The following is a 207,443-nucleotide window of genomic DNA, read 5'->3' as shown; positions in this document are numbered from 1 at the left end:
TAGCGCACTGTACGTGACATAGGCGACCGGCTCCGTCGTGTTGTGGCTCTGGTCCGTCGGCTCGTCCGGCGGCGTAACCCACGTTACCACGACCGCGAGCCGGTCGCTTCATTCTGACTGACCCCAAATCCGCTAAATCCACCAAACCCGAGTTGGGTCGGATCACCCATGTCGGCCACCCACCGCCCCTCGTAACCTCCCCCCACCCCCACCCCCCCCCCCGCCACGCCCGTAGCGCCGCGCACCTCCGACACTAAGTTCTCCCCCCATCCACACTCGGGCACTCCCCCTCATGCGCACCTCTCCCTGGGTACTCGTGGCGCTGGCGGCGCAGGCCGCCTGGTCGCACGGCGCACACGCACAGAACGAAGCCGCACTCCGCGCCGCGCTCGAAGGCAAGCAGGTCACGGTGAAGGTCGACATGCCGGCCACCAGCAAGGGCATCGACCTCTTCCCCCAAGACCAGATGGCGGTGAACTGGCGCGACGTCGCCAACCGCATGAAGGAGTACGGGACGGCGCTCAAGCCCGGGCAGCAGGTGATGATCACCAAGGTCGTCGTCAAGAAGGACTCGCACATCGAAGTCCAGCTCGGCGGCGGTGGATGGGGGACGTTCGGCGACCACATGAACTCCTCCTCATCGGTCTCGGCGACCACGGAGAGCGAGTCATCGGAGGAGAAGGCACTGCGGGCACGCATCAAGCAGGCACAGGGCCCTACCGAGCGAAAGCGGCTCGAGAAGGAGCTCGACAACGTGCGAAGCGCGCGCGAACGCGAGAACTCGAAGGCGCGCGCCGAGGCGGCGCAGGCCAACGAGGCGCGCGAAGCAAACCTCCGCGTGAAGCGCGCCGAGAGCGGGTCGCGATTCAACATCCGCTACAAGAACGGAATCCCGCCCTACTACCTCACCCCCGAAGGCGTGGCCGAGGCGCTGGCGCAGTACGTCGAAATCCCCGGAATCAAGGTCGCCGCCGCGAGCGAGAAGTCGGCAACCCCTTCGGGAGTTGCAGCCCCCACCCCCACGACGGGGAGCGCCCAGGCGGTGGCCTCCCTCAAGAAGGGGCTGACGGTGGCCGACGTGGAGGCACTGCTGGGCCCCGCCAACTCGGCGAACGAGGTGAAGGAGGGGTCGATGATGGTGATGAAGCGCGTCTACAAGGTGGACGGAAAGAAGATCGCCGCTTCGTTCGTGGGTGGAGTGCTGATCGACTTCGCGATCACGCCGGAGTAGTCGTTAGCTTGGAAGGGACGCCGGGTGGCCTCCTGAGGGGGTCCACCCGGTTGGCATCACCAGACCTGACGGCTCCGAGCATCTCCCGTGACCCACGATCCCACCGCTCCCGCCACCCCGGCCTCGCCGGCGCCGGCGCCGGCGCCCGCGCCGCGCAGCAACTTCATCCGCGAAATGGTCGCGGAAGACGTCACCTCGGGGAAGTTCGGGCGCGCCATCTGCACGCGCTTTCCCCCCGAGCCTAACGGCTACCTGCACATCGGGCACTCCAAGTCGCTGGTCCTCAACTTCGGCCTGGCCCGCGACTTCGGCGGCACCTGCAACCTTCGCTTCGACGACACCAACCCCTTCACCGAGGACATCAAGTACGTCGACGCCATCAAGGCCGACATGCGATGGCTGGGCTTCGAGTGGAGCAACGAGTTCTACGCATCCGACTACTTCGAAGCGCTGTACGACATCGCCGTGAAGCTGGTGAAGGAGGGAAAGGCATACGTCGACTCGCAGGACGAGGAGGAGATCCGCCAGGGGCGCGGGACGGTGACGACGCCGGGGACCAATTCGCCGTTTCGCGCCCGCACGCCTGACGAGAACCTCGACCTGCTCGCGCGCATGAAGGCGGGGGAGTTCGAGGACGGGGCGCAGGTGCTGCGCGCGAAGATCGACATGGCGCACCCCAACATGATCATGCGCGACCCGATCCTGCTGCGGATCCGCAAGGCACCGCATTACCGCCGCGGCGACGCGTGGTGCATCTACCCGCTGTACGACTTCGCGCACGGGCTCAGCGACGCCATCGAGGGGATCACCCACTCGTTATGCACGCTGGAGTTCAAGGACAACCGCGAGATCTACGACTGGCTGGTGCGCGAGGCCGGCTTCGTGCGCCCCCCGGAGCAGACGGAGTTCGCGCGCCTCCAGATCGACTACACGGTGATGTCGAAGCGGAAGTTCCTGCGCCTGGTGAACGAGGGGCACGTGGATGGATGGGATGACCCGCGCATGCCGACGATTGCCGGGTTGCGGCGCCGTGGCGTGACGCCCGAGGCAATCCGGACGTTCGCCGAAAGCGTGGGGGTGGCGCGCAGCGACGCGCGAACGGAGCTGGCCAAGCTGGAGCATGCCATTCGCGACGACCTCAACATGCGCGTCCCGCGCGTGCTGTGCATCCTCAAGCCGCTCAAGGTCGTGATCACGAACTACCCAAACGAACTGGTGGAGGAGCTGGACGCGCCGTACTACCCGTACGACGTCCCCAGGGAAGGATCGCGCACGCTCCCGTTCTCGAGGGAACTCTGGATCGATCGCGACGACTTCATGGAGGATCCGCCGAAGAAGTTCTTCCGGCTCGCGCCGGGGCGCGAGGTGCGGTTGCGCTACGGCTACCTCATCACCTGCACCGACGTGGTGAAGGACTCGTCAGGCACCATCGTCGAGCTGCACTGCACCTACGACCCCGCCACCAAAGGCGGGAATGCGCCCGACGGGCGCAAGGTGCAGGGGACGATCCACTGGGTTTCGGCGCGCCACGCGATCGAGTGCGAGGTGCGCTTGTACGATCGCCTCTTCACGGTCCCCAATCCCGACGACGTCCCCGAAGGGCAGGACTTCCTCTCGGTGCTGAATCCGCAGTCGCTGGTGACGGTGCCGGTGGCGTACATCGAGCCGAGCACGGCGAAGGATGAGGCGGGGACGCGCTACCAGTTCGAGCGTACGGGCTACTTCGTGCACGACGCCAACGCATCCCTCGCGGCGGGAAAGCCGGTGTACAACCGCACGGTGACGCTGCGCGACAGCTGGGAGAAGGAGAAAGGGAAGGGGTAGCCGCGCCTTGCATTCCCTCGATCGACCGGCGGCCCGTGCAGGTTCACGGGCCGCCGTTTCGTTAGGCTCGGCATCAGGGGGAGACCGGTTGGCGCAACTCGCGCAGGAGGCGCTGCCCCGGGCGCCCGGTCACGGCATGCCCGAGGCGCCCCTGCTCGGCCTTCACGGCGGTGCGCGTGCGGGCAGTGAGCACCCCGGTGGGGTCGCCGATGTCGTGGCCGCGCTGGGCCAGCAGGCGTTGCAGCTCGCGGCGATCGGCGCGCGATAGCCCGGGGTCGTCGGTGGGCCACGGCGTCACGAAGGGGCCGCCCCCACGCAGCCGATCCGCCAGATGGGCCACGGCGAGCGTGTACGCCTCCGACGCGTTGTATCGGTAAATGGCGGTGAAGTTGTCGAGGACGAGAAAGGCCGGGCCGAGCGGTCCCGCCGGCAGGTGCAATCCGGCGGTGGCTGTCGCGGGGAGCGTCCCGGTCAGCGACGCGCCATCGGCGCGCGTCACCCCACGGGCCACCCACGCCGACAGCGGCCGGCGAATGCGCCGCCCCTCGGCGCTGGCGTCAAGCGTCGACGGCAGCCGAACCTCCACCCCCCACGGCTCCCCCGTTCGCCAACGCGACCGCTTCAGGTAGTTAGCCGCCGAGGCCAGTGCGTCGGGAATCGTGTGGAGGATATCGCGGCGCCCATCACCATCGAAGTCGACGGCGAGCCACTCGTAGCTCCCGGGCATGAACTGCACCTGGCCAAAGGCGCCCGCCCACGAGCCGCGGAAGCGGTCGCCGGCGATGTCGCCCTTCTGCACGATGCGCAGTGCCGCCAGGAACTCCTGGCGGAAGTACGCCTGCCGCCGTCCGTTGCAGCTGAGCGTGGCCAGCGAACGCAGCACGTCGAAGCCTCCCATCCCCTGGCCAAAGTTGCTCTCGATGCCCCAGATGGCGGCCACGACGTGCGGGTCGACGCCGTAGCGTCGCTCGATGGCAGCGAATGTGGCGCGGTGCCCCGCCATGAGGCGGCGCCCGTCTTCGAGGCGCTCGTCATCGACCATCACCGCGAGATAGTCCCACACCGGGAGCTTGAACTCCGGCTGTTGGTCGAGCTGCGCCAGCACGCGAGGGTCGGACGTCAGCGTTGCCGTGTGTCGTCGCCACGTCTCGGTGGTGATGCGGCGTCCGGCCGTGGTCCGGCGAAGGCGCGCCATGCATGCGGCAAGATCAGTCGGCTGCGCACGTGCCACCTCGGCCGCACTCGCGGTGGCGAGCGAGATCGCGATGCCCGTTGCAAGGGATCGCAGCGCGCGTCGCGCCGTCGCGATGCGGCCCACCGCTGGTGTGAACGGCGTCACCCTGGCCACCGACCCGGCCTCCTTCACGAATCGAGCCCTAACGAGACGTACTGCGTGTCGAGGTACTCGGCGATCCCCTGGTGTCCCCCCTCGCGTCCCAGTCCGGAGAACTTCACCCCACCAAACGGCGCCTGCGGCGTGGAGGGGACGCCGTCATTCACGCCGACGATGCCGAAGTCGAGTGCCTCGCTCACGCGGATGGCGCGTGACAGGTCGCGGGTCCAAAGGTACGCAGCGAGCCCCGCGCTAGTGTCGTTGGCGGCGCTCACCGCCTCGGCATCGTCGTCGAACGGGATGACGGGGGCAACCGGGCCAAAGGTCTCTTCCTCCAGGATGCGCATCCCGCTTCGCACGTTGCCCAGTACGGTGGGGGCGAAGAAGGTACGCTCGCCGCGCGCCCCTCCGGTGACGACCGTGGCGCCGTGCACGACGGCGTCGGCCACGTGCGATTCGACCTTCGCCACGGCCGCGGCATCGACCAGCGGTCCTACCTGCGTGGCGGCGTCGAGCGGGTCGCCCACGGCGAGCGCGCGTGTCGCCTCCGCCAGCTGCATGGTGAAGGGGGCGACGATCGAGCGGTGCACGTAGATGCGATTGGCGCAGACGCACGTTTGCCCCGCGTTGCGGAACTTGGAGGCGACCACCTCGCGCACCGCGCGCGCGATCTCGGCGTCACCGAAGACGAGGAACGGGGCGTGCCCTCCCAGTTCGAGCGACATCCGCTTCATGGTGCGCGACGCCTGCGCGTAGAGGAGCATTCCCACCTCGGTGCTCCCGGTGAACGAGAGCTTGCGGATGCGCGCGTCGTCCATGCACACGCGCGACACCGGAACCGGGTCACGGCACGGGAGAAGTTGCAACGTGCCGGCCGGGCCGCCGGCCTCTTCCCACAACTTCGCCAGGTGCAGCGCGGTGAGCGGCGACTGCTCGGCGGGCTTCACGATCATCGTGCAGCCCGCGGCAAGCGCCGGCGCCGCCTTCCGCGTGATCATCGCCGCCGGGAAGTTCCAGGGAGTGACGGCATACACCGGCCCCACCGGTCGCGCGTTGACGAGGAGTCGCTTGTGCGCGAACTGCGACGGGATGGTCTCGCCACGCACGCGAATGGCTTCGCCGGCGTAGTAGCTCACGAAGCCGGCGGCATAGCGCGCCTCACCGCGCGCCTCGGTGATGGGTTTGCCCATCTCCCGCGCCATGAGTTCCCCCAGCCACGCCTCGTCGCGCAGGATCAGCTCGTTCCATCGCGAGAGGATGGCGGCGCGTTCATAGGCAGTGGTCCGCCGCCACGACGCGAAGGCCGACACGGTCGCCTGCACCGCGTCGCGGGCCTCCTCCTCCCCGCAATCCACCACGGACGCCACCGTCTCGCCCGTGAACGGCGACACGACGGGAAATCGCCGCGCGCCGCTCACCCACCGCCCCGCGATGAAGGCATCCACGATCATCCGGGCATCACTCATCGACAAACCCTCCTCTCCGATAGCCTAACGCACACATGTCCGTATGCACCACTCGCCCTCACGGCGTGCGCGCACGCTCAGTCGCGCTCTCGGCTGCCGCCGCCCGCATGATGGACCACAACCGCTCCACATGCTCCCGCTCCGTTGCCTCGCTCCCGATGGAGACGCGCACCATCCACCGCCCCTCGAGAATGGCCGGCGTGAGGTACGCCGTCCCCGAGCGGTTGATCGCATCGCACCACCGCTGCGTGTGCGCGTCCAGCTCGTCGCCTTCCGCGCCCGGCGGCGCATGCCGCACGCACAGCGTCTGCAGCGGAACCGGTGCCAGGAGCGACCAGTCGGGGGTGGCGCGCACCTGCGCCGCCAGCCACTGCGCGTTGTCGAGGTCGCGCCGCAACCGGCGTTGCAGCTGGTGCACGCCCTGCTCGCGCACATGGAACCAGAACTTGAGGGCGCGGAAGCGCCGCCCCAGCGGGATGCCCCAGTCGCGGTAGTTGCGCACCTGCTCGTCCACCGACGAGCGCAGATAGCTGGGGTTGGTCGACATCACGCGCACCAACAGGTCGCGGTCGCGCACCAGGTGGATGCTGCAATCGAAGGCCACGCCCAGCCACTTGTGCACGTTCACGACCGCCGAGTCGGCCCCCTCGATCCCGTCCCACATCCAGCGACACTCGGGAAGGATCATCGCCGAACCGCCCATGGCCGCGTCGATGTGGACAAACAATCCGTAACGCCGAGCCACCTCGACAATGGCGGCCACGGGATCCAGCGCGGTCGACGTCGTCGTCCCGACGGTCGCCACCACGGCGCAGGGGGTGCGTCCCGCCGCGATGTCGGCGACGATCGCCGCCTCGAGCGCGTCGGCACGCATGGCGAAGGCATGGTCGCAGGGCACATGGCGCACGTGGTCGCGCCCGTATCCCGCCAACAGCGCCGCCTTGTCCACCGAGGAGTGCGCGTACGCCGAGCAGTACACCACGAGCGGCGCCTCGATCTCCTGCAAGCCGCCGCGAGCGAGCGAGAAGTTGGTGGCGCGCTCGCGGGCGCAGATGAGGGCGAGCATCGTGGTGGTCGACGCCGTGTCCTGGATGACACCACTCCACGCGTCGGAGAGCCCCACCATCTGCCGCAACCAGTCGGTCGCAACCTCTTCCACTTCGGTCAGCGCCGGCGACGATTGCCACGACAGGCCAAGCACGCCGAGCCCGCTGCTCAACAGGTCGCCGAGGACGCTGGCCAGCGAGGCATTGGCCGGGAAGTAGCCGTGGAAGTTGGGGTGCTGCCAGAGCGTGAGCCCGGGGACGACGATGCGATCGACGTCGCGCATCAGCGCCTCGAAGGGCTCACCCTCGTCAGGCGGCGATGGCGGAAGCGCGCGGCGGATCTCGCCCGGCGCCGTGCGCGCCATGATGGGGAGCATGCCGCCGGCGACGCGCGCACGATAGTCGGCGAGCCAGTCGATGAGATCGTGTCCGGCGGCGCGAAATTCCTCTGGAGTCATGCGACGGCGCGTGGCGAGTGCGGTAGACGTCCTGGCGATGGCGCCCGCGATGGTGACTGCGGCGGCGGACGCACACGAAAAGATACGCCGCATCCAGATGGGATGCGGCGTTTGGTGTGCTGCTGCCTGTGGTGAGACGTCTTCTCCGCGCACGCCATCGCGCGCTCAGCCGATGGTGACTGTCCCCGCGGTGGCATCGTAGGTGGTGGTGTAGCTTCGCATGCTCGAGGTGCGCTGTCCCCCCGTCCACGTCCCCGTGATGCTGAACCTGGCGCCGTGTCGCGGACAGGTGAAACCGGTGCTGGTGCTCGAGACGAGCGCCCCTTCGTGCGGGCAGCTGCGGGAGAGGGCGATGAAGGTGTCGGCCCCCGTGCGCACGATGGCCAGCGAGGCGCCGCTGAGCGTGACGAGCGCGACGCCACCAACCGCCGAGAGCGACGCATAGTCGCTGAGCTTGATGCTCGCGCCCACCGTGCCGGGCGAGGTGGTGCCGGTGACGCCGTCGCTCCCGCACGCGGCGAGAGCCAGCGCGGCCGCGGCGAGCATGGACTGCGTGAGGAACCCTCGGCGATCGAGGCGCACCGCTTCGGCAGTGAGAAAGGCCAACCCTTCGCGAACCTGGTCGGTGGCACAGGAGCCAGGGCAATCGTGCAGCTCGTGGTCGGCGGCGTCGTGCCGTTCGGTGCTCATGGCGGGGTGCGGATGTGAAGCGTGAGACATGGACGGATCTCCGGGTCGAATGGCCTCAGGCCATGTTCACCAGCGCGGTTCCCAGGACGAGCGTGGCGATCCACAAGGCAATGCTCGCCCAGGCGCTCCAGCGCATGCGGCGCCACAGCGACTGGGCCACCGGCGCCGCGAGCTGGGCACTACTGCCGAGCGCGCGTTCGGTACGCGTCATGACCACGCCATTGGCGAGGAGGAGGACGATGAGCGCGAACTTGAGCCAGTACACGCTCGAGGCGATGTACGTCTCGAGATCGGCGAGCGTGAGCGCGACGCCGGACACGAAGAGGATGACGAGCGCGGCCAGCACCGGGCGATGGACCGCGCCCAGTTCACTGAGCTGGCGCTGGCGCTCACCAGCGGCGACCGCAGCGGCGGCACCGGCGTCTCCGCCGACGGCGGCGCCGGGGACGCGCAGCGTGGCACGGTCGGCCGCAATCGCCAGCCCGCCGCCGACGAGGAGCGCCGTCAGGTGCAGCGCGATGACCGACGTCGCGAGGAGCGTCGAGTTGTCGTAGGCGTCCTTCCATGGGGCCGCGAGTTGCACGGCAGCCTGCAGCAGCGACACAATCGAGCTCCGGGACTCAGGTGAAGGAACGCGTGGCGGCCGACGTGGCGCAACCAACACGTAGGTATGCGGTGCGATCAGTCCTTCCAGAACCACATCAGCGCCGTCCCCGCGGTGGCAATCCCCATGGAGCCAAGGGCGACGTTGCGGTGCGTGAGCGCCTTGTCGTGCGAGTTGGACGCCGATTCGGCGAGCGCGCCGGTGGCGACAAAGCCGGCGTCGGCCGCGAGCATCAGAATGGTGTGGACCGTGCGGCGCGTGCGCCCGTTGGGATCGTTGCGCGCGTCCCACCAGTTCCAGACGCCGGTGAGGGTATTGATGCCGAAGAGCGTCGCCACGGCGCCAGCCGCAAGCGAATGCTGGTTGCGCGTCCCCGACGTGGAGTTGTCGAGCAGCTTCTGCCCCAGGGCATACTCTACCCCAAAGAGCGGAAGCATCGCATAGCTGGCCACGCGATGGACGGTGAGGCGCTTGGCGTACCAGTCGCTGTACTCCATCGCCTGTCGCCGTGGGCGCGTGGTGTCGGCGGCGGCGCTCACTCCGGCGGCATCGCGCGCTGACGCGAAGAGCGATTCCGCGCGCCGGGGTCCGGGGAGCGGGCGCGGCGCCGCGGCACCGACGGTCGCGGAATCAGCAGTCAGCGACGCTGCCAACGTATCAGGGGCAGCGACGGGCGAGGCAAGGACGACAGCCGCAACGAGGTGGGAGATCATGCCTTGGGAGAGCGCGATGTGTCACCGCAGGTGGTTGAACGGCGCATCGCGTTGCGATCCGCCAGGGTGACAACACGCCGCGCGGCGCGCCCCCCTGACATCGCGGCGGGGCACGGAGCGGTGAGGGCGACGATCTTTGTCACCCCCTTGTGCCGACGCGCCGCTGACAGGGTCGTTGCGTTGTCCCTGGCGAGCGGAACCGGCGGGACGAACGCGGGAGGGAGGGCTTGAGGGAGGGCTTGGGGGAGCGCGTTCAGGGGATGACCGACTCGCCCGCGCGCCTGGCCCACTCCGCGCGCGCCGCATCGAGCATGGCGATGACATGGTCGCGTTCGCGCAGATCGTTCCACGCGGTGAACGCCGTCGCGTTGGCCCGCAACCGGTCGACCCAGCGCAGGAAGTACCGCGCGTCGCGCGCCGAGCGAATGGGGCGGTTGCCGACGGTCACGTACACGGGGCTGGTGGTGCCTAACGGCTGCAGGTCGAGCACCGGGTGACGCGAGCGCGCGGCGAAGGCGCGCGCGAGGTACCACCCGCTCTCGCTCACGGCCAGCGTGACGGCGGTATCGGCGCGCGTACCGCGCGAGCCGGGGCGAAGGCGCGCGACGACCTCGCCGTTGCGCACGATCTCCAGCGAGTCGACGGCAACGTAGGAACGAAGGCGAACCGTTGCGCGCAGTTGGTGTGTCCCCGCCGGAAGGACCACGCTGTCGCCGGCGCTGCGCCCGGCCAGCGTGAACTCGACCAGCGGCCCGTTGCTCGCCATGGTGCGCCCGCGGCGTATGGCGTCGAGGAAGCGCTCGTAGGTGAACGGCGCGCCAACACGGGCGTAGACGCGGTTGAGGCCCAGAGGGCCGCGCAGCGATGCGTAGTTGGCCATGGCGTCGGTGCCGGCGCCCGCGGGGACGCGGAAGCCGGCGTTGAGCGCCGCGTACCAGACGCGCTGTGTCGCCATGAGGTCGTCCACGAATCCGACAGCCTCGTAGTAGTCGATCTTGCCGAGTGCGAGAGCGACCGGGAAGTCGTTGGTGAGCGCCCGCGTGGTGTCGAAGGGGTCGGGCGAGGCGTCGAACGGGTGCACGTAGCCTGCGATCGCTCCCTGTGCGCGCGCACGATCGACGACGTCGGCGTTGATTGGGGCAATGGAGCGCGCCGCGGTGTTGGCGTAGGCGGCATAGCCGGGGAGGAGGACGTGCTCGCGCAGCCCGAGCAGGGCGAGGTGCCCCCAATAGGAGGTGTGGAACTCCTCGTCGAAGCGCAGCGCCACGTCGCGCGTCGAGGCGCCATCGAGCGCACCGCGGAAGTGCTCGAGGTCTGGGACGCGTCCCTCCTTGTTCACGATGAGCGCTTCCACCACGCGCACGTCCTCGGCGCGTGCCTGCCTGACGAGTCGCGCCGGAGTGTTGCGGTAGGCGCCGCCGTAGTTCATGTGCACGTGCAGGTCGCCCGAGAACCAGCCGCGCGCGGCGAGGTTGTCGATGCGATGCAGCGGAAGGCGCACCGCCGTGGTCTCGCCGGCGCGCACGGCCACGGTGCGCATGGCGTGCGCGTACTCGAGCCCGTGCGTCGCCTCGATCGTTGCATCGCCCGCGGGGAGCGTGATCGTGACCGGGGCGTCGGAGTGGAAGTAGTTGAACTCGAAGGCGCGCTGTGCGCGATCGAACCCTTCGTCGCCATGCATCCATGCGTCGTCGGGGGCGACGTGCCGGCCATCGGCGAGCCGCACCGAGGCGCGGGCAGGGAGCGCTCGCCCGGTGGCGCCGTCGACGATCGCCAGCCGCAACACGCCGGCCGCGTGGAGCCAGCGCCGCCGAAGCGGCGTCACGGCGATGCGTGCACCGCCCATCACGTCCACCACGCGCAACGCCGGGGCGCCAGCGTCGTTGGCGATGTAGGCGATGCGCCGGCCATCGGGCGACCAGCGCGGGCTGGTCGCGTCGCCATCGCCGTAGGTGAGCTGGAACGGCTCGCCGCCTAACGGGACAGGCGCGTCGGCGCCGGAGGCGTCGCGCCGCGGGGCGTCGGTGGTGAGCCAGAGCTGGTGCCACTGCCGCCCGGCGTAGGAGGCGTAGGCGATGCGACCGTCGCGCGACCAGTCGGGGCGGGCGCGCCACATCGTCTCCTCATCCAGGACGAGGCGCATCGCCGCGGCGCGCGGTGCGGTGGGGGGGATGCGCTCATCGATCGTGTCGGGGACGGGGAGGCGCCACAGCCCGCCGCTCCCCCACAACCGCCCGCGGTTTGAGACGACCAGCAGTTCACGCCCGTCGGGTGACCACGTGGGGGAGAGGTACTGGTCGTAGCGCGAGTAGTAGTAGCGCGCAAGGCCGCTGTCGCGATCCTCGGTGACGCGCCGCGGCGTGCCTAACGTGTCGCGGCCAACGTCGGCGACCCAGACGTGGAAGCGCCCTTCGTGCGCGGTGGAGACCCAGGCCAGCCGGCGTCCATCGGGCGACCAGCGCGGCTCGACGTGCACCGCGCCGTCGTCGAGCAGGACGCGCACCGCCCCCGAGGCGACGTCGAGGAGGGCGAGCTGGATGGCGCGCCCGGTGTAGCGGGAGAAGACGATCCACGCGCCATCTGGCGACCAGTCGGGCTGGTAGTCGTAGCCGCCACCATCCGTCAACTGCACGGCGCGATCGTCGCCGACGCGTTGCCGCCAGAGCGTCCCGCGCATCGAGTACACCAGGTCGCGCCCATCGGGCGACCACGCCGCCGCGCTGGGCGTCGAAGTGAGCTGCGGGATGTAGAGCTCGCGCCAGTAGTACGGATGCGGCTCGCGGACCTGCGGGAGTACGAGCGTGCGCTGCGCCTTGGCCGCCGCGGGGAGGGCGGCCACCGCCAGGAGAGCGACGAGCGCGCGCCGGATCATCTCACCGCAGGAAGAGGCGCTGCGGGTCGAGCACCTCGCGCAGCAGCTGCAACTCGCGTTCGCCTGGCGGCGCCACCGCGTCCAGCGTGGCCCGCACCGCCAACGGCCACCCCACCCCGCGCCGCACCTCGTCGACGGAGACGCCGGGATAGAGCGCCGCCAGCTCCAACTCCCCCGTCTCCGCGTTGGCGGCAAGGATCCCCTTGTCGGTGATGACCCGCGTGGGGCCGGCACCGGGAATCCCCAGCTCGGCGCGACTCCCACCGCGCGCGCGATGCCCGGGCGACGTGATGAAGTCGACCCGCTCAGGGAAGGCGCGCGCACTGAGCCTGGCGATGATGAGCGTGCGCCGCGCATGAATCGCGATCTCCGCCGCCCCACCGCTCCCCGGCAGGCGCACCGTGGGCGACGAGTAGTCGCCAATGGCCGTGGTGTTGATGTTCCCGAAGCGATCGACCTGCGCCCCGCCCTGGAAACCGACCTCGATGCGCCCGTTCTGCAGGAAGAGCTGGAAGACGTCGGCCATCCCGCACACCATGAGCGATCCCGTCACCAGCGACGGATCGCCGATCGAGACCGGCAACCGCTCGGGCTGCGCCCCGATGGCCCCCGACTCGTAGATGAGCGTGAGGCGCGGTGCATGCGTTGCCCGCGCAAGGTTGCACGCGAGGTTGGGGAGCCCGATCCCCACGAAGACAACCTCCCCATCGCGCAGCTCGCGCGCGGCCACACACGCCATGAGTTCGGCGTTGGAGTACGGCCGAGGAGACCCCGCGACAGGAGACGCTGTCGAATCCGCGCCGCGCAGCGGCGCCCTCCCGTTTCCCGTCCCCCGTCCCCCGTCTCGCTCTCCGTCAGTACCCATACGACACCTCCCCGCTCATCGCCGCTCGCGCCGCCAGTTGCTCGCGCAGGGCTCCGTGGCGCACCATGTACTCGCGCCGGTCGGCGACGCCATGCACCCACTCGTCGAGGTACGCCGCCAGCCGCAACGGGTCGCGCGACACCTCCTCCCACGCCACGTAGAACGCGTTGTCGCGGTCGTAGAACCCCTGCGCGTACGACGGATGCGCCCCCCACGGCTCCACCACCACCGCGTCGACGATCATTCCCGGGATGATGGTGCGATTGGGATCGGCGCGGATGACCGACGACTCCACCAGTTCCTCCACGACGACGATCACGCGCCGCGACGCGAACGCCGCCTCCTTCTGCACGCCGAGCAGCCCCCAGGCCTGCGTGTTCCCCTCCGCGTCGGCGCGCTGGGCATGGATGATGGAGACGTCGGGATTGAGCGCGGGGACGGTGGCGAGCGCTTTCCCGGTGTAGGGGCAGGTCACCTGGCGGATGCGCGGGTTGGCGGCCGGGAGGTCGGTCCCCTGGTAGTCGTCGAGCGGCCAGAAGGGGAGGCGCGCCGCGCCAGCACAGAACCGGGCGACCATCCCGAAGTGCGAGTACTCCTCGATGGCCAGCGTCGGCGGCCTGGCCTCGACGGCGCGCCGGAAAGCATGCAGCGAGCCGGCCCCCGGGTTTCCGGCCCACGAAAAGACGAGCGTGGACGCGCAGCCTGCCGAGATCATCTGGTCGTAGATGACGTCGGGCGTGAGACGGCACAGCGTGAGGTTGCGCCGCCGTTGCCGGATGATCTCGTGCGCGGCGGCGAAGCAGATGAGGTGCGTGAACCCCTCGATAACGAGGGTGTCGCCATCATGCACGTGCGCGGCGATCGCGTCGCGCATCGAGACGACCTTCCCCGCGCCGCTCATTGCTCTCACCCCTTCACCGCATCGGCAATGCACTGGTCCAGCATCGCCAGCCCGCGCTCGATGTCGAACGCGTCGATGACCAGCGGCGGCGCCAGCCGCAACGCGCTCTTTCCAGCGCCCAGCAGGAGCAGCCCGCGAGCGAACGCCAGCTCGACGATACGCTGCACGAGGATCCCGTCCGGCTCGCGCGTGGCGCGATCCTTCACGAACTCGATCCCCACCATCAGCCCCACGCCGCGCACGTCGCCGATGCACGCATGCTTCGCCATGAGCGCCTGCGCCCCCGCCAGCAGCCGTGCGCCCTGCACCGCAGCATTAGCCATCGCCGACTGCTCCACCACATCCAGCGTGGCCAGCGCCGCGGCACAGCACACAGGGTTCCCGCCAAACGTCGAGCCGTGCGCTCCATTCCGCCACTTGTCCACGGTCTCGCGCACGATCATCGCCCCAATGGGCATCCCGGAGCCGAGCCCCTTGGCCGTCAGCAGCACGTCGGGCTCCACCCCTTCGTGTTCGCAGGCGAACATCTTCCCCGTGCGTCCCACGCCACTCTGCACCTCGTCGAACACCAGAAGGATGCCGTACTTGTCGCACAAGTGACGCAGCTCGGTGAGGAAGCCGGGGGGCGGGATGACGTAGCCCCCTTCTCCCTGGATGGGCTCGACGAAGATCGCCGCCACGTCGTGCGGATCGAGGTGGCGCGCGAAAAGGTCGTGCTCGATGGACGTCACGCACCCCTTGGTGCAAGCCGGCTCGTTGGCACAGTGGCGACAGCGATAGCGATACGCGTAGTCCACGTGATGCACGTCCGGCAGCAGCGGTCCAAAGCCGGCGTGCTGCCGCATCTTGCTCGACGTGAGGCTCACCGCGCCGGTGCTGCGCCCATGGAACGCCCCCTTGAAGGCGATGATCGCCGTGCGGTGCGTGGCATAGCGCGCGAGCTTGATCGCGCCCTCGGTCGCCTCGGTCCCCGAGTTGGTGAGGAAGACGCGCTTCTTCGTGGGGCCGGGCGCCACCTTGGCCAGCCGCTCGCACAGCGCCGCCATCCCTTCGTAGTAGAAGTCGCTCCCGCAGATGTGGAGGAACTTCGCCGCCGCCTCCTGGATGGCCTTCACCACGTGCGGGTGGCCGTATCCCGTGGACGCGACCGCGATTCCCGCCATGAAGTCGAGGTAGCGATTGCCGTCCAGGTCCTCGATCATCACGCCCTCGCCACGTGCAACGGCCAGCGGGTACTCCTTGATGTAGCACTGCGACGTCCACGCGGCGTCGCGGTCGACGACTGCTTTCGACCTGGGGCCCGGTGGCGGGGTGACGATGTGCGGGTAGTTGCGATCGGTCATGGCACGCTGCCTGGTGGAGATGATGCGTGAAGCGATGACTGCGACGGGGCGGCGCCGCTCGCCGGCCAACTCACGACGGCGTCGGGTGCGAGGCGACGGCCTCCAGCGCGCGTTCGAAGCGCGCGACGAGTTCGTCGATCTCCCCCTCGGTGATGGTGAAGGGCGGCGCCAGCATCACGAGGTCGCCGTTGGTCCCGTCGGCGTGTCCCACGTTGGGCCACACGATGAGCCCCTCGCGTTGCGCGGCGCGCGTGAAGCGTTCGGCGAATTGCAACTGCCGGCCGAAGGGGGCGCGCGTCCCCGTGTTGGCGACGAACTCGACGCCGACCAGCAACCCCCTCCCGCGGACATCGCCCACACAAGCAACAGCACGCAGCCGCTGCAGTGCCCGGTGAAACACCGGAGCCATCGCGGCGCAGCGCTCGACCAGGCGGTGCGTCTGCAGGTAGTCGAGCGTGGCCACCGCCGCCGCGCACGTCACCGCATGATGCGAGAAGGTCTGCGCATGCTGCAGGTAGCCGCTCCCCCGCGCAATGACATCGACCACGGCGTCGCGCGCCAGCACGGCGCTCACCGGCGCGTAGCCACCGCCGATCCCCTTGCCTAACGTGAGGATGTCGGGAACGACGCCCCACTGCTCGATCGCCGTCCACGTCCCCGTGCGCCCCGCCCCGCACAACACCTCGTCGGCCACCAGCAGCACGTCGTGGCGCGTGCAGATCTCGCGCACGCGCTGCAGGTAGCCCTCGCGCGGAACGTTCGCCCCGGTCGAACTCCCCCCCACCGGCTCCAGTATGAACGCGGCGACACGATCCGCCCCCTCTTCCAGGATCGCGGACTCCAGCGCGTCACCGGTGCACGCAGGGCAGTCGCTCGCCCCATCGCAAGCGCATCTATAGGCATACGGCGCCGGAATGCGGCGCACGTCGACCAGCCACTCCCGCCAGAAGCGACGATAGTGTTCGCGCGCCGACGCCGAGAGGGCGAGCATCGTGTTACCGTGATAGCCCGGCGACAGGGCAATGACCTTGTGCTTCCCCGGCCGACCGCGCTCGATCCAGTACTGGCGCGCCAGCTTGAGTGCCGCCTCCACCGCCTCGGAGCCGCTGCCAAGGATGTAAGCCTTCCCCAAGGCGGGCGTCCGCTCGACCAGGCGCGCGGCGAGCCCTTCCACCGCCTCGTTGGTGAACGCCGTTCCGTTGACGTACGCCACCTTGCTCGCCTGCGCCGCCATCGCCTCGCCGATCTCGGCGACGCCGTGCCCGATATTGGCAACAAAGGCGCCGCCCACCGCATCCAGGTAGCGCTTCCCCTCGGCGTCCTCGATCCAGCACCCGCCGGCGCGAACCGCCAGCGGGTACTCGCGCGTGAGCGACCGGTAGAAGACGGGCGAATCGGGATAGCGATGCCGCGCCACGTCCGGCGTCGCCGCACGCCCTGCGTCGTCGGGGGGGATAACAGTATGACTCACGGCGGCGAATGTGGCCGCCCCTCCATCGCTCCGCAACGGAAGGGAGGGCGACGGGGGGCTACCGTGTGACGCTCCCCCAGTAGTGTGACTCCCCCACCCCACCACCCTCCCCGCGCGCACCTCCCAACTCCCGTCCCAATCCCCCCACCGCGCGCGCAACATTATCCTCCCTCCACCGCGCCCTCGCGGTGCACGCCGCGGCCGCTCGTCCATCGCCCAGGAGCCATCCCATGTCCCGATTCGTTTTGTCCGGCGCCCAGTCGCGCGCGATGCGCCGGCTGGCCCTCGGTTCGTTTGGCATCCTCCTCGCCGGCTGCGGCGGCGAGGCACCCAAGACGTCGGACAGCGCGGCGACCGCGGCGACGGCGACGACAATGCAAGCCGCCGACAGCGCCGTCCCACCGTCGACCGAGGGGCTCAAGGTCCCGGAGAGCGTGCGCTACGACGCCGCGCTGGACGCGTACTTCGTCTCCAACATCGACGGGAACCCCAACCAGAAGGACAACAACGGCTTCATCGTGCGTCTCGACGCCGGCAATTCCGCGGCGAGCATCGACCTGGTGCGCGGCGGGGTGAAGGGAGTCGCGCTCAACGCCCCCAAGGGGATGGCCGTGGCCGGCGACACGCTCTGGGTGGCCGACATCGATGTGGTGCGCGCCTTCGACAAGAACAGCGGGGCGGCGATCGCCGCGATCGACCTCTCGGGGATGGGAGCCACCTTCCTGAACGACGTCGCCATTGCGGCTGACGGCACCGTCTACGTGACCGACACCGGGATCCGCTTCTCGGCGACAGGCGAGATGTCGCACCCCGGCAAGGATCGGATCTTTGCCATCGCCGGCGGCAAGGCCCGCGTTGCCCTCGAGGGCGACTCGCTCCTTGCGCGCCCCAACGGCATTGCCTGGGACGCCGCCAACGCGCGCTTCATCCTGGCGGGCTTTGGTGGCCCCGACATCACCGCATGGAAGCCGGGGGAGCAGGGCGTCACCAAGCTCGCCACGGGCCCGGGGAGCTACGACGGCGTGGAGGTGCTGGCCGACGGGCGCATCCTCGTCACCAGTTGGGCCGATTCGTCGCTGTCGCTGGTCGCCAACGGCGCCGTGACCCGGGTGAAGGGGGGGATGGAGGCGCCGGCCGACATCGGCGTCGACACCAGGCGCCAGCGCGTCGCCGTGCCGCGCTTCAACGCCGGGCGCGTCGACTACGTCGCCATTCCCAAGTAGTTCACAACAGCAGCCCGGCGACATCGGGACCGCAACCCCGCGAGCGGGGGAGCGGCGCCGCAACAACGGGGCAGCGCCTGACGGCGGCTCGGCGTAGGTTATGGACGCCGGGGCGCCGTTCTGCGTGTGTCCCGGAAGCACACCGGGCTTCGCCGCTCGATTCACCATTCGTCAGGCCCTCGAGCCAGGCACTCCATGTCGCGTTCGTCGTTGTCGCGATCGACCGTCGTCCTCGGGGCGACGCTCCTCCCGCTGCTCGCCCTTGGGGCGTGCAAGACGGCTCCCCCGACCACCGCACCAGCGCCGCGCCCCGCCAACGCGCCGCGCCCCAACGCTGGCACTCCCCCGGGCGTGCCCGGGCAGCCGTCAGGTGCACCGGGCGCGCAGCAGCCCGGCGATAGCGCGCGCGCGCAGGGGCCCGGCGCCGGCCCCACGGAGGCGCAGCCGCGCCCATACAATCGCGTCGTCACCCCCAACGCGATCACCCGCGATGGACTCTTCAAGACGCATCGCATCGGCTCGCGCGTCCTGTTCGAGATTCCCCGGCGGGCGCTGAACAAGGACCTCCTCCTCGTGGCGCGCGCCGCGCGCGTTCCGGTCAACGCCGGCTACGGCGGCCAGCAGGTGGGGCCGCGCCGCGTGGTGCGCTGGGAACGTCGCGACAATCGCGTCCTGCTCCGCAACGTCTCGTTCGAGACGGTGGCCGACTCGACGACGCCCATCGCCGGCGCGGTGCGCAACTCGAACTTCGACCTCATCCTCGCCGCCTTCAACGTCGACGCTTACGGCCCCGACAGCTCGGCGGTGATCGACGTGACGCGCCTGTACACGGCCCCGCCGAGCGAGATCGGCCCCGGGGCGCAGTTCCGCGGCGCCCCCGACCCCACGCGCTCCTTCATCGAGAAGGTCCTCTCCTTCCCGACCAACGTCGAGGTCGAGGCGATCCTGACCATCGCCGCGCCGCCAGGCGCAGCCCCCGCGCAGGCGAACCCGTTTGCCCCGGCGGCCACTGGGACGGCGTCGCTGGTGATGCACTGGAGCATGGTGAAGCTCCCCGACGTCCCCATGCTGCCGCGCCTCGCCGACAAGCGCACGGGCTACTTCTCCATCAGTAACCTCGACTACTCGCGCCCCGAGCAGCGGGCGCAGGAACGTGAGTACATCGTGCGCTGGCGCCTGGAGAAGAAGGACCCCAGCGCCGCCAAGTCGGAGCCGGTGAAGCCAATCACGTACTACGTCGACCCGGCGACGCCGGACTGGCTCAAGCCGTACGTGCGCAAGGGGATCGAGGCCTGGCAGCCCGCCTTCGAGGAGGCCGGCTTCATTCGCGGGATCGTTGCCGCCGACGCCCCGAAGAACGACCCCGACTGGTCGCCCGAGGACGCGCGCTACTCCGTGGTGCGCTGGTTCCCCTCGACGATCGAGAACGCCACCGGGCCTAACGTGAACGACCCGCGCTCGGGCGAGATCATCGAGTCGGACATCTACATGTACCACAACATCATGACGCTGCAGCGCGCGTGGTACTTCACGCAGGTGGCGCACCTGGACCCGCGCGCACGCCAGTGGCCCTTCCCCGACTCGCTGATGGGGCGCCTGGTGGAGTTCGTCGTCGCCCACGAAGTGGGGCACACGTTAGGCCTCCAGCACGACCAGAAGGGATCGTCGACGTATCCGGTGGACTCGGTGCGCTCCAGGACGTGGGTGGCCAGGATGGGGCATTCGCCCTCGATCATGGACTATTCGCGCTTCAACTACACGGCGCAGCCCGAGGACGGGATTCCGCTGTCCGACCTCATCCCGCGCATCGGCCCGTACGACAAGTACATCATCCGCTGGGGCTACTCGCCGATCCCGTCGGCCCGCACCTCGGACGACGAGTGGGCCACGCTCGACCGCTGGTCGCGCGAGCAGGACACGGTCCCCTGGTATCGATTCAACATGTCCGACTCGCGCGGCGCCGACCCCGGTGACCACAGCGAGGCGGTGGGCGACGCCGACGCCGTGAAGGCGACGGGATGGGGGATGAAGTCGATCAAGCAGATCGTCCCGCTCCTCGTCCCCGCCACGGTGCGCGATGGGCAGAACTACGACGACCTGACGCTGCTCTACGGACGCCTGATCGGGCAGTGGGCGACCGAGCTGACGCACGTGGCCGACGTCGTGGGGGGAACGCAGGCGCAGGAGAAGTACGCCGGCCAGGCCGGCCCGCGCTATGTCCCCAACTCGCGGCAGCAACAGAAGGACGCGGTGAAGTTCCTCAACGAGAACGCCTTCGCCACGCCGACCTACTTCCTGGTCGACGACATCCTGCGCAAGATCGAGGTGGAGGGGGCGATTCGCCGCATCAACCAGTCGCAGACGCGCATCCTTGGCTCGCTGTTCAACGATCGGCGCCTCGAGCGCCTCATCGAGTTCGACGCGATGGCCAAGCCGGGCGAGTCGTACTCGCTGGCCGAGATGGCGGCCGATGTGCGCAACGGGATCTGGAGCGAGCTGACGGGCGGGAACGTCCGCATCGACGCCTATCGCCGCGAGCTGCAACGCTCCTACCTCGCCGCGGTCGAGGCCAAGATCAACCCGCGTCCCGTGCAGCTCCCGGCCGGATTGCCGGCGCAGTTTGCCGCGCAGTTCGCCGGCGCCCGCGCCACGAGCGACATCAAGGCGATCTTCCGCGCCGAACTGCGCGCGCTCGACGCGCAGTTGGCAGCCTCGGCGGGACGCGCCACCGACCGCACCACGCGCGCGCACCTGGACGACGCCCGAGCGCAGATCAAGAAGATCCTCGATCCGGAGGACTGAAGGCCGGGACGGGGGACGGGGGACGGGGGACGGGAGTTCGGAAGCGCACACTTCGAGAGTTGTTGCACGAAAGCGGCTGCCAAGGGGTGGCCGCTTTCGTTTTGTAGGGGGTCGAGGGCGGCGCTGCTCGCTACATTGTCCGGCGTCGCTCCCTCCTCCCATCGTCATCACTCGCCAATGCCCGACGCCGGTCCGTTGCCGCTGTCCGACGCCCAGGTTCTTGCCGCCTGGCACACCAACGCCGACCCGTGGTCCGTCGCCGTGCGCGGCGGGCTAATCGAGAGCCGGCGGCTCGTCACCGATCGTGCGGTGCTGGCCGAGGTGGAGCGATGGTCACCCCGCACCGCCCTCGACATCGGCTGTGGGGAAGGGTGGTTGTCGCGCGCGATGGCGCAACGCGGGATCCGCGTGACAGGAGTTGACGCCGTCCCCGCGCTGGTCGAGGCTGCTCGCCATGCCGACGCCGCGGGCGACTATCGTGTCATGACGTATGAAGCGCTCGCTGGCGGGGCGATGGACGGTCCGCCCGGTGTCGCATTCGACCTCGCCGTCGCCAATTTCTCCCTCATCGGCGGTGACGCGGTCGAGGCCCTGATACGGCATATCCCGGCACTCCTCGTTCCGCATGGCGCGTTGATCGTCCAGACGTTGCACCCGGCGACAGCGCGCGGCGAGCATCCGTATATGGACGCATGGCGCGAGGGGTCGTGGGCTGGCTTCAGCGCTGACTTTCGCGATCCCCCGCCCTGGTACTATCGGACGATGGGGAGTTGGATCCGGCTCCTGGTGCACAGCGGCTTCCAGGTGCAGGACGTGATCGAACCGTTACACCCCGCCACCGGGAGCCCAGCCTCGGTGCTGTTCGTTGTCGCGCGGGCCTGAACGCGGCTTCGACACCGGGAGCCGCAACGCCGGTCAACTGCTCCGGCAACGGCGCGGCTACCGTTGGCGACGCCACCCGTGACGGGCCCTGGCTTTCACCGTCGATTCGGAGGAGTCTCGATGTCTCTCGTTCGTCAGTGGCGCGGCTGGTTGTGCGCGCTTGCCCTCGCCGCCGCGCTTCCCGGCGCCCTGCACGCGCAGGGTACCACGGGAACGGTGCGTGGCCGAGTCACCGATGCCGCCTCGGGGCGAGGCGTCGGTGATGTCCAGCTCCTCGTCGCCGACACGCGCATTGGCGCGATGACCGACGCCGAGGGGAACTACACCCTCGTCAACGTCCCAGTGGGGACGCGCTCGGTCACCGCGCGGCGCCTCGGCTTCCAGCCGGCGACCAAGGCGGTCACCATCACCGCCGGCGCCACGGCCACCGCCGACTTCGCGTTGCAGGTGAGCGCGGTCAACCTGTCGGAGGTCGTCGTCACCGGTTCTGCCGCCCCAACCGAGAAGCGGAAGGTCGGGACGAGCGTGGCCTCGGTCGACTCGGCGCTCATCTCGCGCGCCGTGGCGGTCACCGTCGACCAGGCGTTGCAGGGGAAGATTGCCGGCGCCCAGATCTCGCAGAACTCCGGCGGTCCCGGCGGCGGCGGCGTCTCCGTGCGCCTGCGCGGGACCAACTCGTTCATCTCCGGCTCCGACCCGCTGTACATCGTCGATGGCGTCATCATCGACAACGGCTCGGCGCAGCTGGCGGACCTGGGGACGCGCGCCAACCCGCAGAACCGCCTGGCCGACCTCAACCCGGCCGACATCGAGCGCGTGGAGATCATCCGCGGCGCGGCGGCGGCGGCGCTGTACGGGTCGCGCGCCAACAACGGCGTCGTGCAGATCTTCACGCGCCGCGGCACCATCGGCAAGCCGAAGTTTGGGCTCACCACGCGCTACGCCACCAACGAGCTGCGCGCCCAGCAGCCCTTCAACTTCTATCCGTACAACGAGGCCGGGCTCCCGGTCCAGCGCTTCAACTACCAGGACGACATCTTCCAGCGCGCCCCGGCCATGGAGGGAAACCTCACGGTGGAAGGGGGGAACGACCAGACGCGCTACTTCATCAGCGGGAACCTGAGCGATGAAGACGGGATCATGCGCTCCACGTCGTCCAGGCGAACTGGCGGTCGCGTGAACCTGCAGCAGCAACTGTCGTCGCGCCTCATTGCCAACGTCACGGCCAACTACGTCAGCACGCAGAACCAGTTCCAGGCGTTCGGCGAGCAGAACGACTATGGGATCATGGGGTCGCTCTTCTTCGCCCCCACCAACGTCGACTTCCGCCCGGTGAACGGGATCTATCCGCTCCCGCCGGCGCTGGGAACCAACCCGCTCCTCGCCATCGACCGCATGCGCAACCCGCAGACCGTCGATCGCTTCATTGGCTCCACGAAGCTCACGTGGACGCCGCTCCCGTCGCTCCTCCTCGACTACACGTTGGGAGTGGACAACACCGGCTTCGAGCAGCGGCAGTTCATCCCGCGTAACGCGGTGCTTGGCACCTCGCCGCTGGCCACCGGGCGCTCGCAGTCGGTGTGGCAGGGGAACCGCGTCATCAACCAGGACGGGATCGCCACGTACACGTGGCCCACGCTGGCCAACCTCGAGCTGCGCACCACCGGCGGCTTCAACTTCACGTCGCAGCTGGTGCGCACCACGAGTGCGGTGGCCAACGGCCTGGCGCCGGTGGGTGATCTCGTGAGTGCGGGCTCCGTCTTTTCAGCCGCGCAGACCGAGGTCGAGTTGCGCACGCTGGGCTTCTATGCACAGCAGGAAGTCTCCATCGCCGACCGGCTCTTCCTCACCGCCGCGGCGCGGTACGACGCCTCGTCGACCTTTGCCCCGTCGGAGCGGTGGCAGCTCTTCCCCAAGTTCTCGGCGTCGTACGTCCTCGTCGACAACCGCTCGGGGATGTTCAACAACCTGCGCCTGCGCGGCGCGCTGGGCTGGGCCGGTTCGCAGCCGGGGATCGTCAACGCCTATTCGCAGTTTGTCACCTTTGCGCAGAGCCCGTTTGCCGGGCGCCCGGGCTTCGTGAACGACGTCACCTACGGCAACCCCACGCTGCGCAACGAGCGTGCGCGCGAGTGGGAACTCGGCGCCGAGGTCGGCTTCCTCAACGCTCGCGTGGGGGGTGAGCTGACCTACTACGACCGCCTGGTGAGCGACCTCCTGTTCTTCCGCCCGCTCCCCACGAGCACCGGCTTCTCGCGCCAGTTCTATCCCATCGGGAGCATGTCGAACAAGGGCTTCGAGGTCATGGTGCGCACCACCAACGTCGACCAGCCCGACTTCCAGTGGTCGTCGACGGCGACCTACACCCGCAACAAGAACAACGTGGAGTCGCTGTCGATCCAGGACTTCCAGTCGGCGGGTGGCTACCCCAACCGCATTCGCACCGGGTATCCGGCCGGCTCGTTCTACGGCTCGTACGCGGCGCGCAACTGCCTCACCGGCGCGCTGCTGCTCGACTCGTTAGGACGCTACCGCCGCAGCAACCAGACGGTGGACATGGGGGCGACGCTGGCCAGGCGGCAGGCGATTTCCGGCGGGACGTGCAACGACTCGCTCAACGCCATCATCGGCGATCCCAACCCCGACTTTCTCGCCTCGCTCCTCAACGAGTTCACCGTCTTCCGGAAGCTCCGCTTCCGCGTCCTGCTCGACGGGGTTTTCGGGAACGACATCATGAACCTGTCGACGCGCGCCCAGAACGCCGGCGTCGCCAGCAACTCGAAGGAGATGGAGCGCGAACTCCTCCCGTACGGCGACCCGCGCAAGCTCCCGCCGGGATTCAACGCCCGCACACAGGGAATCTTCGAGTACTGGATCGAGGACGGCACCTTCGTGAAGCTGCGCGAGCTGTCCGCCAGCTACACGCTGGACCAACCCTTCGTGAAGCGCGTCTTCCGCGACGGCGTCGCGCTCACGCTCTCCGGGCGCAACCTCTGGGTCTGGACCGACTACCGCGGCTACGATCCGGAGATCAACCTCTTCGGCACCAACGCCGGCGGCCTGGGCTCGGTGCAGACGACCGCCGCCGACCGCGGCTTCGATTTCGGTGGCTACCCCATTCCGCGCGTGTGGTCGATCAGTGCGCGATTCACGTACTGACCCGGAGCGCGACGACACCATGCACACCACACGACGCACCCGAGTGCTCCCGGCAACGCTGGTCGCCGCGGCCGCGCTGGCGTTAGGCGCCTGCTCGCTGGACCTGCAGAACCCCAACGCCCCTACCGAGGGACAGGTGACCACCAGCCCCGACGGCGTGATTGCCCTCGCCACCGGGCTGCAGGGACGCTTCGCCACCTCGTACTTCAACTACGCCTACATGGCCGGGCTCGTGACCGACGAGTTCGCGTCCACCACGGCGGCGCTCATCTCGATATCCGACGCAGAGCAGGGCGCGGTGCCCACCGGGACCGGGATCGCCGACAACGTCTTCAACTCGATCTACCGCACGGTGCGCACCGCCGACGACCTGCTCAACGGGGCCAACGCCCTCGGGGCGCAGTTCGATGCCGGGACCAAGGCCGGATTGCAGGCACTCGCCTACACCATGAAAGCCGAGGCGTTAGGCGAAGCCATCCAGTCGTACCAGAAGGCGCCCATCAAGACGTTCGGCGAGACGGCACCGGTCTACGTCCCGCGCGCTCAGGCACTCCCCTATGTGCGCGCCCTGCTCGATTCGGCGGCCCTGATCCTCGCCACCACCCCGCCGAGCGCCTTCTTCAACAGCAGCATCCTCACCCCCGGCGTGTCGCTCCCCAACGTCCTCAACCTCTTCCGGGCACGGTACGCCCGCATGGCCAACGACGATGCCACGGCGCTCGCCGCCGCCAATGCGGTGGCGCGGTCGGGTACGGCGGCGATGTCGCTGCTCACCTTCCCGTCGCCCAACGTCAATCCGTACGCGAACGTGACGGGCGGGACCAACGGAATCGCCGTGCGGCGCCAGTGGCGCACCTCGATGCTGGCGCAGGACCAACGCTTTGCCTGGTTTGTCACACCCTCGACAACGCTCACCGGTCGCGTGGGCGCGCTGCTCGATCCGTGGAACCGCTACGCCAACCCGCAGGCGCCGCTCCCCGTCTACTTCCCCGACGAGGCGCTCCTCATCAAGGCCGAGGCGCTGGCGAACCAGAACCAGGTGGCGGCGGCGCAGGCCGCGCTCGACTCGGTGCGCACCGACTGCACCGGCGGACGCGGACTCGACGATCCTAAGGCCTGCCTCCCCGCCCTCACGTCGCAACTCACGCAGGCGCAACTCCTCGCGGAGATCTACCGGCAGCGGAAGTACGAGCTGCTGGGCACCGGGTTGCGCTGGGAGGATGCGCGCCGCCGCGGCACCGTGCGCGGCCCCGTGGCCGCCCCCAGCGTCCCGAGCGATGGGCAGCGCTGCTGGCTCCCCTATGCCGTGGGCGATCGCAACGCCAACCCCAACGCGACCACCGCCGTCCTCCCGGATCCCACGGAGCCGACGGCCTTCCCCGCCTCCTGCTCCTTCCAGTGAGGCGCCGACCACCCATGACGAGCTCTCATATCACCATGCCGCACCACCCCGCGCGCCGGCTCCCCTGGCTCGCCCTCCTCGCGGCAGCCGTCGTCGCGGCATGCGGGACCGAGAAGGCCGCCGGCCCGTTGCAGCCGTCGGGAACGCAGGGACGCGTCCGCTTCGTGAACCTCATCAACGACACCACGCGCGGACGCGTGAACGCGATCCTCGAGCAGCTCCCGTTCGGCGTGAACCTCACCTACACGGCGAGCACACCCATCTCGCTCGCCGCGCCGAACACCGCGCCGTACGCGGCCATCCTCACCGGCGATCGCACCCTCGTCCTCAAGCGCACCGCCGACACGAGCGTGACGGTCGCCTCCTTCACCTTCAACATCGTCGAGGGGCAGGACAAGAGCATCTACGCCATCGGCGGCGCGGCGGCGTCGGCCATCACGCAGTTCGCCACCGTGGACACGAATCCTGCCCCGCCAGCTACACAGTCGCGCCTGCGCCTGGTCCACCTGAGCCCAACCGCGGGGAACATCGACCTCTTCGTCACGGCGGTCGGTGCCGACCTCGCGGCGGCAACGCCAACGCTCTCCAACGTCGCCTTCCGCGCCGCCTCGGCGTACTTCACCGTGGTACCGGGGACCTACCAGATCCGCGCCGTTCCTGCTGGAACGGCGGCCGCCCAGCGCGCGGCAAGCGTGTCGATCAACGTCGCCTCGCAAGCCTTCACCGGCGGGACGGGGCGCACGATCGTCGCCGCCGACAACACCACCGGCGGCGCCCCGCTCCGCGCCTTCATCCTCACGGATCGTTAGGCGACGCCGCCCGGCCGCGGCGCCAGCACGGACCGCGCCTGCCGGCCATCGACCGGGCGTGACATCGCAACGAGGGCAGTCCCATTCGGGGCGGCCCTCGTTGCGTGTCACGCTGGCTTCACGGTGCCTGTCACGGCTTGCACCCCCGGTCACCCCTGGGCGCCACACACGAGAAGCGGATGCGCACGCCGCTCACCACCGGCTCGCCCACGCTCCACGTGCGCCGCGCCTGCGTTCCCGGCACTTCCTGCGGTGGGCGCCCGGTGAGTCGCTGCATGGTAAGGTCGAAGCGAACCAGGTAGCGCGTCTCCTCGCAGCGCGACAACCCGAGCTGGTTGACCAGGCGCGCCGAGTCGGCGCAGCTGCCAATCACCGCCACCTCGCGCAACTTCACCCATCCGCTGGTCCCGTACCACGCCGAGCTGAAGTCTCCGTACCCCGAAGCGTTGTCCGATAGCTCGTGCTGCATCGCCGAGGCCGCAGCGAAGGCCGCGGTGGTCGACATCCCCATCCCGAGCGACAACGGGCTCAGGACGATCGCCGAGTCGTTTGGCGACGCGAGGACGAGGACCCGCGTCTTCCCCAGGTCGGTGCGGCGCCAGCCCACGAGCGTTCGGCGCGCCGGCGGGCGCACGTTAGGCGAGAGCGTGCTGTCCCACTGCGCCGCCGCGACAATGGCGTCGTACACCTCGGTCGATGTCCCCGTCTGCACCTCGAGGCGCGACGGCGTCACGCCACCACGCACCGCCAGCGCCGCATGCGTGAAGCCATCGCTGCGCGCCAGGTCGCCGGATTGCGCCGATGCACGCGACATCGCGTCGAAGGTCTGCGCCAGCCATTCGGATTGCGGCGTATCGTCCGAGGTCGGCGACGAGACATCGGGCGCATCGACACAGGCGCAGAGGGCCACGACCCCCAACAGCGCCAGCAACCGGCCATGCCCCTTCGTCACGACGATCCGGTTCACGATTCGCTCCACTGCCCGACGTCGCCCGCGCGCGACGCACGGCGCGCCCTCGAGAATCGCGGCCATCGCATCATCGTTGAGACACCGCGCAGGCGACGAGCCCCTGATCGACATTGATCCTGGCGGCTCAGCGGTACTTCGCCAGCGACGCGCGCAGCGACTTGAGCGCACGCCCCATCTGCGTCTCGACCGTCTTGATGGAGATGCCCAGCGCGCCGGCGATCTCGGCGTACGTCATGTTCCCCTCGCGGCTCATGACGAAGATCTCACGGCAACGCGTCGGAAGCCTGGAAATGGCACCGTTGACCGCCCGCGAGACCTCGTCGGTCGAGGCGTCGTCGTCGGTGGCAGCGTTGGTCATCGGCTCGCCGCGCGCCGCCTCCTGCTCCTCCCACGCATTCTCGAGCTTCTTTCGCCGGAGGTGGTTGAGCGCGGTGTTTCGCGCGGCGCGAAAGAGATAGGTCCGCAGCGCATCGATGTCCGAGAGCGCCTCGCGCTTCGACCACAACTTGAAGAAGACGTCCTGGACCAGCTCCTCGGCGATGTCGGGGGCGTGCACGAAGCGCCGGACAAAGGCGCACATCCCGGCGTAGTATGCGCGAAACAACTCCTCGAGCGCCCGCTCGTCGCCCGCGCGCAAACGGCGAAGCAGGTCGGCATCGCCGCGCAGCGACGCCGCCGCCGGTGCCGGAAAGTCCGACGGTGGGAGGTCGCGACTGTCGCCCCCCCCTTCCATTGGATCGCCGTCGTCGTCGAGCGGAGCGGTCATGTCGCGGGATGAGTGCCAAACGGGCGCGGTGACGTTAACATCCCCCCACTTCGGCGACCAAGGGGCGCGGCACGGCGATTCCACGGCCGAGCCTCGCATCGACCCCGGGTAGGGGGGGGCGGTTCCCCGCGTGTCTCCCTGTCGTGCGCGATCCAGACTCCATGCATCCCGACCAACTCTCCGACGGCGACTACGAGCGCCTCGCCCGCCTCCTCGCGGGCGAAGGGTCCGATGCCGAGCGGCTGGCGACCGAGCAGTGGGCCGCCGGCGACTCGTCGCGGGCCGCTGCGCTCGAGGCGATGCGCATCGCGTGGAAAGCGCCACTCCCTGAGCCAGTGTGGGATGTGGACGGCGCATGGTCGAAGCTCTCGTCGCGCGTAGCCGGGGCAGGGTCGGCAGCTCGGACGGCTCCCGGAGCCGCACCTCGAAACGACTTCAAGGGCGCTCCAGTCGTCTCGATCGCAGCGCGGCGTCGTTGGTGGCTGGAGACTGGCGTCATCCTGCGGGTGGCCGCGGCCGCTGTCATCCTCATCGCTGGAGCCACCCTCCTGCCAAGGCTGCGTTCGAGCAGCGACAATCGAACGCAGGTAGCGATCGGCGAGCCCGCGTCGTTCGCCACCGCGACCGGCCAGCGCCGGTCGGTCAAGCTCCCCGACGGATCGGTGGTCAGCCTCGGCGTGTCGTCGACGCTCCGTGCACGCGAGGGGTTCGGGAAGGGGGCGCGCGAAATCGAACTCACCGGCGAGGCGCTGTTTACGGTGGTGCACGACCAGGCTCGGCCGTTCCGGGTCTTTGTGGGGAAGACCGTCATAGAGGACCTCGGTACCGAGTTCGCGGTGCGTGGGTACGGAGAGAGCGAATCGGTGCGCGTGGCCGTGGCGTCTGGGTCGGTGGCCGTGCGGCACGGCGCCAGTGCCGACACCGCGATCGTGCTCGAGCCGAGGGATATGGCGACCATCGCCGGCGCGGGCTCGATCGACGTGCAGCGCGGGATCGACGTGTCGCCGTTCACAGCCTTCTCATCGGGGCGTCTCATCTTTACGGATACCCCGCTGGCCGACGTGGCGCGCGATCTCGAACGTTGGTACGGGGTCCAGGTGCGCGTCACCGATGCCGCGATCGCCGACAAGCACCTGACCGTCACGTTCGAGCGCGAGACGCTCGACGAAGTCCTTCGCATCATCGGGATGAGCCTCGACGTCCGTTACACGCGCACTGGCGCGCAGGTGCAGTTCCTCGGGTCGGGCTACTCCTCGTCCGCCCCGCGCGACCGCGAATTGCAACTGGCGGAGGGCGGTGCGTGAAATCCCGGTGCGGGGGCATCACGCGGAGGGCGGCGCGCGCATGGGCGAGCGCCGCCCTCGTGGCGCTTGCCACCCGCCCATCCGGCATCGCGTGGGCCCAGCACGCCACGGAACGGCAGGTCGCGCGCGCCGATTCTGCGGCGGACGCGCGCGTCGCGTCTCGTAGCGCCCTCCTCGCGCGCCCGGTTTCGCTGCACCTGGTCGGCGTCCCGATCGAGCAGGCGCTGCGCGAGGTGGCGGAGCGCGCCGCCCTTCGCCTCTCGTACTCCAGCGACATCATCCCGGCCATGCGCCGCGTGACGGTGGCGCGCGAGCGGACGCCGGTGGGCGACGTCATTCGCGAGATCCTGCGCGACACCGATCTCGACGTGGTCGTGAGCCCGTCGGGCTACGTGATCCTGGTGAAGGTGCCCGGGCGGTCGCTGTACAGCGTGGCGGCGCTTTACGCCGACTCGAGTGCCGCGCCGGTGTCGCCGCTATTCACCCGGCAGTCGCTGCGCCCGCAGGTGATCGATCGCGTCCTGGTGATGGGGACGCCGGCCGCCGGGGCGCCTGAGCGATCGCTGGCGAGCGCGGTCTCGGTCCTCAGCGCGACGCAGATCGCGCAGAGCGGGGCCACGAGCATGGAGCAGCTCTTTCGCACGGGGATTCCCGGCGTGGTGGCGTGGGACCTCGGGATCTCGGGTCCGTTTGCCCAGATCGGTTCGGTGCGCGGTTCCGCGTCGTTCAACGCGAACTACCTCAAGACGTACGTCGACGGGGTCGAGCTTGCGTCGCCCTACCTCCTCTTCGCCATCGACCCGTACTCGGTGGAGCGCATCGAGGTGATTCGCGGGCCGCAGGGATCGGCGCTGTACGGTTCGGACGCCATCAGCGGTGTGGTGCAGGTCGTGACGAAGAAGGGGTCGCCGTCGGCCACGTGGAAGCCGCGCATCGATGCGTCGCTCACCGGCGGGATGATGGAGAGTCGCTTCACCGAGCGCGCCAGCGGGACGCAGCATCACTCGGCCATGCTCTCGGTGGGCTCGGCGCGATCGTCGTTAGGGCTGGGCGGCACATTCGAGCAGGCGGGGGCAATCGTCCCCGGTGGTTCGTCGGGATATCGCGGGACGTTTGGCGGGGCGCGCACCATGCTGGGCCCGCTCCGCCTGGACGCGACGATGCGCTATGCGGACATCCATTTCATCGCACCGTCCAACCCGCTCCTCGGCAACAACCCCGTCCCGTCCACCATTCGCCCCCTCCTCGAGGCGCAGGAAATCGAGAACGAGACGTACGGCCTCACCGCCGACTATCAGCCGCGCAGCTGGTTTCGGCAGACGCTGGTGATCGGGCTCGATCGTCACGCGGGCGCCATCGCGCCGCAGCGCGAGCCGGCCACCGTTGCCGACGCACTGCTCGGCGCCACCAAGGAGAACGCCGCCAAGACGTCGTTGCGCTACGCGATGGCGCTCACGCTCGTCGACGGCCCCGACCTCTCGCTGCGCGCCACGTTAGGCGCGGAGCGGAGCGTCCTGCTGCGCGAGCGGCTGGGTTACCGCTCCGACCTCTCGGGGACGGGGAGCGGGCTGGCGTCGCTGTACAACGACCGCGTGAACAACAGCGGGCTGTTTGGACAGGTGAAGCTGGACGTGCACGACGCCTTCTTCCTCACCGCCGGGCTGCGCGGCGAGCACAACTCGTCGTTCGGCGACAACTACGGGACGGCGTTCGCGCCCATGGTCGGCGCGGCCTTCACGCGCGACCTCGGCGGCGCGACCGTGAAGTTCCGCACGGCGTACGGCAAGGGGATCCGCCCGCCACAGCCTAACGCGCGCCGCGCCATCCAGACGCTGGGCTTCCGCCAGTTGGCCAACCCCAACCTCATGCCCGAGGTGCAGTCCGGCACCGAGGCGGGGGTCGAGTTGTATGTCGGCGACCGCGCCAACCTGTCGCTCACCACCTACAGCCAGACAGCGGACGGGCTCATCCAGCAGGTGGTGGCCAACCGGCGCATGAGCGCGCGCACGGTCCAGTTCCAGAACGTGGGGCAGATCCACAACCGCGGGATCGAGCTGGAAGGGAGCGCGCGCACCGGGCCGCTGCGCGGCGACCTCACCTGGGCGCTCACCGACTCGCGCGTGCAGGCGCTTTCCCGCTCGTACACGGGCGACCTGGGTGTCGGCGACCGCGTGCCCGAGGTGCCCACCACGGCGGGAATGGCCTCGCTCACCTGGGAAGGCGCGCGCTTCCGGGCCACCGCTGGCGCGTCGTTCGTTGGGCGCTGGACCGGCTACGACTGGCTCTCGTTCTACGGCAACGAGATGGGGGGCGACACGATGCACCCGGAGATGCGCAGCTACTGGGTGGAGTACCCGTCGATCACGAAGCCCTTCATCGGCTTCTCGTACGCGCTCGCGCGCGGCGCGGAGTGGTACCTGCGCCTGGACAACGTGACCAACGTCCAGCAGAACGAGCGCGACAACCTGCAGATCACGCAGGGGCGCACGGCGAGCTTCGGGTTGCGGCTGTCGCGGTAGTCGATGTGATCGCGCAGCGTGCGATCGCTGCGCGGCACCGAACGCCTTGGCCGCGCACACGCTGCACCGCTACTTGCAGCTGATTTGCCCGCTCGGCACCTGGGAGACGGCGCGCCCCACGTACATCTGGCACACCATGCCTGGCGCGGAGACGTGCGTGGCCTGCGCGTCGAAGCCCGCGTAGGGATCGGAGACGGTGATGATGACCGTGACGCGCGAACCCGGCTTGTAGTCGAGCAGCGCCTGGTTCACCGTGTATTGCCCATGGTCGGCCCAATAGCCCTCCTCGGCGATGCGGAGATTCCCGAGGTCGGTCTTCATCTCGGCCAGGTAGCCTCGCTCCTTCATGGCGCGATAGCGCGCGACGGCCAGCGCCACCAGGATGGCAAAGACCATCATGGCGACGAGGATCTCGACGAAGGTGAAGCCGCGGCGCCCGCGATGGCCGGGGCGGGACCGGCAACACCGGCGTTGGCGCGAGACGGAGGGGGCGCACGGGGAGGGCACGCGCGGAATCTGCGCGCCGCACCCCGGGAATGCGAGCCCTCGCGCTAGCGTGCCGACAGCTGCGCCGCCCGCTGCCGCAGTGACGCATCGATATCCTGCATCGCTACCGCCGCGGGAATCGTCCACCCATCCTGGCGTCGAGTGGGAACGCGCACCGCCGCAACCTCGCCGCCTCGCCCCAGCTCGACGATGGCCGACGCGTTGTCTTCGGGGCCCTGTGCTATCGAGACGACGAGCGTCCACGTGCCGTCGTTAGGCCACTGCCGCTCGAGCGCGAACACGCCGGTGCGCGAGGTCGTCGTGAAGCGCAGCGGGATCGAACGCCGCTCGCCGTTGACCAGCCCCTCGGCCGAGCCGGAGACCGGGAAGCCGGTCGGCGTTCCATGGTGAAAGGCGTGCACGACGAGGAAGGCCGAGCGCGTCGTGGCATCGTATGGATTCACCGGGTACTCGATCGAGATCCACGGCGGCCCGAATGTGGCGCGCGCGCCAGCGGCGATGACAGCGGCGGCGCCACCGACGGCGCCAGTGGTAGCGCCGGTGCCGGCGCGGTCAAGACGCTCGTGCGACCACCCGAGTGCGGGGGCCGCAGCCAGCGGGGCCACCAGGGCAAGGGAACGCAGCGTAGTCATGGGACGCATGGCGATATCCTCTCATCGTTAGGGGCATCGAGCCCGTCACCCCTTCAGATGCCGCGCATGCCCCCCGCGTTTAGTCGCCGGTCGTGCGCCCGCGGTCACTTCCGCAACGGCGCGGCGGTGACGGTGATCGTCCCCTTGAACGTGCGCACCGCCACGCGTGCCGACTCGGAGCCGCGCTCCAGCACCAGTTCGGCGCCGCGCCCCTCGCGGCCAGGGGCCGGGCGTGTCGCGTCGAAGCGGTTCACCACCGACCCGGTGATGGACGTTGCCGTGACGGCAAAGTCGCCCGTGCGGGGAACGACGAGCTGGATCTCGCCGCTGTGCGAGTCGATGGTCACGTCGCCGCCGCGCGCGATGGCGCCAAGGAGCTGGATGGGGCCCGTTACCGACTCCAGGCGGGTGCGCTCCACCGCCCCCTGCTCCACGCGAATGGTCCCGCTCACCGTGGTCAGGGCGAGGTCCTCGCTCCCACCGCGCAGCGTGATGTCGCCGGTGGCGGTCTTGGCGCGCAGCCAGGCCGGCGTGCCGTCGACGGCCACGCTGGCGTCCATTGCCTCGATTTGCAGCTCGCGGGGCGACGCGTTCACGCGCACCCGCCCGCCAATCACCGCGATGTCGAGCCCCCCATCCACCCCGCGCGCCTCGACGTCGGCCGTCCCGCACTTGACCCACACCCGCGAGCGCGCCGGAACGCGAATCTCCAGCACGCCGGTGCTTGCTGCGTCGTCGTTAGGCGACTCGAGGTACATCTTGGCCCCACGCGCCGGCGACCGGCCATCGCCGCCCACGCCGATCTCCATCTGCACCGCGGGAGGGAGCGAGCCGGTGACCACGAGTGAGTCCTTGCTCCACCCCACGATGCGCAGCGACCCGATACTCCCCTTCACGCGGAACGAGAGGTCCGGCGCGACGGCGTAGCGCCGGTCGACGGTCTGTTGCGCGGCGAGGGGCCGCGACGTGGCGAGGGCGATGACGGCAAGCGCCATCGCGGCCGCGAGGGTGCGCGATGCGCGCGCTCGAGATGGGAATGGCGTCATGAGGCGGAGTACTCGGTCGCGCGGCGCAGCAGCTCGACCTTGTGCTGGTAGGTAGCCGACAGCAGCTCGGCCAGCGACTGGTTGGCCGGGTCGGCGACGAGCGCCGCGCGCGCCTCGGCAATGGCCGAGTCGATCGTGGCGAGCGAGCGCTCGACGACCGCGACGGTGGCAGGGGCAAGCGCCGAGCGTTGCGCCAGGAAGGCGGCGTGGAGTTCGGCGAGGTTGGAGAGGTAGGCGGATTCGGCGGCGGTGAACGACGCCGGGAGCGCCCCCGTGCCGTCAGCCGCAACCGGGGCAGGCGCCGCGCGTGGTGCGCTGGCCGCCACGGGCGCAGGCGCCGTCGCCCGCGATCGCAGCAGGAGCGCGGTCACGCCCGACGTGAGCGCCATGAGGACCAGCGCCGCCGCGGCGAGCGTGCGCGGTGCCAAGGTGTACGTGCGCCTCGGCAACGCCAGCACGGCGCCGTTGGCCGCACCACGCGCCGGCGTGGCGTCCGGGGTTCGCGCGGGCGAGTGTCCGCCAGCCGCAATCGACCGACTGATCTCGTCCCAGAGTACCGGCGGCGGCGCGGCACCCCGGTCCAACGCCGCGGCTCCGCGTGACAGGTCGCGGATCGCCGCCACCGTGGCCCGGCACTGCGCACAAACCGCAACATGCGCCACGACGCCGGCCATCCCACCGCGCACCATGACGCGCTCCGCGTCGTCTGTCGCGCCGCCCGCCGCGCCGCCCAAGGCGTCGTCGCGATGGTCGGCCAGGTCGTTGAGCACGCCCCACGCCGGATGTCCGTTCTCGAACCTGTCGTCGTTCATCGCGAGAGGTACTCCATCAGCAGGCGCCGGGCGCGGTGCAGGTGGGCCCGCACCGTCCCCTCGGCTATGTCCATGGCACGCGCGATCTCCTCGTGCCGGTATCCTTCCACCTCGTGCAACACGAAGACGGTGCGCGCATTGGTCGGGAGGCGCGCGATGGCCGCCTCGAGGTCGAGCCGCGCCCCCACGTCGTCAGGGCTCGCGCGCAGCGACGGCGCAGCGTCGTCCTCGTCGTCGAATCCTGCACGCTCATGCAGCTGACGGCGCCGGTCGCGGCGCTGGCGCTCCAGCACCACGTTCACCGCCAACCGATGCAGCCACGTGCTGAACGCCGCGTCGCCGCGGAAGCCGGGGAGCTTCTCCCATGCCCGCACGTACACGTCGTGCGCCACCTCGCGCGCCTGCTCGCGATCGCCCGTCATTCGCAGGCACAGCGCAAACACCCGCTCCGACGTAGCGCGATACAACCCCTCGAAGGCGCGCGCGTCCCCCTCCCGCGCCCGCGCCGAGAGCGTCGCCTCATCCACGGCGATCGAACGGGACATCACCCCCACAGCGTCAGTCCCACCGAGTCGCTTCCATTCACGATTCGCAAGAATCCCCGAGGGGGAGCTTCACCGTATGAGATGTCGGTCGGTGCCCGTTCGTTTAACGGCGCGCTCATCCTTGGCTTCTAGCCCTGCCCTCGGTTCCGATAGATTGCTCCCTCTCCGCATCCACGCCCCCGCCCCTGGCCCTTGACCCCACTCCGCTGGTTCCTCACCGCCGTCTCCTTCCTGGCGACGTTCGGTGTCTCGGCCTACGTCATTTCGTCCAACTGGCCGGCGGAGGGAGCCCCGCTCGGACTGCCGTGGTGGGGGCACCTCCTCTGCCTCGCGGCCTGGGGTCTCGATATCCTGTTCCGGGTTGTGAAAATCCGGTATAGCGCAAAGGCAATTGGGGTCCCCGTCACATGGGGCGCGATCCTCCGAACCACGCTTGGCGGCGATTTCGCCGCCGCCATCACCCCCTCGCGCTCGGGCGCCGAGCCGGCCCGCTTCCTCATCATGAGCGAAGGGGGGACGCCGCTGGGAGGGGTCGTGCTCGTCCTCTACCTCGAGGTTTTCCTCGAAGCGATTTCCCTGTTTGTCGTGGCAGGTTTGCTGGGGCTCCTGCTGCACGAGTCCACCGGTCTGGTGCGTGGACTCCTCGGCACGGTGACGCTCTATGCCGCCGGCGTCCTGGGGATGGGGGCGCTGGCGCTCATGCTGTCCAAGCGGAATTCCCGGGGGCCGCGGCCGCGCTGGGTACGCCTGATGGGCGTCAATGCGCTCATCTGGCGGCGCGTCCAGCGGGGGCTGCGACAGCTGCGGGGAAGCGTCGATTCACTACGGGATGCGCAGCGCGGGACGATGTTCCTCGCCCTGATCTTCTCCATCCTGCACGTGAGTTCGCGACTGCTGACCTTGCCGATCATCGTGTGGAGTTACGGCGGGAATGTGGCGCTGGGTCCGTTATTGTTGTGGCCGCTGATTCTGCTCTACGGTGCGGCGGTCGCGCCGGCGCCCGGGGGCGGGGGAATGGTGGAGGTCGCGTTCAAGGTCGCGCTCGACGGCACGCTCCCTGCACGGTTGTTGGGTGCATCGCTCATCTGGTGGCGGGTCTACACGTTCTACCTCTACACGGTCGCCGGCGCCTTTGCGGCGGGGCGTACCGTGATGCGTGCCCTTCGGCGCGCCAGGAGGCATCACTAGACCCGCCCGTAGGGCTGAGTGCCCGCGCCCGAACGACCGTTCAGCGCGGGTGCAGTCGCCGGATGGAGCGTCACCTGCGCCTCGCAGTTCGTCGCACCACGTGACTCCTCCTCTCTTTTCCCAAGTTTGGGCTGACGCCTTCCGGGACGCCGTCAACGGCGACGTCTCGTACCGGCAGGCGGGGCTGCAATGGCAGTCGCCGCTCGCCTTCGTCCTGGACGATGGCGCGCCGGTGGGGCTCATCGGCCCCGTGGCGCTCGAGATGCTGCTCGATCGCGGGCTGTGTCACACGGCGCGCATCATGTCGCCCGATGCCTGCACGGCTCCGTTTGTATTCCGCGCCGAGTACGGCACATGGAAGGAGATCATGACGGGAGCGCTGGACCCGGTCGCCGCGGTCATGCGCGGACAGGTTCGCTTGACCGGTGACGTCAACGCCCTCATGATGCACGCGCGCGCCATCTCTGCCCTCGTGCGCTGCGCGCAGACCATTCCCACACACTACAGCGACCAGCCCGCCGCCTGACGCTGGCGGGCTTCCGCCGGAGCCCCCATGGCGTTCGATCCCGGGTTGGTGGAGCGTGTGCGCGACGCCCTGGCCCGGTTGGGCGAACGGGGGTCGCGTGAACGCCGCGTCTTCAGCGGCTACGGCTTTCTGCAGGGGAAGCAGACGTTCGTGATCGTCTGGGGCGAGGGGCTCCTCGCCAAGCTCACCCCCGTGGACTACCCCAACGCCCTGGCGCGCCCCGGCATCACGCCGTTTGCACCTGACGGCGAACGCCCGATGGGAACCTGGGTCCTCGTCCCCGCCGACATCGTCGCCGACGACCCCGAGCTTGCCGAATGGGTCGCCGCCGCCTTGCAGGGGATCCGCGCCGTTGCGCCGGCCAAGCGCGCGCCAGCCAAGCGGGCGCCTGCCAAGCGGGCGCCAACCAAGCGCGCGCCAGCCAAGCGGGCGCCAGCCACAGGCGGGAGAAAACCCCGAGCAAAGCGCCGGTGACCAAGTTCTGAACCTGACGCGAACGCTCCCCCGCCCGCTCCCTCGCCCGCTCCCTCGCGATCGCATGCCCTCCTGGCTGGACGACCTGGGCAACGATGCCCGCCTCGCGCTCCGCTCCATGCGACGCGCCCCGCTCTTCGCGACGCTCGTCATCGGCATTCTCGCCCTGGGGATCGGCGCCTCCACCACGGTGTGGGCGCTGCTCGACGGGATCGTCCTCCGACCGCTGGCCTATCCCAACGCCGATCGGCTCTTCTCGATCACGGAGCGATCGCCGAGCGGCGGACAGCGTCCGCCATCGTATCCCACGTTTCGTGACTGGAAAGCACGAGCGACGGCGTTCGACCGCTTGGCGTATGTGCGCGGCGAGGACCTCTCGCTCCCCGAGCCCGAGGGGACGCGCCGCATTCTGTCGGCCTATGTCAGTGAAGACTTCTTTGGCGCGTTAGGCGTCGCCGCCGCACGCGGACGCACCTTTGCCGCCCCTGCCGGCGACGAGCGCCCCATTGTCCTGTCATGGCGGCTCTGGCAACAGCGCTTTGGGGGTGACCCGTCGGCCATCGGGCAGTCGATTGCCACGGCCAACGGCACCTTCACGATCGTCGGCGTGATGCCGGCAACCTTCAACGAGCCGGCGTGGGCCGACACCTGGACTCCGATCGAGCTCCTGCCGGCACGCTCGCGCTTCGTGCTCGAGCAGCGCACGCTGCACGTCGACGCGCAGGTCACGGCGCGCCTGGCGCCGGGTGTGACGCGCGAGCAGGGCGACTCGCAGATGCACTCCATCGTGCAGGCTATGGCGCTCGAGTACCCGGAGGATGCGGCGCAGTGGACGCAGGTCGCGTTGACCGGGATCATGGACATCGTCCTGGGCGACGCCCGCGCGCGGCTGCGCGTGCTGGCGCTGGTGGTGGCGCTCGTCCTCCTGGTCACGACGCTCAACGCGGCGGGGCTGATGGTGGCGCGCGACGCCGCGCGCCGGCGTGAGCTGGCGGTGCGCACCGCGTTAGGCGCGCGCGGCGGGCGGCTGGCGCGACAGCTCCTCGTGGAGAGTTCGCTCCTCGCCGCGCTGGGCGGGGCGGCGGGGATCGCCACCGCGACGGCGATGCTCGGCGCCATCCGTCGCTGGGCGCCCGCCGTCTTTCCGCGGTTGGGAGAGGTGCAGCTCGACGCGCGCGCCATGCTGTTCGTGCTGGCCGTGGTCGCGGTGGTCGCCGTCATCCTCGGGCTCCTCCCCGCCCGATCGGCGCTGCGCACCCAACTGGCCGGTGCGCTCCGGCACGGCACCGCGGGGAGTGGCGAGGCGCGCGCGAGCACGCGGCTGCGCGGTGCGCTCGTGGTGGTGCAGGTCGCGCTGGCCGTCGTCGTCGCGGTGAGCGCCGGACTCCTCGGGCGCACGCTCACCGTGCTCGGCGCCACGCCGCTGGGCGTGGAGCCCGAGGGGGTGCAGGTGCTGCGCGTCTTTCCGCCACCCGGGAAGTACGACACGCCGGAGGGTGCGGTCGCACTCTATCGCCAGTTGGAGCAGTCACTGAAGGCGATCCCTGGCGTCGCGCAGGTGGGGCTCGTCAACCACGCGCCATTCGCGGGCGCCTTCATCTTCACGACGGTGCGCACCGACGCACCGCCCGCCACCGACGGGAGCGATGTCGCCGTCTATCGCACCGCGTCTCCGGGATACCTCGCCGCGCTCGGGGGGCAGCTCGTGCGCGGGCGATTCATCTCGGACGAGGACCTGACCTCGGTCGGGAGTGGGGTGGTGGTGAACGAGGCGTTCGTGCGTCGCTTTGCCAGCGGGACGGATGGCATCGGGAAGGTCGTCACGGTCACGCGCATGGCGCAGGGTCGGAGCGACATGGGCACGCCGGTCACCGCCCCCATCGTGGGCGTGATTGCCGACGAGCGACTGTTCGGTGTGGACCAACCGCCCCCGCCGGCGGTCTACGTGCCCTACACGTGGAATGTGTGGCCGAGCATCTTCGTGGCAATCCGTTCCACCATGCCGGAGGCGTCGCTCACGCCGCTCATCCGTGCGGCCGTCCTCTCGGTGGATCCGGCGATCCCGGTGGCCGGGTCGAGCCCGCAAACGTCGATTCGCCCGCTGGCGCTGTACCTCGAGGCGCTCCTGCAGGCGCGGCGCGTGAGCGCATGGTCGCTCTCGGCGTTTAGTCTCATGACCCTCCTCCTGGCCGCCGTGGGGATCTTCGGCGTGATGGCCTTCCTGGTCGTGCAGCGCACGCGCGAGATCGGGCTTCGCCTCGCGCTCGGCGCGACGCCGGGGTCGGTGTCGCGCTGGGTGCTGTGGCAGACGGTGCGGCTCGCCTTGCTTGGCGTGGTCATCGGGAGCGTGGTCGCCGTCGGTTGGAGCCGAGCGCTGGTGGGGCAGCTGGTGGGGGTGACGACCACCGATCCCACCGTGTACGTGGGGGCGGCGGCGCTCTTCTCGCTGGCGGCGCTCATGGCCGGGATCATCCCGGCGGTGCGGGCGGCGCGCGTCGACCCGGTGAACATGTTGCGTACCGACTGACGCCTAACGCCGGGCTCCCATTCAGGGTCTCGTGTCACGCGGCGGCACCGCGCGAGTCCGATCGCGCGGTGCCGCGGTCGCTTCTCTGCCTAACGATCCGGGCAGGCGATCCTGGTCGCGGCCAGGGCGCCCTCGGCGAGAGAGCGCCCCTCGCCACTCGCAATCGCCATCACGAAGCGCGAGGCGGTGCTTCCGCTTCCCTTCACCAGCGCCACGCCGTTCGCCGCACCGTTCGGCACGAGCGTCCAGCGCCACGCCACCACGGCGGCCGTCGTCGTCGCGGTGGCCGCGACCGCGCCCCCCCTCGCTTCCACCGCCGGAGGGAGCGGGCGCACCGCGTACGCGGGGCGTGCCTCGTCCTCGCCCGCGCCTGAGGCGAGGAGCTGAACGGCCGAAGCGAGTCCGGCATCGCGCGCGGCGGCGGTGAGTTGCAGCTGGTAGCAGCCGGCGAGCGTCGCCGGTGTCGGCGCGCTCGATGACGTGACGCGCGCCAGGGCAGTGCCGACCGCTGACTTGGCCGCACCGCCAGCGGGAGGCACTTGCGCGCTGGGCGGGGCGGCGGCGGGGGCCGGTACCGACCGGCGCGCAACGTCGACCTCACCGCGCAGCCGCTCGGCTTCCGTGCGCACGATCGCGTCGGCCCGGAGCGCGGGGACCGCCTTCCGGGACATCGAGTCCATGGCGGCGGCATCCTCCGCCGCGCGCGTCCTGGCCGCCATCGTCGAAGCGGCGACGGCGGCGGGGACGGGGGGCGGCGTCTCTCTCCGCTTCGCCTCGTTGGACTGCGCCGCGACTTCGCGCCCGGCCCGGTCCATCCGCGCGCTCACGTCCCGCAACGGCTCCGCCAGAGGCTGCGCAGCGCCGGTGGCCGCGGTCGCCCCCGAAACGTTCGGCGCCGGCCCCTGCCGAACGACGGCTGCAGCGTTCCGCCGTGCAGCTGGCGGCGTCAGGGCCCGCGTCGACTCGGCCGCCACGCCAGGCTTCCCCGCGACTTCGGCCACGCGCTCAGCCGAGCGCTCAGCCGAGCGTAGGGTCGCTGGTGGTGACGCTGGTGCGGTCGCCTGTGGTGCCGCAGGTACCGCGGCCGGCGCCACCGCCGGCTCCGACGCCGCGTCGCTCGCGAGGTCGGCAATCGAGGTGCGTGGCGACCGTTGCCAAACCACCGACAGCGCCACCGCGACGAAGGCAATGCTGGCCGCGGCCGCCAGCTGCGGGCGCTGCCACCAGCCACGGTGGGGGCGTGGCGCTACACCCGTGTGCGGCTTCTCCATCGTCAGCGACGGCGTTGACGGGGGCGACGCGGGGCGGGGGCGCACCGTCTCCGCGGCGAGCCCACGCGTGGGAATCACCCCGCTCGGAACGTCGTCCAGCGTGGCGAGGATACGCGACGAGGCGGCGATGAGCCCGCGCGCCTCGGCGATCGCGGCCGCGCAGGCGCTGCACGACGCCGAGTGCGCCTCGATGAACGCGCCCTCGCTCGCCGGCAAGGCGCCGTCGAGCCAGGCGTGGATGGTCCCTTCGTCAATGTGCTCCATGGCTCCCTCCAGCACGTCGCTGTGCATCGCCTTGCAGCGCTTCGTACGTCTCCGCCAGGCGGCGCCTCGCGCGCGCCAGCGTCGTGCCGATCGATCCCACCGACAGTCCCAGGGCTTCGGCAATCTCGTTGTAGTCCAACCCTTCCTCGCGCATCAGGAGCGCCAGCCGGTCCCGCTCGGCCAGGGCATCGACCGCGCGGCGCGCCATCGCCTGCTCCTGCGCCCGCTCCTGGGCCCGCTCGATCGAGGCCTCCACGGGCTCGGCGATGCGTTCCTGCTCCTCAGCCGCCAGCAGCTGCAACTGGCGGCGCCGGCGATCATCCTTGCGGGCTTCGTCTCGCACGAGGTTGGTTGCCACGGCAAAGAGCCACGACCGTTCGCTGGTGAGCACGTCCTGGCGGAGGGCGCGCAGGAACGTCTCCTGCGCGACCTCCTCGGCCCAGTCGCGGTCCCCCAGCCGCCTGGTCAGGTAACGCACCAGGGGGCGGTGGTACTCGCGGAACAATCGCTCCAGTTCGTGGTCGTTCATTGCGTCGGGTCACGTCGTGTGGTGCGTGAACGTCGCGCTGCACCTTCTCGCCTGCCAACCGCCGGCCAACCGCTGGTCAAACGCCGGCCAGCGGTTGGCCAGGTACCGCCGCACCTCCCATCGCTCACCAGTCGCGCACGATCGCGTCCAGCGCGGCGGTGGTGAGCGATTCCACCGCGTCCGCTCCGTCAGGCGCAAGGCGCACCGCCACCTTCCGCCCCGTCACGACCACACGGTCGCCAAGGGCAAAGGCGGGCGCCAGCTCTCCCAACCGCTGCACCAGGGCAAAGTAGGCGGTGGAGAAGGGCTTCACCGTCACCGTGCGCATCCGGCTCGAATATGCTGCATCCATCCATACCCCGCCCACCAGCGTAAAGCGCCGGCTCCCCACGCGCCGCTGCGTTGCCCCACCTTCAGGCTCCATCGCGTCCATCTCGCCCAGCGACTTGGCTTCGCGCTGCGCCGCCGACTTGCGCGCCGCCTCGAAGCGGAGCTCGTTGGAGGCCATTGCCGGTGCCGCCGGTGCCGCCTGCGCCGTGGCGGCCGCCGCGTCTGCTGCGCCTTCCGAACCCCTGCGTCGCGCGAGGTCGGAGCTCAGGGTCACCGGTGTCGATGCTGCATCGCGCCGCACGCCGCCCGTGGCGCCGCCTGCCGCGGTGGCGACCGTCATCCCCGGCTCCACCACGAGGTACGACGAGAACTCGGTCGGGATCCCATACCGCTCGCCTAACGACTTGATCTCCTCGTCCATCTCGCTCGTCGCGCCGCGCTTGCGCTTCTCGGCGGCCAGCCACCCCACACGTTGCGATGCCCACAGGCGCGCCACGAAGGGATTGTCGCGCGTGCGCTCCGGGAAGTTGGCGCGCGTCGACCAGCTCACGGGGCCGTCCACCGACTCCCCCTCCAGGCGCAACGTGGCGTTCCCGTCGCCTTCATAGCGGGCGAGGATCACGAGGTCCTGTCCGGCAAACACATCCAGCTCGCCCGAGGGGAGCAGCTGCGACAGGCGCACACCGTCGGCCCGCACCTTCACGTTCGTGAGCACCGGCGTGGACAGGCGCCGCGCCAGGAGCCCCACGGCGCGCTCCACCGACTCGCTGTCGCGCACAAAATGCGCGGTTCCGTGCCCTTCCACCGCCAGCTGCTCGATGAGCGTGGCGTTGACATCGGCGCTGACGCCGACCGAGAAGAGGCGTGCCTCACCACTGCGGCGCGACGCCATCGCGGCGATCGCATCGGGATTGCGCTCGCCCACCGTCGGCTCGCCATCGGTCACGAAGACCACGAGGGGGAGTCTGTCGCCAGTGGCGCGGGCGCCGAGCGCTTCCTCGAGCGCACCGGAAATGTTCGTCGAGCCCTCGGCGCGCAGCGACGACAGGTAGCGACGCGCTTCGGCGAGGTTGTCTCCCGTGGCGGCGCTCCAGCCGTCGCGGAACGAGCGCACGTCGGTGGAGAAGTCGATGATGCGAAAGCGATCGTCGGGGCGCAGCGTTTCCAGCAGCGCGCGCCCGGCCGCCTTGGCCTGCTCCAGCTTTCGCCCAGACATCGAACCCGAGACGTCGACGACGAAGGTGAGGTCGCGCGGCATCGTGCGCCGCGAGGCGGCTGGCGGCGTGACGGTAATGAGGGCGAAGCCGCGCTCACCCCCCGGCGCGTGCGCCAGGACGCTGAGCGCGGCGGTGTTGGCGCGCCGCAGCGGGAGGAGGATCGTCATGTCGCTCGCGCTCCCTCGTGCATCCACCGAGCGCAGGTCGCCCTCGTCCTTCGTGCGCAGCGTGTGCGTGGGCGAGTACGGCTCTCCGTAGTTGGAGCCCGGGCGATAGACAAAGCGCACGCGCGACCACTCGCCCTCCTCGCCGCGGCGCGTGTCGCTCGGGAGCTGCGCCGGATTCACGCGCTGCCCGGGGCGAACCATGGCGCCCGTGCCGTTGGGATCCGTCCCGCGGCGATAGTCGATGCGCAACGCATCGCCCTCGCGCTCGGCCACGCTCTGGTAGCGCACCACCACCTTCTTCTCCTCGCCAGGCGCAATGGGGAAGATGCGCGTGCGCAGCATCCCGCTCCCCATCCACTCCACCAGGGCCGGGTCGCGCTGGCGACGGACAATCTCTTCATAGATGCCGCGGGCACGGTCGGCGGTCATCGTCTCGCCGCTCACCAGTTCGCCGTTGATCAACAGTTTGAGGTCCTCGAAGGCGGCGCCGGCCGGGAGCGGGAAGACATAGTCCGCCTCGGCCACGCGACCGCTCGCGTTCTTGAAGACCTCGGTGACCTCGTAGCGCAGGACGCGATCGGCGAGGGCGATCTTCACGTCGCTCGACACGCGCACCAGCGTCGGTGCGCAGGGGAGCGTCGTCACCGGGACGACGCAGTCGGCATCCGGGGCGCAGCGTGGCGGCGTCGGGTTGATGCACGGCCGACCGATCAGGCGCCCCTGCGCCGCAACTCCCTGCGGGGCGCCCAGCAGGAGCAGGGCGGCGACCGCGGAAAGTGCGGCGATGGTGGAACGCGACGACGTCGGGTGCGCTACGGCCTGGGCGGACATGGTCATCTCCTCGTGTGGGTCCTGCAGAGGAGACGTCACCACCCCGCCTGACTTGCACACCGCCCGGCAACTCTCGGTCGGGACGACCGCTTCGCGCCCGTGCGTCGGCTACGGCGCGGGCGGGTTCTGGCCCACCTGGCGCAGCGCCTCTGCCGGGGAGAGCGGTCCGGCGGTGACCCGATATGATGCCTTCGTCACGCTGGGGCCGTCGACGAACCAGACGGTGCGATCGGGGAAGGCCGCGATCACGGCGCTGTCGGTGGCCGCCGTGGTGCGACGCGCGTAGACCGGGACGGGTTCCGAGAGGTCGAGCGGGTTGTAGGCAATGGCCGACCCGAAGTCGGGGATCTCGCGCCCGCGCACCAGCACCAGCGCGCGCGCGAAGCCACGCTCGCGCGCAAGCGAGGCGACATCGGCGCGCATGCCGCGATAGTGCCAGTACTTGTCCACGGAACGCCACGGGACGAAGGTCGCCCATGCCCCCAGCGTCACCAGCGCCACGCCGGCCAGGACGCGCGCGTCGCGACGCTCTACCGCGTGCGACGAAGCGTTGTCCGCAACCGCTGTGTCGAGTTTGGCCAGGGTGAGCGCGGCGCGCGCGGTGAGCGCGCACAGCGGGACGATCATCAGGAACCAGTAGCGCGCCCCGAAGTCCGGCCCGCCGGCGAAGTAGTTGAAGAAGTACGCGAACCAGGTGAGGAAGACGGCGCCCAGCATGGCGCGGTCACTGCGGATCAACCGCCCGCGCAGGATGAAGGCGAAAACGAGAAGGAGTGAGCCGATGCTCCACCCGAACAGCTCGACCTGCGTGGCGGCGAGGTTGAGCGTGGTGTTGATGATCGCGTCCAGCGGGCCGTGCCCCGGATTGGGGTCGAGCGCCCACCCCATGCCGCGCGTGGGGCCGAAGCCGTAGTCGTTCGCCCCTTTCCCGAACAGCGCATCGTTGTACGCCATCATGGGGAAGTACGACCCCTTCCCCGTGAAGTGCGCGTTGTAGAACAGGAGCGGCACCGCCGCGACGATGGAGCCGAGGACGAGTCCGGCGATGGCCGGGATGCGCAGGCGGCGCCCGCCGAGCCCGATGCTCCAGAGGCCGAGCGCGAGCGCGAGGATCATCGCGTCGAGCTGCCGCACGCTGGCCACTAAGCCTAACGCCAACCCGCCCAGCCACGTCCAGCGCGCCTGTCCGGTGCGCCGCGCCGCCATTACCCCCAGCGCCGCGAGCAACCCGCACAGCAGGGTGATGGCGTGCGGCATGAAGCTCATGCCGAGGAAGGCGCTCCACGGCGACAGGACGAGGAGGAGCGTCGCCAGGCGCGCCACGCGCACCCCGTAGATGGGGCGCAGCACGAGCGACGTGAGCGCGACGTTGAGGCCGGTCAACACCGGGTTCACCAGCCAGACTGCCCCCAGCCACACCCCCGGTACCAACCCCAGCGCCCAACCCGGCGGCACCGGGGAGTACCACCCCTTGGGGCTCATGTCGAGCAGGAAGAACTCGAACGCCTTGGCGACCGGCGGGTTGGCAAGGGCGAGCTTGCCGGCGGCGAAGGTGCGCGCCTGGATGAGGTAGACGACCTCGTCCTGCAGGTGCGGGTGCCGGCCATACACGACGAGCGCGAGCAACGCACTGATCGCGGTGGCCGCAACGGCGGCGAGCACCGTGAAGCGGTCCAGGCGCGGCGGCGCGTTCTCGTCAGGCGGCAGATCGGGACCGAGCAGGCGCACGACCCGATCGCGCCACCCGTCGATCGCCACCGGCGGCATCGCGCGCGCCGCCAGCACCACGGTGCCAAGGTTGACCAGCTGCACGAACGACGAGAACGCCATCTCCCCCGCCAGCCGCACGAGGTCGCGCCCTACCACGGCGCTGCAGGCCACCGTCGCCAGCACGAGGAGCGGGAGGCGCCAGCCCGGGAGGAGGCGACCGAGTCGTGCGAGGAGCTCGCCGATCGCGGTGCGCAGCCCGAACAGCGTGAGCAACGCCTGCACCGCGACGATTGCGAGCGCGAGCGGGCGCGTCGGCAGCTGCACCACGGGGAGGTAATGCTGGTAGCCGACCCCCTTACCCGCCGTCACGAGCGCCAGCGCCGCCCCCTGACCAACGATTGAAAGCAGCGCCCAGCCGAGGAATGCGCCTCGCCCGGCAGTCTCCGGCGCCGCCGCGGACGGGGGGCGGCTCACGGCGGTGTCGCGCTCCCCGTGAACTCGAAGAGCGTCCCCACGTCCGTCCTGGCCAGCGTGACCAGCCCCGGCATGTGCTCGAATCGATCGGCCCCTTCTTCCTTGCGAAGGTAGACGAAGCGGACCTTTGCCTTCGTGAGGAAGGCCGGCCCCTTCACGGGATCGGCGTCCTTGAAGAAGGTGTTGACCTCGAGCCGCTTGCGTTCGAAATCGAGCGTCAGCGCGTAGTGGCCGGCGTACAGCCGCCCCGGGTAGCCCATCGTGAGCCAGAGGTCATCGGTGCGGAAGGAGAAGCGCTCCTTGGGGACGATGAGGATGTCACCCGGGGCTGCCTTGGCGAGCAGCGCCTTCGACACCGCCTGGTGCCCGGGCGCCATCCAGATGTAGACGGGCGCCTCGCCGCTGGGGTGTCGGTCGAAGGAGGTCGTCACTTCCTCGCGATAGAGCTTCCACGCCGGGGTGGCGATGAGCGTGAAGACGGCGAACGCCGCATGGCTCGCCTTCACGCGCGCGTACCGGGAAAAGTACACGCTACCGGCAATGATCATCGCCGGCACCTGCAACGTGAGGACGCCGCGGTCGGAGTACGGGTAGAATGGCCCGGAGAGCGTCAGCGTCACGCATCCCAGCACCCACCCCAGCAGGAAGACCTCGTCCAGCCCTGCTTTCCGCCAATAGTCACCCAACCCCCAGGCCATCAGCCCCCACGCCAGCGGGTAGGCGAGGGCAAGTTCGGAGAAGAGGATGGCCGGGGCGCGCCACTCGGGGATACCAAGCCCGGAGTGCTTGAAGAGCGACAGCTGCCACGCCACGGGAACGGCGACGGCGATACCGCACGCCACCAGCGTCATGAACATCGCGCGCGTCGGCAGCCCCCCTTTCACCCAGAACAGGAAGAGGACGCCCCCACCGATCGCCAGCAGCGTCACGCCATCGTAGATGTGGAGCACGGTCACCGCCGCGAAGGCGACAGCCGTCACCGCCAGCCGCACCACCGAGAAGCGCACCATCGTCCAGTACAGCGCAACGATGGCCAGCAGCGCCGTCAGCAGGAAGAAGAGGAAGTGCGAGTCGAAGAGCGTGGTGAAGATGTAGTGATTGCGATACGCCTCGAATACCGTGGAGGCGTTGAGCCCTCCCGAGACGATCTGCGCCCACGGATGGAACTGGCGCAACCGATCGATGGAGTCGAGCCACCGGAGATGCGCCCCGAAGCCACCACCGAAGACCAGCGCGAGGTAGACCCACCACGTCTGCGTGCGCGACTTCGAGAAATGATCGACGATCCAGAAGAGGAGAAGCGCGACCGCCGCGGCGAACACCCCTCCCAGCACCCCGTAGACGATCCCCGGGCGCGCGTCGAGCGCCTGCGCGAGGTGTCCGATGCCCCAGTAGAAGAGCACAACGATGTGCGGCTTGTGGGGCTCCGTCGTGAGCGGGTCGATGACGATGGGGCCCTGCTGCAACGCCTGCTGCATCAGCATGCGGTACTGCATCTCGTCCGGCGACCCGTTGAGGTAGCCGGTAAAGCGCCACCCGTCGGGCGTCTGGCGTGCCGCGTCGAGGTACGGAATGAAGTGCACGAGCGCCGCGAGCAGCGCCACCGCAACGATCGGCAGCGAGATGTAGCGCGCGTCCCGGCGCGGCCGCGGGGCGGACGGCTGGTCGCTCACGTCGTCACGGTTGACGCGATCGCCGCGATCGCCGCGATCGTCGCCGGCAAGTCACCGCGCAACGTGCGGCGCGGCGCATAGCCCAGCGCGCGGCGCGCCGCGGAGATGTCGGCCACCGAGTGCTTCAGTTCGCCCTCCGCCGCCGGGGCGTGTTGCAGCTGCAACGCGGGGTTCACCAGCTGCACCAGCAGCGCCGCGAGTTCGTTGACCGTCGTCCCCACCCCTGTTCCGAGGTTGTAGGTCCCGGGCGGGCCATCGAGCGCCAGCACCGTTCCGGCGGCGATGTCGTCCACGTGCACGAAGTCGCGCCGCTGCAGCCCGTCGCCGAAAATCGTCGGCGACTCCCCCGAGAGCAGCCGGGTCACGAAGATCGTGATGACACCGACGTACGGCGTGAAGCGCTGTCCCGGGCCAAACGTGTTGAAGTAGCGAAACGCGGTGAACGGGATGCCCAGCTGCGCCAGCATCTGCTGGCACAGCAGCTCGGCGCTCATCTTCCCCACACCGTAGGGTGAGAGCGGGCGTTGCAGATGCGACTCGGGAACGCATGCCCCCGGTTCCGACTCGGCGTACACCGCCATGCTCGAGGCGAGCACGAAGTGGCGCACGGCGGCTGGATCCAGGCATCGCACCAGGTTCACCGTGCCGAGGACGTTGGTCTCGATGTCGTCGTACGCCTTCTCGAAGCTCCCGCGCACCGAAACCTTGGCCGCCAGGTGAAAGACCGCGTCCACGCCCTGCAGGGCGCGCGTCACGTCGGCGGCGCGGCGGACGTCGCCCACGAGCAGCGTGGCCCCTGCCGGAACGTTGTCGCGCGACCCGGTGGAGAGGTCGTCGAGGATGGTGACGGCCATCCCGCGCGCCAGCAGGTCGCGCACGACCCGTGAGCCAATGAAACCGGCCCCTCCCGTCACGAGGGCGTGACGGAAGCTGGTCTCGCTCACGCCCCCACCGCCGCGCGATCGCACTGCATGATGTTCTCGCCGAAGACGACGACGTGATCCAGGTCGTGCGTCTCGGCGATGTGCGTTCCCTCGAAGACGAGCGAGTTGGTGATACGGATGGGGTGCTCGATCACCACGTCGTCGCCAATCACGCTCCCATCGATCACCGTTCCCGGCGGCATCGACACGTCATGCCCCACGAGATGCGGGAGGGCGCGGCGTTGCAGCTCGATCAGGTTGAGGCGCAGCAGGTCGTGTGGATACGTGAGGTTCATGTCGTCGTCGACCAGCGCGCTGTGATAGACGCGGTGCTCGTCGTCGATCATGATCTGGATGCTGTCGGTGATCTCGTACTCGTCGCGCATCGCGGTGCGCGGCGTGCGCCGGATCGCATCGAACACATTGAGGTCGAACATGTAGAGCCCGCACCCCTTGATGGTGCTGCGCGCGTGGCGCGGCTTCTCGATCACGCGCCGCACGCGCCCGTCGGCATCCGGGATGATGGCAAAGTTGCGGCGGATCATCTCCGGGTCGTGCTCGATCTTGCTCGCCAGGCAGGCGTTGATCTCCCCCGACGCGACGCGCTCGATCATCGGGGCCATGTCCTTCGTGATGAAGTAGATGTCGCCCAGCAGCAGGATGAAGGGCGCGTGGATGTGCGGCTCGAGCTTTCCCACCGCGTGCGCCATCCCCAGCGTCTCGCCCTGCTCCACGTAGCGGATGTTCACCCCCCAGCGGCGTCCGTCGCCTAACGCGGCAACGATCGCGTACCCCAGGTGGCCAATGACGATCGTCACGTCCGTCACGCCGTGCCGCTTGAGGAACTCCAGCTGGTACGACAGGAGCGGCTGGTTGCAGACCGGGAGGATCGGCTTGGGAAGGTCGGCCGAGAACGGGTAGATCCGCGTCCCCTTGCCGGCCGCCAGGATCACACCGACTACTCGGCTATTGGTACGGTGCGGCGCCATGTCAGGCCGCCCCGAAGCGGCACGACACGAGCTTCTGTATCACGTAGATCGCGTCGGTCGCCTTGATCTTCTTTCCTTCCTCCGCCGTGCGCCCCACGAAGCTGATGGGCACTTCGGCGAAGCGCGCGCCGCGACGCGCGAGCCTGGCCGTGAACTCGGCCTCGAAGTGGAAGCCGTCGGCGTGCAGGGTCACCCCGTCCAGCAGCGACCGGCGATACATCTTGTAACATGTCATAAGGTCGGTAATGTCGACGCCGTACAGGGTGCGCGCCATCGCCGACATGAGGCGGTTGCCGAAGTTGTTGGCCGTCGCCATTCCCGTGATCGCACCCTTGAAGCGCGAACCGTAGACCACATCGGCCGTGCCGGTGAGGATCGGGGCCAGGAGGCGATCGTACTCGGACGGATCGTACTCGAGATCCGCATCCTGGTGGATGATGATGTCACCCGTCGCGAGTGTGAGGAGATGTTTGAGCACCCCACCGCGCCCCACGTTCCTGCTCATGAACTCGATGCGAAGCTCCGGACGCCTAGGCATGGCTGCCAGGATATCGCGCGTCCCGTCGTTGGAGCCATCATCACCGATGAGCACTTCCTTCGCGACCGGGATCCGCGCGTCGAGGACGCGCTGGATGAGCACCTCGATGGTCGCTCGCTCGTTGTAGACCGGAATGAGTACGCTGAGTTTGTGCAAGCTCGTTCGAGAGTGAGGTACGGTCTCGCGCTGCAACCCTACCGACTGGAGGCCTGGCCGCCTGCGAGCAAAATGCTGGCCGCCGCAGTTGCGTCGGCGATGGGGGGACAGTCATTTCACCTCGAACTCATATCCCCCGTACCCGACATGCGCGAGGCCCGCGTTCTCGACCGATTCGCGACGTTCTATCCCGCCTTGTCGCCCGGTGTGTGGTATCCGCTTGGCGCGCGAGGCGAAGATCGCACCCGCCCCGAAGGTGCCACGCGATCCGGCGGTGGGCCGGTCAACGCGGAAGGCGTCTGGCTCAGCGTCGATGGCCAGGACCGCTTCGTCTTTCGCGACCACCTGGAGTGGCGCTAGCGACACCTTGGCCGAGCCACCGGCACAATCGCGTGCCCAGTTGCCGGGCGGCTGTTGCGCGAGCTCAACAGGCACAGCATCCGCGGATGGCGGGGGCTTCGTGAACGGGCTTCGTTTTGCCTGGCGCGAGCACCTCAACCACGCGCGCCGCCCCTCGTTTGACCCCTACGCGGCCGTAGCCATTGCCTTCCCGGTCAAGCGGCAACGAAAAGCCTGAGCCCGGCGCGTCTTTTGCAACTTCCTTGTGACTCGGAGGGGGCATCGAGCGCCGCCCTCGGTCAGGAACCGTCGCGAAATGCGACGATCCCACCCTGACATCCTCATGGCCTCCGTCCATTTCAGGGCTCCGCTGCCGCATGCGCGTCTACCTCGCCGACCTCGGTCACAACCTCCAGACGTTCAGCTCCGACATCTACCCGATCGGCGTCGCCAACCTTGCGGCGTACACGTCGGCGTACCTGCGGAGCCTCAAACCGGTCGAGCTGCGGATCTTCCGGGAACCCCAGGAGCTGCGCGCCGCCCTCGAGAGCGCCCCCCCGAACGTCCTCGCGCTCTCGAGCTACGCCTGGAACCACGAACTGGCCAAGTCGTTCGCACGCTTCGCCAAGCGGCGCGACCCGGGTGTCGTGACGATGATGGGAGGGCCCAACTACCCGCTCACCCTCCCCGAGATGGAGTCGCACCTTCGCACCATGCCCGAGATCGACCTGGCGGTGCGCGGCCCGACATACGAAGGCGAGCGCGCCTTCCTGGCCATCATGCAGCGACTGGTGGACGTGCAGGGATCGCGCGAGGGGCTGCTGGAGGAGACGGTGCCCGGGAACGACTGGATCGACCCGAGGACCGGGGCCTTCGTGCGCGGGGCATCGCTCCCCCGCATCACCGACCTCGACGAGATCCCCTCGCCGTACATCACGGGGTGGATGGACCCGTTCTACTCGAGCGGCTACTTCCCCATGCTGCAGATTGCCCGCGGGTGCCCGTTCACCTGCCAGTTCTGCAACTCGTCAGTGAAGGAAAACAGCAAGGTCTTCGCGCATTCGGTGGAGAACGTCTGCCGCGACCTGCTGCATATCGCCGAGCGCGTGCGCCCCGAACTCCCGGTCTGCTTCGCCGACGACAACTTCGGGATGTACGAGCGCGACCAGGAAATCGCCGAGTACATCGCCTATCTGCAAGACCGCTTTGGCTGGCCGCGCTATATCCGCACCACCACGGGGAAGAACCGCGCCGATCGCGTGATCAAGGTGATGCGCACGGTGCGCGGCACGCTCCCGATGACGTCGGCCGTGCAATCGCTCAATCCCGAGGTGCTGGAGAACATCAAGCGCTCCAACATCTCGCTCGACGCCTACGCCGAGATCCAGAAGGAAGTGCAGGCGCAAGGGATGCAAGCCTACGGCGAGTTGATCCTCTCGATGCCGGGCGAGACCAAGGCGTCGTTCATGCAATCGGTCTCCGACCTCCTCGACAGTGGCGTGAAGCGCGTGTCGGCGCACCAGCTGATGCTGCTGCACGGGGCCCCGCTCTCGAATCCCGAGCAGCGCGCGAAGTTCGGCTTCAAGACAAAATGGCGCGTGGTTGCGCGCAACCTGGGCAACTACGGCACGGGTGAAGACCTGGTCGAGGTCGAGGAGATGGTCGTCGAGACGCCGACCTTCAGCTACGCCGAGTACTTCGAGACGCGGGTCTTCCACCTCCTCCTCACGATCTTCCACTACGAGGGGAATTTCGAGGAGGCGTTCGAGTACGCGCGCCATCACGGCGTGAAGGCGTTCGACCTGGTGGTGCGCCTGCACCAGCTGCTCGACGAGGCGCCGCTCGCCTTCCGCAGGGTGATCGATGACTTCGTCGTCGAGAGCCGCGAGGAGCTGTTCGACACGAAGGAGGAGTGCGTGGCCTGGGCGCGCGCCAACTTCCAGTCGCTGGTGGACGGGAGCAAGGGCGGCAACCTGCTGTCGAAGTACTCGATGCTGGGGCGTTTCTATGTATCCCAGGAGGCGATCGACTTCCTGGGGCGCGGCATCGAGCGGATTCTCGCCGAGCGCGGCGCGACGCAGGGCGATGACGCGCGCCAGTCGATGGTGCGCTACTTGCACTGCGTGATGCTCCACACCCCGTTCGCCGAGACGCTCGAAGCGACCCCGGCGTGGACCAGCCGCTATGATGTCGAGAAGTGGCGTGGCGAAGGCTACGTGCGTCCTCTCGAGGACTACAGCACCGATGAACGTGTGCGCTACAGGGCCATCGTCGAGGGCGACAAGAAGGCGCTCATCCTGAGCCGTATGGCGACCTTCGGCGAGCACCCGGCCGGGCTGGGCAAGTTCACTCGCACGATGTTCGCCCGCGACCTGCGCAGGACCATGCACAGCGCCGACGAGCGCGCGCTCGACACCGCACTCACCACCGCGTGATCTCCACTTCGCTCCCGAGCACCGAACCGTCACCCCACGAACCGCGACCCGCCGACACTCGCCGGCCGGACGTTTCGTTCGTCATGCCCTGCTACAACGAGGAAGAAGTCCTCGAGTACACCATCCCGAAAATGATGCAGGCGTTTGCCGCCGCGGGATACCAGCTGGAGCTGGTGGCGGTCGACAACGGAAGCAAGGACGGCACAGGCGAAGTCATCTCGGCGCTCAAGGCGCGCTATCCCGGGATCGTTCCCACGCGCGTCCAGGTCAACCAAGGCTACGGCAACGGCATCCTGCACGGCATCCCGCTGTGCACGGCCCCGTGGATCGGCTTCATCCCGGCCGACGGCCAGGTGGATGCCGAGGACGTGGTGCGACTGTATGAGGCCGCGGCCGCGACTCGCGGGCGCGTGCTGGCCAAGGTCCGGCGCCGCTTCCGCATGGATGGCGTGCTGCGCAAGCTCGTCTCCACGTCGTACAACATCTTCGTCCGGATCCTGTGGCCCGGCCTGGCGTCGATCGACGTGAACGGCAGCCCCAAGCTCCTCCCCGCCGATGTCGTGCGCGCCATGGAGCTGCAGTCGAGGGACTGGCTCCTCGACCCGGAGGTGATGGTCAAGGCGCACCAGATGGGGCTGCGCGTGCTGGAGTTCAACGTCTTCGCGCGCATGCGCGGCGCCGGCCTCTCCCACGTGCGGGCCACGACCTGCTGGGAGTTCTTCCACCGCCTCGTGATTTTCCGCCTCACCTCGCACTGGCGCACGAACGACGCGGCGGGACCCATCACACTGAAGGAAAGCGCGCGCTCCTGACGCGCCACCCCTCACGCCGAAGCGACATCTTCGCCCGGGGTCATGGGGCGACGCTTGTTGCGGCTGGCGGTTTCCTCTCGAAGTAGGAGCGCACGCGCCGGCGTGGCGGGTCGGCAGGTGCAACACGGTCGCGCCACGAGCGCAGGGCGTCACACGCCTCGCCTCCATCGCGCGCCTCGCCTGGCTCGCGCACGCGCAGCACGGCGTACTCGCGAGGAAAGGCGCGCAGCAGGATCAGGTCGTCACACACACGCGCCATCAACCGCCCGTGGCGCAGGCTGCGCACGCCGACCGGCCCCACCACCACGTGCGTCACCCCTACACGGCGAAGGTAGGCGATGATGGTGGCCGAGTCCTCCCGGAGCGCTGCAATCTGGTTCACGGTGCGACGCCCCGCGTGCGTGAAGAACGCCGCCTCCTTGCTCGCCATGAAGACCGCCCCCGGCGGGGTCGAGTCGCGCACCCACTGCGCCGCTTGCAGGTACGCGCGCTCGTCGGGGGGATAGCATCCCGGTGAGGTGGTCACCTGGTCGCGATCGCACCGCGAGCGCTCCACGGTGAGCGCGCCCAGCGTCGGGATCTCGCCCAGCATGAGGAGCACGACGAGGGCAAGGACCCCCGCCGTGCGCCACCGCGGGAGCAAGCGGGCAAGTAGCGACGAGGCGCCCAGCAACATCGCCAGGTAGATGAGCGGGATGACCGGGCTGAAGTACCGATCCATCATCCACGTCCAAACTGTCAGCAGCGCCAGGTAGGCCCCCAGCGCGAGCGCGGCGCCGGGCCAGCGGCGCAACATGACCCACGCCCCCACGCTCGCCGTGATGACCATGACCACCAGCCACGCGACATTATCGACGATGGTGTGCTGCACGGTGCGGAACGACAGGACCGTTGGCAGCGTGTTGGTGGCGATGCGCAGCAGCCGTTGCTCCAGTCGCTGCGCCGTTGGCGGGGGTGCCGGCGCAACCGTAGTGGGCGCCGCGCCTCCATCGTGCTGCACGCCATTCGTTCTGGGCGGCGCCTGCGGCGCCGAGCTGATGATCTTGGCCAGGTCGGCCGAGTAGAGACGCTGTGATTCCGACTCGGGAGCCATGAAGGAGTAGACGAGCCAGACGCCGATCGTCCCCCCCGCCACGACAGCCAGCGTGGCGGCTCGGCGCCAGCGGCGCTTGAAGAGCCACCAGACGATCAGCCCGCACACCATGGCCAGTCCCGCCGTACGCGTGAGCGCGGCGGCCGATAGCGCCGCCCCCGCCAGCACGCCGTAACGCCCCCCCTCCTCCTCGCGCGCGATTCCCCACAGGGCGATGACGAAGAGGAGGTTGAAGAGCGGCTCGGAAAGGAGCCACCCGCTGGTCTTCACCATGAGCGGATTCAGCGCCCACAGAATACTGGCGAGGAGCGCCATTTCCACGCCCACCACTCGGCGCGCCGCATCGAAGAAGACCACGACCGCCAGCGCCGAACAGAGCGCCACGGCGAGCAGCATCGCGTCGACGTTCCAGCCCGCGGGCAGCCCTACCGCCGCGAGGAATGCGGGAAAGAGCGGTGGATAGCGGACATGCAGGGGCGCCGCGATGTCCCACTGCTCGTGATAGCCGAACCGGACGAGGTTTCGCGCCAACTGGAAGTACTGCGCATCGTCCTCCCCCCAGCCGATCCCCGGGACGCGCGTAAGCCAGACTATGGCGAGGTGCAGCAGCGCGACGCATCCCACCACAGCGCGCGCCACCGGCAGGTCGACGATGAAGCTCGACCAGGCACCAGACCACTTGGCGACCGCTCTCGCCGGAACAGGGGTGCTCCCCTGCGACGGCGCTTGGGTGGACGGCACGGACACGCGTTGGATTGTCGGGTGGGTTGGGACGGGGGGAGTTCCCAGTCGGGGCAAGATGCGTGCACGTCGCCTCCCCCTTTTGCGCCAATCTCGTGACTATCGTCACCAACCCCTATCCGGGGGGCAGTACCCCCTCCTTCCGACGGCGCGCTCCGCAGCTGTCGCGGGCATCCCACACTGCTCACTCGGCGACGCATCAGCCGAGGGGGGACTGGCTACCGCCCGTGCGCGACGCTCGCGAGGATGGCGCGCAGGCGCGCGACCTCCGACCGCACCTGGGGGTCCTGCACCTCGTTGACGACCTCGGTGGGGTCTTCGCGGTAGTTCAACAGCTGCTCCTCTCCCCTCGCATTCCGGATCAACTGCTGGTCGTCGTCGATGACGGTGGCGAGCGGCGTGGCCGCGTTGGGGAAGCGGGCGCTCACGTTGCGCCCCTGGATCACCGAGGCAACGGCGGGACTTGGCACGCCATCGGCCTGCGGGGTCCAGGTGCACGCCAGCGACTGCCCGGGAATGGTGCCGCGCGCGATCCCCGCGAGGTCGAGGAGCGTGGCCGGGATGTCGCGCAGCGAGACCTCGTCCTGCACGCGCGCACCGCGCGGGACGCGCGCCGGATAGCGCACGAAGAGCGGGACCTGCAGAAGCGGGCGATAGAGCGCGTTGGCGTGTCCGCGCAGCCCGTGCTCGCCGAACAGTTCGCCGTGATCGGCGGTGACGACGACGATGGTGTTGTCGAGGGCACCGCGCCGCTGGAGCGAGTCGAGGAGGCGCCCGATCTCCTCGTCGAGGCGCGCGATCGCGGCGTCGTAGCGGTCCACCGGCCTGCGCCCGTCGCCGAATCGAGCCAGGACGGAGTCCGGGGCGCGATAGGGGTCGTGCGCATTCATGTAGTTGAGGAAGGCGAAGAACGGGCGCGCACCGCGTTTGCGCTCGAAGGCCAGGAAGCGGTTCGTGACGTCCTGTGCCGGCACGGGGTGCCACCCCGCGTGCCCGCCGGGCGCGAGCCGGAGGCGGCTCACGGCCCGCCTGGCATCGTCCATCGACCGGATGCGCGCCACCTGCTGCACCGCGCCGCTCAGGGCGAGGGGGGAGTGCTTGAGGATGAGTCGCGGGTCGAGCGGATAGTCGTGGTATTCGATGAAGCCGCGGGCCAGCCCGGTCTCGTACGACGTGTAGGAGAGGTTGGCGACGAACCCCGCGGTGAGGTAGCCGCTGTCGCGAAAGCGTTCGGCGACCGTCTCACCTTCGAGATTGATGGGGCGCAGCCAGTCGTGCGGGAGTTCGCTCGCGTAGCGCCCGGTGAGGAGGGAGCCGTGCGAGGGGAGGGTCCACGGTGCCGTGGCGAACGCCTGCTCGAAGACCGTCGCCTCGGCCGAGCGCCGCAGCAGGTTGGGGGTGGTGGGGCGGTGGTGGCCGTAGAGGCTCAGGTTGTCGCTGCGGACCGTGTCGAGGATGAGGAGGAGGACGTTCGGGGCGCCGTCAGCCGCAACAGGGAGTGCGGCGAGCATCGAGTGACGCCGCTCCACCCGCCATCCCTGTTGTGTCAGGGCCAGCGCCACCACGCCCACCGTGGCAACGCGCGTGGCGGTCCCCAGCGCGCCACGCCGCGCGGGCGACGCCTGCGAGTACCATCTCGCCAGCTGCACCGCGACGCCCGCGGCGAGGATGACCTGCGCCCACGATGCGATGGCCGTGTACGGGAGGAGCTGGGAGATGACGGCGAGGAAGGCGAAGGTCGCGAACGCCACCACGCGCCCCCGCGGGCGCCCGCGCAGCACGAGGGCGAACACCAGCGCCAGCGGCGCGAAGATCATCAGGTGCGCGATCGGTGACATCCACCACACGTCGCGGCTCACGAAGGCGAGCTCGTGCAGCACACGTTGTCGCACGAACTGCGTGAGCGCATAGGCAACGCCAGCGGCCAGCGCCAACCCCCAGGCGATGGACAGCAGCTCGCGCGCGGACGGCGGTTGCACCGCCGTGCCAGTCGTCCCCGGTGTGGCCGTCGCTGCCGGGCGCGCCGAGGAGGCGTCGGGGTCGAACATGCGGTGCGGACTGCCTCCGGCAACGGGGTCACGCTCGCGGCCTCGAACCTAACGCCGAACCAAACGCCGAACTGGCGCCGAACCTGACGTCGCACCTAACGCCGAACCTGACGTCGACGCTGGCGCAAGCGACGCGCGGCGATCGCGAGCGACCGGAATACTCCCATGCCGTCACATCCGACGATGTGACCTGGATCTCATTTGCACCGTCGGCGACCGCAGCCGATCCTGACGCCATTTCATGAATGGTCCGCGGTTCCAGGCCGACGCTTGGCGCCGGCGCGCTGATGCCATTTCCGATATGGCACCCTAACGAGCGCGGCCGTTTCAGCGCCCCGGGATCACTCGCTCGAGGGCGGCGCGCAGGCGCGCACGCGTGGTGTCGCTCCCCGAGTGCGCCGCGAGGTCGAACTGCTCGGCGGTGTCGGAGCGGTAGCGAAAGAGCTGCTCGGTCCCGAACCCGTTGCGGATGTAGTGATGCTCGGCGTCGATGATGCCGACGAGCCCGGTCTTCGCATTCGGGAACGACGGGCTGACGTTTCGCCCCCTCGTGACCTCGGAGACGATCGCACTCCCTGCGGCGCGCTCGCTCCCCGCGCCGGGAGCCGACCAGGTCCGCGCCAGCGACGTACCGGGAAGCGCGTTAGGCGGCAACCCCGACAGCTCGACGATGGTCGCGGCCACGTCGCGCAGCGAGATCGCCTCGCGCACCCGTTCCCCACCGGGGACCTTGGCGGGAAAGCGGATGATCAGCGGAACCTGGAGCAGCGGGAGATAGAGCCCGTTGGCGTGCCCCTTGAGTCCGTGTTCCCCAAACAGCTCGCCGTGGTCGGAGGTGATGACGACCACCGTGTTGTCGAGCGCACCGCGCGCGGCGAGCGTGTCGAGGACGCGCCCAAGCTCGGCGTCGAGGTAGGCGATGGCCGCGTCGTAGCGATCGACCTGCTTCGTGGAGTCGCCAAACTGCCGGTAGTACGCCGACGGGGCGCGATAGGGACCGTGGGCGTCGAAGTAGTTCAGGAATGCAAAGAACGGTCGTCCAGCGTCTTGCACCTGCCAGTCGAGGAAGGCGTTGGAGATGTCGACGGCGGGAATCGGCTCGTCGGCGGGAAGGCCACTCGGCATCAGGCTGAAGCGCCGAATGACGCGCAGCACCTGCTCGCGCGTTCGCACGCCGACGATGTTCTGCAGGAAGCGGCTCTGCCCAAGCGGGGAGTGCGTCATGATCATCCGGAGCGAGACCGGATAGTCGCGATAGTCGATGAAGCCGCGTCCTATCCCCGACTCCCGCGACGTGTACAGCAGGTTGGCCACGAATCCCCCCGTGCGATAGCCGCGGTCGCGGAACAGCTCCGCGAGCGTTGGCCCTTCGCTTTGCACGGGGTAGCGCCAGTCGTAGCGCACCTGGTTCGGGTAGCGCCCCGTCATGAGCGTCGCGTGCGACGGGAGCGTCCAGGGCGCGGTGGAGAAGGCGCGGTCGAAGACGACGGCATCGGCGGCGCGGCGCTCGAGCTGCGGCGTTGTAGGCTTGCGATAGCCATACAGCGACATGTTCGCGTCGCGCACCGTGTCGAGGATGATCAGCAGGACGTTGGGCGCGCCGGCCTGGGGTGCCGGGAGCGCGCCGAGCGCGCGCGTCCGCTGCCACGTTCCCCAGGCGCGGTTCCCCACGCCCAGCAGTGCGACGAGGAGCGTGCCAACGACGGCCGATGAGAGTAGCCGAGGGCGCAGTCGCGACGCCTGCGCGGTATAGATCCGCGTGAACTGCGTGGCGACGCCCAGGGCGACGATGACCTGCGCGACGCGCGCGATCTGTTCGTACGGGAGGAGCTGGGAGAGCGTCGCCAGGAAGGCAAAGGAGCCGCACGCCGCCACGCGCCCCCACGGTCGAGCGCGCGCCACGAGGGCGATGAGGAGGGCCAGGGGGAGGAAGAGGAGGGTGTGCGACAGCACCGACATCCAGGGGAGGTCGGGGCTGACCCAGGCAAAGCGCCCCAGGATGCGATGGCGCACCACCTGTGTGGCGGCGTAAGCGATTCCCCCGGCCAATCCGAACCACCAAGCGAGGGCCAGGAGCTCGCCGAGCGTGGTGCGTGAATCGGTGCGCGCGGTGATGCGCGCGGCCGACTGGGTGGTATCGCCGCCGACGGGGGGCGCCGCGTGGTCGTTCAATCCTTCGCTCTCCTGTTTCACTCACCTGGGTCGGCGGCGCAACGACCGGTCGCGTCGCGCGCGCAGCCCGTGGAAACGGGCCTGACGTCTTGGTACCAATGCTGCATGTGGAGGACGATCCGTCTCCTGCAGGAACCGTACACGGCAGCGTCACCCATCGGTTGGTGATCGTCTCGCCGGTGCTTCCCCCGCTCGAAGAGACCCCCTGCGCTCCACACCCCCTCCCCGATCGTGATCGCCGCCGCCCTCGCGGGAACGCTCGCCATTCTCCTGTCGCAGGTGGTGCTCGCCGCCGCCTTCGTCGGGTTGGGGCTGTCGGTGCGCCGCGCGTTTGGCGTGCAATCGCTGGCAGTTCGCGATGTCCCGGTGGCGTTCTTCGTTGGAGTGGGGCTGGCGGTCGCGCTCCTCTATGCGTGGACGTTTGTCCTCCCCATCAACGGCGCCCCCTTGGCGATTGTCGTCGCCGGGGGGCTCGGGGCGTTGGTGCCATGGCGCCGGGCGCTGAGAGCGCTGGGGCGCGACGAGCCATGGGCGCGCACGCGGTGGCTTCCCGCGGTGCTCATCGTGTCGGCGCTGTGGGTGGCGAACCTCTGTCGCAGCCCGCTCATCAACTCCGACACCGCCCTGTATCACTATCAGGGGGTGCTGTGGGCCAAGGCTTACCCGACGGTCCCCGGGCTGGCGAATCTCTTCGGACCGCTGGGCTTCAACAACGGCTCGTTCGTGTACGATGCGCTGCTCGATGCGGGGCCGTGGAGCGGCGAGGCGCACCACATCGCCAACGGCTTGCTGCTGCAGGCCTTCCTGTCGTTCGCGTGGCTTGGCCTGTTCCGCGTCTGGCGCTCGAGCGGGAGCGATCGGTTGCAGGGGGTGTTCGACGCGGTCTTCATCGCGCCGGCAACGAACATGGTGGTGCAGGACTGGCTCACCAGCTTTGCCACCGACCTCCCGGAGACCGTCTTCCTGCTCATGGCGGCCTCGGAGTCGTTCAAGTTCCTGACGGATCGCGGGGCGCCCCCCGTGGAACGCGCCTATCGCGCCTTTTGCGTCCTCGCGTTCATGGCGATCGCGGTGACGTTCAAGGTGAGCGTCGCGCTGGTGGCGGTGCTGCTGGCGGTTGTCATCCTGGGGCGATGGTTGCTGGTGGAGCGACCGGACGCTCGCCTGTTGCGCCGGGGGATGGCGTGGAGCGTTCTCGTCCCCGCGGTGATCGCCGTCGTGTGGATGGGGCGTGGCGTGGTACTCAGCGGCTATCCGCTCTTCCCGTCCAGCGCCTTCGCCTTCCCGGTGGACTGGCGGGCACCCGAGGCGCATGCCGACTGCGAATTCGCCTTCGCCGCCTTCTCGTCGCGCGCCTCGGTCGACGAGCGCGAGGTCATCATGGGCGAGGTGGGGCTAGGGGGGTGGTTCGGTCGATGGTTCGCCGAGAGCGCCACCGCCGACCTGCACATGCTGGTGATTCCGGTCGCCATCATCGTGGTGGTGGGCTTGGTGCTGCTGGTGGGGCATGTCCTGGGGCGTCGCGGAACCGATTCGCCCGGTGGGTCGTGGCTCGCGCTGCCGCCGGCCATTGGCGTCGTTGCCTGGTTCGTGCTGGCTCCTGAACCGCGCTACGCGTCGCCGCTGGTCTGGATCCTGGCGGCGCTCGCGGTCGCCGCCTGCTTTCGGCGGTTTGGTGGCGGCGCGTCATGGGAGGCGGCGCGACGCTACTGGCTCGCCCTCCTCGTGGTGGGGGTGAGCCCGCTCCTCATTCACCCCGTGCTCTCGCCCTCCCCCATGCATCGCAGGCTGGCGGCGTGGAAGCGCGTGGTGCTGGAGAACTTCATGGTGCCCGGCGAGGCGACGCTGTTGCAGCCGACGCCCTTTGCGCCGACGGTGACCGAGTTCGTGACGCGCAGCGGGCTCGCGCTGCGTTTCACGCCGCGCACCTGTGCCACGACCGCCATTCCCTGCACCCCCAACCCGTCCCCTAACCTTCGGCTGCGGGAGGCGGGGCGCCTCGATCGCGGCTTTGCGGTGGATGGTGGGTGGGAGATGCAGTACTGGCCGGCGAACCGCCCGCTCTTCACGGCGGCGATCGCCGAGCTCGATCGCGCCACTGGCGGAAAGGGGTGCCGCGCCGCCAGCCGGAACACCTCGCTCCGCCCTCAGCGACCATGACCGCGCGCCGACGCCGATAGCAGCCCGCCCCCCACTCCCATGGTCTTCAACTCGCTCACGTTCCTCGTCTTCTTCGCCGTGGTCATGGCGATGTACTACCTCCTCCCCATCGGCTGGACCGGGCGGAAGGTGGTGCTGCTCGTGGCCAGCTACATCTTCTACGCGGCGTGGAATCCCCCCTTCGTGCTCCTCCTCATCGCCTCGACGGTGATCGACTGGGAGATCGCGAAGCGCATGGCGGCCAGCGAGCGCCCATCGTATCGCCGCGCGCTGCTGGGCTTCAGCCTCGTGTTCAACCTGGGCGTGCTGGCCTTCTTCAAGTACGGCGGCTTCCTGCTGGAGAACTTCACGCGGCTCGTGGCGATGTTCGGCGTGGAGTATCAACCGCCGGAGTGGAGCATCATCCTCCCGATCGGGATCTCGTTCTACACCTTTCTCACGCTGTCGTACACCATCGACGTGTACTACCGGGTGATGGAGCCGGGGCGCTCGTTCCTCGACTACGCCTTCTTCATCACCTTCTTCCCGCACCTCGTGGCGGGGCCGATCATCCGCGCCGCCGACTTCCTCCCGCAGTGCGTCGAGCCTCGCCGCGCCACGCGCGACCAGTTGGGGTGGGGGCTCGCCCTGATGGTGCTGGGCCTGTTCGAGAAGGTGATCCTGGCCGACACGCTGCTGGCCCCGGCCGCCGACACGGTGTTCGGTGCCGCGTCTCGCGCCGGCTTCATCGACGCGTGGACGGGGACGCTCGCCTTCTCGGCGCAGATCTTCTTCGACTTCGCCGGCTACACCACCACGGCGATCGGCTGTGCCCTGTGCCTGGGCTTTGTCCTCACCGACAACTTCCGCTTCCCGTACGCGGCGGTCGGCTTCTCCGACTTCTGGCGGCGCTGGCACATCTCGCTGTCGACCTGGTTGCGCGACTACCTCTACGTCCCGTTAGGCGGCAACCGCCGCGGGGCAGCGCGCACGCAGGTGAACCTGATGCTCACCATGCTCATTGGCGGGCTGTGGCACGGTGCGGCGTGGCGTTTCGTCGTGTGGGGGGCCTTGCACGGCACGTACCTGGTGGCCGAGCGTCGAGCGCGGCAGTTGTGGGGCGGCGCGCGCGTCTGGTCCGTCCCGCTCATGCAACTGGCGCTGGCGCTGGGCACGTACGCCCTGGTCTGCGTCACGTGGGTGTACTTCCGCGCCCACTCCCTGGCCGACGCCTGGCGCATCAGCCGCGCCATGCTGCTGGGCGGGAGCGACCAGATGCTCCTCACCAACCAGGACCGCGCGATCGTGGTCGGGATCACCGTCTTGCTGCTGGCGGCCCACTGGCGCATGCGCGCCTCCAGCATCGAGGACGAGTGGAAGGGACTTCCCCGCTGGTTGCGCCCTGTGGTTCTGGCCTCGATGGTCCTCGCGATCTGCCTCGCTTCCGGTGACGAACGTGCGTTCATCTACTTCCAGTTCTAACGACCGCCTGCCTGTCGGCGGCTGGGGGCACACCTGGCGCTGGACGATGCTCCTCGTCGTCGTCGTGCTTGGCGGATGGGAAGTGCTCTGGCGCGCGCGCGGCTTCCGGCCGCGCGTCGAGTCGGTCGACGAGTCGTGGGTACTGGCCTTCAACCGCCTCCAGAGCGGCGGGACCGTGGTCGCGGGCACGTCGCGCATCCAGGCGGCGCTCGACCCCGACGCATTCCGCCGCGCATTCCCCGGCGCGCGGCCGGTGAACCTCTCCCTTCCCGGCAACTCGCCGCTGCCGGTGCTCGAGTACCTCGCCGACTCGACAGACTTCCACGGATTGCTCCTGGCGGAAATCCTCCCCTTGTTCGTGTTCGACGCCACGCTGCGCTCGGAGGTGCGCGGGCGCGAGGTCATCGCGCGCTACCGGCGCGAGCGCGTGAGCCCCGCCGCCATGTGGGAGGACTGGCTGCGTGTCCACGCCCTGCAGCATGTCGTCTTTCGCGCACCGGCGCTCCTCCCGGGGCGCTTCGTGCGCGAGCTGCGCGAGGGGCGCCTCCCGGTGCCGGGCAACGCCGCGCTGCGCCCGGATCGGTTCGGCCCCGTGTACCAGCGCGCGCTGACGGCCACGCGTCCGTGGGATCCGGTCACCGGCTTTCACGGGTTGGAGTACGGCATCGCCGAGCGGACCGGGCGCCCCGCCAACCAGTCGGAGTACGACGCCCTCGTGGCGCGCATCGAGCATTCGGTGAACCGCATCCTCGATCGCGGCGGTCGCGTCGTGCTGCTCTATCTCCCGGCGTGTGGCCCGCGGCGAGCCATCGAGGAGCGCCGCTATCCCCGGGCAACGTACTGGGATCCTCTCGCCAGGGAGACTCGCGCAGTCGCGATCGCCGCCGAGGACTTCCCCGAGCTCGTCAGCTTTGACTGCTTTGACGGATCGCATCTCGACCAGGGCGACGCCCCGCGCTTCGCCTCGGCGCTGGGAAAGGAGCTGGCGCGCCGCTTCTCGGCGAGCGGGACGCCGAACGATCCCACGCCCTGAGCATGCATCGAACGAACGGTCGTCAGGGAAGCGAACACGGCACGGGGGCGCGGTCAGCAGCGACCGCGCCCCCTGTGCATACCTGCGCGCGGCGACAAGCGCGCGCGCCGTCAGAAGATCGTGTAGATGAACGGTGCGAGGACCGAACCCTTGGCGAAGACGAGGAGCGTCCCGACAAGGAGCATGAGGAGGATGAGCGGGAGGAGCCACCACTTCTTGCGCGCCTTCATGAAGGCCCACAGCTCGCGCGTCAACGAGGATTGCGACACGGAATCACCTGGTCGGTCTGGGGAAGGATGCAATCAGCGGGTAGGGGGCAAGCCCGCCAGCCGCATCAGAACTGTCGGTTGAGCGACGTGGCTTTGTCGGGATCGGGCGTCCGGGTGACCCAGTAACCTGTCCCGGTCGCCCGATGGGCGAGCGGATCCCGCCCGAACAGGCGCATGGCGAGACCCATGGGGGTGATGACGAGGAAGTAGATGACCCCCATGAAGATGGGGGTGGTAACCCTGGACAGGGCGTGGGCGAACCCCATCCACGCGCGAAAGACGCCGCCGAGGTGCGCGGGGATGAGCGCCCCGCCGGCGATGAGGGCACCGCCTAACGACCACAGCACCAGCGGCGCAGTGTCGTGCCCGCGCCAGCGCGAGATCGCGCCAAAGAGGGCGAAGGCGGCGCCGACGGTGAGGCCGAACTTGCGTCCGTCCCTCGCCGTGAACGCCGGCGCGCTCAATCCAGCTGGAATTCGGTCCGCCAATCTCCCGTCTCCTTCCACTCGGGCTGCCCCTCCTTGACCAGGAGGAACGGGTACAGCACGAGGGCATCGATGTGGGTGCGCATGAAGCAGCGATACGCGTCGGCCGGCGTACAAACGATCGGCTCGCCGCGCACGTTGAATGAGGTGTTCACGACGACCGGGCACCCCGTCTGCCGCTTGAACGCGGAGATGAGGTCGTAGTAGTTGGGGCTCGTCTCGTGCGTCACGGTCTGCACGCGTGCCGAGTAGTCGATGTGCGTGACGGCGGGGATGTCGGAGCGCACCACGTTCAGTTGCTCGATCCCCCACAGGCGCTGCTCGGCGTCGGTCATGGGAACCTGGCGCTCTTCCTTGACCGGGGCGACGAGGAGCATGTAGGGCGACTCGCGATCCAGCTCGAAGTACTCCGAGACATGCTCGCGCAACACGCTGGGCGCAAACGGGCGAAACGACTCGCGGAACTTGATCTTGAGGTTCATCTGCGCCTGGATGCGCGGGCTGCGCGCATCGCCCAGGATGCTGCGCGCGCCTAACGCGCGCGGGCCGAACTCCATGCGACCGTCGAACCAGCCGACGACCTTCTCGTTCGCCAGGAGCGACGCCACCTGCTCCAGCAGATCCGGGCGATCGAGTCGCAGGTACGGTGCCCCGATGTTTTGCAGGTACTGCTCGATCTCCGCCGGCGAGAAGGCCGGGCCCAGGTATGCCCCCTTCATCGCGTCCGTTCCGGGGACCACGCTGCGCGGCTTGTCGAAGTGACGGTGCCAGGCGAGCTGCGCCACGCCCAGGGCGCCGCCGGCGTCACCAGCAGCCGGCTGGATCCAGATGTTCTCGAACGGGCCCTCGCGCAGGAGCCGGCCGTTGCCGACGCAGTTGAGCGCCACGCCCCCCGCCAGGCACAAGTTCCGCGAGCCGGTGATGGTGTGCGCCGTCCGCGCCATGCGCAGCATGACTTCCTCGCACACCACCTGGACCGAGCGCGCGAGGTCCATCTCCTTCTGCGTGAGCCTCGACTCCGGCTGTCGCGGGGGACCGCCAAAGAGCGCGTCGAAGGCGGGACTCGTCATCGTGAGCCCCGCGAGGTAGTTGAAGTACCGCTGGTTCAGGCGAAACGACCCATCGTCGCGAAGGTCGAGCAACTCCTTGTAGATCAAGTCGACGTACTTCGGCTCGCCGTACGGCGCGAGCCCCATCACCTTGTACTCGCCCGAGTTGACCTTGAAGCCGGTGTAGTACGTGAAGGCGGAGTAGAGGAGCCCTAACGAGTCGGGCCAGTGCAGCTCCTGCAGGATCGAGAGGTCGTTCCCCTCGCCCCGGCCAATGGAGGCCGTGGCCCATTCGCCCACGCCGTCCATCGTGAGGATCGCCGCCTCCTCGAACGGTGACGGGAAAAAGGCGCTGGCGGCGTGAGACTCGTGATGCTCGGCGTAGAGCATGGTCCCGTGGAAGTCGAGCGCCTCACGGATCTGGCGATCCATGTAGAGCTTGTCCTTGATCCAGAGCGGGCCCGCCATGAGGAACGACTTGAAGCCGCGCGGCGCCACGCCGAGGTACGTCTCGAGGATGCGCTCGAACTTGAGGAGCGGCTTGTCGTAGAAGGCAACGGCGTCGAGCGCCGATGTCTCGATCCCCGCCTCCCTGAGGCAGAACTCGACCGCCTTGGCGGGGAAGTTCGAGTCACCCTTGATGCGGGTGAAACGTTCCTCGCTCCCGGCGGCGATGATCTCGCCATCGCGCACGAGGCAGGCGGCGCTGTCGTGGTAGAAGGCCGAGATGCCGAGGATGTGCGTCGGCGTGTGAGCGGGCATTCGTGTGCGAAGTAGGGATTGCAAGGGTCGTTAGGGGGAGCAAGAAGCAGGCCCGGTCCCCCCCTCCGCGCCGCGGGCGGTATTCTTCTTGCCCGTTGCAGGCGCGTAGGTCATCTACATCGGATGGCGGTACGTGTTTTCGAGTCCTCCTCTCTTCAACTCGTTGCCAGATGAGCACTTCGCCGTCGCGCGGTCCCCGAGGAGTAGTCGGTCGAGTCGTTGGCCTGCTCAGGGACGCCTGGCTCATGATCGGGATCACGCTGCTGCTCTTCCTCGTCCTCGAATACGGGTACCGGGGGGTGCGCGGAGCGCGCCAGGCGATGCGCGGCGGACCAGTCGCCAAGGACTCGTCGCTGCATCCGTACGCCGGCACCGACTGGTGGGGGCCGTTTACCGGGGCCGACGGGCTGGCCGCACGCAAGAACCGCTTCGACCCCTACCGCGCCTTCTGGACCAAGCCGGTGAGTGCCAAGTACGTGCACGTCGACTCGCTCGGACGACGGCTCACCCCGCAGCCGCCCATCACCGGCACCCCGCGCCGGATGTTGTACATGATGGGGGGGTCGACGATGTGGGGGTTCTCCGCCCGGGATTCGTTCAGCATCCCGGCCTATACGGCGGGGGCGCTGCGCGAACGCGGGATCACCGACGTGGAGGTCGTCAACCTCGCCCAGCAGGCGTTCAACTCCACGCAGGAGGCGACGACCCTCCTGGTGGAGCTGGCTAACGGGCGCGTCCCGACGGCCGTCGTCTTCCTCGACGGCTATAACGACATCGCCACCGCCTGGAAGTTCGGCACCCCGGGTCACACCTATGGCGAGGAGTCCACACAGCAGCAGATCGACCTGGGGACACGAGACTTCTGGGGCGAACTCGTGGGACTAGGGCGCCACGCGGAGGTGGTGCAGCGCCTTCAGTCGGCGCTCGGGCTCAACGAGCGAGAGCCCAACGTGACCGGCGGGCCGGCGCAGATCTGCGGCCCGCTGGCGGGCTACTACCGCAATATCGCCATCTCCACCGAGGCGCTGGGGGAGCGCTGGGGCTTCAAGACCGTGCGCTTCATGCAGCCCACGCACCAGACCACCCGCAAGGCGCTCACGCCGTGGGAGAAGTCGCTGCAGACCAACCGGTTCCTCGTCCCCTGCACCGCGTCGATCGACTCGGCGATGGCCGACCGGAACGGGACCGGCTACTTCCCCCTGTACGGGCTGTTCGACGCCGACACCGCGACCATCTTCGTCGACCACGCCGCGCACGTCACCGAAGCCGCCAACCGACGCATTGCCGAGCGTATTGCCGACATCGTGACGCCGCTGCTGAAGCACGAGTGATGTGGCCTAAGCGCGCGGTGCCTCCGTCGCCCTGGTGCGATCGCGGCGCCCCACCTCCCACCGGCGTCGCCACCGCCGGGGGAGCACGACGTAGTAGCCGGTCAGCACGAGGACGATCGTGATCAGGCTCGTGAGATGCAACGACAGCTTCTTGAGGCGCTCGGAGCCGCCAACCAGCTCGATCTGCTCGAAGGTGTGAAGCCCCGTGATGAAGGAGCGAATGCGCGACCGCCCGTTCACATGCGTTACCGAGCCATCGCGCTTGGAGACGTAGGCGATGGTGCCGCGCGCGTCGTCGAACTCGAGGCGCCAGGCCGGGAGTGCCCCGCCGGGATAGCCGAACGAGTGCCGCGAGATTTCCGTGGCGCTCCTGATGCGCGCGTTGTCGGAGAAGTCGCGGCGCGCAATGCGCTCGGCGACGTCGCGCGTGACGACGAGTCGCTCGCCGGTGGCGGCGCTGAGGAGGAACGACTTTCCATCCTTTGCATCGACCTTGTAGTACGGGTCGGGGCCGATCGCGACAAAGACGACTCGGCGCACCCCCGACGTGTCGCCTTCGCGCGAGCGCACCAGGTCGATGGCACCCGCTGGCGACACCGTTGCCTGCCGCATGTCGACCATCTCCGCCGTGCGCTTGGGGACGATGGGGGTGAAGGGGAGGATCATGACCATCCCGCTCACCAGCCAGACGAAGACGATGACGCCGATCCCGATGCCGATCCATTTGTGGAGCGACAGGAAGAGGCGCGTGACGTACATGCGCATGGAACAATCCTCAGAGGGAAGCCGGCGGTCGCCCGGACTGCCAGGTGGGTGCACTTCGCGGCCGCGGGGATGCAATGGTAAGGGTGCAAGTGGCATTCCGTTGGACTCGCACGCTCACGTCGCATTCACGCGCCTTTCGTTCACTTCTCCCGTTGCTTCGTTGCTTCGTTGATTCATCGACTCATGCCTCGATACGCGTATCACCGGCCGCAGCGCTCCGTCTCCCAGCTGTCGTGACTCGCCCCCGTCTGACGCTTCGGCTCGCGACGCTCGGCGCGGCGAGCCTCCTGGTTGCGTACAATCTCGCTGCGCAGGGGAGCGCGCCGCCGCGCGAGACGATCGTGATCGTGCACGCGCAGGTGGTGGATGTCGCCACCGGTGTCGTTCGCCCCAAGCAGACGTTGGTGATTGCCGGTGGACGCATCCAGGCGATGGGCGCCGACGGGAAGGTCGCTCTCCCGCGCGGCGCGCGCACCGTCGACGCGCGCGGACTGTACGCCACGCCAGGGTTGTGGGACATGCATGCACACCTCTCGGCGACCTCCATGCGCCCGCGGGGGGCGTCGGGGCCATCGACCATTGCCGGCAACGCCGATTTCGTGCTGCCGCTCTTTGTCGCCAACGGCGTTACCGGCGTGCGGGACATGTCCGGGGACTTGCAGCTGTTGCGCTCCTGGCGGGCGGCGGTCACCGCCGGCCAGCGGCTCGGACCTCGGCTGGTGGTGACGGGGAACAAGATTGGCGGGACCGCTCGCGTCGTTCCCGGCGCCCCCTTCCCGCTCACAACCGACGACGACATTCGCAGTGCGGTGCGCGCGCTCAAGCGCGACGGCGCCGACTTCGTGAAGTACCTCGAGCTTCCGGCCGTGCGCTTTCCCGCCTTGATGGCGGCGGCGCGTGCCGAGGGGCTCCCGGTCGCGGGTCACGTACCGCCCTGGATGCCGCTCTCCGAGATCTCCGATGCCGGGATGGCGAGCACCGAGCACTTGTTAGGCATGGCGCAGGCGACGTCGGGGGAGGAGGCAACGCTGCTCGAGGAGGCGCGCAACGAGCAGACGTGGTGGGGGCAGCTCCTGATACGCGTCGGCATCTGGAGCCCCGAGCGGCGGCTGGCCGACCGGCAGCGGCGCGCCATCGCGAGTTCCGCGGAGGCCAAGACAGCGCAGCTCTTCGCGCGGCTCAAGCGCAACGCCACGTGGCAGGTACCGACGCTCGCCGCCATTCGCCACATCAACGGAATGCTGGACGACTCCACCATGCGCGAGGCGCGTGAGGCGTATCGCCTCCCCTTCATGGTGGGGCGGCGCAAGGACTGGGCGAGTGGAGACACGCTCGCCAACTACGCCTTCGTTCGCTGGGCCTTTCAGACGACTGGTGACATGCATCGCGCCGGCGTCCCGCTCCTCGCCGGGAGCGACATGCCGGGGACCAATCGACTGGCGGGGTTCAGCCTGCACGACGAACTCGGGTACCTCGTGCAGGCGGGGCTGTCGCCGCTGGACGCACTGCGCGCCGCGACCATCCGTCCGGCAGAGTTCCTTGCGGCGCGCGACTCGTTAGGAACGCTGGAGCCGGGCAAGCTCGCCGACATCCTGCTGGTGCGCGGCAACCCGCTCGACGACATCACGCGGATGCAGCAGCTCGACGCCGTGATCGTCGATGGGCGCTACATTGGGCGACGCGACCTCGATGCACTCCTGGCGCAGGCGCGTACACTCGCCACGCAGTGGCGCGCCGAAGCGCCGGCGCCCACACCGTAGGCGCTGTCGCGGGAGGGCCGGGGTTGGCCTGGGGCGCGCACGGTGGCCGGCGCGCTGGTGCGCTGAGTTTTCTCTTCCAGCCAATGCAGCACGACGAACTCCTGCAGGTCCTCGACTTTCTGCGCGCCGCCGAGGCGCTCAAGACGCGCCGCCGCAGCGGGTGGACAACCGCTGGTGAGCCGGAGAGCGTCGCCGATCACACGTGGCGGCTGTGCCTCATGGCCATGGTGCTGCGCCCGGGCTTTCCCGAGGTCGACTTCGGGAAGGTGCTGCGCATCTGCGTGGTGCACGACCTTGGGGAGGCGATTGGTGGTGACGTACCGGCGCCGGAACAGGCGCGGCGCGGGGCGAGCAAGTCGGCCGACGAGCGCCGCGACCTCGAAACGCTGGCGGCGGCGCTCCCGCCGGGGCAGCGCGACGAGATCGTGGCGCTGTGGGACGAGTACGAAGCCGGGCTGACCCCCGAGGCTCGCCTGGCCAAGGGACTCGACAAGCTCGAGACGATCCTGCAGCACACGCAGGGCGCCAACCCGCGCGACTTCGACTATCGCTTCAACCTGGACTACGGCCGGCGCCACACGGCGCACCACCCGCTCCTGGTGGAGTTGCGCGCCATTCTCGACGCCGAAACCGAACGGCGCGCGCGCGAGTCCGACGCCGAGCTTGCCTGACAAGTCTGCCTGACGAGCTTGCCTGACGAGCTTGCCTGACGAGCCTGCCTGACGAGTGGCACGGCCCAGCTTGCCTGACGAGTGCGGCAGGCCGTGCTCGCCAGTTCCGGGCTTGGTGACGCAGCTGACAGCGCCACGGGCGTCCCCGCGCGCAATCGTTGGGGACCCAAACAGGAGATTCACCCGTGGCACTCTGGAAGGAACAGACGACGCCCAAGAAGGAAGGCGCCACCCTTGGCGTGGTGACCGAGCCCCCGCGCCGCGAGTTCGACGCGCCGAGTGACCTGGCCTACAGCCGCGAAGCCTCGCGACGCACCGCGACACGCGAAGGCTCCGAGTCGGTCATCGGTTCCGACCTCACGATCGAAGGCAAGATCGACGGGAGCGGGCACATCCGCATTGCCGGGCGCTTCAAGGGTGACGTGACGGTGGAAGGGAACCTCACCATCGAGTCGGGGGCGCGGGTCAACGGCGGCGTGCGCGCCAACGCCGTGACGATCGCGGGAGAGCTGGAAGGGAACGTGCTCGACGCCGCCCGCGTGGAGCTTCTCGCCTCGGGCGTCCTGATCGGCGACCTCAAGGCCGACTCGCTCACCGTGGCCGCCGGTTCGCGCATGCGCGGGCGCGTGGAGTTCGGGTGGAACGAGCCGTCGACCGCTGGCACCATTCCCCGGGAGACCGACCTCGCCTCGTGACGCGTGACCCGGACGCCGTCGATGATCCAGGCTGGGGCGGGAAGGGCGAGGCGTTGCGGCAGGTGCGCGCCGCGGCGCCGGTGGGGTTGATCGTCCCGTGAGCCCAGTCCGCGAGAGCGTGGCAGGGAGCACGCGCAGTTGCCCGCACTGTCGTGCCACGATCCTGGAGAGCGCCGTCCGCTGTCCCAAGTGCCAGCACCACCTGCGTTTCGACTCCGGCGCAGCGGCGCGCGCGCTGCGCACCAGCACTCCACTCAAGGTGGAGGGGGTGTTGCGCAACAGCGTGGGTGCCGAGGCGTGGGAGTACTCCGTGCTCCTGACGATCCGCAACGAGCGCGGCGAGGAGGTGGCGCGACAGGTCATGGGAGTGGGCGCGCTCGCCGCCGGCGATGAGCGGACGTTTTCGTTGTCGGTCGAGGTGTACACGCCGGAGGGGCGCGCTGTTGGCGCACCGGAGGGGCGCGCTATCGGCGCGCCGGAGGGGCGCGGCGGCGGCCCGGCGTGAGGCGTCTCACGAGGCGAGCTGTCTTTGCGTGCGAGGGGCTGTAGACTATCGGGGTGCCTGACGAGTCCCATTCCCCGAGGTGGAGGGAGCGACGATGAAGAAGTCCCACATCCCCGATTTCTCGCCCAAGCGCAAGGCGGTGCCCGGCGCCGCGCCGCACAAGGAGGGGGCGAAGCCATTGGCGCCGCCGCGCGCGCCGGCGATCAAGCCGCAGTCGACGTCATCCAAGTCGGGGCGGCGCGGCTCTTAAAGACGGGGCGCTGCTGGACAATCGAGGGTATCATTCGGCGTCGCTGCATCCCTCGAACCGCTTCGCGCATGCCGATCCTCACCGCCCTCCTCGCCGCCGCCCACCTCCACATGGCGGCGGCCGCGCTTCCGCCAGCCGCAACGCACGTCGCGCCGGTCCAGTCGGAGTCGCCGCTGATCGGGCGATGGGACATCGTCGTCGACGCACCGGGGCGCCACACGGCATCGTGGCTGGAGGTGCGCCACTCGGGGCGCAGCACGCTCATCGGCGCATTCGTCAACATGGTGGGGAGCGCGCGCCCCATTGCCCGCATCGACTTCAAGGACGGGCGCTTTGCCTTCACCCTTCCCCCGCAATGGGACGACAGCGAGGGGGAGAACAGCGTCACCGGGCGGCTGACCGGCGACTCCATTGCCGGGACGATCGCCTACGCCAACGGGCGAAAGCAGGCGTTCCGCGGCGCGCGCGCCCCGCGACTGGTGCGCACCACCGCGCCGTCGTGGGCGCTCCCCGTCACGCTCCTCAACGGGAAGGACCTCACCGGATGGAAGGCACTCGGCGAGGGGACCAACCAGTGGGAGGTGTCCAACGGCGTGCTGCGCAACAAGGCGGCCGGCGCCGACCTCGTCACCGATCGGTCGTTCACCGACTTCAAGCTCCACGTCGAGTTCCGCTTCCCCAAGGGGAGCAACAGCGGGATCTACCTGCGCGGGCGCTATGAAGTGCAGGTGGAGGACACGCAGGGCGACGAGCCGAAGATCGACGGGCTCGGCGCGGTGTACGGACACCTCATCCCCAACGAGCTTGCCTCGCGCGGGCCGGATACGTGGCAGTCGTATGACATCACGCTCATTGGGCGCCGCGTGACCATCGTGCTCAACGGGAAGACGATCATCGCCGACCAGGTCATCCCCGGGATCACCGGCGGTGCACTCGACAGCAACGAAGGGGCGCCGGGCCCGCTCTTCCTGCAGGGCGATCACGGCCCGGTGGAGTACCGCAACATCGTCATCACGCCGGCCAAGTGACGCGTCGAGCGCTCCTCGCCGCGTCGATGGCGCTGTTGACCGGCGTTGCTGCAGCTGCCGGCTGCGGCGAGCGCGAGGTGCCGCGCGCCGGTGCGCAGGGATCGGCGCCTAACGCTGGCGGCGCCGCAGGGTCGCGGAGTGCCGCCGAACGCGCGGCCGACAGCGTCGCCGCCTGGCGGGCGCGCTTTGGCGACCGCGTCCCCCGCCCCGACTCGGTGCGCGCGCTGTACGTGAACGCATGGGCCGCCGGCTCGCGCTCGCGCATGGCGCAGCTCATTGCCATCGCCGATTCCACCGAGGTCAACGCCTTCGTGATCGACGTGAAGGAGTCGGACACGTACCTGGCCTACGACAGCACCGCCATCCCGCTGGCGCGCGAGATCGGCGCCGACACGCGCCCCGCCACCACCTGGCTGCCGGCGCTCATCGACACGTTGCAGGCGCACCGCATCTATCCCATCGCCCGCATCGTCGTCTTCAAGGATCGGCAGCTGGCGGAGCGGAAGCCGGAGTTGGCCATCCGGCACGCGAACGGGAGCGTGTGGCGCGACAACAAGGGGGGCGCGTGGGTCAACCCGTACGATCGCCGCGTGTGGGACTACAACGTGGCCATCGCGCGCGAGGCGCTGGACATGGGCTTCTCCGAGCTGCAGTGGGACTACGTTCGCTTTCCCGACGTGACGTCGCGCATGCGCGAGGTGATGCGCTATCCGGGGAGCAACGGCGTCTCGCGGGCCGAGAACATCCGCAACTTCATCCGCTACTCCAAGGAGCAGTTGCAACAGTACCGGGTGCCGGTGACAGTCGACGTCTTTGGCCTGGTGACGCACCTGGAAGGGGACGTGGACATTGGCCAGCACTGGGAAACGGTGATCGCCACGGCCGACGTCGTCCTCCCGATGGTGTATCCGTCGCACTACTCGACCGGGCTGTACGGCTTCCCGCGCCCGCTGGCGAAGCCATACGAAGTCGTGCGGCTGGCGACGACCGATGCCATGGAGCGCACGCGCTTCGTGAAGGACTCGGCCGGCGCCACTGTTGGCGAGGTGATGCCGTGGCTCGAGGCGATGAGCATTCGCGGGGCGCAGTACGGCGCCGCCGAGGTGCGGCAGCAGATCCAGGCGGTGTACGACGCCGGCGCGAAGAGCTGGTCGCTGTGGAACCCGGGGTCGCGCTACGCCGAGTTTGTCGATGCGCTGCGGCCACGGAAGGGCGGCGCATCGCCCGTGGAGCGGCGCGGCTGGCGGCCGCCGCAGTGGTCGCTCCCTCGCGAGCGCCTGAGCAAGGTGATTGCCACGCGCGAGCGGCGCGCGGCGGAGCGCGCCGCGGCGGCACGCGCGGCCGCCGACTCCCAGCGCGTTGCGCCTGCTACGCGCCCAGACACCCAACCGTCCAACCACTGAACGCGTCATGCCCCGAGCTCATGTCGAAAGTGCGCGCGGCCCAGCCGCCATTGGTCCCTACTCGCACGCCGTCTGGGCGGGCGAGCTGCTCTACTGCTCGGGCCAGACACCGATCGACCCCGCGCTCGGCAAGCTGATCGAGGGCGACGTGGAGGCGCAGACGCACCGCGCCTTCGACAACTTGCAGGCGGTGGTGGAAGATGCGGGGCTGTCGATGGATGACGTGATCAAGTGCAACGTCTACCTCACCGACATGGCAAACTTTCCGCAGATGAATCGTGCGTATCAGGCGCGATTCACGGCGCCGTACCCGGCGCGCACCACGGTGGCGGTAGCCGGGTTGCCGCTGGGCGCGCTGGTCGAGATCGAGCTGGTGGCACGGCGCCCCTGACGCGGCGCTCGCCGGCTGCCCTACCGCAGGAGTGTCGCCGTATGGAGCACCGCGGGCCAGCTTGCCGCCCAGGCCAGGAGGAAGCGGTTGAGGCCGAACGCGGCCACGTTCCCCAGGTGAAAGCAGGCGGCGAGCGCCACGAACAACGCCGCCGCGCGCGCCCCGGTGAGCGCCAGCGGGAAGGCACACTCGAAGAGGATCACCGCCCACGACGCCGCGAAGGCGACGGCGGGGCGCGAGAGGAGCTGTCGCAGCGCGATTGGCGTCCCGAAGTGCGGCGTGGCCACGAATGACGCGAGCGCGACACCGCGCCGCCACGGCGCATCGATGAGCTTCACCACGCCGGCGATGAAGTACGACATCACCGACTGGGCCGCGACATAGACCAGCGCGCCCTGCACCACGATCGGCGACGAGGCGCCGAGGTGCGCGACGGTGAGCGCTGAGAGCACCACCATCAGCATCATGTCGCTCCCGCCGTTGGTGCTCCCGCGGAAGCGGATGTTGGCCAGGAGCGACGTGATCCAGAGGAGCGGCAGCGTGGCGCCGTGCACTCCCGCCAGCAGCAAGAGCGCGCACCCCACTCGCACCGCGAGCACCATGAGGAATGGGCGGTAGGCGAGGAGCGGTGAGAGCCAGCGCAGTTCGCGCGACAGTGTGCGCCAGCGCCACGTCCCGTCATCGGCCAGGTGACGGCGCCACGCCAGCAGCTCCAGCGTCCCCTGCATCACCGAGAGCGACGCGAGAAGCGCCATCCATCGCAGCGTGGCCGGCGCGGTGAGCGACATCATGCGTCGTGCTCGTCCGAAATGAGGAGGTCATCGGGCGCGCCAGGCTGCTGGTCGACGAGCTTGAACTGGCAGCGCGCCGCGCCGGCAAAGCGCGCATCACGCGCGATGGCCGACGTCACGAGATCGAGGACGAGGTCGTACGAGACCAACGAGGTGACTGCCGCGGCGTCGCCCTCCCACTCGCCAACGTCCATGAGCAGTCGCTCGAGGAGTGCGTGCTGCGCGAGGACGAGGTTCCCCTCGGGGTTCCACACCACGTGCCACCAACGACGCGCTGCCGGCGCGAGGATCGGCTCCCACGCCCCGAAATCTTCGCCAGCACGCGCCACCCGCACCCGGATTGCCGGCGTGACCTGCAGACCGTCGAAGAAGCGCCACGAGGGAACGAGAACGCGAATGAGCACCACGAGCGGGTGGCGCACCTCGGCGCGCGGGAGCAAGGCCACCACCGCGAGCACCAGGACGATCGCCGCCAGCACCACACCCGTCGGCGCTGACATCATCAGCGTTGCACCTCGCTGTGCCGCGACGCTAGTGCGTCCACCTGCGCCGGCGTCGCGTCGCGCAGCGCGGCCCACGACACCTCGCGCTCGCGCAGCGTTCGCAGCGAGAGTGCGCGATACCGCTTGGCCAGGCGCCGCCCTTCGCCGTCACGCACCAGCGGCTCGTGGCACCAGGCGGGGGGCTTGGCGCCTAACGCCCGATAGATGAGCAACTGGCGCGCCGTCGACAGGAGGAGGTCCTCACCACGCACCACCTCGGTGATCCCCATCGCCACGTCGTCGGCGACGACGGCCAGCTCGTAGGCGGGGACGCCATCGCGGCGCCAGAGGACGAAGTCGCCGAAGTCGACGCCGGCAACGAACGACTGGTCGCCACGGCGCTCGTCGGTGAAGCGAATGGTCTCGCCATCGGGGACACGAAAGCGCCACGCGACGCCGAACGGCGCATCATGCTCGCGCTCGGCGCCGTGTGGAGCGCGCCATTCTGTCGGGAAGATCTGCTCCGCTCCTTCCTCGTCCTCGTGCGGGGCGAGCGCGGCGTCGCGCACTTCCTTGCGCGACACGGTGCTGGGGTAGATGACGCCAGCGTCGCGCAGGTGCCGCCACGCGTCCACGTAGCGCTCCGTCCGCTGAGACTGGTAGAACGGCCCTTCGGTCCAGGTGATTCCCATCCAGGCGAAGTCGTCCAGCATCTGCCGCGTGTACTCGGGGCGGCAGCGTTGCGGATCGAGATCTTCGATGCGCAGCACCAGCGCCCCATCGGCGTCCATCGCGCGGCGCCACGCGGCGTGGAAGGTCCGGGCGTGGCCGAGGTGCATTTCACCGGTTGGGGTGGGCGCCAGGCGCCCGCGATAGGCAGTCACGAAGGAGGAAAGTAGAGAGCGCTGGCCTGCGGCGCGCGGGGGCGGCAGGGGGCTTGGGCTGCTGCGGGCGCGCGGGCGCGGGTGCGCCGTTCGCGAGCGCGCGTGCGCCGGTGCGCGCGCTGGCCCGGAGTTTCCGTGGTGGTTGGCGCAGCGGCGCCTTCGCGGTGCAAGTTGGGAGGCGCCCGAGCCCAAGCATGCCACTGACCCTACGCCCCGCCACGCCTGACGACATCCCCGCGCTGAGCGCGCTCATCGAGCGCTCGGCGCGCGAGTTGAGCGTCGGCTACTACTCGCCGGCCGAGATCGAGGCGGCGGTGCGCTACGTCTTTGGCATCGACACCGCACTGGTACGCGATGGGACCTACTTCGTGGTCCACGCCGATGGCGCGCTCGCGGGGTGCGGCGGGTGGAGCTTTCGGCGGACGTTGTATGGGGGCGACCAGCGCCCGGTCGACACCGCCGACGACGCGGTCTCGCGACCAGCCAGCCCTGGCGGCGATCAGCTGCAACCCGGCGTCGACCCGGCGAAGATACGCGCCTTCTTCGTCGCGCCGGAGCAGGCGCGACGCGGCGTGGGGCGGTTTCTCCTCGATGCCTGCCTCGACGCGGCGCGCGCCGCCGGCTTCACGCGCGCCGAGTTGATGGCCACGCTCCCTGGCGTCCCGTTCTACGCTGCCCTTGGCTTTGCCCCGGTGCGCGAAGTGAGCGACCGCGTCCCCGACGGAACCGTCCTGCGTTTCGTGTTGATGCAGCGCGACTTTGCTCGGTTAGGGCGGTGATCGATGACGCGTTGAGCGACGCGCGCGTTCAGCTCCCGAACGCCCCTTCCATCCACTTGCGGCGCGCGAAGAGCCAGTAGGCCATGGCGGTGTACTCGCCGTCCCAGCTCCCCGTCACCACGCGATTGGGCCAGACCCAGGTGTTGAGGATCGGCCACTTCGCGAAGTTGCGCGCCTGCACCTTGCTCAGGTACTTCTGCCGGGCGGCGATGCGCTGGTCCACCTTGTCGAGCGTGCCGTTGGTGCGCAGTTCGTTCCATCGCGCCTTGACCCGCGCGGCGAAGGCGGGATCCTGGAAGAGCCGAGTGAACCACGCCGCGGTGCGCGTGTGCCAGCCCTCGGTGAGGTCGGCGCCATCGTAGGTCACGTTGCCCAGGGCCAGGTCGAAGTCCCACACGGGCCCGAAGAAGAGCTTCCCGTCGCGCTTCTTGTAGAGGTACGTGCTGAGCCGAAGGTTGCCGTCGACGTTCTTGAACAGCTCGTTGACCAGGTAGTAGCCAATCGCCGACTCGACGTCGATGTATGCCGCATATCCCGTTTGGGGGTCGGCAAACCGCGGGCTGAAGATCGCGTCGTCGACCTGCTTGATGTAGTTGGTGATGTACGCGCGCTGCCTGGCCCAGGCCGGATCGTTCAGCGTCTCGGGGTTGGAGAGGCAGAAGATCATCGTCGTGCGCGTCGAGTTGAAGCAGAAGTCCTCGCCGCGCCGCTCGTCGACTTCCATCAGGTATCCACCGCTCACCGCCGACGCCGTCGTGTCACTCACCTTGAGCTCGGGAATGTTCACGCGCTCAGGTGCAATGCGCACGTGCTCGACGAGCTGGTAGACCCCCTGGTACTCGCCGTTCACGGTGAGGTCGACGTACTGCGAACGCGGCGTCCACTCCAACCCCACCAGGCGCGAGAACTCGAAGGTGACGTCGTTGCGGGCGAGCGTCTTGTCGGAATAGTTGGCGAGCAACACCCAGTGCTTCGACGACGGCATGCCGAGGAGCGCGGCGCCGGCGCCCAGCTTGAGCCGATACGGCTTCTTGGGCATGATCCACGTGGTGTTCCCGCGTCCGCGGATCTCGAGCGCCCCTTCGTTGAGGACCTTGCTGTCGGTGTCGATGATGCGATAGGTCCCGGTGACGTACAGCTCGCGGGAGGTGATGGGGACCTGGTTGGTGGTGCTCACCATCATCGAGGGGAGCGCCTCGACGGCAGTGATCGTGTTGGTCGGCGGGACCTCCGGCGCGGGCGAGGCGGGATCGCTCCCGCACCCGGCGAGTAGCGCAACCGCGGCGAGTGATGCGAGCGCGGCGCGCGCGGAAAGCGCGGAGAGCGCTGGCACGACTCGCGGCAAGCGTGCGCCGGCAGGCAAAACCCACGCACGCACTCGCGCGCACTTCTCCTGCAACACAGCCGACGGCACAACCGACAACACAGCCGACAACACGACAAGCTCCCGTTGGAAGGACGGCGATGCGGGCGCCTCCCGCACGCGTGGCGCGTACGGGAAGAAATCTACGCGAACCGCCGCCGCTCGACTGGGCGCGGGCGACAGTCGCGACGGCGCCCGCCGCGCGAGCGCCCGCTCACACCTTCTCGATTCCCGGACGCCCGTGCTGCACCCGCCAGCTGGTCGCCGTCTCGACGGGCGCCCCGGGGCGGGAGACGTACGGCACAATGCGATAGTCGGCCGTCCACTCGTCAGGCGTCACGCGGCAGCGCACATAGCCGCGCCGGGCGTTGTGCCACTTGATGTGCGGGTTGTCGGCGCGCATCGCGTCCCACCCGCGGTAAGTCTCGTCGCCGTCCCCGCCTGACGAGATGCTCGTCCCCACGAACTCCGCGGCGATCACGGGCCTCCCCGGACGATCGAAGCCCGCGTGCAACTCGTTCACGAAGTTGGCGTGAATGTCCCCGGAGATGACGACGGCGCGCCCCTTCGCTCGCTCGGCGAGTGTCCCCAGCAGGCGTTCGCGCGCCGCCGGGTAGCCCGACCACTGGTCCATCGACAGCTGCACCTCCGCGCCCGGCCGTGAGTCGAGCGGCCCCATCATCACCTGCTGCGCCAGCACCTGCCACCTGGCCTGCGATGTCCCCAGCCCGTTGAAGAGCCACTTCTCCTGGTCCGTTCCCATCAGCGTGCGCCGGGGGTCGCTCCAGTCGCCGCACGGCACCACGCGATTCCCCTCGCCGCACGCCTGGTCGCTGCGATACTGCCGGGTGTCGAGGACCCAGAAGCGCGCCAGCGCTCCCCAGTTGCCGGTGCGCGCGATGTTGAGGTCGGCCCACGACTTGGCGCGCGGCACGCGCACCGGCTGGTGCTCCCACCACGCCTGGTACGCAGCCGCACGCCGCAGGTGCATCTGCTCCTCCGACTCGAAGACGTTCTCCCCGTTTAGCCCCGCATAGTTGTTGTCGACCTCGTGATCGTCCCAGGTCACGATCCACGGGCACATTGCATGCACCTTCTGCAGCGCGGGGTCGAGCTTGTATTGCGCGTAGCGATTGCGGTAGTCGTCGAGCGAGACGATCTCCTTCCCGTGGTGCGGGCGCACCACCTGCTCCCGCGTGGCCGTTTCGTAGATGTAGTCACCCAGGTGCGCCACCAGGTCCAGGCGCTCGTTGGCCATGTGCTCGAAGGCCGTATACAGCCCCTGCTCGTAGTGCTGGCAGGAGATGAAGGCAAAATCGAGCGGCTGCTGGGCACCATCCGGGGGGGTGGTGCGCAGGCGCCCGACCGGGCTCTCCACCCCCGACGTGGTGAAGCGGTAGAAGTACCAGCGATCGGGGGCGAGTCCCTGCACGTCGACGTGCAGCGAGTAGCCAAGCTCGGGCGCGCACGTGTAACGCCCGCGTTGCACGACCCTGGTGAACTGCTCGTCGTCGGCAACCTCCCAGTTCACCACCGGACGCCCGCCATCCATCCCGCCCAGCGGCGCAAAGGGATCGGGGGCCAGCCGCGTCCAGATGACGCAGGCGTTAGGCGTGGGGTCGCCGCTCGCGACCCCGAGCGAGAACGGCGACCCGGCCGCGTTGCCAATCGTGAGGCGATGCGAGAGCCGCCACAGCGTGGGCGTCCCCGCGCACAGGAAGGCGTAGCGGCTCACGTCGGAAAGGAAATCGCGACGAAGCATGTCGAGAGGACGAGAGGACGAGAAGACGAGGCTGGGAGGGCGTGGGGGATGGTGCGGCTTGCGAGAGGGTGGGGCAAGGGGAGCGTGCAGCTGCTTTGCATCGGCTTGGTGCCGCCCCGCAGATTCCCCTGCGGTCGTCCTCCGCTTTCGTTGAGATATCCTCTCTCGTCCCCAGCTTTCGCTGGGACAGGCTTCTCGTCCCCAGCTTTCGCTGGGGCAGGCTTCTCGTCTTCTCGTCTTCTCACGAAGATGCAGCCCATCTACTTCACCTCACCCACCGAATGGCGTGACTGGCTCCATCGCCATCACGCCACCGAGCGCGAAGTCCTCGTGGGCTTCCACAAGGTCGCCGCCGGACGGCCAACCATCACTTGGCCGCAGTCGGTCGACGAGGCGCTCTGCTACGGATGGATCGACGGGCGGCGCACCGGTGTGGACGAGACGCGCTACACCATCCGCTTCTCCCCTCGCAAGGCGACATCCACCTGGAGCGCCGTCAACATTGCGCGCGTAGCGCAACTCGAGGCCGAGGGGCGCATGCAGCCGGCGGGGCGCGAGGCGTTCGCCAGGCGCAAGGAGAATCGTTCCGGTACGTATTCCTACGAGCAGCGCCCCGAAGCATTCGACGAAGCGATGCTCGCCACCTTCCGACGAAACCGGCGCGCGTTTCGCTACTTCGAGGCGCAAGCGACGTCGTACCGGCGCGCGGCCATCTGGTGGGTCATCTCGGCCAAGCGCGAGGAGACGCGCGCACGCCGGCTCGCCGAGCTCATCGCCATCTCCGCCGAGGGAGAGCGGCTCGACCACATGGCGAAGTACGCCAAGCCCAGGACCGGCGCCGCCGCCAGGCCCAAGGAGGCACAGCGCGAGAAGCAGGTGCAACGCGCGAAGCAGGCGCCACGCGCGAAGACGGCGCTACGCGCGAAGAAGGCGCGCTGACTTCGGCGCGCCTTCCACATCGCGAGTCGCGGTGTTCGTCGTTCGCTACTTCGCCGAGCCCTGCGCCGGAACCGCTTCCATCAAGAGCCGGAGCGCATCTTTCAACGCCGCGTCACCGGTGCGGGAACCGCGATACTTTCCCAGGCGCACCACCACCAGGTCGCGATCGGGGACGATGATGGTGCTTTGCCCGCCGGCGCCGCGGAACGAGAAGGCGTCCTTCGGCATCGGGTCGCCGCCGTCGCCATTCACCCACATGAAGCCGCCGCCGTACACGGGGCGGCCATCGGCCAGCCACGCCGGCGCCACGCTCTTCACGTGGTCGACATACCCCTCGGGGAGGAGGCGCTCGCCATTCCACACGCCGTCCTGCACGTAGAGGTTCGCCAGCCGCGCCCAGTCGCGTGCCGGGAGGTACTCGGCCCCCTGCGTGAGGTTGTTGCCGTACGGATCGGTCATCAGCACGGCGTCGCGAATCCCGATCTTGTCGAAGAGGTTGCGCTGCGGCCAGGTGCGGTAGTCCTCGCCGCGCTTCTCGACGCCGAGTCGCACCAGATAGTTAGCCAGCACCGGGTCCGTGTTGCGATATCGTCCCACCGCGTTGGGACTCCACTGCTGCGGGCGGGTCGCCGCCCACTGGAAAGAGTTGCCCGCGCCCGTGTAGTACCAGAGATGGTCCGGATAGCCTAACGACGGATCATAGTCCGGGTCCTGCGGCGCCCGGATGCGGAGCCCGCTCGACATCCGCATGATGTCGACGATGCGGATTGCCTGTCGCGGATCGCCCGCCGACTGCCACTCGGGAATCGGCGCCGGCTGGTCGAGCGTGTATGTCCCCATCTGGATCAGGCGCGCCACCAGCGTCCCGGTGAGGCTCTTCCCCATCGACCAACTCTCGAGTGGCGTATGGATCCCGATCCCGGCGCCGTAGCGCTCGGCGATGATGCGCCCGCGATACGTGACGAGGAACGCCTCCGTCATCGCCGAGTCGGGCCCGAAGCCGGTGGCGAGCGCCTGCGCGACCTTGACCGAGTCGACGCCGGCGGGCCAGGGCGCAGGATCGACCTTGTCGCCCATCGGCCAGGGGGTGGTGGCGGCATCGGGAAGTTTGGGCTTCACCACCACCGGGGTGAAGAAGACGGAGTCCTTGTCCCGCGGGAGCGGGATGCACCCCTGGCTGCCATAGCGCTTGGCGCGCACCCAAACGCCGCTGGGGAGCTTGAGGCGCACCATCTGCTCCTTGCGGTCGATGACCGTGTCGGTGACGACCTTGCGATCCTCGAGCGGGCCGGTGAAGAAGCCGACGTTGGCCGCGGCGTCTGCCGGGTCGAGCCCGGTAATGAAGACCGCGGCGCAGAGTGTCGTGGCGAAGCCGGCAATCGCGTGCTCCTGCGCATCGCCCGGCGGCGCCTCCCACGTTCCGCCGGGGAGCTGCAGCGAATCGCCGCGGGCGATGAGTGCCTTCATCCGCTCGCTTCGCGCGCCCGCGGGGGTGGAGGCCGATTCCTTCCCGGATCCGGGTGAACAGGCTGCAGCGGCAAGGATGCCGACCGTCGAACACGTCGCCAGCAACCACGGGGCGCGGCGCAGGGGGGAGCTTCGCACGGGAAGGTGGGGGGAAGTGGGGGGAAGTGGTGCGAGAACGGCGAAAGGACAGCCCAGCGGGACGAGTCGTCGCGCCACGGGCGCCGCAGACAATGAACGCTGGACGGCGCGGGGGCAACCGGTACCTTCGCCTCGCGCGTCCCGAGCGCCGCGCGCGCCAGCGGATGTCCCGCGCGTGCCAGCGTGTGTTCTGGCGCGTGTCTGGCGCGCGCGTCGCACGATGTCAGCGCCGACGCATTGGTCGCGCCCGTTCTCGCTTCCCTGCCATGCCCGCACCCGACCGTTCTCACGGCGACCTGGTCGCCCCCTCATCCGCTCCGACGTCGCGCACGCACCCCGCGACGCTCCCACTCGCCGAGCTTGCAGCCAGCGGCGCGCGCCTCTCGCCGATCGTGGCCGGCGTGTGGCGCATGGCCGACTGGGGGATGGACGGCGCCGAGCGCCTGCGGTGGATCGAGCAGTGCCTCGACCACGGCGTCACCTCCTTCGACCACGCCGACATCTACGGCAGCTACACCGTGGAGTCGCTGTTTGGCGAGGCGCTGGCGCGCGCACCGGGGCTGCGCGACCGGATGCAGCTGGTGACCAAGTGCGGCATCAAGCTCACGTCGCCGAATCGTCCGGCGCACGCCATCAAGTCATACGACACGTCGGCGGCGCACCTGATTGCCTCGGTGGAGGAGTCGCTGCGCGCGCTGCGCACCGATCGCATCGACCTGCTCCTCCTGCATCGCCCCGACCTCCTGATGGACCCCGACGAGGTGGCCGACGCTTTCCGTCGGCTGCAATCGGCGGGAAAGGTGCTCCACCTTGGTACATCCAACCACACGCCGTCGCAGTTCGCGCTCCTGGCCCGGCGCGTCGCGCTCTCCACCAACCAAGTGGAGCTGTCGCCGTTGCAACTGGAGGTGCTCGACGACGGGACACTCGACCAGGCGACCGACCTGCGCGTGCGCCCGATGATCTGGTCGCCACTGGCCGGGGGACGCATCTTCACCGATACCGACGAGCGAAGCGATCGCGTGCGCCGCACGCTGGGGGAGGTGGGCGCTCGCCACGGCGTATCGGCAGCGACGACGGCCTACGCCTGGATCCTGCGCCTCCCGGCGCGCCCCGTCCCCATCACCGGCACTCGGCGCTTAGGTGCGCTGCGCGAGGCGATCGCCGCGCTCGACGTGACGCTCACGCGCGAGGAATGGTACGAGATCTGGCGCGCCGGCGCGGGTCGAGAGGTTGCGTAGCCACGGATTGGCGCCAGCGTCGTGGCCACGCCGTGCCGCCTAACCAGTCGCGGCACCGCCCTCGTCCACCGCGTCGCCATCCGTCAGCCGCGCCACCAGCGTCGTCGCCGCCACGTCGCCCGTCACGTTCACCACCGTTGCGAACATGTCGGGGATCAGGTCGACGGCAATGAGCACACCCACCCCCTCGGCGGGGAGGCCGATCGCGGTGAGGAGCGGGGTCAGGACGAGGAAGGCACCGCGCGGCACCCCCGGCGCGGCGAACGAGAGGAAGATCGCCGCCACCGCCACGATCGACAGCTCGCGCGCCCCGATCGGGACGCCATACACGCGCGACACGAAGAGCACTCCTGCCACCCACGCGATCCCCGCCGCCGGCTTGAACACCGAGACGGCCAGCGGGAGGACGAAGCCGCTCACGCGAGGCGGGACGCCGAGTGCGTCGGCGCTCGCCACCATCGCCGGGAGCGAGGCGATGGACGAGCTGCTGCTGATCCCGATCATCTGCGTGGGGAGGACGGCGCGGGCGAAGCGCGCGATCCCCGCGCCGCCGCCAGCCGCAACGACGGGATAGAAGAGCGCCGTGACGATCGTGGCCCCGATGGCGAACGAGGCAATGTACAGCCCCACCGCCCCCGCCAGCGCCCCGCCGCCGTGGACGGCCAGCGGCAGGACGAGCGCAAAGACCGCCACCGGCGCCAGGGCGATGATCCACCCCACCAGGCGCAACATCACCGCACCTAACGACTCGAAGAAGCGCACCAGCGGCTCCCGCACGCCGCTCGCGCTGTGCGCCGTGGCCAGCGCCACCAGGAAGGTGAAGACGACCAGCGACACCATGTTGCTGCTGGCGGCCGCCTCCACCGGGTTGGCGGGGATGAGCGTCGTGAACCACTCCACCACCCCCACCGGTGTCCCGCTCGCCTGGAGCTGCGTCGCCGCCTCCGCCGCCCCCGGCGGAAGCGGAATCGTCCCGGCGGGCCAGGGAAGGAGCGCGACGATGGCCGGCATGATCACTGCGGGCACGACGCTCCCCATCACAAGCAACGCCAGGAAGACGAGCAAGGTGCGGGCACCGAGCCGCCCCACCGCGCGCAGGTCCGAGACCGACGCCACCCCCGTGATGAGGAGCGAGACGACGAGCGGAATCACCGTCATCCGGATGGCGTTGACCCACAACGTCCCGATGGGCTGGATGGCCGTGGCCCAGCGCACCAACCGCTCGTTTCCCGAGGCGGCGATCGCGCTGCCTAACGCCATAGCGGCCATGAGGGCCGCCAGCACCACCACCCCGTCGCCGCCACGACGGCGCGCACGGGCCGTCATGGCCGCACGGGGGTGGTGTGCGGCTGCGGCGAGACCTTGGCGCCACCGCCAGCCGCGCGAAGCAGGGTGTGTGACACGGAGTATTGGCGAGGGAGAATGCAAACGCGGGCAACCGGCACAAAAGCTCACGATCGCGACCGGCGCCGGAATGTGACGACGCGCGATGGTGCGGGCCAGTCGCGCCGTTGCGAACGCTGTGTGCGCGGGACAGCTTCCCCGCGCGTTCCCCGACCCGCGGCCGGACTCGCCTCCGGCCCGCACCGCACTCTCCCCTTCCCCGCGCGCGCGCTGGCCGCGCGCCACCGAACGAGCCCATGACCTACGCCGCCATTACCGGTTGGGGAAAGTGCATGCCCCCGGCCGTCCTCTCCAACGCCGACCTCTCGACCTTTCTCGACACGTCGGACGAGTGGATCACGTCGCGCACGGGGATGAAGGAACGGCGCATCTCGCACGTCAGCGCCATCGAGATGTCGACCATCGCCGCGCAGCGCGCCCTTGCCTGCGCCGGCCTGACCGCCGCCGACATCGACCTGGTCATCTACGGCGGCGTCTCCAACGACGAACTGGTTCCCAACAGCGCCTCGGGGGTGCAGGTCGCGCTCGGCGCCACCAGGGCTGCGTCGATGGACATCAACACCGCCTGCACCTCGTTCTGCTACGGGCTTGCCACCGCCACCGGGATGATCCGCACCGGGATGGTGCGCAACGTGATCGTCATCGGTGTCGAGCTCATCTCGCGCTACATGGATTGGACCAACCGCAACGTTGCCGTCCTGTTCGGCGATGGCGCCGCCGCGGTGGTGTTGCAGCCGACGGATGAGGAGGAAGGGTTGCTCGGCAACGTGATGGGGTGCGACGCGGAGGCGCGCGCCTCGCTTCGCGTGCGCGGCTTTGGCTGCACCTATGCGGGGCGCGACATTTCCTTTGGCGACACCATCTGGGACTTCGACGGCCAGGTGATCTTCAAGCGCGCGGTGCACAACATGGCCGAGGCGTCGGTGCGCGTCCTCAAGGAGCGCGGGCTCCCGCCAGATGCGGTCGACATCGTCGTCCCGCACCAGGCCAACCTGCGCATCATCGAGGCGGTGGCCAAGTACGCCGGCGTCCCGATGGAGAAGGTCATGCTCACGGTGCAGAAATACGGGAACATGAGCGCCGCCACCGTCCCGGTTGCCCTGGTCGAGGCGCTCGAGGAAGGGCGCGTCCGGCCCGGCGCCAACATCCTCATCCCCGCCTTTGGTGGCGGGCTCACCTTCTGCGCGCAGTTGGTCAAGTGGGGAGAGCGCGTGACCCCGCTCGGCACTTCCGACGCCGAGCTCCCGCCGTGCACGCAGACGGCGTTGGAGATGGTCAATGCCGTGCGCCTGCACCAGGACCCGCACGGGCGCTCGGCGGCCGGGCTCATGGCACCCGAGTTCGCCGAGTCGCGTCGTTAGGCCCGTTGGGCGTCGTGCGGCTGCCGCGCTACCGGTAGAGCAGGTAGCGCTCGCGCGTGGTGCGAAAGGCATCGACCTCGCCGCGCCACGCGTCGGCGATCTCGCGCGGCGACTTGCCCGCGAGGAGCAACGCCTTGAGCCTGGGGGTGGCCACCAGGCGGTCGAGCGCCGCGTCGTTCCACACCAGGCGGTCGGCATGCAGCGTGTACACCGCCCATAGCAGCGCCACGCCGGTGCGATAGGGCTGGAACGTGTCGCGGTCGGTGACGTGCAGCCGCACGCCGCGCAGGCGTTCGCCCGCCAGCTCCGGCGGCCGTCCGTGGAACGGCTGCTGCTGCGGCGTGAACGCGACCGCCTCGAATCGCACCCCCGGCAGCTGCAATTCCTGCAGCATCGCCACGGTGCGAGCGTTGTCCAGCCACGGCGCCCCCACCTGCTCGAACGGACGGTCGGTGCCGCGCCCTTCGCTCACGTTCAGCGCCTCGAACAGGCACGTCCCCACGTAGGCCAGGAGCGACGACAGCGTGAGGAGGTTGGGCGACGGCTTGCGCCAAGGCAGCCCCGTCTCGTCGTACCACATCCCGCGCGTCCACCCCGTCATCGGGACCACGGTGAGCGAGGCCGTGCGCCCGCCGCGCAGGAGGCGCTCGCCGTTGTAGAGCATCGCCAACTCGCCCATCGTCATGCCGTGGACCACCGGGATGGGCGCGTACGACCCGAAACGGAAGCGCGCCGCCGTGTCGGTCACGAATCCCTCCACCGTGCGACCGGTGATGGGGTTGGGGCGGTCGAGCACGACCACGGCAATGCCCTGCTGCGCCGCCACCTCCATCACGAAACCCAGGATGTTCACATGCTCATAGAAGCGCGCCCCCACTTCCTGAATGTCGAAGACGATCACGTCGACGCCGGCCAGCGCCTCAGCCGTGGGGGCGTGGTGCTCACCGTACAGGTTGTACTTGGTGAGCCCGGTGCCACGATCGATCGCCACCTCGCCATCACGCACCGCCGAGTAGTCGTTGGAGCGGATGTCGTACTCCATCCCGAACAGGACCTTGAGCGTGGACTCGCGGTGGCGCGCCAGGGCATCGACCAGGTGCGTCCCGTCGGCCAGGCGCGCGCTGTGATTGGCGACCAGCGCCAGCGACTTGCCACGAATGAGGTGTGCGTACTCGGTGAAGAGCCGGTCGGCGCCGACGGTGACAGGCGCGGTGCGCGGTGCGGCCGCGGCGCCGAGCGAGAGGGCGAAGAGGAAGGCAGGGACGAGCACCCGTGATCGCTCCCGAGCGTTGGGGTGAGCAGTGAGAGTGGTGCAGCAACGTGAGAATACTGCCGCCGTCGCCTTGAATGCCATGCGATGTGGCGCGACGTTAGGGGGGCCGGTGTGATCGTCGATTCCCCCAACGCAGGTTCTCATGCGCTTACGCTCGCTTCGCTGCATCCGCTGGACCGTACGCCTGCACTCGCGCTCACTCGCGCGCGCCACGGCACGTGCCGTCGTGCACGCCACAGCGCCTGCTCTCGCCTGCGCAGTCGCTGCATCGGCGACGCTCGCCACTCCCGAGCGGCTTCACGCGCAGGGGGCGACACCCGACAAGGGGGCGCGCGACTCGGTGGTGGCCGTGGTGCAGGAGTTCTTCCGGTCCATGCACGACAACGATCCCGCCGCCGCCCAGCGCATCATGGTCGACAACGGCGCGTCATTCGCCACTCGGCTCTCCGGGGACTCGGCCATCATGCGAAGCGCCAGCTTTGCCTCGCACTTCGATCGCCTGCGCGCCGCCAAGGACACCGTCCTCGAGCGCATGTGGGACCCCACGGTGCACGTGCATGGGTCGGTCGCCGTGGTGTGGACGCCGTACGACCTGTTCGTCAACGGCCGCTTTTCGCACTGCGGCATCGACGCCTTCACGCTCGTGCGCGCGGGGCGCACCTGGAAGGTCGCGTCGGTGTCGTACACGGTGGAACCCGCGGGGTGCAAGCCGTCACCGCTCGGACCTCCCGCCTCGCGTTAGGGTACGCGAGCGCGCCCCCTCCTCCCTCCCCGCATGCTCCGCCACATCGTCATTCGTAACGTGCGCGCACTCTTCCTCGCACTGAGCGTGGGCGCGTGCGCCACCGTGCATCGCCCCGCGGCCACCGTGGCGTCGCTGGAGGCGGACGCGCGCGCCCTGCGGCAGGTGGAAGAGGCGACGACCGATTCGATCGTCGAGCGCCTGGCGCGCCGCGCGTTGGCGCGCGGAGACCGCACCGTCGATGTCCTCCTCCTGTCGGGGGGCGGACAGAACGGCGCGTATGGTGCCGGCTTCCTGCGCGGGTGGAAGGGGCGCGCCGACGCCCCCATGCCGACGTTCGACCTGGTCACCGGCGTCTCGACGGGGGCGCTGCAGGCGCCGTTCGCCTTCCTCGGCACCGCGACGGCGCTCGATACGTTGTCGGCGCTGTATCGACGTGCCGCGGAGAGCATCGCCCCCACCATCGACTGGTTCTCCTGGTTGCGGCGCAGCGGTGGCCTGGTCAGGACCGACCGCCTGCAACGCACCATGGCGCAGGTCTACGACTCGACCATGCAGGTGCAACTGCGCGACGCCTTCCGCGACGGACGGCAGCTCGCCATCGGCACCACCGACTTCGATCTCGCCGTGGGCCATACGTGGGATGTTGCCGCCGAGCTTGCGCCAGGGGCGTCAGCGCTCCCGCGCCTGCGCCAGCTCCTTCTCACGTCGTCGTCGCTTCCCGGCGTCTTTCCGCCGCAGGTGATCGATGGGCACGTCCATGCCGATGGCGGCATGACGGCGAACCTTCTCCCCGTGCTCTCGCTGGCGCAGTTCGAGCGGCTCGCCGCCGCCGCGCGGCGGTTGGGGTTCAAGGAGCCGCTCACGGTGCGGGTGTGGGCCATCATGAACCTCTGGACGCAGGCGCCGGTCGAGGTGATGTCGCCCGCCAGCCGCAAGGCGATGAACCAGCGGGCCACCATCCTCCTCTTCTGGGGGCAGCACCCGCTCCTGCTGCAGCAGCTGACGACGCTCGAGCGCGCGGTGAACGGCGGCGGCTCCGGGATCCGGATGGAGTTCCGCTACACGGCGATCCCGGCGGCCGTTGCCAACGATCCCGCCGCGATGAAGCTCTTCGATCGCGACTTCATGCATCGCCTGGAGCAGATGGGCTACGACCGCGCGCGCGGCTCGAATCCCTGGGAAGTGGCAGCGCCGTCGCCGTACGTGCGACCGTAGGAGGATCCACCGAATCAGCCGCCCGCCGAACGCGCGAGCACGCGCCGGCGAGCACCCCGCCACGCGAAACCGCCCCGCGAAGCCTGACGGCGTCGCGGGGCGGTGCGTTGTGTTTGTGCCAGCGACCCGAAGCTTACTTGAGCTTCGCCGCCTTCACTTCGTCGGGCGTCCACGGGGTGGTGCGCGACGTCGTCGCGGCACGAACCGCCGCCACCTGGTCGGCCGTCACGGCCGCCGCGGTGTTCCCCCACGAGGAGCGCTCGTAGGTGAGGATCGCCGCGATCTGCGCGTCGGAGAGCGACGCCCACGGCGCCATCACGTTGTTGTACTTCTGACCCTTGACCGTGATCTCGCCCTGCATGCCGTGCAGCACGATCGCGATGGCGATTTCCGGCTCACCGGTGAGCCATTCGGAGCCAGCGAGCGGCGGATAGAGGTTCGGAAGCCCTTCGCCGTTCTCCTGGTGACAGGTCTGGCAGACGAGGTACTCCGCCTTGCCATCGAGGCCAGCCGCCGGGGCCGCCGCGGGCGTCGCCGCAGGAGCTACGGCCGCCGCCGTGTCAGTGGTCGCCGCCTTCTCGCCGCCGCCGCCGCAGGCGGCCAGCGCGCCCAGCGCCAACAGGAGCGCCGGAGTCGTCAGTACAGAACGTCGCATGAAACTCTCGTCTTCTTGGGGTTACGTGGTGGGAGCGGGGAAAATACAACGCGCCCCCCCGCTGATGTACTGGTCAACGCCGCAACACCGAAAAAAGTGCGCTAACGTCGGGCTGCACGCTGCGCCTAGCCTGCGCTGTTCAACCAACGGTCACCGCACCACGCGGAAGGCGCGCTGCAGATACGCCATGTCGATCGTGCGCTTCGCGAACTCCGAGGAGTCAGCGCTGCGAGCGCCGAACGGGTTCGAGCGTGGAAGGCTGGCCACGTACACCACCCCCGGCCCGCGCTCGACCACCTCGCCGGGCGGCCCACCATCCCCTCCGGCGGCGCGCGCCCAGGCCGTGGAGTCGTAGACGTAGACGCCCAACAGTGCCTGTGGCCCGGCACTCGTGTCGCGCGGGAGGTACTGGAAGAGCGTCGAGGTGTGAATCCCCAGCGCGGCCAGTCGCGCCGCACCTTCCGCATCATCCACGACCCGCACCCGGTCATCCCAACTGGGCGGCGACGCAAGGCGCCACGACAGCGCGGGCATGGCGGTAGCGTGGCGGTCGACCGGGGAGGCCGCCGCCGAATCGGGGCGATCACCCTGCCCCGCCTCCTTCCGGCACGCCGCGGACGACGCAACCGCGACAACCACCAGCGCGCGAGCCGCCGCCCGTGTCCACATTCGCACGTCCATCCGCTCTTCCCTCCATCTGGCCGGTTCCAACTGCTGGTGCCCGCAACGGACGGGGCGCCATCTCGTCACATGCGCGTCGCGTCGCCGAGGAGCCCCTTCACCATCCGGTACCATAGCTCGCGCGACGCATTGAAGTTCTGGATCCCCACGCGCTCGTCGCGCCCATGGGCCCGGTCGTCGCCCTGCACGTACAGCGGGCCCGAAACGCCGTACACGGGAACGTTGAGGTTGCGCAGGTACAGTCCGTCGGTCGCCCCGTTCTCCATGATCGGAATGGTCACGGCCCTCGGCCACATTTCGGCTGCGGTGCGCTCCACCACGCCCATCACGTCGGGACGCAGCGGCGAGGCGGGGCTCGGCACACTCCCCAGGGCGAGTGTCACGTGAACCGCCGTATCGGCCACCACGCGCTGCAGCGTGGCTTGAACCTGTTGGGCGCTCACGCCGGGAAAGATGCGACAGTTCACCGTTGCCGTCGCCTTCTGAGGGAGGGCGTTCTCGGCGTGCCCGCCGCTGAGCATCGTCGCCACGCACGTTGTGCGCAGGTTGCCGTTGAGCGCGGGATCGCGGAACGCGCGTTCGACCGCGGGACCGCGCGTTGCTCCGCCGGCCAGCGCCCGCAGGTCGGCCGCCATCTGCCCCGATTCCACCGTGGCGCTGCGCGCGAACGACGCGCGCGTCACCTCGTTGTACATCACCGGGAAGCGATACGTCTCGAGCCGTGCGAGTGCGCGCGCCAGGGTGTAGATCGCGTTGTCCGGGCGCGGGATGGAGGAGTGCCCGCCGCGATTGGTGACATCGAGCGTGTACGTCTGGTAGAGCTTCTCCGACGACTGGATGAAGAAGCGCGGGCGGTTCTTCCCATCCCCCTCCTTGAGCCCGCCGGCGTCGGTGTTGAGCGCGTACTCGGCGTCCTTGAGGCGTGGGATGTTGGTGAGGAGCCAGTGGATCCCCGCTTCCTGGCTCGTTTCCTCGTCGGTGGTGAGGATGGCGATGACGTCGCGTGACGGGACGAACCCTTCGCGCTTCCATCGGATCATGTTGGCGATGATGATCGCCGCGCCGCCCTTGTTGTCGGTCGTCCCGCGCCCGTAGTAGTAGCCGTCGCGCTCGTTGAGGGTGAACGGGTCCATCGTCCAGTCGGTGCGCAGCGCCTCGACGACATCGACGTGGGCCATGAGGAGCACGGGCTTGGCACTGGGGTCGCGCCCGCGCAGCGTGGCCACGAGGTTCAGGTGCGTCGCGTCGGGCCCCGCCAGCTGCACATCCCCCTCGGCGAACCCGGCGGCACGCAGGCGGGCCGCCATGCCCTGCGTGGCGCGGCTCATCTGGGCGCCACTCGCCGTGCTGTTGATCGCGATGAGTTCGCGCAGGAGGTCGCGGGCGAGCGAGTCGTGCGCCGTCATCGCGGGCGGCGCTGCCTGCGGCGCGGATTGCGCGTGTGCGGCGGTCGCCGTGACGGCGGCGGCGCTGGCGGCGCTGGCGGCGCGAAGCACGACGGTGATGACGGCGGCGAGCGGCCGGGGCCGGGTCGAGGACATGGGGAAGCGGCGCAGGCGACGAGAAAACGCGGTGCGGGCACGATGACCGACAACCTATCCCAATGTGACCATGGCGGCACCACGCGCGGAGGAAGCGTCACCGGATTGGACGCGATACCTTTCCCGCGCTCGTCACGTCGTCACCCCCTTCGAATCCGCCAGGAGTCCCCCGTGTCCGCACCGGCCGACGCGTCCACGCTCGACGCGCTGTGCATCAATACGATCCGTACGTTGTCGATGGACGCCGTGCAGAAGGCCGAGAGTGGCCATCCCGGCGCCCCGATGGGGCTCGCCCCGTTGGCCTACGCGCTCTACACGAAGTACATGCGGCACAACCCCGCCGACCCGGCGTGGCCCAACCGCGACCGCTTCGTGCTGTCCAACGGCCACGCGTCGATGCTCCTCTACTCGGCGCTGCACCTGTCCGGTTACGACCTCTCGCTCGACGAGATCAGGAACTTCCGGCAGTGGGGGAGCAAGACGCCCGGGCACCCCGAGTACGGTCACACGCCTGGGGTGGAGTCGACGACCGGTCCGCTGGGCCAGGGGTTGGCGATGGCGGTTGGGATGGCCGCCGCCGAGGCGCACCTCGCCGCGACGTTCAACCGCGACGCTCACGCGATCGTCGATCACTTCACCTACTTCATTGCCGGCGACGGTTGCCTGATGGAGGGGATCTCGCACGAGGCCGCGTCGTTTGCCGGGCACTTCCAGCTGGGGAAGCTGATTGGCTTCTACGACGACAACGGGATTTCGATCGACGGCAAGGTGGGGATCACCTACAGCGATGATGCCGCCAAGCGTTTCGAGGCGTATGGGTGGCAGGTGCTGCGCATCGACGACGTGAACGACCTGGCGCAGATCGACGCGGCGATCGTGGCCGCCAAGGCCGACCGCACGCGTCCCACGCTCGTCATCACGAAGACGCACATCGGTTACGGCTCGCCCAACCGGCAGGACACGGCCAAGGCGCACGGCGAGCCATTGGGCGCGGCGGAGATTGCCCTCACCAAGGAGCGGCTCGGCTGGCCCGAGAGTGAGCCATTCACCATTCCGGCGGAGTCGCTGGCGCACTGGCGTCTCGCCGTGCCGCGCGGCGCCGAGGCGAACGACGCGTGGCGCAAGCAGGTCATTGCCTATGCCAAGGCGCACCCCGAGCTGGCCAAGGAGTTCGGGCGTCGCATGCAGGGTGAGCTTCCGGCCGCGTGGCAGCAGGCGCTCCCCGTCTTCACTCCCGAGAACGGGAACATCGCCAGCCGCAACGCCTCGGGGGTCGTGCTCAACGCGCTGGGCGCGAAGATCCCCGAGCTCATCGGCGGGTCGGCCGACCTCAGCGGCTCCAACATCACCGTCCTCAAGGACTCACCGCGCTTTGGCCCGGACGACTATGCTGGGCGCAACATCCATTTTGGGGTGCGCGAGTTCGGGATGGGGGCGATCATGAACGGGTTGGCGCTGCACGGCGGGGTGATCCCGTACGGCGGGACCTTCCTCGTTTTCGCCGACTACATGCGGGCGTCCATTCGCCTCGCGGCGCTGATGGGGTTGCGGGTGATCTACGTCTTCACGCACGATTCGATCGGCCTGGGCGAGGACGGCCCGACGCACCAGCCGGTGGAGCACCTCAGTTCACTGCGCTGCATTCCCAACGTGACGGTCATCCGTCCCGCCGACGCGGCGGAGACGGCCGAGGCGTGGCGCGCGGCGCTCCTCAACCGCAAGGGGCCGACGGCGCTCATTCTCACGCGCCAGAAGCTCCCGCTCATCGACCGTGCGGCGTTCAGCGCCGCGAGCGGTGTGGCGCAGGGGGCGTACGTCCTCGCCGATGCGGCTGACGGCGCTCCGGACGTGGTCCTGGTCGCCTCGGGCTCGGAGGTCGAGCTCGCGCTCCAGGCGCGCCAGGCGCTTGCTGCTGACGGGGTACAGGCGCGCGTGGTGAGCATGCCGAGCCAGGAGCTGTTCCAGCGGCAGCCCGCGGAGTACCAGGCGTCGGTGCTGCCGCCAGGCACAAAGCGCGTGGCCGTGGAGGCGGCGCATTCCATGTCGTGGCAGCGCTACGTGGGGCTCGACGGTGGCTTTGTCGGGATCGACACCTTTGGCGCGAGTGCGCCCTACCAGACGCTCTACGCCGAGTTCGGGATCACGGCGGCGCACGTGATCTCGGAGGCCAGGCGGGTGCTCGGGCGATAAGGCGCGGAGTGGTTGGGGCGCGGAGAAGACCAAAGATCTAAAGCGTGACACGGAGGTTCACGGAGGATTCACGGAGCGCGGGGTGGTTGGGGCGCGGAGAAAACCAAAGATCTAAAGCGTGACACGGAGGTTCACGGAGGTATCACGGAGGGGCACGGAGGAGGGTGGCGCGTCGCCGTATTCCGCCGTGCGCCTCCGTGATACCTCCGTGTCGAGCTTTTGTTGTTGTCGGCACTGGCGCCCGAGACGGGCGGTCGTGTGCGGGGCGAGGGCGAAGGGGTTCCCGCATTCGCTGGGAAGGGGGGCGGGGGGGGCGGGGGGCGGCGCGGCGATGCTTGATGCACCCCCGTGTTAGGGGAGGTTGCAGGTGCCGTTGCCCATGCAGGTGCCGTTGTCCTTGGTTTCCAGGATCAAAGGCGTTTAACACGGAGGTTTCACGGAGACACGGAGGGCACGGAGCAAAGCGGTACGAGGGTTTCCTCCGTGCCCTCCGGTCCTCCGTGTGTCCTCCGTGTCGAGCTGTGGTTGTTGCGGTCACTGGCGCCCGAGACGGGCGGTCGTGTGCGGGGCGAGGGCGAAGGGGTTCCCGCATTCGCTGGGAAGGTGGGCGGGGGGGGCGGGGGGCGGCGCGGCAATGCTTGATGCACCCCCGTGTTTGGGGAAGTTGCAGTTGCCGTTGCCCATGCAGGTGCCATTGTCCCTGGTTTCCAGGATCAAAGGCGTTTAACACGGAGGTTTCACGGAGACACGGAGGGCACGGAGCAAAGCGGTACGAGGGTTTCCTCCGTGCCCTCCGTGCCTCCGTGTGTCCTCCGTGTCGAGCTTTTGTTGTTGTCGGCACTGGCGCGAGAGACGGGCGGTCGTGTGCGGGGCGAGGGCGAATGGGTCCCAGCTTTCGCTGGGAAGGGGGGCCGGGGGGGGCTGGGAGGGTGGGCGGGGTGGCGGCCGGAGTCACTGGCGCGCTGCTCGTTAGGCGCTTGTCGGACAAGCGATCTAAAGCGTGCCACGGAGGATTCACGGAGTAGCACGGAGTAGCACGGAGGAGCGTGGCGCGTCGCCGTATTCCGCCGTGTGCCTCCGAAATACCTCCGTGGACCTCCGTGTCGAGCTTTGGTTGTTGCGGTCACCGGCGCCCGAGACGACCGGTCGCGTGCGAGGCGAGGACAAATGGGTCCCAGCTTTCGCTGGGAAGGTGGGCGGGGGGGCTGGGGGAGGTGGGGGCCTCTGGTTAGGCGCACGGACGGTTCGCGATCAAGCGCGTGACACGGAAGTTCACGGAGGGCGCACGGAGGCGCACGGAGGTCGGGGCGCGGAGAAGACCAAAGATCCAAAGCGCAACACGGAGGTTCCCGTAAGATTCGCGGAGGAGCGCAGAGGAGGGTGGCGCGTCGCCGTATTCCGCCGTGCTACTCCGTGATACCTCCGTGGACCTCCGTGTCGAGCTTTTGTTGTTGCAGTCACCGGCGCCGTAGACGAGCGGTCGCGTGCGAGGCAAGGGCGAATGGATCCCAGCTTTCGCTGGGAAGGAGGGTGTGGGGTCTGGGGGAGGTGGGCGGGGGGTGGTGGGCGGGGGGCAGGGAAGGTGGTCGTGCGCTCAGACCCAGCGCGGCGCGTCCGGCAGTGCCACGAGCGGCGCGCGGCCGGTCAGGGCGCCGTCCAGGTGCAACAGCGCCAGCCCCACGCCGGCGGAGCCCTGCATCAACCCCGTTTGGGCAACGAGAAGATCGGGGCGCACGCGATGCTCGTTCTGGATCCACTTGAGACCGTCGCCGTCGGCAGTCCCGCGTGACAGGGCATCGTCCATCACGCGGCGCGCGAAGGTGAGGTGGCGCGTGTCGCCCGTCATGGCGTGCATGGCGATGAAGAACTCGACGACGCCGCAGCTTCCGCAGCACTGCGAGATGTTGTTCCAGTAACCCGACCGGTCGGGGTGCACCTCGGGAACGCCGCTGTCGACGATGGCTTGCGCCAGCCTTGAAATGGTCGCGCGCCACCGCGAGTCGCCGGTCGACTCGGCCAGGCGATGATAGAGGCGCGCCGTCCCCGCAGGGCCGTGGCACCAGCTGAGGTAGAAGAGTTCCTCGCCCCCCGGCTCCGAGTGATGGATGCGGACGCCGTCGCCGGCGGTGCGCGTGGCGATGGCCGCGAGATAACGCTCGCCGGCCAGCGCCGCGTCGAGGAAGCGACGCTCCCTGGTCTCCTGGTACAGCGTCGCCAGCGTGTACGACACGCCGGCGGTTCCGTGCGAGAAGTTGGGATAGCGCCGCGGGACGCTACTCGAGATTCCCCACTTCACACCACCAAACTCGGGAATGGCGACTTCCATCAGCCGGTCGCCCGCGCGCGCGGCATCGCGGCGCCACCCATCCCATGCGCCGCCGTTGCGGTCCAGCCACGCAAGCGTGAGGAGGATCCCCGAGCTCCCCGAGATGATATCGGTCGACGGGTTCCACGCCGCCCCCGCGCTCACTGGCGCCAGCGTCTCGCGCAGAATGGCGACCGCGCGGTCACGCCCCGCGCGCAGCCGCGTATCGCCGGTGGCCCGCTGCGCCAGCTCGAGGACGTAGGCGACTCCCGCGACCCCCGTGTACAGCCCGTGCCCTTCCTCGCCTAACGTCGCCGCCGCGGCCGGGAGCGTCGCCGCCAGGTACAACGCCCCATCGCGCGCCGGCTCCAGCCACCGCCGGTCGCCGGTGGCCTGCGCCAGCTCGAGATAGAACAGGACGACGCCGGGACTCCCGCTGTACAGGTTGTCCTGCACGCTCTTGGCATCGCTGGGGTCGGCAGGCCAAGTGAGCCCTCGCGAGTCGCGCACCGCCGAGCGTGCGATCCATCGCTCCGCCTTGAGCGCGGCGTCGACGTAGGCACTGGCGCTCCGCGTCGCGGAAAGCGCGCGCCCAGGCGCCACACCGCTCGACAGCTCCCACGCACCATCGCGGAGCGACGGCAGTGCGAGCAACGCCGCCACCGCCCCGCCGCGTTCGAGGAGCGTGCGACGCGAGATCGGATCGGAGTTCGCGCCGCCGCATACGGCGCCGCCGGACTCGGCGCCGCCGGATGTGGCGTCACCAGACTTGGCGTCTCCGCCGGCCGGGGTGCCGGAACGTGCGTGGCGTGGCGGGAACGCATGGTCACACATGGGACCTCCAGGAATCGCGACGTGCTTGTGAACGGCTCGGCGGAACGTACCGCGCGCCGCGACACGTCGTCCAGCGCCGCGACACGCCAGCGACGCGGTCCCCGTAAAGTTCTTACGCGGTCCCCGCGAAGTTCTTACGCGGTCTTCGCAGCGCGCTGCAGCTCCTTCGCCGCGTCCTCGCCGCGTCCTCGCCGCGTCCTCGCCGCGTCCTCTCCCACGACACGTATCTCCCGCATCCGTACCGCCACAGGCTGGCGCGGTCGCCCTGCGGGGCACATTCTCCCGGCGTCAGTTTGCACCCGGGCAACTGCGCGATCGATCCCGTCACCGGAAAGCGTCCCATGGCCCGCAGGACCGAATCGCTGGTATACGTCGGCATCAAGGGACACGTCGTCGCCTTTCACAGGAAGACGGGCGCCGAGGTGTGGCGCACGCAACTCCCGGCCAAGTACAAGTCGTCGGCGTCATTCGTGAACGTGGTGCGCGACCTCGAAGGGCTCTTCGCCACGTGCGCCGGCGAACTCTTCGCGCTCGACGCGCGAAACGGCACCATTCTCTGGTCCGATCCCCTCAAGGGACTCGGCACCGGTCTCGTCACCCTCGTCACGGACCTGGGCGGCGCCTCGAGCACCCCGCTGCTTGCAGAATCCGAACGCCAGCAACAAACCACCACCGCCGCCGCCGCATCCGCCGCCGTGTAGCTTCCAGCACCGCCCTCTCGTCTTCTCGTCCCCAGCCTTCGCTGGGGCATGCCTCTCGTCTTCTCCCAAGAGAGTGTGATGTCCGCATTCGACTCCGCCAAACTCGTCTTCGCCGCCACCGGCGACGCCATCACCCTCGGCGCCGTGGTGCACGAGGGCACGTGCCAGCCCGAGCCCATCGTTCGCATCCCGTTGGCGATGATGAACCGGCATGGCCTCATTGCCGGTGCAACGGGGACGGGAAAGACTAAAACTCTGCAGCTGATCGCCGAGCAGCTGTCGAATGCCGGGGTCCCCGTCTTCATGGCGGACATCAAGGGGGACTTGTCGGGGGTGGGAGCCGCGGGCGAGGCGAACGACAAGGTCAACCAGCGTGCGGCCGACACCGGGTGCAAGTGGACGCCCACTTCCTTTCCGGTGGAGTTCCTGAGCCTCACTGGCGCCAAAGGGGCGCAGCTGCGGGCAACGGTCTCGTCGTTCGGGCCGCAGCTCCTGGCCAAGGTGCTGGACCTCAACGAGACGCAGACCAGCGTCCTCTCGCTCGTCTTCAAGTATTGCGACGACAAGGGACTCCTCCTCCTCGACCTCTCCGACCTGCGCAGCGTCCTGCAATACCTCACCGACGACGGGGCCGACGAGCTCAAGGCGTACGGCGGGATGTCGAAGCAGACCGTGGGCGTCCTCCTGCGCGAGATGGTCGAGCTGGAGCAGCAGGGGGCCGACAAGTTCTTCGGCGAACCGATGTTCGACCTGGACGACCTGATGCAGGTGGAGCGCGACGGGCGCGGGCTGGTGAGCATCCTCGAGCTGAGCGACGTGCAGAACAAGCCGGCGCTCTTCTCCACCTTCATGCTGTGGATGCTGGCAACGCTCTACAACGAACTCCCCGAGGTCGGCGACGTCGACCGTCCCAAGCTCGCCTTCTTCTTCGACGAGGCGCACCTTCTCTTCGACAGCGCCAGCAAGGCGTTGTTGGACCAGATCGAACAAGTGGTGCGGTTGATCCGCTCCAAGGGGGTCGGCGTCTACTTCATCACGCAGAGCCCGAAGGACATTCCCGACACCGTGCTCGCGCAGCTGGGCAACCGCGTGCAGCACGCGTTGCGCGCCTTCACCCCGGACGACGAGAAGGCGTTGCGCGCCGCCGCGCGCACCTTTCCCCGGACGGAGTTCTACGACGTGCAGGCGACGTTGACCTCGATGGGGATCGGCGAGGCCATGGTCGTGACGCTCTCTCCCAAGGGGACGCCGACGCCGCCCTTCGTGTCGCGCATGATCCCGCCCACGTCGCGCATGGGGCCGCTCACCGACGACGAGATGGCCCGCCGGCTGCAAACGCCGCAGGTGAAGAAGTACGCCTCGGCCATCGATCGCGAGAGCGCGCGCGAGGTCCTGCAGGCGCGCTACGCGGCGCAGCAGCAGGCGGAGGCGCAAGCGGAAGCCGACGCACCTGCGGCGCCTGCCGGCCGCGGGCGCGCCGCGTCGCAGGCGCCAGCCGACACCAGCGTGCTGGGGCAGGTGCTCAACTCGTCGGTGGGAAAGAGTGTCCTCCGCACCGCCGCCGTCGCCGTCACCGGCACGCTGGTGCGCGGCGTCCTGGGAGCGTTGCTCGGCGGGAGCAAGTCATCGCGCGGGACTACTCGCCGGCGTTAGGCGACGCAGCGACCATCACTGCCGCGCGAGCATATCGCCCCAGTTCACCGAACGGTCCAGGCCGCGTATCACGCGCAGCTCACCGACCAGCATCTCTGTGCGGAAGGCGTTGCCGTGGACGAAGAGGTGCGTCGGGCCAGCGTACTGATCGACGGGCGGCACGACCGCGAGCGGTCGCCCGTTGACGGCCACTGCGCATCGTCCGTCAGGGAGCCACTGGAGCACGAGATCGTACCACTCACCCGTCCGAAGCGATCGGTCGACGGCGACGAACACGGAGGCGCCCCCAACGTCAAGCAGCAACGAGTCGGCATACGTTGCACCTCGTCGCCCTCCCGGGTACCTCGCCCAGCAATGCGGCGCCCGGCCATCAATCCGACCACTGGCCCAGACGAAACCACGTTGGTGGTTCCAGGCGGCGAGTGACGTTGTGTCCACACCATCTTGCAGCGCTACCACCACCTCTTGCCACTGTTGCAGTCGAACCTTCGTCGCGAGGCGTACCCGCACGGCGAGTCCTTCCGCACGCTCGAACGGGACACGCGCATAGACACCGGAGCTGAAGCGCCCGTCGCCGCCAATGGCGAGAGCCTTCACCCCGCCACTCGTCACCACGCGCGACTTCGGCATACCGAACACTCGCCATCCGGTATCCCATCCACGTTCCCACCGCTCGCGCAGAATCGTCACCCCGGAGTTTGGGCGAACCTCGAACGTGCGGCGCGTCGAACGCCATCCGCCAACCGACGCGACGATGTCCACGCGGCCCGGCCGGCGCGCGTGGAGCACGCCGCTCGTGTCGATGCTGGCGATCGTCGTATCGGATGACGTGAACGTCAGCTCGCGCGCAGCGATCGTCGATCCGTCCACGCGCCGGGCGACTACCGTGAGCCGCGACGGAGTGCCGACGATGGCGATGGAGCCCTCGTTCCCGAACGTGATAGTCTCGATGTGTCTCCCGCGGCCGGGGCGGCCGGACCAGAACACGTGCCGTTCGTCCGACGTCTCCTTACCGAAGGCGGGGAGGCGCTGTGGAACCGCATGCGCGTGCACGGAAGCGATCGCACCGCCCAATGGCCCGAGCGCTGTCCCCGGTGTGACGCACGTGAGAAACGACGCATCTCGCGAGATGTTGAGCGGTCGACAAGCAAGGGTTCGCTCATGAATCGCTCCCGAGTCGAGTGCCAGCACCTTCATCCGCGGTAGCGAATCATCCGCCAGTCTCAGGATGAGGGAGTCGTTGCCTTGCCATGCCTCCAGATGCCAGTCGGTGCGCGGCGACAGGTTCCAGCACTTGCGATGGCTTCCGTCGACACGCACGGTGCAGACGCGCATCGACGTGCCGGCAACGTCGTCCGCGAGAAAGGCGATGCGCGAGCCGTCGGGACTCCAACGCGGCAAGAGCTCCGACACCGTGCTCGTGGACAGTCGCCGCACGACGCCGGTCGCAAGCTCGAGCACCGCGAGCGTGGGATGCTCGAGCGAATCCCAACGCGAAGTCACGAATGCCAGTGACCGTCCGTCGGGCGACCAGTCGGGGTGCACATCATCGCCGCGCGCCGCAGTGAGCCGGCGCGAACGCCCTTCCTTATCCACGGCGAACAAGTCGGTGACGCCACTATCGCCCACGGCGCGCACCACGATGTAGGGGAGGGAGTCTACGGGAGGCGGGAGGATCTCCTGTGCCTCCCTGAATGCGGAGTCCGCCATGCGAAGCGTGACCGCACGAAGCGTGAAGGAGGCGCCGCTCCCCGAGTCGGTGTCGAGCGAGACCCTGGCCATGGGATGCAGTCCCCGCTCGTTGAAGGCGGCCACGACGAAGTACGGCATCTCCTCGCGCGTCGCTTCGTCGCCCTGCGTCCGAATCGTGAGGGCGGCAACCGCCACGGAGATCAACAGGATCACTGTGAGGAATGCCTGCGCGCGCGCCGAGAACCCGACACGAACTCCGAAAGGAAGCGATGACGCCAGCTCCGACACCCGCGCGTCGTCGGGCACGGTGCTCAGCCATTCAGCGGCGATCGTCGAGATGCTTCGTCGATCGCGCCCGGACTTGCGCTGCCGGACGTACCGGACAAAGAGTGCCCGGTCACCGACCGTATCGCCCGCCAGGCGCAAATGCGTGCCGGCGCTCAACAGCGCCCGCCCGCCCGTCGATCCGGCGGCCAGGTCGTGACCGAGAAGATGGTGTAGTCGCAGTACTTCGGCGGGCGGCGACTGCGTCAACGCCTCCTCGGCGAACGTGTCGTGCGCGAGACGCCAGCTATCGTCGTCCTGCTGGACGATCCCCGCCTGGCCGAGTGCCAGCAACGAGGCGTGCAACTGGCTCCCCTGGACGCCGAACGCGCGCTCCAGCGTGCCAACGGTCGCGGGCTCACCGACCACCGCGAGCATGGCCAGTACCAGACGCTCGGGATCGCCGAGTGCGGACACTCGTTGCCGCAGCGGCGTCCCGGCATCGATGGTCGTCAGCAAGGCGTCGGGATGGCGCGTGACCCATCCACCCTCCTCGATGGAGAGAAGGCCACCTTCGCGCGTCAGCTGCAAGGTCTGCAGTACCGCGAGCGGCGAACCACCGGTGGCGCGGTGCAGGCGCGCCGGAAATGCCTCGGCCCACGACGCGGCGGGAAGCGTCGCGATGCTCACGAGGAGCTCGACCACGGCGGCCAGTGGCAGTCGCGCCAGCGCAAGGTGCCGGGCGTGCGGGAGGAACACGCCGCTCGACGACAACGAACGCTCGGCGACCACGAGCAGCACGCGTTCCTTGTCCAAACCGCCGATAGCGCCCGCGATCATGTGGCGAGAGTCCGCATCACACCAGTGCATGTCGTCCACGAGCAGCGCGAGCGGTCGATCCTCGACGACCGCTTGAACGAGGTCGCGCAATGCAATCATGCGCTGGCGCAACTCATCCGGCGCGTTGGACTCCGGCGCCGCGCGGTACACGCTCGAGAGCGAGGGATTGAGCCTCACGAGCGTGCGCGCCACCTCGACGCTCACGCCGCTCGCTCCCGGCAAGTGCGCGAGCGCCGCAACCAGGTCGCTGGCCAGGGCGCCGGGAATCTGCGCGGCACCCGCATTGGCGCGTACGCGCACGACGCGCGCGCGGGACGCGGAGAGTCGCACGCCGAGGTCGTGCAGGAGCCGGGACTTTCCGTTGCCGGCGGGCGCGGTGATGTGTGCGCACGAGGTGCGACCCGAGATCGCCTCGCCCCACGCGGCCAGAAGCCCCGCGAATTCTCGTTCACGACCCACCAGCGCCGCGCTGAGCCCGCGCGCCGCATCCGCACCTCGCGAATCCGGGAGGGCGCCCTTGCGAACCAGCGCCAGCACGGAGTTAGTCGCCGGTTCGGGCTCCAGATCCTCGGATCGCAGCCGGCGCTCGAGCGACTCCGCCTCGATCGCCGCGCCGAGGGCATCGCCTGAGGAGAGGAGCACGTCGAGAAGCACGCGCCAGGCCTGCTGGCTTTCGGGCGCGACGTCGCGCACGCGCCGAGCGAGCTGGCTCGCCTCGCGCGAACGGCCCTCCGCCATGAGTTGGTGGACGCGCGCATGCCCGCAGCGGACGAACGTCGAGCGAAGGCGGGCGCGTTCGAGGTCGAGCCACCGCTCGAACTCCACGGCACCCGGCGAGGCGAAGCCTGCCAGGAGGTCGCCCGTGTATCGCTCCGTCACGCCCTGATGATCGCCGGCCTCTGCGGCTGCGAGCAGTTCGTCACGGTCGAAGGCGAGCGGCGCGGTTAGCGCCAGAACCTCGCGCCCTTCGATCTGTAGGCGGTCGTCGAAACGACGCCGCAGCTGCCACAAGTGTTGACGCAGCGCGTGGCGTCCGGCCTCGATCTCTAGGTCCGACCAGAACATGTCGACCAGATGGTCACGCGACGCGCTTCGCCCCGGGAGCGAGGCGAGGTACGTCACCAACGCCAGTCCCTTCGACAGCTCGAGCGCCCGAGGCGGGCTATCGCGGCCCCCCTCCGACACCAGGATCGACTCACCCAGGGCCCTGAGGCGCAGTCGAACGCCGTCGGCGTTCGCGCCCGTCATAAGGTCGCGTGCATCCGGTATCCCACCGCCCGACTCCACATCTCGCGAAAGTCTGCTGCGAACGTCTCCTCAGCGTCTCCTGCTCGTCACCGCGAGCGCGACCCACCGTGCGAGCCTGACAGGAGTCGTGGACGAGACGCAGTCCATCGAAGATGTCGCCGACCATTCGACGGCTCAAGCGAGGGTTCGACCATGACATGTCCCAACTGTGCGCGTGCGGTCAATCCGGAATCGTTCTTCTGCTCCTGGTGCAACGTCCTCCTGGCGTCACCATCGAGGGGAACGCGGGCCGGTCTCTTCGCCCGATGGATGGCGCTGATGATCGATCCACTCATCGGGATCATTCTGTATGTAGTGATCGGCGGCGGGGCGCTGGCGATCTCGGAGACATTCGGCACGATCGTCGCCTTCGGCTTCCCGCTCGCCTATCTGATCTGGTTCCTCCTGCTCCTGCGCGAGGGACTCACACCCGGGAAGCGCATCCTGGGACTGCGAGTCGTGCGACCCGACAGCGGGGAGATACCGGGGTTCGGGACGATGTTCGTTCGCGAGTTCGTGGGGCGATTCGTGAGCGGCCTGTTCCTCGGCCTCGGATACCTCTGGGCGATCATCGATCGAAACGGGCAAGCGTGGCACGACAAGATCGCGCGAACGGTCGTGGTGCGAGCAGCATAGCCGCCGCGCGCCGTTCACTGCCCTGGCCCGATTCCCACGACAACATCTCAAGGAGCGCTGTCATGAAGGTTCGTCTTGCGTCGCGCCGTCTCGCTGCCTGGCTGGCATCGATTCTTCTTCTGGCCGTGAGTACTTCCTGCGCCGTTGGGCAGCTTGGAGGGGCCAACCAGCAGATTCGCGCCCCTCAGGCATTCGTGTCGCCCAACATGGACTTCACGAAGATCACGAAGGTTGGTGTCTTCCCGATCTTCCCCGCCTCGAATCCCGCCTCACCATACGCGTCCATCAGCGATGAGGACTTCAGCGAGGCACTGGCCAGTGCCCTCTCCTCCGAACTGCAGACGAGACAGGCGCAGTGGGGAATTGTCGACTACAAGTCGTTGCTGAACATCGTGAGCCGCGCCAACCTTGGCACCGGTTACAAGAACTTGCAGGCTGACATGAACACATCGTATGCCATGATGCAGGGTGGCTTGGTGCTCTCCCCCGCAACCAAGCGGTTCATGTCGGACATCCAGAAGGCGGCCGGAGTCGACGCCTTCCTGATCGGGACCTACGGGCTCACGCGTGAACCGCGTTCGGTGGGGAGCCTTGTTGCCGTGACGCGTGAGGTGGATGTGGCAAGCGTGCGATTGGTGCTGATCGCGGCGCGCGAGAGCGAAGCGTGGTGGACGGCCAGCGTCGGCCGATATGGCAACCGCGAGGGAGTGGTGCGCGAAATTGCGCAGAGTCTGGCGGCGAATCTCGGCAAGGGGACGTTACGGCAGATGTGAGTTGGCGCTCGCGCCTCAGCCGCATCATGCCATGGACGGGTGGTGATGCGGCTGTCGCGCACTGCGGATCAGCAGATCAGTCGCGCCGAGCCAGCGCGAAGGTGAACGGCTGCTCCACCAACTGGCGCACCTTCCGCCCGCCGGCCTCCGCGGGGACGAAGCGCATCCGTCCCAATGCCTCGCGCACGCTCTGCTCGAAGAGCGGATGATCGGCGCGGAGAACATCGAGGCTCCCCGACTCCACGCGCCCCAGCGTGTCGACGACGAACTGCATCACGACCGTCCCCTCCACGCTGGCGCTGGCGAGCATGCTCGGATAACGCGGCGCGACGCCACGCAACGGGACAACCTCGCGATCGACGGTGAAGGCGGTCATGGGAGTTCCGCTGTCGCCTGTGCCTGACGAGGATGCAGTCTCGCTCCCGCTGCCTTCACTCGCGCGCGCCGTGGAGTCGAAGGGAACGCCCAGCGTCGCGTCGACCGGGGGAATCCCGGTGGGGACGATGGTTGGATCGACGATGACGGAAACGGTCGTGGGAGGCACGACGAGCTCTCGTGTAGGGACGACCACCTGTTCGGGCGGCCGAGCGCTTGGGCGCGGCGCGGGGGGACGGTCCACCGCGTGCGGCCTCACGTAGACGAGTTGCTCCGGCTGTACCTTGGGATACCGCGGTCGCTCGGCCGACATCCCCGTCGCCACCAGCGTCCCGCCGATGACGGTGGCGTGGATGATGGCACTGGCAATGGTGCCGCCGACGGAACGCTGGCGGCGCTGTGACGATTCGGGTAGGGTGATGCGCATGGGGTCCTCCCCTGGTGAGTGGGGCCGCGTCGTGTTCAGGGTGCGGCCCACGAGGTCCTACCCCTAACGTCGGCGTGCTGGATGAGCCCCCGGTGAGCGCTGGATTACGGTTCGATGAACGACCGATGAGGCGTTGGTTAGCGCGAGAGGCGTTGTGGCTGGCGGCGTGGCGCGGGGTGGCGGTGTGCCTTGCGGCCGCCGGCGCGGTGGCGTGCGCGCTGTTCCCCGCCCCGCTCCGGGCGCAGGTGGTGCGCGGCACCGTGCGCGACCTCGCCAGCGGCGCACCCATCGCGGGGGTGGTCGTCACCCTGCACCGCGCCGGGGCGGTGGCCAACGACGTTTCGCGCGTCGCCGCCACGCTCACCAACGCCAGCGGCGCCTACGCACTCACCGCCAGCGACACCGGCACCTTCGTCGTCACGGCCAAGCGCATCGGCGTGCGGCAGTTCCAGTCGGAGGCGCTCACCCTGCGCGCGGGTGAGGCGCGCCAGCTCGACATCGCGCTGGAGGCGGTGCGCTTCGACCTCCCCGTGGTGACGGTGACGGGGGCGACGCTGTGCGACGTCCGCTCCGGCGACCGCGCGCGCATTGCCGCGCTCTGGGAAGAGGCGCGCACCGCCCTCACCGCCAGCGACCTCTCGCTGAGGGAGCGCCGCTTTCGCGCCACCATCACGCGCTACCATCGCACGCTCGAGCCCCGGTCGCTCCGGATTCGCCACGAGACAAACAGCGTGCGGCAGGGCGTCACCGAGCGCGCCTTCAGCTCGATTGCCCCCGAATCGCTGGCCGCCAACGGCTACGCGCGGCTCCTCCCCGACGGCGTCCTCGACTTCTACGCCCCCGACGATCGCGTCCTCCTCTCGGACGGCTTCGTGCGTGACCACTGCTTCTCCCTCGAACGCACCAGGCAGGACGGGGAGGTGGGGATCGCCTTCACGCCCACCAAGGCGCGCAAGACAGCCGACATCGCCGGGGTGATCTGGCTCGATGCCCGCTCGTATGAACTGCGGCGCGTGACCTTCCGCTACACAAACTTCCCGCTGCCAGTTACCGATGCGCGCGTCGGTGGCGAGGTGCACTTCGAGCGGCTGGCGCGCGGGGCCTGGTACGTCTCGCGCTGGTTCATGCGCGTCCCCCGCATCGAGCTCCCGCGCAGCTCCGTGACGACGTTGCGCGCCGGACGCGTCGCCGATGACCGCGCCCGGATCGTCGCCTTCATCGAGGATGGCGGGCTCACCTCCGCCGACGAGGGAGGCGGAGCTCGCACGGCGATCCTCACGGGGCAAGCGGTCGACAGTGCGCGCCGACCGCTGGTTGGCGCGCGCGTCTCGTTGGCGGGGCTCGACAAGTCGGTCATGGTCGCGGCCGACGGTTCGTTCCGCCTCGCGGAGGTGCTGGCCGGGAACTACACGCTGGTCGTCGAGCACCCCGACTACGCACGACTCGGCCTCGTGGCCGGAGAGCAGGTGCTCACCATCGAGGAGGGGAAGAACTCGAGCACCATTGTCATGGCGCTGCGCACGGCGCAGATCCTTCGCCAGCTGTGCGGGTACGACGAGGACGATGAGCAGCACATCTCCATGCGACTGATTCCCCCTGCTGCCCCCGTCGACAGCGCGCACCCGCGCGTGCTGCGCGTCACGCGACCGGTGCGACGCCTCATCGCCGGCAACACCTTTCGCACCGAGACGGAGTCGGTCGAGCTTCCGGTCGACGCGTTGGGCGCGGTGAACGCCTGTGGCCTCCCCGCGCTCGAGCGCGTCGTCGTGGAGGAGCGCGCCCCCGACGGCGCACTCGTCAGGCGGTGGGAGCTTCGCACCCCCGAGCGAGGGGTCTCTGTCGTGGAGTTGCGCGAGTGAGGACACGCTCGCCGCGCGCGCGGCACCTGCCATTCGCGTTGTGGCTGACGGCCATCGCCGCACTCGCCGCACCCGCCGTCCCCTGGGCGCCGCCGCTTTTGGCGCAGGTGGTGCGTGGCACCGTGACGCAGTCCACCTCGCGCGCCCCCGTCGTGGGCGCACTGGTTGAACTCGTTCGCGCCGACACGGCGGTCACGCGCGTCGCCTCTGCCCTCAGCGATGCCAGCGGGAGCTACGCGTTGCGCGCGCCGGGCGCGGGGCGCTACCAACTGGTCGCCAAGCGCATCGGCGTCCACCGCTTTGCCTCGCCTCCGTTCGAGCTGGCCACGGGCGAAACGCGCACGCTCGACGTCTCGCTGGAGCCGCTGGAGTACCGGCTTCCCACGGTGGTGGTCACGGCGAACTCGGTCTGCTCGGTGAATCCGGGGGAGCGCGATCGCGTGGCCGCGCTCTGGGACGAGGCGCGCACCGCGCTCGACGCCGCCGAGATCTCGCAACGCGACAGGTTGTTCACCGCGCAGGTCACGCGTTATGTGCGCGAGCTGGAACCGGGGACGCTCAAGGTGCTGCGCGAAACACGGAGCGAGGTGCGTGGCGTCGTCGCCCTCCCCTTCTCGTCGCTCCCCGCGGAATCGCTCGCCGTCACCGGCTACTGGCGCGACGTGGACAGCACGCGCACGCGCTACTACGGTCCCGACGCGCGCATCCTCCTCAGCGATGCCTTCCTCGACACGCACTGCTTTCGCCAGGTGCGCGGACACAACGGCCGCCGCGACCAGGTGGGACTCGCCTTTGCCCCAACGAGGCGCAGCGCGGTGCCCGACGTCGTGGGAACGCTCTGGCTCGATGCACGCTCGTTCGAGTTGCGCGCGGTCGAGTTTGCGTACGACCGCGTGCGCGCAGGGGTGGACAGCGCCCGCATCGGCGGCGAGCTGCAGTTCGCCCGCCTTGCCAACGGCGCCTGGCTCGTGCGGCGCTGGTTCATCCGTGTCCCGATGAACGGTCGCTCGCAGGACGCGGTTGCCACCGAGGGGAGTTCCCCCTGGGTCCTGGTGCGCCCGTCGTCGCTGGCACTGAGCGAGGAGGGGGGCGTGGTGACAACCGACGAACAGCGCCCCGCGTTGCGGCTGGCGACGCTGGCCGGCACGGTGCGCGACAGCGGCGGCCAGCGCCCGCTCCCCGGAGCCATCGTGCGCGTGGCCGGCTCCGCGCGCGAGGTGACCCCCGATGCCGACGGCCGGTTCGTCCTCGACGCGCTCCCACCGTCGCAGTTCACCGTCACGGTGCGCGCCCCGGGCTACGACGCGCTCGGCATCGCCGCGATCGAGCAAACGGTGGCCGTCGGCGAGGGCGAGGTGCGGCGAATCACCTTCACCGCCCCCAGCGCCCGCGGGATCGCCTCGCGGTTGTGCGGCGGACGCGAGGTGCCCTTTGGGCGCGGAACGGTGCACCTGACGGTGCGCGACTCGGCGAGCGGCGCGCCGCTGGCGGGCGTGGCCGCCACGGCCCGGTGGATGAGCACCCTCGCGCGCGCCGCGGGCGACTCGACCCCCGCTATTGTCGAGCGGCGGAGCGACGCGGGGGGCATGCTTACCCTCTGTGAGCTGCCGGCCGATCGCCCCATCACCATCCAGCTCGCATCACCGGCGCATGCGCCGGTTGCCCCACTGCACCTCACCATCGCCGGCCGCGAGCTGCGCCGGCTCGAGGTGCGGCTGGCGCGGCCTAACGAATGACCGTTCCCGTGGTGAAGTCGTACAGCGTCACCCGCCGCAGCCGGTAGTACGAGAGCCAGAAGCCGCGCAGCGACTGCAGGTACTGCGTCAGCGCCTGGTTCTTCTCGTTCTGGGCCAGGTACAGGTTGTCCATGTCGATGCGCCCGATCACGTAGCGGTTGTACGCAACCTCGAAGCGCTTGGCGGCCACGGTGTCGGACTTGGCCGAGAGGGCCAGCTGGCGCCGCGACTGCGACAGCTGCAACGCGGCGAAGTGCGCGTCCTGCACCAGCTGTTCGCGCGCCACGCGCGACGTGGCCGCCACCCGGTCCTGGTCGGCGCGCGCCGCCTGGATGTCGTTGCTGCGCGCCCCCCACTGCACGATCGGCATCTGCAGCGCGAGCGAGAATCGCTGCTGGTTGAGCAGGTCGCGATAGGCGGCATTGACGTCGCTCGCCGTCTGGTTGAGCCCCACCGACGCCAGCAACGTCGCCCCGATCCCGTTGTTGAGCCGCGCCTCGTTGATGCGCCGGCGTGCCTGCACATCCTGCAACTCCAGCTCCATCGTCAGGGCGCGGTTGCGCAGCGCCTGCTGCACCGCCACCAGCGTGTCGGCCTCCAGGTCGGGTACCACGTCGGTCACCGCGATGTTGACCGGCGCGTCGGGGGGAAGGTTGAGCGCGAGGCGAAAGGCGGCCATCGCGCGGTCGTGCGTGAGGCGTGCACCATCCACCGAGTTGCGTGCGCGCAGCAGCGCCAGCTCGCTCTGGAGCAGGTCGTTCTCGCCAATCTTCCCGACCTCGAAGCGCCCCTTGTTGAGCGTGTACAGCGTGTCGTTCACCGCCGCGTTCCGCGTCGCGTTCTCCAGGTCCAGGCGCGCCGTGTAGAGATCGAAGAACGCCTGCGTCACGCCAATCGCCACGTCTTCCCGCGCCTCGAGATACTGGCGCTCAGCCGCCTCGCCGCGCAGGTCCTGCTCGCGCCCATCCCACTTGAACGAGTTGGGACGCAGGATGTCCTGCCGCAGCCCCAGCGAGAGCGGCGTCGACGACCAGTTGCGCAGCTCGCGCGTTCCGTTCACCTCCAGCCGCGACAGCGCCGACGACACGAAGAACGACCCGCCGGTGAACGGAAGGCGCTGCGTCATCTGCAGGTTGAGCGACGCATCGGTCTGCTGCTGCGACTTGAACTCCGTCGACCCGTCGGGCTGCAGGACGGGGATGATTGCCCGGTTATAGGCGGGGATGTCGCCGGTGAGCGAAAGCTGCGGCAGCCGTCGCGCCGTGAAGGCGCGGTCTCGCCGCCGCGCGGCATCGCGCGTACTCTCCGCTGCCCTCGCCTGCAGCGATTGGCGCTGCGCGAGCTCGATCGACTGCGCCAGCGACAGCGTGCGCGACCCCTCCTGCGCCCGCACCTCGCACGCCCCCATGACAGCCAATGCGAGGGCGCCGAGAACGGCGCAATGAACGGCGCCACGGACGGCGCCCACGACGTGCCGCCGATACGTGCACCTGACGAGCGCCCCACTGGAATCCGTCATTCGTACCTCAGGCAGACGACGGGATCCTGCTGCGCGGCGCGGTGCGCCGGCACGATCCCGAAGATGATCCCCACGGAAAACGACACGCCGAAGGCCACGAGCACCGAGAGGGTCGAGACGATCGTGCGGATCCCCGCCAGCTGCTCGATCCCGATCGAGATCCCGCCCCCCACCAGGATCCCCGCCAGCCCGCCAGCCACGGAGATGAGCACGGCCTCGCTGAGGAATTGTGCAAGGATGTCCTTCTGCGTCGCCCCCATGGCGCGCCGCACGCCGATCTCGCGAATGCGCTCCAGCACCGAGGCGAGCATGATGTTCATGATCCCGATCCCACCGACGATGAGCGAGATCGAGGCAATGGCGCCCAGCACGATGTTGAAGATCGTCTTGGTCCGCTGCTCCTGCTTGAGGAGGAGTTCGGGGACGACGATCTCGAAGTCGACGACGCTGTTGTGGCGCCGCGTGAGCATGCGGCGGATGACGTCGGCCACCGGCGTGACGAGCGACGCCTCGCGCACCCGCACCACGATCTTGTCTAGCTGGTGATAGTTAGTCCGCTCGGCGCGGCGCTCCGGGTCTTCCTCGGTGCGCTGGTCGGGAGGCGTCTCGTCAAACTCGCGCGAGGCCAGCTCCATCTCCGCCTGCGTGAGCTGTGCCCGGTCGCGATAGCGAAGCAGCATGGTGTGCAGCGGGACATACACGTCCATGCCGGCGTCGCGAATCCCCAGCCGCTGCGACGTCTCGGCGCTCACCTTGCGGTCGGCGAGCACGCCCACCACGGTCAGCCAGTTGTCGCCCACCTTGATCGGCTTGCCGATCGGATCCTCGGTCGTGAAGAAGCGGGTGCGGACGCCGTGGCCGATGATCGCCACCGGGCGCCCGCGTTGCACCTGCAGCGGCGTGAACCACCCGCCGGTGGCCAGCGTGATGTTCGTCAGCCGGAAGTAGTTCGTGTCGACCCCGACCACCTTTCCCGAGCGACGCCGCCCTTCGCGCGTGATGAGGGTGTTGAGCACGATCTCGGCGCTCGTCGTCTCCACGCCCGGCACCACGCGCGCAATCGACTCGGCGTCGTGTACCGTGAGTCCCGGCGTGTACTTCTTCGGCTCCTTGGTCCCCTGGTCCTTCGCCTCCTCCTCCTTCTGCTTCACGATCGGGGTGATCACGATGTTGTTGGAGCCGAGGAGGCGCATCTGCTCGAGGATCTCCTGCTCCGCCCCCTTCCCGATGGCCAGCATGGCAATCACCGACGCCACGCCGAAGAGGATGCCGAGCGAGGTGAGCCCTGCACGCAGCTTGTTGTGTCCCACCGCCTCGAGAGCGGTGCGCATGCTGAAGGCCGCGTGCGCAACAAGCTGCTGGCGCGCATCGCGCCAGGTGGGATAGCCAAAGGGCATCGACTCAGCCTTTCCGCTTCGGGGCTGACGCGGCGTTGCCAGTGCCCGTCGCGGCGCCTGCCGCGGCGCCCGCGCCGGCCGGTGACGCGCTCGGCGAGGTGTCGGGCTTGACGGGCACAGGGCGCGCGCGCTCGGCGCTGTCGCCGGTGCGCGCCGGCGGCGTGTTGCTGCTGCCGGGGAGCCTGGACGTGGAGAGCTCCGAGGCGTTGGCCGGCGGCGAGAGCAGGACGCGATCGCCCTCGGCGAGCCCGCGCGAAACGACCACCTCGTCGTCGCTCATCGCCCCCGTCTCGACCTGCTGGCGCACCACCGACGACCCGTCGCGCTTGTACACGTACGCCGTCCCGCCCTCGTTCACCACCGCCTCCAGCGGGACGAACAGCGCGTCCTTGATCGCCATTGTCTCGATCGCGTTGGAGGTCGTCATTCCGGGGCGCAGCGTGGTGTCCGCCTGCTGCAACAGCACCTTCACCTCGAAGACTTTCGCGTCGGCGTTGGGGCGCTGCTCACCCACGTTGGCCACCTCGACCACCTTGCCGGGGAGTTTCTTGCTGGGATCGGAGTCGAGGGAGAGCAGGACCGGCTGGCCCACGGCGATCTTCCGCACGTCGATCTCGTTGACGTAGGTGATCGACTCCATCTGCGAGAGGTCGGGGAGCGTGGCCACCGTCGGGTCCCAGGCCCCCACCTGCGACCCCGCGACCTTCTTCTTCCCGTTCCATTCCTTCACGTAGATGACCATCCCCTGCGCCGGCGCGCGGATGGAGAAGCCGCCCATTACCGTCTGCATGAGGTTGAGGCGATTGCGCTGCCGCTCGAGGTCGGCCCCCACCTCGCGCATCTTGGCTTGCGCCTGTTCTGTTTTTGTCTTGTAGTCGACCTTGGCCTGGGCGAGGGCGCGCGTGGCTTTCTCGTGGTCGATCTCCGCCTGGCGCTTGACCGTGGGCGCCTCGTACACCGCCTGCTCCTTGGCCAGTCGCTTCTCCTCGAGCGACAGCTCCATCGTGCGCATCTCCTCGCGCGCCTTGGAGAGGTTGAGCGTCGAGTCGAGCATGGCCTGCTCGTACTGCGCCTGCGCCTTCTGCAGTGCGAGGTTCACCTCGGCCATCTTGGCGGCGATGCCCGAGCGATCCAGCTCGGCCACCACGTCACCCTCCTTCACCACCGTCCCTTCCGGAACGATCGAGGAGATCTTCGTCTGGTACGTCTCCGCCTGCTGCATGTTGGGCGGCCCCTGGATCTGCACGAACTTGCGCGCCCGCAGCTCGCCGGAGGTCGTCACCATCACGTGAAAGGCGCCGCGCTTCACGGTGGCCACCACGGCGGGATCGTCGCCGCCAGCGTCACGCGCCAGGAGCCAGGCGCCCGGGATCCCGAGCGCGACCACCACGGCGGCAAGGATGAACCAGCGATTGCGGAGACGCGACATGGCCCGGCACTCGGTCGGTTGGGGAGATGCGTCACAATGCGATTGCTCGCGCACCCCTGACCAGAGCGCGCGGATTACATCTGCATTAGGATGTGCGACGTCCGCGCCCGACGGAGGCAACGCGGGGGAGACGCTGGGCCGCGAACGACACCGACGGTTGGACAGCCCGTCGGGACCGAAAGGTTGGCTCACGAAGCTCGCCGGTTGCCGAGCGAGCCGCGCCGTGCGACCTCGACCGTTCGACGAGCGTCGTCGCGGGAGTTCCAGCGGCGGCGATCGCGCGTTCTACTCGTCCGCGAAGTCGAAGCGAATGGGCTGGGCGCCCTCCCACAACACGCGTCGGCCGAGTTCGGGGAGCAGCTCCTGCCCGCTCGTCAGCGTGAGCATGTGGTTGCCGGCCAGCTGCCCCACCTTGGAGGCGAAGCAACAACTGCCGTACGGAAAGAGGATCTCCGTCTCGGAGGCCGCCGCCTGGTAGAAGAGAATGTCGCCGCGCGACGGGTGCGAGGTGGCGTTCTCCGGCGGGACGCCGAGCTGGTAGTCGCCTAACGGCGCCCACGCCGCCTCACCGCTCCAGCGCGCCTGCACCAGTTGTGTCTCGAAGGGGAGGATGGCGGCGAATGCCGCGCAGGTGACGGGGGCCTTCTCGTGCTCGAAGCGTGCGGTGAAGCGCAGCGATCCGATGGTGATGGCGACGGGCTTCATGGAATCGTGTCAGGGGAGACGGATCTCGAGCGTGCGGCCGGCGTACTTCGCGGGGTCGATGCGCTGGAGTCGTGTGCGGGAGCGGCCCGTCGCCGATGGCGCGGTGACTTCGAGGTCGACCGGCGCCGCGCTGGGCAGGGTGATGAGGAGCGGAATGTCGTTCTGCGAGTCGTATCCCGAGCCGCCATCGACCAACCAGGCGCCTTGTGGTATACCGTTGCGGCTCACGCGCACCGTGGCGCCGGCGCGCGTCGCGTGCCCCTTGGCGTCGAGCACGCGCACGCGCAGCGCACGCGCGTGCAACGCGGGGTCGAGGTCGTTGCGTAGCAGGTAGTGCATCCCCGTCGGCTGCACGCCGGTGAGCGCAAGGTCCGCGTCGCCGTCGCCATCGTAGTCTGCCCACTGCGCGCCGTGATCCGACTCCAGCGCCTCGAGCGTGTCGGGCGTGACGTCCTCGAAGCGCGCCCCGGTGTTGCGCAGCAGGTAGTCGCGGTAGCTCTTGCCCCCCGTCACGGTGCCGTTGATGTACAGGTCGATGCGCCCGTCGTTGTCGACGTCCGCCGGGGCGCAGCTGTCGAAGTGCGAGTCGATGTTGACGCCCCACGCCGCGCTCACGTCCTCGAAGCGACCGTTGCCGCGATTGAGGAAGAGACCGTTGGTCCCGTAGTTGGCGGCGATGAGGTCGAGGCGTCCGTCGCCGTCGATGTCGGCCACGCAGGTGCGCACCGTCCCCTTCGACTTGTCGTTCGGCGCTCGAGCGCCCCATTGCACGCCGGCCTGCTCGGCGATGTCGGTGAAGCGCGCGCCGTCGTTGCGCCAGAGCGCGTTCGCGTCGCCGTCCATGTTCCCCTGGTAGAGATCCAGGTCGCCATCGCCGTCCATGTCGAACCAGGTGGCGCCCACGCTCTTGCGCGCGTCGGCCAGGCCTAACGAGGGAGCGATGTCGGTGAAACGCGCGCCGTCGTTGCGGAAGAGGACGTTGGGCTTGTCGCGGAAGGCCACGTAGAGATCGAGGTCGCCGTCGCCGTCATAGTCGACGAAGGCCGGCTGGCGCACCGCCCCCGAGTCGATCGCGATGCCCGCGTCGCGGGTGATGTCGGCAAAGCGACCGCCATCGTTGCGATAGAGACGCAGCACGCCGCCGGCTCCCGCGGTGAAGCCGACCATGAGGTCCGGATCGCCGTCCGCATCGACATCGCCCCACGCCGCCGCGCGCGTCGCTCGCGCGTCGGCCACGCCGGCTTGCGCGGCGACGTCGCTGAAGGTGCCGGCGTCGTTGCGATACAGGCGGTTGGGCGCGCCATTGAACCCCACAAACAAGTCCACGTCACCGTCGCCGTCGTAGTCCGCCCAGGCGTTCGTGAAGGTCCCGCCAGCCGCAAAGAGCGTGGGTTGCACGGGGGTGAAGCGCGGCGCCTGCAGCGTCGCGAGGGAGAGGGCCGATGCCGCCAGCACGGCAGCGACGATCGACCAGGGCGAGGCGCCGCGCGGTGACATGGGGGGTGGGTGGATGGGGGTGAGGGAAATACGGAGCTGGCAGTTGCGACCAACGCACGACGAGCGCCCTATGATGGACGCTCGTGCGCGATTCGTCTACTTGAACAGCTTCCGGTACTCGTCTTCGTTGAAGCCGACGATGAGCGTCTTTCCCTTGCGCAGCGTGGGCGCGCGCAGCGTCCCGAACGGCCCCAGGATTGCCGCATGGATGTCGGCGTCGGAGACCTTTCCCCGCTTGAGGTCGAGCTTCACGAAGCGCTTCCCCTTCATCGAGACGATCACCTCGATCCCCTTCAGCACCTCCTTCACCGCCACGGCGTCATACCGCTTCTTCTTGGCGTCTTCGGTCGGGCCGAGCGCCACCTTCTTCCGTCCCAGGAACTCCTGGGTTTCGATGCAGGTGTTTCAGCCGGGGCGCAGGTAGGCCCAGTCGAGGGTGGTCATGGGTGGCGGGGGTGGGGGGGGGTGGGGGGGAATCGGCCAAATCGGCGGCCAAACCGGGGTCAGCGGCCAAATCGGGGTCAGAGTCACCGAGAATTTGGTTCGGTGACTCTGACCCCATTCAAGTGCTGGACTTCGATGCGAGTCTTTGAGCGGGGGGCAGGCAGGCCCTGTTCAGGGTGGTCACGGGGGGGGCGTGCGGGGTGGGGGGGGCGAGTTGGGGGGCCGAATTGGGGTCAGAGTCAGCGAGAATTTGCTTCGCGGACTCTGAACTGGGGTCAGAGTCAGCGAGAATTTGGTTCGATGACTCTGACCCCCTTCAAGTAGTTTCTCGGTGACTCTGACCCCGATTTCCTCCGATTTCCTGACCACGAATACCACTGTTGGCGTGCGCCCCTTCAAGGCCAGTCGAACCGCTGCAACCACTCGAGGTCGTCATCATCCTTGTAGGCCACGTAGGCGGTACGCTTGCCGAACCCGAGCAACCGCTGGCGCTCGTCAAGTACTAGCCTCGCCGTCAGCGCGCCGCTTCGGTCAACTATGTCGTAACGTCGGACGCGATCCCCAGGGAGCGAAAAACGCTCGATGATGACCTGACCGTCAGGCGCAGCCAACGCGGCTTCGTTCGGAAATGGCGGCAATGTTGCTGGCCAACCCGGGTACTCGCTCGGGCGGATGACATCGAGGCTCCGCTTGGGCCAAAGTCGCCGAATTGCGGCTCGCTTCATCTCCTCCGTGACGGGGCGAGGCACGAAGGGGAGGGGCGCGCCTACGACCGACGCCCCTTTTGCCGTCCGCCATTCCACACGATACGGCGATGCCAGCACATAGGCGATCCATCCATCGGGGAAGACTACCGCTTGTTCTTCCACTCCTAGTGGGCTGTCGAGCAGGTAGTAGTGTGGTCCGCCATTCACCTCTCCACGCTGTATTCTGCGCTGCCCTCCGAACCGCCCGCGGAGCGTTCGAAGCGTATCCGCTCCGACGAGCCCGACCTCACGACCTAACGTGAATCGAGGGTACAGCACGACGGCGATCGACTCCGCGTTCTCGCGCATCGGCATAACGGGAATCCCGGTCTCTCGACCGGCGGTATGCGTCACCGTTTCGACAACGCGATCACGCGCAAGACCCACGATGGTCGGACCTCTTTGACCGCGCCCAGGCACACGAACCATTCCTCTCAGCTCGCCGCCGCGCATGACCAGCCAGCGAGCCGACTGTCGATCCTCGACAATCGTTGTATCGACGCCAATTGCGAACAGGCCGGAGACCTCCTTGTACTCACCCGGCCCTTCACCCCGTCGCGAGATGGCGGTGATACGTCGCGCCTCGAGGTCGACAACGACGAGCCGCCACTCGGCGAGGTCGAGAGCGACCACCCTACCATCGGGAAGCTCACGGATTGAACCGAGCTTCGAGAACCCTTCGATCGACTCCGCGGATGGTCGCCCCAAGCGCAGCTCGGGCGGCTGGGCGCGAACAGGAGTAGCTACTGATGTCGAAAGCACGACAGCGGAGGCAACGCACGCCCAGCGCTTCGCCGCAGAGAGATTAGGTATTCGCACACGTCCTCAAATGCGCGCTCAGAATGGAGCCCTGCCTGCCAAGAGGTCTCGCACGATCCTTTCGAAGAGCGTGTCGGGTGGCACTCCTCGGAACTGCCATCCGTTGATGATCACTGTTGGCGTGCCTTGTACACCTAGCGCGCGGCCGATTCGAGCGCCTCGATCGAGAGCGGGAAGAGGATCCTTGCTGCGCATGCATTGAGCGAATACCGCTGTATCTCGTATTCCGCTCTCCGACGCGAACTCGCTCCACGGTTTCAGGCCCAGAGAATCTTGCTTCTCGAACACGCGTTCGATGAACTCACTAAACCTCTGGTGCTCACCTGCGCACTCGGCCGCCCGCGCCGCAAGTGGCGCGAAACGGTGCCCGGAAACGGGAAAGTGCAGTAGCACATGCGCCACCGAATCTCCGTGCGGCCGACGAACTCGACCATTCCTACAAGCGATGCGCCGACCACGTCCATTCGCACATTCCGGCCGTCCTCGTGTCACCTTGGCCAAAGCGCCGACGGGATTCCATGTGATCCCTGCGCAGTGTGCGTAGGGCGTGCAGTCCACAAGCCATCGAGCGCGATATCCCCGTTCACGTTCATCGCGATTGATCAGTCGAAACTCGTTTCGTCCTACGCCAGCTCGGCTCGCTCGCGCTGACGCGTAGCTGAGGATCAGTACTTCGCCGCCCGAAACCCCACCCCCGGCACCCCCCACGTCACCGGATCCCCCACCACGCTGTCCGCCTCGCTCACCACCTCCAGCCGGCGCGGCACCATCTCGTACAACGCCGCCCCGCGCTCCCGCAGCGGGTAGAACGGCGTCCACTCGGCGTACCACAGTGCGGCCTTCCGCGCCGGGTCGCGCACCTCGCGCGCAACGCCATGAAGCGTCGCGTAACGCATCCCCCTGGCATCGAAGTAGTACAGCGTCACGCGCGCATCGCGCGCGATCTCGCGAACCTTGCGCGACTTGGGGTTGGTCACGAACCGGATCATCATCGCCGAGTCGGGAGGGGCGGGGTCGATGGTGCGCGCCGACGAAGCGGTGGCGGTGCCGCTCTGCGTGATGAGCGCGGCAAACCGCGCCGTGCGGATGATGTCGCGCGCCACGCGGACGATGCGCGCGCGTCGCGCCGAGTCCGGCGTCGTTGCGGCTGGCGGCTTCGGTAGCGCGTGTGATTGCGCCGGCGCTTGCGCCCGCGCCGGCACCTGCGCCTGCGCCTGCACGCGACCGGGCGGCACCGACGCGAGCCAGGCGACAACGAACGTCGCCACACGCAGCACCCCGCACACCCGATTCACCCCTCCCCCACAATCGCGTCCGCTTCCATCTCCACCAGGAACTCCTCCCCCACCAGCTCCGCGCGCACCAGCGTGTTCGCCGGCCGTATCGCCGCGAATCGCTCCCCATGCGCGGCCGCCACCGCCTCCCAGTGCTCCATGCGCGAGACAAACACGCGCGTGCGCACAACATCGTCGAGCCGCGCGCCAAGCGAACGCAGCGCCCCCTCGACCTTGTCGATCACGAAGTGCGCCTGCGCCGCGGCGTCGATCCCGCCAATGAGGCGGTCGCCGTGAGATGCGGTGGTCCCCGACACCACGATACGGTCGCCACGTCGCACGGCGCGCGAGTAGCCGAACCTCGTCTCCCACGTCGTCCCGCTCACACAGGAGCGCCGCCCGTCGGCGCCGGACACTACCTCGTACGGCGACGGGAACTCCTCGAGATGGTGCGAGAGGTCGCCCGATGCGGTGAGATACGGCGCCCTGCGATACTCGTCGCCGCAGTCGCCGGGGATCATGGTCATCGCCCGCGTCGCGCCCTCGATCTCCGCCAAGTCCTCTGCGCTCAGCGAGAACGAGAAGAGGCGCAGGTTGTCGTCGACGTGCGCGCTGGCGCCCAGCCGCGCGCCAATGATCACCCCGCCCACCGCCGGCTGCTCCAGCACCCAGCGCGACGCCACGTTGGCGATCGACACACCGTGCCGCCGTGCGATGCCATCCAACGTCGCCAGTAGACGCTGGAACGGCGCCCATCCGCCCGCCGTGCGGATGAATCGCCCGTACTTCATCTGCGACCACGTCTCCAGCTGTTCCCAGTTGGGCTCGGGCTTGCCTAACCAGCGCTCGGAGAGGAAACCCCCCTGCACGGTCCCGTAGCCGAGGAGCTTCACCCCGTGCGCCTGGCAGAGCGCCGCCATCTTCCCCGCCGCGCGCCGGTCGACGAGGGAGAACGAGACCTGGTTGGAGACAACCGGGATCCCACTCGTCAGGCAGATGCGCAGATGCGCGGTGTCGAAGTTGGTGAGGCCGAGGTGGCGGATGAGCCCCTCGCATCGCAACTCGTCGAGGAAGAAGAGGGCATCGAGCCAGCGCGGGTCGGCGAAGGTCCACGCATGGAACTGCATCAGGTCGATGGTTCGCCCTTGCAGCCGCTCGCACGCGCGCTCCACGGCCGCGCGCACGTCGGCGCGCGTCACCGGGCCCGGCCTGGGAACCCACTTGGTGAAGAGCTGCACCTCGGCGCCGGGCGCCACCTGCGCGCGATAGATTCCCGAGACCAACTCGGCGGAGCCGTAGTGGTCGGCCATGTCGAAGGTCGTGAAGCCGGCATCGACGTACGGCGCCATGGCCTGCGCCGTCGCCGTCAGGTCGATCGTGCGCCCGTCGCGCTCCATGTCGGCAATCTGCCAGAGCCCGGTGATGGTGCGGGCGATGGTGAGGCCGGGGGCCAACTGGCAGCGATCGACAGTCGAGGTCATGTGCGTCCGGAAGTGCGGGGCGATCGTGCGCGCTTGCGCAGACGCAAAGACGCAGCGATGTGAAGCGCGTGTCAAGCGTGAGATTGCGGTGGCTGGCGCTTCCACGCATGCGGCTGCGCTCCGTGCGCCCGCGGGTGTCCCTTCGCATCGGCAGTTGACGCCCCGTCATGTGCGGCCCTGGGCCCCGCAGTCGCAGGCGCGAGTCGCGGGTCTGCGGCCGCGCACCTGTGCACTGCCCGCATCGATTGGCGACGCGCGGAGACCCCTCCTACGCGCGCGCTTCACCGGTACGCATCGACTCACCCCCAGATGGTACACCCCCGGCGAAGTCTTGTCCGTCAGATGCAGCAGCCGCCCCCCTGCACCCCCCTCGAACCGCATGCGATACGTGTCGGTCCTCCCCTCGAAACGCTCGATCATCGAGCTTCATCCCCTCGGGGAGTGCAATCCCGGTGAGCGCCGATGTCACCGCCTGTGCCATGAGCATGCGCGGTCTCCCCGCCTGCAGGACCACCGCCAGAAGCAACGCCACGAATCGCGTTCGCTATTCCCCCATTCCCGGCGGCGAGAAGCGCCCGTCCACCGCCAGCCACCCGCCATCGACAAACAGGACGGTGCCGGTGATGTAGCTGGCGGCATCCGAGAGCAGGAAGACGGTCGGCCACGCCATCTCCTCCGGCGACGCCCAGCGCTGCAGCGCATTCTTGGCGGCATACGCGCCATACCAGTCGGCGTTCGCCTTGATGGGGGCGGTGAGCGGCGTCTCCACCACGCCGGGACCAATCGCGTTCACCCGCACCCCCCGGGGCGCGAACTCGGCCGCCGCGGTGCGCACCATTTGCACGATGGCCGCCTTGGTCGCCGCATACACGGCCTGCCCGGGCTCGACCACCTGCGAACGGATGGACGAGAAGAGGACGATGCTCCCGTGCCCCTGTGCCGTGAGGATGCGCCCCGCCGCCTGCAACACGTTGAAGTTCCCCTTCACGTTCACGCGCACCACGCGGTCCAACTCCTCCTCGGTGTACTGCAGAATCGGCTTGCGCACGTTGATGGCGGGGGTGCACACGACGTGATCGAGTCGCCCCAGCTTCTCCTTGGCCGCATCGAGCGCCGCGTGCGTCGCCACCGGGTCGGTGATGTCGAGCCCCTCGGCGTACGCCTCGCGATGCTGCTCCAGGAGCGACGCCGCCACACGCTCCGCGGCATCGCACTTGATGTCCAGACACGCCACGCGCGCCCCCTGTCGTGCACAGGCCCGCGCCACCGCCTCGCCGATCCCGGAGCCCGCGCCCACGATGGCGATCCCGCGCTCGCCTAACGAGAACCTGTCGTTCATCCGTTCACCCTTGCTGTTGTGGGCCCGCCGGACGGCGCAACGCCAGGTGCGCGAGCGCCGCCACGACCACCGACGTCACCACCCCCGCCAGCGCGGGCGTGACGCCGCCAACACCCCGCCCCCCTACCGTGAGCTGCAGCGAGAGCATGACCAGCATCCCGCCAATAGTCGCCGCCACCGCTTCGGCAGCTGCAAAACGCCGCACGAACAACCCGGCCAGCACCGGGACAAACAGGCACACCCCCAGCACACTGTAGAAGAACGACAGCGTCCCGATGATGGTCTGCGCCACCAGCGCCAGCGCGATCCCCAGCACTCCCCCGGCCATCGCCGCCAGGCGCGCCACGCGCAACACCTGCGCATCGCTCGCCTGCGGCCGCACGAAGCGGCGATACAGATCCTGCGACAACGACGTGGCAAGCATGAACAGGATGGCGTCGGCGGTGCTCACCTCGGCCGAGAAGAGCGCCGCCAGCCCCAGCGTCCCCACCGCCACAGGAACATCGTACATCAGGAGGGTCGGGAGGGCGAGTTGTTCGGAGGCGAGCGCGGGGTGCGTGGCCCGCGCGATGATCCCCATGATCGGGGGGACGCACGAAAAGGCGAGCAACGCCGCAGCATTCAACCCCGTCCCCAGCCGCACCGCACGATCGTCGCGCGCACCAAAGATCTTCTGCAGGAGCCCGGGCGAGATGACGAAGGCGGGGCCCAGCAGCGCCAGGTACTGCCACCCCGAACCGCCGTTCTGCCAGAGCGACCAGTAGCCGGCGCCGGGCGGGGGGGCGGCCGCCGTCCCCGCATCGACCGCCGCCACCACCCCGCTCCACCCGCCGGCATGCGCCAGCGCCAAGGGAAGGGCAATGGCAAACCCCACCATCTTCACCGTCAGTTGCAAGACGTTCACCCAGGCGCTCGACAAGAGCCCCCCGGCGGTGAAGTACGCCGTCACCACCACCCCGCCCAGCACGCACCCCACCCACTTCGGCATCCCCACCACAACGGTGAGAAGCGTGGACATCGCGATCAGTTGCCCCGCCAGTATCGCCACGGTCCCGAACCAGAGCAGCACGGTGGCGATGAGCCGCACGCTGGTGGAGTAGCGCTGCTCGAGATAGTCGCCGACGGTCTTGAGCCCGCGCCGCTCCGCCTCGCGCCGCATCCACGGCCCCACCCAGAACGCCTGCACCAACGACCCGATGCCGGCCGCCCCCACCCACCACCACGCCGCCAGCCCGTCGCGATAGCCAAGCCCGGCCGCCCCCACGGTGGAGCCGGCGCCGATGTTGGCGGCCAGCAGCGTGGCGAACAGCAGCCCCGGGCCTAACGAGCGCCCGGCGACGAAGAACCCCTCGGTGCTGCGCACGCGTCGCCCAATGTACGCCCCCAGCGCGATCATCAGCGCCGAGTAGCCGAGCAGGAGGGCGAGCTGCGTCGTCACGCGCGCGGCGCGGCTGCCTAACGCGCCGGCGCCAGGTCGCGCGCCGCGGGATAGCCGTCAATCCCCCGCGCCTCGCGCACGGCCCGCACGATCGCCTCGGCCAGCACGTCGGCGGCCAGGGCGCCAATCGTCGTCACGTCGGCCGCCTCGGCCCGCTCACCCGTGGCCATGGCAAAGATCGTGTCGCCGTCCCCCATCGTGTGCGCGGGAGAGATGGCGCGCGCCATACCGTCCTGCGCCATCTGCGCCACCTTCCTGGCCTGCGCCTTGGTGAGCGCGGCGTTCGTGGCCACGACACCAATGGTCGTGTTCTCCCCCACACGCGCCGACGGACGCGTGGCACCCGCACGGATCAGCGCCCGCGCGTCGGCCAACCCCTTCCCGTCGGCGGTGCGCACACCGGCCACCACGGCGCCGGTCGAAGGATCAATCACGTCGCCCACCGCATTCACCACGACGATCGCCGAGACGGTGAGCCCATCCTTGAGCGTGATGGCGGCCGTGCCGACGCCGCCCTTCATGGCGCGCGCGCCACCAAGGAGCTTCCCCACCGTGGCGCCCGCACCCGCCCCCACGTTCCCCTCCTCCACCGGCCCCGGAGTGGCGGCGCTCGCCGCGCGGTAGCCGCAATCGGCGCCGGGGCGCACCTTGGCGTCGCCCACACCGAGGTCGAAGATGACCGCGCCGGGGACGATGGGGACGCGCGCCACGCGCGTGTCGAAGCCCACGCCGTGCTCCTCCAGGTAGCGCATCACTCCACCGGCCGCGTCGAGGCCGAAGGCGCTCCCGCCGGTGAGGAGGATCCCGTGCACCGCCGGGACCATGTTCACCGGGTCGAGGAGGTCGGTCTCGCGCGTCCCCGGCGCGGAGCCGCGCACGTCGACGCCGGCCACCGCCCCCTGCTCGGCGAGGATGACCGTGCATCCCGTGGGGCGCTCGGCCAGGGTGAAGTGCCCCACCTTGAGCCCGGTGACGGCGGTGAGCCCACCGCCTGTGGACGACCTGGGTACTGGAGGCGGCGCTGCCCCACCCTGCGCCGGAAGCGCGGGGGCGCAGGCGCTCAGCGCGAGGAACCCCGCCCCGAGCACGCACGTCGTCGCCCGGCGCACGCGCACGTGGCCCGTCATCCGCTTCGTGTGTTGTCCCGGAGATGGTAACGTGCGCATCATCCCTCCGGCGCATGTGGCGCCAGTCGCTGGCATCGTGCGCCAGGCGTTGGCGCTCGCTGCGCCAGTCACTCCCCGGCTTCCCACGGCTTCGAGTTCGATGGGCAAACCTACCGCGCGGGACTCGGTGCTGCGAGCCGTGGAAGCGGCGCGCGACGAGATCGTCGCCCTCACCCAGGACCTCATCCGCATCCCAACGGTGAACCCGCCGGGTGAGCGGTACGAGGAGTGCGCGCAGTTCCTTGGCGACACACTGCGGCGTCTGGGTTTCTCCATCGAGTACTACACCGCCACCGGTCGGCCGGAGCACACCACCCTTCATCCGCGGGTGAACGTGGTGGGGCGCAAGCGCGGGGTGCACGACCGTCCGTGCGTGCATCTGAACGGCCACATCGACGTGGTTCCGGTTGGGGAGGGGTGGACGCGCGATCCCTTCGGGGGCGAGGTGATCGACGGACGCCTGTACGGTCGCGGCGCCAGCGACATGAAGAGCGGGATCGCTGCCGCGGTGCTGGCCGCCGAGTGTGTGCGGCGTGCCGGCGTGGAGCTCCTGGGGACCGTCGAGATCAGCGGGACCGTCGACGAGGAGAGCGGCGGCTGGGCGGGGGCCGCGCATCTGGCGCAGGCGGGGCGCCTCACCTCGGCGACGGTGGACCACGTCATCATCCCCGAGCCGCTGGAGGTGGACCGCATCTGCATCGGGCATCGCGGCGTGTACTGGTTCGAAGTGGTCGCGCAGGGGCGCATCGCGCACGGGAGCATGCCCTTCCTGGGGGCCAACGCCATCGAGCACATGGGGGAACTCCTGCACGACATGGCCGCGCGCCTGCAGCCCTCGCTCGCCGCACGCATCACCGCGATGCCGGTCGTCCCCGCCGGCGCCCGGCACGCCACCCTCAACATCAACAGCATCACCGGCGGGCAGGCGGGGCACGTCGTGCAGTCGCCGTGCGTGGCCGATAGCTGCAGCGCGATCTTCGACCGGCGCTTCCTGGAGGAGGAGCCGTTCGAGCAGGTGCGCGGCGAGGTCACCGACCTCCTGGCCGAGGTGCAGCGCCGCATCCCCGAGGCGCGCTTCAGCATGCGCGACCTGATGGTGGTGCACCCGGTGCGCACCCCGGCGGGGTCGCCGCTGGTGGCGTCGCTCCAGCGGGGGATTGCCGATGCGGTGGGGCGCGAGGCCGCGATCGTTGCCTCGCCCGGGACGTACGACCACAAGCACGTGACGCGCATTGGCGGGATCGAGCAGTGCGTGGCCTACGGCCCGGGGCGACTCGAGCTGTCGCACCAACCCGACGAGTGGTGCGACATCGACGAGTTGATGCGGGCCACACAGGTGATCGCGCTGTCGCTGGTTGACCTCCTGGCGCCAGCGTCGTAGCGCAGCACGGGTTGGTTTGTCCTAACCCGAAGTTCTGCGCCTGCGGGGCGTGCTTTCGCGGGCGCGATGCCGATACTCCCTGGTAGCGGCGCTCGCCCGAGCGCGATGAGCCGGTCCGTCGCTGTCACCGTTCGGCTCCATGTCCATCTGGCCGTTGTTTCCTCACTTCCTGCAATCGCAGCCAACGCTGCCATCGGGGCATCACGTCCCGCTCGGGCTGGTCTGGGTGGCAATGGAGGCGCTCACGGCGCTGGCCGCGTTCGCGGTGATGGAGCGCATGCGCACGGCACGCGCCGGGCGCGGTCGCAGGATCTGGCTGGCGATCGGGGCGCAGGCGTTGCTGCTGGCGGGAGCGCTGGTGACCATTCACGTCGTCACGGTGACGTCGGCACCCGCCGTTCCATTGGCGCCCGGGACGCCGCGTCTCCCGTTGCTCCCCAACTCCCTCCTGGCCCTGCTGGTCACCACCGCCGTCGCGACCGCGGTGGGCATCACGCTCGTAGGACGGCGCGTGGATCGCACACTCACGGCGATGACCACGGAGCTCTCGGGGCGCGAAGCGCGCTACCAGGCGGTGCTCCACGCCATGGCCGACGGGCTGGTGACGTTCGACGCGACCGGGACGATCGAGTCGGCCAACGTGGCCGCCGAGTGCATGCTGGCCAACGCAGGGCCACTGGCAGGCGGCCGCTTGTCGACCTACATCCCGGCGCTCGACGTCGCGGCACTGGCGCGCCTGGCGGCCGACGGGCGGCGCACCCCCACGTTAGGCGGCCGCCGCGAGATGACCGCCCGCCGTGCCGACGGGAGCGAGCTTCCGGTGGAGGTCGCGATCTCCGAGGTCCCGCTCGAGGGGCATACGGTGTACAGCGCGGTGATCCGCAACATCACCGAGCGCGTCGAGGGCGAGCGCCACCAGCAGGAGTACCTGCAGAAGCTCGAGGCGACGCACGCCGCACTCAAGGAACAAGCCGAGCAGCTGGCGGTGGCCCGCGACCGCGCCGAGGAGGGGGCGCGCGCCAAGAGCGACTTCCTGGCGATGATGAGTCACGAGCTGCGCACGCCGATGAACGGCGTCCTCGGCATGGCGCAGCTCCTCCTGCATACCCCGCTTAGCGAGGAACAGGCGGCGCGCGTGCACATGCTGCGCGCCTCGGGCGAGTCGCTGCTGCGCATCATCAACGACGTCCTCGACTTCTCCAAGATCGAGGCCGGGAAGCTCAGCATCGAGTCGCATGTGTTCGACCTCCCCGTGTTGCTGGAGGAGGTGCGCGAGACGCTGGCCACCGCCGCCGACGTGGTGGGGCTCGACCTTGCGGTCGAGGTGGATGCGTCGTGCCCGCGCCTTGTCGTGGGCGACGCCGGCCGCATTCGCCAGGTGCTGTTCAACCTCGCGGGGAACGCCATCAAGTTCACCGACCGCGGGCGCGTGGTCATTCGCGCCTGTCGCGCCGCTTGCGCACCGGGCACCATGACCGATGCGATTGCGTTCTCGGTGCAGGACACCGGAATCGGGATGACGGCGGAGACGCTCGAACTCCTCTTCGCGCCGTTCACGCAGGGCGACGGCTCCTCGACGCGTCGGCACGGCGGGACGGGGCTGGGGCTCGCGATCTCGCGCCGGCTGGCCGAGATGATGGGGGGCGAACTCACCGTCACCAGCGCCGTGCGCGCGGGATCGTGCTTCACGCTCACGCTCGCCCTCCCGGCGGCGCCGGCCAACGCCCGCGTGGGGGGGAGCGTCTCGCCTTCGGGGCGCATGTCGAGTGCCAGCTTCCAGGCGGCGCCGTTCGCCGCGCACGAACAGGGGCACGGCGTGCACGTCCTGCTGGCCGAGGACAACATGGTGAACCAGGTGGTCGTCGTGGCGCTGCTCGCGCATCTCGGGTGCACCGTCGATGTTGCGCCTGACGGATCAGCGGCGGTCCGGCGCTGGAGCGAGGGGCACTTCGACCTGATCCTGATGGACTGCCAGATGCCGGGGATGGACGGGTTGGAGGCCACGCGGCAGATCCGCGCCGCCGAGGCGGGGTCGACGCACGTTCCCATCGTCGCCCTCACGGCCAACGCGATGCCCGAGGACCGCATGGCGTGCCTGGCGGCGGGGATGGACGACCACATCGCCAAGCCGGTGACCGAGGAGGCGCTGCGCAACGCCATCGCGCTGGCGCGTCACAACCGCCAGCCGCAAGCGGCGATCACCGGCGCCCGTTAGGCGGGGATGCGGGAGGGAGGCGGGAGGAAAGCGGACCGATTGCGGGCCGGAGGCGCGCGGAATCCCGGCGGCTCAGAACGTCCAGGTGTGCACCGGCTCACCCGTGAGGGAGCGGATGATGTACTGCTCCATCATGCAGGCCAGCGCCTCGCGCCGCGCGAGCTGCGGCAGGCAGCGATCGAGCGCCTGGCGTTGCCAGCGGGCCCCGGTCTGCCCCGTCTCCAGCCGCCCGTTGATGACCGTCAGCATGCGACGGATCTCCGCATCGGCCACACCTAACGATTCCAGCCCGCGCGCCGCGTCGGGAAGAAAGCGCGCCACCATCGCGCGGGCACTCACCGCCATGGGCGACGGGGCCACGGGCGACGGCCAGAGGAGGCGCGCGTCCAGCCCGCGCTGCGCCGCACGGTAGAAGTTCCACTCCGCATACGGGAACGGAAATGCCGGGAGCAGGGCATCGACCTCCTCGCGCAGCGCCACCGTGAGCCCCACGAGGAAGGCGGCGCTGGCTGCCATGTCGATCGGCGTCGGCCCCGCCGGGAGCGCACGCATCTCGATGCGCAGGTGTCCGTCAGCTGCAGGGTCGTAGATCGCGCGGTTCCACCGCCACACCGTCCCCTGCTGCAGGCGCAGTTCGGAGAGGCGCGGCACCGCGCCGGCGCACGCCACGGCGACCGAATCCTCGTCGTCGACCAACGGGAGGATGGGCGGGAAGAGCGCGGCCGACTCGGCGAACAGCTCGAAGGCGCTGCGCCGCACCCAGCCGTGCCCGAAGCTCACGCGCGCCGGCGGGTGCCAGACCTGCTCTACCAGGTCGCGCACGTCGAGCGCCTGCTTGAACAGCGCCACGCGCGTCTCCTCCCACAGGCGGTGGCCGCAGAAGATCGGCGAGTTGCCACTGACGGCCAGCGCAATGGGAGTAGCGAGCTGCGCCGCGTTGTAGGTCGCCGCGAATGCCTCGGGGGTGACGCGCAGGTGCACCTGGAACGAGGTGTTGGCCCCCTCGAGCGTGATGTCGTCGCCCGTCATCTGCAACGGGTCGGCACCGTCGATGCGAATGGTGAACGGGGCCGCGCGCACGCGCCGCAACCCGTTGGACAGGGCCCGGTAGCGCGGATAGTCGGTGAGCGCCGTGCGCGCAACGTCGTCGGGCGTGAGGGTGGGGAGGATCCCGATGGGAATGATGCGCGCGTCGAGCGGCGCCGCGGTGACATTGAGCGAGGCGAGGGCGTGCGTGAGCTCTTCCTCGATCGCCGTGAACGGGTGCCCCTCGCCCTCCACCGGCGTGAGGTTGTACTCGAGGTTGAAGGTGTCGAGTTCGAGCGCCAGTCGCGGATCGACGTGCTGTCGCAGGATGTCGCGATTGATCCCCCGCGCGCGTCCAGCGAAATCGACGATGTAGAGTTCGAGCTCGGCGCCCAGCGTCGTGGGGCCGTGGCCGAACCCCGGACGCGCGAGCACGATCTCCAGCGCCTCGAGGTTCTCCCGGAGCCGCAACTGGAAGCGCCCGTACTCCTCATCCGTGAAGTGCTCACGGTCGATCGCGCGCGACATGAGCACCACACTCGGGCGAGGGCGCGCGCGCAAACAGATGCAGTTCCCCTACGCCGCGCGAGGGAAACGGCGGCTTGTCGTCACCCGACGCTCGACGTTTAGGGTAGGGCACCATCGGCCGCGCCGCCTCGCCGTTGACGCTCGGGCGCGCCCGGCGGAGATTCGCGACGTCGCCCTGCCGGCAAGCCGGCTCGTCCGCAGCACACCCAAGTTCGCCCGCATACTCCCGCTCGTGCCCAGTCGCCGATCACCCATGCTCCGCGCCGCAGTACTCGCCGCCGCCGCGCTCGGGCTCGCCTTCTCCGTCCCCTTCACCGTCGTCGCGCAACGGCTCGCCAGCGACGACCACGGCGAGCGCGCAACGGCGCCCAGTGCACCCGGTGCATCCGGTGCACCCACCGCGCGCGCGAGCGCTCGCATGGCCCGGCTTGTCTGGAGCGACGAGTTCGACGGCCCCGCCGGCGAGCGCCCTGACTCCGCACGCTGGCGCCATGAACTTGGCGACGGGTGCGCCGCCGGGAACTGCGGGTGGGGGAACAACGAGAAGGAGCTCTACACCGCCGAAGCCGCCAACGCCTCGATCACTGGGAGCGGCATGCTCGCCATCACGGCGCGCGTTGCGCCTGGCGGTATCACCTGCTACTACGGCCCCTGTCGCTACACCTCGGCCAAGCTCTCCACCAAGGGGAAGTTCGAGCCCACCTTCGGCCGCGCCGAAGCGCGCATCCAGCTCCCGCGCGGCCAGGGGCTGTGGCCCGCCTTCTGGATGCTCGGCGCAGGCTTCCCCACCACGCCGTGGCCAGCCTCCGGCGAGATCGACATCATGGAGTTCCGCGGGAGCCGCCCGTTCGAGATCTCCTCGGCCATGCACGGCCCCGGCTACAGCGGCGACAAGACCCCCTTCGTGCATCGCCACGGCCGCGACGGCTGGTCGTTTGTCGACGGCTTCCACAGCTACGCGGCCGAGTGGGAACCCGGTCAGGTGCGCTTCTATGTCGACGGGACGATGCACTATACCGTGAACCGCAGCGCCACGTCCTCACTCGGCGATTGGGCCTTCGACCACTCGTTCTACATCATCCTCAACATGGCCGTTGGCGGCGGCTTCGACGGCGATCCTGCCACCGACGCGATCTTTCCGGCGACGATGCTGGTGGACTATGTGCGGGTGTACGCGCCGTAGCTGGGGCTGGGCGGCTGCGGGAGATCAACTGCGGAAAGCGCGACACGGAGTGGAAAGCGTGACACGGAGTAGCACGGAGGCAGCACGGAGTGGCTGTGTCGAGAGAGTCGAGCGGTGGTGGCCGCACCGGACTTCAACCGCTGCTGGGTCGTGAGAGTCACGTTGAGGTTCGGGGCGCGGCGCGGCGCTCGTTCGTCTTCCTCCGTGTTCCCTCCGTGTCTCCTCCGTGCGCCTTCGAGTCATGCGAAGTTGACCTTGCAGTTGCCGTTGCCGTTGTTTTGTCCATGCAGTTGCCGTTGCCTTTGGTTACAAAGATCAAGAGCGCCTAACACGGAGGTCTCACGGAGACACGGAGGGCACGGAGAAGGCGTGCCTTTTGCTCTCCTCCGTGTTCCCTCCGTGTCTCCTCCGTGCGCCTCCGTGTCGAGCTTTGTGATTGCGGTCCCTGGCGCCCGAGGCAGCCGGTCGCGGATGAGGCGAGGACAAATGGATCCCAGCTTTCGCCGGGAAGGTGGGCGTGGGGTGGAACCAGTGGTTCATCGCCCGCCCGAACGCACCGCGGGGGGCACCAGCGGTGCCCCCCGCACTCCCGTCTCCCGTCTCCCGTCCGCCCTACCCCTTCCCCCCAAACCGCGCCGACGCCGAGACAAACTCGCGGAAGACGTGTCGCGTATGCGGGTCGGTGAGCTCGAAGACTTCCGGATGCCACTGGACGCCGACGCAGAAGTGATCGCCGGGGACCTCGACCGCCTCGACGAGGCCGTCAGGGGCAACGGCTGACACGGCGAGCGCCGGGGCCAGCGTCTTGATCCCCTGGTGGTGCATCGAGTTCACCTGGATGCGCTCCAGCTCCATCAGGTGGCGCAGGCGGCTCCCCTTGGCCAGCGTGACTTCGTGCGCCAGGTGGTCGCGCTCATAGCCGTAGTTGGGGAAGTAGTCGTGCTTGATGGCGTCGGGGTACTGCGCCTCGAGGTCCTGGTAGAGCGACCCGCCGAGTGCCACGTTGAGCACTTGCAGCCCGCGGCACAGGCCAAGCAGTGGCTTCTTGTCCTCCACCGACCACTGCGCGAGCTGCATCTCCGTGCGATCGCGCGCCGGGTCGATGCGCCCAAGCTTCTGGTGCGGCTCCTCGCCGAAGTATCCGGGATCGACATCGACGCCGCCCGGGATCAGGATCCCGTCGCAGACATCGTAGGCCCCGCGCAGCGCTTCCGGCTCGTCGTCGAGCAGCGGGATCAGGATCGGCGCCGCGCCGATGAGCGTGATCGCCACGTAGTAGCGCTGGTTCATGACCACCGACTGCGGGAGTCCGGCCGGGATCCCGTCGATCGAGTGGAGGGTTTGGGTGGTGACGCCGATGATCGGGCGCTGCGACATGTGCCTCTCCGACGGTCCAAAGTGTTCACGCAAGGGCGCGACCGACCACGGCCGGTCTCCCTTCGACGTCTGCATGTCCTGCTCTCCTTGCATCCCTGGCAACGCCAGCGAACTCCGCAAGCTTTGCATGGTCACGCCGATGATCGGGCGTTTCCCCATATGTCCTGCGCCATCCCGTGTCGCGCCCCGAACCCCGGAGACGACACGACTCCGTCACGTGCAGGTCACGCGCCCAAGCTAGCGGCCGGGGTTCTCGTTTCCAGTGCGCCGCCAGCTCACTCTCCCCTGGGAGTGTCGGCGCCCCCCGGCCCCGATCGCAGCTCATCTTCACGAGAGCGCGCTAATGCATTGACCTCGTGTGAGTTGCCGTTGGTCACCGAACTGGGCGGTCAGCGGCGCGAACCGTGTTGGTCGTGATTGGTCGCGCGGGCCGCCGCTCACGGCACCACGACCCCCTCTTCCGTCTCCCGGATCAACTGATCAACGACCGCCTGCAGGTTCCCCCCGGTCTCCTCGAAGGTGCGTATCTGCCGGTCGGCGCTGGAGCCGCCTTCGAGGATGGTGAAGGCGTACTCGACTTCCTTGCGGCTGCCGAGTTCGTCGAGCACGTCATCGAGGAACCACTCGATCATCTCGCGGATGAGCGTTGCAGCCGGAAGTTCGATCTTCTTCCCGAAGTCGATGAGGTTCCCCTCGAGCCCGTAACGGACGGCGCGCCACTTGTTCTCGTCGATCAGCTCCGAGGAGTACAGGCGCCACGTCGTATTATCGCGCCGCATCTTGTACAGCTTGAAGACCAGCGCCTGCAGGATCGCGGCGATTGCCACCGCCTCGTCCACGCGCGTGCAGACATCGCAGATGCGGAACTCGAGCGTGGGGAACTGGTGATGCGGGCGCACGTCCCACCAGATCTTCGAACCGTTCGGGATGCAGTTGGTCTCGACCAGCGTCTCCAGGTAACTCTGGAAGTCGGCCCACGACGGGAGGTAGCGCGGGATCCCCGTACGCGGGAAGGCGCGGAAGACGGCGCTGCGGTACGATTTGAGCCCCGTCTTGCGCCCGATCCAGAACGGCGACGACGTCGACAGGCAGAGGATGTGCGGGAGGAAGTACCGTGAGGCGTTGCAGGCCTCGATGAGGAAGTCGCGATCCTCGATCCCCACGTGCACGTGCGTCCCGAAAATCAGCAGCTGCTGCGCCAGCTGCTGCATCGCTTCCTTGGTCCCGATGTAGCGGTCGAGCTGCGTGATCTCCTGCTCGGCCCAGTGCGAGAACGGGTGCGTGCCGGCAGCTGCAATCTTGAGCCCGCGCTTGGCGGCGAGCTCCATCACCCCGCCACGCAGCTGGATGAGCTGCGCCTTCACCTCCTGCGGGGTCTTGCAGACCGTCGTCCCGACCTCGACGATCGACTGGTGCAGCTCGGGCTTCACCTGGCCGAGGACGAGGTGATCCGACTCCAGGATCTGCGTGATGTACGACTGCAGCGCCCTGGTCTTGGGGTCGATGATCTGGTACTCCTCTTCGACGCCGATGGTGAGGCTTGGGGGCTTCATCCTGGGGACGGGAGACGGGGAAAGGAACTCAGGTGCCCCAGCTCAGCCAGGGCGGACAGGACTCGGGGCGACGCGGCGCGCTGCACGCTATCACTTGGGTTGCACGACGAGCGTGGGAACGGTGCTCCCGCCGCCGGCCGTCACGTTGAGCAGCGCAGCGGTCGACAGGCGCGTCAGCAAACCCTCCATGTGGTCGCCGTGCGAGACAAACGGCGCGGTGTCGAGCATGCGGTCGAGGACATGGATGCGGCCGTCGACCCAACTGGGATAGGGCTCGCTCGGGATAGCGACCTTTTCCTGCACGATGAACGGCTGCGCGAGCGCCTCGGCGATGGCCGCCTCCCATTCGGTTCCGTTCACCGTCCACCCCAGCGTGATCCCCTTCCCGCCATACTCGTCGTTAGGCTTGAGGACAAGGCGATCCCGGTTCGCCACCATCCACGGCACCAGGTCGATCGACTCGCCGCGGTGGGTGGTGCGGCGCTCGCGCACGACGCGCGTCCACGGGATGCAGTCGTGGATCGCCTCCAGCTCGTCGGGGGAGAACCACTCGGCGTTGGCCTCGTCGGACAGGACGGCGAGCGACGCCTTCTTGTGGAGGATCTTGCAGCGGAAGCCATCGACGAGGCAGACGGCGCGCTCCCGCACCGCGCGCACCACGTCGTGCTCGAGCCCGCAGGTCTCGATCAACTCGCTGATGAGGACGCGCTTGTAGATCAGCTCCGCCGGCTTGCCCGCCACCCACAACGCCCCGTCGCGATACTCGCAGCGGCGCGGGTCCTCGATCACCGCCTCGATGCCTAACGTGGCGAAGTGCTGGCGATACAGCTCGAACTCGGTGCGCGTGGGAACGTCGTCCCAGTCGAGGATCGCGATGCGCGGCCGGCGCCGTGTCCCCGCCCACTCATGCCACGCGGCAAGGATCGCCCCCACCACGCCCGGCACCGCCGGCATTGTCATGATGTCGTAGTGACGCGCGAACTCGCGCACCGCCGGCGCATCCATGAACACCTCGGCCAGCGCATCGTCGTACGCCGCCCCGGCCGGCGTCTCCGCGTTGTACTCCGTCAGCCCCAACTGTCCCGTGCCGGCGACATAGAAGAAGTCGAGGCGCGACGTCGGCGACGGCCAGTCATAGCCCGGCGCATCGGCCAGGAGCGTCTCCTCCCAGTCGAGCAGCCCGAACTGGTCGCGGAACGCACGGTCGGCCATGGCGCGCCCATACGCGCGCTTGAAGGCGCGCATCAGCGGGCGAATGCGCGCCTGCAACGACGCCACCTCGCGCGGCGTGGACAGTCGCGGGCGCAACACCGTGCACAACGCTCGCCCCCCGAACACCAACCCGCGCCGCGTCAGCGCCGCCTCGATATGCGCGTGCGTCTCCTCGGCGATCTCGGGGGTGAGGAGTTCGTGGTAGCGGTGAATAAGGTCGGAAAGAATGTGCCCCTCAACCGTTGACGTCCACTCGTCCCCAGCCTTCGCTAGGGCAGGCCTCTCGTCCTCTCGTCCTCTCGTCCTCTCGTCCTCTCGTCCTCTCGTCCTCTCGTCTTCTCGTCTTCTGCCCCTATGGCCGTGACGCCGTGAACAGCGCACTCCACTTCGCCTCCACCGCGGTGCGCCGCGGGTTGATCGCCAGCTTGATCGCCAGGTCGGCCATCCCCTTCACCACCCAGTCGAAATACGTCGGCGTGAGCGAATAGATGTCCATGTCCGGCGCGCAGTTCATGAAGTCGATCGCGTACGGAACGCCGTCCTTCACGGCAAACTCCAGCGAGTTCATGTCGTAGCCTAACGCCGAGCAGAGCGTGCGCGAGTCCTTGACGATGCGATCGCGCATGGCCGGCGTGAGGTAGTTGTCCTCCACGATGTACTTGCGCGCCTTGGGGTCGTAGTGCATCGGGAGCACCTCGTCCTGCCCCAGGCACAGGCAGCGCACGAACTGGTCCCACTCGATGAACTCCTGCACGATCATCGTGAGGAGCCCCGACGAGTTGTAGTTCTGGATCAGCTCCTGCACCGAGTGGCAGACGTAGACCTCCTTCCACCCACCGCCGTGCGCGTCCTTGAGGATGCACGGCATCCCGATGTAGCGGGCCAGCGCCTCCCAGTCGAGCGGGAACCTGAGGTTGCGCAGCGACTCGCTGGGGACGATCCCGGGGACGTAGTCCTTGTTAGGCAGGAGGACCGTCCTGGGCGACGCAACGCCAACCTTGGTGGCCAGCGCCGCGCCAAAGAACTTGTCGTCCGCCGACCACATGAACGGATTGTTGATGACCGTGCGCCCCTCGAGCACCGCCTTCTTGAGGTACGAGCGGTACATCGGCACCTCGTGCGAGATGCGGTCGATGAGGACATCGTACGGCACCGGGCCATCATGGTGGTCGCCCCCAAGCGTCGCGAACTCGGCCACCACGCCGGCATCGCGCTTGTTGACCTCCTCGATGAAGGCGGGAGGCCAGCTCCATTCACGACCGACGACCAATCCGACTTTCTTCGCCATGGCGCGTAGCTCCTTGGGGCTAGAGGACGAGAAGCCTACCCCAGCGAAGGCTGGGGACCAGAGGACGGAAAGACGAGTGACGACAGCCGCGATGAGAAGGGGGCACGAGACACCGGCCGCGCTCCAACGCGCCCGTCCTCGTCTTCTCGTCTTCTCGTCTTTTCGTCTTCTCGACAAGGCCTAGTCATGCCCCCCCACGTACCGCTGGATCATCTGCTCCCACACCGGCCAGTCGTGGGCGAAACCATCCCATTCGCGCAGGGCGTTGCCGATGCCCTTGTGCAGCAGCGACGCCGAGAACGCCTGGTTCTGGTGAAAGTGCGGGTCGGTGCGGCCAATCGCCATGATGATGTCCTGCCGCCGCATCGCCTCCAGCCGCCACTGCTCCCACTCGTTGGGTATGAACTCGAACGGGTTGCAGGCGTACACGTTCCCGTCCGAGTAATCCTGCGTCATCCCGCGAATGTCGTACATCCCGCTCATTCCCAGGATGCGGTGCACGCGCGTGGGGTGCCGCAACCCGAACGACATCGCGAGAAATGCACCGAACGACGCGCCAGTCGCAATCACGTAGCCGTGGTTGTTCACGTGCTCGGTGAACGGGAGCAGCTCGTCGGTGAGGTAGCGATCGTAGGCCAGGTGACGCCAGGCCCGCTCCCCCGGATGCACCGCCTTGTTGTACCAGCTCGCGTTGTGGTTGCTGTCGAGGCACCAGAGCTGGAACCAGCCGCGCCGGATGGGTTCGTACAGCACATCCGGCATGTAGCGGTTGGGCCACTCGTTATGGTCCCCCATGGTCGTTGGAAAGGCAAGGATGCGGGCCCCGCCGTGGCCAAACCAGCGCACGTGCATGTGGCGCCCTACCGCCGGCGAGTACCAGACATGATGGTGACCGTGGACGCGCGTGCTCATGCGGCGCCCTCGTGCCCTTCCGGCCAGTGGTCGTGCTCATCCAGCCCGTGCTGCGGGTGCCCCGCCGCGTGGGACGCATCGTGCAGCATGAAGGGAAGCGCGTGTTGCAGCCGCCGCCCCCACGCCTGCTCGTTGTGCATCCCCTCCTCGTCCTCGACCCACGACAACGTCTCTCCCATCCGGTAGCCCTTCTCCTGCAGGATGTCGCGCATCTCGCGCGCGTTATGCAAGGTCCCCTCTCCCTCGCGCATGCCAACGTCCAGGTACAGTCGCCCCTCCACGAACGGCGCCGAGCGAACATAGGGAAAGACCGCGCGCTCGGCGAACCAGAGCGCCGGCGACATGATCCCCGCGAAACCGAATGCGTGCGGGTGACGGAAGAAGGCGTACAGCGAGATGAGCCCCCCCATCGACGAACCGGCGATCCCCGTCCCTTCGCGAGCGGGGAATGTCCGGTACTGCGCGTCGATCATCGGCTTCACCGTGCGCAGCATGAAGTCGACGTAGGCGTCGCCCCCGCCCCCGCCGGCGCGCGCGTCGACAAAGGGGGAGTACTCGCGCAAACGATCGACCCCCATGTTCGGGATCCCGACCACGATGGCCCGGCGACCGCGATGCGGCGCGTGCGCCATTGCCGTATCCACCCCCCATTCACCGGCGAACGACGTGGCCGGGTCGAAGAGGTTCTGCCCGTCGTGCATGTAGATGACGGGATACGGCTGCTCGGTGCGGTGGTAGCTGCGGGGGAGGTAGACGAGGATGTCGCGCCGGTTCCCCAGCTCGGGGGAATAGACGTCGGGGATGACCTCCAGCGAGCCGGGGGGAGTCCGGCGTCGGGATGACCATTTGCGGAGGTACTGGGTGCTCACGTACATGCGGCCATGGAGATGACGCCCGCGCGGGTCCGGATGCCGCAAACTGGGACATCGTGCGAAAGGGGGGAAGGGCGGCCGATGATCACTTCGCTCCGCCATTCCCCCCCTGTCTCGCACCTCCAGGGTGCTACTCCACGCGCACCACGATCCCCCGCAACGCCGGGACCGTCAGCCGCAGCGTGCTGGCCCCGCTCTCTACCGTCCCGATCACCGTGCGCGCGTCACCTTCCTCATAGCGCACCAGGCGCGCGCCGGCGCGCAGCCCGTACGCGCGCGGGTCGAGACGCAGCTCGACCTCCGTGGGTTGGTCGGCAATGCTCGCCAGCGCGAACGCCACCCGCCCGTCCTTGGCCCGCCACGCCCCGCCCAGCACCAGCGGCGCGCGCGTCACCGCTTCCGTCGCCCCGCCACGCCGCGCCGCGTAGATCGACACGCGCGACATCAGCACGTTGGCCGAGTCCACGCGCAGCGCCGGCGCGCGCAGCATCGTCCCTTCCTGGAACCAGTGGCGGAAGCCGTAGCGCAACCGCGCCAGGCGCTCCAGGTAGTCAATCTCCGCGCGACGCGCCGTCAGCTGCTCGGGGAGGAAGTTGGCAATAGTCGGCTGCATTCCCCACACGAACATGCGCGCCTGCTCCAGCAGGTACTGCTGCCGGTACTTTGTGTCGAGGAGCGTCATCGCGTTCGCGGGACGCGTCGAGTCGGGCCACAGGTCATCGTACGGCGGCCAGGTGAGCGAGCCATACGTCCCGTACGTGACGGCATACGGATGGTAGGCCGCCTGGAAGATGGGGAGTGGCTCCCACCCGCTTGCGGGGTCGATGTAGCGCTCCTGGCTCACCTGCAGCGTGAGGAAGGCGTCGAGGTCGGGGAGCCAGCTCTCTCCCCCACCCTCCCCCGCGTAACCCGTCGGCAGCGTCCCCGCGCGGCGGCGCAGGTCCTTGGCCAGCGCGCGGAAGCCGTCCATCCAGTAGTGACCGCCCCCCACGGGGTGCCCGTGATCGGGGCTCCAGCAGGCAAGGCTCAGCACCGCCTGGTCCATGTAGATCCCGTCGAGCTTGTATTGATGGATGACGGTGTCGGCGATTCCCGCGTACTTGTCGCGCCAGAACCGCGTCGAGACGTCCATCGGCGCGCAAGGAATGGGGTCGAAGACGTTGTACGTCTCCTTCCTCACCGTCCCGTCGCGTTCGCGCACGGCAAAGCGCTCGGCGTTCTCCTTTGTCCAGCTCGGCGTCTCGACGCACCAGAGCCGCTGGTTCATGTACACGATGGCGTGCAGCCCGGCGTCGTGCGCCCTGGCCACCGCCTGCGTGAACGCCTCTGCCCCCTCGCGCGGCGGGAGGTAGTCGGGGAACGACGTGTCATACGGCCCGCCGTGCCACCAGTGCCAGAAGACGCTCACTGGGAGCCTGGCGTCGGCTTGCAGCTGTGCCGCCGGCTCGAGAACGACGTTCGATCGCCCGCGGTTCCACACCCAGATCCCGGTATCGTAGACCCACTTTGGCGATTGTCGCGTGGCAAAGCGGGAGGTGCGTGCCCAGTACTGGCGCGTCCCCCATCGGCGGTAGCGCTCCACGGCGCTGAACCAGTCGCCATCGATCACGCCGACGATCGCCGAGTAGGCGGGTGCATAACGAGCGTTCTTGCCGGGATCGGACAGCGCGTGGATCACTTCGTAGCCGGCCGACCCATCGCCGGTGCCCCAGAGGGCAAAGAGCTTGCGATAGGCGAGCGTATCGTCGGCGGCGAGATAGAGCCCGCCGCGCCCTGGCGCGGTGAGCGAGAGCGCCTGGATGGAGAGCTGCCCCGGATAGGTCCACTCCAGCCGGCGTCCGCGCCCATCGGCGCCGGCCAGCAGGCGCCGCGGCTCGCGCGTGCGCTGTCCCATCCACTGGGGAACGGCCAGCTCCTCCGCCGAGCCTAACGAGGCGATCCCCGTGAGGCGCGGGAAGTGCACCGTTTCCACCGCGAGCCCAGTCATCCCCTCGAGGGCGATGTGCCAAGCGGTCGTCGTGTCGGCGCGCGGCCGCACCGTGGCCACCACGCGCAGGCGCGACGCACTCCCGGCGAAACCTTCCCAGGTGAGCTGCACACCACCCCGCGCGAGGCGTGTCCAGCGGAAGCGTGCCGCCTCGGCGGCGCGGATCGATGCCGGCGTGCTCCCCGGCGACAGCTGCACGCGCCAGAGCCCGATGGAATCGGCGGCGCTCCCGGCCAGCGTGCGTCCCGCGCCGTCGGTGAGCGACTCGACGTGACCGTCGGCGGCCGAGAAGCGGAGGCGCATCCCCGGCAGCCGCAATTCCGGGGCGGTTGGCTCGCGCCTTCCCTGCGCCGTGGCGGCGTGCGGAAGGGGAGCGAGGACGACCAGCGCGGCGAGCGACGCGCGCAGCAGCACACTCACGATGGGATGCTCCGAGTGGGGGAAGTCGAAGGGGGCGTGCGAGGCGCGGGCCTCACGCCCGTGCTACGCACGCCCACCGTCAATCGTGGCGCCGCGAGGGCGTGGTACGCCAGACTCCATCAACTCCCGTACACTCCGACATCACCTCCCACTTCCCGACCGGTGCGCGCGGGTACCGATCCCGTGGGCACCCTCGCGCACTGGCCGTTGACTTGCGTCAGAAGCGAACCCCGAATGTGAGAGGCATTACACGGAAACTCGTGTACGGATCTGCGTCGTTCTTCTTCTGCAGGAACGGCTGATACAAGCGCGATTCGATGAAGAACACTCTCGAACCGGCTTTCCACGTCTGCCCAACACCGACGACTGCGCCGACGTCCACGTTGGTGATATCATGTGTTAGTGCCTCGTCCGGACATAGGCTTCCAGGGTTGCACGCGGCGTAGCGTTCGGCGACGCGAGCCGACACGAGTGCAGTGAGTCCGAGCGTTCCATAGTACCGGTGGACACCGCTATCGCCTCCTCGGCCGAACGCACGCTCGATACCCAGGCTGGTGCCGAAGACAGCACGGCTCGACGTTGAGTAGCAATCGCCTTGAATCACGAGAAGACAGGGATAGAGGCGTTGAGCGCCAAAGAGGTGCGACGACACGTCCGTGCGAATCCACGTCTGGGAGCGTTTGATGCGCAGCATCAGGCTGCCCTGCAGGTGCACGCCGATAGTATTGCCTTCGGCGCCGTAGAAGAAGCTGGGCCCGGTTGCAAACCCGGCGAGTCGTCCGCGTAACGAGTCCGCCTGCGCGAAGACCGACCGGCAGGGCAGCAGCAGCGCGATCCCGCATGCGATCGCGATGCCTACGTATTGTCGAAGTATCGACCGACTTCGTACGACTCTAGTGGGCACCTTGCGTGATGAGCATCGCGCGTCCATTGATCTGCCCTCCGTCGATGTAGAGAACGTGATTAGCGTCCGAGTACGACAGACCCACGGCAGACGCATTCACATACGTGCCGAGAAAGTCATCGTTGGTCCACAAGAACGTCAAACTGGAGTAGACCGATCCCAGAAAGGTCGCCGCAGCAATCACTGTCGGACCGATCCCCGTCGCGGCGCTCACCGCCACATAGCCGCCGGCGGCCGAGGCGATCGTGCTCAAGCGCCCAGCAAGGTTGAAATCTTCCTTCTTGATCTGACAGACGGTGTTGTCATCCTCCCACACGGAGACGTTGAATCCGTTCGACTGAATCGCGTTGTAAGCATTGATCTGCGACTGGTCGAATAGGAGTGCCTCGCCATTCCAGAACGCGTCGTCCTGGTTGAAGCCTCTCGGAAAGCCGACACGATCGCCTGAGCAGGCCAAGTCGGCTCCGTACTGAGGTGCGCTGCTTGTCTGCGGTCCGTGAATGTGGACTTCGATCTCCGGTGCACCGAGAGTCCAAGGCTCGCCCTTGTCCACAAGCCGTTGAAATGTGATGTAGAGCCCGGCGGGGAATGTGCTGTTTCCTCCACCGCCTCCGCCGCAGTCAGGGGTATCGCACTGCACGGCATACGTGGTTGGCGAGGACGGAGTCGCGGGATCTTCTATCGTCTCTCGCTGTGGGTTTCCACGCGCGGCAACGCGTTCGGGGGTTAGAACGCGTGCGAAATCGGTCTCTATCGGAACGAGCACGAGCACCGGCGTTTGCGGAGGAGCAGCCAAGCTGAGACTGACCCGCGCTCCGTTCAGGTCCCACGCAATGGGTTCGTCGGTGTCATCAAGTTGCGTGGCGACGATGAGATCACGTCCTCCAGTCCACGCCTTCCGGTGAGCGGCAACCGGCATGTAGAACTCCAGCCCCGGCAAAGTACTCAACTCCGATAGCAGTGCAGCGTCGGTTGTACCGCCCCGCAAGGCCGCTGCAGATCGAAGCTGTGCTCCGGCGCCCCGGAGGAACATGGCGAGATCCAGCTTGTACTCCGCTTGCGGTGCATCACGCATGCTCCGTTTTCCGAGCTGTCGGAGCGCGTCATCTTGAAGGGCCACGGCGACACGGCGTGCGAGCTCGCCCTGTCGTGCCTGTATCGGCGTCTTACCCTCAGAGATGAGTGCGGGATATGCAACGACTGGAGTCGCTATCGAAGTGTCGAGCGCACATGCAGCCAGGGTAAGTGGCACCAAGAGCGTCAGCAGTGACCACATGCCATGCGGTACGGTACCGTATCGTATCGTACCGTACCGTACCGTACCGTACCGTACCGTCCCGTCCCGTCCCGTCCCGTCCCCTTCCGAGCCATGTCCTCATACGTCCGCCTCCGGTGAATGTGAAGCGACACAGCGGCTGCGTCCTTGGCGCAGCTCGTCGCCTGAGGTCGCTCGCTGGAGATTAGGTCGCGTCGGCGCGCGCGTACACTGTGGCTAACCCTAGTGAGTCGCTTCGATGCGTGACGCAATTGCTTCACACCTCAAATAATCTTCAACTGCTCAACAGAAGTGTTCCAAGGGTCCGTCGAACCCGCCAGACCGAGCTCAAGAGTGGGCGGGCCACGCGCGGGCGACACACCAGTGGCATACGTCGGATGAAGTTGACGTTGAGTTCGATGCGACGTACCACTGTTCGGCCCGGCGCCGGTGCATCAGCGCGACGTGAGGTAGCCTTGCGCCCCCATTACAGCGGTGTAAGGGCGCATCACCTGGACGCGTCAGCATGAATTAGCTAGTCGCCGCGCACTACCACCGCCGGCGCCACCTGCGACGCACGCCACGCGGGGAGATACGACGAGGCCAGCGCCAGGACCGTGACGACTACCAGCGCCCCACCGTACGCGAGCGCGTCGGTCGGCGAGACGCCGACCAGCACGTTCCCCATCATGCGCGTCACGATGAGGGCGACGATGCCGCCGATCCCCAGCCCGACCACGACCAGGCGCGCGCTCTGCCACAGCACGTCACGCAGCACGAGGGCGGCGCGCGCGCCCAACGCCATCCGGATCCCGAACTCCTTGTTGCGCTGCGCGACGGAGTACGACAGCACGCCGTACAGTCCAACGATAGTCTGCAGCAAGCCGAGGATGCCGATCGCCGTCGCCAGCGTCGCACCCATGTTCACGAAGAAGAGGGCAATCCCCTGGTCGAGATGGTTGGCCATCGTCCGCGTCCCGTACAGCAGGATGCGGGGGTCCACCGAGGCGATGGCGCGCCGCACGTCGGGGATGATCGCGGCCGGGTCCGGGCCACGCGACTTGATGAGGAAGGACGTCTGGCGCGACGGGCTCTGGCGCAGCGGTCGAAAGACCATCGCCCGTGGCGACTCTCCCAGCAGTACGACGGTGGACGTCGCCACCACGCCCACTACCTCCACCCACGGACCATCCTTGTCGATGCGCAGCTTGCGCCCGATCGCGTCCTTTCCCGGCCAGAGGGCGTCGACCAGCGCCTGGTTCACGATCAGCGCGCCCGGGGCGAGCGAATCGTCCTGCGGGGTGAAGTCGCGCCCCGCGAGGAGCTTCATGCCGAGCACGGTGATGTAGCCCGGCGTCACCGACGCGATGGCCGAGCCGAAGTACCCGTTAGGCGCCTGCGGCGACTGGTCGTCGAGCGAGAGGGCAAGCGGCGTATAGTTGAAGTTCCCCGACATGGGGAGAAAGGTCCCCAGCGCCACGCGCTCCACCCCGGGAAGTGCCCCCACGGTCTCGATGAAGCGGTCTTGCAACTGGCGGGACTCCTTCTCGTCGATGCGGTGCAGCGAGAGATCGACCTGCGCCAGGAGGACGCGCTCCCGCGTGAAACCGAGGTCGATCCTGCTGGCGTTGCGCGCCGAGCGGATGAAGAGCCCTCCGCACACGAGGAGGATGAACGACACCGCGACCTGGGCCACCACGAGCGCCGAGCGCATGCGCGCGCGCCCGGGACCGGCGCTCCCGCCACGCCCACCATCACGCAGCACCTCCGCCACCTGCGAGCGCGCCCCGAGCAGCGCCGGCGCCAGCCCGGAGAGCACACCGGCCAGGAGCGAGATCGCCGCCGTGTAGGCAAAGACTCGACCGTCGAGCTCGAGCCCGAAGTTGACCGGGACGTCGATCGCCACAGGAAGCGCGGTGAGCCACCCGATGCAGAAACGCGCCAGCACATAGGCAACCGCAAGCGACGCCGCCCCCAGCAGCACGCTCTCCGTCAGCAGAAGGCGCACCACGCGCCCCGGCGACGCGCCTAACGCCGAACGGATCGCGATCTCTCCGCGGCGCACGGTCGCGCGCACCAGCAGGAGGTTGGCGACGTTCGCGCACGCCACCAGGAGCGCCAGCACCACCATGCCATAGAACACGCCGGCAATCCACGGCGTGAAGCGCGACACGGCATACTCGGGGCGTGTTCGAATCTCACGCTCCATCACCAGGCGATAGTCGGCGAATTCCGCGGGGAAGCGACGCCTGAGGTCGTCGCCGAGCTGCCCGAGCGCGGTGCGCGCGGCGGACATGGTGACGCCGGGCTTGGTGTAGGCGAGGATGCGGAACGCGGTCCACCCCATCGACTCGAGGTTCCGCTGCATCGGCGGGTCGAACGCCACGGTCGACTCCACCGGGATCACGGCGTCGATGGCGACGAGCGGCTGCGTCCCGCGGAAGCTCCTGGGAAGGACGCCGACGATCGTGAACGGCGTCTCGTTGATCCGAATCGTCCGGCCGACGACCCCGGGGTCGCGACCGAAGGCACGCTCCCAATAGGTGTCGGTGATGGCGATGACCGGCGTGCGTGCCGCCGCCTCGGCCGGTGTGAAGACGCGCCCCAGCGCTGCCTGCACGCCGAGCGCCGTGAAGTAGTTGTCGCTGGCGGCGAGGATGAAGCCGCGCAGCGGCTCGCCATCCGTGCGCAACGCCGCCTCGACCCCCATCCATGCCACCGCATCCTCGATGACCGGGAGCTGTCGCACCTCGCGGTACGTGGGATAGGCGACGCTGTTGATCATCCCGTTCGACTTCTCGGCAGCCGCAACGACTGTGAGGCGCTCCGGTGAGCGCACCGCCAGCGGCTTGAGGAGGAAGGTGTTGACGGCGGAGAAGATCGAGGCGTTGGCGCCGATCGAGAGGCCGAGCGTGAGGATCACCGAGAGGGCAAAGACCGGTTGCCGCACGAGCGTGCGCACCACGAAGGCCACGTCGCTCCCCAGCGTTTGCCAGCCGGCGCGCCTGGCCTCGCCGCGCGTGCGCTGCCGCTCCAGGTGACGCATCTGCGCCTCCACGCGCGCGCGGTCTCCAAAGCGCCGCTGCGCCTCATGGCGCGCCTCGGCCGGCGCCATGCCGCGCTCGACGAGTTCGCGCTCGCGCATCTCCAGGTGGAAGGCGATCTCGTCCTCCACATCGGCCTCCGGACGGGCGCCGAGGAAGCGCAGGTAGCGACGACCGCGATCGGGCTTCATGCCGTCCCCCCGGCCGCGAGCGTCGGCGTCACGTCGAGGGCGCGAAAGATCGCGCGGGCGAAGCGCGTGAATTCATCGACCTCTACCGCGAGCTGGGCGCGCCCGACGGGGGTGAGCGCGTAGAACCGCGCGCGCCGGTTGTTCTCCGAGAGCCCCCATTCTGAGGTGATCCACCCACGCTTCTGCAGGCGGTAGAGGGCCGGGTAGAGGGAGCCTTCCTCGATCTTGAGCTCGTCGCCGGTGGCGCGCTCGATCCAGCGGAGGACGCCGTAGCCGTGGGTGGGGTCGACCTGGATTGCGCGGAGGATCAGGAGGTCGAGGGTACCGCGCAGGAGTTCGAGCGATTCGGGCTGCACCGTGGTTCCCCTAGGGTTTCTAGGAAGCTTACGAGGAGTCTCCTCGATACGCGAGGGGAGCGGGGAAGTTTCGGTGGGCTGGCGTGCGGGGGCTGGTGACGGCGGAGGGGCGAGGTTCGCGTTGTAGAAGCTTTGACACGGAGGGGAACGGAGGACGCACGGAGGGGCACGGAGGAGAGCCTTGGGGTGCCGATGGTCTTTGTGGGACTTCGAGCGCTTTCGGGTCGGCGGAGGTGCGAATCTGCACGGGTGCGCGACACGGGTACCCGTTGCGGTGCTCGTCTCTGAGGAGCTTTTGACACGGAGAACGCGGAGGGGAAGCGCTGCGGAGAGGTCCACCCCGAATCGGGGTGGGGGGGTAGCGCGACGGAGCTTCCTTGTTTTCAAGGACGAGAGCTGCTGTGGACGAGGCAGCAACGCCCGATTCGGGGTGGACCTCGGCGCCGTGCGCTCCCCCTCCGTGAACTCCGGGGTAAGGGCTCGTGACCTTCGCCAGGAACAGCGCCGAAGCAGAAGCGCCCGCGGAAAACCTTCGCTTGCTCGGGAATACCGCATTCGCTATGTAATGGAATGCTCAGTCACCACCTCATTCGCGAAGCGCGCCGGCGCGCTGGCATTACCCAGGCCGAGCTCGCCGAACGCGCGAGCACGACGCAGTCGGCGGTCGCGCGGTGGGAGTCGGGGCGATCGCTCCCGTCGCTCGAAAAACTGAGCGAGCTGGTCGAGTGCTGCGGGCTCGAGGTGGCGGTCTCGCTCACCCCGGTGCGCGACTCCGATGACCAGCTTCTCGCCGACCGGAGCGCCGACACCTACCTGGCGCGGCTGGAGCATCTCCTCGCCGCCCTACCATATGAAGGGGGTGACTTGGCGTCGGACGCGACGGGGGCCTCGGATGTGCCGGAGCACTTCGCGCCGCTCGAGTTGCTCTCGGCGCTGGAGCGCCATCGCGTCCGCTACGTCCTCGTGGGCGGATTGGCCGCCGTGCTGCACGGGGCACCGATGCTCACCACCGACGTCGACATCGCCCCCGAAGGCGGAAGCGACAACCTGCGACGGCTGGCGCTCGCGTTATCGGAAGTCGGCGCGGTCGCGCGCGGCCACCATGATCCGCGTGCCTGGACGCCCGACCTCTCGGCGAGCGGGTTGGCGCGCGCCGCGCTCCACCGATTCGAGACTCGCCACGGCGGGCTCGACCTCCTCTTTCAACCCACGGGAACGGCGGGCTACGACGACCTGCGGCAAAAGGCGCTGTCCGTCGCGCTGGGAGACGTGACGGTGACGGTCGCCTCGCTGAGCGATGTAATTCGCTCCAAGGAGGCGGCCGGTCGGGGCGATGACCGCGTCACCGTGCCCATGCTCCGCCGGCTGCAACGCCTCGCCGCACGCCAACGCCGGAGCAACGCATGACCGATCCACACGCACCGCCGCCCCCCTCCTCACCAGTAAGCGCCTCGAGCGCCGCGCGCGCAGGGCTCGTCATCGCTGCGCTCATGTGCGTCCTCGGCCTCTTCGTTGGCGGTCGCGTCCTCCTCACCGACTCGCCGCCGCTCACGGGAACGCGCGCCCTCGACGTGGCCTTCGCCGTCTTCTTCGTGGCACGCGGCGGGCTGGCGTACGGGCGCTTCCGTCGCGCGCGCGCCGCTCGCTAGCATCCACGCCTTGCGTGCCTAACGCGCTGCCTGCCTAACGGGCGCCGAGTATGGCGCGACCGCGCGCCGTGCGCTCGAGCGGCTCGAACTCGCGGAAGGCGAGCCCCGGGACCCATGGGAAGCCGTCGACCCCTGCCTCGAGCGCATCGGTGAGCAAGGTGATGGCGCGCTCGCCATCGCCGTCGATCGCCGCCAGCCGCGCCTCGTAGAGCAGGAGCGCCCCGCGCTCACGTGGAGGTGGCGTCGCCAGCCAACGTGCCGCCGCCGCGCGATCTCCCGTGCGCGCGGCGGAGAGCGCCGCCATCCCGCGGAAGCTCAGGCGCTCCGGAAACTCCTTCGCCAACCCCTCGAAGTACGGGCGCGCCTCGGCGTAGCGACCAAGGTCGTACAGCCCCGAGCCGATCCAGTAGCGATGCCCGCGATTGGTGGGGAGCGCCACGAGCCGGTTCGTCAGCCATGTCACGCCGCGCCGCGCGTGCGCTTCGCCATCGGCGGTACGTCCGCGCCGCATCAGCTCCTCGCCGGCCACGATCATCGCCGCCCCTTGCGACCAGTAGACGTCGGCGGGGAGCGAGTCCCACGCCGTCAGCGACGAGTCGAGCTGGCGCAGCGCCGCCGCCGAAGCCAGGGCGCGCGCTTGCAGCACCTGCGCCACGCGACGGTCGGGATAGCGTCGTGCCATCTCGCGCGCCGCCTGCAGCGCCTCGCCGTGCTCGCCCAACAGATACGCAGCATGCGCGCGCTGCGTCCAATACGAACTCCATCCACGCAACTCGCCGCGGTCCGGGTTCATCGCCAGCAGCAATGCACGGGCCTCGCGCGCCTGGCCGCTGTTGAGCAACGAGGCGGCGTAGTCGAAGTTGGCCCGCGCGTTGGCCGTGGTGGAGGCGGCGCGCTGGATCGCCACGCGCGCGGCCGCCCCGTCGCCGGCGAGCAGCGCCTCGAGGAAGCGCAGCGACGACTCGTGGTAGACGCCGAGGTCGCGTTTCTGCCCACGCGCGCGCGCCACCAGCGACTCGGCCACCGCAAAGAGATCGCTGTTCCAGGCGGCGCGCGCCCCCATGAGGAGGGCGAGCGTGAAGGTCGTGTCGCGCCCGAACGCCTCACGGAACGACGTCAGCGCCTCTGCATAACGCTGCCCCAGGAAGTGGTCGAAGCCAACGTCGAACGCCTGATAGGCGGGGAACGACGGCGGCGAGCTGGCGAAGCCGGGGAGCGCCGCGACCCGCTCATCGCGCATCGATGCCACCGCACCCATCACGCGGTCGCGCAGTTGCGAGATCCCCGCCTCGTTGCTGTCGATCGGGACGATGACCGGCGGGAGCGAGACCACCACGCGCCCCGAGCGCGAGTCGATGAGCTGCGCGTGGAAGTGGAGCGAGTCGCGCCGGCGATAGATGGAGCCGGTGACGACGGTGCCCGCACGCAGCTCGTCCTGCAGCGACGACACCAGCGGCATACCGGCGGCCCGGGCACGTTCCGACGCATGGCGCGCGTCGCTCCACGGCACCACGCGCACCGCACCAACGCGTTGCAGCCCCTCCGTGACCCAGTCGCCGGCGAAGCGGCCCAGCACGTCGAGCGTGCTGTCGCCAGTCTCGTTCTGCAGGACGGACACGGCGACCGGCTGGGCGATGGGACCCTCATCCACGGGTGTGCGATCGCGCTGCCAGGCCGCCACTACGGCGACGATGATCACCGCGCCGATCACTCCAACTGTCCACAGCTTCCTGCGCGCGCCCGCGCGCGCACCCGGTGTCGGCTCGCCCGGCGCCGGTCGCTCGGACCAGATGGCGTCGAGGCGCTGCACCACTTCCGCCATGCTGTCCGGACGGCGCACCGACTGTTCGGAGAGGCAAGACTGCAGCAGCGCCGCCAGCGGCACGGGGATGTCGGGGCGCGTCGCCAGCAGGCGCGACGCTGCCGCCGACGCACCCACCGGCGGGACGGCGATCCCGGTCAGCGTCTCGACCCCCAGGATCCCCCACGCGAAGACGTCGGCGCGTGCATCCACGTCGGCGGCACCAACGGCCTGCTCGGGGGCCATGTAGCGGCGGGTGCCTAACGGCAAGCCCGGCGACGTGATGGACAGCGCACCCGGCGCCTCGTCGAGCAGCTTGGCGATCCCGAAGTCGAGGAGGTACGCGTGACCGGCGGTGAGGAGGACGTTTTCCGGCTTGAGGTCGCGATGGATGATCCCCGACTCGTGCGCGAAGGCCAGGGCGCCCGCCACGTCGCGCAGGATGGCCCGGGCCTCGTCAGGCGCCAGCGGGGCGTGGCGCATCCGCTCGCGTAACGTCTCGCCCTCCATCCACGGCATCACGTAGTAGAGGAAGCCATCGGCCTCCCCCGAGTCGATGAGCGGGACGATGTGCGGGTGCGCCAGCGTTGCCGCGATGCGCACCTCGCGCAGGAAGCGCTCGGCGCCAAACAGGTGCGCGATGGCGGGATCGAGGACCTTGATCACGACGTCGCGGTCGTGCTTGCGTTCGTGCGCCAGGAAGACCGTCGCCATCCCGCCGCGCCCGATCTCGCGCTCGATGGTGTAGCGCCCGTCGAGCGCCGCACCTAACGACTCCGCCAACCCGCCCTCCATCCCCAGCACCGGATTGGTCTCGAGGATCCCGTCCGAGCGGTGCGCCGCATCGAGCAGGCCCAGCACCTCGCGCAGCAAGGCCGCGTCGCCCGCGCACTCGCGCGCGACCCACGCCTCGCGCGCCTCGGCCGGCACCTCGAGGGCGGCGTCGAACAGCGACAGGGCGCGGCGCGCGCGCTGCGTGTCGCTCATCGCACTTCCTGGTCGGCGTAGAGCTGGCGATACAACCACGCGCGCGCCTTGACCCAGTCGCGCTGCACGGTGCGTGTCGTGACGCCGAGGGCCTCGGCCGTCTCCTCCTCGGTGAGCCCGCCCAGGTAGCGATACTCCACCACCTGGCGCAGGCGCATCTCCACCTCGCCCAGTCGTTCCATCGCATCAAACAGCGCCAGCAACTCCTCGGGCGACGAGCGGTTTGCCCCCACGCTGTCGCCGAGCGTGACGCGCACCGCCCCTGCACCGCGCTTGTTGGCTCCGCGTCGGCGCGCGTGGTCGATCAGCACCTGCCGCATCGCTCGCACCGTGATCCCCACAAAGTGCGACCGGTCTGCAGCGGGCACCGCGACGCCGCTGCCCGCGCCAAGCCCGAGGCGAAGCCACGCCTCGTGCACCAGGTCTGTGGGATTGAAGGTGTGATCGGCGCGCTCGCCCGACAGGATGCGTCCCGCCACTCGCCGCAGCTCGTCGTACACCAACGGAAAGATCCGCTCGCCTGCGTGGGCATCGCCACCTCGCAGGGCGGCGAGCAGACGCGTGATCTCCGTCGCGTCGGTCTGACTCATTCCTCTGCCTCGTGATCGCGCGCGAGCGCGCTGTCGTGAACATGCCGCGCGCTGCGCAAGCCAGAACGTATCGGGGGTGCACACGAGAAGCCACCCTGTGGCGTCGATGCCACCCCCACCTCCGGCAGAGCCATGACGTCCATGCATCGCACGAAATTCGTCCCATGCGCCGGCACCTTCCGCACGCCGGTCGTGGTCGTGGTCGCTTCCGCCATGTTGTCGGTGTGGCCATCGGACACACCACTCGGCGCACAGCACACGCATTCCGCCACTGGAGAGAGCGCCGTCGCGGCTGCCGTGGAGACCGCGCCGGGGAGCGTCCCCCTCATGACGAGGCTCGGCAATTGGCGTCGTCGTATCGACACGCGCCTCCCGCTCGCCCAGCGGTACTTTGACCAGGGGCTTCGCCTGTACTACGCCTTCAACCACAAGGAGGCGCTGCGGGCGTTTCGCGAAGCGCAACGGCTCGACCCACGTTGCGTGATGTGCGTGTGGGGCGAAGCCGCGGCGCTGGGCCCAAACATCAACGCCCCCATGGATGCGCAGAGCGAGCAGCAGGCAATCGCCGCCACGCAGCGTGCCGTGGCAATGGTGCGTCGCGCCCCGGTGGATGCCGAGGAGCGGATGTGGGTCAACGCCCTGGCGGCGCGCTACCTCGGCAGCACCTCGTTGGGTCGCGCGGCGCGCGACAGTGCGTATGCGCTCGCCATGGGGCGCCTGGCCGACGCGACCCCTAACGATCCGGACGCGCAGGCGCTCGCGGCCGAGGCGCAGATGACGCTCGCGCCGTGGAGCTACTGGACGCGCGACGGCCGCCCGCGTCCCGGAACGTCGCGCATTCTGCGCTGGCTGGAGCGAGGACTCCGAAGCGCCCCACAGCACCCGGGGCTCTGTCACTTCCAGATCCACGCCCTCGAGGCAGCGCAACCCGAGCGAGCCGTCGCCTGCGCCGAGCGCCTGGCCGCGAGCATGCCCGGTGCCGGCCACATCGTCCACATGCCGGCGCACATATACATCAGGGTAGGGCGTTGGGCCGATGCCATCGAGGCCAACCGTCGCGCCGTGCATGCGGACGATGGCTACTTCGATGGCCCACACACGAGTGACGCCGCGTTCTACACCGCCGCGTATCGCTCGCACAATCACCACTTCCTGGTGCTGGCCGCGTCCATGGCCGGTGCGTCGCAGGTCGCGATCGAAGCCAGCAAGCACACGGTGGCGCTCGTCGCGCACGACGCGGCACGTTCCGTCCCGGCGCTTCAACCGATGCTCGCTGTACCGGTGCAGACGCTGGTAACCTTTGGTCGTTGGGATGACGTGCTGCGCACACCGCTCCCTCCCACCGATCTGCGGATCGCCACCGCGCTCACCTGGTACGCGCGCGGCGTGGCCTTTGCCGCCACGCATCGCCTGGCCGAGGCGCGTGCGACGGTCGATTCCGTGCGCAGCGTGGCGCAGTCGCTCGAGCCGGGCGAGGCGCGCACGGTGCTCGACATTGCCGCGCTCGCCGTGGAAGGCGAGATGGCGCTGCGTCACGGCGATCCCTCGACGGCCATCGATGCCTTCTCACGGGCGGCAGTGCTCGAGGACCGGCTCGGCTACATGGAACCGCCCACGTGGTACTACCCGATACGTCACTCGTTAGGGAAGGCGCTGCTGACGGCCGGGAAGGCGCGTGACGCCGAGCAGGCGTATCGCGCCGACCTGCGCCGATCTCCGGAGAACGTCTGGTCGTTGCGCGGGCTCGCGCTGGCGCTGCGCGCACAGGGACGCGGCGGCGACGCCGAGTCGGTGGAGCGGCGTCTGGCCAAGGCGATGCGGCTGGCGGATGTCGCCGTCGAGTCGTCGCGGTACTAGGCGTGCACGGAGGAGTTCACGAAAGCGCAGATTGCCTTCGTGCGCCTCCGTGAAACCTCCGTGAGCCTCCGTGTCGAGCTATGTTCTGTGGGGTTGGGTCGGCGAGACCATCGCCCCGCGCGCCGTTCGGCGGTTAGGTTGGAGGGGACCATCCCTTCACTCCGCCACCGATGCTCGAACCGTACGTGGTCGCACGAATCGCGCGCCGCGCGCGCATCACGCGGTTACTGCTTCTTGCAGCCATCGCACTCCCCGGGGGAACGCATGCGCAGGCCGCGGCGAGTGCCGCGCCTGCACGTACCATCCTGGCCATCGGCGCGCACGCCGGCGACATGGAGCTCACCACCGGCGCCGTGCTGGCCGGTGCGCGCGCTCGCGGCGATCGCGTCGTCCTCCTCCACCTCACGCTGGGGGAAGGAGGGAACCCGGCGCTCACGCCGGCCGCGTACGGCGAACAGAAGCGGCGCGAGGCACTGGCGGTGGCGCAGGCGTTAGGCGCCGAGGTGCGATTCGCCCCTTATCGCGACGGCGAGCTTCCCAACGATGATGCCACGCGCCGCTGGGTCGCCGATCAGATCCGCGAGGTGCGTCCCACGCACGTCTTCACGCACTGGAAGGACGGGATGCACAAGGACCACATCACGGCGAGCGCGGTGGTGCGCGACGCCGTCCTCCTCGCCTCGCTGGCCGGCGTGGTCACCGACCATCCGGCGTGGCGCGGCGTGCGCGCTGTGTGGTACGCCGACAACTGGGAGGATGCGGCGGGCTTCATCCCGTTTGTCTACGTCGCCGTGAGCGATGCCTTCGAGCGGTGGCGCGATGCGGTGGCGCGCTACGAGTTCGTGCACGGGAAGACGTCGGGGTTCCCCTACCTGGAGTACTACAGTGCGCTGGCCACGGTGCGCGGGGCGGTGGCCGGGAAGGGGCGCGCGGTCGCCTTTGCCATCGAGCCGTTCGGGCAGCGGCGCGTGCTGGACTCGTTGCCATGATCACGGCTTTCGTCGCACAGGGCGCGGCGTTGCTGCTGGCGGGTGGCATCGCCGACAGCGCCTTCATCCGCGTCAACCAGCTCGGCTACGCCCCCGACGCCCCCAAGGTCGCCGTGGTCTGCGCACTTCAGCCCGTGGCGCTCGACGCCTTCGAGCTGCGCGATGCGAACGCGCGCGTCGTGCTGCGGGGCCGTGCGAGGGTGAGTGAGCCGTTCGCCGCCTGCGCGCAGACCTGGCACCTCGACTTGTCGCGCCTCACGCGCGAGGGAGCCTATCGCCTCAGTGCCGGCGCGCTCGAACCTGTGACCGTGCGCATCGGGCGCGCCGCGTATCGCGCCGCCGCCGACTCGCTCCTCGTCTACATGCGGCAGCAGCGCTCCGGCTACAACCCGTTCTTCAAGGCCAGGGTGCACCAGCGCGACGGGATCGTCGTCGGCGACTCACCGCGCGCTGGCGACTTCGTCCCCGTCTCCGGCGGGTGGGCCGACGCCTCGGACTACCTGCAGTACGTGACCACCTCGGCCAACGCCACCTTCGTCATGCTCAAGGCGGCGCGCGACTACCGGCGCGCCTTCGGCGATGCCTTCGCAGCCAACGGCGACCGCGGGGCCAACGGCGTGCGCGACATCCTCGACGAGGCGCGCCACGGGCTGCAATGGCTGGTGGCGATGTTCCCAAACGATCGGGAGCTGTACAACCAGCTCGGCGACGACCGCGACCACACCTTCAACGATCTCCCCACCACCGACTCGTCGGACTACGGCTGGGGGAAGGGGAAGGAGCGCGCGCTGTATCCGTGCACCGGACAACCACAGGGGCTCTTCAAGTACAAGAACCGGGCGACCGGCTACGCCTCCACCGCCGGCAAGGTTGCCGCGGCAATGGCGTTAGGCGCGCAGCTGCTCCGCGAGCGTGACTCCACCTTCGCCGACACGCTCGCGCGCAAGGCGGCGGCGGCCTACGCCCTCGGCGTCGAGTTTCCCGGCGCCTGCCAGACCGCGCCGGGGCGCGCGCCATACTTCTACGAAGAGGACAACTGGGTCGACGACATGGAGCTGGGGGCGTCGCAGCTCTTTGCCCTCACGCGCGACGCGCGCTACCTGCGCGACGGCCTCGCGTATGCGGCGAAAGAGCCTGTTACCCCGTGGATGGGAGCCGACACCGCGCGCCACTACCAATGGTACCCGTGGTTCAACAGCGGGCACCACGAGCTGTGGCGCGTGAGCCGCGGCGCCGATCGCCAGGCGATGATCGACTACTATCGCCGTGGGCTCGAAGCCGTCGTCGCGCGCGCCGGCAACGGCTTCCGCGTCGGGATTCCCTTCATCTGGTGCTCCAACAACCTCATGGCCTCGTTTGCCACGCAGGCCATGCTCTTCCGCCAGATGAGCGGCGACACGCGCTTTCGCCCCTATGAACAGGCGGCGCTCGACTGGCTCTTCGGCACCAACCCATGGGGCGTCTCCATGGTCGTCGGCATCCCCGACGACGGTCGTTATGCACGCGATCCGCACTCCGACATCGCGCGCGCTCTCAAGGTGCGGCTGACGGGCGGGCTCCTCGATGGCCCAGTGTATCGCTCCATCTTCCAGAACCTGATGTACATCCGGCTGCTCGAGCCGGACGAGTACGCGCCGTTCAACACCGGCTTCATCGTCTACCACGATGACTACGGCGACTACTCGACGAATGAGCCGATCATGGATGGGACGGCGAACCTTACGTATCTGCTGGCGGCGGTGGGGGGGCGGTAGAAGGGCGGACGGGGAACCGACGAGTGTCGTGGGGTATCTCACGTGTCCTTCTCGGAGAGGTCCCAGGTGCAATTGCGCAACGTGGGGTGCGTGGCGGGGCTTTCGTTCATCGTTGGGGGGTGCGCCACGGCCGCTCGGGGCGATGCAGGGGTTCCGATTGAGGCAGAGCGCGTCGAGATGGTACTCCAGTGCGTGCAGGGACAGGTCATGTCGGAGGGCTACTACATCGGCCCGCGAGACATGACGAGGAGCAGCGTACGAGGGCGACGCGAGATGGAGGTGGGTGAGGAAATCGAGATCGACCTCATCAGCTTTCGCGTATCACCGTCCAAGGACGGCGCGATGCTGCTGGCCCGGGCTTCCGTCTTCAGCCAGAGCAGCTTCCCCGACCCCGCGAACGTCTCGAAACGGTACCTTCGCGACCTCCCTGTCCTGCGCCCAGCAGCACGCTCACTCCTGCGGAAATTGCAGCAAGTGTGCGTGCGCCAGTCGTAGGCGAACGTCTTCGTCACCGACTTCGGCGGCAGGTCAGATTCCGTCAGCAGCAACGCTGGACAGACGCACACGGCAGTGCAACGCGTCGAGGCGCAGATCAACGAGACCATCAACTCCAAGGATGGTGTCGTCACGCAACGGCTCACCAACATCCTCTCTCCCGATGGCAACACGATCGCCGTGGCCTGCATAGGCGACGACGGGCACGGAAAGCCGACGGCGATGAGAATCGCGACGTACGAGCGGATGCGGCCGTAGTCGGCCTCGACGCGGACTTCCCGCACGGGCCGGCGCGCCGCTCGCGCCCCACTACCGACGCAGCGAAGCGGGCGATGGGGCGTATCTTGGGGGTGACCTTTCTGCCCCGACCATGAACTCCCGCATCGCTCCCGCGCGCTTCGTCTCCCTTCGCGCACTCGTCGCCGCAGCGCTCCTCGCCGCCACGCTCGGCGCTCCACTCGCCGCCCAGTCTCCTGCCGGCGACGACCTCGATCGACACGACGTTCGCATTACCGTGCGCGACGGCGCCGCGCTGTACGCCGTGGTCGTCGCCCCAAAGTCGCCCAGCAAGGCACTCCCCATCATGCTGGTGCGCACCCCGTACGGCGTTTCCCAGAACCTGCGCCCCGGCCCGATCCCCACGGCGTACGCCGAGTTGGCGAAGGACGGCTACACCTTCGTCTTCCAGGATGCGCGCGGGACGGGGAGGTCCCAAGGGCGCTTCATCATGAACGGGGCCCTGCACGACCCGGTGAAGGAGCCTAACGGCGTCGACGAGGTGACCGACACCTACGACACCATCGACTGGCTGGTGAAGAACATCGCCAGCAACAATGGGCGCGTCGGCGTCATGGGGGTCTCGTATCCAGGGTGGCTGGCCGGCGTTGCGGCGCTCTCCAATCATCCCGCGCTCAAGGCCGTCTCGCCGCAGGCGCCGATGACCGACACCTGGATGGGGGATGACTTCTTCCACCAGGGGGCGTTCCGTCAGTCGTTCGGCGTCGAGTACGCCACGGCGATGGAGTGGCCGCGCAACCTTCCGTCGCCGCTCAGGATCAACCGCTACGATCGCTACGACTGGTATCTCCAGTTCCTCACGCTCAAGGAACTCGGCGCGCGGAACGGGATCGACACGCTCGCCTCGTGGCGCGGCTTCAAGGCGCACCCGGCGTGGGACGCCTACTGGCAGGCCAAGGCGATGCAGAAGGTGTGGACCGTGCCTAACGTGGCCGTGCTCAACGTCGGCGGCTACTGGGACCAGGAGGATGTCTTCGGTCCGCAGGAGGCGTATCGCACCCTCGAGAAGGCCGACACCACGCGGCGCTGGAACCACATCGTCCTTGGTCCCTGGTTCCACGGCGGGTGGTCCGGTCGCGAGACCGACACCTTCGGCCCAATGAAGTTCGGGAGCGACGTGGGACTGTATTATCGCGCCAACATCGAGCGCCCTTGGTTCTTCAACTACCTGCATGGCGACGGGACGGCGCCGTTCAAGGAGGCGTACCTGTACGAGGTGCAAGGGAACACGTGGCGCACCTTCGACGCATGGCCGCCGCGTGAGGCGAAGGCATCGAAGCTCTATCTCCACGGTGACGGCACGCTCTCGTTCGACGCACCCAAGGTTGCGGGGAAGAACTCGTACTCCAGCGACCCGCGTCACCCCGTCCCCTACATCGCGCGCCCGGTCGACGGGACGCGCTGGCGGCAGTGGCTCGTCGAGGACCAGCGCTTCGTGCACAACCGCCCCGACGTGTTGAGCTGGGAGAGCGCGGTGCTCGATCGTGACGTCGTCATTGCCGGCGACGTGACGGCGCACCTCTTTGCCAGCACGACCGGGAGCGACGCCGACTGGGTGGTGAAGCTCATCGACGTCTATCCGGACTCGGTCGGCAGCGACCCCAAACTCGGCGGCTACCAACTGATGGTAGCGGGCGACATCATGCGCGGGCGCTACTACCGGAGCTTCAGCGTGCCGCGGGCCATCATGCCTAACGCCGTAACGCCGTTCACCGTCGACCTGCACCAGCAGGTGTATCGCTTCCAGGCGGGGCACCGCATCATGGTGCAGGTGCAAAGCACCTGGTTCCCGCTGTACGACCGCAACCCGCAGACCTTCGTCCCCAACATCTTCGAGGCCAGGGCGAGCGACTTCAAGTCGCAGGTGCACACCATTCACTCCGGGCCGAGGGCGCCGAGTCACATTGCGGTGGGGGTGCTGCCGAACTAGGGTGGGCCCGCCGTAGTGGCGGATCGGGCGTCCCGGAAGAACGCTGCGCCCAGCCTCGAAGTGGTTCCAGATCCGGTGGCCGCGACGTTGCGGGCGCACTGCGCCGGCGCTGCGGCTACCGGTTCTGAAACCACCTGTAGCCTTGTCGTCCCACAGACGCCGCTTCGGATGCCGGACGGGGTTCTGCTATAGATTGGGGAGGTGATCGCCGAGTGGCCCCCGAGCGCTTGCTCGTTTAGGGAAAACCTCTTTCAGTTCGGTTCTCATGCGCACCTACACTGCCGTCATCGAGCGCGATCCTGAGACCCACGTCTTCGTCGGGTACGTCCCTGGCTTTCCGGGCGCCCACAGCCAGGGCGACACCCTCGACGAACTGCACTCCAACCTGCGGGAAGTCATCGCCATGCTGCTCGAAGACGGCGAGCCCCCGCTCGAGGCGGAGTTCGTCGGCACGCAAACCATCCTGGTCGCGTAGCGCGGTTTACGTGAGTTCAATTCCCGTCCTCAAGCCGCGTGAGGTCATGGCTCGTCTCGAGCGCCTCGGCTTCGTCGAGGTCCGGCAGCGGGGTTCTCACAAGCAGTTCCGACATGATGACGGTCGCGTCACGACGGTCCCCGTCCACAGTGGCTGCGATATCGCTCCGTCACTCCCGCGCCAGATCTGCCGCGACATCCGTGTTCCGATAGAAGAGTCCGTGGCGTAAGGCCGCAATCATCGCGATGTCGCCCTCTCCCGTGCCGCCATCCGCCCCGCGTCCGCAGACTCAGCCCGTCTCCGAGCGCACGCTCACGCAGTTCCTCACGCTGCTTGGTCGCGCCGTGCGCCTGCGCTGCCCGCACTGCGGCCAGGCCCCCGTCCTCATCTCCTGGGGAAAGATCCACGAGCGCTGCGCACACTGTCATTTCCGCTTCGAACGCAGCAGCGACTCCTACTTCACCGGGGCGATGTTCTTCAACCTCATCACCGCCGAGTTCCTGTTTGCGGTGGGGATGGGGACGGCGATCGTCGCCATGTGGCCCGACATCAACTGGGACTACATCACCTATGGCGCGGTGGGCGGCATGGCGGTCACGCCGATCATCCTCTATCCGTTCTCGAAGGTGTTGTACCTGACGGTCGATACCTTCATGCGCCCGGTACGGCCGGAGGAGTGCGATCCGACCAATACGCGGTGGACGCGGACGGGGGTGTAGGGCGTCAGGACAATCGCTTCAGCGCGCCAGCGATCGCGTCTCGCACGAGCGGCAGGTCATCCCGTGCCGTGTCCCAAACGATCTGGGTGTCGACGGCCCAGTACTGATGCGTGATGCGGTCCCGCATCCGCGCCAACGCGGACCACTCCACCTCCGACATTTCGGAGGCGAGTTCTGGATCGCGCTGCGCCACGGCCTTGGCCGCTTCGCCAATCACCACAATGCGGAACAGGATGGCATCTCGCACCGCCGAGTCGGCCTCGAAGACTTCGCGACCGCGAGCGACGTACGACGCGATGGCGTCCGCCGCCTCGACCATGTGCGCGAGCCGTTCGATCGAGATCTCCCGCGCGTCAGACATCCATCGCATCCCGAAGCACGGTGGTACGAAACGGCTCCCGCAAACCTGTGTCCGGCACCACGTCGACTCGGCGATTCAGCAGACGTTCCAATCGCTCCTCCAACCGCGCCAGATCCAGCAACGTACGTCCCGGCGCCATGGTCACGAGCAGATCCACGTCGCTGCCGATCGACTCCTCCCCTCGAGCGGCGGACCCGAACAGGCGCACGTGACGAGCGCCGTGTGCTTCGGCGACCCGGAGAATCTCCTCGCGCATTGCGCCTACCTGCTCGCGGACAGTCATGTCGTGGAGTGTAGCCCTCCAAGTGCGCCAGAGCCAGCCGCGCACCCGGCTGCCTCAGTGCTGCCCCTTGCGCACAATCACCAGCACCCCGTTGGTCGTCTCCTCGCCGTAGAGCAGCCCCGCCTCGCTCGGCCGCAGGAACACCATGTACGAGATGTCGGTCGCGCCGAACAGTCCATCCAGTTCCACCAGGTCCGACCGCGAACTGTAGCGCTGCCCGTTCACGACCACCGTCACGCACCCGCCCGTGCGGCGGTAGGCGATGCAGCGATACATCCCCCCGTGAATATGGCGTTCCCCCTGCCTTTCGCCGTCGAGGTACATGGTCTTGAGCTCCAGCGTCGCGATGTTGAGCGTCTGGAGCACGTCGTACGGCGACACGGCCGTCTGCGCCGCGATCGCCACCTCGGCCGGCGTGACGATGGTGCCGGCGACGATCCTGGACATCAACCCGGGAATGCCGATGTTGCGGAGCGAGTCACGCTGCGCCTCGATGACCATCGGCGCGAGCGTGTTGACTGCACGCGCGAGTTTGACGTCGACCTCGAACGAGTCGGTCGCCACCATCGCGATCCAGGTCGAGATGTTCGTGACGTAGCCGGTCCCGCTGGTGGCGACGGCGTACACCCCGCCCTCGGGGACGGCGATGGTGTAGCGCCCGCGCGAGTCGACCGCGGTCCCGATCACGACGCCCGCGGTGGAGTCGAGGAGCACCACGAAGCCGCTGCGCACGGGGGCGCGCGTCTCGCTGTCGCGGACCGTCCCCTTGATGAACTGCGCGTGGAGGGGAGTGGCGGCGAGGAGGAGCGCCGAGAGGAAGGCGGGAGCGCGCCAGTTGATGATGTCGGACATTCATCGCCCTCCTGATCGTCGAGTTGAGCTGTGGCTCACCGGACGCAACAACATAGCTGGCCGTTGTCGAGTTCGCAGTGTCGCGGCCGCACCGAGCGGTGGCGCACACCCGCGGACGACCTCAGATTCTCACGGCATGACCCCACTCCTCATCCTCCGATACGTCCCCCCCCCCCGCGACACGCAGTTAGGTGCCTGGCGGTCCAAGCCTTCTGCCGGGAGGCCTGCGCAAGCCGGTGCCCTCACGCGCGCCGCGCGTTGGCTTGAGCGCGCGCGGCTACGCCGTGCCTTCGCTCTCGTCCTTCTGCCGCTCGCGCCGGCAATCGCGACTAGCGTAAGCGCCCAGCCTCGCACCCGCAACTACCCGCTGAGCGCGCAGCCGCAACAACGTTGGGTGCTCTCCGCCCAACCCACCGTCTCCATCGGCGGAGCGGACTCCGGCGCGCAGGAACTCTCGATGGTCGCGTCGACCTTTCGCACGCCGAGAGGCAGCATCGTCGTGGCCGCGATGCGGCAGGCGGAGCTGCGGCTCTTCGATTCGAGGGGTCGGCACCTGCAGTCCGTCGGTCGCAAGGGACGCGGACCGGGCGAGTTCCCCGTGCTCTGGCGCGCATATGCACTGCGCGACTCCATCCTCGGTATGGATGCCGCCGGCATCGGACAGCTGTTCGGGCCGGATGGCAAGTTTGTACGCACGATCCCTCGCACGTCGGCGTTTGGGCGTCGCCTCGAAGTCGCCGGCTACTTTGGCGATGGCGCCACGTTCGGCTACTTCTATCCCGATCCGCTCGAACGGGCTCCGTCAGGCGAGAGCGCCATCGACGCGATGCTCGTGCGCGTGTCGGCGTCTCGCACCGACTCGCTGCGACGCGTCGCTGCCGGAACCGTGAACCGCAGAGGCACGGGCGAGCCCACCGCGGTGGCGTATGCGGCGCGATTGCAGCTCGCGGTCTTTGACAATCGCTTCTGCGAGTCGTCCTCGAGCGACTACATCGTGCGCTGCTACCTCGCCGACGGAAAACCGCAGCTCGAGATCCGGCGCCCCGATGCCCGCACCGCCGCGATCACCCAAAGCGATCGTGATCGCTTCTTCGCCGGAATCGACAAGGCGAACCCCGACCCGCGTGCGGCCGGCTATCGTCGCGAGATTCGCGAGCGCACGGAGTTCGCGCGCGTGCGTCCGCAGATCGGACGTCTCGTCGCGGGAACGACCGGTGAGCTGTGGGTGGGCTCCTACGATCCCGCTGAGTCGGTCGACGGCACCCTGCACCCATCGCCGGACAGCGCCACCACCTGGCAGGTCTACTCCGCGACCGGTGACTGGCTCGCGCAGTTGCGCCTGCCGGTTCGCTTTCGCCTTTTTGACGCCGGGCGCGACTGGATCCTCGGCGTCCGCCGCGACGAGGATGATGTCGAGTTCGTCGAGCTGTACCGGCTGACCCGGTGACGGCGACGGCGTACACCCCCGCTTCGGCGACAGCGAAGAAGTAGCGCCTCCAGCGGTGGCGCGTGCCCTCGGACGACCTCAGATTGTCATGGTATGACGCATCGTCTCTCCTCTGACACGTCACTGGACGCCACCGATGCACAGTTGGCGATCTGGCGGTCCATGACACCCGCTGCGCGGCTTGCGCAAGCCGCTTCCCTCACGCGCGCAGTGCTCTGGCTGGAGCGCGAAGGATTGCGGAGACGGCACCCGTGGATGACCGCCGCCGAGCTGCATCTGGCGGCCATCAAACGTCGGCTCGGACCGGAGTTGACGGCTCGGGTGTACTCGACATCGCGCCATGAGCCCTGAACAGCTCCCCGACGTACTCGCGATCGCCGCTGACGTTGCGACACGTTTGCAGTCCGCGGCAATCCCGTATGTCATCGGGGGGTCGCTCGCGAGTTCCATTCACGGTGAGCCTCGCGCGACCATGGATGTGGACATAGTCGCCGACATCCCGCTCGAGAAGGTCGATCGCGTGTGTGCTGCCCTGCCCTGCGCCCCGACTACTATGTGGATGAGGAGGCCGCACGCGATGCCATACGTACTCACGAGTCATTCAACGCCGTTCCTATGCTGGCTGGCGTGAAGATCGACTTCTTCATGGCCGGGTCGGACGCGTTTGAAGGTGAGCGGCTACGTACGCGCATTGCCGTCCTGGTGCGGGAGGACCCTCCGCTCAGTCTCTGGTTCGACACCGCGGAGCACACCATCCTCCGCAAGTTGGAATGGTTTCGGCGCGGTGGAGAAACGTCGGATCGGCAATGGCGCGACGTCCTCGCCATCGTCGCGCTGCAGAAATCGAAGCTTGATCGCACGGAACTGACGCGTTGGGCGGCGATACTTGGTATCGCCGACCTCCTGCAGCGATGCCTGGGCGGGGACTGATTGCGACAACTGGTCGATGGAGCTTGCCATTGCCCGCGAACCCCGCCGGCGCGCCACCCGCCCCGATCTCATGCTAGAAAACATACGAGTGCACCCCGCCCTCGATGATGATCTGCATGTGCCCGTGCAACCACTCCAGCCCGTCGGTCCTCGAGTCGGGGGCCGATCCATTCACCGCGGACATTGCGCTCAACATCTGCCCCACGCTCGTTCCCGACAGGTCGCCCTCGAAAACCTTGTCGATCGTCAGGCGCCCTAACGACTTCCCGTCGACATACGCATCGCCCGCCCGCGGCGTGAGCTTGACCGTGAAGGTCCCCGAGGCGCGCATCATTGCCCCCACAGATTCCGGAAGACGCGCATCGCGTTCCCGCCCAGCACCATGGCGATGTGCTGGTCGGTGTAGCCGCGGCGGATGAGCCCCTCGACGACGTCGAAGGTCCGCTTGGGATGATCCAGCCCCGGCACGGTCAGCAGCCACTCCCCCTTCTCGCCGACGTGCAGGTGATACCGTTCGAAGTTAGGCGTCGCCGGGTTCCCCTGCCCCGCCCCGTTCACCGGGTTGGGATTCCCCACCACGTCCATGTCGCTCCCCATCGCCAGGTGCTCGACCCCCACGAGCTTGCGCACATAGTCGAAGTGGTTGAGCGCGTGCTCGATGGTGGTCGGTTCGGTGGGCGAGATCATCATCCGCAGGAACGGGATTCCCATCACCCCGCCGGTCTTCGCCATCTTGGTGATCATCTCATCGGTCTTGCAGCGCGCATGGTCGGGCATGAGCCCGCGCGCGCTCGCGTGCGAGAAGACAACCGGTCGCTTGGCGATATCGAGCGTGTCGAGCGTGGTGCGGTCGGCGCAGTGCGACACATCCACCGCCATCCCCACCTGCTCCATGCGCTGCACGATGGACTTGCCGAACACGGTGAGCCCGCCGTCGCGCTCCTCCAGAAAGCCGCTCCCGATGCGGTTCTGGTAGTTGTACGTCAGCTGCGACAGCCGCTGCCCTAACGAGTAGAACTGGTCGACGTCGTCCGGCGCGCGGAAGTGATCGGAGTTCTGGAAGGTGATCATGATCCCCACCTTCCCCGCCTTCTTCACCGCCTCGAAGTCGCGCGCATCATCCACGCGCGCGAACCACTCCGGGTACTCGGCGACAAAGCCGTTCCACTCGGCGAAGAAGCGGAGCCCGTCGGCGTAGTCGCGCGGGGCATGGCCAAGGCAGATGACCGTGTAGCCGCTGGTGCGATACACCTCCCAATCGGCCGGCGTCATGCTGCGCGGCTTGCTGAGCCAGAGCTGGCTCTTGGGCGGCTTCTCGGCGAAGTCGGCGAAGCGGAACTGGTTGAGCAGGTCGATGACGACCGACTCCTGCACCAGCTTGATGGCGCGCGCCGAGTATTCGATGGCGTAGCGCGCATCATGCGGGCGAAAGAGCGGGTAGCGCCCGCGCAGGATGGCCGGGGCGGCGACGACGCCCGCGGCGAGGCGGGTGATCGCGGCGCGGCGCGAGAGGGCGTCGCGCGAGGGATCGGGATCGAGTGCCATAGCGTTGGGAAGGGGTTTGGCGAAGATGCGGTGCCGAGCGCGCGGCGGCAATCGTTGCGACACGATCGTGCGGTCGAGGGGTGGGGGCTTGCTGGACTGAAGGATCGCCACATATCGCAGGTTCGCTTGCACTCCGCGAAACCCAGCGTTCCCTGCGGCGAAAGGGCTTGGCACTTGTCAAGTCGGGCGCCCTTTCCGAGGTTCGCTGTGGTGCCGGATCGACGAAGAACCGCAGGTTCTTGTGCCGCAGGGAACACGGAGTTAAACGGAGTATCGAGGCGCGCGATGAAGGTTCAGCGCGACAGTCACACCACCCCGTGGAGTTCCGCGTTCTCCAGCAGAAGCACGCGCCCTCCCTTCCCGAGTGATCGCCGATGCCCAAACGCCTCGCCCTCGCCGCCCTGTTCGCCGTCACCGCACCAATCTCCACGCACGCGCAGGCCATCGACCTCACCCGCTATCGTGTCGTCGACCTCACGCACCCGCTCAATGCCAAGACGCTCTACTGGCCGACGGCGAAGACGGGCTTCCAGCTGCAAGAGGTCGCCTTTGGCGACACGCCTGGCGGCTACTTTTATTCGTCGTACACCTTCGCCGCCCCCGAGCACGGGGGGACTCACCTCGATGCCCCCATTCACTTCCACAAGGGGGGACTCACCGCCGACCGTATCCCCGTCGAGCAGCTCATCGCTCCCGCCGTCGTCATCGACATCAGCGCGAAAGCGGCCAAGGATGCCGACTACCGCCTCACCGTCGACGACGTGCTCGCGTGGGAACGGAAGAACGGTCGCATCCCGCGTGGTGCCTTCGTCATGCTCCGCACGGGGTGGGGCGTGCGCTGGCCGAATGCCAAGGCGTACCTGGGCGACGACACGCCTGGTGACGCCTCGAAGCTTCACTTCCCCAGCTATGGCGTCGACGCCGCGACGCTCCTCGTGCGGGAACGCAAGGTCACCGCGTTAGGCGCGGATGTCGCCTCCATCGACTACGGCCCCAGCAAGGACTTCAAGGTCCACCAGATCGCCTCGGCGGCGAGCGTCCTCGGGCTGGAGAACGTCGCGCGCCTCGAGGCGCTTCCGGTCAGGGGCGCAACGGTGATCGCCCTGCCGATGAAGATCGAAGGCGGCTCCGGCGGACCGGTGCGGATCGTCGCGCTGGTGCCCAGGACGGGGGCGCGGTAGAACTCTGGGCGTCGCCGTATCGCGACCACCGGCAGCTGCATGCTGCGACGGGCGCATGCGCACACGGGCGCATGCGCACACGGGCGCGTGCGCACACGGTCGCCTAACGCCTCACCGCCGCGCTGTCGAACGCGACGGGTGACGCGGACGGCAGGTCATGCGCCCCCAGGAACGCGCGCATGCGCGTGTGCACGAGCAATGGCTGTTCCATGTGCGGAAGGTGCCCCGCCGAGTCGACGGCGAGGAACTCGAGCGACGGAATGGCGCGCTTGAGCACGTCGGCTTTCTCGATCGGCACCGTCTGGTCCTGTCGCCCCCAGATGAGCAACACCGGTACGCCGCTCCTCCCCACGGCGGCGTACAGCGAGTCGTAGTTGGTGCGCCCGGAGGTCATCCCCGACCGCAGCAGCGCGCGCCCGAACCCCTTGTACTGCATCTGCGGGCGGTAGCGGTCGGCCCAGTCGGGCCAGTGTTCGGGGTGGAGGAAGTCCGATGCCTGGTTGTCGGCCATCCCGGGGACGCGCGTCACCTGCCAGATCCAGTCACCGACGACGGGCCATCCCATGAACGAGGGCACCGGCGTGGACGACGCCACGGGGTCGACCAGGGTGAGCGTGCGCACGCGCGCGCGATGGCCGGGAACGAAGTGCCCGGTGACGAAGCCGCCGAACGAGAGCCCCATCAGGTGCACGGGTTCCGTCACGTGCAATGAGTCGAGGAGCCCATCGAGCTGCCGGTCGAAGAGCGCGCCGTCGTACGCCACATCGGGACGATCGGACCAACCGCGCCCATAGACGTCGTAGCGAATGACGCGGTAACCTGCACGGCTGAGCGCGACCACGGTCGAGTCCCAGATGTACGAGGGGACGGAGAAGCCGTGGACGAGGACGACGGGGGGCCCGGCATCGGGGCCCGTGACATCGTAGTGCGTGACGCCATCCGCCAGCTGCACGAACTTGCCGGGCGCCGAACGGCGCGCCGCATCGTCGAGTATCGCGGTCTCGGGGTTGTGCTTGAGATACAACACGAGGGCTGCAGCGAGGGCGAGGAGGGTGAGTGCGGCGAGAGTGCGGAGGGGGCGCATCAAGGGCGGACGGGGGACGGGAGACGGGAGACGGGAGACGGGAGTGGCCGCGCGGGGCGCGGCCGGGGGGGGGCGGAAGGGGAGCGGCCGGCTCAATCCCCCGTCCACTCCGGACAACTGCGAGGTAGGACGCTGGCTTGGCGCTACGACTTCACGCCGAATGTGAACACGGTCCGGCTTCGGAACGTTTGGCCCGGACGCAGGATCGTGTTGGGAAATCCGGGATGATTGGGCGAATCGGGATAGTGCTGCGTCTCGAGCACCACGGTCCCGCGATACGCATAGCGACGGCCTGCTTTCCCGGTGAGCGTTCCGTCCAGGAAGTTGCCGCTGTAGAACTGCACCCCGGGCTCGGTGGTGGCGATGTCGAGGGTGCGACCGGTCGTTGGTTCCTCCACGCGGATCGCCGTGCGTTTGCCGTCGCGCACGGCGCGGTCGAGAACGAGGTTGTGGTCGTAACCGCCGCCGAATCGCAACTGCTGGTGCCTGTCGCCAATGCGTGCGCCGATCGCCGTCGGCGTGCGGAAGTCGAACGGCGTCCCAGCCACGCGGGCAATCTCACCGGTCGGGATCAGCGTCGAGTCGACCGGGGTGTACGACGTGGCATGGATCGTCAACACGTGGGCACCGGCGTCCAGCAGCGGAGCGTTTGGCGCGCGCCCCGGCCCGGTCCCCGCCAGGTTCCAGTACGTGTGCTGCGACAGATTCACCGGCGTCGCCTTGTCGGTCGTGGCGTGATAATCCACGACGAGCGCGTCGTGCTGCGTGAGTGTGTACGTCACGCGCACCGCCAGCGTGCCCGGATACCCCTCCTCGCCGTCCTTGCTCGTGTAGGTCAGCACCACGCCGACGCTCGTATCATTCTTGAACGACTCGGCGCGCCAGATGACCTTGTCGAAGCCCTTCAGCCCGCCGTGCAGCGCGTTGGGGCCGTTGTTCACGGCGAGCGTGTACTCCTTGCCGTCGAGCGTGAAGCGCCCGCGCGCCACGCGATTGGCCACGCGTCCCACGACGGCACCGAAGTACGGCGACTTCTCCTCGTAGTCGGCGAGGCGGTCGAAGCCCAGGACGATGTCGTCGAAGCGTCCAGCCCGGTCCGGCGTGCGCAGCGAGGTGATGATCGCCCCGTATGTGATCACCTGCACCTCGACGCCGTGCGCGTTGCGCAGCGTGTAGCGATCCACCGCGTCGCCGGCGCGCGTGGTGCCGAAAGACTCCCTGGTGACGGACTGCGGGGAAGCTGCTGCGGCGGCTCGGACGGAGAGGAGGGTGAGGATGAGACCGGTGATGAGGCGGGGAGGGGACACGGGAGACGGGACGGGAGACGGGAGACGGGAGACGGGAGTGGCGTCGCTGCGCGACGCCGGGTGGTGGGGCGAGTGCGATGGTGGAATCTGTTGTTCGGCGGAACGATGGTCCATGCGGGCGCGCGAGGCTGCGCGACGCTGCGCGTCGACGCGGGAGTCGCTGAGTGGAGCGGGGCGCCCCGCGTGTTGCGCACATCACTCGGCGCCTCCCCCCCGCACACCACCCCCACCCGGGCGCCACCGAACTCCCGTCTCCCGTCCCCCGTCCCCCGTCGGCGGCGCGCCCCGGCGCCGCGCCGCGCCTCTGGCGCCAGCCCCACCACGACTGTAGCATCGTTTCACCCCTAAACGGAGGCTGCGCGATGCCCACGATCCAGGCCTTGATCGACCGCAAGGGCGGCGACGTTCATGCCGTTGGCCCCAACGCCTCGGTGCTCGAAGCGGCGCAGTTGATGAACCGGCGCGGGATTGGCGGGGTGGTCGTGCTCGATGCCGACGAACGCATCGTGGGCATCTTCACCGAGCGCGACATCCTGCGCCGCGTGGTGGCCTCGGGGCGCGATGCGGCGCACACGATGGTGCGCGATGTCGCGACGTCCGACGTCGTCACGATGCCGCTGCACACCGGCATCGACGAGTGCGCCGCCCTCATGTCGGCGCGACGCATTCGCCACCTCCCCGTGGTCGACGAAGGACGACTCGTGGGGATGGTGACGACGGGCGACCTCCTGGCCTACCGCGTCGCCGAGTCGGAAGCGACGCTGCAGTTCATGAGCAGCTACCTGTTCGACGTGCGATAGGCGCGTAGCGCCGACTCCGTGACGCGTGCGGCCAGGTAGCCGGCACACCCCAGCAGCGCGTCGACGGCTGGAAAGACGACACTGATGGCGGGTTCGCCGGCCAGGACGCTCACCCCCACGCCGGCGAGCGCGGCGGCGCACCACGACCAGGCACGATGGCGTTCCGTCAGGAGCAACGCGCTCGCGCGCCCGGCCACGGCGCCGGCGAGTATCGGGGCGAACTCGAGCATGTCTGGACTCCCACGTAAGTGGCGTGACGAGCATGATGGGCGGGGCATCAGTTATCCACTCCCACGCGCGCCTTGTCAACGCGTGGCGCCGGCGCGACAACCGGCGGAAAGCGGGCGCGACCTTGCGCCTACACCGCCGCCAGCACCTCCCCGACCGCTCGCGCCGCCTGCGTGATCGCCGAGTTGGTGTCGGCCTGCGCGCCGGCATCGGAGTTGGCGATCGCGATGCGCCCGAACGGCTGCCGCCCGATCACCCACGGCTTCTCTGCTTCGGACGCGTAGGGCGGCTCCCACAGCAACCCCGGCGAGTACGCATACCCGTGTGGCCAGCGGTTCACCGTGATCGCCTTGATGTCCCGCTCGGCGTCGAAGCCACCGCCCTTGAGCGCCGCGTCGAGCTGGTCGCGCACGTGGAACTCGAACTGCGCGAACGACGTCTCCATCAGCTTGCGCCGCCCCTCGCGCCACCCCTCGGGCCCCGTCTTCACCGGGTCGAGGTGCACGTAGCACATGTGCAGCACCATCGGGTCGTCAGGCGTTTGCGAACGCTTGTACTTCCCGATCGACACCGGGTAGTCGAGCTCCACCTGCTTGAAGAAGTCCTTGGTGTAGTACACGAAGTCGGTCCCAAGCCGCGCGAATGCCCGCCAGTTGGGGACGAGGACCTTGGTGTAGGTGAGCGGGACCTTCACGCCGTAGCTCAGCCCCTTCTTCTGCGCCGCCGGAAGCTCGGGGCACAGGTAGGGGATCCCCATGTTGTAGCTGGCGAGGATGACGCGCGGCGCGCGCACCGTGTGCGCCCCGCCGGTGCTGGTGACGTAGGTGACGTCCACCGCCTTGCGGCTGACGGCGTGCGCCACGTGCACCGCAGTGCTGTTGAGGCGGATGCGCACCTGCGCCCCCTTCCGGTCCAGCTGCGCATAGTCGGCGCGCGTCGTCACCAGGTCTTCCATCGTCGTCCCCGGCATCGCCGCCGGGATCAGCGCGCGCACCAGCGAGCGCGCCACCGAGGCGTTGCCGTCGGGGAAGTGGAAGATGTAGGGCTCGTCGCCGCGGTGCCCAAAGCGCGGCAGCGTGTGGTCCAGCCCCGGCATCCCGCCGTCGTACTCGTGCACCGACGTGCAGGGAATCTGGTCGATCCCCACGCACCAGAACGAGATCCCGAACTTGCGATACAGTTCGAGCAACTGGCGGTCCACCTTGCAGGTGTCGCGCAACCACGCCTCGTAGCTCACCTTGCTCAGCTTCGCATACTTCTCCTCGCGCGACAGGCCGGGAAGGTAGTCCTTCTCTTCCGTCTGCACGCGGATGAAGTCGGCGCGCGCCTGGTCGTTGAGCGGGGCGTTCCTAGCAAACTCCTCCCACGACACCTTCCCGTATCCCGTCACCAGCTTCCGGACGCCGAAGTTCTCCTGGTCGAAGAGGATCGACTTGCTCAGCCCCAGCTTGGCGTAGAGCGTCTGGTCGAAGTAGTCATAGAAGCGCTGCGTGACGATCCCGATCTCCTTGAGCGTCTCGCGCGCAACCGCCGTGTAGGCCGACGGCGTGTCGATCGACTCGGTCCCGCCATAGCCAATGCGCGTCTCGCCGTTGATGGAGAACTCATTGCGCTTGGCGTGCCCGCCGAAGTCGTCGTGGTTGTCGAGGACGAGGATGCGCGCGTTGGGCCGCTGCTTGCGGAAGTGGAACGCCGACGACAATCCGCTGATCCCCCCGCCAACGACGATGAGGTCGTACTGCTCCTCGGGGGCGCCGCGCTTCCACGTCTTTCCCGCCACGCGGGCGTGCATGTTCTCCCACGCCCCATCGTGCGTCCCGCGCAGCCCGGTCTTTGCCGGCGGATAGTAGTCGGCGCCGTAGTCCCACCCCTGCGCAATGAGGTCGCCCCACGGCGCCAGCATCGACGCGCCGACGGCCATGCTCACGCCGTTGAGGAAGTCTCGCCTGGTGACGCCGTCGTCTCGCATGCGGCCGCGCTCCTCGTGTTGGGTTTCCTCCCCTCCGCCTAACGCTGCGGCGGCGTGCGCCGCGCCTGCGGGCAGCGCGGCCACGGCACGTCGCTCCCTGCCGCCGTCTTGTTCACGCGCTTGTCGCGCCCCACGCGCTCCGGATCCTCCGACGCCTGGTACGCCAGCATCGCCGCCAGCGTCGCGTTGTTCTTCAGATCGTCCAGGATCAGCTTGTCGTACGTGTCGCGGTTGGTGTGCCAGGTGTACTGACGATAGTCAGGATAATTCGACTGCAACCGGAACGACGGCGCGCCGGCGCACAGGAACGACATGTGGTCGCTCCCGCCGGTCTCGGGAACGCCGGGAATGTCGAGATCGATCAGCGACTCGATTTCCGAGGGAATCGCGCTGAACCAGCGCCCGAAGTGCTGCGCCGCCCCGGTGAGTCCCATCATCCGGATGTACTCGATGCGCCACGTCCCGTTGTCCTGGTTGAACGCGGTCTGCAGCCCGTTCACCACCTCGGGGTGATCCTCGGCGAAGGCGCGCGAACCAATCAGCCCCTGCTCCTCCGCTCCCCAGTGCCCCACCAGGATGGTCCGCTTGGGATTGGGATACGCCGCCTTGAGCAGGCGCATCGCCTCCATCATCATCACCGTCCCCGTCCCGTTGTCGGTCGCCCCCGAGGCGCCGTCCCACGAGTCGAGGTGCGCGCCTAACAAGACGTACTCGTCAGGCTTCTCCGTCCCCTTGAGCTCGGCCACCACGTTGAACATCGGCGCATCCGGGAGGTTCTCGGCGCGCGCATCGAGGCGCATCTTCGGCCCCTGGTTGTTGGCCGCCAGGCGGTGCAGCAGCCCATAGTCCTCGCAGCTCAGGTCCATCACCGGGACGTTCTTCGTGCGCGCGCTGAACACCTTGTTCACCCCCCATCCCGCCGACCAGAGCGTCGTCACCACGCCCGCCGCACCGCTCGCATCGAGGAGCGGGAACGGGTCGCTGCCAAGCTTTTGGGCGCGCTGGTTCCAGAAACGCTTGGACGAATCGCGCGCCGCCTTCATCGCCGTCACCGAGGGCGCCCGCGCCAGCCGTTCCCAGTTCTCGTCGGGGCGGCACGTGGGCTCCGGCGCCGAGAGGAGGACAAACTTCCCCTTCACGTTAGGCAGCCAGGCCTTGACCGCCGCGCTGTCGGCCAACTCGGGAATGACGACGACGTCGCCCTCCACCGGCTTCGTCGTCGCCGGGCTCCAGGCGAGGATCATCCCTTCCAGCGTGCGCTCGCGCGGGGCGATGAGGTCGATGTGCGAGTAGCGCCGCTTCCACCCGGTCCACGTCCCGTACTTCTCCTTGCGCACCGGAACGCCCCACTCGGTGTAGCGCGCCGACACCCAGTCGGTCGCCGACAGGAAGGCGGGGGAGCCGGACAGGCGCGGGCCTATCGAGTCCATCAGGACCTGCGCCAGGCGCGCCACCTGCGACTTGTTGGTCATCCCCTCGTCCCAGATGCGGCGAATCACCGCGTCGTCGGTGGGGAAGCCCTGCGCGCGAGCGGCGGGCGCGAGGGTCACGCTCGCCGCGGCGAGCGCGGCGAGTGTGGCGAGGACGGCAAGGGTTGTTCGGGCGTTCGGCGTGCGCATTGCGGCGTGCTCCGGGAGCGGGTTCGGCGGGACGCGGTACGCTACTGATCGGAGCGCCCGAATGCCAAACCTCTCGTCAGCGCTCCAACGCCGCGAGCATCGCCTCGGCGGTGGGGGTGGTGAGGACGTTGTGGGCCGCGAAGTGCTCGGCGCGCGGATACGCCGTTGTCCGGATGCGCGCCGCCGCGGCGTCGAGGTCGTAGGTCGTATGGCGGAACTCGACGTCGCGGTCGATGAGGAGCCAGCGTGCGCCCGTCTCGCCGAACGGCATCCCTACCGAGCCGGCGTTCACCACGCGGCGGCCGGCGATGGTCCGGTCGAAGGTCATGTGCGTGTGGCCGCAGACGACGAGTGCGGCGTCCACGCCGTCGAACGCGGGGGCGATGCGCGCCTCGGCGGTGCGCTGGGTGAAGATCTCGGTGTCGCTGCGGGGTGTGGCGTGGCAGAAGAGGATGCGCCCCAGCGCGTCGTGCTCCACCGTCGCGGTCGTCGGCCAGCCCTCCATCCAGGCCGCGTCGTGCGGGGTGAGCTGCGCCGCGTTCCAGCGCATGACGTCGTGAATGGGCGCGGGGACTTCGGGGGAGATGGTGCCGCGTCGCGCCTCGAGCACCGTGCGATCGCCGTTCCCGCGTATCGCCAGGAGCGCCACTCCGTCGTCGGCGAGCGCGGCGAGCGCAGCCAGCGCCGCGAGCGACTCGTGCGGCATTGGTCCAGGGAGTACGTCGCCGCCCATCACCACCAGGTCGACCGCCGCATCTCGCACATCGGCCAGTACCGCTTCCAGCGCGGGGAGGTTGCCGTGGATGTCGTAGAGGGCGGCGATGCGCATGCGCTATGGTAGCGCCCACCCCAGCCGCATGGCGACTCGGTTCTGCGAGCGGCGCACCCCTCCTTCGAGCACGCTGCTGGCGAACTGGAAGCCGATCCCGGAGACGAGGGGCCCGCGCTGTGTGCTGAGGCCGACTTCGCCGCCAATCAGGGCGCGAAACGACGACGGGGGGTCATTGAGTCGCACCCCTTCGGCCTCGAGGAAGCTCCGGGCACGACGCCTCCCCGCGAACGCCCCGAGCTCCGCGCTCACCCACCGACTGATCGGGCGCTGCCACGTGGTCCCGAGCGCGAGTCGCAGTTCCTGACCCGTGCTGGTGTAGGGAATGAGCGGCTCCTGTCGCGGCCGCGCCGGCGACGCGGGGCACACGCCCATACAGATTACCGGCGCCATCCAGCTCCTCCCGAACGAGTAGTAATCGGCGAACGCCGATACCCCCACTCGCCCACCCGCGAGCCGCCACAAACGCGCGTCGAGCCGAGCGCCGGCGAACGGTTCCAGCCACTGCTCGGCGGAGAGCCGCCCGAGGCGGCTCGTATGCGCGGCTCCCCCCACCGCACTGATCTCCAGCCGGCGTGCGCCCTGAGCATGGCCGGCGCACGGCATCACGCCAAGAAAACCGCACATCAACAGTGACTGGGTAAACCTCCTGATGCTCGTTCGCATGTTTCGCCTGACTCTCGTGAGGAGGTGCACCATGCAGCTCCAAGAATGACGCATGAGGTTCGACGGACCTAGCGCGCGGCGGCACCCTTCGGTCGGGAGAATCAGAGCCGACTAATGGAGAGGCGCAACGCATCAGCCGCCAGACGCACGCATCCCCATCAAGGAAGTCCCGCCACTCATTGCGGATCTCCTGCCCCAACGCAAGGTTCCGAACAATATCCCACCAGTTTTCCATCCATAGAGCCGACACTCTCGGATGGAGCGGCGCTCGCTCGCACGTCCCGCCCCGCGCCCTCGCTTCAGGCTGCCGCGCCCGCACCGGCCGGTCACTCCCTCCCTCGTGCTCACCTCCCGGATCCTCCGCTCGCCCTGGCCGCGATCGCCGCGTCATGCCGCGATCGCCGGTCTCGTGGCGCTGGGCGCCGGCTGGGGAACGCCCCCCCTCTTGGGGGCACAGGTGGCAGAACGGCCCCACTCGACAGCGGCGCCCCCGTCGCCCACCGCCCCGTCGTACATCCGCCGCGTCATCGACAGCGACGATGGCCTCCCCGACACGCAGGTCAACGCCATCGCGCAAACGCCAGACGGGTACCTCTGGCTGGGGACGCGCCGCGGCGTGGTTCGCTATGACGGGCTGAACTTCCGTCTCTTCGGTCCCGACGACACGCCGGCGCTGCCGAGTGGCATGGTCCAGGCGCTCTCGGTCGACCGCTCGGGGCGCCTGTGGGTGGGGACGTCGCGCGGGCTCGCAGTGCTGGAGAAGGGAGTCTTCCGCACCATCGACGAACGACAGGTCCCGCGGGGCGTCACCTGGAAGGTGGTCGAGGACTCGAGCGGGCGACTGTGGGTCAGTGGTGAGTTCGGCGTGCGCGTTGGCGATGGGCGGAGCTTTGCCGCTGTCCCCGGACTCGACGCCTTCATCTATGCCTTGGCAGCGGATCGCACGGGGCGTATGTGGTTCGCCGGACGCAACTTCCTCGGCTCCTTCCGCGTGGGCGACAGCGCCGCCGTCACCTGGCGGCCGTCGCTCGGCGAGCGGTTTTTCGACATCGTGGACGACGGCGCGGGGGGCTTCTGGGTGGGGACGCGCTCCGGTGCCTGGCGACTCGACGTCGCCGATCCCGCCAACGTGCGCGTCACGCAGCGAGTCGCGACCGGCGAAGACACGGACGGCAACGAGGTGTGGACGCTGGCCCGCACGCCGGGCGGTGAGCTGTGGATGGGGACCGAGCGCTTTGGCGTGTTGCGCTGGGACGGCGACGACGTGCGCCCAGTCGACGCGCCGGCGGGAGGGACCCCCGATGTGGTCTGGTGGCTCTTCCCCGATTCGCGCGGGCGCATCTGGGCCGGCACCGGCAGCGGCATGCTGCGCTTCCAGCGTTCGGCGTTCGTCACCCTCAGCGAGGGGATCTCGCCGCGGAGCACGTGGACCGTTCGCCAGGACGAACGCGGGACGATGTGGGCCGCCGTCTCCGATGGGCGCGTCTACTACCTCGAGGGCGATCGCTGGACCGGCGTCCTCCCGCGCGCCGGCCGCAACCAGGCCAGCGCCCTCTGGCCCAGGCCCGGCGGCGGGATGTACTCCGTGTGGAATGAACGCCGGGTCTACGAGATCGATCGCACCTCGCGGCGCGACGTCACCGCGCAGTTGGGGCTTGCCGGGCGCTCGGTCCTCTCGCTCTTTCGCGACCACGACGGCTCCTTCTGGGTCTCCACCGACAGCGGCGTCCTGCACTCGGAGGGGGGCGTGGCGCGGCCGGCACCCGCCAGTTGGGGGCTCAACACCGGGACCACCACGCGCAACGTGGCGCGCGACCCCCGTGGACGCCTCATCTTCGCGCGCCCCTGGCTCACGATCGTCGACCGGGGCGTCGCCACGCGATACGACGAGCGCAAGGGGCTCACGCAGTACGACGTCGTCTCCATCCTTCCCGACGGTGACAACCTCTGGATTGCCACCGGCGACTCCGGGCTCTACGTCCTGCGTCGCGACACCGTGGTGCACGTGGGGCGCGCCGACCCGCGCCTGCGTCGCGAGCTGCTCGGCGTGGCCCGCGATGCCTTCGGCCACCTCTGGCTGACGTCGAGCTTCGGGCTGTACCGCGTGGAGGCGCAGGACCTCCTCGACTACGCCGACGGCAAGGTTCGATCGGTGCGCTTGCGCGCATTCGATCGCGCCGACGGGCTCCCCACCACCGAGTTCAACGCCGACTACCAGAGCCAGATTGCCACCGATGCGATGGGGCGCCTCTGGTTCCCGTCGTACGCCGGTGCCGTGCGCGTCGACCCGCGCGAGGTCCGCGAGGACCTGATCGCCCCGCAGGTGCACCTGGAGCGCATCGTCGTCGATGGGGTCGAGCGCCCGCTGGCGCCCGGGTTGCACCTCACGGAGCACGTCTCGCGCCTGGAAATCGCCTTTGCCGCCACCGACGCCCTCGTGCCCTCGCGCGTGCGCGCCCAGTACCGGATGACCGGCATCGACACCACCTGGCAGGACGCCGGTGCGCGCCGGCAACTCTCATTTGGTCCGCTGCGCGGCGGTGAGTACCACTTCGAGGTCCGCGTCGCCAACGAGGACGGCGACTGGAACCCCGCCAGGGCCTCGCTCGTCATCCACGTGCCGCGCGCACCGTACGAGTACCGCTGGTTCTACCCCTCCCTCGTCGCCCTCGCCGTCGCCATCATCGCCCTGCTCGCCCGGTTGCGCCTGCAGGTGGCCGAACGGCAGGAGCGCGAGCTGTCGGCGCTGGTGGAAGAGCGCACGCGTGAACTCGAGGCGTCGCGGGACTCGCTCGAGGAGCGGGTGAAGGCGCGCACCGCCGAACTCGCCCGCGAGCTGGAGGAGCGCAAGCTCCTCGAGCAGCGCCTCGTCACCGCCCAAAAGCTGGAGAGCATCGGGCGCCTGGCCGGCGGCGTGGCCCACGAGATCAACAACTCCATCACCGGCGTACTCGGCTTCACCCAGTTGGCGCAGCATGGCGCGCGCGGGAACGCTCCCCTGCAGGCCGACCTGGAGGAGGTATGGAAGGCCGGGCGCCGAGTGGCCGACATCACGCGACAACTGCTGGCCTTCGCGCGGCGGCAGCATACGCAGCCCGTCGCCGTGCAGTTCGGCACCCTCCTCGACGCCCTGGCGCGCTCGCTGCGCCAGTCCGTCGGCGAGCGCGTGCAGCTGACGGTGCAGGCGCCGGACGATCTCCCCCCCGTGAGCGCCGACCCGTCGCAGCTCGAGCAGCTCGTCTTCAACCTCGTCCTCAACGCGCGCGACGCCATGCCCGACGGGGGAGAGGTGACGTTGCGGCTGCGGGAGGAGGAGGTCGAGCGCATCCGCATCGTCGACGACATGTCGCTCAGCCCCGGGCGCTACGTCGTCCTCGACGTCATCGACACCGGGACCGGGATGGATGACGAGGTCCGCCAGCGGTTGTTCGAACCGTTCTTCACAACCAAGGAAGTGAACCGCGGCACCGGGCTCGGGCTCGCCGTCTGCCACGGCATCGTCGCGCGGCACCAGGGGGCCATCGAGGTCGAGAGCGCCCCGGGGCGCGGGACACGACTCACCATCTGGCTCCCGGTGTGGGTCGGCGATCCAATCGTCCCCGACCGTAGCGACCCGCGCCCAACCGGCACCGAGACCATCCTTCTCGTCGAGGACGAAGTCGCCGTACGACAGGTCGCGAGCCGCATGCTCACCCTCCTGGGTTATCGCGTGCTGGAGGCAGCGGACGGCACCGACGCCCTCGCCGTCGCCGAACGCGAGGGGAGCGCCATCGACATCGTCGTCACCGACGTGATGATGCCGAGGGTGAAGGGGCCCGAGCTGGTGCGCGCGTTGCGGCTGCGCCTCCCACAGCTCCCCGTGGTCTTCATGTCCGGCTACTCTGGGCTCGATGCCGCGGCGCTATCGGAGATGGCGTCACTGGGGCCGATGCTCGCCAAGCCGTTCGCGCAGGAAGCGCTGGCCACGGTCGTCAGGCGCGAACTGGACCGGCACCGCGCGAGCGAGGCGATGACCGCTACGGCGGGCGGCGGCGCGGCGGAGCCCATCGTTCCCGGGCGCTATCGCCCGTTTGATTCTGGCGGGGGCGCGCGATAGGGCGGGCGTGGGAGCGCCGCTGTGCAGGCGCACAGGAACGCCCGCTCAGCCGCTCGCCCGCATCGCTCTCTCGATCGCCGCCACGCACACATCCACGTCGTCTTCCGTCGTGGACCAGTTGGAGACCGAGATGCGCAGGAGGCGTTGCCCGCGCCAGGTCGTGGCGCCTAACCAGAGCGTCCCGTCGTCGTGCAGGCGGCGCTGGATGGCGTTCGTCGTCGCCTCGTCGCCCACTCGCAGCAGCACCTGGTTGAGCACCACCTCGTTCATGATGGTCACACCGTCCAGTGCGCCGAGCCGTTGGGCAAAGCGGCGGGCCAGCGCGCAGGTTCGGTCCACCAACTCCGCGATGCCGGTGCGCCCCAGCGCGCGCAGCGCGGCCCACGTGGCAAAGCCGCGCGCGCGCCGCGACGACTCCGCCACGTAGTCGCCGCCCCCGAACTCGCGCCCCGCCACCTGCCCCGTGAGGTAGGCCGCCGTGTACGCCATCGACGTCGCGTGCACGTCCGGGTGCGCGCAGAAGGCATATCCCGCGTCGTAGGGGACGTTGAGCCACTTGTGCCCGTCACAGGCCCACGAGTCGGCGCGCTCGATGCCGTCGACCAAGCCCCGAGTGCGTGCGCTTGCCGCCGCCCAGAGCCCGAAGGCACCGTCCACATGCAGCCAGGCGTTCGCCGAGCGTGCGGCGTCGGCGGCATGCTGCAGGTTGTCACAGGCGCCCGTGTTCACGTTCCCCGCCTGGGCGCAGACAATCGTTGGGATGCCGGCGCCGTGCGCCAGCGCCTGCGCGAGTGCCGCCGTATCCATCGCCCCGTTGGCGAGCACCGGGACTTCCTCCATCGCCCGTTCGCCGAGCCCGAGGAAGCGGAGCGCGCGATCGATCGTCGCGTGCCGCTCCGCGCCGACCAGCACGCGAATGCGCGGCGCACCGAAGAGTCCTTCGCGCCCCACGTCCCACCCCGCCTGCTGCAACACCCACCACCGCGCCGCCGCCAGCCCCACCGTGTTGGCGCCCTGCGCCCCGGTCACGAACCCCACCGACGCCGACGCTGGAAGCGTGAGCGCCTCCTTGAGCCAGCGCCCGGCAACGTCCTCGAAGGCGATGGCGGCGGGGGAGAGCGCTTCGTTGAAGGCGTTCTGGTCCCAGCCGCTGGTGAGGACGTCGGCGACCAAGGCGGCATCGAGCGATCCGCCGACGACGAAGCCGAAGTAGCGCGGGCCGGCGGAGGCCATGAGGCCGGGAGTGGCGCCGGCGATGAGTTCGTCGATGACCTGGGTGAGCGGGAGCGGATCGTCAGGGAGGGGGCGGTCGAGGGTGGCGCGGAGCTCGGCGCGGGTGAGACGCGGGGCGACGTGCGCCTCGTGGAGCGCGTCGCGATAGCCGGCGATGCGCCTGGCGGCCAGCTGCAACTCGCGGCGCAGCGCATCCGGGGCGCCGTGTGCGTCGTCGTGGTCGTGCGTCATGTCGTCGGAAGCCCTCGAGAAGCCCGTCAGTAGCCGGGATTGCGCGCCATCGTCCGCGGATCGAATGCCCAGTGGAACTCCAGCTCGTAGGCCAGCGAGCGCGCCAGGCCGTCGAGATCGGGAAACAGCGTCGCGTTCGTCAGGTTCATGGTGTACAACTCTCGCATCGACTCCGCGCGCAGCGCGCTCGTCTTCAGCACGAACTTCGCGACCGCCGCCTCTCCCTTCGCGTACGACGCGAGGATCGCGTCGATCGGCTGGTCCAGCACCCCAGGGACGACGAAGGTGCCGGACTGCGCGATGAGCCGCTTGTTCATCACGATCGGCTCCCCCGAACTCACGAAGGGAACGTCGTTGCCGAGGTAGTACGCTCCGTATGCGCCCGGGCGACGGAGCCCGATCTCGTCGGCGCGCATCGTGCGCCGCAGCCGAGGGAAGCGGACCGTGCGCTCCTCGCGCCAGAGCGCCGGGATGAAGATCGCCCAAATCGCCGCATCGCGCGTGGCGCGCTCCAACGCGAAGAAGGCGGCGACGTACGGCGACCAGGTGAAGTCGAGCAACCGCGTCGGCGCCCCGTGGTGCTGCATCAGCGCCAGCCACTGGAAGTCGTCCCCTTCGTCCGGGATGTGCTCGAGGAGGAGGTGTGCCTTGCGCCGGAAGATGCGCCCGATGCGTTCCTCCTGGCTCGACCATGCGTCGCGATGGATCCCATGGGCGAGCACGTAGCGCGAGAGCGAACTGTAGAGCGGCCACTCCGCGTCGCCGTGCCCGCGAAAGGCCCAGTTCCGGAAGCGTGGGCCGGCGACGATGTTCTGGAACTGCTGCCAGGAGGAGATGTCGACGGTGAGGAGGGGAATGGCGGGGGCGCCGGAGCGAGCACGGGATGTCGCGCGCTTTGACTTGTTCGTGATCATGCGACCTCCCGGCAATCGCTGGGGCTCGTCCAAACCGATGGCTGCGGAGCCTCGCGAGTCGGCGGGCTCGAAGGGACGGTGCCAACCTACGGCCACCGCGGTGTCACGAGGGGGAGTCCGCGCGCAACGCCGGCCCCCCGGAATGAACTTCTGTGTCTCGTCAGGCAGGTGCGCGACCGCGGCACCCAAACCCTGCGAAGCAAGACTGCGGCCAGAGTCTCGTCGAAGCGCTATTTCACCGTTCGGTCGGCGGCCGCGGCCACCCGTTCGATAGCAACCGTTGCCCGTCCATAGAACCATCCCCACAGACATATATCAACACCCCCACGGCTTGCGGCAAGCCCCACGCCCGGGGCGATACTTGCCCCCTCATTTCACCAGGAGTCGCGATGACCCACCACGCGGTCGTGATAGCAGGCGGGGGGCCGACGGGGTTGATGCTCGCCGGAGAGCTGGCACTCGCCGGCGTCGACGCCGTCATCATCGAACGCTGGCCTAACCAGCAACTGTCGGGCTCTCGTGCGCTCGGCGTTACGGCGCGCACCATCGAAGCCTTCGACCAACGCGGCATTGCGCAGCGCTTCCTTGCCGCGGGACAGATAGCGCAAGTCACGGGCTTCGCCGTCACGCGCCTCGACATCAGCGACTTCCCCACGCGCCACAACTACGGCCTCGCGCTGCGGCAACAACACATCGAACGCCTGCTCGCCGGGTGGGTGAGGGAACTGGGCGTACCGATCTGGTATGGGCGCGAGGTGTCGGGATTCACGCAGCACGCGGACGGTGTGGACGTCGCACTCGCCGACGGCGAGGTGTTGCACGGGCAGTATCTCATCGGCTGCGACGGGGGGCGCAGCATTGTCCGCAAGGGGGCCGGCATCGACTTCCCCGGATGGGACGCAACGACGAGCAACATCCTGGCCGAGGTGGAGATGACGGAGACGCCACCCTACGGCGTGCATCGCTCGGCGGGCGGCGTGCACGCCTTTGGCCGCTCGGAATACGAGATCAGGGGGAGCGAGATCATCTACAAGGACGTAGGCCCGATCGGCGTGATGGTCACCGAGCCTAACGCGGATGCCACCGCCGAACCGACGCTTGACGACCTCAAGCGGTTGCTGGTAGCCGCCTGTGGTACCGACTTCGGCGTGCATGACGTCACATGGATCTCCCGATTCACCGACATGTCGCGCCAGGCCGCCACCTATCGCAACGCTCGCGTCCTGCTCGCCGGAGACGCGGCGCACATCCACTCGCCAATCGGCGGACAGGGACTCAGCCTTGGTGTCCAGGACGCCGTGAACCTCGGGTGGAAGCTGGCGCAGGTGATCAAGGGAAGCTCACCGGACACCTTGCTCGACAGCTACAACGCCGAGCGACACCCGGTGGGGGCGCGCGTGCTCAAGGCGACGATGGCACAGGTGGCGCTGCATCGCGAGGATGCGCGCACGGTTGCGGCACGCGACATCATCGGCGAGTTGCTGCGAATGGATGAACCACGCCGCTACATCGCCGGGATGATGTCTGGGCTCGACATCCGCTACGAGCTGGGCGAGGGCCATCCGGTCCTCGGGCGCCGCATCCCCGATTTGGACATCGCCACCGAGCGCGGCCCGCAGCGCATCTTCTCCCTGCTGCATACCGCGCGTCCTGTGCTCCTCGACTTCGGCTCGGACCACGCACTCGACGTCACCGGATGGGAGGGGCGTGTGCGGCACCTCGTGTCGCGCTACGCCGGCCCCTGGACGCTCCCCGTACTCGGCCAAGTCACCGCACCCGCCGCGGTCCTCATCCGCCCCGACGGTTACGTGGCGTGGGCCGGCAACGGTACCAATCATGGATTGCGGGAAGCGCTCGGCACATGGTTCGGCCCACCAATCACTATGTGATCGTCATGGATCGACGTAGCGGGCCAATGCTCAAGTGTGCGTTAGGCGCGAGCGCCGTCACTTCGGATCGGACAGCAGCGTGACCGCCTGATCGGCCAGCTCCTCCACCTGCCGCGCGCGCGTACGCCCCCAGCGCGGCAGCTGCCACAGGTTGATCGCGAACGACGCCAGCGAGATACCGCCGAACAGCGTGAGCACCGCCAGCGCCTTCTCCGGCTTGCCGGCAGCCGCAACTACGGCCGACATCAGCGCACCCAACCCGCCGGTGAATGCCGACAGCAGGTTGAGCGCCACCGCACCATCGTTGCGCGTGGTGATGCGTAACTGTTCGCCGTGCGCCATTGGCTCGACGCCGATATGCAGACTCCCGCTCGACCACTCGCGAAGCCCGCCCGTGCTCGTCATCTGCCCCGGGGTGTCGAACGCGGTGCGGAAGACGGCGACCAACTGCTCCCACTCGCGGTCGGTTGGCGCGCGCGGCAGGTCGACCACGCGCGTCATCGCGATGGGGAAGCCGAGCATCCGGCGCACGAGGGGGGCGCGCGCGCGCGCATCGACGCTCGCTGCCGCTTGTGCCACGCGCGCCGGGTCGATCCCCGACTCGCGCGCCACCTGTTGCAGCTGCTCGAGCGTCAGGCCATCGGTGGGCGCGGGGACGAGACCGTCGCCGGCGCCACCGGTCGTGGCGAGGCTGATGATCTCGCGCACTTCGTCGTCCCCGTATCGACGTGTCGACATGGAAGCGGAGTGTACGGCCGCCCGCGCGCTGGCGCTACCACAGCGCCCTACTCTCCCCGCAACGCGCCGCCTCACTCACCCCGGATAGCGCCGCCTCACCTCTGCAATCGATCCGTCGATGAGCTCGCGCAGGACCTCGAGATCCACATCGGCCAGCGACTTGAGATACAGGCACGACTTCCCCATGCGGTGCTTCCCCAGTTGCTTGAGCAATGCCTGCGGCCGCGCGCCCTCGGCGGCGAGATACAGCACCACCTCGCGCCCGCGAATCGCGAAGCCCGTGAGGCACGAATCACCGGAGTGGCCGCTGGCATACTCGTAGTGATACGACCCGAACCCGACGATACTCGGCCCCCACATCCTGGGCGGCTTGCCGGTGGCCTTTCGCATCATCGCGATCAGCGTCTTGCAGTCGGCCCGCTGCGCATCGTTTGCGCGCGAGGCGATGTAGTCGCTCACGCTGGCGTTGGTCGGCCTTGTCTTTGTCTCGGCCATGCTCTGCTCCGCTGGAGAGGGGGAGATCGGTCGGCGGAAGGTGCAGCGGCGCGCGCCTGCTGTCACGGGTGCCGGTGTCGGTCGCCGTCTGGACGAGGGGCCACGGCACCAGCTCGTACTCTCGCGTCGTCGACTCAGCCGCGTCGTTGGGAGAGATCACGTACGGCAACACGAGCCGCCCCGTTGCGGACCACCAAGCGGGCTCCGTCCAGCGGCGCCCGCTGATACGGATACGGTTCGACGACGATCGCGGAGGAGTTGGTGCCGTAGAACCGATCCCACGCGACCAGGCGGCGCGGTGACATGGCGGTCGTGTCGCCCGCGATGGCAGGGCTCCCATCCTCGCGCCAGGGCGAGCAGCGACCGAGGCTGGTCTTCGGGCGGACTCAGACCAAACCGGGAATACCATTCTCGTCGGCGTGATCGTCGCTCTCGTCGAACGATCGGAGCTGGCACTGCCGGAACGACGTCGCGTCGACGAAGCCGGCGCGACGATAGAAGAACTCAGCCAAGTCGCCAGGCGCAACGAGCAACAGCTCGAAGTCGAGCTCGCGGGCCCACGCTTGCACGCGCTGCAGCAGCGCCGAGCCGGCGCCCATTCCGCGCGCGGCCGGGCGCGTGTAGCAGTCCGTGACGTAGCCCCACTGGTCGCTGGTGCGCATGGGGCGCGGGATGCCGAGGATGCGAAAGACCGCGATGTGGGCGACGATCTCGTCGTCCTGCTCGGCGATCCAGTACGCGAGTCGACCGGCGCGTATCTCTTCATCCACCAGGCGCGTGTATCGCGCGCGGAAGGAGTCGAACGATTCGCGCGGCGCTTCTCCAGCCTCCGCGCGGAAGTCCCAGCGCATCTGCGCGAGCGCTGGCAGGTCGGCGGGCGAGGCGAGGCGGTACTTCATGGTTTCACGAGGGCGTTCTCTCTCGGAGGACGGGGCGGCGGGGCGCGGGTGCCCGCAACGACAACGACAACGGCAAGGTCAACTTCCTATGACACGGAGGTAGCACGGAGGAACGGAGGGGCACGGAGGAGAGCAAGAGACACGTCTTCTCCGTGCCCTCCGTGTCTCCGTGAGACCTCCGTGTTAAACGCTCTTGATCTTTGAAACAGAAGGCAACGGCTACTGCATGGACAAAGCAACGGCAACGGCAAGATCAACTTCCTATGACACGGAGGTAGCACGGAGGAACGGAGGGGCACGGAGGAGAACAAAAGACACGTCTTCTCCGTGCCCTCCGTGTCTCCGTGAGACCTCCGTGTTAGACGCCCTTGATCTTCGTAACCAAAGGCTGCAGCCTGAAGTGGCCATCGAGATCCGGACGCCGATGCAGCGCACGCTGATGCCGTTGCTGGCGGACCCTGGTCCCGGTGCCGGCCAAGGAGCGGGAGTTCGCGCGATGGCAGTTCGGGCATGCGATCGGGCTTGACGACCGCGCGAAGCGAGGGGGCGGTCCGCCGGATCCTTGACCCGGACCGTACCAGGACCCTCCGCTGGCTATCATCCGGGACGGAGCGGGGTAGTTTCTCTCCTGGATTCCTCACGTGTCCAATCCCACGCCCTTCCCACAATTCACAACATGTCGACGACATCGCGTGCGCGGCGGTTTCGGCTGGCGGCGAGTGTGGCGTTAGGCATTGTTCCGGCGCTCACGATCGGAGGGTGTGCGTCCGGCCGCGCGGTGTCGGCGATCCCGGCCGATCACCCGCTGCGCCTCACGGGCGACGCGGGGGCGAGGGCGCGCGCGCGGGCCGATAGCGCGCGGCGCCCCTACACCGAGGCCGACATCAATTTCATGTCAGGGATGATCAGCCATCACGCGCAGGCGATCGTCATGGCGCGGTGGGCGCCGACGCACGGGGCGTCGAGCTCGGTGCAGACGCTGTGTGAGCGCATCATCAACGCGCAGCAGGACGAGATCGCGCTGATGCAGAACTGGCTGCGCGATCGCGCCCTCCCCGTCCCCGAGGCCAGGCCCGTCCCCATGAAGATGAAGATGAACGGGGTGGAGCACGAGATGCTGATGCCGGGGATGCTGAGCGACGCGCAGTTGCAGGAGCTGGACGCCGCGCGCGGCGCCGACTTCGACCGGCACTTTCTCGCTTACATGATCCAGCACCACAAGGGAGCGGTGACGATGGTGCAGGAGCTGTTCGCGCGCGACGGCGCGGCGCAGGACCTCACCGTCTTCAAGTTCGCCTCCGACGTCAACGTGGACCAATCCACCGAGATCGCGCGCATGGAGAAGATGCTCGTCCTGGCGCGCCTTCAGGGTGGGGAACGTTAGGCAGTACTCCCGCCCATTCCGCACGACCACTCCGATTCCGACGAGGACCGCTCATGGCTCTTGTGCACCACCATCGCCGCGCCATCGTTGCGGCTGCCGGCACCCTGGCGCTGGCCGCCTGCGCGCAGCAGGCGCCGACGCCGGCCCCGACCACGCGCCCCGACCCGCGCGTCGGACTCCGCGCCGGCCTCATGGACGCCGCCGAGGCCACGTCCAACATGCGCGTCCTGTCGCGCTCCGCGCCGCCCAAGGAGTTCGTCGGCCAGATGAACTCCGACCTCGCCTTCACCGGGAAGTACGCCATCCAGGGCAACTTCAACGGGTGGCAGGTGTGGGACATCTCCAACCCGGCAAAGCCGACGCTGGTGCGCGGCTTCGTCTGCCCCGCGTCGCAGAGCGACGTCTCGGTCTACAAGAACCTCCTCTTCGTCTCGGGGGAGGGGTTCGAGGGGCGCCTTGACTGCGGCACCCAGGGTCCGAAGGAAGCGGTGAGCAAGGATCGCCTGCGCGGCATCCGCATCTTCGACATCACCGACATCGCGAACCCGAAGAACATCGCCAACGTGCAGACCTGTCGCGGGTCGCACACGCACACGGTGCTCGAGGACCCGAAGGACCGGGAGAACATCTACATCTACGTCTCGGGCTCGGCGAGCGTCCGCCCCGCCGACGAACTGCCGGGGTGCGTGCGCGAGGCGCCGGACAAGGACGCCAACTCGGCGCTCTTCCGCATCGAGGTGATCAAGGTCCCGCTCGCCCACCCGGAGCGGGCCGCGATCGTGTCCTCGCCGCGCATCTTCAACGACCTCACCGCCCCCAAGGGACACGGGCAGGCGCCTGACGACCAGAAGGCGATGGATGAGGCCAAGGCGAAGGGGGCGTTCGTGGCGCAGGTGGGCGACGAGTCGTTCGTCCTTCCCCCTAACTTCACGAAGCCGATGCTGGACTCGGTGGTGAAGGCGCGCGGCGGCACCGGCGCGCCGACGGCCGCCGACAGCGCGGCGTTGCGCGCCGAAATCCCGAAGATGATCGCCCGCATGATGGGGGAGAGCGACCAACAGCCCGGACGTCCGCGCCACGGCCCGACGCAGTGCCACGACATCACCGTCTACCCGGCCATCGGCCTCGCCGGCGGCGCCTGCGAAGGGTACGGCCTCTTGCTCGACATCCGCGACCCGGCCAACCCGGTCCGCATCGGCGCCGTCGCCGACTCCAACTTCTCCTACTGGCACTCGGCGACCTTCAACAACGACGGGACCAAGGTCCTCTTCACCGACGAGTGGGGGGGCGGCGGCGGCCCCAAGTGCCGCGCCACCGATCCCAAGGAGTGGGGAGCCAACGCCATCTTCACCGTCACCAACGGGAAGATGGAGTTCCAGAACTACTACAAGCTCCCTGCAGCACAGACGTCATCCGAGAACTGCGTGGCGCACAACGGCTCGCTGATCCCGATCCCGGGGCGCGACGTGATGGTGCAGGCCTGGTACCAGGGCGGGCTCTCCGTCTTTGACTGGACCGACGCCAAGCACCCCAAGGAGATCGCCTTCTTCGACCGCGGCCCGGTCGACTCGACGCGCATGCAGATGGGCGGGTCGTGGTCGGTGTACTGGTACAACGGCGCGATCATCTCATCCGAGATCGCCCGCGGGCTCGACATCACCGAGCTGACGCCGAGCGAGTACATCTCGCAGAACGAACTCGACGCCGCGAAGACGGTGCACCTCGACTACTTGAACGCGCAGGGTCAACCCAAGTTCTCGTGGCCGCCGAGCTTCGCGCTGGCGCGCGCGTACGTGGACCAGCTCGAGCGCAACAAGTGCCTCTCAAGCTCGCGCATCGCGAGCGTCCGTTCGGCCCTGACGAGCGCCGAGAAGACCACCGGCGCCGCGCGCAACTCGGCGCTCGCCGCGCTGTCATCGCAGCTGGCGGGCGAGGCGGTCGGCTCGTGCGACCGGGTGCGTGTCCAGGCGCTGTCGCAGGCAGTGAAGGAGCTGGGGGTGACGAGCTGAGACTCTTGGTGCCTTCGTGGCTTCGTGTGACGCGCCGTTGAACTCCCACTCACACGAAGACACCAAGTGTACGGGCGCCGAAGTCAAGGACGGCCCGCGGGGCGAGTGCCCGGCGGGCCGTTGTCGCTCGGATCGGGCGTGCTTCGCTACTTCGCCGTGGGCGCCCGGTTGTAGCCGGCGGGCGCATAGGGTGCGAGTTTCTCCAACCACATCGCGTCCAGGGCCTGCACGTCGTCGCGCTGGTCCACGTCGGCGGTGTCGGGGAGCGGGAGCGTGTCGACGATCTCGAAGTCGAACGCGTCGGCGCCTAACGCCTTCCAATCGTCCTGCAATGCACGGTTGGGGTGCGCGCCAAGCCTGAGCTGGGCGCGGTGGCGATTCACCGGGGCAGGAATGTCGACGCCGGCAATGAGCAGCACCTTCCCGTTCTCGCGACAGCGCACCACCGCCACTCCCGCGGTCCGCGGCGTCTCCTTGTACTCGCGCGTCAGCGCCTTCCGGTCGATGGGCATACGTCGCGCGAAGCTACCCGCCGCGAAGCACGACGTCGACACCCTCCTCGTGGCCACTCTTCGTGCCTTCGTGGCTTCGTGTGAAACGCCGCTGAACTGCTTGTCACACGAAGCCACGAAGTCTCCAAGGATGCGGCGCCCATGCCGAGCCCAGTATCTTTCCCCCCACCCCAACTCCTCCCCCATGCCGAGCTCCCTGACGCACACCTTCGTCCACGCCCCCAATCTCCCGACGCCGGTTGGCCCGTATTCCCCCGCCGTCGGCTTCGAGCGCTTGATCTTCGTCTCCGGGCAGGGCGCGGTCGACCCGGCGACTGGGTTCCTCGCCGGCGCCGACGCGACGGCGCAGACGGAGCAGTGCCTCAGGAATGTGCGGGCCATTCTCCAGGCGGCTGGCTCCGACATGCAGTACGTCCTGCGCTGCGGCGTCTTTCTCACCGACATGAACGAGTTCCAGGAGATGAACGCCGTGTACGCACGCGTCTTCGGCGACAACCGTCCGGCGCGCACCACGGTCGAGGTGTCGAAGCTCCCGCGCGAGGGGTTGAAGGTGGAGATTGACTGCGTCGCCTATCGGCCGTGAGATGAGCGATCGCCCGGAGTCGACGCGCGTGTGGCGCGAGGCGTTGGCGGAGTCGTGGGGGATGGAGGGGGTACTCGAACCGCTCGCCGGCGAGTTCGACCTCAACTTCCGCGTCACGGCCGCTGACGGCGCGCAGTTCATCCTCAAGGTCATGCGCCCCGCATGCGATCCGGCGTTTGTCGACCTGCTCGCGGCGGCGCACGAGTACATTCGCGAACACGACGCGACGGTCCCCGTCCCAGCCGTGGTGCGCACGACGGGCGGTGAGCGCTGGTGCGTGCGACACGACGCCGACGGCACTCCACGCCTCACCTGGCTCCTCACGCTCCTGCCAGGCGTCGAGTACGCGCGCGCGCAACCGCGACCGCCCTCCCTGCTTCGCGAGCTGGGCGCCGCGGTCGCGCGCATGCACTCGGCGCTCACCGGCTTCGCGCACCCCGCGCTCGAGCGCCCCGACTTCAAGTGGGATCTCACGCGTGCCGACTGGGTCATGCACCACATCGACGACCTGGCCACACGTGCGCAGCAGGAACTGGTGGCCGATGCGTGGCTGCGTTTCGACGCCATCAGGGGACCGCTCCACGCCCAACCGCGCGCGGTGCTGCATAACGATCTGAACGACTGGAACATCCTGGTCGCACGGAGCGAGCATGGTGCACCACGCGCGGGGGCTATCCAACAGCGAGGCACTCCGTGCCTCGCTGGTATAATCGACTTCGGCGACATCGTCACCGGTCCCCTTGTGTGCGAGCTCGCGATCGCCGGCGCCTATCTCGTGCTCGATCACCCGCACCCCGAGCGCGCCCTCGCCGCCTTCGTCGCCGGCTATCACGCCGTCTCGCCGCTCACGCCGGCACAGCTCGACCTCATCTGGCCGCTCCTCCTGATGCGGCTGGCGGTGAGTGTCACCAACGCGATGCTCATGAAGCGCGAGCGTCCCGACGACCCGTATGTCGTCGTCTCCGAATCGCTGGCCTGGGGCTACCTCGAGCGCGCCCGCACGATCGCCGACGGACAGATGTGCGCCCGCCTGCGCGTGGCCTGCGGCTACCGCGCCAACGATCGCGCGACGCGCGTGCTGGCATGGCTGGACGAGCAGCGGGGGTCCTTCGCCCCGGTGATGGGGATCGACCTGGCGACCATCGCCACGGGCTCGCTCGCCATCCGCTCCGCACTCGTCCCGCGCGATGCGATGATGATGACGGAGGACGAGGCGCGCTCGTTAGGCTCGGCGGCCAACGCCGGGGCCGCGTGGGTGGGGAGCTACGGCGAACCGCGCGCCGTCTACACCGCCCCCGCCTTCCGCAAGGGAGCGCACCCCATCGCCGACCGTCGCTCGGTGCACATCGGCGTCGACACCTTCCTCCCCGCCGGGTCGCCCGTGCACGCGCCGACTGCCGGCACGGTCGACGCGGTCGAGTATCGCGAGTCGCGGCTCGACTACGGCGGGATGGTCGTGCTGAGGCACGTCACCCCCGACGGCGATCCGTTCTGGACGCTGTATGGCCACCTCTCGCGCGCCAGCGTCGAATCGTTGCGTCCGGGGCAGATGATCGCGCGCGGCGAGCGCTTCGGCGCGTTAGGAGAGATGGAAGAGAACGGCGGGTGGGACCCGCACCTGCACTTTCAGCTGGCGGTGCTCACCGACGGCATGGCCGGCGACTGGCCCGGCGTCGCCGACCCGGACGACCTCGCGCTCTGGACGGCGATCTGCCCCAACCCCGCGGCGCTCCTCAACCTCCCTGACGAACGCGTCGCGTACCAGGCGCTCGATACGGAGCTCATCTGCGCCGGGCGGAAGGCGCACTTCGCGACGAACCTCAAGCTGTCGTATCGCGAGCCGCTGCTCTTCGTGCGCGGGTGGAAGCACTACCTGTTCGACGAGTGGGGGCGCGTGCACCTGGACGCCTACAACAACGTCCCGCACGTCGGCCACGCGCACCCGCGCCTCGCCGCGATCGCCGCCGACCAGCTCGCGCGCCTCAACACCAACACGCGCTACCTCCACCCGCTGCAGGTGGCCTTCGCCGAGGAGTTGCTGGCCAGGATGCCACCGCACCTCACGCACGTCTTCTTCGTCAACTCGGGGAGCGAGGGGAACGAGCTGGCGTTGCGGCTGGCGAGGACGTACACCGGGGGGAAGGACATGGTCACCCCCGACCACGGCTACCACGGCCACACCACCGGTGCCTACGACCTGTCGGCGTACAAGTTCAACAAGCCGAACGGCGGCGGGCGCCCCGAGTGGGTGCAACTCGTCCCGGTCGCCGACACCTATCGCGGCGAGCACCGCGGCGACGACGCTGCCGTGCGCTACGCCGAACACGTCGACGACGCCATCGCCCGCATCCACGCGCGCGGCGGACGGCTCGCCGGCTTCATCGCCGAGACGTTTCCCAGCGTCGGCGGGCAGATCATCCCGCCGGTCGGCTATCTCGCTGCCGTGTACGACCGCGTCCGTGCCGCCGGCGGAATCTGCATCGCCGACGAGGTGCAGACCGGAATCGGGCGACTCGGCGACTTCTTCTGGGGCTTCGAGCACCAGGGGGCCCGCCCCGACATCGTCGTACTCGGCAAGCCGTTAGGCAACGGCCACCCGCTGGGCGCTGTCGTCACCACTTCCGAGATCGCGCGCTCGTTTGACAACGGGATCGAGTTCTTCTCCACGTTCGGCGGGAGCACGCTGTCGTGCCGCGTGGGGACCGAGGTACTGCGCATCGTGCGGGACGAAGGGCTCCAGGCGAGCGCCCGCGTCGTCGGTAACCACCTCCTCGCAGGGCTCCGCGAGCTGCAATCGCGTCACGCGCTCATCGGCGACGTGCGAGGGATGGGGCTGTTCATCGGTGTTGACCTCGTCACCGACCGCGAATCCCGCGCGCCGGCGACAGCGGCGGCGAGCTACGTCGTGAACCGGTTGCGCGAGGAGCGCATCCTCATCGGTACCGAGGGGCCGGCGGACAACGTGCTGAAGATCCGGCCGCCGCTCACGGTTGGGCGGGACGACGCAGAGTGGGTGGTCGGCGTGCTGGGGCGACTTCTAAGTGAGCTGCAATAGTAGCGACGTGCGAGATGGACGTTACTTGCTGGTGACTTTACTGTCCGTTCCCAATCGCTCCACGAACGGCAGCGGCGGTTCTCGAGCATGCACCCCTCCCGGTGTGGCTACGGCGCCTGCTCATCTCGTCCAGACGACCACTGCGCCGCATGCACGTCCAGTAGCATTGAACTGCACCGGGATCTCTGCGGCCCCTCGATATACCTCGATGGCGGCGACGGTTGGGAGCGGGATTGCCTCGAGGTCGTTGCTCGCGAGCAACGCTCCATCGACATATAGGGCAAATCGCGCACAACCTCGCAATGAGACGGCGCCCGATACTCCGGTCCGCACGCCAGACGTTCGCGCTAACGCATCGCTCCAGCGCACCGCGCCCCACTTCTGAAGGTCGGCTTCTGTGATAAAGGAGGACGCGGGCGCGGCGCTGGCTCTTCTTCGTTGCATGAAATCACTCAGTTGCCGTTCGTATCGCTCCTCGCGTGCATTCACGATGATCTCCGGTAGTTGGACTGGGAGCGGTTGAAGAACGAGCGTGAGGGGCGCCGTGTCGCGCGGCGAGAACGCAACAAACTCCGAGTGCGGCTTGTACCCGATTCGCCTCAGGCGCAAGATGTGATCACCTGCGGGCAGATCTCGGAGGAGCGCCAGGCCCGCGGCGGAGGTTCGCCACTCCTTGCGGCTGCCGAGCAACACGATCTGCACGTTCTCGATCGGCGCGCCGGTGTCGGGATCGTACACGCCAAGCAAGCGATCTGACGTTGCCTGTGCGGAAGCGACATGCGCCAGTATCAGCATGAGAAGTGTCGCAACAACCACGTTCCGCGCTCGTCTGAACCTCCGGCCATCTACGCGCTGCGCGGTCACGGAGCCGACATCCCACATGACGGGAGCCCTCGCAGAAGCAAACCGCCAACGAATGCAGCACAACTACTCGGCGCGCAGTACTCGGCGACGAGAATGTCAGCTGCTGAGCCCTGCTCCTTCCAGAGTCTCTCAGCGTCTCTAGGCTCCATGAGCGCTCGCACAACCTCTCAGTCCTGACGGAACCATCTCCAGGGGAATGCGCGCGATCCTCTGCAGCTGAACAGCGCACGCGGGGCAGTCGGTACCTTCCGCTCCACGCGCCTGCGCGAACAGCGACGTGCGAGGTGGCAACGCGACCATCGACGCGAGCAGGATCGTCCGCGCGGCCGCTCGTGCCCCTGAATCATCCGTGTTTGGCCAGTTAGGTATCATGCTTGTTGGCGCAGCGATGTACCATGACGCGCACGCTCGACTTGAGTCATGGCGCGTCTGTGGATCTAGCCAACTGCCGTGAGCGTCGCCCGAATCGCCGACCTCACGCGAAGACGCGAAGCAGCGAAGCGTTCATTGAAAGTCGCGCCTTCGCGTGAAACCAGCAGTTGATCTTACCCAGCCCCAGCACTATGCCTCCACCATTCCACCGCACACCCACCAAAACCACACGAGGGCGCCCCCACCCGGGAGCGCCCTCGTGATCCTCGCGTGACACAAGAAGAGCCGATCAGGCGTGACTCGCCCAGATCGTCTCCCCCTTCGCGTACGGCACACACGGATCATACCGCCCGGGCGTCTCCGCGTACCGCAGCACCTTCGTCATCCCCACCTCCGACGTGAAGAAGCCGAGCAGCGTCAGCTCCTTGATCATTCGGAAGTAGTGGTTCGGATCGTCGTCCTTCTTCTTGTCCTGATAGTCCTTCGCTTCCTTGTCGATCGCTGTCAGGATCTCGGTGCGGTGTTCCGGCGTGGCCTGCATGAAGCCGTGGCCGTGCGCCTTGGTGCAGGCGTCGTTGATCGTCGCCAGCCCCTGCTTGAAGATCTCCTGGTCTTCCGGCTTGTAGCAGTCCTGCACCATCACGCCCATGAAGCGCCCCGTCCTGGCGTCCTTGGCCCCCGGTGTCGCGGTGCGCGGGAGGATGGTCTCGGCGATCTCGTCGAGGTAGGCCACCTCCTCGGCGGTGAACATGGTCAGCGGCGGCTCGGGCGTTGCACCTGCCGCGGTGGCGACGGCGCTGTCCACCTTGGCCGCGGGCTCCCTGGTGCACGCGGCCAGGAGGGAGGTCCCGCCAATGAAGGCGGCCCCGCCCAGCATCGCGCTCACGCGACGGATCGCCTCGCGGCGGTCGATCACGAACTGCGGCGTCATCTCGTCAGGCATGTCCGGTCACTCAGCTCTGTGTCGTTAGTCTTGGCGGGCAACGGTCCGGGACGGCGGGTCACAACTCGCGCTTGTTGAGCGCCTCGACGGCAAATGCCGCCGCGCGCGCCGTCAGCGCCATGTAGGTCAGCGACGGGTTCACGCATGCCGCCGACGTCATCGCCGCCCCGTCGGTCACGAAGACGTTCGGCGCGTCCCACACCTGGTTGTGCTTGTTGAGCACCGAGTTCTTGGCGTCGGTCCCCATGCGCGCCGTCCCCATCTCGTGGATCCCCATCCCCGGCCAGTAGCCGCCGTCGTACGTGTGCACGTTCTTCACGCCGCTCGCCTCCAGCATCTCGGCCATGTCGGCGGTCATGTCCTTGCGCATCTTGCGCTCGTTCTCGCCAATGGCGCAGTCGATCTTGAGGACCGGGAGCCCCCACTTGTCCTTCTTCGTCTCGTCGATCGAGATCATGTTCTTGTGGTCGGGGAGCATCTCGCCAAAGGCGGTCGCCCCGATGGTCCACTGCCCGGGCTGCGCCATCGCGTCCTTGAACGCCCCGCCCACGCCAAGTTCAGCCACCGCGCGATCCCACCCCTCGCGGCTCGCGCTCCCCTGGTAGCCGAAGCCGCGCAGGTACTCGCGCTTGTCGCGCCCGATGTTGCGGAAGCGCGGGATGTAGAAGCCGGTGGGGCGGCGCCCGTAGTAGTACTGGTCGTCCAGTCCCTCGAGGTCACCCGATGCGCCCAGCCTGAAGTGATGGTCCATCAGGTTGTGCCCTAACTCGCCAGAGCTGGAGCCCAACCCGCCGGGCCATAACTCGGTGGCCGAGCGCATCAGGAGCCAGGTGGAGTTGAGCGCCGAGGCGCAGAGGAAGACGATCTTCGCCGAGTAGTCGACCGTCTGGTTGTTCGTCGCGTCGAGGACCCGCACCCCCTTGGCGCGCTTGGCGTCCTTGTCGTAGATGACTTCGGTGACAATGGACCACGGCTTGAGCGTGAGCTTCCCGGTCTTCATCGCCGCCGGAAGCGTCGACGACTGCGTGCTGAAGTAGCCGCCGTAGGGGCAGCCGAGCCAGCAGGCATTTCGCAGTTGGCACTGGTTGCGCCCCGGCAGCGGCTGCGTGATGTTGGCCACCCGTCCGGGAATGATGCGGCGCGTGCCACCGAACTTGGTCTTGAGCTTCCCCGCCACCTGCTCTTCACCGCAATTGAGCGGGAAGGCCGGCTGCAACTTGCCGTCGGGGAGCTGCTCGAGCCCTTCGTTCGACCCGGAGATCCCGGCGAACTGCTCGACATAGTCGTACCACGGCGCAATGTCGGCGTAGCGGATGGGCCAGTCGGTGGCGATCCCGTCCTTGACGTTCGCCGTGAAGTCGATGTCGCTCAAGCGATAGCTCTGCCGCCCCCACAACAGCGAACGCCCGCCCACGTGATAGCCGCGATACCAGTCGAAGCGCTTGACCTCGGTGTACGGCGACTCGTCGTCTCGCTCCCACCAGTCGAGGTTGGTCTCGTTGAGCGGGTAGTCGCGCCGCAGCACGGGGTACTCGTTGTACATCTTCTGCGTGCGACGCCCGCGATGGGGATACTCCCACGTCCCCTTCCGCGCGTTCACGTAGTCCTTGATGTGCTCGATGTTCTTCCCCCGCTCGAGCAGGAGGACGCGGAGCCCCTTCTCCGTCAGCTCCTTGGCGGCCCATCCGCCAGCGATCCCTGAGCCGACGACGATCGCATCGTACTGCGTCTCTTGCACTCCATCCTCCTTGTGCTGGAAACGGTGCCACACCTGGCGACCAAGACAGGCCCGGGACTCACCGCCCCGGCCGCTGTCGAACGGGAGAGGAATCCCTCCCTGCTGGGGCGATAATATGGGCTCGAAACCTGATTGGGGACAGAAGACGAGATATCGGCCTTGGGGCGCAGGACTCGGCGCCGGTTGCCGCCCGCCCTCGTCTTCTCGTCTTCCCGTCCTCTCGTCTTCTGCACTTCAGAGGTTCCGCTTCTTCATCTCCTCCACCGCAAACGCCGCCGCCCGCGCCGTCAGCGCCATGTAGGTCAGCGACGGATTCTGGCACGCCGTCGACGCCATGCACGAGCCGTCGGTGACAAAGACGTTCGGGGCGTCCCAGACTTGGTTGTGCCTGTTGAGCACCGAGTTCTTCGGGCTCGTCCCCATCCGCGCCGTCCCCATCTCATGAATCCCCATCCCGGGGAAGTAGTCGTGATCGAACGTCGTCACTTCCCTCGCCCCGGCCGCTTCCAGCATCTCGGCCATGTCGTTGGCCATGTCCTTCCGCATCAGCCGCTCGTTCTCCCCAATCGCGCAATCCATGCGAAGCACCGGGAGCCCCCACTTGTCACGCTTCTCGGGGTCGAGGGTGACCTTGTTGTCGTGGTTGGGGAGCATCTCGCCGAACGCGGTCCCGCCGATGCTCCACGTTCCAGGCTGCGCCGCACGATCCTTGAACGCGCCGCCCACGCCAAGTTCGGCCACCTTGAACTCCCACCCGCGGCGCCCGGCTCCCCCTTCGTAGCCAAAGCCACGCAGGTACGGACGCTTCTCCCCGTTCAGGTTGCGGAAGCGGGGAATGTAGCCCGCGTTAGGGCGGCGACCGAACGTCGTCTGGTCGTCGAGCTCGGCCATCGTCCCCTCCGCTCCCACCCGAAAGTGATGGTCCATCAGGTTGTGCCCCAGTTCCCCCGAGCTGCTCCCCAGCCCGCCGGGCCATATGTCGGTCGCCGAGCGCAGGAGGAGCCACGTCGAATTGAGCGTGGACGCGCAAACGAAGATGATGGTCGCCGTGAAGTCGGTCATCGCCTTGGTGTTGGCGTCCATCACTCGCACGCCGCTGGCGCGCTGGCGCTTCTTGTCGAAGAGGATTTCGGTCGCGATGGCGAACGGGAGGAGCGTGAGGCGCCCCGTCTTCATGGCCGCCGGCAGCGTCGACGACTGCGTGCAGAAGTAGCCGCCGTACGGGCAGCCTAACCAGCAGGCATCGCGGTACTGGCATGGCTGTCGCCCCTCTAGCGCTCGCGTGAGGTTGGCCATGCGCGCCGGGATCAGGCGACGCGCGCCACCGAACTTGGTCTTGAGGCGATCGGCCATTCGCTGCTCGGCGCAGTTGAGCGGCATCGCCGGTTGGAAGTCGCCATCGGGGAGCTGCGCCAGCCCCTCGAGCGACCCCGAGATTCCGGCGAATCGCTCGGCGTGGCTGTACCACGGGGCAAGCTCGGCGTAGCGGATGGGCCAGTCGGTCCCGATCCCTTCGCGCGCGTTGGCCTCGAAGTCGATGTCGGAGAGGCGGAAGCTGCAACGCCCCCACATGAGCGACCGCCCGCCCACCTGGTAGCCGCGATACCAGTCGAAGCGCCGGGTCTCGGTGTACGGCGACTCCTCGTCCGAGGCCCACCAGTCGAGGTTCTTTTCGTTGAGCGGGAAGTCGCGCTTGAGCACCGGGTAGTGCCTGATCATCGCCTGCGTGCGCCCGCCGCGATGCGGATACTCCCACGGCGCCTTGCGCGCATTGGGGTAGTCCTTGATGTGCTCGACATTCTTGCCGCGCTCGAGCATCAGGACCCGCAGCCCTCGCTCCGTGAGCTCCTTCGCGGCCCACCCTCCGGAAATGCCGGATCCCACGACGATGGCATCGAACGACCTCTGCGGCACGCCTTTCCTCGCTCACACGGTGTGGCCGAGTATTCGTGCACGCGTCGGCGCACGGCAAGAGGGGGCGGCGCTAGGCTTTGGAGTCTTCCCGTCTTCTCGTCTTCCCGTCCCCAGCCTTCGCTGGGGCAGGCTTCTCGTCTTCTACGAGGCAAAGACTCGCAGCTCCGTCCCCACCGCGTCCGCAATCTCCACGCACGCCTGCAAGTCCGGATGCCTGACGACGACATACCCATCCGACACCAGCGTGAGGATCCAGTTGCGACGCTCGGCGCCCACGGGGAGGAGGTCGATGTGGACGATGTGTTCGCCGTAGCGTTGCAGGAGGTGCTGCAGCCCCTCGATGCGCGTGATGCGCCCCTGCCCTTGCGCGCGCTTGAAGATGTTGCAGGCATTGTACTTTCGCGCCGTGCCCTGGGAGAACGTCCCCTTCAACTCCGCCTCGGCGTAGCCCATGAAGAGGTCGATGTCGCCCACGAAGTTCATCAGGTCCACCGTGTGCGCACCGGCCGGGCGCGCGGCAATCTCGCCAAAGATGGCTTCCCCCTTTGGGGTCCAGAAGAACTCCATGTGCGTGAAGCCGGTCTGGAACCCCATCGTCGCGAGCACGTCATGGCCTAACGAGACGCCCTGCGCGACCGGCGTCGGCGTCAGGTCGCGCAGGGCCAGCGTCTGCGGCGAGATCCACTCCGTGCTGCGGGCCACCAGCGGGTTGGGGCGGTAGAAGCAGACGTTCTCGTACTGCACTTCGCCGTTGATGCAGATCGTGTCGTAGGTGTACTCGTCCCCCTCGATGAACTCCTCGACGTTCACCTCGTCGTAGGTCGTCACCTTCGCCAGCTCCGCCTCCAGCTCGGCCATCGAGCCGGCGCGGAAGGTGTCCATCGACCCCGCGCCGGCAATCGGCTTCACGATCACGGGGAAGCCGATCTCCTCGGCGGCCGCCTTCATTTCGGCGATGGAGCGCGCCGCGGCGTGGCGCGCCGTGCGGAGCCCCGCCTTGGTGATGACCTGCTTCATCACGTCCTTGTTGCGGAAGATCGTCGCCTGCTCGACGCCCTGCCCCGGGACGCCTAACGCCTCGCGGAGCTTGGCCGCCAGCAGCACGCCGGGCTCCCACATGCAGACCACGCGATCGATGGTATGCGACCCCACCGACTGCACCACCTGGCGCACGACGGCATCTTCATCGGTGAAGTTGGCCACCTGCAGGTAGCCCGACATGTGCTCCCTGGTCATCGGCGGAAGCGCGTCGTAGGGGACATCGCTCAGGCCGTAGACCTTGGCGCCGTGCATCGAGAGGGCGCGGCAGAAGTAGGGCATCTCTCCCGGGTAGCCCGGGGCCAGCATGATGACATTCATGGGGACTGCGAACGGGAGACGGGGGACGGGAGACGGGAGGTGATTGGTCTCCCATCCGGGCTTTCGTGACTAACTACTGACTTCCTCTGTGGGGCGCAATGTGGCGCGGGGGGGCGCAGTCTAGCCGAGTTCGACGCGGATTGTGGCGATGATCTTGAGGACGGCTTGCTCGACCACTGCGGTCTCCGGGTGCCTGACGATGACCCAGCCGTCGCCTTCGTAGCTGGGTGAGGGGGTCGCGCCGAGCTGCGGCGTCTTCGCGGCGACGATGAGGGAGCCGAGTTCGCGGTTGATCTCGTCGATGCCGTGCACCTTCACGATGCGCCCGCTCCCCTGCCCGCGCAGGTAGGCGGCCCCCGCGGCGTAGCGGCGTTCGGGGCGATGGAAGTCGCCGAAGATCATCGCCCGCATCCACTCCTGCACCAGGTCAAAGTCGTGCGCGTACGACATGAGCTGCGTGATCTGCGCGCCGGGCGGGCGCGCGGCCACTTCGCTGATGGCGATGGAGCCGTCCTTTCGCCGGAACCACTCCATGTGCGAGATCCCGGTCTGCATGCCGAGCACGTCGAGCGCGCGGCGCGCCGCCGTGCGGATGTCGTCGTATTGCGGCGCATCGATCTCGCGCGGGAGGACGATCGACCACTGGATCCACGGGTTCTCGAGGACGGTGAGCGGCGTTGGATAGTAGTGCGTGAGCGAGTGCCAGACGTGCACACCGTCGATCGTCACCGTCTCGAACGAGTGTTCCTCCCCCTGGACAAACTCTTCGAGGAGGACGGGATGCTCGGCCGACGGCGGCGTGCGCTGCAACGCACCAACGAGGGATGCCATGTCGTCCACGCGGAAGGTGGAGATGGCGCCCGCACCGGCCGGAGGCTTCACGACGATGGGGAAGCCGTTTCGCTCGCCAAAGGCGCGCGCCTCATCGATGGTGCGCGCCAGGCGGTATCGCGCGCACGGGAGCCCGTGGGCACGCAGCAGCGTCTTCATCTGCGCCTTGTCGCGGAAGTTGTTCGCCACCTCCACCCCCATCCCAACGATCCCCAGCCGCGCGCGCAGCTCCGCCAGTTGCACCTGCACCTGCTCGAACGCCCCGAACAGGCGATCGATCGGGCCGTGCAGCGCCGCCAGCCCCTCCGCCGCCCACAGCAGCTGGTCACGGCTCAGAATGTCATCCACCCGCCAATGCCCCACGCGCCCCCGCAGGTGCAACAGCCGGTCGTCGCCATCCTGGGTGATGACCGCCAGCTGCACACCGGGAAGCGTCGCCGCCGCCTCGACCATGTGGAAGGCGCTGTCGGAGAGGAAGGGGGCGACGAAGACGACGTGAGGCATAACGGAGAAGACGAGTAGACGAGCGGACGAGAAGACGAGAGGGTGCCCGGCGGTGGGTGAGGCGACGTCCGGACAACCTTATGCACACGACGGATGTCGGCTAGTCACCCCTCGTCTTCTCGTCTCCTCGTCTTCTCGTCCTCTCGCCCCTCCCCGCGTAACGCCCCCGCCGGCGCCACCCGCACCGCCCGCCACGTCGGCGCCAGTGAGGCCGCAACCGCAATCACCAGTAGCAGGGCAACGGCGCGCAGCGCCTCCACACGCTCGGCGAAGTGGAAGGACAGCTCGTCGTCGATGTCGGCGTCGAGGTTCGGGCCAAGGAATCGCAGGTAGCGGCGCCAGGGCGGCGTGCGGGCGGGTCGGTGGGAGGGAGGCATGGCCGGAGGGGGCGAAGTGCCGTGGGGGGGCGGGCGCCGGAACGTGGGGTCGTTAGGCGGTCGACGGCGTCGCGCGCATCACCTTGGCCACCGCCGTGACGTACCGATCCCACGACTGCGACTCGGCGCGCAGCGCCTTGCGCCCCGCCGCGGTCAGCTCGTAGAACTTGGCGCGCTTCCCCTTGTCCGACGTCCCCCACGACGAGGCCACCCAGCCGCGCTCTTCCATGCGGTGGAGCGAGGTATAGAGGGCACCGTCGAGGATGCGGAAGGTTCCGTCGGACCCCTCGCGAATGAAGCGGGCCACGGCGTAGCCATGCATGGCCCCCCACGAGAGGGCGCGCAGGACGAGGACATCGAGCGTCCCCTGCAGGAAATCGAGTTCGGAAGGCGGCATGGCTCAGACGATACCCTCAACACTTGATTCAATCAAGTGTTGAGGGAATGAACGCGAGGGACCGTACGCGCGCCCTGCGTATCGGTTTCACCCCTCCCGCACGCCCACCCCCGCGTCGCGCCCTACCGAACTCCCGTCTCCCGTCCCCCATCTCCCGTCCCGCCCTCCCGCTGTTCCGACAAGACGGTGGAACCCGCCGCGACGGACTTGGTCAGCCACACATTCCCCCCCACCACGCTCCCATCACCCACCACCGTCCGCCCCCCCAGCACCGTCGCGTTGGCGTAGAGGACCACGTCGTTGCCGATGGTCGGGTGTCGCTTGGCGCTGGCCAGCCCCTTCTCCACCGAGAGCGCGCCTAACGTCACTCCCTGATACATCCGCACTCGCACGCCAACGGTGGCCGTCTCGCCGATCACGATTCCCGTCCCGTGGTCGATGGCGAAGGGGACGCCGATCGTCGCCCCGGGGTGGATGTCGATCCCGGTGCGCATGTGGGCGTGCTCGGTGATGAGGCGCGGGAGGAGCGGGATCCCCAACTCGCGAATGCGGTGCGCGAGGCGATAGCACG

167 protein-coding genes (1 of these 167 cut by a window edge) are annotated in these 207,443 nt (G+C 68.7%); 66 read left to right on the top strand and 101 right to left on the bottom strand.

Annotation, left to right across the window (positions count from 1 at the left end; translation table 11 throughout):
- The first annotated feature begins 292 nt into the window (after positions 1-292).
- Positions 293-1,231, top strand: coding sequence for a hypothetical protein (locus IT359_14825; protein MCC6930257.1), 939 nt, complete (start codon positions 293-295; stop codon positions 1,229-1,231).
- A 174-nt stretch (positions 1,232-1,405) separates the two neighbouring features.
- On the top strand, positions 1,406-3,055 hold the full coding sequence (locus tag IT359_14820; protein ID MCC6930256.1) for a glutamine--tRNA ligase/YqeY domain fusion protein: 1,650 nt from the start codon (positions 1,406-1,408) through the stop codon (positions 3,053-3,055).
- 73 nt (positions 3,056-3,128) lie between these two features.
- On the opposite strand, the gene IT359_14815 is transcribed toward IT359_14820, so the two are convergent.
- The 11 genes from IT359_14815 to IT359_14765 form a co-directional block, all read right to left on the bottom strand.
- The gene (locus tag IT359_14815; GenBank protein ID MCC6930255.1) at positions 3,129-4,421 is read right to left on the bottom strand and encodes a lytic murein transglycosylase; all 1,293 of its coding nucleotides are present in this window, start codon (positions 4,419-4,421) and stop codon (positions 3,129-3,131) included.
- Positions 4,418-5,854, bottom strand: a complete 1,437-nt coding sequence (locus IT359_14810) for an NAD-dependent succinate-semialdehyde dehydrogenase (protein ID MCC6930254.1) — start codon at positions 5,852-5,854, stop codon at positions 4,418-4,420. The genes IT359_14815 and IT359_14810 overlap by 4 nt, the downstream gene beginning before the upstream one ends.
- A gap of 58 nt (positions 5,855-5,912) precedes the next feature.
- Positions 5,913-7,358 (bottom strand): amino acid decarboxylase, encoded by a 1,446-nt coding sequence (locus tag IT359_14805; GenBank protein ID MCC6930253.1) that lies wholly within the window; start codon positions 7,356-7,358, stop codon positions 5,913-5,915.
- Between the two features lie 165 nt (positions 7,359-7,523).
- Entirely contained in the window at positions 7,524-8,078 is a 555-nt protein-coding gene (locus IT359_14800) for a Rieske (2Fe-2S) protein (GenBank protein MCC6930252.1), read from the bottom strand.
- A gap of 25 nt (positions 8,079-8,103) precedes the next feature.
- Positions 8,104-8,652, bottom strand: coding sequence for a hypothetical protein (locus tag IT359_14795; protein ID MCC6930251.1), 549 nt, complete (start codon positions 8,650-8,652; stop codon positions 8,104-8,106).
- A gap of 77 nt (positions 8,653-8,729) precedes the next feature.
- Entirely contained in the window at positions 8,730-9,365 is a 636-nt protein-coding gene (locus IT359_14790) for a hypothetical protein (protein ID MCC6930250.1), read from the bottom strand.
- A 253-nt stretch (positions 9,366-9,618) separates the two neighbouring features.
- Positions 9,619-12,237, bottom strand: a complete 2,619-nt coding sequence (locus IT359_14785; GenBank protein ID MCC6930249.1) for a CehA/McbA family metallohydrolase — start codon at positions 12,235-12,237, stop codon at positions 9,619-9,621.
- 1 nt (position 12,238) lies between these two features.
- Positions 12,239-12,976, bottom strand: coding sequence for a hypothetical protein (locus IT359_14780; protein MCC6930248.1), 738 nt, complete (start codon positions 12,974-12,976; stop codon positions 12,239-12,241).
- Positions 12,977-13,091: 115 nt separating this feature from the next.
- Positions 13,092-14,003 (bottom strand): CoA transferase subunit A, encoded by a 912-nt coding sequence (locus IT359_14775; protein MCC6930247.1) that lies wholly within the window; start codon positions 14,001-14,003, stop codon positions 13,092-13,094.
- 5 nt (positions 14,004-14,008) lie between these two features.
- Positions 14,009-15,346: an acetyl ornithine aminotransferase family protein gene (locus IT359_14770; GenBank protein ID MCC6930246.1), complete on the bottom strand. Its 1,338-nt coding sequence runs from the start codon at positions 15,344-15,346 to the stop codon at positions 14,009-14,011.
- Positions 15,347-15,416: 70 nt separating this feature from the next.
- Positions 15,417-16,817: an aspartate aminotransferase family protein gene (locus IT359_14765; GenBank protein MCC6930245.1), complete on the bottom strand. Its 1,401-nt coding sequence runs from the start codon at positions 16,815-16,817 to the stop codon at positions 15,417-15,419.
- A 230-nt stretch (positions 16,818-17,047) separates the two neighbouring features.
- On the opposite strand from IT359_14765, the gene IT359_14760 reads away from it, so the two are divergent.
- The 6 genes from IT359_14760 to IT359_14735 all read left to right on the top strand — a co-directional run bounded on the left by IT359_14760 (position 17,048) and on the right by IT359_14735 (position 27,094).
- Positions 17,048-18,040, top strand: a complete 993-nt coding sequence (locus IT359_14760; protein ID MCC6930244.1) for an SMP-30/gluconolactonase/LRE family protein — start codon at positions 17,048-17,050, stop codon at positions 18,038-18,040.
- Positions 18,041-18,235: 195 nt separating this feature from the next.
- Entirely contained in the window at positions 18,236-20,842 is a 2,607-nt protein-coding gene (locus tag IT359_14755; protein ID MCC6930243.1) for a zinc-dependent metalloprotease, read from the top strand.
- A 177-nt stretch (positions 20,843-21,019) separates the two neighbouring features.
- Entirely contained in the window at positions 21,020-21,724 is a 705-nt protein-coding gene (locus IT359_14750) for a methyltransferase domain-containing protein (GenBank protein ID MCC6930242.1), read from the top strand.
- 120 nt (positions 21,725-21,844) lie between these two features.
- A complete protein-coding gene (locus IT359_14745; protein ID MCC6930241.1) occupies positions 21,845-24,883 on the top strand; it encodes a TonB-dependent receptor in 3,039 nt (1,012 codons plus the stop codon).
- Between the two features lie 19 nt (positions 24,884-24,902).
- Entirely contained in the window at positions 24,903-26,285 is a 1,383-nt protein-coding gene (locus tag IT359_14740) for a RagB/SusD family nutrient uptake outer membrane protein (GenBank protein ID MCC6930240.1), read from the top strand.
- Between the two features lie 14 nt (positions 26,286-26,299).
- Positions 26,300-27,094 carry a DUF4397 domain-containing protein gene (locus IT359_14735; protein MCC6930239.1) on the top strand — a complete coding sequence of 265 codons (795 nt, stop codon included), beginning with the start codon at positions 26,300-26,302 and terminating at the stop codon, positions 27,092-27,094.
- A 130-nt stretch (positions 27,095-27,224) separates the two neighbouring features.
- Here the strand turns inward: IT359_14735 and IT359_14730 are convergent, their stop codons facing one another.
- Both IT359_14730 and IT359_14725 read right to left on the bottom strand, forming a co-directional pair.
- Entirely contained in the window at positions 27,225-28,061 is an 837-nt protein-coding gene (locus IT359_14730) for a hypothetical protein (protein MCC6930238.1), read from the bottom strand.
- Positions 28,062-28,188: 127 nt separating this feature from the next.
- On the bottom strand, positions 28,189-28,830 hold the full coding sequence (locus IT359_14725) for an RNA polymerase sigma-70 factor (GenBank protein MCC6930237.1): 642 nt from the start codon (positions 28,828-28,830) through the stop codon (positions 28,189-28,191).
- A 161-nt stretch (positions 28,831-28,991) separates the two neighbouring features.
- Here IT359_14725 and IT359_14720 point away from each other — a divergent pair, with 161 nt between their 5' ends.
- Together IT359_14720 and IT359_14715 are read left to right on the top strand one after the other, a co-directional pair.
- A complete protein-coding gene (locus tag IT359_14720) occupies positions 28,992-30,134 on the top strand; it encodes a FecR domain-containing protein (protein MCC6930236.1) in 1,143 nt (380 codons plus the stop codon).
- A 59-nt stretch (positions 30,135-30,193) separates the two neighbouring features.
- On the top strand, positions 30,194-32,653 hold the full coding sequence (locus IT359_14715; GenBank protein ID MCC6930235.1) for a TonB-dependent receptor: 2,460 nt from the start codon (positions 30,194-30,196) through the stop codon (positions 32,651-32,653).
- A gap of 69 nt (positions 32,654-32,722) precedes the next feature.
- Here the strand turns inward: IT359_14715 and IT359_14710 are convergent, their stop codons facing one another.
- The 5 genes from IT359_14710 to IT359_14690 all read right to left on the bottom strand — a co-directional run bounded on the left by IT359_14710 (position 32,723) and on the right by IT359_14690 (position 36,195).
- Positions 32,723-33,160, bottom strand: a complete 438-nt coding sequence (locus tag IT359_14710) for a prepilin-type N-terminal cleavage/methylation domain-containing protein (GenBank protein ID MCC6930234.1) — start codon at positions 33,158-33,160, stop codon at positions 32,723-32,725.
- Positions 33,161-33,204: 44 nt separating this feature from the next.
- Positions 33,205-33,801, bottom strand: coding sequence for a hypothetical protein (locus tag IT359_14705; protein ID MCC6930233.1), 597 nt, complete (start codon positions 33,799-33,801; stop codon positions 33,205-33,207).
- Between the two features lie 95 nt (positions 33,802-33,896).
- A complete protein-coding gene (locus tag IT359_14700) occupies positions 33,897-34,838 on the bottom strand; it encodes a DUF4097 family beta strand repeat protein (protein ID MCC6930232.1) in 942 nt (313 codons plus the stop codon).
- Complete coding sequence (locus IT359_14695) at positions 34,835-35,650, bottom strand: hypothetical protein (protein MCC6930231.1); 816 nt, start codon at positions 35,648-35,650, stop codon at positions 34,835-34,837. Before IT359_14695 ends, IT359_14700 begins: the two co-directional genes overlap by 4 nt.
- On the bottom strand, positions 35,647-36,195 hold the full coding sequence (locus IT359_14690; protein MCC6930230.1) for an RNA polymerase sigma factor: 549 nt from the start codon (positions 36,193-36,195) through the stop codon (positions 35,647-35,649). Before IT359_14690 ends, IT359_14695 begins: the two co-directional genes overlap by 4 nt.
- Before the next feature lie 192 nt (positions 36,196-36,387).
- On the opposite strand from IT359_14690, the gene IT359_14685 reads away from it, so the two are divergent.
- The 4 genes from IT359_14685 to IT359_14670 all read left to right on the top strand — a co-directional run bounded on the left by IT359_14685 (position 36,388) and on the right by IT359_14670 (position 40,910).
- The gene (locus IT359_14685; GenBank protein ID MCC6930229.1) at positions 36,388-37,383 is read left to right on the top strand and encodes a flippase-like domain-containing protein; all 996 of its coding nucleotides are present in this window, start codon (positions 36,388-36,390) and stop codon (positions 37,381-37,383) included.
- Between the two features lie 100 nt (positions 37,384-37,483).
- Positions 37,484-37,909, top strand: a complete 426-nt coding sequence (locus IT359_14680; protein MCC6930228.1) for an SCP2 sterol-binding domain-containing protein — start codon at positions 37,484-37,486, stop codon at positions 37,907-37,909.
- Positions 37,910-37,936: 27 nt separating this feature from the next.
- Positions 37,937-38,383: a TfoX/Sxy family protein gene (locus IT359_14675; GenBank protein ID MCC6930227.1), complete on the top strand. Its 447-nt coding sequence runs from the start codon at positions 37,937-37,939 to the stop codon at positions 38,381-38,383.
- 64 nt (positions 38,384-38,447) lie between these two features.
- A complete protein-coding gene (locus IT359_14670) occupies positions 38,448-40,910 on the top strand; it encodes an ABC transporter permease (protein MCC6930226.1) in 2,463 nt (820 codons plus the stop codon).
- Positions 40,911-40,999: 89 nt separating this feature from the next.
- On the opposite strand, the gene IT359_14665 is transcribed toward IT359_14670, so the two are convergent.
- The 8 genes from IT359_14665 to IT359_14630 all read right to left on the bottom strand — a co-directional run bounded on the left by IT359_14665 (position 41,000) and on the right by IT359_14630 (position 51,982).
- Positions 41,000-42,445: a zf-HC2 domain-containing protein gene (locus IT359_14665; protein MCC6930225.1), complete on the bottom strand. Its 1,446-nt coding sequence runs from the start codon at positions 42,443-42,445 to the stop codon at positions 41,000-41,002.
- On the bottom strand, positions 42,432-42,974 hold the full coding sequence (locus IT359_14660) for a sigma-70 family RNA polymerase sigma factor (GenBank protein ID MCC6930224.1): 543 nt from the start codon (positions 42,972-42,974) through the stop codon (positions 42,432-42,434). The genes IT359_14665 and IT359_14660 overlap by 14 nt, the downstream gene beginning before the upstream one ends.
- 124 nt (positions 42,975-43,098) lie before the next feature.
- Complete coding sequence (locus IT359_14655) at positions 43,099-45,519, bottom strand: VWA domain-containing protein (GenBank protein ID MCC6930223.1); 2,421 nt, start codon at positions 45,517-45,519, stop codon at positions 43,099-43,101.
- A 108-nt stretch (positions 45,520-45,627) separates the two neighbouring features.
- Positions 45,628-47,703 carry a hypothetical protein gene (locus IT359_14650; protein ID MCC6930222.1) on the bottom strand — a complete coding sequence of 692 codons (2,076 nt, stop codon included), beginning with the start codon at positions 47,701-47,703 and terminating at the stop codon, positions 45,628-45,630.
- Positions 47,700-49,376 carry a hypothetical protein gene (locus tag IT359_14645; protein ID MCC6930221.1) on the bottom strand — a complete coding sequence of 559 codons (1,677 nt, stop codon included), beginning with the start codon at positions 49,374-49,376 and terminating at the stop codon, positions 47,700-47,702. Before IT359_14645 ends, IT359_14650 begins: the two co-directional genes overlap by 4 nt.
- The gene (locus tag IT359_14640; protein MCC6930220.1) at positions 49,373-50,320 is read right to left on the bottom strand and encodes an NAD-dependent epimerase/dehydratase family protein; all 948 of its coding nucleotides are present in this window, start codon (positions 50,318-50,320) and stop codon (positions 49,373-49,375) included. Before IT359_14640 ends, IT359_14645 begins: the two co-directional genes overlap by 4 nt.
- On the bottom strand, positions 50,317-51,288 hold the full coding sequence (locus IT359_14635; protein MCC6930219.1) for an NTP transferase domain-containing protein: 972 nt from the start codon (positions 51,286-51,288) through the stop codon (positions 50,317-50,319). Before IT359_14635 ends, IT359_14640 begins: the two co-directional genes overlap by 4 nt.
- A gap of 1 nt (position 51,289) precedes the next feature.
- Positions 51,290-51,982 carry a glycosyltransferase family 2 protein gene (locus IT359_14630; protein ID MCC6930218.1) on the bottom strand — a complete coding sequence of 231 codons (693 nt, stop codon included), beginning with the start codon at positions 51,980-51,982 and terminating at the stop codon, positions 51,290-51,292.
- Between the two features lie 147 nt (positions 51,983-52,129).
- Here IT359_14630 and IT359_14625 point away from each other — a divergent pair, with 147 nt between their 5' ends.
- The 3 genes from IT359_14625 to IT359_14615 all read left to right on the top strand — a co-directional run bounded on the left by IT359_14625 (position 52,130) and on the right by IT359_14615 (position 55,568).
- Positions 52,130-52,342 carry a hypothetical protein gene (locus IT359_14625; protein ID MCC6930217.1) on the top strand — a complete coding sequence of 71 codons (213 nt, stop codon included), beginning with the start codon at positions 52,130-52,132 and terminating at the stop codon, positions 52,340-52,342.
- Between the two features lie 356 nt (positions 52,343-52,698).
- The gene (locus IT359_14620) at positions 52,699-54,756 is read left to right on the top strand and encodes a cobalamin-dependent protein (protein ID MCC6930216.1); all 2,058 of its coding nucleotides are present in this window, start codon (positions 52,699-52,701) and stop codon (positions 54,754-54,756) included.
- An 83-nt stretch (positions 54,757-54,839) separates the two neighbouring features.
- Positions 54,840-55,568: a glycosyltransferase family 2 protein gene (locus IT359_14615; GenBank protein MCC6930215.1), complete on the top strand. Its 729-nt coding sequence runs from the start codon at positions 54,840-54,842 to the stop codon at positions 55,566-55,568.
- Positions 55,569-55,608: 40 nt separating this feature from the next.
- Here IT359_14615 and IT359_14610 read toward each other — a convergent pair whose 3' ends face one another.
- From IT359_14610 to IT359_14600, 3 genes are all read right to left on the bottom strand, one after another.
- Positions 55,609-57,402, bottom strand: a complete 1,794-nt coding sequence (locus IT359_14610; protein ID MCC6930214.1) for a glycosyltransferase family 39 protein — start codon at positions 57,400-57,402, stop codon at positions 55,609-55,611.
- A 218-nt stretch (positions 57,403-57,620) separates the two neighbouring features.
- Entirely contained in the window at positions 57,621-59,450 is a 1,830-nt protein-coding gene (locus IT359_14605; GenBank protein ID MCC6930213.1) for a sulfatase-like hydrolase/transferase, read from the bottom strand.
- Positions 59,451-59,777: 327 nt separating this feature from the next.
- The gene (locus IT359_14600) at positions 59,778-61,622 is read right to left on the bottom strand and encodes a sulfatase (protein MCC6930212.1); all 1,845 of its coding nucleotides are present in this window, start codon (positions 61,620-61,622) and stop codon (positions 59,778-59,780) included.
- Between the two features lie 231 nt (positions 61,623-61,853).
- Between IT359_14600 and IT359_14595 the strand changes: the two genes are divergently transcribed.
- Genes IT359_14595 through IT359_14585 form a run of 3 tightly spaced genes read left to right on the top strand, consistent with a single transcriptional unit; the run spans position 61,854 to position 66,276 of the window.
- A complete protein-coding gene (locus tag IT359_14595; protein MCC6930211.1) occupies positions 61,854-63,782 on the top strand; it encodes a hypothetical protein in 1,929 nt (642 codons plus the stop codon).
- Positions 63,783-63,821: 39 nt separating this feature from the next.
- Entirely contained in the window at positions 63,822-65,243 is a 1,422-nt protein-coding gene (locus IT359_14590) for an MBOAT family protein (GenBank protein MCC6930210.1), read from the top strand.
- 46 nt (positions 65,244-65,289) lie between these two features.
- The gene (locus IT359_14585; GenBank protein MCC6930209.1) at positions 65,290-66,276 is read left to right on the top strand and encodes a hypothetical protein; all 987 of its coding nucleotides are present in this window, start codon (positions 65,290-65,292) and stop codon (positions 66,274-66,276) included.
- Positions 66,277-66,386: 110 nt separating this feature from the next.
- Here IT359_14585 and IT359_14580 read toward each other — a convergent pair whose 3' ends face one another.
- The 3 genes from IT359_14580 to IT359_14570 form a co-directional block, all read right to left on the bottom strand.
- Positions 66,387-66,545: a hypothetical protein gene (locus IT359_14580; protein ID MCC6930208.1), complete on the bottom strand. Its 159-nt coding sequence runs from the start codon at positions 66,543-66,545 to the stop codon at positions 66,387-66,389.
- Positions 66,546-66,610: 65 nt separating this feature from the next.
- Positions 66,611-67,009: a hypothetical protein gene (locus IT359_14575; GenBank protein ID MCC6930207.1), complete on the bottom strand. Its 399-nt coding sequence runs from the start codon at positions 67,007-67,009 to the stop codon at positions 66,611-66,613.
- Positions 67,006-68,841, bottom strand: coding sequence for a carbamoyltransferase (locus IT359_14570; protein ID MCC6930206.1), 1,836 nt, complete (start codon positions 68,839-68,841; stop codon positions 67,006-67,008). Before IT359_14570 ends, IT359_14575 begins: the two co-directional genes overlap by 4 nt.
- 245 nt (positions 68,842-69,086) lie before the next feature.
- Between IT359_14570 and IT359_14565 the strand changes: the two genes are divergently transcribed.
- The gene (locus IT359_14565) at positions 69,087-70,172 is read left to right on the top strand and encodes a hypothetical protein (GenBank protein MCC6930205.1); all 1,086 of its coding nucleotides are present in this window, start codon (positions 69,087-69,089) and stop codon (positions 70,170-70,172) included.
- A 6-nt stretch (positions 70,173-70,178) separates the two neighbouring features.
- On the opposite strand, the gene IT359_14560 is transcribed toward IT359_14565, so the two are convergent.
- Positions 70,179-70,937: a PepSY domain-containing protein gene (locus IT359_14560; GenBank protein ID MCC6930204.1), complete on the bottom strand. Its 759-nt coding sequence runs from the start codon at positions 70,935-70,937 to the stop codon at positions 70,179-70,181.
- A gap of 233 nt (positions 70,938-71,170) precedes the next feature.
- Here IT359_14560 and IT359_14555 point away from each other — a divergent pair, with 233 nt between their 5' ends.
- The 8 genes from IT359_14555 (at position 71,171) to IT359_14520 (ending at position 77,640) form a co-directional block, all read left to right on the top strand.
- Positions 71,171-72,697 (top strand): amidohydrolase family protein, encoded by a 1,527-nt coding sequence (locus IT359_14555; GenBank protein MCC6930203.1) that lies wholly within the window; start codon positions 71,171-71,173, stop codon positions 72,695-72,697.
- 83 nt (positions 72,698-72,780) lie between these two features.
- Positions 72,781-73,368 carry an HD domain-containing protein gene (locus tag IT359_14550; protein ID MCC6930202.1) on the top strand — a complete coding sequence of 196 codons (588 nt, stop codon included), beginning with the start codon at positions 72,781-72,783 and terminating at the stop codon, positions 73,366-73,368.
- A gap of 185 nt (positions 73,369-73,553) precedes the next feature.
- Positions 73,554-74,063 carry a polymer-forming cytoskeletal protein gene (locus IT359_14545; GenBank protein MCC6930201.1) on the top strand — a complete coding sequence of 170 codons (510 nt, stop codon included), beginning with the start codon at positions 73,554-73,556 and terminating at the stop codon, positions 74,061-74,063.
- Between the two features lie 97 nt (positions 74,064-74,160).
- On the top strand, positions 74,161-74,568 hold the full coding sequence (locus IT359_14540) for a hypothetical protein (GenBank protein MCC6930200.1): 408 nt from the start codon (positions 74,161-74,163) through the stop codon (positions 74,566-74,568).
- 94 nt (positions 74,569-74,662) lie between these two features.
- On the top strand, positions 74,663-74,818 hold the full coding sequence (locus IT359_14535) for a hypothetical protein (GenBank protein MCC6930199.1): 156 nt from the start codon (positions 74,663-74,665) through the stop codon (positions 74,816-74,818).
- 68 nt (positions 74,819-74,886) lie between these two features.
- Complete coding sequence (locus IT359_14530) at positions 74,887-75,846, top strand: DUF1080 domain-containing protein (GenBank protein MCC6930198.1); 960 nt, start codon at positions 74,887-74,889, stop codon at positions 75,844-75,846.
- Complete coding sequence (locus tag IT359_14525; GenBank protein MCC6930197.1) at positions 75,843-77,249, top strand: putative glycoside hydrolase; 1,407 nt, start codon at positions 75,843-75,845, stop codon at positions 77,247-77,249. The genes IT359_14530 and IT359_14525 overlap by 4 nt, the downstream gene beginning before the upstream one ends.
- A gap of 7 nt (positions 77,250-77,256) precedes the next feature.
- Positions 77,257-77,640 (top strand): RidA family protein, encoded by a 384-nt coding sequence (locus IT359_14520; protein ID MCC6930196.1) that lies wholly within the window; start codon positions 77,257-77,259, stop codon positions 77,638-77,640.
- 20 nt (positions 77,641-77,660) lie between these two features.
- On the opposite strand, the gene IT359_14515 is transcribed toward IT359_14520, so the two are convergent.
- Genes IT359_14515 through gluQRS form a run of 3 tightly spaced genes read right to left on the bottom strand, consistent with a single transcriptional unit; the run spans position 77,661 to position 79,797 of the window.
- Positions 77,661-78,431, bottom strand: coding sequence for a hypothetical protein (locus tag IT359_14515; GenBank protein MCC6930195.1), 771 nt, complete (start codon positions 78,429-78,431; stop codon positions 77,661-77,663).
- Entirely contained in the window at positions 78,428-78,934 is a 507-nt protein-coding gene (locus tag IT359_14510) for a hypothetical protein (GenBank protein MCC6930194.1), read from the bottom strand. The genes IT359_14515 and IT359_14510 overlap by 4 nt, the downstream gene beginning before the upstream one ends.
- Positions 78,934-79,797: a tRNA glutamyl-Q(34) synthetase GluQRS gene (gene gluQRS / locus IT359_14505; GenBank protein MCC6930193.1), complete on the bottom strand. Its 864-nt coding sequence runs from the start codon at positions 79,795-79,797 to the stop codon at positions 78,934-78,936. The genes IT359_14510 and gluQRS overlap by 1 nt, the downstream gene beginning before the upstream one ends.
- A 194-nt stretch (positions 79,798-79,991) precedes the next feature.
- Between gluQRS and IT359_14500 the strand changes: the two genes are divergently transcribed.
- Entirely contained in the window at positions 79,992-80,576 is a 585-nt protein-coding gene (locus tag IT359_14500; GenBank protein ID MCC6930192.1) for a GNAT family N-acetyltransferase, read from the top strand.
- 28 nt (positions 80,577-80,604) lie between these two features.
- Here the strand turns inward: IT359_14500 and IT359_14495 are convergent, their stop codons facing one another.
- Both IT359_14495 and IT359_14490 read right to left on the bottom strand, forming a co-directional pair.
- Complete coding sequence (locus IT359_14495) at positions 80,605-81,909, bottom strand: CotH kinase family protein (GenBank protein MCC6930191.1); 1,305 nt, start codon at positions 81,907-81,909, stop codon at positions 80,605-80,607.
- 244 nt (positions 81,910-82,153) lie between these two features.
- On the bottom strand, positions 82,154-83,701 hold the full coding sequence (locus IT359_14490) for an alkaline phosphatase D family protein (protein ID MCC6930190.1): 1,548 nt from the start codon (positions 83,699-83,701) through the stop codon (positions 82,154-82,156).
- A gap of 258 nt (positions 83,702-83,959) precedes the next feature.
- Here IT359_14490 and IT359_14485 point away from each other — a divergent pair, with 258 nt between their 5' ends.
- The gene (locus tag IT359_14485) at positions 83,960-84,640 is read left to right on the top strand and encodes a YdeI/OmpD-associated family protein (protein ID MCC6930189.1); all 681 of its coding nucleotides are present in this window, start codon (positions 83,960-83,962) and stop codon (positions 84,638-84,640) included.
- Between the two features lie 45 nt (positions 84,641-84,685).
- On the opposite strand, the gene IT359_14480 is transcribed toward IT359_14485, so the two are convergent.
- Complete coding sequence (locus IT359_14480) at positions 84,686-86,245, bottom strand: serine hydrolase (GenBank protein MCC6930188.1); 1,560 nt, start codon at positions 86,243-86,245, stop codon at positions 84,686-84,688.
- A gap of 266 nt (positions 86,246-86,511) precedes the next feature.
- Here IT359_14480 and IT359_14475 point away from each other — a divergent pair, with 266 nt between their 5' ends.
- Entirely contained in the window at positions 86,512-87,486 is a 975-nt protein-coding gene (locus IT359_14475) for an aldo/keto reductase (GenBank protein MCC6930187.1), read from the top strand.
- Between the two features lie 39 nt (positions 87,487-87,525).
- Here IT359_14475 and IT359_14470 read toward each other — a convergent pair whose 3' ends face one another.
- The gene (locus IT359_14470) at positions 87,526-88,812 is read right to left on the bottom strand and encodes a dicarboxylate/amino acid:cation symporter (protein MCC6930186.1); all 1,287 of its coding nucleotides are present in this window, start codon (positions 88,810-88,812) and stop codon (positions 87,526-87,528) included.
- Positions 88,813-89,126: 314 nt separating this feature from the next.
- On the opposite strand from IT359_14470, the gene IT359_14465 reads away from it, so the two are divergent.
- Entirely contained in the window at positions 89,127-90,251 is a 1,125-nt protein-coding gene (locus tag IT359_14465; GenBank protein MCC6930185.1) for a ketoacyl-ACP synthase III, read from the top strand.
- Positions 90,252-90,279: 28 nt separating this feature from the next.
- Here IT359_14465 and IT359_14460 read toward each other — a convergent pair whose 3' ends face one another.
- Positions 90,280-91,521, bottom strand: a complete 1,242-nt coding sequence (locus tag IT359_14460) for a DUF1343 domain-containing protein (protein MCC6930184.1) — start codon at positions 91,519-91,521, stop codon at positions 90,280-90,282.
- A 145-nt stretch (positions 91,522-91,666) separates the two neighbouring features.
- Here IT359_14460 and IT359_14455 point away from each other — a divergent pair, with 145 nt between their 5' ends.
- Positions 91,667-92,266, top strand: a complete 600-nt coding sequence (locus IT359_14455) for a nuclear transport factor 2 family protein (GenBank protein MCC6930183.1) — start codon at positions 91,667-91,669, stop codon at positions 92,264-92,266.
- Positions 92,267-92,299: 33 nt separating this feature from the next.
- On the top strand, positions 92,300-93,484 hold the full coding sequence (locus IT359_14450) for a patatin-like phospholipase family protein (protein ID MCC6930182.1): 1,185 nt from the start codon (positions 92,300-92,302) through the stop codon (positions 93,482-93,484).
- Positions 93,485-93,617: 133 nt separating this feature from the next.
- Here IT359_14450 and IT359_14445 read toward each other — a convergent pair whose 3' ends face one another.
- The 3 genes from IT359_14445 to IT359_14435 all read right to left on the bottom strand — a co-directional run bounded on the left by IT359_14445 (position 93,618) and on the right by IT359_14435 (position 96,361).
- Positions 93,618-94,139, bottom strand: coding sequence for a cytochrome c (locus IT359_14445; protein ID MCC6930181.1), 522 nt, complete (start codon positions 94,137-94,139; stop codon positions 93,618-93,620).
- Between the two features lie 150 nt (positions 94,140-94,289).
- A complete protein-coding gene (locus tag IT359_14440) occupies positions 94,290-94,814 on the bottom strand; it encodes a hypothetical protein (GenBank protein ID MCC6930180.1) in 525 nt (174 codons plus the stop codon).
- Positions 94,815-94,885: 71 nt separating this feature from the next.
- Positions 94,886-96,361, bottom strand: coding sequence for a M20/M25/M40 family metallo-hydrolase (locus IT359_14435; GenBank protein ID MCC6930179.1), 1,476 nt, complete (start codon positions 96,359-96,361; stop codon positions 94,886-94,888).
- Between the two features lie 42 nt (positions 96,362-96,403).
- On the opposite strand from IT359_14435, the gene tkt reads away from it, so the two are divergent.
- A complete protein-coding gene (gene tkt, locus IT359_14430; GenBank protein ID MCC6930178.1) occupies positions 96,404-98,551 on the top strand; it encodes a transketolase in 2,148 nt (715 codons plus the stop codon).
- A 1,594-nt stretch (positions 98,552-100,145) separates the two neighbouring features.
- On the opposite strand, the gene IT359_14425 is transcribed toward tkt, so the two are convergent.
- Entirely contained in the window at positions 100,146-101,690 is a 1,545-nt protein-coding gene (locus IT359_14425) for a hypothetical protein (GenBank protein MCC6930177.1), read from the bottom strand.
- Positions 101,691-102,031: 341 nt separating this feature from the next.
- Here IT359_14425 and IT359_14420 point away from each other — a divergent pair, with 341 nt between their 5' ends.
- Together IT359_14420 and IT359_14415 are read left to right on the top strand one after the other, a co-directional pair.
- On the top strand, positions 102,032-102,391 hold the full coding sequence (locus tag IT359_14420; GenBank protein ID MCC6930176.1) for a PQQ-binding-like beta-propeller repeat protein: 360 nt from the start codon (positions 102,032-102,034) through the stop codon (positions 102,389-102,391).
- A gap of 78 nt (positions 102,392-102,469) precedes the next feature.
- Entirely contained in the window at positions 102,470-104,044 is a 1,575-nt protein-coding gene (locus IT359_14415; protein MCC6930175.1) for a DUF853 family protein, read from the top strand.
- Between the two features lie 15 nt (positions 104,045-104,059).
- Here the strand turns inward: IT359_14415 and IT359_14410 are convergent, their stop codons facing one another.
- Positions 104,060-108,088: an AAA family ATPase gene (locus IT359_14410; protein ID MCC6930174.1), complete on the bottom strand. Its 4,029-nt coding sequence runs from the start codon at positions 108,086-108,088 to the stop codon at positions 104,060-104,062.
- A 192-nt stretch (positions 108,089-108,280) separates the two neighbouring features.
- Here IT359_14410 and IT359_14405 point away from each other — a divergent pair, with 192 nt between their 5' ends.
- Together IT359_14405 and IT359_14400 are read left to right on the top strand one after the other, a co-directional pair.
- Positions 108,281-108,763, top strand: a complete 483-nt coding sequence (locus IT359_14405; protein ID MCC6930173.1) for an RDD family protein — start codon at positions 108,281-108,283, stop codon at positions 108,761-108,763.
- 125 nt (positions 108,764-108,888) lie between these two features.
- Positions 108,889-109,536, top strand: coding sequence for a hypothetical protein (locus tag IT359_14400; GenBank protein MCC6930172.1), 648 nt, complete (start codon positions 108,889-108,891; stop codon positions 109,534-109,536).
- 76 nt (positions 109,537-109,612) lie between these two features.
- Here the strand turns inward: IT359_14400 and IT359_14395 are convergent, their stop codons facing one another.
- Positions 109,613-110,338, bottom strand: coding sequence for a TonB family protein (locus IT359_14395; protein MCC6930171.1), 726 nt, complete (start codon positions 110,336-110,338; stop codon positions 109,613-109,615).
- 125 nt (positions 110,339-110,463) lie between these two features.
- On the opposite strand from IT359_14395, the gene IT359_14390 reads away from it, so the two are divergent.
- The gene (locus IT359_14390) at positions 110,464-112,197 is read left to right on the top strand and encodes a carboxypeptidase regulatory-like domain-containing protein (GenBank protein ID MCC6930170.1); all 1,734 of its coding nucleotides are present in this window, start codon (positions 110,464-110,466) and stop codon (positions 112,195-112,197) included.
- Positions 112,194-113,933 (top strand): carboxypeptidase regulatory-like domain-containing protein, encoded by a 1,740-nt coding sequence (locus tag IT359_14385; GenBank protein ID MCC6930169.1) that lies wholly within the window; start codon positions 112,194-112,196, stop codon positions 113,931-113,933. Before IT359_14390 ends, IT359_14385 begins: the two co-directional genes overlap by 4 nt.
- Here the strand turns inward: IT359_14385 and IT359_14380 are convergent.
- The 13 genes from IT359_14380 to IT359_14320 form a co-directional block, all read right to left on the bottom strand.
- Positions 113,923-115,452: a TolC family protein gene (locus tag IT359_14380; protein ID MCC6930168.1), complete on the bottom strand. Its 1,530-nt coding sequence runs from the start codon at positions 115,450-115,452 to the stop codon at positions 113,923-113,925. The genes IT359_14385 and IT359_14380 overlap by 11 nt on opposite strands.
- Positions 115,449-116,849 (bottom strand): ABC transporter permease, encoded by a 1,401-nt coding sequence (locus tag IT359_14375; protein MCC6930167.1) that lies wholly within the window; start codon positions 116,847-116,849, stop codon positions 115,449-115,451. The genes IT359_14380 and IT359_14375 overlap by 4 nt, the downstream gene beginning before the upstream one ends.
- A 4-nt stretch (positions 116,850-116,853) precedes the next feature.
- Positions 116,854-118,278 (bottom strand): efflux RND transporter periplasmic adaptor subunit, encoded by a 1,425-nt coding sequence (locus tag IT359_14370; protein MCC6930166.1) that lies wholly within the window; start codon positions 118,276-118,278, stop codon positions 116,854-116,856.
- Positions 118,279-118,563: 285 nt separating this feature from the next.
- Positions 118,564-118,983, bottom strand: a complete 420-nt coding sequence (locus IT359_14365; protein MCC6930165.1) for a DUF3830 family protein — start codon at positions 118,981-118,983, stop codon at positions 118,564-118,566.
- A gap of 9 nt (positions 118,984-118,992) precedes the next feature.
- A complete protein-coding gene (locus IT359_14360) occupies positions 118,993-120,480 on the bottom strand; it encodes a CRTAC1 family protein (GenBank protein ID MCC6930164.1) in 1,488 nt (495 codons plus the stop codon).
- A 96-nt stretch (positions 120,481-120,576) separates the two neighbouring features.
- Entirely contained in the window at positions 120,577-120,843 is a 267-nt protein-coding gene (locus IT359_14355; GenBank protein ID MCC6930163.1) for a hypothetical protein, read from the bottom strand.
- Between the two features lie 476 nt (positions 120,844-121,319).
- Positions 121,320-122,303 (bottom strand): hypothetical protein, encoded by a 984-nt coding sequence (locus IT359_14350; protein MCC6930162.1) that lies wholly within the window; start codon positions 122,301-122,303, stop codon positions 121,320-121,322.
- Positions 122,304-122,507: 204 nt separating this feature from the next.
- Complete coding sequence (locus tag IT359_14345) at positions 122,508-122,891, bottom strand: thioredoxin domain-containing protein (protein ID MCC6930161.1); 384 nt, start codon at positions 122,889-122,891, stop codon at positions 122,508-122,510.
- A gap of 263 nt (positions 122,892-123,154) precedes the next feature.
- Positions 123,155-123,757 (bottom strand): pyridoxamine 5'-phosphate oxidase family protein, encoded by a 603-nt coding sequence (locus tag IT359_14340; GenBank protein ID MCC6930160.1) that lies wholly within the window; start codon positions 123,755-123,757, stop codon positions 123,155-123,157.
- Positions 123,758-123,780: 23 nt separating this feature from the next.
- On the bottom strand, positions 123,781-125,244 hold the full coding sequence (locus IT359_14335) for an aldo/keto reductase (protein MCC6930159.1): 1,464 nt from the start codon (positions 125,242-125,244) through the stop codon (positions 123,781-123,783).
- 544 nt (positions 125,245-125,788) lie between these two features.
- On the bottom strand, positions 125,789-126,583 hold the full coding sequence (locus tag IT359_14330) for an SDR family oxidoreductase (GenBank protein MCC6930158.1): 795 nt from the start codon (positions 126,581-126,583) through the stop codon (positions 125,789-125,791).
- A gap of 4 nt (positions 126,584-126,587) precedes the next feature.
- The gene (locus tag IT359_14325) at positions 126,588-128,021 is read right to left on the bottom strand and encodes a sodium:solute symporter family protein (protein MCC6930157.1); all 1,434 of its coding nucleotides are present in this window, start codon (positions 128,019-128,021) and stop codon (positions 126,588-126,590) included.
- Between the two features lie 17 nt (positions 128,022-128,038).
- On the bottom strand, positions 128,039-129,148 hold the full coding sequence (locus tag IT359_14320; GenBank protein MCC6930156.1) for a P1 family peptidase: 1,110 nt from the start codon (positions 129,146-129,148) through the stop codon (positions 128,039-128,041).
- A 139-nt stretch (positions 129,149-129,287) separates the two neighbouring features.
- Between IT359_14320 and IT359_14315 the strand changes: the two genes are divergently transcribed.
- Both IT359_14315 and IT359_14310 read left to right on the top strand, forming a co-directional pair.
- Positions 129,288-130,568 carry an acetylornithine deacetylase/succinyl-diaminopimelate desuccinylase family protein gene (locus IT359_14315; GenBank protein MCC6930155.1) on the top strand — a complete coding sequence of 427 codons (1,281 nt, stop codon included), beginning with the start codon at positions 129,288-129,290 and terminating at the stop codon, positions 130,566-130,568.
- A 139-nt stretch (positions 130,569-130,707) separates the two neighbouring features.
- Complete coding sequence (locus IT359_14310; protein ID MCC6930154.1) at positions 130,708-132,783, top strand: response regulator; 2,076 nt, start codon at positions 130,708-130,710, stop codon at positions 132,781-132,783.
- A gap of 72 nt (positions 132,784-132,855) precedes the next feature.
- Here the strand turns inward: IT359_14310 and IT359_14305 are convergent, their stop codons facing one another.
- Positions 132,856-134,337, bottom strand: a complete 1,482-nt coding sequence (locus tag IT359_14305; protein ID MCC6930153.1) for a glutamate--cysteine ligase — start codon at positions 134,335-134,337, stop codon at positions 132,856-132,858.
- Positions 134,338-134,590: 253 nt separating this feature from the next.
- Here IT359_14305 and IT359_14300 point away from each other — a divergent pair, with 253 nt between their 5' ends.
- Positions 134,591-135,520 carry a glycoside hydrolase family 16 protein gene (locus IT359_14300; protein MCC6930152.1) on the top strand — a complete coding sequence of 310 codons (930 nt, stop codon included), beginning with the start codon at positions 134,591-134,593 and terminating at the stop codon, positions 135,518-135,520.
- Between the two features lie 612 nt (positions 135,521-136,132).
- Here IT359_14300 and IT359_14295 read toward each other — a convergent pair.
- The 11 genes from IT359_14295 to IT359_14245 all read right to left on the bottom strand — a co-directional run bounded on the left by IT359_14295 (position 136,133) and on the right by IT359_14245 (position 150,891).
- The gene (locus IT359_14295; GenBank protein MCC6930151.1) at positions 136,133-136,897 is read right to left on the bottom strand and encodes a gamma-glutamyl-gamma-aminobutyrate hydrolase family protein; all 765 of its coding nucleotides are present in this window, start codon (positions 136,895-136,897) and stop codon (positions 136,133-136,135) included.
- A gap of 437 nt (positions 136,898-137,334) precedes the next feature.
- Positions 137,335-138,450, bottom strand: coding sequence for a carboxylate-amine ligase (locus IT359_14290; protein MCC6930150.1), 1,116 nt, complete (start codon positions 138,448-138,450; stop codon positions 137,335-137,337).
- A 90-nt stretch (positions 138,451-138,540) separates the two neighbouring features.
- Positions 138,541-139,890 carry a hypothetical protein gene (locus IT359_14285; protein ID MCC6930149.1) on the bottom strand — a complete coding sequence of 450 codons (1,350 nt, stop codon included), beginning with the start codon at positions 139,888-139,890 and terminating at the stop codon, positions 138,541-138,543.
- 124 nt (positions 139,891-140,014) lie between these two features.
- The gene (locus IT359_14280; GenBank protein MCC6930148.1) at positions 140,015-140,950 is read right to left on the bottom strand and encodes a hypothetical protein; all 936 of its coding nucleotides are present in this window, start codon (positions 140,948-140,950) and stop codon (positions 140,015-140,017) included.
- Positions 140,951-141,130: 180 nt separating this feature from the next.
- A complete protein-coding gene (locus tag IT359_14275) occupies positions 141,131-141,862 on the bottom strand; it encodes a hypothetical protein (protein ID MCC6930147.1) in 732 nt (243 codons plus the stop codon).
- Positions 141,859-142,737 carry an alpha/beta hydrolase gene (locus tag IT359_14270; GenBank protein MCC6930146.1) on the bottom strand — a complete coding sequence of 293 codons (879 nt, stop codon included), beginning with the start codon at positions 142,735-142,737 and terminating at the stop codon, positions 141,859-141,861. Before IT359_14270 ends, IT359_14275 begins: the two co-directional genes overlap by 4 nt.
- Before the next feature lie 127 nt (positions 142,738-142,864).
- Positions 142,865-145,141 (bottom strand): hypothetical protein, encoded by a 2,277-nt coding sequence (locus IT359_14265; protein ID MCC6930145.1) that lies wholly within the window; start codon positions 145,139-145,141, stop codon positions 142,865-142,867.
- 217 nt (positions 145,142-145,358) lie between these two features.
- On the bottom strand, positions 145,359-145,835 hold the full coding sequence (locus IT359_14260) for a hypothetical protein (GenBank protein ID MCC6930144.1): 477 nt from the start codon (positions 145,833-145,835) through the stop codon (positions 145,359-145,361).
- Positions 145,836-146,034: 199 nt separating this feature from the next.
- Positions 146,035-147,120 carry a hypothetical protein gene (locus IT359_14255; GenBank protein ID MCC6930143.1) on the bottom strand — a complete coding sequence of 362 codons (1,086 nt, stop codon included), beginning with the start codon at positions 147,118-147,120 and terminating at the stop codon, positions 146,035-146,037.
- Between the two features lie 715 nt (positions 147,121-147,835).
- Positions 147,836-150,535 carry an ABC transporter permease gene (locus IT359_14250; protein ID MCC6930142.1) on the bottom strand — a complete coding sequence of 900 codons (2,700 nt, stop codon included), beginning with the start codon at positions 150,533-150,535 and terminating at the stop codon, positions 147,836-147,838.
- Positions 150,532-150,891: a PadR family transcriptional regulator gene (locus IT359_14245; protein MCC6930141.1), complete on the bottom strand. Its 360-nt coding sequence runs from the start codon at positions 150,889-150,891 to the stop codon at positions 150,532-150,534. The genes IT359_14250 and IT359_14245 overlap by 4 nt, the downstream gene beginning before the upstream one ends.
- A 570-nt stretch (positions 150,892-151,461) precedes the next feature.
- Between IT359_14245 and IT359_14240 the strand changes: the two genes are divergently transcribed.
- Both IT359_14240 and IT359_14235 read left to right on the top strand, forming a co-directional pair.
- A complete protein-coding gene (locus tag IT359_14240) occupies positions 151,462-152,298 on the top strand; it encodes a helix-turn-helix transcriptional regulator (protein ID MCC6930140.1) in 837 nt (278 codons plus the stop codon).
- Complete coding sequence (locus IT359_14235; GenBank protein MCC6930139.1) at positions 152,295-152,540, top strand: hypothetical protein; 246 nt, start codon at positions 152,295-152,297, stop codon at positions 152,538-152,540. Before IT359_14240 ends, IT359_14235 begins: the two co-directional genes overlap by 4 nt.
- 34 nt (positions 152,541-152,574) lie before the next feature.
- Here IT359_14235 and IT359_14230 read toward each other — a convergent pair whose 3' ends face one another.
- The gene (locus IT359_14230) at positions 152,575-155,328 is read right to left on the bottom strand and encodes a protein kinase (GenBank protein ID MCC6930138.1); all 2,754 of its coding nucleotides are present in this window, start codon (positions 155,326-155,328) and stop codon (positions 152,575-152,577) included.
- Positions 155,325-155,918, bottom strand: coding sequence for a sigma-70 family RNA polymerase sigma factor (locus tag IT359_14225; GenBank protein MCC6930137.1), 594 nt, complete (start codon positions 155,916-155,918; stop codon positions 155,325-155,327). Before IT359_14225 ends, IT359_14230 begins: the two co-directional genes overlap by 4 nt.
- 141 nt (positions 155,919-156,059) lie before the next feature.
- On the opposite strand from IT359_14225, the gene IT359_14220 reads away from it, so the two are divergent.
- From IT359_14220 to IT359_14180, 9 genes are all read left to right on the top strand, one after another.
- A complete protein-coding gene (locus IT359_14220; protein ID MCC6930136.1) occupies positions 156,060-157,775 on the top strand; it encodes a hypothetical protein in 1,716 nt (571 codons plus the stop codon).
- Positions 157,776-157,945: 170 nt separating this feature from the next.
- Positions 157,946-158,764: a PIG-L family deacetylase gene (locus IT359_14215; protein MCC6930135.1), complete on the top strand. Its 819-nt coding sequence runs from the start codon at positions 157,946-157,948 to the stop codon at positions 158,762-158,764.
- Positions 158,761-160,518 carry a glycoside hydrolase family 9 protein gene (locus tag IT359_14210; GenBank protein MCC6930134.1) on the top strand — a complete coding sequence of 586 codons (1,758 nt, stop codon included), beginning with the start codon at positions 158,761-158,763 and terminating at the stop codon, positions 160,516-160,518. The genes IT359_14215 and IT359_14210 overlap by 4 nt, the downstream gene beginning before the upstream one ends.
- A 177-nt stretch (positions 160,519-160,695) precedes the next feature.
- Positions 160,696-161,013 (top strand): hypothetical protein, encoded by a 318-nt coding sequence (locus tag IT359_14205; GenBank protein ID MCC6930133.1) that lies wholly within the window; start codon positions 160,696-160,698, stop codon positions 161,011-161,013.
- A 75-nt stretch (positions 161,014-161,088) separates the two neighbouring features.
- Positions 161,089-161,271 (top strand): hypothetical protein, encoded by a 183-nt coding sequence (locus IT359_14200; GenBank protein MCC6930132.1) that lies wholly within the window; start codon positions 161,089-161,091, stop codon positions 161,269-161,271.
- Between the two features lie 112 nt (positions 161,272-161,383).
- Positions 161,384-163,240: a CocE/NonD family hydrolase gene (locus tag IT359_14195; protein MCC6930131.1), complete on the top strand. Its 1,857-nt coding sequence runs from the start codon at positions 161,384-161,386 to the stop codon at positions 163,238-163,240.
- Positions 163,241-163,505: 265 nt separating this feature from the next.
- The gene (locus IT359_14190; GenBank protein ID MCC6930130.1) at positions 163,506-163,715 is read left to right on the top strand and encodes a type II toxin-antitoxin system HicB family antitoxin; all 210 of its coding nucleotides are present in this window, start codon (positions 163,506-163,508) and stop codon (positions 163,713-163,715) included.
- Positions 163,716-163,761: 46 nt separating this feature from the next.
- Positions 163,762-163,944 (top strand): type II toxin-antitoxin system HicA family toxin, encoded by a 183-nt coding sequence (locus IT359_14185; protein MCC6930129.1) that lies wholly within the window; start codon positions 163,762-163,764, stop codon positions 163,942-163,944.
- A gap of 31 nt (positions 163,945-163,975) precedes the next feature.
- Positions 163,976-164,434, top strand: a complete 459-nt coding sequence (locus IT359_14180; protein MCC6930128.1) for a DUF983 domain-containing protein — start codon at positions 163,976-163,978, stop codon at positions 164,432-164,434.
- A 4-nt stretch (positions 164,435-164,438) separates the two neighbouring features.
- Here IT359_14180 and IT359_14175 read toward each other — a convergent pair whose 3' ends face one another.
- The 3 genes from IT359_14175 to IT359_14165 are packed head-to-tail and all read right to left on the bottom strand — an operon-like array spanning position 164,439 to position 165,930.
- Positions 164,439-164,795, bottom strand: a complete 357-nt coding sequence (locus IT359_14175; protein ID MCC6930127.1) for a DUF86 domain-containing protein — start codon at positions 164,793-164,795, stop codon at positions 164,439-164,441.
- On the bottom strand, positions 164,788-165,078 hold the full coding sequence (locus IT359_14170; protein ID MCC6930126.1) for a nucleotidyltransferase domain-containing protein: 291 nt from the start codon (positions 165,076-165,078) through the stop codon (positions 164,788-164,790). The genes IT359_14175 and IT359_14170 overlap by 8 nt, the downstream gene beginning before the upstream one ends.
- A 54-nt stretch (positions 165,079-165,132) precedes the next feature.
- A complete protein-coding gene (locus tag IT359_14165) occupies positions 165,133-165,930 on the bottom strand; it encodes a carboxypeptidase regulatory-like domain-containing protein (GenBank protein MCC6930125.1) in 798 nt (265 codons plus the stop codon).
- A 394-nt stretch (positions 165,931-166,324) separates the two neighbouring features.
- Between IT359_14165 and IT359_14160 the strand changes: the two genes are divergently transcribed.
- On the top strand, positions 166,325-167,377 hold the full coding sequence (locus IT359_14160; protein MCC6930124.1) for a hypothetical protein: 1,053 nt from the start codon (positions 166,325-166,327) through the stop codon (positions 167,375-167,377).
- Positions 167,378-168,004: 627 nt separating this feature from the next.
- The gene (locus IT359_14155; protein MCC6930123.1) at positions 168,005-168,307 is read left to right on the top strand and encodes a hypothetical protein; all 303 of its coding nucleotides are present in this window, start codon (positions 168,005-168,007) and stop codon (positions 168,305-168,307) included.
- A gap of 73 nt (positions 168,308-168,380) precedes the next feature.
- Here the strand turns inward: IT359_14155 and IT359_14150 are convergent, their stop codons facing one another.
- Positions 168,381-168,641, bottom strand: a complete 261-nt coding sequence (locus tag IT359_14150; protein MCC6930122.1) for a DUF3224 domain-containing protein — start codon at positions 168,639-168,641, stop codon at positions 168,381-168,383.
- Positions 168,638-169,852, bottom strand: coding sequence for a membrane dipeptidase (locus IT359_14145; GenBank protein MCC6930121.1), 1,215 nt, complete (start codon positions 169,850-169,852; stop codon positions 168,638-168,640). The genes IT359_14150 and IT359_14145 overlap by 4 nt, the downstream gene beginning before the upstream one ends.
- A 374-nt stretch (positions 169,853-170,226) precedes the next feature.
- Here IT359_14145 and IT359_14140 point away from each other — a divergent pair, with 374 nt between their 5' ends.
- Positions 170,227-171,033 carry a cyclase family protein gene (locus IT359_14140; protein MCC6930120.1) on the top strand — a complete coding sequence of 269 codons (807 nt, stop codon included), beginning with the start codon at positions 170,227-170,229 and terminating at the stop codon, positions 171,031-171,033.
- 103 nt (positions 171,034-171,136) lie between these two features.
- Here the strand turns inward: IT359_14140 and IT359_14135 are convergent, their stop codons facing one another.
- A complete protein-coding gene (locus tag IT359_14135) occupies positions 171,137-172,120 on the bottom strand; it encodes an alpha/beta hydrolase (protein ID MCC6930119.1) in 984 nt (327 codons plus the stop codon).
- Positions 172,121-172,260: 140 nt separating this feature from the next.
- A complete protein-coding gene (locus IT359_14130; protein ID MCC6930118.1) occupies positions 172,261-173,424 on the bottom strand; it encodes a galactose mutarotase in 1,164 nt (387 codons plus the stop codon).
- A gap of 362 nt (positions 173,425-173,786) precedes the next feature.
- Here IT359_14130 and IT359_14125 point away from each other — a divergent pair, with 362 nt between their 5' ends.
- On the top strand, positions 173,787-174,224 hold the full coding sequence (locus IT359_14125; GenBank protein ID MCC6930117.1) for a CBS domain-containing protein: 438 nt from the start codon (positions 173,787-173,789) through the stop codon (positions 174,222-174,224).
- On the opposite strand, the gene IT359_14120 is transcribed toward IT359_14125, so the two are convergent.
- The 5 genes from IT359_14120 to IT359_14100 form a co-directional block, all read right to left on the bottom strand.
- Positions 174,203-174,454 carry a hypothetical protein gene (locus tag IT359_14120; protein MCC6930116.1) on the bottom strand — a complete coding sequence of 84 codons (252 nt, stop codon included), beginning with the start codon at positions 174,452-174,454 and terminating at the stop codon, positions 174,203-174,205. The genes IT359_14125 and IT359_14120 overlap by 22 nt on opposite strands.
- 128 nt (positions 174,455-174,582) lie before the next feature.
- A complete protein-coding gene (locus IT359_14115; GenBank protein MCC6930115.1) occupies positions 174,583-176,505 on the bottom strand; it encodes an NAD(P)-binding protein in 1,923 nt (640 codons plus the stop codon).
- Positions 176,460-178,040 (bottom strand): M20/M25/M40 family metallo-hydrolase, encoded by a 1,581-nt coding sequence (locus tag IT359_14110; GenBank protein MCC6930114.1) that lies wholly within the window; start codon positions 178,038-178,040, stop codon positions 176,460-176,462. Before IT359_14110 ends, IT359_14115 begins: the two co-directional genes overlap by 46 nt.
- Positions 178,041-178,116: 76 nt before the next feature.
- Entirely contained in the window at positions 178,117-178,869 is a 753-nt protein-coding gene (locus tag IT359_14105; GenBank protein MCC6930113.1) for a metallophosphoesterase family protein, read from the bottom strand.
- 3 nt (positions 178,870-178,872) lie between these two features.
- Positions 178,873-179,496, bottom strand: coding sequence for a hypothetical protein (locus IT359_14100; protein ID MCC6930112.1), 624 nt, complete (start codon positions 179,494-179,496; stop codon positions 178,873-178,875).
- 379 nt (positions 179,497-179,875) lie between these two features.
- On the opposite strand from IT359_14100, the gene IT359_14095 reads away from it, so the two are divergent.
- Positions 179,876-183,631, top strand: coding sequence for a response regulator (locus tag IT359_14095; protein MCC6930111.1), 3,756 nt, complete (start codon positions 179,876-179,878; stop codon positions 183,629-183,631).
- Positions 183,632-183,676: 45 nt separating this feature from the next.
- Here the strand turns inward: IT359_14095 and IT359_14090 are convergent, their stop codons facing one another.
- A complete protein-coding gene (locus IT359_14090) occupies positions 183,677-185,095 on the bottom strand; it encodes an aspartate aminotransferase family protein (protein ID MCC6930110.1) in 1,419 nt (472 codons plus the stop codon).
- A gap of 26 nt (positions 185,096-185,121) precedes the next feature.
- Entirely contained in the window at positions 185,122-186,009 is an 888-nt protein-coding gene (locus IT359_14085) for an FRG domain-containing protein (GenBank protein ID MCC6930109.1), read from the bottom strand.
- A 389-nt stretch (positions 186,010-186,398) separates the two neighbouring features.
- Between IT359_14085 and IT359_14080 the strand changes: the two genes are divergently transcribed.
- Positions 186,399-187,898 (top strand): FAD-dependent monooxygenase, encoded by a 1,500-nt coding sequence (locus IT359_14080; GenBank protein ID MCC6930108.1) that lies wholly within the window; start codon positions 186,399-186,401, stop codon positions 187,896-187,898.
- Between the two features lie 57 nt (positions 187,899-187,955).
- On the opposite strand, the gene IT359_14075 is transcribed toward IT359_14080, so the two are convergent.
- The 3 genes from IT359_14075 to IT359_14065 form a co-directional block, all read right to left on the bottom strand.
- Entirely contained in the window at positions 187,956-188,636 is a 681-nt protein-coding gene (locus IT359_14075) for a hypothetical protein (GenBank protein ID MCC6930107.1), read from the bottom strand.
- Positions 188,637-188,711: 75 nt separating this feature from the next.
- The gene (locus IT359_14070; GenBank protein MCC6930106.1) at positions 188,712-189,131 is read right to left on the bottom strand and encodes a DUF1801 domain-containing protein; all 420 of its coding nucleotides are present in this window, start codon (positions 189,129-189,131) and stop codon (positions 188,712-188,714) included.
- A gap of 386 nt (positions 189,132-189,517) precedes the next feature.
- Positions 189,518-190,030, bottom strand: a complete 513-nt coding sequence (locus IT359_14065) for a GNAT family N-acetyltransferase (GenBank protein MCC6930105.1) — start codon at positions 190,028-190,030, stop codon at positions 189,518-189,520.
- Positions 190,031-190,706: 676 nt separating this feature from the next.
- On the opposite strand from IT359_14065, the gene IT359_14060 reads away from it, so the two are divergent.
- Positions 190,707-191,414 (top strand): DUF305 domain-containing protein, encoded by a 708-nt coding sequence (locus IT359_14060; protein MCC6930104.1) that lies wholly within the window; start codon positions 190,707-190,709, stop codon positions 191,412-191,414.
- A 53-nt stretch (positions 191,415-191,467) separates the two neighbouring features.
- Positions 191,468-193,423 carry a hypothetical protein gene (locus tag IT359_14055; protein ID MCC6930103.1) on the top strand — a complete coding sequence of 652 codons (1,956 nt, stop codon included), beginning with the start codon at positions 191,468-191,470 and terminating at the stop codon, positions 193,421-193,423.
- Positions 193,424-193,569: 146 nt separating this feature from the next.
- Here IT359_14055 and IT359_14050 read toward each other — a convergent pair whose 3' ends face one another.
- A complete protein-coding gene (locus IT359_14050) occupies positions 193,570-193,935 on the bottom strand; it encodes a GIY-YIG nuclease family protein (protein MCC6930102.1) in 366 nt (121 codons plus the stop codon).
- A gap of 184 nt (positions 193,936-194,119) precedes the next feature.
- Here IT359_14050 and IT359_14045 point away from each other — a divergent pair, with 184 nt between their 5' ends.
- Both IT359_14045 and IT359_14040 read left to right on the top strand, forming a co-directional pair.
- Positions 194,120-194,518 carry a RidA family protein gene (locus IT359_14045; protein MCC6930101.1) on the top strand — a complete coding sequence of 133 codons (399 nt, stop codon included), beginning with the start codon at positions 194,120-194,122 and terminating at the stop codon, positions 194,516-194,518.
- Between the two features lies 1 nt (position 194,519).
- The gene (locus IT359_14040; GenBank protein MCC6930100.1) at positions 194,520-197,573 is read left to right on the top strand and encodes an aminotransferase class III-fold pyridoxal phosphate-dependent enzyme; all 3,054 of its coding nucleotides are present in this window, start codon (positions 194,520-194,522) and stop codon (positions 197,571-197,573) included.
- A 120-nt stretch (positions 197,574-197,693) separates the two neighbouring features.
- Here the strand turns inward: IT359_14040 and IT359_14035 are convergent, their stop codons facing one another.
- The 9 genes from IT359_14035 to IT359_13995 form a co-directional block, all read right to left on the bottom strand.
- The gene (locus IT359_14035; GenBank protein ID MCC6930099.1) at positions 197,694-198,389 is read right to left on the bottom strand and encodes a TonB-dependent receptor plug domain-containing protein; all 696 of its coding nucleotides are present in this window, start codon (positions 198,387-198,389) and stop codon (positions 197,694-197,696) included.
- A gap of 709 nt (positions 198,390-199,098) precedes the next feature.
- Positions 199,099-199,752: a gluconate 2-dehydrogenase subunit 3 family protein gene (locus IT359_14030; protein MCC6930098.1), complete on the bottom strand. Its 654-nt coding sequence runs from the start codon at positions 199,750-199,752 to the stop codon at positions 199,099-199,101.
- A 58-nt stretch (positions 199,753-199,810) separates the two neighbouring features.
- Positions 199,811-201,490, bottom strand: a complete 1,680-nt coding sequence (locus tag IT359_14025) for a GMC family oxidoreductase (GenBank protein MCC6930097.1) — start codon at positions 201,488-201,490, stop codon at positions 199,811-199,813.
- A 234-nt stretch (positions 201,491-201,724) separates the two neighbouring features.
- Positions 201,725-203,404 carry a GMC family oxidoreductase gene (locus tag IT359_14020; protein ID MCC6930096.1) on the bottom strand — a complete coding sequence of 560 codons (1,680 nt, stop codon included), beginning with the start codon at positions 203,402-203,404 and terminating at the stop codon, positions 201,725-201,727.
- A 141-nt stretch (positions 203,405-203,545) separates the two neighbouring features.
- Entirely contained in the window at positions 203,546-204,763 is a 1,218-nt protein-coding gene (locus tag IT359_14015; GenBank protein MCC6930095.1) for an ATP-grasp domain-containing protein, read from the bottom strand.
- Positions 204,764-204,883: 120 nt separating this feature from the next.
- Entirely contained in the window at positions 204,884-206,098 is a 1,215-nt protein-coding gene (locus IT359_14010) for an ATP-grasp domain-containing protein (GenBank protein ID MCC6930094.1), read from the bottom strand.
- Positions 206,099-206,202: 104 nt separating this feature from the next.
- Positions 206,203-206,475, bottom strand: a complete 273-nt coding sequence (locus IT359_14005; protein ID MCC6930093.1) for a hypothetical protein — start codon at positions 206,473-206,475, stop codon at positions 206,203-206,205.
- A gap of 52 nt (positions 206,476-206,527) precedes the next feature.
- Positions 206,528-206,872, bottom strand: a complete 345-nt coding sequence (locus tag IT359_14000; GenBank protein MCC6930092.1) for a PadR family transcriptional regulator — start codon at positions 206,870-206,872, stop codon at positions 206,528-206,530.
- A 122-nt stretch (positions 206,873-206,994) separates the two neighbouring features.
- Positions 206,995-207,443, bottom strand: partial view of a hypothetical protein gene (locus IT359_13995; protein MCC6930091.1) — the final stretch only. It continues 484 nt past the right edge of the window; only the last 449 of its 933 coding nucleotides appear in the window; its start codon lies off the right edge, out of view; the stop codon is at positions 206,995-206,997.

Source organism: Gemmatimonadaceae bacterium, assembly GCA_020852815.1.
Taxonomy (GTDB): domain Bacteria; phylum Gemmatimonadota; class Gemmatimonadetes; order Gemmatimonadales; family Gemmatimonadaceae; genus SCN-70-22.
This window is presented reverse-complemented; position numbering and strand designations above follow the sequence as displayed.

Excerpts from the sequence above, each read along its gene's own strand:
- IT359_14825 (MCC6930257.1), top strand. The coding sequence starts at position 293 with ATGCGCACCTCTCCCTGGGTACTCGTGGCGCTGGCGGCGCAGGCCGCC.
- IT359_14820 (MCC6930256.1), top strand. The coding sequence starts at position 1,406 with ATGGTCGCGGAAGACGTCACCTCGGGGAAGTTCGGGCGCGCCATCTGC.
- IT359_14810 (MCC6930254.1), bottom strand. The coding sequence starts at position 5,854 with ATGAGTGATGCCCGGATGATCGTGGATGCCTTCATCGCGGGGCGGTGG.
- IT359_14805 (MCC6930253.1), bottom strand. The coding sequence starts at position 7,358 with ATGACTCCAGAGGAATTTCGCGCCGCCGGACACGATCTCATCGACTGG.
- IT359_14800 (MCC6930252.1), bottom strand. The coding sequence starts at position 8,078 with ATGTCTCACGCTTCACATCCGCACCCCGCCATGAGCACCGAACGGCAC.
- IT359_14790 (MCC6930250.1), bottom strand. The coding sequence starts at position 9,365 with ATGATCTCCCACCTCGTTGCGGCTGTCGTCCTTGCCTCGCCCGTCGCT.
- IT359_14785 (MCC6930249.1), bottom strand. The coding sequence starts at position 12,237 with ATGATCCGGCGCGCGCTCGTCGCTCTCCTGGCGGTGGCCGCCCTCCCC.
- IT359_14780 (MCC6930248.1), bottom strand. The coding sequence starts at position 12,976 with ATGGCGTGTGTGGCCGCGCGCGAGCTGCGCGATGGGGAGGTTGTCTTC.
- IT359_14775 (MCC6930247.1), bottom strand. The coding sequence starts at position 14,003 with ATGAGCGGCGCGGGGAAGGTCGTCTCGATGCGCGACGCGATCGCCGCG.
- IT359_14770 (MCC6930246.1), bottom strand. The coding sequence starts at position 15,346 with ATGACCGATCGCAACTACCCGCACATCGTCACCCCGCCACCGGGCCCC.
- IT359_14760 (MCC6930244.1), top strand. The coding sequence starts at position 17,048 with ATGTCCCGATTCGTTTTGTCCGGCGCCCAGTCGCGCGCGATGCGCCGG.
- IT359_14755 (MCC6930243.1), top strand. The coding sequence starts at position 18,236 with ATGTCGCGTTCGTCGTTGTCGCGATCGACCGTCGTCCTCGGGGCGACG.
- IT359_14750 (MCC6930242.1), top strand. The coding sequence starts at position 21,020 with ATGCCCGACGCCGGTCCGTTGCCGCTGTCCGACGCCCAGGTTCTTGCC.
- IT359_14745 (MCC6930241.1), top strand. The coding sequence starts at position 21,845 with ATGTCTCTCGTTCGTCAGTGGCGCGGCTGGTTGTGCGCGCTTGCCCTC.
- IT359_14740 (MCC6930240.1), top strand. The coding sequence starts at position 24,903 with ATGCACACCACACGACGCACCCGAGTGCTCCCGGCAACGCTGGTCGCC.
- IT359_14735 (MCC6930239.1), top strand. The coding sequence starts at position 26,300 with ATGACGAGCTCTCATATCACCATGCCGCACCACCCCGCGCGCCGGCTC.
- IT359_14725 (MCC6930237.1), bottom strand. The coding sequence starts at position 28,830 with ATGACCGCTCCGCTCGACGACGACGGCGATCCAATGGAAGGGGGGGGC.
- IT359_14720 (MCC6930236.1), top strand. The coding sequence starts at position 28,992 with ATGCATCCCGACCAACTCTCCGACGGCGACTACGAGCGCCTCGCCCGC.
- IT359_14705 (MCC6930233.1), bottom strand. The coding sequence starts at position 33,801 with ATGCGTCCCATGACTACGCTGCGTTCCCTTGCCCTGGTGGCCCCGCTG.
- IT359_14700 (MCC6930232.1), bottom strand. The coding sequence starts at position 34,838 with ATGACGCCATTCCCATCTCGAGCGCGCGCATCGCGCACCCTCGCGGCC.
- IT359_14695 (MCC6930231.1), bottom strand. The coding sequence starts at position 35,650 with ATGAACGACGACAGGTTCGAGAACGGACATCCGGCGTGGGGCGTGCTC.
- IT359_14690 (MCC6930230.1), bottom strand. The coding sequence starts at position 36,195 with ATGTCCCGTTCGATCGCCGTGGATGAGGCGACGCTCTCGGCGCGGGCG.
- IT359_14675 (MCC6930227.1), top strand. The coding sequence starts at position 37,937 with ATGGCGTTCGATCCCGGGTTGGTGGAGCGTGTGCGCGACGCCCTGGCC.
- IT359_14670 (MCC6930226.1), top strand. The coding sequence starts at position 38,448 with ATGCCCTCCTGGCTGGACGACCTGGGCAACGATGCCCGCCTCGCGCTC.
- IT359_14665 (MCC6930225.1), bottom strand. The coding sequence starts at position 42,445 with ATGGAGCACATTGACGAAGGGACCATCCACGCCTGGCTCGACGGCGCC.
- IT359_14660 (MCC6930224.1), bottom strand. The coding sequence starts at position 42,974 with ATGAACGACCACGAACTGGAGCGATTGTTCCGCGAGTACCACCGCCCC.
- IT359_14655 (MCC6930223.1), bottom strand. The coding sequence starts at position 45,519 with ATGTCCGCCCAGGCCGTAGCGCACCCGACGTCGTCGCGTTCCACCATC.
- IT359_14635 (MCC6930219.1), bottom strand. The coding sequence starts at position 51,288 with ATGGCGCCGCACCGTACCAATAGCCGAGTAGTCGGTGTGATCCTGGCG.
- IT359_14625 (MCC6930217.1), top strand. The coding sequence starts at position 52,130 with ATGCGCGAGGCCCGCGTTCTCGACCGATTCGCGACGTTCTATCCCGCC.
- IT359_14620 (MCC6930216.1), top strand. The coding sequence starts at position 52,699 with ATGCGCGTCTACCTCGCCGACCTCGGTCACAACCTCCAGACGTTCAGC.
- IT359_14615 (MCC6930215.1), top strand. The coding sequence starts at position 54,840 with ATGCCCTGCTACAACGAGGAAGAAGTCCTCGAGTACACCATCCCGAAA.
- IT359_14605 (MCC6930213.1), bottom strand. The coding sequence starts at position 59,450 with ATGTTCGACCCCGACGCCTCCTCGGCGCGCCCGGCAGCGACGGCCACA.
- IT359_14590 (MCC6930210.1), top strand. The coding sequence starts at position 63,822 with ATGGTCTTCAACTCGCTCACGTTCCTCGTCTTCTTCGCCGTGGTCATG.
- IT359_14585 (MCC6930209.1), top strand. The coding sequence starts at position 65,290 with ATGCTCCTCGTCGTCGTCGTGCTTGGCGGATGGGAAGTGCTCTGGCGC.
- IT359_14570 (MCC6930206.1), bottom strand. The coding sequence starts at position 68,841 with ATGCCCGCTCACACGCCGACGCACATCCTCGGCATCTCGGCCTTCTAC.
- IT359_14565 (MCC6930205.1), top strand. The coding sequence starts at position 69,087 with ATGATCGGGATCACGCTGCTGCTCTTCCTCGTCCTCGAATACGGGTAC.
- IT359_14560 (MCC6930204.1), bottom strand. The coding sequence starts at position 70,937 with ATGCGCATGTACGTCACGCGCCTCTTCCTGTCGCTCCACAAATGGATC.
- IT359_14550 (MCC6930202.1), top strand. The coding sequence starts at position 72,781 with ATGCAGCACGACGAACTCCTGCAGGTCCTCGACTTTCTGCGCGCCGCC.
- IT359_14535 (MCC6930199.1), top strand. The coding sequence starts at position 74,663 with ATGAAGAAGTCCCACATCCCCGATTTCTCGCCCAAGCGCAAGGCGGTG.
- IT359_14530 (MCC6930198.1), top strand. The coding sequence starts at position 74,887 with ATGCCGATCCTCACCGCCCTCCTCGCCGCCGCCCACCTCCACATGGCG.
- IT359_14520 (MCC6930196.1), top strand. The coding sequence starts at position 77,257 with ATGCCCCGAGCTCATGTCGAAAGTGCGCGCGGCCCAGCCGCCATTGGT.
- IT359_14515 (MCC6930195.1), bottom strand. The coding sequence starts at position 78,431 with ATGATGTCGCTCACCGCGCCGGCCACGCTGCGATGGATGGCGCTTCTC.
- IT359_14510 (MCC6930194.1), bottom strand. The coding sequence starts at position 78,934 with ATGATGTCAGCGCCGACGGGTGTGGTGCTGGCGGCGATCGTCCTGGTG.
- IT359_14500 (MCC6930192.1), top strand. The coding sequence starts at position 79,992 with ATGCCACTGACCCTACGCCCCGCCACGCCTGACGACATCCCCGCGCTG.
- IT359_14490 (MCC6930190.1), bottom strand. The coding sequence starts at position 83,701 with ATGCTTCGTCGCGATTTCCTTTCCGACGTGAGCCGCTACGCCTTCCTG.
- IT359_14475 (MCC6930187.1), top strand. The coding sequence starts at position 86,512 with ATGCCCGCACCCGACCGTTCTCACGGCGACCTGGTCGCCCCCTCATCC.
- IT359_14470 (MCC6930186.1), bottom strand. The coding sequence starts at position 88,812 with ATGACGGCCCGTGCGCGCCGTCGTGGCGGCGACGGGGTGGTGGTGCTG.
- IT359_14465 (MCC6930185.1), top strand. The coding sequence starts at position 89,127 with ATGACCTACGCCGCCATTACCGGTTGGGGAAAGTGCATGCCCCCGGCC.
- IT359_14455 (MCC6930183.1), top strand. The coding sequence starts at position 91,667 with ATGCGCTTACGCTCGCTTCGCTGCATCCGCTGGACCGTACGCCTGCAC.
- IT359_14450 (MCC6930182.1), top strand. The coding sequence starts at position 92,300 with ATGCTCCGCCACATCGTCATTCGTAACGTGCGCGCACTCTTCCTCGCA.
- IT359_14445 (MCC6930181.1), bottom strand. The coding sequence starts at position 94,139 with ATGCGACGTTCTGTACTGACGACTCCGGCGCTCCTGTTGGCGCTGGGC.
- IT359_14435 (MCC6930179.1), bottom strand. The coding sequence starts at position 96,361 with ATGTCCTCGACCCGGCCCCGGCCGCTCGCCGCCGTCATCACCGTCGTG.
- tkt (MCC6930178.1), top strand. The coding sequence starts at position 96,404 with ATGACCGACAACCTATCCCAATGTGACCATGGCGGCACCACGCGCGGA.
- IT359_14425 (MCC6930177.1), bottom strand. The coding sequence starts at position 101,690 with ATGTGTGACCATGCGTTCCCGCCACGCCACGCACGTTCCGGCACCCCG.
- IT359_14420 (MCC6930176.1), top strand. The coding sequence starts at position 102,032 with ATGGCCCGCAGGACCGAATCGCTGGTATACGTCGGCATCAAGGGACAC.
- IT359_14415 (MCC6930175.1), top strand. The coding sequence starts at position 102,470 with ATGTCCGCATTCGACTCCGCCAAACTCGTCTTCGCCGCCACCGGCGAC.
- IT359_14410 (MCC6930174.1), bottom strand. The coding sequence starts at position 108,088 with ATGACGGGCGCGAACGCCGACGGCGTTCGACTGCGCCTCAGGGCCCTG.
- IT359_14405 (MCC6930173.1), top strand. The coding sequence starts at position 108,281 with ATGACATGTCCCAACTGTGCGCGTGCGGTCAATCCGGAATCGTTCTTC.
- IT359_14395 (MCC6930171.1), bottom strand. The coding sequence starts at position 110,338 with ATGCGCATCACCCTACCCGAATCGTCACAGCGCCGCCAGCGTTCCGTC.
- IT359_14390 (MCC6930170.1), top strand. The coding sequence starts at position 110,464 with ATGAGGCGTTGGTTAGCGCGAGAGGCGTTGTGGCTGGCGGCGTGGCGC.
- IT359_14380 (MCC6930168.1), bottom strand. The coding sequence starts at position 115,452 with ATGACGGATTCCAGTGGGGCGCTCGTCAGGTGCACGTATCGGCGGCAC.
- IT359_14375 (MCC6930167.1), bottom strand. The coding sequence starts at position 116,849 with ATGCCCTTTGGCTATCCCACCTGGCGCGATGCGCGCCAGCAGCTTGTT.
- IT359_14370 (MCC6930166.1), bottom strand. The coding sequence starts at position 118,278 with ATGTCGCGTCTCCGCAATCGCTGGTTCATCCTTGCCGCCGTGGTGGTC.
- IT359_14365 (MCC6930165.1), bottom strand. The coding sequence starts at position 118,983 with ATGAAGCCCGTCGCCATCACCATCGGATCGCTGCGCTTCACCGCACGC.
- IT359_14360 (MCC6930164.1), bottom strand. The coding sequence starts at position 120,480 with ATGTCACCGCGCGGCGCCTCGCCCTGGTCGATCGTCGCTGCCGTGCTG.
- IT359_14335 (MCC6930159.1), bottom strand. The coding sequence starts at position 125,244 with ATGACCTCGACTGTCGATCGCTGCCAGTTGGCCCCCGGCCTCACCATC.
- IT359_14330 (MCC6930158.1), bottom strand. The coding sequence starts at position 126,583 with ATGAACGACAGGTTCTCGTTAGGCGAGCGCGGGATCGCCATCGTGGGC.
- IT359_14320 (MCC6930156.1), bottom strand. The coding sequence starts at position 129,148 with ATGACGGGCCACGTGCGCGTGCGCCGGGCGACGACGTGCGTGCTCGGG.
- IT359_14315 (MCC6930155.1), top strand. The coding sequence starts at position 129,288 with ATGGGCAAACCTACCGCGCGGGACTCGGTGCTGCGAGCCGTGGAAGCG.
- IT359_14310 (MCC6930154.1), top strand. The coding sequence starts at position 130,708 with ATGTCCATCTGGCCGTTGTTTCCTCACTTCCTGCAATCGCAGCCAACG.
- IT359_14305 (MCC6930153.1), bottom strand. The coding sequence starts at position 134,337 with ATGTCGCGCGCGATCGACCGTGAGCACTTCACGGATGAGGAGTACGGG.
- IT359_14300 (MCC6930152.1), top strand. The coding sequence starts at position 134,591 with ATGCTCCGCGCCGCAGTACTCGCCGCCGCCGCGCTCGGGCTCGCCTTC.
- IT359_14295 (MCC6930151.1), bottom strand. The coding sequence starts at position 136,897 with ATGTCGCAGCGCCCGATCATCGGCGTCACCACCCAAACCCTCCACTCG.
- IT359_14290 (MCC6930150.1), bottom strand. The coding sequence starts at position 138,450 with ATGAAGCCCCCAAGCCTCACCATCGGCGTCGAAGAGGAGTACCAGATC.
- IT359_14280 (MCC6930148.1), bottom strand. The coding sequence starts at position 140,950 with ATGGCGAAGAAAGTCGGATTGGTCGTCGGTCGTGAATGGAGCTGGCCT.
- IT359_14275 (MCC6930147.1), bottom strand. The coding sequence starts at position 141,862 with ATGAGCACGCGCGTCCACGGTCACCATCATGTCTGGTACTCGCCGGCG.
- IT359_14270 (MCC6930146.1), bottom strand. The coding sequence starts at position 142,737 with ATGTACGTGAGCACCCAGTACCTCCGCAAATGGTCATCCCGACGCCGG.
- IT359_14260 (MCC6930144.1), bottom strand. The coding sequence starts at position 145,835 with ATGCTGCGCATCAAACGCTCCCAGACGTGGATTCGCACGGACGTGTCG.
- IT359_14255 (MCC6930143.1), bottom strand. The coding sequence starts at position 147,120 with ATGCGTGATGCACCGCAAGCGGAGTACAAGCTGGATCTCGCCATGTTC.
- IT359_14250 (MCC6930142.1), bottom strand. The coding sequence starts at position 150,535 with ATGAAGCCCGATCGCGGTCGTCGCTACCTGCGCTTCCTCGGCGCCCGT.
- IT359_14240 (MCC6930140.1), top strand. The coding sequence starts at position 151,462 with ATGCTCAGTCACCACCTCATTCGCGAAGCGCGCCGGCGCGCTGGCATT.
- IT359_14235 (MCC6930139.1), top strand. The coding sequence starts at position 152,295 with ATGACCGATCCACACGCACCGCCGCCCCCCTCCTCACCAGTAAGCGCC.
- IT359_14230 (MCC6930138.1), bottom strand. The coding sequence starts at position 155,328 with ATGAGCGACACGCAGCGCGCGCGCCGCGCCCTGTCGCTGTTCGACGCC.
- IT359_14225 (MCC6930137.1), bottom strand. The coding sequence starts at position 155,918 with ATGAGTCAGACCGACGCGACGGAGATCACGCGTCTGCTCGCCGCCCTG.
- IT359_14220 (MCC6930136.1), top strand. The coding sequence starts at position 156,060 with ATGCATCGCACGAAATTCGTCCCATGCGCCGGCACCTTCCGCACGCCG.
- IT359_14215 (MCC6930135.1), top strand. The coding sequence starts at position 157,946 with ATGCTCGAACCGTACGTGGTCGCACGAATCGCGCGCCGCGCGCGCATC.
- IT359_14210 (MCC6930134.1), top strand. The coding sequence starts at position 158,761 with ATGATCACGGCTTTCGTCGCACAGGGCGCGGCGTTGCTGCTGGCGGGT.
- IT359_14205 (MCC6930133.1), top strand. The coding sequence starts at position 160,696 with ATGGTACTCCAGTGCGTGCAGGGACAGGTCATGTCGGAGGGCTACTAC.
- IT359_14195 (MCC6930131.1), top strand. The coding sequence starts at position 161,384 with ATGAACTCCCGCATCGCTCCCGCGCGCTTCGTCTCCCTTCGCGCACTC.
- IT359_14190 (MCC6930130.1), top strand. The coding sequence starts at position 163,506 with ATGCGCACCTACACTGCCGTCATCGAGCGCGATCCTGAGACCCACGTC.
- IT359_14185 (MCC6930129.1), top strand. The coding sequence starts at position 163,762 with ATGGCTCGTCTCGAGCGCCTCGGCTTCGTCGAGGTCCGGCAGCGGGGT.
- IT359_14175 (MCC6930127.1), bottom strand. The coding sequence starts at position 164,795 with ATGTCTGACGCGCGGGAGATCTCGATCGAACGGCTCGCGCACATGGTC.
- IT359_14170 (MCC6930126.1), bottom strand. The coding sequence starts at position 165,078 with ATGACTGTCCGCGAGCAGGTAGGCGCAATGCGCGAGGAGATTCTCCGG.
- IT359_14165 (MCC6930125.1), bottom strand. The coding sequence starts at position 165,930 with ATGTCCGACATCATCAACTGGCGCGCTCCCGCCTTCCTCTCGGCGCTC.
- IT359_14150 (MCC6930122.1), bottom strand. The coding sequence starts at position 168,641 with ATGATGCGCGCCTCGGGGACCTTCACGGTCAAGCTCACGCCGCGGGCG.
- IT359_14145 (MCC6930121.1), bottom strand. The coding sequence starts at position 169,852 with ATGGCACTCGATCCCGATCCCTCGCGCGACGCCCTCTCGCGCCGCGCC.
- IT359_14140 (MCC6930120.1), top strand. The coding sequence starts at position 170,227 with ATGCCCAAACGCCTCGCCCTCGCCGCCCTGTTCGCCGTCACCGCACCA.
- IT359_14125 (MCC6930117.1), top strand. The coding sequence starts at position 173,787 with ATGCCCACGATCCAGGCCTTGATCGACCGCAAGGGCGGCGACGTTCAT.
- IT359_14120 (MCC6930116.1), bottom strand. The coding sequence starts at position 174,454 with ATGCTCGAGTTCGCCCCGATACTCGCCGGCGCCGTGGCCGGGCGCGCG.
- IT359_14110 (MCC6930114.1), bottom strand. The coding sequence starts at position 178,040 with ATGCGCACGCCGAACGCCCGAACAACCCTTGCCGTCCTCGCCACACTC.
- IT359_14105 (MCC6930113.1), bottom strand. The coding sequence starts at position 178,869 with ATGCGCATCGCCGCCCTCTACGACATCCACGGCAACCTCCCCGCGCTG.
- IT359_14100 (MCC6930112.1), bottom strand. The coding sequence starts at position 179,496 with ATGTGCGGTTTTCTTGGCGTGATGCCGTGCGCCGGCCATGCTCAGGGC.
- IT359_14090 (MCC6930110.1), bottom strand. The coding sequence starts at position 185,095 with ATGACGCACGACCACGACGACGCACACGGCGCCCCGGATGCGCTGCGC.
- IT359_14085 (MCC6930109.1), bottom strand. The coding sequence starts at position 186,009 with ATGATCACGAACAAGTCAAAGCGCGCGACATCCCGTGCTCGCTCCGGC.
- IT359_14080 (MCC6930108.1), top strand. The coding sequence starts at position 186,399 with ATGACCCACCACGCGGTCGTGATAGCAGGCGGGGGGCCGACGGGGTTG.
- IT359_14075 (MCC6930107.1), bottom strand. The coding sequence starts at position 188,636 with ATGTCGACACGTCGATACGGGGACGACGAAGTGCGCGAGATCATCAGC.
- IT359_14070 (MCC6930106.1), bottom strand. The coding sequence starts at position 189,131 with ATGGCCGAGACAAAGACAAGGCCGACCAACGCCAGCGTGAGCGACTAC.
- IT359_14065 (MCC6930105.1), bottom strand. The coding sequence starts at position 190,030 with ATGAAGTACCGCCTCGCCTCGCCCGCCGACCTGCCAGCGCTCGCGCAG.
- IT359_14060 (MCC6930104.1), top strand. The coding sequence starts at position 190,707 with ATGTCGACGACATCGCGTGCGCGGCGGTTTCGGCTGGCGGCGAGTGTG.
- IT359_14055 (MCC6930103.1), top strand. The coding sequence starts at position 191,468 with ATGGCTCTTGTGCACCACCATCGCCGCGCCATCGTTGCGGCTGCCGGC.
- IT359_14050 (MCC6930102.1), bottom strand. The coding sequence starts at position 193,935 with ATGCCCATCGACCGGAAGGCGCTGACGCGCGAGTACAAGGAGACGCCG.
- IT359_14045 (MCC6930101.1), top strand. The coding sequence starts at position 194,120 with ATGCCGAGCTCCCTGACGCACACCTTCGTCCACGCCCCCAATCTCCCG.
- IT359_14040 (MCC6930100.1), top strand. The coding sequence starts at position 194,520 with ATGAGCGATCGCCCGGAGTCGACGCGCGTGTGGCGCGAGGCGTTGGCG.
- IT359_14030 (MCC6930098.1), bottom strand. The coding sequence starts at position 199,752 with ATGCCTGACGAGATGACGCCGCAGTTCGTGATCGACCGCCGCGAGGCG.
- IT359_14015 (MCC6930095.1), bottom strand. The coding sequence starts at position 204,763 with ATGAATGTCATCATGCTGGCCCCGGGCTACCCGGGAGAGATGCCCTAC.
- IT359_14010 (MCC6930094.1), bottom strand. The coding sequence starts at position 206,098 with ATGCCTCACGTCGTCTTCGTCGCCCCCTTCCTCTCCGACAGCGCCTTC.
- IT359_14005 (MCC6930093.1), bottom strand. The coding sequence starts at position 206,475 with ATGCCTCCCTCCCACCGACCCGCCCGCACGCCGCCCTGGCGCCGCTAC.
- IT359_14000 (MCC6930092.1), bottom strand. The coding sequence starts at position 206,872 with ATGCCGCCTTCCGAACTCGATTTCCTGCAGGGGACGCTCGATGTCCTC.